This is a genomic window from Ancylobacter pratisalsi (genome assembly GCF_010669125.1).
In the GTDB taxonomy this organism is placed as follows: domain Bacteria; phylum Pseudomonadota; class Alphaproteobacteria; order Rhizobiales; family Xanthobacteraceae; genus Ancylobacter; species Ancylobacter pratisalsi.
On sequence record NZ_CP048630.1, the window covers coordinates 1,617,501 to 1,847,259 of the forward strand.

Below are 229,759 nucleotides of genomic sequence, written 5' to 3' on the forward strand. Positions count from 1 at the left end.
ACGCGAGGCACTACCTAAATAGTTTTCGCGGAGAACCAGCTATTTCCGAGTTTGGTTGGCCTTTCACCCCTAGCCACAAGTCATCCGAGACCTTTTCAACGGGCACCGGTTCGGTCCTCCAGTGCGTGTTACCGCACCTTCAACCTGCTCATGGCTAGATCACTCGGCTTCGGGTCTAATCCGACGAACTGAACGCCCTGTTCAGACTCGCTTTCGCTGCGCCTACACCTATCGGTTTAAGCTTGCTCGCCAGACTAAGTCGCTGACCCATTATACAAAAGGTACGCAGTCACCCAGGACGAACCTTGGGCTCCTACTGTTTGTAGGCATCCGGTTTCAGGAACTGTTTCACTCCCCTTGTCGGGGTGCTTTTCACCTTTCCCTCACGGTACTTGTTCGCTATCGGTCGCTGAGGAGTACTTAGGCTTGGAGGGTGGTCCCCCCATGTTCAGACAGGATTTCACGTGTCCCGCCTTACTCGAGGATGAATGTTTGCATTACGTGTACGGGGCTATCACCCACTAAGGCCCGGCTTTCCTGACCGGTTCCACTTGTCGCACATTCACCACTGGCCTGGTCCGCGTTCGCTCGCCACTACTAACGGAGTCTCTGTTGATGTCCTTTCCTCCGGGTACTTAGATGTTTCAGTTCCCCGGGTTCGCTTCAAACCCCTATGTATTCAGGATTTGATACCTTCATGTGATAACTGGAATTCCAAAGCCTTGCGGCCAAGGATCCTTTTGCAAGGAACCCCGAGGCAAGACCTCAGAGTTCCAGTCATCGAAGGTGGGTTTCCCCATTCGGAAATTCACGGATCAAAGCTTGTTCGCAGCTCCCCGTGACTTATCGCAGCGTACCACGTCCTTCATCGCCTCTCAGCGCCAAGGCATCCACCGAATGCCCTTAAGACACTTGATCGTTCTCATCTTCAATGCCCACCCCATAGGAACGAACGAACCTTCTGTGCGGAAGGCTCGGGGGCGAGACGGTTTTGAGAGACCCGTCTCACGGCATCAAAGCTATTCTAAAGACCAGCTTGCTTCGCATTTCATTCAACGACGGTGCGGTCAGGCCCCGACGGACAAATCCACCAGACCCTTGCGGACCCGGTGTTTCATCCCGCCACTCGCGTGGCCGGCTGAATGAATGCTTCTTTACGATGTCAGACAACACGTCCCATCCGCGGCAGAGCCGGCAGACGGACGAATTCAGGTTTTCATGGACAAGCGATAATCCCGCAACTCAACATCCATCCGGGAAGGATGGTGGAGCCAGACGGGATCGAACCGACGACCTCATGCTTGCAAAGCACGCGCTCTCCCAACTGAGCTATGGCCCCGGAGAGCTGCAGCCCGCATGGAAGGCACGCCGCCTGATAGGTGGTGGGCCTGGGAGGACTTGAACCTCCGACCTCACGCTTATCAAGCGCGCGCTCTAACCAACTGAGCTACAAGCCCCTAGCCAACAGTCCAGCCAGGATGACGAGCCAGATGCTCATCGACCCGGCCCAGTGGCCTGGGCTCGTCCATGAAGAAAGAGAAACGAAGACGGCGGCGTCCCGCATGTTGCTCACTGACTGTGAGCTTATATCTAAGAGTTCCGATAGCGCTCCACCAATCCGAAGACCGGCTTCATTCTGAAGGAACATCCTTAGAAAGGAGGTGATCCAGCCGCAGGTTCCCCTACGGCTACCTTGTTACGACTTCACCCCAGTCGCTGACCCTACCGTGGTCGCCTGCCTCTCATTGCTGAGTTAGCGCAGCGCCTTCGGGTAAAGCCAACTCCCATGGTGTGACGGGCGGTGTGTACAAGGCCCGGGAACGTATTCACCGTGGCGTGCTGATCCACGATTACTAGCGATTCCAACTTCATGCACTCGAGTTGCAGAGTACAATCCGAACTGAGACGGTTTTTGGAGATTTGCTAACCCTCGCGAGTTCGCGTCCCACTGTCACCGCCATTGTAGCACGTGTGTAGCCCAGCCCGTAAGGGCCATGAGGACTTGACGTCATCTTCACCTTCCTCGCGGCTTATCACCGGCAGTCCCCCTAGAGTGCCCAACTTAATGATGGCAACTAAGGGCGAAGGTTGCGCTCGTTGCGGGACTTAACCCAACATCTCACGACACGAGCTGACGACAGCCATGCAGCACCTGTGTTCCCGGCTCCGAAGAGAAGAAACCATCTCTGGTAACCGTCCGGGACATGTCAAGGGCTGGTAAGGTTCTGCGCGTTGCTTCGAATTAAACCACATGCTCCACCGCTTGTGCGGGCCCCCGTCAATTCCTTTGAGTTTTAATCTTGCGACCGTACTCCCCAGGCGGGAGGCTTAATGCGTTAGCTGCGCCACTGATGAGCATGCTCACCAACGGCTAGCCTCCATCGTTTACGGCGTGGACTACCAGGGTATCTAATCCTGTTTGCTCCCCACGCTTTCGCACCTCAGCGTCAGTACCGGACCAGTAAGCCGCCTTCGCCACTGGTGTTCTTGCGAATATCTACGAATTTCACCTCTACACTCGCAGTTCCACTTACCTCTTCCGGACTCGAGATACCCAGTATCAAAGGCAGTTCTGGAGTTGAGCTCCAGGATTTCACCCCTGACTTAAATATCCGCCTACGTGCGCTTTACGCCCAGTGATTCCGAACAACGCTAGCCCCCTTCGTATTACCGCGGCTGCTGGCACGAAGTTAGCCGGGGCTTCTTCTCCGACTACCGTCATTATCTTCGTCGGCGAAAGAGCTTTACAACCCTAAGGCCTTCATCACTCACGCGGCATGGCTGGATCAGGCTTGCGCCCATTGTCCAATATTCCCCACTGCTGCCTCCCGTAGGAGTCTGGGCCGTGTCTCAGTCCCAGTGTGGCTGATCATCCTCTCAGACCAGCTACTGATCGTCGCCTTGGTGCGCCTTTACCACACCAACTAGCTAATCAGACGCGGGTTCATCCAATGGCGATAAATCTTTCCCCTTGCGGGCTTATACGGTATTAATTCCAGTTTCCCGGAGCTATTCCGTACCATTGGGCAGATCCCCACGTGTTACTCACCCGTCTGCCACTCCCTCCGAAGAGGGCGTTCGACTTGCATGTGTTAAGCCTGCCGCCAGCGTTCGTTCTGAGCCAGGATCAAACTCTCAAGTTGAATGAGATATTTTGAACCGGCTTAATGTCGCTACGCTCAAACCTCTTGACGAGGTTGGAACTCACCACATCCTTCACAGGATGCGAGGTTCCGAGAACGTAAGACCGCCGAAGTCTCATCCAGCCAACTAACCAGTTTCCCGGTCAGCCGGCCCGCAAGGACCCCGCCGCCTACGTTTCTCTTTCTTCCTATTAACCTGTCAAACAGCACGAGATCCGAGGACCTCTACCCTAAGGGCTACACCCTTAGCGCAACCGACAACCCTTCGTCCGGCGACCGCCGGTCGTTGAAACGACCATCACGTCGAGAGGAACTTCAGAGGAGCGCCAAACCCGCCGTTGCGGTGGCGCCGCGTCGATGGGCGCTTTATAGGACCCACCACTCCGACATGTCAACGCCATTCTCCAAGAAAAATGACACCAACACGACACTAAGGGATAAGTCAGGGCGATCAGAGGAATTCGTGATATTTTATAATTGGTTAGACTGCCACTGCCCGACCAATGGCTCGCCCATACCCCTTCTCGCTGTGGCTCGCCCAGACCTACGCGTCCCGAGAAGCCTTGTCGGATAGGATCCGGGTGCTCGATCAGATCGGCGCCTTCTTCCCGGAAGGCCGGCGCGGGGACGCCCCCCTTCGAAGCTACGTAGCTACTGAGCCGCCCGGATGTGGGGTGACGGACGACGGTCAGCGGATGGTCGCCCTCTGGCTGAGGTAGGGCGGAACCCGCGACTGACGATGCCGGGCTGCCGAGTATTGGGCGGATTTGAATAAAAACTTCATAAGAATCAATATGATAGACAGTTTTCCAGTTGGCGCCTACGCTCCCCGGAACGAATTGAGAGGTGGGATGAGCGCTTTCTCCCGCGACACTCAGCATAAGGAGAGGAACGTATGACCGCGCCCGTCATGAATCGTCGTCACATGCTCGCCATTGGCACAGCCGGTGTCATTAGCCTTGCTGGCGCCACAGGGGCACTCGCCAAAGATATCGCCAAAGGCCGCGAGAGGTTGCCGGAAATCGTGCTCGGTGACACCAACGGCAATGACTACGCCGTGCCGGTGAAGGACATCACGATGGAGGGCGGGAAGTCCTATCAACTCGACGTCACATCGAATGGCGGCAAGGAATACAAGTTCATGGCGCCGGAGTTTTTCCGGATGATCTGGATGAACCAGATCGTCATCAACCATCTGGAAATCCACCCTTACGGCGCGCCGCACCACATCGAATTTGACGACGAAGGCACGATCTCGCTCGAATTCGTCGCGATCCGCACCGGCACCTACAAATGGTGGATCGAGGGGCTGGAAGAGAAGGGCATGCACGGCACGCTGACCGTGAAATGAGCACCGGCAATCACATAAGCAGCCGGCCATAATCACTCCAGGGAGGAACCTACAATGAAGACCATGCTCTCGGCGGCCTTACTCGCGGCCAGCACTCTCATCGCAACGACGGGCCTTGCTTCCGCCGACGATGCGAAGGACTGCACTGACGGCGTTGCCATGATCAAGGCGGAGATTGCCAAGGCTCCCCCCAAGTCAACGCTCGACAAGCTGAACAAGGCACTCCGCGGCGCCCAACGCGAACTCGGCGAGAAAGAGTATGACGAATGCCTGGACTTCGTCCGTGACGCACAGAAGGCCGTAAAAAAATAGGCGAGAGAATTGGGGCGCGGATAGAGCCAAACGCGCGCCCGCCGCTCTCAACAGGTGGCGACCTTCTCCCCCTCGTACCGGCGGGAAAGAACTGGGCGTGCGCTCCTGCGGCGTCCAGTTAGCCTCTCCGCCGCTGTGGCGGCAGAATAGCTGCTGTAGCGGCCCCGCCGGATAGGCTCGGCGACATGCTCATTTCCCGGCGCCGCGCCGTTGCTGTTCCAGAGTGCACGGCTCATCCCGTCGGTTGAGAATTGCCGTCTTCATCACTGCCCACAGGAGGCAGGATGCCGGTTCCCGGCGTTGCATCCTCGTTTGTGAGATCAGCGCGGGCGTGGGGGCCTGCACTGGGCACTGAGAATTCTTGGGCCGCGGCGTGCTCGCCCTTCACAAGTTGATGCTTTTGCATCCAGGCTGCGAGTTCCGAACCTTCCGGACGCCCTTCGGCGATCCATGTCATGTAGGCGGCCTCGCGCACGTCCTGTTCGATTCGTCCCATAATGGACCTCCTCGCGCTTCGCGCTCCTGTCATCCTTTAGAAAACCGCCTGGCGGAGCCCATGGTTCCCCGCGTCCCGTGCAAAAGAAGCGAGCCGGGTGCGAAACGCGGCTGGCTCGGCTAAAAGCATGATGTTCGCCTCCGGGTTTCCACGCGTTCAGCGGAGCGAACAGAGGCGGGAGTACGAGATGACAGACAGCAGCGATCCGCAGGCACCCTCGCCACAGATGCAGGAACGCCCGCTCGACACCCCTGCCCCCGAGCCGACGGCACCCGATTCGGCCATTGCAGAACCGACGCCCACCGAAAAAGCTGCACCCGAGCGGAGCGTGCCGGAACGTCCCGCACCGGCGCACGCGCGCCAGGCGCACGCCTCAAGCCGTACTAAAGGTCCTCCGCAAGACCCCGAAGCCTTCCACCGCTGGATCGAGATCGAGCGGCTGAAGGTCGAGATGCGCCGACTGGAGCTGGACTCGCGACGCCTCGACGCGCCGATTCCCACGAAGGAGCCGCAACGGCGCACAAGTTCGCACCTGACCATTGCCACGACTGCAGCGTTCGCACTGACACTGCTTCTGCTGATCGCAGCGCTCATCCAGATCGCGTTGCTGCGGAGCGAAATTGGTGCACTGCGCGGCGCCCAAGCGGCCGTCGAACAGCGGCTCGACGACCGACTTGCTGCGTTGCTTGAAGCGAGGCTGGCGGAGATGAAGCCAACGTCGCCGGCACCCATGGTTGCCGCGTCCACGGCTCCGGCGCTCCCGCAGGCAGCATCTCCTGTGACCGAGGCGGCCTCGGGCGCTGGCGGCGTCGCGCCCGCCGAACAGCAGACCCCCGCCGAGGAAGCGGCACCCGCCGTGCCCGAGCCACCCGCGAAGCCTGCAAAACTTGGTACCGGCTATGTGGTGAGGATGTTCGCGCCAACCGGAGCCGTACCCGCGGCGCGGGTGGAGGCCTTCACCAACATATTGAAAGGTGCGGGGTTTGAAGTGGTGGTTTCGGATTCCGGAGTTGTTCAGCCCACCGCCAATACACTGGCCTACCATGCGGAAGCTGCTGGCGTGGCCGAGAAATTGGCGACCCTCGTCCAGTCCAAGCGCCCGGCGCTCGACCTCGAACTGAGAACCTCGCCCTCGATCCCCGAGAATGCGAAGCAGGTGCTTATCCTCAACGTGACCGAGGGCGCGCTGAACTGAGGACGGGCCGGACTATGCCGCTGCGGCGGGTCGCTCGCCCGCGGCGCGTATGGCCGCGATGTTGGCGCGATAGCCATCGACGCCATCCTTGAACACCGCCGACCCCGCCACCAGCACATTCGCCCCGGCCGCGACGCAGAGCGCTCCGGTTTGAGGATTGACCCCACCATCGATTTCCAGGTGGATCGGGCGTTCACCGATCATGGCCCGCAGGCGATAGACCTTGGGCAGTACGTCATGGATGAAGGCCTGCCCGCCAAAGCCGGGATTGACGGTCATGGCGAGAATGAGATCGACCTTGTCAAGAACGTAGGCCACCGCGCTCTCGGGCGTCGCCGGGTTCAGCACCACGCCTGCCTTCTTGCCCAGCGAGCGAATGAGCTGGAGGCAGCGATCCAGGTGATGCGTGGCTTCCGCCTGCACGGTGATGATATCCGCGCCGGCCTTGGCGAATGCCTCGATATACGGCTCGACCGGTTCGATCATCAGATGGACGTCGAATGTCCGGTCGGTGTGCGGGCGCATGGCCTTGATCACATCGGGGCCGAACGTGATGTTCGGCACGAAGTGGCCGTCCATGACATCGAGATGGATCCAGTCCGCGCCAGCCGCAGTAACATCGCGAAGCTCATCGCCGAGACGGGAAAAGTCGGATGCGAGCATGGAAGGAGCGATGAGCGTCATGGGTATTGTCTCCAATGAATTGGGCGCCGCCCGCCGGATGTCATGGCCCTTTGAAGCAAAGGCCTTCGCACCCTTGGCGATGCGCCGGAGTCAACGCGGCGAGGCCAGGGCATCCTGGTCGATGACGGACCGGGTCCTCACGTCGAGGGCAGCGGCGGATAGCTGTCGATGCCCCCGGAGAACACCCGGCTGGCGAGAATGTCTTCGGCTTCGATGGTCGTCAGGTCGCGCGCAGTGACCGGGCGCGCGCTGGCGAACAGACGGTTGGCCTGGCGCAATCGCGCGCGGTCCAGCGCGTTGCGGATCGAGCGACCATTGGCGAAATGGAGCTGATCCATGCGCAGCCCGACATAACGATGGAAGGCTTCTTCGGCGGCCGGACTGAGCGTGTAGTTCATGGCATCGAGAATGCGACCGCCGATCGCTTCGAGTTCCTCGCCCGTGTAGTCGGGAAAGTCGATGTGGTGGGCGACGCGCGAACGAAAGCCGGGATTCGCGGTGAAGAAGCGCTCCATCCGGTCGCCATAGCCGGCGAGGATGACGACAAGATCGTCGCGCTGGTTCTCCATCACCTGAAGCAGGATCTCGATCGCCTCCTGCCCGTAGTCGCGTTCGTTCTCGGGACGATACAGATAGTAGGCCTCGTCGATGAACAGCACGCCACCCATGGCGCGTTTCAGCACTTCCTTGGTCTTTGGCGCGGTGTGGCCGATGTACTGACCGACAAGATCATCGCGCGTTACCGTGACGAGGTGTCCCTTGCGCACATAGCCCAGCCGATGAAGGATTTCGGCCATGCGCAGGGCAACCGTAGTCTTGCCGGTCCCGGGATTGCCGGTGAAGCTCATGTGGAGCGTCGGGCTCACCGCCTGCAGGCCGAAATGGGCGCGGGCGCGATCCACGAGAAGAAGCGAGCCGATTTCCCTCAGCCGCTTCTTTACCGGGCCGAGACCAACGAGGTCGGCATCGAGTTCACCCAGCACCTGTGCCAGCCCGCTCTGCGTGAATTCGGCCTGAAGGTCGATCGCCTCGTCTCCCGCCGTGGTGGTGGCGGTCGGCGGCATGTCGATGATGGCATCCATGAGGATCGCTCCCGCTCGGTTTGGTGAAGGAAAGAGGACCGGTTCCGGGCGCGGCATTCCGGAACCGGTCCTTCGCGGCCGGGGAGGAAACCAGGCGGCCGCGATAGTCCGTCGGGGGAGTAGTGGGAGACCGACGGATCTCAGTAACGCGCGCCCTCCGGGCGTTCGGTCGCATAGGCGCGCGTCGTGTAGCGGATGGACCGGCCGTCGATTTCCTGCCGGTCGAGTGAGAAACCAGGCTCGGCGGCGGGCCGATCGCTGATGAAGGACAAGCGCAGCGATTCCCAACCATGGGTGGGATCGAACGCGCTCATGCGGATGTAGTACCGGCCGGCATAGGCCTTGCGGCACTCGTTCAGCTCGAACATGACGCCGGCGGCGTCACGCACGTCGAACATCGGCATGCCCCACATTTCCCAATAGGTGTTGCGGGGATGAGGATCGTCGGTGAACTCGATGTTCACCGCCCAGCCCTGGTCGATGCAGTACTGGGCCTGCTTGCCGATCTGCTCGTCCGTGAGGTCCGGCAGGAAGGAGAAGGCTCCCTGAGTGATGCGCATGGTGGTGTCTCCTGATCTGTCGGGCTTCACTCGGCCGCGGTTGCCTGCGGCACGAAGTCGGGCGTGTCGGTCGAGGTGTAGTTGAAGGTCACGTCCTTCCACGTCTCCAGCGCCTGCTTCAGCGGCAGGCAGTGGCGGGCGGCTTCCTTCAGGATTTCCGGGCCCTCATGGAGGATCTCGCGGCCCTCATTTCGGGCCAGAATCATCGCCTCAAGCGCCACGCGGTTTGCGGTCGCACCCGCCTGGATGCCCATCGGGTGGCCGATGGTGCCGCCACCGAACTGCAGCACGACATCCTCGCCGAGCAGATCGATGAGCTGGTGCATCTGGCCGGCGTGGATGCCGCCGGAAGCAACCGGCATCAACTTGCGGGTCGAGGCCCAGGGCTGATCGAAGAACACGCCGTGGGCGAGGTTCTGCGGGACGAAATCCTCGCGACAGATATCGTAGTAGCCCTTGGTGGTGTGGGGGTCGCCCTCGAGCTTGCCCACCACGGTGCCGGCGTGGATGTGGTCGACACCGGCGAGGCGCATCCACTTGGCGATGACGCGGAACGAAACGCCATGCGACTTCTGCCGTGTGTAGGTCGAGTGCCCGGCACGGTGCAGGTGAAGGATCATATCATTGCGACGTGCCCACTTCGCCATGGACTGGATCGCGGTGTAGCCGATGACAAGGTCGATCATGACGATGTTCGACCCGAGACTCTTGGCGAAGTCGGCGCGCTCGTACATGTCCTCCATCGTGCCGGCGGTCACGTTGAGGTAGGTGCCCTTGATCTCGCCGGTCGAAGCCTGCGCCTTGTTGACCGCCTCCATGCAGTACAGGAAGCGCTCGCGCCAGTGCATGAAGGGCTGCGAGTTGATGTTCTCGTCGTCCTTGGTGAAGTCGAGGCCGCCCTTCAACGCTTCGTAGACCACACGGCCATAGTTGCGGCCGGACAGGCCGAGCTTGGGCTTCACGGTGGCGCCAAGCAGGGGACGACCGAACTTGTCGAGTCGCTCACGCTCCACCACGATGCCGGTAGCGGGCCCATCGAAGGTCTTCACATAGGCGACCGGCAGGCGCATGTCCTCAAGGCGCAGCGCCTTGAGCGGCTTGAAGCCGAACACGTTGCCGATGATCGAGGCCGACAGGTTGGAGATCGAGCCCGGCTCGAACAGGTCGAGATCGTAGGCGATATAGGCGAACCAGGAGCCGGGGGAATTCGGCACCGGATCGACGCGGTAGCACTTCGCCCGGTACTTGTCGCAGGCGGTCAGACGGTCGGTCCACACCACCGTCCATGTCGCCGTCGAGCTCTCGCCGGCAACTGCGGCCGAGGCCTCGATGGGATCGACGCCGTCCTGCGGGGTGACGCGGAACAGGGCGATGACATCGGTGTCCTTGGGCTCGTAGTCGGGCTGCCAGTAGCCCATCTTGCGATATTCCATCACGCCGGCGCTGTAGCGGCTGCGAGGCTTTTCAGCGGATGTGGTCTTGTCGATCGCGTTCATCGATCTGCTCCGTTCAAATGGGGCGAGGCTCACACGCGGTGGTCGCGCCAAGCCGATTTGCGTTTCCGTGCAGGAGGGCGAATGGCCGCCCTCGCTATTCCGCCGCGACCCGGGCGCTGCCGATCACCGGATCGAGCGCACCGCTGGCGTAGCGCTTGGCCATGGCGGCCAGCGGCAAAACCTTTATTTTCGAGGCGTTCCCGGCGGTACCGAACTGTTCGAACCGGTCCCGGCAGAGCTGTTGCATCTCGTCCATTGCGGGCTTCAGGAACTTGCGGGGATCGAACTCCGCCTTCGACCCTTGAGCGACCTTCCGGAACTGTGCGGTCATGGCCAGACGGCAATCGGTGTCGATATTCACCTTGCGCACGCCATGCCGGATGCCGCGCACGATCTCCTCGACCGGCACGCCCCAGGTCTGGGGCATCTCGCCGCCGGAGGCATTGAACAGGTCCTGCAAGGCCTGCGGCACCGAGGATGAACCGTGCATGACAAGGTGCACGCCGGGTAGCCGGCGGTGGATCTCCTCGATCACACGCATGGCGAGGATGTCGCCGTCGGGCTTGCGCGAGAATTTGTAGGCACCGTGCGAAGTGCCCATCGCGATGGCGAGGGCGTCGACCCGGGTCGCGGCGACGAAGTCCACCGCCTGGTCGGGATCGGTCAGCAACTGCTCATGGGAGAGCTCGCCCTCCGCGCCGTGACCATCCTCCTGCTCACCGGCGCCGTGCTCCAGCGAGCCAAGGACGCCGAGTTCGCCCTCGACCGAAGCGCCAACCCAGTGCGCGGCGTCCACCACGCGGCGAGTGATGGCGACGTTGTAGTCGTAGTCGGCCGGGGTCTTGGCGTCCTCCTTCAGCGAGCCGTCCATCATCACCGAGGTGAAGCCGTGCTGGATCGCGGAAAGACAGGTCGCCTCGTTGTTTCCGTGATCCTGATGCATGCAGACCGGGATCGAGGGATACATCTCGGTCAGGGCGTCGATCATCCGCGACAGCATGATATCGCCGGCATAGGAGCGCGCGCCGCGGCTGACCTGCATGATGACGGGAGCATCGACCGCCTGCGCCGCTTCCATGATGGCGATGCCCTGCTCCATGTTGTTGATGTTGAAGGCGGGCACGCCGTAGCTGAACTCGGCGGCGTGATCGAGAAGCTGGCGAAGTGTGATGCGGGCCATTGGCTTTTCCTCAGGCTCAAGCGCAGGTCAGGAGGTCGCAGGTCGCGTCGACCACCGCCTCCGGTGTGATGTTGAAGTGCTGGTAAAGCTCGGGCGCTGGCGCCGAGGCTCCGAAGCCGGTCATGCCGACAAAGCGGCCGCGCTCACCGATCCAACGATCCCAGCCGAGCCGGCCGGCCGCCTCGATGGCGACACGCGGAGCGACGCCGAGCACGCCCCGGCGATAAATCTCGCTCTGCTTCTCGAACAGTTCCCAGCACGGCATCGAAACCACGGCGGCGTCGACATCGCGCAAGGCCAACATGTCCGCCGCTTTGAAGGCGAGTTCGACTTCCGAGCCCGTGGCCAACAGCGTCACGTCGCGGCGGCGGCGGGGCTTGCGGGCGACATAGGCGCCGTAGCCGGTGAGGTTCTCCTCACTATGCTCGGTACGGAAGGTCGGCAGGTTCTGCCGTGAGAGGGCAAGCACCGAGGGCGCTGCCTCGCAGTGCAGGGCAAGTTGCCAGGCCTCCAGCGTTTCCACCGCGTCGGCGGGCCGGAACACGTTGATGTTCGGCGTCGCCCGCAGCATGGCGAGATGCTCGACAGGCTGATGCGTCGGCCCATCTTCGCCCAGGCCGATGGAGTCGTGCGTCATCACATAGATCACGCGCTGGCCCATCAGGGCGGAGAGCCGCATGGCGCCGCGGGCGTAGTCGGAGAACACCAGAAAAGTGCCGCCGTAGGGAATGAAGCCGCCATGCAGGGCAAGGCCGTTCATCACCGCCGCCATGGCGTGCTCGCGAATGCCGTAGTGCAGGTAGCGCCCGCTGTAGTCTCCGGGTGCGACAGAGACCTGACCCTTGGTATGGGTGAGGTTGGAATGGGTGAGGTCGGCCGAGCCGCCGATGGTGAGATCGGTGGCGCTGTTGATGACGCCGAGCACCATTTCGGAGGCCTTCCGGCTCGCGACCTTGGGTGCTTCCTCACTCAACATCCTCTTGTAGGCGTTCAGCTTTTCGTCAAAATCCGCCGGCAGCTCGCCGCCGGTCGCGGCCTCGAAATCGGCGCGGCGGCCGGAGATTGCGAGACGACGTTCCCAGGCCTCGCGGGACGCCCGGCCACGCTCGGCGACCTGCGACCAGGCCGCGCGCACCTCGCCAGGCACCTCGAAGGGCGGATGGTTCCACCCCAGCCTTTCGCGCGCGCCCTCGATCTCCGCGGCGCCCAGCGGGGCGCCATGGGCGGATTCACTGCCCGCCTTTGTAGGGGCGCCGAAACCGATCGTGGTCCGGCAGGCGATGAGCGTGGGGCGGTCGCAGGCGCGGGCCTCGGCGATGGCGTCGACCACCGCGTGATAGGCCTGTCCGTCGACGCTGATCACGTTCCAGCCGGCGGCGCGGAAGCGGGCGGGCTGGTCCATCGAGGTCGACAGGGAGGTCCGTCCGTCGATGGAAATTCCGTTGTTATCCCAAAGCACTATCAGCTTTGAGAGCTTCAGGTGCCCGGCGAGGTCGATGGCTTCGTGGCTGATGCCTTCCATCAGGCAGCCATCGCCGGCGAGGACATAGGTGTGATGGTCCACCAGCTCGTCGCCAAAGCGGGCGTTCATCATGCGCTCGGCGAGCGCCATACCGACCGCCGTGGTCAGCCCCTGGCCAAGCGGACCTGTCGTGGTCTCCACGCCAAGGGTGTGGCCGTGCTCGGGATGACCGGCGGTGATGGCGCCAAGCTGCCGGAAACGCTTGAGTTCCTCGATCCCCATGTCGGAATAACCGAGCAGGTGATGGATGGCGTAGAGCAGCATCGAGCCATGGCCGGCGGACAGAATGACCCGGTCGCGGTCGGCCCAGTCCGGGCGGGAGGGGTCGATCTTGACGAAGCGCGAGAACAGCGCCGTGGCGGCGTCGGCCATGCCCATCGGCATGCCGGGATGCCCGGACTTCGCCGCCTCGACCGCGTCCATGGTCAGCGCCCGAAGGGCATTCGCCATGTCGTCATGCGGCAGGTCGATGGGGCTCGTGTGGCGGAGTGTCGGTTCGGTGTGTGCAGTGTGGCGCGTCAACATGGTTCCCTCCCGGCTCACGCGGCTCGGCGCTTCTTCTCGACGAGGTGAAGGATCATCGGGGTGAGGATGAGCTGCATCGCGATGTCGAGCTTGCCGCCCGGGATCACGATGGAATTAGCGCGCGACATCCACGAGCCCTGGATCATCGAGAGCAGGTACGGGAAGTCGATGCCGCGCGGGCTCTTGAAGCGGATCACCACGATGGATTCGTCCGCCGTCGGTATCCAGCGCGCGATGAACGGGTTCGAGGTGTCGACCGTCGGCACGCGCTGGAAGTTGATGTCGGTATGGGTGAACTGCGGGCAGATGTAGTTCACGTAGTCGGGCATGCGCCGCAGGATGGTGTCCGTCACCGCCTCGGTGGAGTAGCCGCGATGGGACCGGTCGCGATGGATTTTCTGAATCCATTCGAGATTGATCACCGGCACGACGCCGATTTTCAGGTCCGCGTAGCGGGCGACGTCGATGTTGCCGCTCACCACCGCGCCGTGAAGGCCCTCGTAGAACAGCAGGTCCGTCGGCGTCGGGATCAGCTCCCAGGGGGTGAAGGTGCCCGGCTCGCCGCCATATTCGGCGGCCTCCTTCTCGTCGTGCACATAGTGGCGGAACTTGCCGGTGCCGGTCTTGGAGTAGGAACGGAAGGTCTCCTCCAGCTCCTCGAACAGGTTCGAATCGGGTCCGAAATGGCTGTAGTGATTGTTGCCGCGCACGGACTCCTCCCCCATGACGCGCCGCATCTCGGCGCGGTCGTAGCGGTGGAAGGCGTCGCCCTCGATATAGGCGGCGGCGACGTCCTCGCGGCGGAAGATCTGCTCGAAGATCCGCCGCACCGATGTCGTGCCCGCCCCCGAGGAACCGGTGACGGAGATGATGGGATGGTGAATGGACATGTGAACCTCTCCCCTCAGGCGCGCAGCAGGCCGCGACGGCCAAACAGGGGCGAACGCTCGGGCATGTTCGAGGCGCTCTGGTTGTAGCGGGAGACACGCTCGACCTCGCCGCGCGAGCCGAACACCAGCGGCACGCGCTGGTGCAGGCTTTCGGGCACGATATCGAGGATGCGCTGAAGGCCGTCGGTCGCCGCGCCCTGCGCCTGTTCCATCAGGAAGGCGATGGGATTGGCTTCATAGACCAGCCTCAGCCGGCCCTGCCCGTAGCCGCGCCGGGCGTCGCCCGGATAGAGATAGATGCCGCCGCGCACCAGGATGCGGTAGGCATCGGCGACCATGGAGGCGACCCAGCGGGTGTTGAAATCGCGGTCCCGCGGCCCTTCCGAACCGGTCAGGCAATCCTCCACATAGGAACGCACCGCCCGGTCCCAGTGCCGCGCATTGGAGCTGTTGATGGCGTATTCGGAGGTCTCGGCCGGCACCTGGGCCTCGGCCTCGATCAGCCGGAACTGGCCGAAGGGGCGATCCAGCACAAAGAGATGCGTCCCCATGCCCAGGGTCAGCGCCAGCGCGACCTGCGGCCCGTAGAGCAGGAAGCCGGCGGCAAGCTGCTGCGAGCCCGGCTGGAGCAGCGCATCGGCGCCGATATGGGGCAGCACGGTGAAGATCGTGCCCACGCTCAGATTGGTGTCGATGTTCGACGAGCCGTCGAGCGGATCCACCGCCACCGCCAGCGTGCCGGCGGGGTTGAGCTCGATGGGCTCTTCCATCTCTTCGGAGCCGAGCAGGGCGACGGGCGCGGCGCGGAGCGCATCGCGCACCATCTCGTCCGCCACGACGTCGAGCTCCTTCTGGCTGTCGCCATCGGTGTGATAGCCGCGCACCTGGGCCATGGCACCGGCCAGCGGGCCGGCGGACAAAAGCTCGGCAAGCGAGCGCCCGGCATTGGCCAGGGCGAGAACGGTCGTCGCAACGTCGCGACGCAGAGGATCAGAACCGGCCCACCCGTCAAGGTGGTCCTGCAAGGTCCGGGTTGTCATGGCGTTTCCCCAGTTTTTGTGAGGGCTTGTGCCCTTGGCGTGTCATTTCCGTTAGGCCTTCGAGCGGGGGACCCGAAGCGGCGGACGCCTCTTGTTGTGCTCAATCTGCCTGAGTTGATCGAATAAGGAAATTCGAATAATCTTTTCTAGAAATTCAATTTATCTGAAATGTAATGCCGCATGCGTAATGCCACGCTCAAGCAGCTTCGGGCGGTCGCCGCCATCGTCGAAACCGGAACGGTCACTGCCGCCGCGCGGAAGCTGAACGTCACGCCGCCGGCGGTGACGATGCAGGTGCAGCAGCTTGAGGAACATCTCGGCCTGCCGCTGCTCGATCGGGCCGGTGACCGCTTTCAGCCCAGCGCCGCGGGCCGCGAGGTGCTGGCGGCGGTGGCGCGGATCGAGCAGGCGATGGCCGATTGCGGCGCCGCGCTGGATGCCATGCGCGGGCTGCGCGCGGGACGGGTCGATGTCGGGCTGGTGTCGACGGCGAAGTATTTCGCGCCCGCCGCGCTCGGCGCCTTCGCCCGGCAGCATCCGGGCATCGATGTCTCGCTCGTGGTCGGCAACCGCGAGGAAATGATCGCGGCCCTGCGCAGCGACGCCATCGACGTCGCCATCATGGGTCGCCCGCCGGTCGATATCGAGGTCGACAAGACGCTGATCGGCAACCATCCGCACCTGATGATCGCGCCGGTGGACCACCCGCTGATCGGGCGCCGCGTACCGGCGAGCGTGCTGGCCAATGCGAGCTTCCTGAGCCGGGAACCCGGTTCGGGCACGCGCGGGCTGATGGAGAAGTTTTTCCAGGAATCGGGCATCGAGCCGCGCATCGCCATGGAGATCGGCTCGAACGAGACCATCAAGCAGGCGGTGATGGCGGGGCTGGGACTTGCCTTCATCTCGGCCCACACCATCGCCGCCGAGGTCGATGATGGGCGGCTGGCCATTCTGGACATCGAGGGACTGCCGGTGGTCCGGCAATGGTTCGTGGTCAAGCGCACGGCCAAGCGGCTCACCCCGCCGGCCGCCGCGCTGGCCGAATTCCTCGGCCGGCGCGGGGCGGAGTTCCTGCCCGATGCGCAATCGGCGACGCTGAAAAAGCAGATGCCAAAAAGCTGATCGCTCCGTCCCCGGCGGGCGATGCTCACACGGCGGGAACGCGCCCCGGCACCACGGCGATCGGCTCGGTGCGCGCGGTGTGGTGATGGTCCTGCGCCCGGTAGCTGATGACCGCGAGCGACTGGGCCAGCAGCTCCGCCTCGTCCACAAGCCCGGTCTCGGTCAGCAGATCGAGCGCGGCGCGGGTCCAGCAATGATAGTAGGGCTCGTCGGGATGGGCGTGGATCTCGCGGCTGAGGCGATCGGCGAAGTCGCGCCATTCGAACAGGCCGCTCTTGTGCAGTTCCACCACCATGGCGAAGATCTGTGCTTCCCACGGCGCGGCGAACACCTGCGGGGCTTCGCAATCGGGCAGCGCGGACATCAGACCTCCCCCCCGTCGGCGGGCTGCAGATAGCTGTCCCACAGGTCGATCAGCAGGCTGTCCCGCGCCGGCGCGTCTTCGCCCCACAGCTCGCGCATGGTGAAGCGCACGGAGTAGCAATATTCCGGCGTGCTCTCGTCGCCGAGCGCGCGGCGGTCGGGATAGGCATGCATGCCATGCACCTGCACGATCTCGCCCCGCTTGCCGCGGCAATAGCGCGGCAGGCGGGTATGGGTGCGCGGGTGCATGTTGCGCGTCACCACCGCCTGGCCGACCGCGAAGGCCGGCGCGTGCGGGGGCGGATCGACCCGCGTCGAGGCCCCGGCCTCCAGCATCGCGATGATCTGCTCGGGTCCCGGCCTCATGTGGGCACGCCCCCGGACATGGTGGCGGCCGCGCCCACGCGGCCGACCTCGGCCTCGTATTCCGCCGGGCTCATCACGCCCTTCTCGACCATGAGCCGGGCGACCGCGAACCACCACTGCTCGTAATAGGAGCGGGTGAGGTAGCGCGAGGGTTCGAGCCGCTCACGGGCCTGCCGGAAATCCTCGTCGGTGAACAGCCCGCCGATGATGGTGGCCATGAACACCGCGCACATGCGCCGCTCCCACTGGCTCTTGAACACCGGCTCGGTGCCGTCATAGCCCTCGGGAATGATGCGCCCGAAGCCGTCGGCGCCGCCGCAGTCGTGAACCGAGTTCATGCCGCTTCTCCCGCCACGTCACCCGGCGCGAGCGCCTCGCGCACGCCGATCATGGAGTCGCGGGTGACCAGCGCGGCGAGCGCCTCCTCATCCATGCCCTCGGTGCCGGCCGGACGGCGCGGCAGGACCATGTAGCGGATCTCGGAATTGCTGTCCCAGACACGGATCTCGGTGGTCTCGGGAAGATGGGTGCCGAACTCCTCCAGCACCCCGCGCGGATCGCGCACGACGCGCGAGCGGTAGGGCATGCTCTTGTACCAGACCGGCGGGAGGCCGAGCACCGGCCACGGGTAGCAGGAACACAGGGTGCAGACGACGATGTTGTGCACCGCCTCGGTGTTCTCGGCCACGACCATGTGCTCGCCCTGGGCGCCGGTATAGCGAAGCTCGGCGATGGCGGCGGTGGCGTCGGACAGGAGGCGCTGCTTGTAGGCGGGGTCCACCCAGGCACGGGCGACGACACGGGCGCCGTTGCGCGGCCCGACCTTGGTCTCGTAGAAATCGACCACGGCGTCGAGCGCCGTCGGGTCGATAAGCCCCTTGCGCGCCAGCAGCTCCTCCAGCGCCTTCACCCGCACCCCGATATCGACCTCGCCAAGCGAGGTCAGCATCGCCTCGGCGGAAGGCGCGGGGTCGTGGTGATGGTCGTGCCCGTGGTCGTGGTGATGCGCGTCATCAAGGTGGCGGTCCGGCATCGCATTTCCCGTCGGTTCAACGAAAGCCCGCGGCCGAATCACTCCGGCACGGCCCCGATGAAAACAAGAATTGCGCCAGTTGACCGCTCAATCGACCACATTCCCGAGGGAAACCCCGGAAATGTGCTGGCAGACCAGCAAATAGGATGATCGGCCGCAGCCGGGGGGCCACGGCCGATAGGTATTATTGAACTCCCGCGTTTCGCCGCCGTGGCGAAACGTTCAGCTCATTGCATAAGGACGGTGCAACGGCACATCCGGATTGAGGCGCACGCCGAAGCCCGGCCTGTCGAGCGCGCTGGCCTTCATCCGCCCGTTCACCGGCACCGGCTCGTCGAGCAGGAGCGGGGTGAACATCGGCACCACCTGGTCGGGCACCGGGTGCATCATCAGGAACTCGGCGAAGGGCGAGTTCTGCCGGGTGATGACGAAGTGGTAGCTGTAGACCGAGGAGCCATGGGGCACGACCAGCTTGGAATGGGCGTCCGCCAGCGCCGAGATCTTGATCAGCTCGGTCACGCCGCCGCACCAGCCGACATCGGGCTGTATGATGTCGCAGCAGTCCATCTCCAGCAGCATGCGGAAGCCCCAGCGGGTGGCCTCATGCTCGCCGGTGGTGACCAGCATGCCCTTCGGCACGTTCTTCTTCAGCTCGGCATAGCCCCAGTAGTCGTCGGGGGAGAGGCACTCCTCGATCCACTTCAGCCCGTACTCATGGGCCTTGTGGGCGAGCCGGGTGGCGTAGTTGACGTCGAGGCTCATCCAGCAGTCATACATCAGCCAGAAGTCGTCGCCGGTGCGCTCGCGCATGGTGGCGAGCAGCTCGATGTTCTTGGCGAGCCCCTCCTCGCCCTCGGCGGGAACGTGGTGAAGCGGCAGCTTGCCGCCGATGAAGCCCATCTGCTTGGCAAGGTCGGGCCGCGCGCCGGTGGCGTAGAACTGCAGTTCGTCGCGCACGGGCCCGCCGAGCAGCGCGTGGACCGGCTCCTTGCGCACCTTGGCGAGCAGGTCCCACAGCGCCAGGTCGACGCCGGAAATGGTGTTCAGCACCACGCCCTTGCGGCCGTAATACTGGGTGGCGAAATACATCTGGTCCCAGATCTTCTCGATCTCGGTGACCTTGCGCCCGATGAGGAAGCGGGCGAGGTGCTTCTCGACGATGAAGGCGCCGATCTCGCCCGCCGTGGTGACGGCGAAGCCCACCGTGCCGTCATCGGCCTCGATCTCGACCACCAGCGTGCCGAGCACGTTGATGCCGAAGCTCTGCCGGCTCTGGCGGTATTCGGGATACTTGCCCATCGGCGTGCCGATGTGGTCGTCGATCCAGTGGCCCGAACCCTGGTCGTGATAGTCCGCGCCGCCGCCGCGGACGGTGAAGGCACGCACGGCCTTGATCGTCGGCATGGTCATGATTGTCGAAGCTCCCGGAAGAACAGGCCCGCGACCGTCCGCTCGGGAACGGTCGCGGGAATTCGAACTCAGCGGTTGGTGGCGGGGGCCACCGCCTCGCGGCGCTCGCGGCCGACACCGATGGCGGCGAGGGCAAACACCAGCAGCGCGCCGATCAGCGTCGTGCCCGCCAGCAGGTACAGGCCCGCCGAGGTGGACTGGAACGACTGCTCCGCCCAGGTCTTGACGTTCGGCGCCACGAAGCCGCCGAGCGAGCCGAGCGAGTTGATGAGCGCGATGCCGCCCGCCGCGGCGACGCCGCCGAGATAGCCGGTCGGCAGGGTCCAGAAGATCGGCTGCACCGAGATGAAGCCGGCGGCCGCGAAGCACAGCGCGATCATCGACAGCAGCGGCGAGGCCGAGGCCACGGAGGCGGCGATGCCGGCGGCGCAGACCACCAGGATGCCGCCGGCGAACAGGCGGCGCTCACCGGTGCGGTCCGACCAGCGCGGCAGGTAATAGGTGGCCAGCAGCGCGCAGATCCACGGGATCGCTGTCACGAAGCCGACTTCAAGGCCGACATTGGTGCCGAGCAGACCCGCGACCTGGGTCGGCAGGTAGAACACCACCCCGTACACGCTCATCTGGATGATGAAGTAGATCAGCGCGAAATAGAGCACCCGTCCGCTGGCGAGCGCGGCCAGCGTGCTGCGCGGGCCGTGGCTCTGCTTGGAGCTTTCCTCGGCGTTCAGCGCCTTGGCGAGCTCGGACTTCTCGGACGCCGACAGCCACGTCGCATCGGCCGGCTTGTTGTCGAGGTAGAAATAGGCCCAGACGCCGACGATGGTGGCAAGGAGGCCTTCCACCATGAACATCCACTGCCAGCCATGCAGGCCGCCCAGCCCCTGGAACTCCAGCAGCAGGCCGGACAGCGGCGAGCCGAAGATGAAGGCGAGCGGCGCGCCGAAATAGAACAGACCCATGGCCCGGCCGCGCGCGAAGGAGGGGAACCAGTAGGTGAGGTACAAGATCACGCCGGGGAAGAAGCCGGCTTCCGCGACGCCGAGCAGGACGCGCAGGGCGTAGAAGGTCATCTCGTTATGGGCGAACATCATCGCCGCCGAGATCAGACCCCATGTCACCATGATGCGGGCCATCCAGATCTTGGCGCCGACGCGGTGCATGATGAGGTTCGAGGGTACCTCGAACAGGGCGTAGCCGAGGAAGAAGATGCTGGCGCCCAGCGCGAAGGCGGCGTCCGAAATGCCGGTGTCCGCCTGGAACGCCTTCTTGGCGAAGCCGACATTGGCGCGGTCGAGGAACGCCAGCACATACATCAGCAGCAGGAACGGCAGCAGCCGCTTCGTGACCTTGTCGATCGTGGAAAGAAGTGTCGGTGTCTGCGCGACCATTCGGGCGCCCTCCTTGTTCGATGGACATGCGTCGCTCTTGCGCCCGAACGAGGTCCGGGCGCTGCGATCTTCTTGGTTTTTTGAAGGGCCGGAAGTTTCGCGGCGCCTTTAGTAGACGGCTCGGCCGCCGGAGATGTCGAAGACGGCGCCGGTTGAGAAGGCGCAGTCCTCGGAAGAGAGCCAGGCGATGAGGCCGGCGGCCTCGTCGACGGCGAGAAAGCGGTTCATCGGGATCTTCGAGAGCATGTAGTCGATATGCTCCTGCTTCATCTGGTCGAAGATCTCAGTCTTCGCCGCCGCCGGGGTGATGGCGTTGACGAGGATGTTGGAGGTCGCCAGTTCCTTGCCCAGCGACTTGGTGAGGCCTATCAGCCCGGCCTTGGAGGCCGAGTAGTGCGAGGCGGTGGGGTTGCCTTCCTTGCCGGCGATCGAGGCGACGTTGACGATGCGCCCCCAGCCGTTCTTCAGCATGGCGGGAACCACCGCCTTGCAGGTGAGGAACGGGCCGACGAGGTTGACGTCGACCACCCGGCGCCAGGTGTCGGTGTCCAGTTCCCACAGCCTGGCGTTGCCGCCGGTGATGCCGGCATTGTTGACCAGGATGTCGATCTTGCCATGCGTGCCGGCAACCGCCTCGGTGGCTGCCGTGACGGAGGCCTCGTCGGTCAGCTCGACGACATGGGTCGACACCGTGCCGAGCGGGGAGAGCGCGGCCTTCGCCTCATCGAGCCGGGCGGCATCGATGTCCCACAGTGCGACCGCGGCGCCCGATTTGAGCATGCGCTCGGCCGTGGCGTAGCCGATGCCGCGCGCGCCGCCGGTGATGATGGCGACGCGGCCCTTGAGGTCGATGGAGTTCATGGAGGCTGCTCGCTCTTACGCCGCCGGGACGGTGGTCTGGCTCTGCTCGCCAAGGCCGGAAATGGCCAGGCGCATGGTCTGGCCGGCCTTGAGATAGACCGGCGGCTTCTGCCCCAGCCCGACGCCCGGAGGCGTGCCGGTGGAGATGACGTCGCCCGGCTGCAGGCTCATGAACTGGCTGATGTAGCTGACGATGGTCGGCACGTTGAAGATCATCGTGCGGGTCGAGCCGGTCTGGTAGCGCTTGCCGTCGACCTCCAGCCACATGTCCAGCACGTGCGGATCGGTGATCTCGTCGGTGGTCACCAGCCAGGGCCCCATCGGCCCGAAGGTGTCGCAGCCCTTGCCCTTGTCCCACTGGCCGCCGCGCTCGATCTGGAAGGCGCGCTCGGACACGTCGTTGACGACGCAATAGCCGGCCACGTGATCATAGGCGTCTTCGACAGAGACGTATTTGGCGGTCTTGCCGATGACGATGCCGAGCTCGACCTCCCAATCGGTCTTCACCGACGTGCGGGGGATCTCGACATTGTCATAGGGACCGACGATGCAGCTGGTGGGCTTCATGAACAGCACCGGCTCGTCGGGGATCGGCATGCCGGCCTCTTCCGCGTGGTCGGTGTAGTTCAGCCCGACGCAGACGAACTTGCCAACCTTCCCCACGCAGGCGCCGATGCGGGGATTGCCCTCGACCGCCGGAAGCGAGGCCGGATCGATGGCGCGGATCTTCGCTAGTGCCTCAGGCAGCAGCGCCTCTCCGGCGATGTCGGACACATGCGCAGACAGGTCGCGCAGCGTACCGCTGGCGTCCACAATGCCGGGGCGCTCCTGCCCGATGGCGCCGTAACGAACGAGTTTCATGTAACAGACCTCCCCAGAACACGCGCTCTGACCGCGGCGCACTTTTGTTGATTGAGCCGTAGCGGTAAAGGCGATAACTGAATAATGAAAATTCGGACTTATCTCATTCCATTTGATTATCGGAACGGGTGACGATCGGAGCAGTCATGGCCCCACCTCTCCTGAGTGCGCTCATCGGCCGGTTGCGCTTCAAGCACCTGCGCCTTGTGGACGCCCTCGCCCGTGGCGGCAATCTGCACCGGGTGGCGGCGGAAATGCACATGACGCAGCCGGCGGCGTCCAAGATCCTGAAGGATGCCGAACTGATCCTGGGCGCGCCGCTTTTCGAGCGGCGCCCGCGCGGAATGGTGCCGACGGAAATCGGTGGCTTCGCGGCGGATTATGCCGCGCGCATGCTGCGGGCGGCGGAGAGCTTCACCGACGGCATGGACAATCTGAAAGCCGGCGGCTTCGGGGCGCTCTCCATCGGCGCCATCATGGCGACGACGCCGGGCCTGCTGCCGCGCGCCATTGCCGAGCTGAAGCAACGGCGGCCGCTGATGACGATCCGCCTGCTGGCCGCCACCAGCGACATCCTGCTTGCCGCGCTGAGCCGCGACGAGATCGCGCTCGCGGTGGGCCGGCTCACCCAGCCCGAGGATGCGCTCGCCTTTCACATCGAGCCGCTGGCGTCGGAGGAACTGTGGATCTTCGCCGCCGCCGACCATCCCCTCGCCCGGCGCCCGGCCATCACGCTCGGGGAGACCGCGCGGCTGGCCTGGGTGCTGCAGCCCAAGGGCAGCCCGATGCGGCGGCTGCTCGACCGCACCTTCGCCGAGCAGGGCGTCGGCTCGCTGGACAATTGCGTGGAGACCACCTCGATCTTCGCGACGCTGCATCTGGTGCGCGAGGCGGGCATGATCGCATGCCTGCCCAAGTCGATCCTGGTGGAAGGGGTGACGAGCGGCACCTTCTCCCGGCTTCCCATCGAACTGACCCATGATCTCGGCCCGCTCGGCATCATCACCCGGCGCGGCGAGACGCCCTCCGCCAACGCGGCCGATTTCATCGACGTGCTGCGGACGATGAGGACCCTCCCCCCGTCCCTCGCCTGAGCCGGAGTCAGTAGATCGGAAAGCGCGCGCAGAGTTCGCGGACCTGCCGGGCGACATCGGCGATCAACGCCGCGTCGTCGGGGGCCTTCACCACCGCCGCGATGAAGCCGGCGATGGTTGCGAACTCGGCGGTGCCGAAGCCGCGCGCCGTGCCCGCATTGCTCGACAGCCGCAGGCCCGACGGCGCCTCGGGCGGGCGCGGATCGAACGGGATGAGGTTCTTGTTGACGGCAAGGCCGGCCTTTTCCAGCGCCTTGGCGGCGATGTCGCCGGTGACGCCGATGGTGGACAGATCCACCAGCATGAGGCCGCAATCCGTGCCCCCGCCCACCAGCCGCAGGCCCGCGGCGGAAAGGCTCATAGCCAGCATCCGCGCATTGTCGAGCACGGCCTGGTTATAGGCGGCGAATTCCGGGCGCAGCGCCTCTCCGAAACAGGCCGCCTTGGCGGCGACGGCGTGCATCATCACCGACCCCTGCACGCCGGGGAAGATGCCGTAATTGATGCGGTCGGAAAGCGCGGGATCGTTCCACAGCACGAAGCCGCCGCGCGCGCCGCGCAGCGACTTGTAGGAGGTCGAGGTCACGACATGGGCGTGGGGAAAGGGATGGGGGTAGAGCCCCGTCGCCACCAGTCCGGCGAAATGGGCCATGTCGACCATGAACAGCGCACCGACCTCATCGGCGATGGCGCGCATGCCGGCAAAGTCGAGCGCGGCCGGATAGGCCGAACCGCCGGCGACGATGAGCCTCGGGCGATGCGCCAGAGCCAGGGCGCGCAGGGCGGCAAGCTCGATGGTCTCGCTCTCCCGGCACACCCCGTAGCGCACGATGGTGTAGTCGCGCCCGGTCAGCGTCGCCGGATGGCCGTGGCTGATATGCCCGCCCGCCGCCGTGTCCATCGACAGAATGGTGTCGCCCAGCTTCAGCAGGCCGAGGAAGACGCCGGCATTGGCGTTGGAGCCGGAATGGGGCTGCACATTGGCGAAGGCACAGCCGAACAGCCGCGTCACCCGCTCCACCGCCAGCGCCTCTATCGCGTCGGCGAATTCCGCCCCGCCATAGTAGCGGCCATAGGGCAGGCCCTCGACGGTCTTGTTGGTGAGAACCGAGCCCTGCGCTTCCAGCACCAGACGCGAGACGATGTTTTCCGAGGCGATGAGCTCGATGCCCTGGCGCTGGCGGGCAAGCTCGCCGCCGATCGCGCGCTCCAGCTCGGGGTCGGCCTCAAGGCCTTGCGAAAAGTAGCCGGCGTGAAGCGTGGACATCGGCACCTGCAGCCTCCGGAGGCCGGCGAGCAGAGGGAGGCGCGCGCAGCGGAAATGGCGGGCCCGCCAGGCCCTCTCCCGGCGAGTGGGTCCGGGAAACGCGTTCGATCAGCTCTTCTTGCCGGTCAGCCAGGACAGCAGCGGGTTGAGCGGCTGGCTTCCCTTCGGCATCTGCTCGACCACGATCAACTCGTTGACCTCGCCCTTCTTGAAGGCGGCCAGGAACGCATCGTAGTCGGCGACCGAAATGCAGCCATTGGAATCCCCGCGCGGCCCCAGCAGGTAGCTGTGCACGAGGAAGCCGTTTCGCCCATACATCTTGCCGTCGCCGATGGGGGTCATGCGCACCGCTTCCACGCCGTGGAACAGCGCCTCGCGCATGGTCAGCTTGTAGCGGTTCGGCGGCGTCGGGCCGAGCATCTTCACCGAGACATGGCGGGGATCGTCGAACCGCTCGCCATAGCCCGAATGCGCTTCCAGCTTCCGCCCGCTGGGCAGATAGAGCTTCCTGGCGCGGATATCATAGACCGCGAACCTGTCGCCGGATGAGGGCAGACGCAGCTCGTTTTCGGCCTCGGGCTTGGTCGCGGCGGGCGGCGCCGGCGGTTCGTCCGGAGCCTCGTCCTCGGGCAGCGGCGGCGGCAGCATCGCCAGATCGACCGCCTTGGCCTTTTTCGGCGGGCTCGGCGCCAGGGTCAGCGTGTCCTCGGGCTCGTCGCCCGGCATCACCCGGCCAGCGAACATGGGCTTGGCCATGGGCAGCGGCACGGCGCTCACGGTCTCCACCGTCGGCTCCGTGACCGGCGGCGGCACCGGGACCGAGGCGACGATCGCGGGACGCGTCGGGATGATGGCCGGATCGAACAGCCAGCCCTCGGGCTGCGGCAGCTCGCCGGAGGAATAGAAATTGCGAATGTCCGTGACCGTGTAGACCGGCCGAAGGGCCGGCGCGTCCTTGACCTTCGCCGTCACCGCGGGCGCGGCCGGCGCGAGCCGCAACTCCGGATCGACGCGCGCTGCGTCCGCCGGCGTGGGCAGGGACGTGCTCGACAGCCACGCCGCCGCGATCGCCATCGCGACGAAGCTGAAAGAGCCGACAAGGAACGTTCCGACGAGGCGCATAGACGTCTCTGCGAGAATGGCGTGACAGGCACGAATACAGTTTTCGCGACGAGGCAGCGCGAGTCTAGCGGCACTCGTCACGTTCGAACAAGCCCCCCTGCCGAAACGTCAGGGTCCCGGAAGGCTGCGGCCTTATCGGCCCAGATTATTGTCATAGTGGGTAACATTTCATTAATGCCCCCGCCAACCCCGGCGTGGGCTCATTGTGAGCATGGCGGCCCTGCGTCGGCGAACCGCGCCGCCGCGGACGCTTTGTCGCGATCGCCGGGCCGCGTGCCGCCGGCGGGCCGTGAGGACGCTGCGTGGCCGCACAAGAGTGCACGGGGCTTTGAGCGGGATCGCCCGCACGCGCATAATGGCCCGCCGGACCGCCGCCTTCGCGTTCGAACGGCGGGAGGGCGGTGGCGGTCTGGCGTGTGACATTTGCGACACTATATCTGCGCCGTGGGTCTCAGGGCCCGCCCAGGAGATTCTCATGAAAAAGACGGACCCCCGCGCGTTTATGTGGTCGGACGCCATCGACATGCTGAACCGCGCCGAACGCATGCAACGGCAGATGTTCCGGCCGGCGGCCGTGCCCGACACCGCCCCGCGACGCCACCGCGCCCCCTGCTGGGAGCCGCCGGTCGACGTGCTGGAAACCGAGCGTGAAATTCTGGTGCTTGCCGCGCTGCCGGGCGTTGATCCCGAGCATATGACGGTGGCGATCCAGAACGGCGTGCTCACCATTGCGGGCGATCGCGTGCTGCCGGCCGAGTTTCACCGCGCCGCCATTCACCGCATGGAGCTGCCGCAGGGCCGCTTCGAGCGCCAGCTCGCGCTGCCGCCCGGTCGTTATGAAGTCGCACATCCACGCGTCGTGAATGGCTGCCTCGCCATCGCGCTGCGCAAGGTTTGAAGGGGGACGGAACCATGACACACCCCGATTTTGAGACATTCGCGCCGCTGCGCATGGCGGATGGCGGCAATGCCGGCGCCGCGCCGGCTACCGACGCCAATGACACCAACATCACCGTGCCGGCGGATCAGATGATCATCCTGCCGGTGCGCAACTTCGTGCTGTTTCCCGGCGTCGTCATGCCGGTCGCGGTCGGCCGCCCGGCGTCCATCGCCGCCGCCCAGCAGGCGGTGCGCGAGGGACGGCCCGTGGGCATTCTCATGCAGCGCGACGCCAGCGTCGAGGAGCCCGGCGCGCCGGACCTGCATCGCATGGGCGTGGTCGCCAACATCCTGCGCTACGTCACCGCGCCGGATGGCACCCATCACCTGGTGTGCCAGGGCGAGCAGCGTTTCCGCGTCGAGGCCTTCAGCCGCGAGAAGCCGTTCATCACCGCGCGGGTGACCCGGATCGAGGAGAGCGGGGAAAGCTCGTCCGACCTCGAAGCGCGCTTCGTGCACCTGCAGGGTCAGGCCGCCGAGGTTCTGGAACTGCTGCCGCAGGTGCCGGCCGAGCTGATGGCGGCCGTGCGCGGGGCCAATTCGCCCTCCGGCCTTGCCGACCTCGTCGGCGCCTATATGGACATCTCGCCCGACGAGAAGCAGGAGCTTCTGGAAACGGTCGACGTCGTCGCGCGCATGAACAAGGTCTCGCGCGTGCTGGCGCATCGCATCGAAGTGCTGCGGCTGTCGCAGGAAATCGGCCGCCAGACCAAGGCCTCGCTGGATGAACGCCAGCGCGAGGTGCTGCTGCGCGAGCAGATGGCCGCGATCCAGAAGCAGCTCGGCGAGGATGAGGGCAACAGCCAGGAGATCGCCGACCTCGAAAAGGCGATCCTCGAGGCCGGCATGCCGGACGATGTGGAGCAGATGGCCCGCAAGGAGCTGGGCCGGCTGCGCCGCATGTCCGATGCCGGGCCGGAATACGGCATGGTGCGCTCCTATCTCGACTGGCTGATCGCCCTGCCCTGGAAGCTGCCCGACGAGGCGCCGATCGATATCGCCGAGGCGCGCAGGATTCTGGACGAGGACCATTTCGGCCTGCCCAAGATCAAGCAGCGCATCATCGAATATCTCGCCGTGCGCAAGCTGGCACCGAACGGCAAGGCCCCGATCCTGTGCTTCGCCGGCCCTCCGGGCGTCGGCAAGACATCGCTCGGCCAGTCGATCGCGCGGGCGCTGGGGCGCAAGTTCATCCGCGTCTCGCTGGGCGGCGTGCACGACGAGGCGGAAATCCGCGGCCATCGGCGCACCTATGTCGGTGCGCTGCCGGGCAACATCATCCAGGGCATCCGCAAGGCGGGCACCCGCGACTGCGTGATGATGCTGGACGAGATCGACAAGATGGGTTCCGGCATTCAGGGTGACCCGTCGGCAGCGATGCTGGAAGTGCTCGATCCCGAGCAGAACGGAACGTTCCGGGACAATTATCTGGGCGTGCCGTTCGACCTGTCGCGCGTGGTGTTCATCGCCACCGCCAACATGCTGGACACCATCCCCGGTCCGCTGCGCGACCGCATGGAGATCATCACCCTGTCGGGCTACACCGACTCGGAGAAGCTCCAGATCGCCAAGCGCTACCTGGTGCGGCGCCAGCTCGAGGCCAATGGCGTCGGCCCCGAACAGGTCGAGGTCGAGGACGGCGCGCTGCAGGCGATCATCCGCGCCTATACGCGCGAGGCTGGTGTGCGCGGTCTGGAACGCGAGATCGGCCGGGCCATCCGCCATGTCGCGGTCGGCATTGCCGAGGGCAGTGTCGCCGAGGCCCGGATCAGCGTCGACGCGCTGCCCGAGCTGCTGGGACCGCCGGTGTTCGAGGACGAAGTGGCGCTGCGTGTGACCATGCCGGGCGTCGCCACAGGCCTGGCATGGACACCGGTCGGCGGCGACATCCTCTTCATCGAGGCGACCAAGCTGCCGGGCCGGGGCGGGCTGATCCTCACCGGACAGCTGGGCGACGTGATGAAGGAGAGCGCGCAGGCGGCGATGAGCCTGGTGAAGAGCCGCGCCAGCGAGCTCGGCATCGACCCGGAGATGCTCGCCAAGACCGACGTGCACGTCCATGTGCCCGCCGGCGCCACGCCGAAGGACGGGCCGAGCGCGGGCGTGGCCATGTTCACCGCCCTGGTCTCGCTGCTCACGGGCCGCACCGTGCGCAAGGACACGGCGATGACCGGCGAGATCTCCCTGCGCGGGCTGGTGCTGCCGGTCGGCGGCATCAAGGAGAAGGTGGTCGCCGCCGCGCGCGCCGGCCTGACACGGGTGATGCTGCCCGCCCGCAACCGCCGCGACTATGAGGACATTCCTCAGGACGCGCGCGACCGGCTGGAGTTCGTCTGGCTGGAGCGGGTGGACGATGCCATCGCCAACGCGCTGGAACCGCTGGAGCCGGCGGATTCCGACACCGCGCCGCTGCGCGCGGCGAGCTGACGCGACCCTGCGGCCCCGGAAAGGACGTTCCGGGGCCGTCTTGCCTTCCCCCTGCCCCTCGACGGCGAGGTGCGGGGATGACGCTGAGCCAAATCGGGGCTAGACCCTTGTGTACCTTCGGACCGGCCGTTTTCGCCGGTTCAGGGGGATGAGGGCTTTGGTTTCAATGACTTGTGCGTATTTACGTAACGGCATTGCAGTGTCGGCGCGGGATGTGCTCAAGCGGCCTCGGGCGGTCACATGAGCAGCTTTTTCTCGCATTACTGGCCACACATCGTTCTGATCGCCAGTACCGGCATCGGCCTGGCGGCGGCCATTCATGCCGCGATGACCAAGGACGACGTGCGCGCCGCGATCGGCTGGGTCGGCGTGATCATGCTCTCGCCGATCCTGGGAGCCCTGCTCTACCTTGTCGCGGGCATCAACCGCATCCGGCAGACCAGCGCCGGCCGCCGGCGCGCCAGCCAGCACCGGCGCCGCAAGCACGAACAGCCGCCGGTCGCCATCGCGCTGTCCCCCAGCCTGTCGGCCATGAAGCGGCTGGGCGATTATGTCGGCACGTTTCCGCTTTCCACGGGCAATGCCGTGCAGCTGCTCGACAGCGGCGACGAGACCTACCCGCAGATGATCGCCGCGATCAACGCGGCCACACGCCATGTCGCGCTGTCGAGCTACATCTTCGACAATGATCCGATCGGCACCGCCGTCGCCGATGCGCTGATCGCCGCGCACCGGCGCGGCGTCGCGGTGCGGGTGCTGATCGACGCCATCGGCGCGCGCTATTCGCGCCCCTCCATCGTGGGGCGGCTGCGCGAGGGTGGGGTGACGACCGAGCTGTTCATGGGCAACCTGATCGGGATGCGGCTGCCCTATGCGAACCTGCGCAGCCACCGCAAGATCCTGATCGTCGACGGCGATCTGGGCTTCACCGGAGGCATGAACATCCGCGCCCAGTTCACCTCCGAATTCGGCGCCGACGACCCTGCGCGCGACACCCATTTCCGCCTTGAGGGGCCGGCGGTCGAGCAGCTGCTCACCGTGTTCTGTCAGGACTGGGCGTTCACCTGCGGCGAGGAACTGGAAGGCCCGGCCTGGGCGGAAGCCCCCGCCGGCCCGCCGCGCGGCCCGGTGGCGGTGCGGGTGGTGCCCTCAGGTCCCGACCACAACCTCGCCAACGCCCACAACATGATCATGGGCGCGCTGTCGATTGCGCAGAACAGCGTGCACATCTGTTCGCCCTATTTCCTGCCGGACCAGCAATTGATCGGCGCACTGACCATTGCCGGGCGGCGCGGCGTCGAGGTCGACGTCGTCATTCCCTCCGCCAACAATCTGAAGCTGGTGGACCACGCCATGACCGCGCAGCTCGACCAGGTGCTGGTGGGAGAGTGCCGGGTGTGGCGGGCGAGGGGCATGTTCGACCATTCCAAGCTGATGGCCGTGGACGGTTGCTGGGCCTATGTCGGCTCGTCCAACCTCGACCCCCGCAGCCTGCGGCTGAACTTCGAGCTCGACCTCGAACTCTACGATCCCGCCATCGCCCGGCAGGTCGAGGCCCGCATCAAGGCCATGGTCGGCTCGGGAAGCGCGGAGACGCTTGCGAGGCTGAAGTCGCTCTCCTTCCTGCAGCGGCTGCGCAACCGCGCGATCTGGCTCGCCTCGCCCTATCTGTGAACCGCGCCACAAAACAAAAAGCCAGCCCCGGTGAAGGGGCTGGCTTGAGGGAGACGGCATGCACAATGTCGTCTCAGGAGCGGTGAGCGGCGGGAGATCCCGCCACCCCGATCAGGCCGCGGCAGACGCCTTGGTCGGGACTTCCGAAATGGTCTTCAGGACCTGCGAGGCGATGGCATAGGGGTCGCCCTGGGAGTTCGGGCGGCGATCCTCGAGATAGCCCTTGTAGTCGTTCTTGATGAACGAGTGCGGGACGCGGATCGAGGCGCCACGATCAGCCACACCGTAGCTGAACTTGTTCCACGGCGCGGTCTCGTGCTTGCCGGTCAGGCGCAGATGGTTGTCCGGGCCGTAGACGGAGATGTGGTCATCGAGGTTCTTCTCGAAGGCCGCCATGAGCGCCTCGAAATACTCCTTGCCGCCCACTTCGCGCAGATAGGCGGTCGAGAAGTTGCAGTGCATGCCCGAGCCGTTCCAGTCGGTGTCGCCGAGCGGCTTGCAGTGGTACTCGATGTCGATGCCGTACTTCTCGGTCAGGCGCTGGAGCAGGTAGCGGGCCATCCACACCTCGTCGGCGGCCTTCTTGGAGCCCTTGCCGAAGATCTGGAATTCCCACTGGCCCTTCGCGACTTCCGCGTTGATGCCTTCGTGGTTGATGCCGGACTCGAGGCAGAGCTCGAGATGCTCCTCGACGATCTCGCGGGCCACGTCGCCGACATTCTTGAAGCCGACGCCGGTGTAGTACGGGCCCTGCGGCGAGGGATAGCCGTGCTCGGGGAAGCCGAGCGGACGACCGTCCTTGTAGAAGAAATATTCCTGCTCGAAGCCGAACCAGGCCCCGTCATCGTCCAGGATGGTGGCGCGCGCATTGGTCGAGTGCGGGGTGACGCCGTCCGGCAGCATCACTTCGCACATCACCAGCACGCCATGCTTGCGGGCCGGGTCGGGGTAGACCGCGACCGGCTTCAGCACGCAGTCGGAGCTGCGGCCCTCGGCCTGCATGGTGGACGAACCGTCAAAGCCCCAAAGGGGGAGTTCCTCGAGCGAGGGGAAGCTGTCGAATTCCTTGATCTGCGTCTTGCCGCGCAGATTGGGGACCGGCGTATAGCCGTCGAGCCAAATATACTCGAGTTTGTACTTCGTCATTGCGTATCTCTCATAGCTTAATGACCGGGCGCCGAGGACCCCTGTCGCTTTGCCGGCCGTGCGAGAAACGGTCGACCGCCAACGGCTGGTGAGACATGCAAGCACGTAGCGTGCCAAAATTCGCTACGAATTCCATCCAATCGCGCGACACTCGCGTTCGGTTGTGCCCGCATGAGGGGCTGACCACGGGCGACGCGGGATGATTCGCCAGCGATCCGTGGCATTTGACAGCCCCATGACACCCGCCGGCCACTGCGGCGTTGCAACACGCGGTGCAACCAAAGGGCCCCCGCAACCGTTGACGAATGGCGGACGATCCCCATATCTGGCAGTGCACAAAAACTAGACGGATTGTGATCCTAAAATAGGCATATTGCGCAAACGCCATGCAGGGTGTGCTATATTGCTTCCATTGCCTGACGCGGGAACGCGCAGGCTCGAGAGGAGTGCCGAGGTATGAACACGAGCTATGAACGCGAGAACGCGAATATTTACGCGTTCCCGGTCGGTGGCCGTGCCGGTCTCGCCGCGCGGCGCGTGGATGGCCGACCGATCGCCGAATTGCCCCCTCGTATCGCCGACGTCGCCTTTGGCGGCAGCTGGTATCACGAGGAAGCCGTACGCGAGGAGCGCTCTCCCAAGCGCTGAATAGCGAGAGCCGCGCGTCGCGCGACGGCTCCATGACGGGTCCCGCAGCAGGGGTCGGGTGGCAAGCCCGGCCCTTTTGCGTTCTGGGCCCGCGCTCCGGGCGGCGCCCCGCTCAGACGCCGAACACCGACCACCCCATTCGCTGCGTCAGCGCCTCCAGCGCGATGCGCCCGAGATGTGAATTGCCGCTGGCATCCAGCCCCGGCGACCACACCGCGATCGAGGCCTTGCCCGGCGCGATGGCCAGAATGCCGCCGCCCACCCCGCTCTTGCCGGGCAGACCGACGCGATAGGCAAACTCTCCCGACCCGTCATAATGACCGCAGGTGAGCATCACCGCGTTGATGCGCCGCGCCCGCTCCGCCGACACCACCGACAGGCCGGTGGCCGGGTTTCGCCCGTTGTGAGCGAGGAAGCGCCCCGCCATCGCCAGCTGACGGCAGGACATGGCGATGGCGCAATGGTGGAAATAGACACCCAGCGTGTAGTCGACCGGGTTCTCCAGCACGTCGAACGATTTCATGTAGTTGGCGAGCGCGCGGTTGCGAAAGCCGGTGCGCTGCTCCGACGCGGCCACCGCCTCGTCGATGAAGATGGAATTGTCCTCGGCAAGAAACTGCATGAAACGCAGAATCTCACCCAGCGCCTCGCGCGGCTGATGGCCGGACAGGATGATGTCCGTCACCGCGATCGCCCCGGCATTGATGAACGGGTTGCGCGGAATGCCGTGCTCGGCCTCAAGCTGGACAATGGAGTTGAACGGGCTGCCGGACGGCTCGCGGCCCACACGCCGCCACACCCGATCCCCCACCTTGCCCAGGGCCAGGGTGAGGGTGAAGGCCTTCGAAATGCTCTGGATCGAGAACGGCATGTCGCAATCGCCGGCGGCGACCATCTCGCCATCCGCCCCCGCGACGGCGATGCCGAAGGCGGCCGGGCTGACGCTGGCGAGCTCGGGAATATAGGTGGCGACGTCGCCACGGTCGGAACGCTCGCGCATTTCCTCGGCGATGTCCCGGACGACGCTTTCAAGATCGGGCACGAGGGTACCTGCTGCTGGGTAGGACGGGTTCGGGCTGCAATAGAGCATGCCAGGCCCCCACCGCCAGTGGGAACCGGCAGGGATCGCCCCGCCAACGCCCCTTCGACGCGCGTTCAGGCCGTGGCCGGCGGCGCGGGGGGGGCGTGCGGCGCGGGGCGTATCGCCAGCACGGCATCGATGTCCGGCTCGTCGATCTGGGCCGGGTCCATGTAGGCCTGGGCATAGTCACGCCACAGCCCGGAGGTGAGAAACAGGTCGAGCAGGTCCGGGTCGAGGTGATTGTCGCGCTTCATCATGCCCATGATGCGGATCGCCTCGCTGAGCGTCTTGGCCTTGCGGTACGGCCGGTCGGCGGCGGTCAGCGCCTCGAACACATCGGCGACCGCCATCATCCGCGCCACGTCGCTCATCTCCTCGCGGTGCAGGCCGCGGGGGTATCCGGCCCCGTCCATATGCTCGTGATGGGCACCGGCATATTCGGGCACCCGCGTGAGCGCGCCCGACAGCGGCAGCGCTTCCAGCATCACGATGGTGCGGGTGATGTGGCGGTTGATCTCATAGCGCTCCTCCGCCGTCAGCGTGCCGCGCGCGATCGAAAGATTGTAGATCTCGCCGAGATTGAGCCGGTTTTCCGGCCGCTTGAGCGCGAAGCCGTGCTCCTTCTCCATGGCATCGAGCTGGTTGGCGAAATGAGGGACGATATGGTGCGGGGCATCCGACAGCAGGGGTTCCGCGACCGGCAGGGTCGGCGCCGGCACGCGGGCGCGCCGCTGGCCCTCGGCCTCGGAAATACCCAGACGGTCGTCCAGCGTGCGGGTCCAGCGCCGGGCGGCGATGCGCTCCAGCCGCTCCACCTTGGCCGGCTCCATGAACTCGCCGCCATGGTTGCATTCGGCGACGAAGGCGAAATCGTCGTCGAGCTCGCGCCAGGTCTGGTCGCGCTGCGCGCGCAGCGCCGCCTCATTGCCGCCCTCGGCCACGCCCTTCCAGTAGGCGGTCGCGGCTTCCGATTTCAAAAGCTCGAACCGCATGCGGATTTCGTGAATGCGGTTGGTGATGGTTTCGAGCTTGGTCGCCTTGTCGATCACATATTCGGCGGTGGTGAGCTTGCCGCAATCATGCAGCCAGCTCGCCACGTCCACCGCCTCCCAGTCGTCGGGCGAGAGGTTGAAATCGGCGAAGGGCCCCTCCTGCCTGTCGCAGGCGGCGCGCGCGAGCGCGTGGGTCAGCACCGGCACGCGCTGGCAATGGCCATTGGTGTAGGGCGACTTGGCGTCGATCGCCTGGGCGATCATGCGGATCACCGCGTCGAGCAGCGCCTTGTTCGACTTGAGCGCTAGCGTGGTCTCGATCGCCACCGCCGCGTTGCCCGACAGCGCGCGGGCGAGATCAAGGCTGGCATCGGAGATCTCGGCCTCGCTCGCGGTGCGGTGGAGGAGGGCCAGCCCGCCTATGGTCTCGTCGCCCCGGTCGAGCAGGGGAATGACGGAACCACGAAACACCTCGCCCTCCCCCAGCGCGATGCCCTCGGTCAGTTTGGCGAGAACGGGATCGGTGCTGCCGTCCTTGGCTTCAAGATGCACCACCGTCCGGAGCGTCAGCGCATTGACCAGCCGACCGCCGAAGCCGTCCGACTGCGCGTTGAGCGGGCCGATGGTGGAGAAGGTCTCGCTCGACTCGCCGGGGCGACGGATGACTCCGGTGAAGGTCTTGCCGCCATCCTCGCTGAGCAGGATCACCCCCGCCTCGGAATGGGTGAGCTTGATAGTCTCCTCCAGCAGGCGCCGGACCAGGCGGTCGGGATCGCGTTCGACCGAGAGGGCGCGGCCGATCTCGATGAAGCGCTGAATGGTCAGCCGTGCGTTGCGGATGGCCCGCGAGAGGATGTCGATCTCGGCAACCGAAGAATAGGTATCGTCGGAGACGTCCTTGAAGTTGAACGACTGGATCGCCTCGGCCTCGCGGGCGATCGCCACCAGCGGCCGGCTGACCGCGCGCGCCGTGAGCCGTATCGCCACCACGACGAACAGGAAGAGCACGAGGCTGATCCAGCCCAGCGTCGCCACCAGGCTCCTTACGCTCGCCATCACCTCGTCATGGGGCATCGCCACCGCCATGCTGAAGGTCCATGGCCCGCTCGAGAGCGGCGCCATGTGCACCATCCAGCGGCGTCCCTGTTCGCTGAAGGTCGTCGCCTGCGGACCATCGGGATGCGCCCGCACGGCGGCGAGCATGAACGGCACCACGGCGGGCACCGCCTCGCTGGAGCCGCGAAAGGCACGCGCCGAGCTGCGGTCGGCGGAGGGCTCGGCTGCTGCCGGGCTGCTGGACGCGATGACCCTGCCCTCATGGTCGGCGATGAGGATCTCTGAGGACGGCGTGCTCTTCATCCGTTTCAGTTCGCGCGAGAGGTCCGCGAGGCTGAGATCAATGCCCACCACGCCGCGCTGGCTGGCCAGCCGGTGCGCGATGGTGACGCCGGTCTCCGAGGTCGCGAAGAAGCGGTAGGGCGCTGTGAGGATCGTGCCACCCTCTTCCATCGCCGCGCGATACCAGCCGCGCTGGCGAGGATCGAAGCTGAAGTCGGGCCAGTCGAGCGTGCCAACATTGCGCAACGCGCCGTCAAGGAAGAGGAACTTGACCCGAACCCCGTCCGGTTCGTTGCGGATGCTCTGCAACATGTAGGCGGCATCCTCGCCGGCGCCGAGGTTGCGGCGGGCGACGTCGGACGTCAGGTGTCGCAGAAGCAGGAAGTCGCCATTGTCGTAGCCGACATAAATGGCCGAGGTGTAGGACATCCGATCCATGACGATGCGGAACCGCTCGATAAGCGGTCCGCGATCTTCCACCCCCGGCACGCCGACCTCGGGATCGGTCGCGAAGAGCTGCGTCAGCATGTCGAGGCTGTTGAAGCTCTTGTCGATGTGCGAGCGGCTCTCGCCGGCCATGCGATCGAAAAGCGTGGAGGTCGCGCCCTCGAGAATCGCCGCCGCGCGGTTGTTCACGAAGAACACGATACCAGCAAGGGCGATCATGACCGTGACACCGAAGACAAGTGCCAAATGGGTGTCGAGGCGCCTCTTGGCCATGGGCGGGCGACCTCCTCCGGAAACTCTTCGCTGCGGGACGGAACCGGAATAGTTCAAGTTAGCGACTAAGTTAAAAGTAATTCAAGAACGAATCGTTTCAACCAACCGTCAGGCGAGCGTGACGCGGGCGGGCTGCATTCGACTTCAGACGGGGATGCGAACGCGAGTGAAACGTGCGATTTCTATCGTGCACGATTGACAATCGACCCATGAGCGCCCTGCGATGACGTCACCATGCAGCCACCGGCCGGCCGCGAACGGGATGATGCGGACCACGCCATGAATGTCGTGACGCCGCCCATCACCACCCGTGCGGCGAAACTCCTAGCCGCGCCCCCGCCGAAACAAGACGGGCTGGGTTGCGCGCGGCAAGCGCTCGACTGCGACCAGACGCTGGGCGGGCCCGGCTTCACCCTCCACCGCAAGAGGCATGGCGGCGCGCAGCTAAGCCAGATCGAAACGCCGGCGAGCCGCCGTGGACTGCTGGTCGGCGTCGCGCTCGCCCCCGGGCACAGCCGCCGGATCTTTCGTGGCAACCGCTCGTCCACCTACCGGTTCGACGAGGGCGCCTGCTATGTGCGGTCCTTCTCCGACGTTTACCGCGCCGATGTCGAGACCGGGTTCGACTTCTTCCTGCTGGAGCTTTCGCAGACGGCTCTCGACCGGACCTTCGCCGAGCTGGACCTGCCCCAGGCCGAAGGGCTGGAGTGCGTGCCGGGGGAAAGGGACCCGATGCTGGCGTGCCTTGCCCGCGCGCTGTTGCCCTCGCTCGATCCCGCCCACCACGCCTCGCCGCTCTTCGTGGAGCAGGTGGTGTGCGCGATGCAGACCCATCTTGCCGCGCGCCATCACGGCAAGCGCCCGCGCGAGGGGCGGCGCCTCGCGCCCGCTCAGGTTTCGCGCGCCAAGGAAATGCTGCTGGCGGACGCAGAGGGCACGGTGCTGATCGCCGACATCGCGGACGCCTGCGGCATCTCGCGAAGCCACTTCATTCGCGGTTTTCGCGAGGCCACCGGCGCCACGCCCCATCAATGGCTCTTGGTGCAGCGTATCGAGCGGGCGCTGGTGCTGCTCATCGCCTCGCGCCTGCCGCTCGCCGAGATCGCCGCGCAGTGCGGCTTTTCCGACCAGAGCCACATGACCCGCCTGCTGACGCGCCTGACCGGCGCATCGCCCGGCATCTGGCGCAGCCACCACTGATGACGGCCGCCCCGGGCGCGAGATGGGGCAGGTGCCGAGGGCACTTTCGTTCAAGACAGAAAGATCGCACACGATACAAAAAGCCGCGGTTTCGGACATCCTTCGGGACGACGGCATGAGACCGCCATCGCCACACCCGGTACCGGAGTTGGGCTTCCGCCAATTCCCGGATTCCGGCACGATCCTGCGTCCGGTGCGCCGTCGGATCGCCGCGTCCGATCCCGGCGTGCCCTTCTGCTGGTTCTCAGCACCAAAGGTTCGCCGCGCCTAACGCTTGTCCCCTTTATGCGAAGGAAACCTCCCATGCCCAGCATCACCACAACGGACGGTATCGAGATCTTCTACAAGGACTGGGGTCCGAAGGACGCCACACCCGTGGTCTTCCACCATGGCTGGCCGCTGTCCTCAGACGATTGGGACGCCCAGATGCTGTTCTTCCTGGCCAAGGGCTACCGCGTCGTCGCCCATGACCGGCGCGGCCACGGCCGCTCGACCCAGGTGTGGGACGGCCACGACATGGACCACTACGCCGCCGACGTGGCGGCCGTGGTCGAGCATCTCGACCTCAAGGGAACGATCAATATCGGCCACTCCACGGGCGGGGGCGAAGCGCTCCACTATGCGGTCTCGCATGGCAAGGGCCGGGTGGCGAAGCTGGTGCTGATCGGCGCGGTGCCGCCGCTGATGCTGAAGACCGAGGCCAATCCCGGCGGCCTGCCGATCGAGGTGTTCGACGGCTTCCGCGCCGCGCTCGCCGCCAACCGCGCGCAGTTCTTCATCGATGTGCCCGCCGGGCCGTTCTACGGCTTCAACCGGCCCCGCGCGACGCTGTCGCAGGGGATCATCGACAACTGGTGGCGGCAGGGCATGATGGGCGGCGCCAAGGCCCATTACGACGGCATCAAGGCATTCTCGGAAACCGATTTTACCGAGGACCTGAAGGCGGTCGACGTGCCAACCCTGATCATGCATGGCGACGACGACCAGATCGTGCCCTTCGCCGATTCCGCGCCGCTCTCGGCCAAGCTTGTCAAAGGCAGCGTGCTCAAGGTCTATAATGGCTTTCCGCACGGCATGTGCACCACCCATGCCGATGTGATCAACGCCGATCTGCTCGACTTCATCGAGGGCTGAACCCGCGCCCCCGGACCTCGCAGTTATCCGCCCGCAAGGTCCGGGGGCGCAACCGTCACGCACCGGCGGGGCCAACCTGCCGCCGCCCGGAGATTGCGCCGTGACCGACAGCCCCGCCGCGCCCGCGCCGCCCCCCTCACCCGCGCCTCGGCCCGGCAGCTTCGAACCGCTGCGCCATCCGGTCTTCGCGGTGCTTTGGGCGGCAACGGTGCTGGGCAATACCGGCACCTTCATGCGCGATGTCGCCAGCGGCTGGCTGGTGACCGACCTTTCCGCCTCGCCGGCGGCGGTGGCCGCGATCCAGGCCGCCGGCATGATGCCGATCTTCCTGCTGGCCATACCCGCCGGCGTGCTCTCCGACATTCTCGACCGCCGCCGCTTCCTGATCGCGGTCCAGATTCTGCTCGGCGTGGTCAGTGCCGTGCTGATGCTGCTCGCCGCCGGCGGGCTCATGACGGTCTCGTCGCTGATCATGCTGACCTTCCTGGGCGGCATCGGCGCGGCGCTGGTGGGGCCGACCTGGCAGTCGATCGTGCCCGAACTGGTGCCGCGCACCGAACTGCGGAGCGCGGTGGCGCTCAATTCGCTCGGCATCAACATCTCACGCGCCATCGGTCCGGCGACCGGCGGGGCGCTGCTGACCGCCTTCGGGGCCGCCGTCACCTATGGTGTGGACGTTGCCAGCTATGCCGTCGTGGTCGCGGCACTGCTGTGGTGGAAACGTCCCAAGGCCGCCGATGACGCCCTTGGCGAGCGCTTCGGCGGGGCCTTCCGCGCCGGGCTGCGCTATGCCCGCTCCAGCCGCGAACTGCATGTGGTGCTGGCGCGCGCGGCCATCTTCTTCGCCTTCGCCAGCGCCATCTGGGCCCTTCTGCCGCTCGTCGCCCGCGACCTGCTGAAGGGGGACGCGGCGTTTTACGGCCTGCTGCTGGGCTCGGTCGGCGCCGGCGCGATCATCGGCGCGGTACTGATGCCGAAACTGCGGAGCCGGCTCGATACCGACTGCATGATGCTTGTGGCGGCGCTGCTCACCGGGCTCACCACCGCCGCGCTGGCTCTTTCCCCGCCGAAATGGGCGGGGGTGCCGATCCTCATCGTGATGGGCGGCGCCTGGATCATCGCGCTCACGACGCTGAACGCCACCGCGCAATCCATCCTGCCGAACTGGGTGCGCGGGCGGGCGCTCGCCGTCTACCTCACCGTGTTCAACGGCGCCATGGCCTGCGGGAGCCTCGGCTGGGGCTTCCTGGCGCAGGAAATCGGCCTGTCGCGCACGCTGCTGGCCTCGGCAGCCGGGCTGATCCTGGTCGGACTGGTGGGAAGCCGGCTCAGGCTCCCGGAGGGCGAGGCGGACCTCACACCTTCAAACCATTGGCCGGAGCCGATCCTCGCCGAGGCGGTCGAGGGCGATCGCGGGCCCGTGCTGGTGCTCATCGAATATCGTGTCGCGCGGGAGGATCGCGCGGCATTTCTCGCCACGCTCGGACGGCTCTCCGTCGCCAGACGGCGCGACGGCGCCTCCAGCTGGGGCGTGAGCGAGGACGCCGCGGAACCGGAGATCCTGGTGGAGTGGTTCATGGTCGAATCCTGGGCCGAGCATCTGCGCCAGCACAAGCGGGTCTCGCGGGCCGATGCAGAAATTCAGGCCGAGGTGCGGCGCTTCCATCGCGGCCCGGAGGCACCGGCCGTGCGCCATCTGCTCTCGGTTCCGGGGCGCTGAGCCCGCCGGAACGACGGGGTGGCGGAAGACGGGGTGGTGGAACACGGGCGGGCCCTCATCGCGCCGCCGCCTGCTGCTCCGCCCACGCACTGAAGGCAGCGGCAAGCGCCGCCTTCTCCCCCGCCGGCGCATAGCCTAGCCGGTACTCCGGCCCCTGGACGCGCAGCCCGGCAAAGGGTTCGACGAGATCGCCACGCTCCACCAGATCGCCCACCACCTCGATCGGCGCGGCGAGGACGCCCTGCCCGGCCAGCGCGGCCTCCAGCGCGATGTAGAAATGGCCGAAGCGCGCCGCCCCGGAACCGAGATCGGCGGGAAGGTCGGCCGCGACCAGCCAGCGCGCCAGCTCTCCCGGACGGGTGACCGCCTCCAGCAGCCGCACACCCGCCAGTGCCATGGGTCCCGCCGCCGGGCCGGAGGCGAGCCTGGCCGCGAGATCGGGCCGCGCCAGCAGGCCGATCTCCTCGCGCAGCAAAGTGACGCTGCGCAGATCGCCCTGTAGCGCCTCGCCACGCCGGATCACCACATCGAAGGGAATGCCGGACCAGTCCTCGCCGGTGTGGATCGGGCGCACCCGCACATCGACATCACCCATCCGGGCCTGGAAATCGGGCAGGCGCGGCATCAACCAGCGCATGGCGAAGGTGGCCGGGGCGATGACCTCCAGCACCTCGGGCGCCGCCTGCGGGGCAAAGGCCTGCGCTGCGGAGGCGATGAGGTCCAGCCCTGCGCCTGTCGAGCGGGCGAGCTGGGCGGCGGCGGGGGTTACCACCATGTGCCGGCGGTTGCTCTCAAAAAGCGGGGTGCCGAACCACGCTTCGATGGTCGCGAGCTGCTTGCTGACCGCGCTGTGCGTGACGCCCAGCTCCTCCGCCGCCGCCGTGACCGACCCGATCCGGGCCACCGCCTCGAATGCCACAAGCGCTTTCAGCGGGGGAAGGATACGTCGCATGCCGCTGTTCCATATACTCACACAGTGACGGAACTAATATCGCTTTACTCACACACAAGATACTCAATAATAAACACTACAGCAACAACCACGATAAACACGCAAAACGGCAATAATACACGCCGCATGCGACAGTTTAATTACGAAAGTGTCGAGATGGACATGGCATTGCCCGGCGCCGGCGCGCCGCGCGAGGACGGGGTCGTACGCAACGACGTCGTCGTGAACGAGCGTCGCTACCGCAAACCCGTGCGCACCACTGTCGTGGTGTGCTTCGACGGCTGCGACCCCGGCTATATCGAAGCCGCCACGCGGGCCGGGATGACGCCGACGCTTGACCGGATGCGGCGCGAGGGGTTCGACGCGCTGGCGGATGCCGCGATGCCGACCTTCACCAACCCGAACAATGTGTCCATCGTCTGCGGCGCGCCGCCCGCCGTGCATGGCGTGGCCGGCAATTTCTACCTCGACCGGGCGACCGGCGAGACGGTGATGATGCTGGACGCCGCGCTGATGCGGGCGCCGACCATTCTCGCCGGGCTGGCGGGCATCGGCAGCCGTGTCGCCGTGGTGACCGCCAAGGACAAGCTGCGCAAGGCGCTGGCCTTCGAGCTGACCGGCATCGCCTTCTCCGCCGAGCGGGCCGAGGGAACCAGCCTCGAAGAGCATGGCATCGACAATGCCGCCGGATTTCTCGGACTGGCCAAGCCCGACCAGTATTCGGCCGAGCTCTCGCTCTATGTGCTCGACGCGGGCATCAAGCTGATCGAGGCCGACCGGGCGGATGTGCTCTATCTCTCGCTGTCCGACTATGTGCAGCATAAGCACGCCCCGGAAGCCCCGGAGGCGCTGGCCTTCATGGGCAAGGTCGATGCGCGCCTCGCCCGGATGATCGCGCTCGGCGCGGTGGTGGGCGTGACCGCCGACCACGGCATGAGCGACATGGCCGGTGCTGACGGGGCACCGCGCGTGACCTATCTCGGCGATGTGCTCGACACAGCGTTCGGCGCCGGGGCGACGCGGGTGATCTGCCCGATCACCGACCCCTTCGTGCGCCATCACGGCGCGCTTGGCGGCTTCGTGCGGGTGCATGTGCTGAAGGACGGCATCGACCCGGAGGCGGTACGTGCCATCGTCGCGGCACAGCCCGGCGTCGAACTGGTGCTCTCCGGCGCCGAGGCCGCGCGACGTTTCGAGATGCCGGAAGACCGCGAGGCGGATTTCGTGGCGATCGGGGCGGCGGGCACCGCACTCGGGGCGCGGGCCAGCGATCACGATGTCGGCCAGCTCGCGGGCGAGCGTCTGCGTTCCCATGGCAGCCTGTCCGAACAGCGCGTGCCGTTCATCCTTTCCCACCCCCTGACCGGCGCGGCGGACACTGCCCGCCTGCGCAACTTCGACATTTTCGACTTCGCGCTGAACCGGGTGGAGTGAGCCATGCGCCGCACCGTCATCGTCATTCTCGATGGGCTCCGCCGTGATTTCGTCGATGCGAGCCGCACGCCGGCGCTCGCGGCACTCAGGGAGCGCGGCGAGTACTTCGCCGGCTACCGTTCGGCTTTTCCGTCGGCGACGCGCGTGGTCTCGTCGACCCTGGCCACCGGCTGCTGGCCGGCGCGGCACGGGCTCGCCGGCAACACGATGGCGCTGATCGAGGACGGACGGCTGGTGCGCCACGACGCCGGGCATCCGGACTTCCTGCAGTGGAAGCGGCAGGTGACCGGCACCTCGCTCGCCGTACCGACGCTGGCCGAGCGAGTGGCACGGCACGGCGGCGCGATGATCTTCAACAACGTCTCGCCCGGCGCGGCCTATGCCCATGATCCCGACGGGTTTGGGCGGGTCTATCACCGCGCCGGCTCCTTCGGACCGGGGCGGGTGCCGCTCGCGGACGGCCTCGACGTGACGCTCGACGCGGCGGGGGACGCAGCGATGACGGCGCGCTTCATTCAGGAGGCGCTGGCGCCCGGCGGACCGGCACTCGCGGTGCTGTGGATGGGCGAGCCCGACCACATCCAGCACAACACCGCGCTCGGCTCGCCCGAACATCTCGCGGTGTTGAAGGCGGCCGACGCCAATCTCGCCCGCGTCGTCGCGGCGGTGGACGCCCTGCGCGAGGCCGGAGACGACGTACTGCTGATCGCCGGCTCCGACCATGGCCATGAAAGCGTCAGCGGCATTATCGACATCGAGCTGGAACTGGTTGGCGCCGGGCTGAAGGACGACCTTCATTCCGATGACGTCGTTGTCTGCTCCAACGGCACCTCGGCCCTGATCTATCTCGCGGGCACAGAGGAGGCCCGGCGCGACAGGCTCGGTGACTTTCTCACATCCCGTCCCTGGGCCGGTGCCGTTTTCGGTGCCGGAGATCTCGCGGCGCTCGGCCAGTCACCGACAGGCGGTCTTGCCTTCGCGGTCTCGATGAAGGGCGATGCCACCCCGAACGCCTATGGCGTGCCCGGCTCCTGCCTGGCCGCCCGCCCGCAGGGGGCCAAGGCCGACCGGCTCGGCTTCGGCCAGCATGGCGGCCTGAACGCCCATGAACAGGCACCGGTGCTGATCGTGGACGGCGCCGGCTTCATTGATGGCGGGGTGCGCGAGACGCCCGCGCGGATCATCGATATCGCGCCAACCGTGCTCACCCATCTCGGCCTGCCGGCCGGCGGCATGGACGGCGCGGCCCTCCAGGTTCCCGCCGTGCCGCGCATCGCCCCGCGCGCCGCTCTCACACTCACCTAGCTCCACTGCCCGGAGATTTGCCGATGACCACGCTAAACCTCAGCCGCCGCAGCTTCCTCGCCGGCACCGCCGTCGCCGGTTTGGCCGGTTCCCTCACCGGTCTTCTGCCGCAGAGCGCGCGCGCCGCGGATGCCCCCGCACGCGGCGGCGTGCTGCGCTACGCCACGCTCGGTCTCGACACCGCCGATCCGCACCGCCATACCGGCTCCATCGCCGTGCAGCAGATCTATGCCGAGGCCCTGACCTCGATCAGCGACGATGGCTCGGTCGAGCCATTCCTCGCCGAGAGCTTCGCCATCTCGCCGGACGGCAAGACCTACACCTTCACGCTGCGCGACGGCGTGACGTTTCACAATGGCGAGGTGATGAACGCCGACGACGTGGTGGCCAACATCACCCGCGTGAAGGAGAAGGTGAAGGGCGGCTGGCTGGCCTCCGCCATGAAACTGGTCGATGACGTGAAGGCGGCTGACGCGAAGACCGTCGTCATCACCATGCGCGAGCCCTATGCCCCGCTGGTGAATCTGATGAGCGAACTGTGGATCCTCTCGCCCAGATCGCCGGGCTGGGACGAGACCATCACCACCCCGATCGGCACCGGCCCGTTCATGTTCGGCGAATGGCAGCCCAAGGTGAAGCTGACCGCACCCGCCAACACCGCCTACTGGCGCAAGGGCATGCCCTACCTCGCGGCCATCGAGGCGGACCTGCGCGATGGCGCCGACCGCCAGCTCGCCCTGCGCGCCGGCGAGATTGATATCGCCAACGTGCCCGCCGACATCGCCAAGCAGCTGGCTGGCGATCCGAACCTGCGCGTCTCCCAGCTGAAGGACGCCGGCTGGTACTTCGTCGCCTTCAACAACCGCAAACCCCGCGCGCCCTTCGACGACGTGCGCGTGCGCCAGGCGCTGACCTACGCCATCGACAAGGCCGCGTTCATCAACTTCGCCTCGGCGGGCACCGGCGTGGTGTCCAACCAGATGGTCGGCCCCGGGAACGTCTATTTCGACGAGGCCCTGTTCAAGGCCGACCCGCATGCGACGGCGGATCTCGACAAGGCGAAGGCGCTGCTGAAGGAGGCCGGCGTCGACCCCACCAAGGAGACCATCGAATTCGTCTCCTGGCAGGAGAACTATCCGCAGGTCGTGGTGCAGATGGTGCGCAAGCTCGGCTTCAAGGTGAACCATGTCGCGCTGGACGACATCGGCACGCAGAAGCGGCTGGGCCAGTATGACTGGGACATGAACTGCATGAGCTCGGGCCCGCGCGCCGACGTGTTCCTGCGCTATGTCCGCATGATGAGCGACGGCCCGAACCCGGTGCTGTGGGGCGGCATCCAGGATGACGCCTACGACGCGCTGGTGAAGAAGGCCGTGGCCGAGACCGACCTCGCGACCCGCCGCCAGCTCTATCTCGACGCCTGGAAGCTGGTGATGGACAAGTATTATGTCGTCGCCCTCGGCCTCGATGCCGACCAGATCGTCATCCGCAAGGACGTCGAGGGTTACGAGCCGGGCTTCACCTGGTCGCCCAACCGCGCCGATGGCGGCGTCGCCCAGACCTGGCTCGCGGGCCGGTCGTGACCCTCGCCCTCCCCACGGAGGCGCGCGAGAGGGTGCGGCGCGGGCCGCCCCCGCGCACCGCGATCGCTGCCATCGTGCTGGCGCTTATCCTGGCGCTGGCGCTCGCCGCGCCTCTGATCGCGCCGTTCGATCCGCTCGATCAGGACCTGATGGCGCTGAACCAGCCGCCCGGCCCGGTTCACTGGCTCGGCACCGACCATATGGGGCGCGACGTGTTCTCGCGCCTCGTCATGGGCGCGCGCACCACGCTCGAGGTCGGCTTCGGCGGCGCCCTCGTCGCCTTCGTGCTGGGCGGCGGGCTGGGGCTGGTCGCGCTTTCCTTCGGGCGCTGGGCCGAGCGCGGCATGTTCGCCGCCATCGATCTGGTGCGGGCGCTGCCCGATGTGCTGCTCGCGCTGCTGCTGATCGTGGCGCTGGGTGCGGGCGCGGGGCCGGTGGTGATCGCGCTCGGCATCGCCTTCGCGCCGTTCTTCGCCTATGTCGCCCGCGCCATCTTCCACCGCGAGGCGGCGAAGGACTATGTCGCCGCCGCCCGGCTGTTCGGCGGGGGAAGGCTGCATGTGCTGCGCCTGCATCTGGCGCCGAACCTTGCCGGCGGGCTCGTCACCCAGGCCGCGATCCTGTTGCCGCGCTGCGTTGTGACCGAATCGGTGCTCAGCTTCCTCGGGCTCGGCTCCTCGCCCGACGAGCCGACCTGGGGCCGCATGGTCGCCGATGCCAGCCACTATATCGAGATCTCACCGCACGCGATCCTCGCGCCGGTGCTCGCCATCATCCTGCTCACGCTCTCGCTGTCCATCCTTGGCGAAGCGGTGCGCCGCGCGCTCGACCCTCTGCGCGAAACGGCGAGAGAACCGTGATGAACGCCGCCGCGCTGCGCCGTCTGGCGCCCGTCTTCCTCACCCTTGCGCGCATGGTGGCACAGGCCGCGGGCATCGTGATCATCGTGTTCCTGCTCGCCCGCCTCATTCCCGGCGACGCGGTCGACGTGAAGGGGCTGGAGGGAGACCTGACGACTTTCCAGCAGATCGCGCTGCGCCATGAGCTGGGGCTCGACCGGCCGATCCCCGAGCAGATGGCGGCCTGGAGCTGGCACGCGCTGCAGGGGGATTTCGGCCAGTCCATCCGCTTCGGGCGCCCGGTGTCGGGCATGCTGGCGACCGCCGTGCCGGTAACCCTGCTGTTCACCGGCCTCAGCTTCGCCTTCGGGCTGCTGCTCGCCGGCGGCATCGCCATCGGCGCGGTGACGACCGGCAGCGGGACGCTGCGCGCACTGGTGGATCTGTTCAACGTCTGGTCGATCGCGCTTCCCACCTTCTGCGTCGGCGTGGTCGGCATCCTGGTGTTCTCGATCTGGTTGCACTGGCTGCCGGTCATCGGCTCGATGATCCTTCCGGTGATCATTATCGGCATCGACAGCGCGGGACTGATCGTGAAGCCGCTCTATGAGGAATTGCGGGAGGCGGCGACCTCGGCCCATGTGCGCACCGCGCGGGCCAAGGGACTCTCGCGCTGGCGGGTGACGCTGCGCCACCTGCTGCCCACCGCCGTGCCGGTGACGCTCGCGCTCTCGGGCCTTGTGCTGACCAGCCTGGTCGCGGGAACCCTCACGCTCGAAGTGCTGTTCGGCCTTCCCGGCATCGGCAGCCTGATGCTGAACGCCATCCAGGGCCGCGACTATCCCGTGATCCAGGCGACCATCGTGGTGGTGGCGGTGACGCTGGTGGTGGTCAACGCGGCCACCGACCTACTGCACCGCCTGATCGACCCCCGAATGTCCCCGTGAGAATGCCGTCATGAACGCGCCACTGCTGTCGGTCCACAACCTCACCATCTCCACGCGCGGACGGCGGCTGGTCAATGGCGTGTCGCTGGAGCTGGAAGCGGGCCGCACGCTGGCGGTGATCGGCGAATCCGGCTCAGGCAAGTCGCTCACCGCGCTCACCCTTCTGGGGCTGCTCCCGGAGGGGCTCGACATCGACCCCGCGACGCGCCTCGCCTTCGCCGGGCACGCGCTCGCCCCGCGCGACGAACGCGGCTGGCGTCCGCTGCGCGGGCGGCGTATCGCCATGGTGTTCCAGGACCCGATGGCCTGCCTCAACCCCTTCATGCGGATCGACCAACAGATCGACGAGGCCCTGAGGCGCGCGGGCGTCACCGGGCGTGCCGCGCGGGCGCGGACAGTCGTGGAGCGTCTCGCCGAAGTCGAGCTACCCGATCCGGCGGCGCTGGCGCGGCGCTACCCGCACCAGCTTTCGGGCGGCCAACAGCAGCGGGCGATGATCGCCATGGCACTGGCCGGCGAGCCGGACATGCTGATCGCGGACGAGCCGACCAGCGCGCTCGATGCCAGCGTGCAGGCGGACATCGTCGCCCTGCTGGCCCGGCTGCAGCAGCGCCGCGCCCTTGCCATGCTCATCATCACCCACGACCTCTCCGTGGCCGGCGCGCTGGCGCATGAGATCGTGGTGATGCAGCGCGGGCGGATCGTCGAGAGGGGAGCGGCGGAACGGGTCCTGACCCGCCCGAGCGATGTCTACACCATGCGCCTCGTCGGTGCGCGGCACCGGCTCGACGGGGCGGATGCCTCCCCGCCCGACGCAGCCAAGACCACCAAAGACGCGACACCGGTCGAGGCGCTGGTGCAGGCGGAGGGGGTGTGCATCGACTATCCCGCCCGCCGCCTGTTCGACCGGCCGTTCCGCGCCGTGCACGACGCCGCGCTTCGGCTCACGCCCGGCCGCACGGTGGGGCTGCTGGGCGAATCCGGTTCCGGCAAGAGCACGCTTGCCGCCGCGCTGGCGGGGCTGCGTCCGCTGGCGCAAGGACGGGTGCGCGTGCTGGGCCATGATCTGACGTCAGGCGGTCCCGGCCTGCCGCAGGCGCTACGCCGCCAATGCCAGATGGTGTTCCAGAACCCTTATGGCGCGCTTAACCCGCGCCTGACGATCGGGCGCGCTCTGGGCGAGCCGCTGGGACTGGCGGGGCTGGCCGCACGCGAGCACCCCGCCCGCATCGCCGCCGCGCTTGACGAGGTGGGGCTGGAGCGTGAGCACATGGCGCGCTTTCCCCACCAGCTTTCCGGCGGCCAGCGCCAGCGCGCCTGCATCGCCCGCGCGCTGCTGTGCGAGCCGCGCGTGCTGATCTGCGACGAGGTGATCTCGGCGCTCGACATGAGCGTCAAGGTGCAGATCCTCGAACTGCTTCGACGCCTCCAGACCGAGCGTGGCTTCGCCATGCTGTTCGTCGGCCACGACATCGAGGCGGTCCGCTGGATCTCCGACGAGGTGCTGGTGATGAACAGGGGGCGCATCGTCGAGCGCTGCGACGCCGCCATGCTGGATGGCACACATGTGCGCGATCCCTATACGCGGCGGCTGCTTGCCTCCCGCCTGCTGCGCCAGGTGGCGTGAGACGGGCGGCCGCGCGCGCCATGGAGCTGGAACGGTCGGCCTAGGTGTGAAACGCAGCGCTGATAGACAACGCTCCTTCGCATATGCAGCATGTCACGAGGGGTTGACCGGGATGGTCTACCCCTCGCGTGCCGCACCGCCCAGCGGGCCGCGGCGACAGCCGGAGTTCTGCCTATGTCGCGATCGCCCCGCCGAACCTCGCTCCCGCCCGTGCCCTCCGCCCCGGACGCGGACGACGCCAGCCGACGCCAGCCGGTGCTGATCGACTTTGCGCTGCAGGGCGGCGGTTCACATGGCGCCTTCACCTGGGGCGTGCTGGACCGGCTGCTGGAAGAGGACTGGCTGAAGATCGACGGTATTTCCGGGACCTCGGCAGGGGCGATGAACGCCGCCGTGCTGGCGGACGGTTTTGCCGCCGGTGGGGCGCAGGGCGCGCGGACCGCGCTGGAGACCTTCTGGCGGAAGGTCTCGGAAGGGGCGCGCTTCAGCCCGTTCCAGCGCGGACCGCTCGACCGCATGCTGGGGCGATGGACGCTCGATACCTCGCCGATGTTCATCGCCATGGACCTGATGTCGCGGCTCTATTCGCCCTACGACCTCAATCCCGGCGGCGGCAATCCGCTGCGCGACATTCTGGAAGGGTTGATCGACTTCGAGCGGCTGAAGACCTCGCCGGTGAAGATCTTCATCACCGCCACCAATGTGCGCACCGGACGCGGACGCGTGTTCCGCAACGCGGAGGTGACGCCCGACGTGCTGATGGCCTCCGCGTGCCTTCCCACCCTGTTCCAGGCGGTGGAGATCGACGGCGAGGCGTATTGGGATGGCGGGTATTCCGGCAATCCGACCATGACGCCGCTGGTGCGCGAGCTGGATTCCGACGACACCATCCTGATCCCGATCAACCCGGTGGAACGCCCGGGCACGCCCCGCTCGGCGGCGGAAATCCTCAACCGGCTCAACGAAGTGTCGTTCAATGCCTCGCTGCTCAAGGAACTGCGCATGATCGCCCTGCTGCGCAAGGTGGCCGATCCCGGCGACACCGAGGGCGCGCAATGGGCGAAGATGCGCATCCACATGGTGCGCAACCCGATCATGGAAACGCTGGGCTATTCCTCGAAGCTGAACGCCGAATGGGAGTTCCTGACCATGCTGCGCGAGGAGGGCCGCAAGTCGGCGTCCGCGTTCCTGGAGAACGACGGGGCGAGCCTTGGCAAACGCTCCTCGATCGATCTCGACGTGCTGCTGGAAGGGGTGTGACCCATGGGACTGCTCGGTATTCTCGTTGGCCTCGGCGTCCTGATCTTTCTCGCCTTCCGCGGCTGGAGCGTGCTGCTGCTGGCCCCGATCGCCGCGCTCATCGCCGCGGGCTTTGCCGGCGAACCGCTGCTGGCGCACTGGACCCAGACCTTCATGGGGAGCGCGGCGCGCTTCGTCGCCCAGTTCTTCCCCCTGTTTCTGCTCGGCGCGCTGTTCGGAAAGCTGATGGACGACAGCGGTTCGGTGACCTCGATCGCCAATTTCATGACCGACAGGCTGGGACCCAGCCGCGCCATGCTGGCCGTGGTTCTGGCCGGCGCGCTGGTGACCTATGGCGGTGTCAGCCTGTTCGTCGCCTTCTTCGTGCTGGCGCCGATGGGGCTGGCGCTGTTTCGTGCCGCCGGCATTCCCCGCCGGCTGATGCCTGCCGCCATCGCGTTGGGCACCTCGACCTTCACCATGTCGGCGCTGCCGGGCACGCCCTCGATCCAGAACGCGATCCCGATGCCGTTCTTCGGCACCACGCCCTTCGCCGCGCCGGGGCTCGGCATCATCGCCTCCGCCATCATGCTGGGCTTCGGCCTGTGGTGGCTGAACAGTGCCGAGCGGCGCGCGCGCACGGCCGGGGAGAGTTTCGGCGACGAGGCTCCCGCGCCGGTCGACGCGGCAGCGGAGGACCCGCTGGTACGCGAGCGGGCCACCACGGCGCACGAGTTCGACCCGGTGGAAATCCACAACGGCGCGCACGCCTACACCAACCCGGCGCCCCTGCTCGCCATGCTGCCGCTGACCGTGGTGGTGGTGGTCAACCTGCTCATGTCGCTGGTGGTGCTGCCGCGCCTCGATGTGTCCTATCTCGCCGAGGCCCGCTTCGGGCCGACCTCTCTCGCGGCGGTGGGCGGCGTGTGGTCCGTTGCGACCGCCCTGCTCGCCGCGATACTGACGGTGATCGCGATCAATTACCGGCGCTTTCCCGGCCTGAGGTCCACCATCGACGCCGGCGCCAATGCCTCGGTGCTGCCGATCTTCTCGGTGGCGAGCCTGGTGGGCTTCGGCGCCGTGGTCGCGGCCATGCCCGCCTTCGAGGTGGTGCGCGACTGGGTGCTTGGCATCGAGGGCGGCCCGCTGGTCTCGCTCGCCTTTGCCACCAACATCCTCGCCGCGCTCACCGGCTCGGCCTCGGGCGGCCTGACCATCGCGCTCGATTCGCTGGGCCCCACCTATATGCAGATCGCCGCGCAGATCGGGCTCGATCCGGCGCTGATGCACCGCGTGGCGGTGATCGGCTCGGGAACGCTGGACAGCCTGCCCCATAACGGGGCGGTGGTGACGCTGCTCGCGGTATGCGGCACCACGCACAAGCAGAGCTATTTCGACATCGTGATGGTAGGCATCGTCGGCGCGATCATCGCGCTGGTTGCGGTGATCGCGATCGGCTCCATCATGGGATCGTTCTGATGCCGGGCCGGCCGGGCCGCCTCACACGATGATGCGCCCGGTCGCCAGCCCGTAGACCGCCAGGACAGCGCCCGCGGCAGCCACGGCGAAGATGAAGCCCTCCACCGGGGTGAACACACGCTGACCCCGCTCGCGCTGGGCGAGGAAGAACAGCGCCGTGCCGGGCGCATAGATCACCAGCGAGAGCAGCAGGAACGTCAGCCCGCCGGCATAGACGAGGCCGGCGGTGTAGAGCGTGGCGAGCGCGGCGCGGGCGAGGTCACCGGCACGGCCCTTGGCCTGTCCATCCGGCTGCGGCCCGTAGCTCTCCCCCGTGACGGCCAGCTTGAGCGCATAGGCCGCGGTGAGCAGGTAGGGCAGCAGGATCATGGACGAGGTGAGCTTGAGTGCCAGCAGGAAGGCCTGCTCGGCGAACAGCGTCATGATGAGGAAGATCTGGATCAGCAGGTTGGTGAGCCAGAGCGCGGCGAAGGGCACCTTGTTGCGGTTCTCCGCCGCCAGAAAGACCGGCATGGTCTCCGTCCGCGCCGCCGAAAACAGCACCTCCGCCGCCAGCAGCGACCACGACAGATAAGCCCCCAGCACCGAAACGATGAGCCCGACGCTGACGAACACCGCGCCCCACGGCCCCACCACGGCCTGCAGCACGCCGGCCATGGAAGGGTTGCGCAGCCCCGCCAGCTCGGCGCGCGCCATGATGCCGTAAGACAGCAGCGTCACCAGCACCAGCAGGCACAGCACGCCGAGAAAGCCCAGCAGCGTGGCGAGGCCGACATCGGAACGCTTCTTGGCAAAACGCGAATAGACGCTGGCGCCCTCGATGCCGACGAAGACAAACACCGTCACCAGCATGGTGCCGCGCACCTGCGTGAACAGCCCCTCGGCCGCAAGCAGCGGGCCGCCATCGAAATTGGCGGCGAAGAGGTCCGCCTTGAAGGCGAGCGCGACCACGCCGAGGAAGACAAGGATCGGGATGATCTTCGCCACCGTCACGATGGTGTTGAGCGTCGCCGCCTGCTTCACCCCGCGCAGGATCATGAAATGCACCAGCCAGACGCCCATCGAGGACAGCGCGACCGCCGTCACCGTGTTGCCGTCCCCAAAGACCGGAAACAGCGCGCCCAGCGTCGACTTGATCAGCACCCAGTAGGAAACGTTGCCCAGGCAGCAGACCGTCCAGTAGCCGAGCGCCGAGAGGAACCCGAGATAATCGCCGAACCCCGCTTTGGCATAGGCGTAGACCCCCGCATCCAGCGCGGGCTTGCGGCGCGCCAGGGTCTGGAACACGAAGGCGAGCATGAGCATGCCCCCGCCCGCGATGCACCAGGCGATGATCGCGCCCAGCCCGCCGGTGACGCGCCCGAAAGTCTGCGGCAGCGAAAAGATGCCCGCCCCGACCATGGAGCCGACGACCATGGCCGTCAGCGTCGGGAGGGCGAACTTCTGCTGGGTCGGCGCGGCCATGGCAAAATACTGCTTCACATAAGACAAGGGACGGCGCGGCGCGTGCGCCGGACCGTCCCGAACCTGTCGACCGAACGGATCGGTCAGAAATCGACGGCGTCGCGGATAATGGGGCAGGTCATGCAGTGCCCACCGCCGCGCCCGCGCCCGAGCTCGGAGCCGTCAATGGTGATGACCTCGATCCCCGCCTTGCGCAACAGCGTATTGGCATAGGTGTTGCGATCATAGGCGAACACCACGCCCGGAGAGGCGCAGACGAGATTGGCGCCGGAATCCCACTGGGTGCGCTCGCGCATATAGTCGTTACCGCCGGTCTCGACGACGCGGATCGAGGGCAGGCCGAGGGCCTCCTTGACCGTTTCGACGAGGCCGCCCTTGTCCTTGTGCAGCTCGACGCCGCCCTTGCCGTCCGGCCGATACGAGAAGCACTCGATCTTGTCGACGATGTCGGGATAGAGCAGCACGCAGTCCCGATCGGCGAAGGTGAAGACCGTGTCGAGATGCATCGCGGCGCGCAGCTTCGGCATAGCGGCGATGATGACGCGCGTGGCCGCGCCCTGCTCGAACAGCGCGCCCGCGAGCTGGCTGATCGCCTGGCGCGAGGTGCGCTCGCTCATGCCGATGAGCACATTGCCCTTGCCGATGGGCATGACGTCGCCGCCTTCCAGCGTGGCGAGGCCCCAGTCCTGCGTCGGGTCGCCCCACCACACATTCACCTTGCCGGCGAAGTCGGGATGGAACTTGTAGATGGAGGTGGTGAGGATGGTCTCCTCGTGCCGCGCCGGCCAGTAGAGCGGGTTCAGCGTGACGCCGCCATAGATCCAGCAGGTGGTGTCGCGGGTGTAGAGCGTGTTGGGCAGCGGCGGCAGCAGATACTCGTTGACGCCCGCCGCGTCGCGGATGAGCGCCAGTGTCGCCCCGCCGATGGATTCGGGGAACTCGTAGGTCGACAGGCCGCCGATCAGCGTCTCGGCGAGCTCGCGGTTGGGCAATCCTTCGAGATAGGAGCGCACCTCCTCGACAAAGCCGAGGCCGATATTGTTCGGCACCACCTGGTTGTCGAGGATCCACGCCTTCGCTTCCGGGACGGCAAGCGTTTCGGTGAGCAGATTGTGCATCTCCACCACCTCGATGCCGCGATCGCGCATCTTGGTGATGAAGTCGAAATGGTCGCGCTTGGCGACATCAACCCAGAGCACGTCATCGAACAGCAAGGCGTCGCAGTTGGACGGGGTGAGGCGCTGATGGGCACGGCCCGGCGCGCAGACCATGACCTTGCGCAGCTGGCCGACCTCCGAATGAACGCCGAACATGGTTTCCATGGTGAGGCTCCCGGTATTTCTTGTTCTCAGGGGGTAATGATGCCGGTCACGAGGCCATAGGTGCCGATGAGAGCGGCGACGACCGTGACGGCAAAGACAATGAGTTCAACGGACGTGAACAGGCGCGCCTTCTGCTCGCGGCGTGCCCAGAAGTAGAGGATGATCGTGCCCGGCAAGAAGAGCACCGCGACAAGCAGCACATATTTCAGGCCGGCGGCGACGAACATGAACAGCGTGTAGATGAGGGCGATCCAGGCGAAGATCTGGTCGCGCCCGCGCTCGTTCGGCGTGGTTTCATATCCCACGCCGCTGCGTGCCAGCAGCACGCCATAGCCGGCCACCAGCAGATAGGGCAGCAGCGCGGTGACGCTGGTCATGTCGAGCATGAAGTTGAAGGCGTCGCGCGACCAGTAGGTCGAGATGACGAACAGCGAGACGACGATGTTGGTCATCCACAGCGCGTTGGCCGGCACGCGGTTGCCATTCTGCGCCGCGAACAGCTTCGGCATGTCCTGCGACTTCGCCGCGGCGAACAGCACTTCCGCACAGATCAGCGACCAGGCGAGATAGGCGCCCAGCACGGAGACCAGCACGCCGATGGAGATGAACACCGCGCCCCAGTGGCCGACGACAAGTTCCAGCGCACCGGCGAGCGAAGGGTTTGCCACGCCGGCGATGTAGGCGCGCGGCGCGGTCGCATAGGGCAGCAGGGTGATGGCCACCATCAGACCGGTGACGGCGACGAAGCCGAGAATGGTGGCGGAACCGACATCAGAGCGCTTCTTGGCAAAGCGCGAATAGACGCTTGCGCCCTCGATGCCGAGGAACACGAAGACGGTGATGAGCATGGTGTCGCGCACCTGCGCCAGCAGCGTCTTCTCCGGCATGTTCACGCCGCCGAAGAAATTCTCGGAGAACTGCGAATAGTTGAAGAAGAAGATGAAGGCGAGGATGGCCACGATCAGCGGCACGATCTTGGCGACGGTGACGACCGTGTTGATGAAGGTCGCCTGCTCGACACCGCGCAGGATCATGAAATGGAAGCACCAGATGCCGACCAGCGACACGATGATCGCGGTGGCGCTGCTGCCATCCCCGAAGATCTCCGGGAAAAAGCGGCCAAGCGTCGAGCCGATCAGTACCCAGTAGAAGACGTTGCCGAGGCAACTGCCGAGCCAGTAACCGAAGGCCGACAGGAAGCCCATATAGTCGCCGAAGCCCGCCTTGGCATAGGCGAAGACGCCGGAATCGATATCTGGCCGCTTCTCGGCGAGCGCCTGAAAGACGCGGGCCAGCATGTACATGCCGGTTCCCGCGATCGCCCAGGCGATGATGGCCCCGAAGGGCCCGGTCGCCGTCGCGAAGCGGCCAGGCAGATTGAAGATGCCAGCACCCACCATCGAGCCGACGACCATCGCCGTGAGGCTGGGGAGCGAAAGCTTGCTCACAGGGGAATTCGCCATCTGCACATCTGCCCGTCGTTTACTCGTCAGGTGATGTATATCCCTTCCCCCGTCGGCTTAAATTGGCATCACGTCCCGTGTTTGTGCACCATGTTTCATTTTCAAGCCGCCGCCCCCATGGCATCTCAGACGGACACACTTGATTCGAGCAAGCCACAACACGATTTCAGCGTCCTGAAGGGGCGTAGGCGCAGATTTCGACGTATTTTTACACTGCAACGCAAATTCTATGCTGCATTGCAGCTTGATCTACGCCCGGCCCGGGCAACTGGCGGAGGCGATGACAATTCCAGCGAGGAGCAACGCGCCGCCGATCACTTCGTGCATCTGCAACGTTTCCCCGAAGAGGCCGGCGCCGATGAGAATGGTCCACACCGGCACCAGGTAGCCGACCATGGTTCCCACCGTCGGCCCGGCAAGACGCAGGATGCGCATGAACATGATCAGCGGCACCGCGGTCGCCATCAGGCTGAGCACGGCGAGGTCGACCAAATGGTCGCCCGCCGCAGCGAACGCCGAGGGGCCGCTGAACGCCAGCACCACGGCGAGGCAAGGCAGACCGGAGAAGACGAGCTGCCCATAGGCCAGCCGCGCCGGCGGCGCGTTCGGCACCAGGCGCACATAGATGTTGCCGAGCGCATAGCTCACCGGCACCCCCGCCATGGCCAGCGCTCCGGGAACGGAACCATCGCTGCTGCGCAGGAGATCGATCCCGCCCAGCAGAAGCACCAGCCCGCCTATGCCGAGCGCCATGCCGACGATGCGCGCACCGGTGAGACGCTCGCTGGCAAACAGGAACGGTGCGATGAGCGCGACCAGCAGCGGCGTGGAGGACTGGATGAGGGATGCGAGCGAGGTCGTGATCTTGCCCAGCGCATAGACGGTGAGCGTGTTCGGCACGATGACCTGGAGCACGCCGAGCACGGCCCAGTCGGCCCATTCCCGCCCCGCCGGCAGGATCCGCTGGCCGATGACCAGAAACCAGAGCGCCATGACGCCGCCGCCCAGCAGATCGCGCAGCGCCGTGAGCGCGAGCGGCGAGAGATCGACGCCGATGCGTTGAAGCAGCAGAAAGGCCGGCGCCCAGAGGAACGAGCACAACAGCATCTGCCCGAACAGGAAGGCCGTCTCGCCGCGACCGCGCGCGGCCTCCACAACCGAAGAAGACATCCACGTCTCCGGGCCCGGCGGCCGCCGCCACCGGCACCGCTCACCCGCTGATCTGCCGGTATCGGAAAACAGCCGTCAAGCCCGCGACACCGTTGCAGGGCAACGATGGTGCCCAGCGCGCGCTAGGGAGTTGCCGCCCGGCGCAGGGCGGGGTCGAACACCGCGATGGGCGCGGTGATGACGCCGCCCGCCGCCTGACCGACGCCTATCGCCGTGGCGCCGATGACCTCACCCAGGCTGGGATCGGAATCGGTGACCTTCTGCCCCGCGACCAGTCGCGTGCCGATGAGCTGCACGACTTCCGGGGATTCGGCGAACTTGTTGTGATTGAAGGAATCACCACCGCGCAGCGCGGTAAGATCGATGACCACGATGCCAGCCCGCTCCAGCCGTGCGTAGTAGTTCGGCGCGGAGGGATCGATCTGGCCCAGCCGGTCGATATTGCCGGCGAAGCGACGTGACAGTGCCAAAGCGCGGTCGTTCTGCGAGGTGAAGATGGTGAAGCGCGCGGTCGGCCCGTCGAGCGAAATCCACTGTTTGGCGAAGACGTCGACGTCGAGATCGGGTGAGGCAAGAATGATGTTGTGGATGCTCGCCGGCAGGTGGCCGCGGCGGATCGCCATCTGGCGCAGCCCCTCCATGGCCAGCCACGCGCCCATGGAATGGGCCATGATGGTGACGTCGCGCACCTCGGGATCGCTGGCGACGCGCCAGACCATCTGCTCGAACGCATCGCGCGAGAAATTGGCGCTCTCGCGATCAAAGCCATAGGCGAAAATGCTGCCGCGCGAGGGCCAGGTGAACAGCACCGGGGCGGCGTCAGCGCCGGAATCGTGGACGATCTGGGCGAAACGGTAGACCGCGTCCTCGAACTGGTTGTTGAAGCCGTGCACGAAGATCAACACGCGCTTGCTCTTGGGCAAATGCTCGTGAAGCCAGCCCTTCGCCGCGCCGGAGCCCTCGACCGGAGTGGCCGAGAGGGTGGCGAACTCACGCTCCGGATTGGCCGGCAGGCGCCGCGGCCACTGCACCTCGCCGACCCGCCGATTGGCGGCCGGCGGGATCGAAATGTCGAAGGCGGTGTAGGCGATGGCCGACCCGCGCTCTCCGGTAAAGAGGACGTTGATGTTGTCGGTCGGTTCGCGGGTGGTTGCGACCAGCATGTCGACGGAGGTCGCGTCGGGCGCCGCTGCGGCAATCGGAGCCAGGACTCCCGTGGGACGGGTCGCGCATCCGGCAAGCATGAAGCAGGCGAAGAGGATTGCGGCGAGACGCATGCCCAGACCGATACGCTGAACCCCGGAAGCCGCACCTATACCAGAGAAGTCAGCCAACGGAACGAGGGCCTTTGGCCGGCGGCGGCATTCGGTGTGAGTCAGCGTCCCCAATGCAACAGAGCCGCCAGCGCCAGCCCCACGCAGACAAGCGCCGAAAGGCCGGCGGGCCATTGGCGCAGAACGGCATCCCCCCGCTCAAGGGCTGCCCCGGCACGCAGGATCAGGGGCGCGCCGGCCTCCGCCAGCACGACAAGGTCGCCCTCCGGCACGCGCGGCAGGCGGCAGGCGAACCGCCGCAGCGCGATCGCGAGCCCGGCCCCCATCAGCACCGGCCAGAGCGCGCCCCACAGCGCCGCCAGCGAAAACACGGCGTCCGTGGGGATCCCGGTAACAGGGCCGAACAGCAGCCAGGGCAGCGCGAGGGAGATCAGGGCGGTCAAAGCCCAGGGCAGCACAAGCCCCGGCACAGGTGCTTTCGCGGGCGCCGCGCCGGCCTTCCCGAAGGTTGAGAGACACTGCAGGAAGTGCAGCATCAGCAGCGTGCTTCCCGCCGCGGACAGCGAGGCAAGGCTGCTGGCGAGGCCGCCGTCGATGATCTCCTTGGCCGCGTATTTCGCCAGTGCGCCGCTGGTGAACGGCAGGCCGGCGAGGCTGAGCGCCAGCAGGCCCATGACCCCGGACACTACAGCGCGATGGCGACCGGACACCGCGACACCCACGCCGAGGAACAGCGTGCCCTTCACCAGCATGTGGTGCAGGCCATAAACGGCCGTGATCGACGCCGTCGCCGCAGCGCCCGAGGCGAGGCCCGCGCCGAGGATGGCGGCCACGAATCCCATCTGGCTGACGGTGGAATAGGCCAGCACGGTCTTTGGATGGCGCTGGGTGATTCCGATCGCGACGCCATAGAAGGCCGTGACCAGGCCGAGAGCGGTGAGGAACGCGCCCCAGCCCGCCAGCCCTTGCCCTGCCGAAGCGGACCCGAGCGGCAGGAAGCGGATGAGGCCTATGACGCCCGCCTTGACGATGATGCCGCTCAGGACGGCGGAAGCTGGCATCGGCGCCACGGGGTGGGCCAGCGGCATCCAGACGTGGAGTGGCACCAATCCCATCTTCATGCCGAAGCCGACGATCAGCAGGGCGAGAGTGACACCGCCAAGCGGCGACGAGGAAAGACGCGCCACCGTCTCCGCAATCAGCGGATTGCCCTCGCCTCCATTCGCAAACATCACGAAGGCCAGCAGCAGCAGCGCCTCGCCGAGGATGGCGAGACCCATATAGATGAACCCGGCGCGCTGCGCGGCAGCCGAGCGCTCATGAGCGACCAGGCCGAAGGCCGACAGGCTGGCCAGCGAGAACATCAGGTAGAAGCTCGCCAGATCCGCCACCACGAAGGTTCCCAGCGAGCCGGCGAGCGTCGCCAGCCACCAGAAGGCGAAACGCGCAGCGTGCGGGTCCCTGGCCATGTAATGGCGGGCATAGAGCCCCGCGAACGCCCAGAGCAGCGCCGCCCCGCCGAGCAGCACCGCGCCGGGCGTGTCCACCGCGAGCACGATGCGCAGCGGCGGCGGCGACAGCACCAGCGCCCCGCGCGGCACCAGCAGCGCAGCCGCGAGCGCGGGCAAAGGCGCGAGTGCGAGCAATTCCAGCGCGCCGGTCCGCAGCCGCCCGGCCGCGAGAAGGCCGGCCAGGAGCAGCGGCAGGATAAGAGCGGCGGCGAGCAGGAGCGCGGCGAAGCTCACGGGGCGGCTCCTATCGCGAAAAGGGCAAGCGGACGCAGCGGGACGAAGCCCAGCAGCAGCGCACACAGAGCAAGCGCGAGCGGCACCGCCTCGCGCCAGCGCGACACGGGCCGCAGCACGAGGCCGGCGTCCGGCTCGCCCGTCGCACGGCCGATGGCGCGGAACACATAGCCCGCCGCCAGCACGCCGCCCGCGAGAATGACGATCGCGATCCACCACTGCCCCTGCGCCACGGCGGCACTCAGCAGGATCGCCTTGGCGTTGAAACCACCGCTCGGCGGCAGGCCGACCAGCGAGAGCCCCGCCAGCGCCAGCGCCGCCACGCTCAGAGGCGCCGCGCGGGCGGCGCCGGCGAGATCGTCGATGCGGTCATGGCCGAGCGCTTCGGCTATGAGGCCGGCGGCCACGAACATCGCCGCCTTGGCGAAGGCATGAGAGACCAGCTGGAGCATGCCCCCCGTCCAGCCCGGCGTCAGCGCCGGCTGCGCCGCGTCCGCCAGCGGAAACATGAGGAACAGGTAGCCGATCTGGGCAACGGTGGAGTAGGCGATCATCAGCTTCAGACGGGACTGGCGCAGCGCCATGACGCTGCACCACAGGATGGAGGCGGCGCCCAGCCCGGCCAGCAGCACGGAGGCCGGCCCGACAGGACCGGGCCCTCCGCCAAGCTCGAACCACAGCCGCACAATGATGAGGAACGGCGCCTTCACCACCAGCGCCGAAAGCACCGCGCTTGCCGGCGCGGGCGCTGCCGCATGGGCGGGGGGCAGCCACAGATGGAGCGGAAACACCGCGGTCTTCGCCATGAGCCCCGCGGTCATCAGCCCCAGCGCCAGCGCGTCGCCGCCACCTGCAATGTCGGCCAGCGTGCCAATGTCGAGCGTGGCATAGCGGGAATAAATCAGTGCAACGCCAAGGAGATAGAGGCCGGAGCCGGCGAGCGCGAACAGCAGGTAGCGCAGCGCCGCCGCCAGCGTTTCGCCCTTGCCCTCCAGCGCCACCAGCGGAACGGCCGCGAAGGTGAGCAATTCCAGCGCCACGAACAGGGTGAACAGGTCCCGCGCCAGAAAGGCGAGATTGAGCGCACTCCACAGTCCCAGCATCAAGGCCCAGAAGGCAAAGGCGCGGCGCGTCTGCCTCTCGCCGGCAGGGGTGCGAAACGAGGGCCAGGCCGAGAGCCCGACAAGGCCCAGGATCAGCGCCGTGACCACCAACATCATGGCCGCGACACCGTCCGCGCGCAGCAGGGTGCCAAGCGGCGGCGCCCAGCCACCCAGCACATAGGTGAGCGGGGCGGCCGTTTCCATGACCTTGGAGAGGACAGCGATCGCCACTGCAAGTCCTGGAACATAAAGCAGAAAAGCGGCCCGCTCCGGCGCACGGAACGGCCAGACGAACATAGCGACGAGGCCCACCGCCGGCAGCATCACGGCCAGCACCAGAAGCAGGCCGTCCTCCGAGCTGATCCCGGCGTTCATTCGTTTTCGCCCTCACGGTGCCGCGCGTCAGCATTGGCTTCAGCGTGGGCGAGGATGAGCGCGACCGCGAGCGCGGAGGCGGCGAAGGCGACGACGATGCCCGTGATCACCAGCGCCTGCGGCACCGGATCAGCCGCCACGCCCGCCGCGGCCCCCCGCCGCGCCGCGACCCCGAACAGCAGGAAGATCCCGGCCCCCGCGACATTGAAACTGACGAGGCGCATGAGGTTCGTGGGGTGGACGATGAGGCCGAAGAGGCCGATGCCGACGAGGCCGGCCGCCGCGAGGCCCATGATGGTCGCCGCGCTCATCGCCGCACTCATCGCCGCACCTGCCCGGCCGGACCGGCGACCAGAAGCACGACGACCACCGCGACGGCGAGGGTGAGGGCGAATTCGACGGCGACGATGATGGCCTTGGCCAGATCGGGCGGATAGGTGAGGAAGGCGCCAGCGAGGGGAACGCCGGCAAAGCCAACGGCGATGAACAGCGCCGGGCCGGCGACCAGCGCCAGGCGCAGCCGGGGGGAGCCGGTGCGGGGCGCGGCGGCGACACCGGCCAGCATCGCCAGCAGCCACATCGCCGCCAGTACCGCTCCACCCTGGAAGGTGCCGCCGGGATGATCCGCCCCGATCCAGACCAGATAGAGGCCGAAGACGATGCCGATGGGCGGCAGCGCGCGCGCCATCAATGCGAGAGACGTGTCGCGCTCATCGCCGTTCGCCAGCCCCGCGAGCGGAAGCGGGGGCCCTCCCCAGTCCGCGTCGCGGGCCAGCGCCCAGACGCCGATGACCGCGAGCAGCAGGACAATCTTCTCCAGCAAGGTGTCCAGCGCGCGATAGCCCAGCAGTACCGCCGTCACCGGGTTGCCGAGACCGAAGGTATCGATGCCGGCGATGGCGGGCGCGGCAAGCGAAGGCCCCTCGGGCGGGAGGGCGAGCACGAACAGCGCCAGCGCCAGCGTCACCAGCCCGGCGAGCGCGGACGCGGCGAGCCGCAGCCCCCTGCCCGACACCGGCACCGGCGACGGCCCCAGACGGGCCCATGCGCGCAGCAACAGGATGCCGGTCGCCCCGCCCCCGACCGTTGCCTCCGTCAGCGCGACATCGACGCCCGCAAGGCGCACCCAGGCCAGCGCCAGCAGCAGCCCGAGCGTGATGAAACCGATCACCGCCGCGCGGGTGCCGGGCGCCCATACGGTGAAGCCGGCGACCGCCAGCAGCAGCAGGGCCAGGAGGGCATCCAGCGCGAGGGTCATGACGACGGGGCGCTCCGTTTCCCGGCGCCATTGTCGTCGCGCCGCTCGCGCCGGGCCACGGCCGCTATGAGCTGGCCGGCCACGGCCCCGGCGAACAGCACCAGCCCCAGGGCCAGCAGGATCTTGAGCGCGGCGAGCGGACCCCCCGCCTGCGGCAGCAGGCCGAGCGCGATCAGGCCAAGGCCCAGCGTGTCGACCTTGGTGAGGGCGTGCAGCCGGCTCAGCGCATCGGGAAAGCGCAGCAGGCCCACGGTCCCCGCCATGAAGAAGAAGGCGCCGGCCAGCACCATCAACACCGTGAAGGCATCCATGAGCGCGCTCATTCGCCGGGCTCGCGCGCGGGGCCGGCATGGCGGCTCAGCGCCACCGCGCCGAGGGCGGCCAGAAGCGCCAGCGCCACCGCGACATCGGCGATCGCGCTCATCCCGCTGGCGCTGGCGAGCAAGAGGCAGACGGCGGCGAGGCCCGTGCCGGCGAGCTGCGCCGCCATCATGCGATCAGCCGCGGAAGGGCCACGCAGCAGGCGAACCAGCCCGAGCCCGATCATGAGCAGGATGAATGCCCCCACCGCGACGAGGAACACGCTCAAGGCGTTCGCCCCCCGGCCGCGATCGGGCCGATGGCGGCCGAGAACAGCGCTTCCTCATGGGCCAGCTGGTCCGCAACCGGTGCGGTGACATCGAGACAGTGCACGATCAGAGCACCATCCTCCCGCTCGGCCACCGGAAGCGAGCCCGGCTGCAGCGCGAGGAGAACGCGGAAGACACCGCGCGCGATGCCGGCGCCGGGCGCCATGTCCTCATCGCCACGAGGCGCGCCGGCGCGCGGCAGCGCGCAGGCACAGACCACCTCGCCGGGCTGCAATCGCAGCGGCCGGGAAATCGCGCGGCGCGCGACGTCGATGCCCGCGACCAGCGACTGCAGCGGGAGGCGCAGCACCAGCATCGCCAGCGCACGCAGTGCGGCGCGGGACGGCCCGTGGTGGGTCCGCGCGGGCGGCAACAGCCGCAGGCTGGCCCACACCGCGAGCAGGACCACCGGCACGCCAACGACAAGCTCCGCCGTCGCCACGCCGGCCAGAGCGATCCAGAGCAGATAGAGCGATGCCGCGCGCAGCACAGCCGAACAAACGAAGGATGATGTCATGTCCCGAGCCTGCGGAGGTGCGTCGGTGCGCGAGAGACGTGCCTCCACTAAGGCAAGACCTGACGCGCGTGGCAAGAGCCCCGGCGCGGCAGGGCCCGCAAGGTTGGATCTTTCCGCACCATGTCGCCCGCGCGTCTCACCCTTGCGGGGAGCGCCGGATCGGCCCCTTCCAAGGCGAGGGCGAGGCGCCCGCGCACCGGCGAACGCGGCCACCCGCCACGTGCCGGACGGCTCCCACGCGCGACCAGCGCTGGATGCGGCGCGGGGAATCTGACGCTCACCGATTCCGATGGCACGGCCGGCAGGATGCGATGCGGGCACTGGCGGCCCGCCCGGCAGGGATGCCTTCTGCCGACCGCGTTGGCGTGGAGGCGCGGTGTCAGATGAGGGCCGTGTGAGGCCGGCGACCACCGGACGCCAGCGGCGGGCGACGGGCGCGCTGAGGTACTCTGTTCTACATCGCTGTTTAGAATTATACTACGAACGGACATGAGGGCGGCGGGTGCGAGGGGCGCCCGGTTGAGATATGGACTGGCATCGCCGGGGGGCGGTGTATCAGCCGGAAATGTCCAGAGGACCGGACATTCCTGCGATGTGACAGGGTGGGTTCATCTTGAATTTGCTGTGGGCGACAGCGTTAAGCGATGCGGGCGGCCGCCGGGCGCCGATGCAGCCCATGCGCTTCAGCACGCGCGGGCGTGCCGCGAGCGAGCAGTTCGAGGCGTATCGTGCCTTCTGTGCGCCCGCCATCGACCTTTCCCTGCCGGCGGAATGCCCCCCTCAATTCGAGGTCGACCATCTGTCCTGGGACTTCGGGCGGCTGGCCCTGACCGAGGCATGGCTGCCGGGCCCGCCTTCCGCACGGCGCTGGCGCCACCTCACGCGCGATCCGCTCGACCATTGGTGCCTGGTGCTGGCGACAGGACCCGAGCGGGCGCGGCTGCTCGGCTTCCGCTCCCTCGCGCGTCCCTTCGAGGGAGAGGCGTGCGATACCCATGTGCTCTCGCTCTATATCCCGCGCGACATGTTCGGCGCGGACGCCGCCGAATTCGACACGCTGGCACCGGTGCTGCCCGAGACCGGGCTGAGCCTGATGCTCGGCGACTATCTGGAAAGCCTGGCGCGTCATCTGCCCGATCTCGACCCCGCCACCGTTCCCGCGATGGTGGAGATGACGCGCGTGATGCTCGCCGCCTGCCTCGTCCCGCAGGCGGACCGGCTTCACGCCGCGCGCGGGCCGCTAATCGCGACGCTGCGCGAGCGGGCGCGGGTGGTGGTGCGCCAGCACTTGCGCGCGCCCACGCTGGGTGCGGACCTGCTCTGTCGCGAGCTGGGCGTGTCGCGCTCGCGTCTCTACCGGCTGTTCGAACCGCTGGGCGGGGTCATGCGCTACATCCAGCGCCAGCGCCTGCTGGCCGCCCATGCCCGCCTGTGCGACACCACCAACAGCCTTCCGATCGTGCAGATCGCCGACGAGATGGGTTTCCCCGACGCGTCCGGTTTCAGCCGGGCGTTCAAGGCCGTGTTCGGCAGCACACCGCGCGAGGTGCGCGAGGCCGCGCTTTCGGGCCTGCCCCCTGCCCCCCGCGCGGGACGGCCGCCCGCACCGCGGCTCGACGACCTCGGCGACCTGCTGCGGGGACTTGGCGCTTGATTGTCACGGCACCGATTGAGACGAGATGCACACTGCCGGGACTCCCGGCTGATCGCAGCCTGCCGCGGAACGGCTATAAAAAAGGCTGGCCCGCCTGCCTTCCCGGTCCCCGCGCGGGAAGCGCACCGGCTTTTCCGCTCCGCCCGTCACTCCAGAAATGAGCCTGCGTGATTTCATGGCTGAACATCCCTTTCCGCGTTCCCGGCCGGACCCGCTGAGCCAACCGCGCCGTGCCGCGCGTCGCCCATTGAAGTGGAAGGGCATGACGCTCGCGGCCGCCCTGCTGCTGGGTGCCTGTTCGGCGGAAGAGGAAGCGCAGGCGCCGGCCCCGCGCCCGGTGCGCACGATCACGGTCGCGCTCAACCAGGGCGGGGAAACCGCCAGCCTGACCGGCGACGTGCAGGCGCAGGACCAGGTGGCGCTGGCGTTCCGCGTGTCCGGGCGGATGATCGAGCGCTCGGCGAATGTGGGCGACACAGTGAAGGCCGGAGAGGTGGTCGCCCGTCTCGACCCGCAGAATGCGCGCAACGCGCTGCGCTCCGCCCAGGCCGCGCTCGCCGCCGCCGAAAGCCAGCTCGTCAAGGCCACCAACGCCTTCGACCGCCAGGACCAGCTGCTCAAGAGCGGCTTCACCACGCGCGCCCAGCACGATTCCGCGATGGCGGGGATGCAGTCGGCGCAGTCGGGGGTCGACAATGCCGAGGCGCAGCTGAAGATCGCGACCGACAACCTCGCCTATACCCAGCTCGAGGCCGACGGCCCGGGCACCGTGACCGCGCGCGGCGCCGAGCCGGGCGAGGTGGTGCAGGCCGGGCAGATGATCCTCCAGCTCGCCCGCCAGGGCGGCCGCGACGCGGTGTTCGACGTGCCCGCCGCGCTGCTGCGCGCCACCCCGGCCGAGCCGATCATCACCGTCAGCCTGGCCAGCGATCCCTCCGTCACCGCCATCGGGCGGGTGCGGGAGGTCTCGCCGCAGGCGGACCCGGTGACGCGCACCTTCCGCGTGCGGGTGGGGCTCGACAACCCGCCAGAGGCGATGCGGCTCGGCTCCACCGTGACCGGCCATGTGAAGGTGGCGGGCGACGCGCGGGTCGAGATCCCGGCTTCGGCGCTGACCGCGTTCAACGGCATGCCGGCGGTGTGGGTCGTCGACACCGCGAACGAGACGGTGTCGCTGCGCAATATCGAGGTGCTGGCCTTCAACCCGGCGAGCGTCGCGGTGGCGAGCGGGCTCGACGCGGGTGAAGTCGTGGTGACCGCGGGCGTCCAGGCGCTGCATCCGGGCCAGAAGGTCCGCCTGCTGGGATCGGGGGCCTGATGCGCTTCAATCTCTCGCAATGGGCGATCCGCGAGCGCTCGCTCGTGATCTTCTTCATGATCGTCGCCATCGTCGCCGGCCTGTTCTCCTATGCGCGGCTCGGCCGCAGCGAGGACCCGTCCTTCATCATCAAGACCATGGTGGTGCAGGCGGCGTGGCCCGGCGCCAGCGTGGAAGACATGCTGGAACAGGTGACCGAGCGCATCGAGCGCAGGCTGCAGGAAACGCCCAAGCTGGACTTCATCCGCAGCTACACTCGCCCCGGCGTGACGACGATCTTCGTCAATCTGGAGGGCGCGACCACCGCCTCTGAGGTGCCCGACCTCTGGTACCATGTGCGCAAAAGCGTAAGCGACATGCGCCACACGCTGCCGGCCGGCGTGATCGGCCCCGGCTTCAATGACGAATTCGGCGACACGTTCGGACTGATCTACGGCTTCACCGCCGACGGCTTCACCCATCGCGAGCTGCGCGATTATGTGGAGGAGGTGCGCTCCAAGCTGCTCCATGTGCCCGACGTCTCGAAGATCGAGATTCTCGGGGCGCAGGACGAGCGCATCTTCGTCGAGTTCTCGATGCAGGAACTCGCCAGCCTCGGCATCAACCGCTCCGCCCTCATCGCCGCGCTGCAGGCACAGAACGTGGTGCAGCCCGCCGGCACCATCCAGACCGGCGATGAGAAGCTGGCGATCCAGGTTTCGGGCGCGTTCGGCTCGGAAGACGACATTCGCGACATCAATTTCGCCGTCGACGGGCGGATGCTGCGCCTGGCCGACATCGCCACGGTGCGGCGCGGCTTTGCCGACCCGCCGCAGCCGCTGTTCCGCACCAATGGCGAACCTGCCATCGGCCTCGCCATCGCCATGCGCGAGGGTGGCGACATCCTCACCCTCGGGCGCAATATCGACACGGCGATGGCGGAGATCACCGCCGACATGCCGATCGGCATCGAACCCCATCTGGTGGCCGACCAGGCGGTGACGGTGAAGGGCTCCATCGCCGAATTCATGGAATCGCTGTGGCAGGCGGTCGCCATCATCCTGGCGATCAGCTTCCTCTCGCTTGGCGTGCGCCCCGGCCTGATCGTGGCGCTGGCGATTCCGCTGACGTTGGCCATCGTCTTCGCGGTGATGCAGCTCGTCGGCATCGACATGCAGCGCATCTCGCTGGGCGCGCTGATCATCGCGCTCGCGCTGATGGTCGACGACGCCATGACGACGACGGACGCCACCCTCAACCGGCTCGCCCTCGGCGAACCGAAGGAGGTGGCCGGCATCTACGCGTTCAAAACCTATGCCGTCGCCATGCTGGCGGGCACGCTGGTCACCATCGCCGGCTTCGTGCCGATCGGCTTCGCGAGGAGTTCGGCGGGCGAATACACCTTCTCGCTCTTCGCCGTGGTCTCCATCGCCCTCCTTGTGTCGTGGGTGGTGGCGGTGGTGTTCGCGCCGCTGCTGGGCCTGGCCATCCTCAAGCCGCCGAAGCCCGGCTCGGCCAAGGGGCCGGGCGCGGTCGAGCGGGCCTATCGCCGCATGCTATCGGCGGCACTGACGGCCCGCTGGCTCACGATCGGGCTCACCGTGGGCGCGTTCGTGCTGTCCATTCTGGCCATTCCGCTCATTCCCCAGCAGTTCTTTCCCTCTTCCGACCGTCCGGAGCTGCTGGTCGACCTCAGCCTGCCGCAGAACGCCTCGATCTACGCCACGCAGGACGTCGCCCAGCGCTTCGATGCCACGCTGAAGGACGATCCGGACGTGGCGCGCTGGAGCACCTATGTCGGGCAGGGCGCGGTGCGCTTCTACCTGCCGCTCAATGCCCAGCTGCCCAATGACTTCTTCGCCCAGGCCGTGGTCGTGGCGAAGGATGTGGAGGCGCGCCAGCGGCTGCAGGACAAGCTGGAGAAGACGCTCGCCGACCACTTCCCCGCGGTGGTGGCGCGGGTCTACCCGCTGGAGCTGGGCCCGCCGGTGGGCTGGCCGATCCAGTACCGGGTCTCCGGTCCCGAGCTGACACAGGTGCGCGATATCGCCTTCAAGGTCGCGGAGATCATCGCCACCAGCCCGTATGCGGAAAAGGTCAATTACGACTGGATCGATCCGGCGCGCGAGATCCGCATCCGCGTCAACCAGGACGAAGCCCGCCAGCTCGGCCTGTCGACGCAGACCATCGCCAATGTGCTCAACACGGTGGTGTCCGGCGCGCCGGTGACGCAGGTGCGCGACGACATCCATCTCGTCGACGTGGTGGTGCGTGCCACCGACGAGCAGCGCGTCTCGCTCGACACGCTGCGCACGCTGCAGGTCCCGCTGCCGAACGGGCGCACCGTGGCGCTGAGCCAGTTCGCCACCTTCGACTATGAGCAGACCTACCCGCTGGTGTGGCGCCGCGACCGCGTGCCGACGCTGACCGTGCAGGCCGACGTGAAGCCCGGCCAGTTGCCCGAGACCGTGGTGCGCGGGCTGGAGCCGCAGTTCGCGGCCCTCAACGCCGGGCTGCCGCGCGGCTACAAGGTCGTGGTGGGCGGCACGGTGGAGGAAAGCGCGAAGTCGCTGGCCTCCGTCGTGGCCGTGGTGCCGCTGATGCTGCTGATCATGCTCACCGTGCTGATGGCGCAGCTTCGCCGCTTCCGCCTGCTGCTGCTGGTGCTGAGCGTCGGGCCGCTGGGCATGATCGGCGTGGTGCTGGCGCTGCTGCTGTCGAACCGGCCGCTGGGCTTCGTCGCCATTCTCGGCATTCTGGCCCTGCTCGGCATGATCATCAAGAACGCGGTCATCCTGATCGGCCAGATCGAGGCCGAGCGCGCGGCCGGCAAAAACGTGCGCGAGGCGGTGACCGACGCCTGCGTCACCCGCTTCCGCCCGATCATGCTCACCGCCGTCTCGACCGTCCTCGGCATGATACCGATTGCCCCCACTGTGTTCTGGGGCCCGATGGCCTTTGCGATCATGGGAGGTCTTATGATCGCGACCGTGCTAACCCTGATCTTCCTACCGGCGCTCTATTTGGCAACGGCAGGCCGTGAGAAGCCGACGGCCAGCCTTTCCGGGGGGTGAGAAAACTCGGCTTTGTCACTGGACCAACATCCGCCTGTAGCGGGAGGCAAATCATGCTCAGGATCATCACTATCGCCGCGCTCGGCATTGCGCTCGCCGGCTGCACCACCACCGAGAAGCGCACCGGCACCGGCGCCCTGATCGGCGGCGGCGCCGGCGCCATCATCGGCGGCATCGCCGGCGGCGGCACGGGTGCGGCCATCGGCGCGGGCGTGGGCGCGGCAACCGGCGCTGTCATCGGCGCGGCGACCTCGCCCAAGGAATGCTGGACCCGCGACCGCTACGGCAACGCCGTCGCCGTGCGCTGCTGACAGCACCCACCGGACGAATGACCGGACCGCGGCGGCCCCACCGGCCGTCGCGGTTTTTTTGTTCGCGGCGGAATGTGGGCGCAGCGGACACGGCAATGCCGGCGCCCGGCCGGCGTGGCGGGGCTGGCGGGACAGGGCCGGCTAGGGTGCGCGCTGTTCGCCGATGCCTTCGCCGATCCGCTCGATCATGTAGGAGAAGAACGGATTCGACGACATGCGCACCAGCGCGTCGAGATTGACGATGAGCGCGCCGCGCTCGCCCCGCACCGCCATCGCGCCCAGCTCCAGCCCGAAATTCTCCGCCGGGTCGGGATCCGACCCGTAGAGCGAATCGGTGGGCGGGAACGGCAGCGCGACATGGGAGAGCGAATAGACGTCGCGCGGATAGACCAGGCCCAGCGGACGCGAGGTCTCCTCGGTCTGCCCGGCCTCTATGGTGCGCTCCACCACCTGTTCGCTGGCCTCATGGTCATTGGTGACGACGGAGCTGCGGAAGTTGCGCGGCGCCGGCGGCAGGGTGCGGAGCAGGGCGGAATAGGAAGTCGCGCGCAGCAGGGGGCCGAGCTTGGTGTTGCGGTTGATGTCGAACAGCACCAGTTCGCTGCCATTGGCCGGCAGCTGGCCGTAGAAGGCATCCACGATCGCGCGGGTGGAGACGGTGAAGTCCATCACCGACTGGAAGGTGAGCGCGGGAGGCAGTTCCCCCAGCCGTCCCGCCGAGGCATGGGCGGCAATGGCGCCCTGCAGGGCCTGGGTGAGCTGATAGGACTGCACCGCCCCGTTGACCGGGAAGGAGTTGTACTTGAACGGGTTGAACTCCGGGATGATGCCCAGCCATGCCGCCTTGGCGAAGGCCGGCAGCAGCGAGGGCAGCCCCGCGACACCCGCAAAGCGCGCGAAACGGGTGATGCCCACCATCGGCGAGATCAAGACCAGCCGGGAGGGCCGGGCGCGCGCATCATCGTCGAGGGCGTCGAGCGCGTATTGCAGGGCGAGCGCGCCGCCATTGGAGAAGCCGACGATCTCCAGCGGCTTGCCGGGCGCGCGGGCATGCGCCTCGCGCACCGCCAGCCGCGTCGCCGCGCTCCATTCCTCCCATTCGACCTCGGCCAGCCCCGCGGGGACGGTGCCGTGCCCGGGCAGGCGGATCGCCACCACGACGAAGCCGGCGTCCTGATAGAGCCGCCCGACATGGCGCAGGCTGTAGGGCGAATCGGTGAGGCCGTGGAGCAGCACCACCGCGCCCTTCGGCTCGCCTTCGGGGACGAGCTCGTAGGAGCGGTTCCAGTCATGGCTCAGATGCGGGGGATAGACGACGCTGCCTTCGAAATAGCGGTTGGAGGGGACGCGCTCATCCTCGGGCAGCTTCTGCACCACCTCCGCGGTCACCTCGTTGAAGAGGGTCTCCTCGCGGGCGAGATAGCCGCGCCAGTCGGCGTGGTCCATCTCCTCGACGCTCAGCTCTTCCGGCTGGAAGGTGTGCCACGGCTCCAGCGGCGCGCCGCTGCTGGCGAACCAGATGCGGGCGCCAAGGAAGCCGATCGCCAGCAGGAGAACGGCCAGGCTGACCCAGCGGACAAGACGGCGCAGGCTGCGGCCGAGAATTTTGAGCATCAGGCTTTCTCCCGGCCCGACAGCAGGTGCGACACCCACCGCGCGCTGTCGGACTGTTCGCACAGTGTGAGCAGGGCGATGACCACCGGCACCCCGATGAAGGCGCCGGGAATGCCCCACAGGAACGCCCAGAAGAACACCGACAGCAGCACCAGGAAGGGCGAGACCGACACCGCCCGCCCCGCGACGCGCGGCTCGATATAGGAGCCGGTGAAGAACTGGATCACGTTCATCGCCACCAGCACCACGATCGCCAGCCGCCAGGAGCCGAACTGGGCGAGGGTGAAGAAGGTCGGCAGCAGCGTCGCCACCAGCGGGCCGAGAAACGGCACGTAGTTGAGCGCGAAGGCGATGGCGCCGAAGGCCAGCGCCAGCTCAAGCCCGAGCCACGCCGTGAAGGCCCACACCGCGACGCCCGTAATCAGGCTCATCACCGTGCGCACGCCCATATAGGTGCGGAACTTGGCCGCCGTCTCGGTGCAGCCGGCGATGAAGCAGCGCCCGCCCTCCCCGCGCTCGGCCACCAGCTTGGCCGCGATCACGCGAACCTCCAGCAGCCCAAGCATGACAAAGATCAGCGTCACGACGGCGAAGCCGATCATGCCGTTGAGCCGGCCGGCAAGGTTCTGCGACAGCCGGATCAGCGCGCTGGCATTCAGGGCATCGGAGAGCGCGCCGGCGGTGTAGATGCCGTGCCCCTCCAGGAATTCCGACGCCTCGGCATAGAGCGCCTGGAAGCGCGCCACATTGGCCAGCAGCCAGTGCACCACATGGCTGAAGCCCCACACCACCAGATAGCCGAGGGCGAACACCGCGATGACGGTGACAATGAGCGTGAGCACCATCGCCACCAGCGGCGGCATCTTCGCCTCCAGCCGCACCTGTAGCGGCCAGACCAGGGCGATGATGAACAGCGCGAAGGCCACCGGGGCCAGCACCGACTGCGCCAGATGGAGCGCACCGGTGACCAGGATCGCCGTCGAGATGCCGATGAGAAGGGGGGTGACGCGGGAAGCACTCAACAGCCGGCATCCTCGCTCAGCCGCACACAGCTTCGCGGCGCGCAGCCATGGCCCACACCGATTGTCTCACACCGGCGCGGCCCCGCCCCCAGAATCGAATGCATCATGTCCCCAGCTTGCCCACGTGGACCGGCCCTGGCCGGCGAACCGACATGATAATGCCGCACGTGCAATACCTTATCGCTACATGGCAGCACTTGTCAGCGCCCGAACGGGGGTTGTCCATCATTCCCGGAGACAGGTGGTGCCCGGTGCGGTTCCCCTAGAGGATGAAGGGGATGAAGACCTTCACCCGGCGGGCATAGGCGTGCCAGACCTCGCCATGGCGCGCGGCGTTCATCGCCTCGTTCCGCGGGATGGCGTCGAAGGCGTATTGCAGCACGACGGCAGCCGGCGCCACCAGCCCGAAGAGGGAGCCCGAGAGCACCGCGAACGACACATAGACCAGCGTGTCACCGGCGTAATTGGGATGGCGGCACAGCCCCCAAAGCCCGCGCTCCAGCAGCTTTCCGCGATTGGCGCTGTCGCGGCGGAAGGCGTGCTTCTGCCAGTCGGCGGTGACGTGGATCACGGTGCCGAGGCCATAGAGCCCGAGCGCCGCCCCATCCCATGCATCGAAGCCCCCGCCCCGCTCGCTCGCCCAATAGAACGGCGCGCAGTAGAGCCAGCCGGCGGTGTTGGTGAGAACCAGCGGCAGGGCGATGCGCATCGCCAGCGACGGGGTGTCGAGCTTGGCGGCGCCCGTCGTGGCGAACCAGGCGAGGAGCACCGCACACATCCGGCCGACATAAAGGGCGACCAGCGCCACGATCAGCCAGCGCCGCCAGGGCGCACCCGCGCCGTGAAGCGCGATGAGGGCCGCGCTGGGCAGCATGACGAGAAAGCCGACGACGAACACCGCGCGCCGGTGACGATCCGTCAGCGACAGGATCACACCAAGAACGGCGAAGGTCTCGATGACCAGAAACTGCTGGATGAACACCATTCCAACGCGCTCCCCTCAGGCAAGCGCCCTTCCCGCGGACGGCCTTCAACCTCAGCGCGGGCCGTCGTCCGCGGACGGGCGCGCGGGTGCGCCCTAGTCCGCCGCCGCGATGCCGGCCTCGACCGCGTCCTCGATCACCTTCAGCGCGTCGGGATGCGGCATGGAGATGATGTTGTAGCCCGAATCGACGAAGTGAATCTCGCCCGTCACCCCGGAGGAGAGGTCGGACATCAGGTACAGCGCGGCACCGCCGACCTCGTCGATGGACACGGTGCGGCGGAGCGGGGCGTGCTGCTTCTGGTAGTTGAACATCAGCCGCGCATCGCCAATGCCCGCACCGGCGAGGGTGCGGATCGGGCCGGCGGAGATGGCGTTGACCCGAATGCCCTGCGGACCGTAATCGGCGGCGAGGTAACGCACGCTGGCCTCAAGCGCCGCCTTGGCGACGCCCATCACGTTGTAGTTCGGCATCACCCGCGTGGAGCCGCCATAGGTGAGGGTGATGAGCGAGCCGCCATTGGGCATCAGCGCCGCGGCGCGCTTGGCCAGCTCGGTGAACGAGAAGCAGGAAATCACCATGGTGCGCGTGAAGTTCGCGCGGGTGGTGTTGGCGTAACTGCCCTTGAGCTCGTTCTTGTCGGAGAAGCCGATGGCATGGACCAGAAAGTCGATCGTGCCCCATTTTTCCTTCAGCGCGGCGAAGACGGCGTCGACCGATTCGAGGTCCTCGACGTCACAGGGCAGCACGGTGTTGCTGCCCAGGCTCTCGGCGAGCGGCTTCACCCGCCGGCCCAGCGCCTCACCCTGGTAGGTAAAGGCGAGCTCGGCGCCCTGCCCCGCCACGGCCCTGGCTATGCCCCAGGCAATGGAGTGATCGTTCGCGACGCCCATAATGAGGCCGCGCTTGCCCTGCATCAGGCTCATGCCGCTGTTCCTTTCGCCGCACGGACGGTGTCAGGCATCCGGATGCTGGAGCACCAGCACCGCATTGGCACCGCCAAAGCCGAAGCCGTTGGACAGCACCCTGCCGAGTTTCACGTTGTCGATACGCTCGCGGGTGATCGGCATGTCGGCGAAGGCCGGGTCGATCTCCTCGATATGCGCGCTCGCGGCGATGAAGCCGTTCTGCATCATCAGGATCGAATAGATCGCCTCGTGCACGCCGGTGGCGCCCTGCGAGTGGCCGGTGAGCGCCTTGGTGGCGGAGATCGGCGGGCACTTGTCGCCGAACACCGCGCGGATCGCCTCGATCTCCTTGAGATCGCCGACCGGCGTGGAGGTCGCGTGCGGGTTGATGTAGTCGATCGGGCCGTTGACGCCGGCCAGCGCCAGCTTCATCGCGCGCTCCGCGCCCTCGCCGGAAGGGGCGACCATGTCGGCGCCGTCGGAGGAGGTGCCATAGCCGACGATCTCGGCATAGATGCGCGCGCCGCGCGCCTTGGCATGCTCCAGCTCTTCCAGCACCAGCACGCCGGCGCCGCCGGAGATGACGAAGCCGTCGCGGTTCTTGTCATAGGGGCGCGAGGCCACGGCCGGGCGGTCATTATAGTCCGAGGACATCGCGCCCATGGCGTCGAACAGGCAGGACAGCGTCCAGTCGAGATCCTCGCAGCCGCCGGCGAACATGACGTCCTGCTTGCCGTACTGGATCATCTCGGCGGCGTTGCCGATGCAGATGTTGGTGGTCGCGCAGGCGGCCGAGATCGAGTAGCTCGCGCCCTTGATCTTGAACCAGGTCGAGAGCGTCGCCGAGGCGGTCGAGCTCATCGCCTTGGGCACCGCCAGCGGCCCGATGCGCTTGGGGCTGTGGTTCTTCCGGGTAATGTCGGCAGCTTCGACGATGGTGCGGGTGGACGGGCCACCCGAACCCATGACGAGGCCGGTGCGCTCGTTGGAGATCTCGTGCGCCTCAAGCCCCGAATCGCGGATCGCCTGGTCCATGGCGATGTGGTTCCAGGCGGTACCGCCGCCGTGGAAGCGCATGGCGCGGCGGTCGAGCACCTCGGTCGGGTCGAGCTGCGGCGCGCCGTGCACCTGGCTGCGGAAGCCGTGTTCGACATAGCTCTCCGCACGGGAGATGCCGCTCTTGCCCTCGCGCAGCGAGGCCAGCACCTCCTGGGTGGAGTTGCCGATCGATGAGACGATGCCCATTCCGGTTACGACCACGCGGCGCATAGGCTTCCTTTCCTTCAAAGCCCGCGAGATGGCCTCACGGGCGGCAGTTCGCAAGTGTGGCGGGAAAGCCGCCCGGGCCACCACCCGCGCGATACAGGGGCCACCGCGCGGGAATTCGGCGGCGGCATCGGGCCGGGAGGCGTCAGGTCTGGAACAGCCCGACCTTCAGATCGCCCGCGCGGTAAATCACCTCGCCATCGGCTTCCAGCCAGCCATCCGCGATGCCGAGAACGAGCTTGGAGCGCATGACGCGCTTGAAGTCGATGCCGTAGACCACCTTCTTCACGGTCGGCAGCACCTGCCCGGAGAACTTGATCTCCCCGGCGCCGAGCGCGCGCCCGCGGCCGGGCGAACCGAGCCAGCCGAGATGGAACCCTACGAGCTGCCACAGCGCGTCCAGCCCCAGGCAGCCCGGCATCACCGGATCGCCGATGAAGTGGCAGGCGAAGAACCAGAGATCCGGGTTGATATCCAGCTCGGCGCGCACGTGCCCCTTGCCGTTCGGGCCGCCATCCTCGGAAATCTCGGTGATACGGTCGAACATCAGCATGGGCGGCGCGGGAAGCTGCGCATTGCCCGCCCCGAAAAGTTCGCCCCGCCCACAGGCGAGCAGTTCCTCATATGTGTAGCTCGACTGCCGCTCCACCATCTTCCCTGTACTCTTCCATTTCTTGTCGCTTGAGCGGCCAGACCGCCGGGACCTGCGACCGGCTTCGTACCCCCGACAGGACACAAGGTACCGCTCGCCCGGCGCTTCCTATCACAGCGTCCATCGCGCTCAAAGCCACCGCCGCTGCCGTAGGGGAACCGAAAATGTCACGTATGCGGAAAAGCCGCGCCGGGCGCCGGGCTGACCGCTGCGCGGGGCACCCGTCGAAACGGGGCCGGGACAGCGGGCAAGGGGGCCGATCGTTGCGCCGGGGCGGGCATTTACATTGGAATAATTACTATCATCGGCCGCGATATTGCCCCGGCGGCGGGCGTGCCGATATAATGCCAGATGAAAAATGCGGCATCGCGTGATGAACGTCCGCGATGTGGTTGTCCTGTTTGGCGTGCTGGCGGAAGCGGAGACGTTTGTGCAACGTGTCTGGAACGCTGGCCTATCCTAGTCGGAAGTTGAGATGAGCGAAACCGTTCGTCCCCATCCTGTGTCGGTCTCCCGCGTGCTCGTCGATGACGAGCCCGTGCTGCCCGTGGCGCGTCTGCGCGACGGGGCGGCGGTGCCGCGCAATGGCTGTCCATTCCACGATGTGCGCCATATGCTGCGCGAGGTGAGCCTGCGCCCGACCCGGCAACGTCTGGCCCTGGGATGGCTGCTGTTCGCCAAAGGCGACCGTCATGTGTCGGCGGAAATCCTGCATGAGGAAGCGATCAAGGCGCGCTTCCCGGTGTCGCTGGCGACCGTGTACAACACGCTGCACCAGTTCACCGAGGCGGGCCTGCTGCGCGAACTGGCGATCGACGGGTCGAAGACCTATTTCGACACCAACCCCTCGGACCACCACCACTTCTTCATGGAAGGCGAGAACCACCTTCTCGACATTCCCAGCGCCGCCGTCGAGGTGGAGCGCATTCCCGAGCCGCCGGAAGGCTATGAGGTCGCCCGCATCGACGTGGTGGTGCGCCTGAAGCCCAAGCACCGCGCGTAATCCGGGCCTGAGCGCCACTGATCCGATGAGATGAAGGCCGGTCCAGTGACCGGCCTTTTGCTTTTCGACGCCCGCCCCGAGCGGCGGCACTCAGCCGCGAAAAGCGGCGGCGAGTGTGCTGATCAGCCGCCCCTGCGCGCCATCTCCGGCGCGGGCGACCAGCATGATCCGCGCGTGCGGCAGAGGCGGCAGACCGAGCTGCGGGCCGATGTCCCGACTGCCCGCCGGCGCCAGCCGGGCCGCGAGCGGGGCCACGGCAAGACCCGCCGTTACAGCCGCCGCAACGGCGGCGACACCTCCGCCGACAAAGGCCTCCCGCCACGCGATCCCGGCGTCGCCGAGCGCGCGGATGGCGTGCGCACGCACGCCGCAGGGAGCCTCCAGAAGAGCCAGCGGCACCGCTTCGCCCGCTATAACGCGCCGCTCCGGGGCGGCGAACCAGCCATAGGCGTCGCGACGCAGCTCCTCGCCATCGCGCCGGTCGGCCTCACGGCGCACGATGGCCGCGTCGATCTCCCCCGAATCATAGGCGACCAGCAATTCGCGGGAAAACCCGACCCGCATCTCGAACACAGTGCCGGGCACCAGCGCGTCGAGACGACGCAACAGCATCGCCAGGCTGTCGCCGACAACATGGTCGCTGACGCCGATGCGCAGGCGCCGGGCCGGCGCTTCCCACAGCCGCGCGTCCCGTTCCGCGAGCACGAGTGCCCGGGCCCGCGGCAGGAAGCGCTCGCCATCGGCGGTCAGCCGGACATGGCGCGGCGTACGCTCCAGCAGAACACGGCCGAGGCGCGCCTCCAGCTTGCGAAGCTTGAGGCTGACCGCCGACTGGCTGATCCCGGCGAGCTCCGCCGCGCGGGTGAAGCTCGCCAGCTCGGCCACCCGCAGGAAGGTCTCCACCGTGTCGAGATCGAGGGCTTCATTCATATCATTTTGTCATCATAGTTATCATGATCGATATGATTTCATCATTCACGAGCCCGCGCTAGCTTCGCCTCATCATTCTGATGCCAGGGAGGCTTCCATGCCGATGATCCAGATTTCCTTCGCACCCGGCCCGACCACTGCACCCGAGGTCGAGCCGCGCCTCGCGCGCGAAGCTGCACGGCTCGCCCAGGAATGGCTGGGCAAGGATCCCGCGTTGACCAGCGTGGCGGTGCAGCGTTTCGAGCCGGGGAGCTGGTACAGCGGCGGCGCCTCGCTGGCGGCGCAGGGGCTCGCCGGATTCTGGCTCGACATCCGGGTGACCGAGGGCACGAATACGAAGGGCGAAAAGGCCGGCTTCATCGCCGCCACCTTCGCCGCCGCCGGAGAGATTCTCGGGCCGCTGCACACGGAAAGCTATGTCCATGTGTTCGAGGCGCGGGCCGACGCCTATGGCTATGGCGGACGCACGCAGGAGCGGCGCTATATCGAGGCACGGCCGGCGCCGGCCGTCTGAGCGCCCGTGCGGTCGCGCACGGGGCCTTGCCGCGGGCCGGGCGCCGCGTCGCCGGCCCGGTCGATCACTCCACCTTTTCGCCGGGATAGACGCCCCAGAGCTTTTCCTGCTCGATGAAGCCGTCGAAACCCTCGTCGAAGAAGCGGCACCATTTGCCGTCGCAATGCTCGACCTTGCCGAGCACGCCGGGCTCCAGACGGGCCTTCACCGATGAGGTCTCCTCCCGCGATTCGTAGAGCGGAACCGGATCGCTCTTGCTCCACGGGCTGACCAGCGCGGTGCGCCGGCCCGACAGCATGGAGTGATAGACCCACCCCTCGGCGCCATCCGAATCACGGATCCGCCGCCAGGTCTCGAACTCCGCCGTCACCTCGACCGGCAGACCGGCGCGGGTGAACACCCACGCGACCGCATGGTCCAGCGAGGGGCCGGAGCGCACATTCACCTTGTCGGCCTTGATGCTGACGAAGCGTGGCACCGGCAGGCCGCTGGTGCGCCCGGCCGTCGCGCCCGCCTGCGGCGCGCCGTTCTGTTGCGCGCCGGCGGCCAGCGGCGTCAGCACAAGAAGCGCGCCAAGCGCCCATGCCGCCCCCCGGCGCAGGCGCACGCGCCCTGCCCTCATCGAAAGCCCGTCATCCGCCATCGTCTCATTCACCCCTGTCCCGAAACATGTCCCGGGATTGAACTCCGGTCTTGCGGCCTGGCCGCACGACACCGCCTGCACTGCGAATCGGTGCATTTTTGTGTTTCACCGACCCGTCTGCTAAGGATCGCGTCGCCCATCGGCGCGAGTGTGTGCCCTCCGCGTTAACGGGAGCTTGATCGCCGCAAAGGCTGTCCACACGGGGATTGAAATGGGCCGCAAGAAGCCGCTGGTGGTCGTTACACGCAGACTGCCCGACAAGATCGAAACGCGCATGCGCGAACTGTTCGATGCGCGGCTGAACGTCGACGACGTGCCGATGACACAGGACCAGCTCGCCCAGGCCATGGCCACCGCCGACGTGCTGGTGCCGGCGATCTGCGACCGTATCGACACCCGGGTCATCGAAGCGGCGGGTCCCAACCTCAAGCTCATCGCCAATTTCGGCAATGGCGTCGACCATATCGACGTCGTCGCGGCCAATGAACGGGGCATCACCGTCACCAATACGCCCGGCGTGCTGACCGAAGATACCGCCGACATGACCATGGCGCTGATCCTGGCCGTGCCGCGACGGCTGACCGAAGGCGCCGCGCTGATCAACAATGACGATGGCGAGTGGCCCGGCTGGTCGCCGACCTGGATGCTCGGCCACCGCATCTGGGGCAAGCGGCTCGGCATCATCGGCATGGGGCGGATCGGCCAGGCGGTGGCGCGGCGCGCCAAGGCCTTCGGGTTGCAGATCCACTACCACAACCGGCACCCGCTCCCCCCTCAGATCGAGGAGGAGCTGGAGGCCACCTATTGGGACAGCCTCGACCAGATGCTGGCCCGCATGGACATTCTGTCCGTCAACTGCCCGCACACGCCCGGCACCTTCCACCTTCTCTCGGCCCGACGGCTGAAGCTGGTGCGCCGGGATGCCTATATCGTGAACACCGCGCGCGGCGAGGTGATCGACGAGAACGCGCTGATCCGCATGATCGAGGGCGGGGAGATCGCCGGCGCCGGGCTCGACGTGTTCGAGCGCGAACCCGCCGTGAGCCCCAAGCTGCTCAAGCTCGCACGCGCCGGCAAGGTGGTGCTGCTGCCGCATATGGGCTCGGCCACGGTGGAAGCGCGCATCGACACCGGCGAGAAGGTGATCGTCAACATCCGCGCCTTCATGGACGACCACCGCCCGCCCGACCGGGTCCTGCCGGCAATGCTCTGAAGCCGCCGGGCGGGACGCGAATGTCCCGCGCAGATGGCGGGCGGACCGCGTTGCAATTTCTAGTAGCGAACCCTTCTGAAATCCACCATCATTGGTTGCATTTTATGGCAGGGGGTACGCCAATGGATACGAGCAGGGTCGGGATGGTGGGTGGCGACGCGCGCTCGCTGATGCTCTACGAGGCCAACAAGAAGTCGATGGGCGTCGCCTATCTGCTCTGGTTCTTCCTCGGCGGCATGGGCGGCCACCGGTTCTATTGCGGGCGCACGGGCAGCGCGGTGGCGCAGCTCATGCTCACGGTTTTCGGTCTCATTCTCGCGGCGGTCGGGGTCGGGCTGGTGCTACTGGTCGGCGTCGGCCTGTGGGTGCTGGTCGACGCCTTCCTCATTCCGGGATGGATTGCCGGCCACAACAACCTGCTGGCGCATCAACTGGGCGCATAGCCGCCTTACCGCCGGTGCGCGGAAAGATCCGTGATGGTGGGATGCGTGCCGGTGAGCGGGTTGTCCGGATCCCAGCCATAGTTCAGCGTTTCGAAACGCATGGAGAGGGTGTCGATCATCAGCAGCCGGCCCACCAGCCCCTCGCCGAAAACCGTCACCGCGCGGATCGCCTCCAGCGCCGCCAGCGAGCCGGCGACACCGGCCACCGCGCCGAGAATGCCGGCTTCGGCGCAGCTCGGCACCGTGCCCACCGGGGGCGGCTCGGGAAACAGGCAGCGATAGGTTGGGTTCGGCGTGCCGTCCGCGCCCTTCTCATGCGGGCGCAGCGTGGTCACCGTGGCATCGAAACGCCCCAGCGCCGCCGTCACCAGCGGGCGCCCCGCCAGCGCGCAGGCGTCCGACACCAGATAGCGGGTGGAGAAATTGTCCGACCCGTCGATCACCACGTCGACGGAGGCGACAAGCGCCAGCGCGTTCTCGACGGTGAGGCGGGCCCGCACGCCCTCGAACGTCACATGCGGATTGAGCGCGGCGACAAAAGCGGCCGCGCTCTCGGTCTTGGGGCGCCCCACCGCTGACGTGGCATGGATGACCTGGCGCTGCAGGTTCGACAGCGACACCTCGTCGTCGTCAATCACCACCAGATGCCCGACGCCCGCCGCGGCGAGATAGAGCAGCACCGGCGCGCCGAGCCCGCCCGCGCCGACGACGAGCATGCGCGCCTTCTTCAGTTTCCCCTGCCCCGGCCCGCCAATCTCGGGAAGCACGAGGTGACGCGCATAGCGCTCCACCTCTTCGGGGGAGAACAGAGCGGCGCGCGCAGAGGGGGCGGGGGTCTCGCTGGTCATGAGCGCTATATAGCAATGAAGCGCGCGCGCGCCATCGCGGACGGCAACGATCCGTACGCCCCGCTCAGCCGCCCGCCGCGGCAGCGGGCACCAGGCAGGAGACCAGCCGGCCATCCACCAGGCGATGGAGCGCGATCTGCGGGGGCTCGCGCACCACGCGGAAGCTGCCGGGCGTCTCAAGATCCAGTGCGAACTGGTGGCTGGCCGAGGGAGCCACAAACACCCGATGTCCGGCGAAGGTGCCGACCAGCGCCCTGTGGACATGACCGCACAGCAGGCCGGCAATGTCGGACCGCCCGCGCAGCAACGCCTCCAGCGCGGAGCGTCCCTCACGAAGGCCGATGGCGTCGAAAGCGGGGATGCCGGTGACGAACGGGGGATGGTGCAGGACGAGCAGCACCGGCCGCCCGTCGCCGGCGCCGAGGATATCCTGAAGCCAGCCCAGTTGCGCGTCGCCGATGGCGCCGTGGCCAGCGCCCTCGACAAGCGTATCGAGCCCCACCACGCGCAGCCCCGGCAGGTCCGCCGCCAGCCCGAGATGGCCGGCCTCGGAGCCGGTACGCGGCCCGAGCGCCGCGCGCATGGGCGCGCGCATGTCGTGGTTTCCGGGAACGGCGAGATAGGGAATACCGAGATTGTCCAGCCCGGCGCGCACATGCGCATATTCCGCTTCCACCCCCGCCTCGGCGAGATCGCCGCTCACAAGCAGCAGATCGGGCCGAGGGCGCATCGCCCCCACATATGCCACGAGGGCGTCGAAATTGGCGCGCGTATCCACGCTGCCGCCCACGCGGGCACCGGGGACGGTGACGTGGAAATCGGTAAGTTGCGCGATCAACATTAAGACGCTCCAACATTACGGACGGCGCCGGCACCCATTTGCCACACGCGCTGCCGCGAAGGTTCGTGACGGTTCTAGAGCTTCCGCAAAGTTTGGTCGAGGCAGGCGAGGGAATGTGTGGTTATTTGTGCATCTTGCATATTTTATAGCCTCGATTTCCAAATAATCCAAAGTTAACGTCACGTCACTGTCATCGAAACGGTCCTAAGTCGCACGTCGTTGGACACGTTTCGAGGAGCTCCTGCGTCCATTCTCCCCTTGGGGGCACACGTATCCAGCTGCCGTTCGGTGGCGGGCGATGTTCGCCTGCCCGACCCCACTCGATCTGTGAGAGGAAAGAAGTGTTGGCCGATTCCACATTTTCCCACATTTCCCGGCGTAGCGTCCTCGTCGGCGGTGCGGCGACCCTGGCGGCCGGCCTTGGCGCGCGGCGTGCCCGCGCGGCGGACAAGGTGAAGCTGCAGTTCATGTATCCGGTGGGTGTCTCCGGCGACATCAACCGCATCGTTTCCGGCATGATCTCGAATTTCAATGCCACCAATGAGGGCATCGAAGTCGAAGCGATCTATGCCGGGAGCTACGACAATACCGAGCAGAAAGTGATCACCGCTCTTGGTGTGGGTGATCCGCCCTCCACCTGGCTGCCGATCAACTCGGCGCTGCAGACCTTCCTCGGCCTCGATTCGCTCGCTGACGTCACCGAGAAGGCGAAGGGAACCGACATCAACCAGGACTTCCTTCCCGGATTCCTGGAAACCTGCGTCTCCGACGGCAAGCTCTACGGGCTGCCCTTCCAACCCTCCACGCCGGTGCTCTACATCAACAAGGACATGTTCAAGGCCGCCGGCATCGCCAAGGCACCGGTGACCTGGGCCGAACTGTTCGACGTGGCCAAGGCGCTCACCGTGCGCGAGAACGGCGAGCTGAAGCGCTGGGGCCTGACCATTGGCGGCGGTTGGCACGACTGGATTTTCGAGTGCTACTGCCGCCAGAACGGGCTGGTGCCGTGGACCAAGGACAAGGTGCTGTTCGAACGCCCCGAATCCGTGGACGCGCTGGAGTTCTGGGTGAAGATGGTGAAGGCGGGCGTGATGCCGCCGGCCTCGACCTGGCAAGGGTCGGCCAACGACTTCATGGCCGGGCGTACCGCCATGCTCTACCACTCCACCGGCTCCCTGACGAACCTGCGCAAGTCGTCCCCGTTCGAGGTCGACGTGGCCTTCATGCCGAAGAACAAGACCTTCGGCGCCTGCCAGGGCGGCGGTCCCATCATGATCGCCAAGAAGCAGTCCGACGCGCAGATCGAGGCGTCCTGGACCTTCGCCAAGTGGATGACATCCACCGAGGTGCAGTCACAATGGTGCCGGGACACAGGCTATCTTGCCGTGCGCAAGTCCTCCTGGGAAACGCCCGAGATGAAGGCGTATCTGGAGCAGGTGCCACAGGCCAAGGTGGCGCTGGAGCAGGCGGCCTATGCCGGCGCCTTCCTGCAGGTGCCCGGCTATCACAAGGTCCGCGAGTACCTGAAAAGCGCCATCGACAGCACGCTGGCCGGCTCCACCGCGCCGGACGTCGCGCTGAAGGAGGCGGCGGATAACTCCAACCGCGAGATCCAGCGCCTGCTGCGCCGCCGCACGTGAGGCACGGGCGCCCACCACGACGGGCGCCCCCGATACGGACTGTCATGGCCGGGATCCAACCGGCCATGACAGTCCGAAAGGATCGCACGGATCTGCCCGAACCGGCCGGCACTCCGTGCTTTCCGACAGACGTCACGTTCAACGAGGATTGCCCCCCGATGAGGATCGGCATGGTCACAGGCTCCGGGCTTCGCGCGCGCCTCAGCGAGGCGGGCCTCGCCTATTGTCTGCTCGCGCCCTCGCTGCTCTTCCTCGCCACCTTTACCTATTGGCCGATCCTGCGCTCGATCTATTTCAGCTTCCACGACGTGATGCTGGGATCGGACAAGATCTTCTTTCTCGGCTGGGAGAATTACGGGCGGCTGTGGACGGACAGCCTGTTCTGGAAATCGCTGGCCAATACCGCCTTCTACACCCTTGTCACCATTCCCAGCGCCATCGCCTGCGCGCTGCTGCTGGCGGTCGCGCTCGACAGCAAGCTCCGCGGCATGGCCTTCTACCGCTCGGCTTTCTTCTATCCGGTGATGATCCCCTCGGTCGCCGCCGGCATGGTGTGGGTGTTCCTCTACGCCCCCGGCTACGGGCCGATCAACGACGCCCTCGCCCTCTTGGGCCTGCCCAAGCTCGAATGGCTCTACGACAGCCGCACCGCCATGTTCGCCATCATCATCATGAGCATCTGGAAGTATTCCGGCTACTTCATGCTGATCCTGCTGGCGGCACTGCAGATGGTGCCCTCGGACCTTTATGAGGCGGCACGGCTCGACGGCGTGCCGGCGTGGACGCGGCTGATCCACATCACCATCCCGCTGATCTCACCCACGCTCTACTTCGTCATCATCATCGGGTTGCTGCACTCCTACCAGATTTTCGATTACGTCTATGTAATGACCCAGGGCGGCCCCGCCGATGCCACCAATGTGCTCACTTTCTACATCTACCAGAACGGATTCCAGTACCAGGACATCGGTTACGCATCGACGCTCGCCAACGTACTGCTGCTGTTCGTCGGTGGCCTGATTACCCTCGTTGCGCTGGTGTTCGGCCGACGGGTCCACTACCTCGGTCGCTGAGGCTTCCCATGGCAACCCTGCAGGATCCCCTCGAATTGTCCGCCCCCGCCGCGTCCCGCGTCCCTTCCCGCAGCACGCTAATCTCCCTGCGCGCCGCCCTGCGCAGAAACTGGCTGCACGCCCTGCTGCTTCCGCTTCTGGGCCTGTGGATCAGTCCGCTGGTGTGGATCGTCGTCACCTCGCTGAAGACGCGGTCGGAAGTGTTCGATCCCCATGCCGGCTTCCTGCCCGCGGTGGCGCAGTGGAGCAACTACGCCGCCGCCATGGCGGTGGCGCCCTTCGGCACCTACCTGATCAATTCGGTGCTGGTGACCGGCGGCATCCTGATCTGCGAGCTCGTCACCATCACGCTGGCCGCCTATGCCTTCGCGCGGCTCAACTTTCCCGGCAAGAACATCCTGTTCACGCTGTTCCTGCTGCAGATCATGTTTCCGATCTACGCCACCTTTCTCACCAATTTCGTCACGGTGCGCGAGCTCGGCATCCTTAACTCCCTGCCCGCCCTGGTCGTGCCGTTCGTCGCCTCCGGCTATGGCACCTTCATGCTGCGACAGGCCTTCCGGCAGGTGCCGACAGAGCTCGCGGACGCGGCACGCCTCGACGGCTGCGGGCATCTCGGCATCCTCTGGCACGTCTATCTTCCACTGGTGAAGCCGACGCTGGTGGCCTTCTCCATCATCGCCGTGGTGACCCACTGGAACGACTATATGTGGCCGCTGCTGGTCACCAATTCGGAAAGCGTGCGCACATTGCCGATCGGTCTCGGCCTGCTGGCAAAATCCGACAGCGGCGCCGACTGGACGCGGCTGATGGCGGCGACCGTGGTCGTCGTGTCGCCGCTGCTGCTCTTCTTCGTCATCTTCCAGCGCCGCTTCGTCGACAGCTTCATGCACGCGGGCCTGAAGTAGGAGTTTCATGCATGGCTGAAGTTGTTCTCCAGGGCGTCAGCAAGACCTATCAGGGCCGGCCCACCGTTCACGCGGTGGACCTCGCGGTCGCCGACAAGGAATTTATGGTGCTCGTCGGCCCGTCCGGCTGCGGCAAGTCCACCACATTGCGCATGGTCGCGGGGCTGGAGGAGATCACCACCGGGCGCCTGCTGATCGACGGGCAGGACGTGACCCATGCCGAGCCGCAGAAGCGGGACATCGCCATGGTGTTCCAGTCCTATGCGCTCTACCCGCACATGAGCGCCTACCGCAACATGGCGTTCGGGCTGCTGAAGGCGTCCCGCCTGCCCAAGGCCGAGGTCGATCGGCGTATCCGCGAAGCGGCGGAGATCCTGCACATCACCCACCTGCTGGAGCGCAAGCCCAACGTGCTCTCCGGCGGCGAGCGCCAGCGTGTCGCCATCGGCCGCGCGCTGGTGCGCCAGCCCAAGGTGTTCCTGTTCGACGAGCCGCTGTCCAACCTCGACGCCAAGCTGCGCACCCACATGCGTGGCGAGCTCAAGAGGTTGCACCGGGAACTGGGTCTCACCGTCATCTATGTGACCCACGACCAGATCGAGGCCATGACCCTTGGCACACGGGTGGCCATTCTCTCCGAAGGCCGGCTCCAGCAGGTGGGGCCGCCCATGGAACTCTACATGCGCCCGACCAACACCTTCGTTGCCACCTTCCTCGGCTCGCCCGAAATGAGCCTGTTGCGCTGCGCGCTCCGGCCCAATGGCTCCGGCAGCGTGGTGAGCCATCCCTGCTTCAGCGCCGATGTGCCGGAACGCGGCGAGGCGCGCGAGATCTTTCTCGGCGTCCGCCCGGAAGAGATCACCCTCAGCCCGTCCGACGCGCCGTCGCTGACACGGGGACGGGTCGAGCGCACTGAGCTGATCGGCTCGGAGGCGCTGGCCGAAATCCTGGTGGGCCCCGACCGCATCGTCGCCAGAACGCCGGTGAACAGCGCCCCCCCGGTGGGGACGGAGGTGGGCGTGAGCTTCGACATGGCGCGCGCACGCCTGTTCGACGCCGCCAGCGGGCGCGCCCTGCCCGGAATTTGAGGCATGCTCGCGTCACAGCGAATCGCCAGATCGTTCGAAGACTTTGACACAACGCGTTTTGCCTCCGCGAGATTTGCCCCGCCTCGCCCGAAAACGCCATAGGGAGGCCCGACGTTCATGGCCCAGTCCGTGCGTCAGCAGGAAATCGTGGAGTTGCTGCGCCAACGGCGCTCCGCCTCCATCGCGGACCTTGCCGGTCACTTCGGTGTCTCCGACGAGACTATCCGGCGCGACCTGAAGGCGCTGGCGGAAGCCGATATCGTGGACAAGTTCCACGGCGGCGTGCGCCTGAGCATCGCCGATTGGGAAGCGCCCTTTGATCGGCGCCTGCGCGAGCAGGCCCAGGCCAAGCGCCGCATCGCCGAGGCCGCGGCCGAACTCATCGACGAGGAGGCCACCATCCTCCTCGACAACTCGTCCACCTCCTGCTTCCTCGCTCAGGTGCTGGCGCCGCGCGCCGGGCGCCTCACCGCCATCACCTTTTCGGTCGAGGTCGCGCAGACCCTGTCCTCGGCCGGGCGGGGCCACCGCGTGATCCTGCCCGGCGGCGAATTGAGAGCGGACGACCGCACCATCATCGGCCCCTCCGCCATAGACTTCGCCTCGCAGTTCACCCCCAGCCTGTTCGTGATGTCGGTGGCGGCCGCCTCGGTGGGACGCGGCTGCATGGACTTCGACCTGTTCGAGACCGAGTTCAAGCGCGCCATGATACCGCTCGCCGACAAGGTGATGCTGCTGCTGGACAGCTCGAAATACGCCAAGCCCGGCCTTATCCAGGTCTGCGACTGGCGGGCGGTGGACATACTCGTCTCCGACGCCCCGCCCCCCGCCGCCGTGCGCGACGCGCTGGAGCACGCCCGGGTGGTGATCGCGCCGGCGCTCGCGGAGGCCGATGACACAATTTCCCGCAGGACCGCCTATGCCGAATAACCCCGCCATCGCCAGCCGGGAAGCCGTTGCGAAGGACGCGGTCACCGAGGGTTACGACGAGACGCCGGAGCTTTCCGCCTTTGCCGAGCATCTGGCGGATCTCGCCCGGCCACTCGCCCTGGCCCCTTTCCGCACGCCCATCGGGGTCGAGTGGAAGGCGGACCACAGCCCCGTCACCGCCGCCGACCGGGCCGTGGAGCGGGCGTTGCGCGAAGCCATCGCCGGGCGCTTTCCGACCCACGGCATCCTCGGCGAGGAAGAAGAAGCCGTGGGCATCGACCGCCGGGTGGTGTGGGTGATCGATCCGATCGACGGTACCAAGAGCTTTGTGACCGGCCTTCCCCTGTTCGGCACCCTGATAGCCGCGGTGGTGGATGGGCACCCGAGGGTCGGCGTGATCGAGGCGCCGGCGATGGGCGAGCGCTGGGTCGGCGTCGCGGGCGGTGGCACGCGCCTCAACGGCGCGCCGTGCCGCACCAGCCATGTGGAACACCTGGCGGACGCCCGACTGTGCGCGACCTCGCCCGACATGTTCTCCGCCGCCGAAGCTGACGCGTTCGCGGCGCTCACGCGGCAGGTGGGCCTCAGCCGTTTCGGTGGCGACTGCTACGCCTATGGGCTGCTCGCCAGCGGCCATGTGGACCTCGTGGTGGAGGCGAGCCTGAAGCCATATGACTTCATGGCGCTGGTGACCGTGGTGGAGGAAGCTGGCGGCGTCATCAGCGACTGGAGCGGCGCTCCGCTTTCCATCGGCTCCGGCGGGCAGGTGCTGGCCGCCGCCAATGGCGCGTTGCACGCATGCGCGCTCGCCATCCTGCGCGCGGCCTGTCCACCGCATGGAACCGACCAGCGATAAAAGCGCACCTGGCCGCTCTTCTTGCCGCCTGCCCCGCCTGCCAGCGGAAATACGCTGTCTCTGTCATTGCGATCGTCCTGATGGCCTCGGCGACCGCCCTCCCCCGGCCAAGCGATGTCCCTCCGCCCTCTCCGCACCCATCCTCATGTCGTCGGGCAATCAGAGGATAAGGGCCCCTTCAAAAGGGAAGGACCGCCGATGCGTGGGACGGCCGGTTCACCGCGGGAACAGTTTGGTCGGCACCCGACGGGAGACGCCGTTCCTGATCGTCAGGATCGGGCCTGCAGCCCCCTCCTCGGCGACAGGATTATCAATGGCCCGCCTCGCACGCGCCTAGAATCTGGGCATGCGGAGCTAGTTTTTCAGCGATCTTATTCACGGAAAATGTTGACGATCGGAAACTTTCTCCACAGACTCGGTCTCGTTGAGAAAGGCGGTTGCGGCACATGGGCACCAGCGACTACGCATTGGAGGCGAAGGGGCTCTGCCGCGAATTCGGCGGTTTCTTCGCGGTCAGGAATGTCGACTTCCAGCTGATGCGAGGCAGCATCCACGCCGTCATCGGGCCAAACGGCGCCGGCAAGACCACGCTTTTCAATCTGCTGACCAAGTATCTGGCGCCCACGGCGGGCGCGATCTTCCATGACGGCGAGGACGTGACGCGCCTCGGCATGGCGGCGATGGCGCAGCGCGGCGTGGTGCGCTCCTTCCAGATTTCCGCAGTCTTTTCCGGCCTGAGCGTCCGGCAGAACCTGGAGCTGGCGCTGCTGAGGGACGCGGGCATCGCCTGGAGCTTTCTCGGCCGGGTGTCAAACCATCCCGAAGTCGGGGCGCGGGCGGACGCCCTGCTGCGCCAGTTCGGCATGACCGAAGACGCGGACTCCCTCGCCGGCAACCTCTCCTACGGTCGCAAGCGCGTGCTGGAACTCGCAACCACTCTGGCGCTCGACCCCAAAGTGCTGCTGCTCGACGAGCCGATGGCGGGCCTGGGACGCGAGGACATCGGCCGCATCACCACTCTGATCCGCGAGGCGGGAAAGGGCCGCACCGTGCTGCTGGTGGAGCACAACATGAAGGTCGTCGCGGAACTGGCCGCCCGCATCACCGTGATGATGCGCGGCGAGATCCTGGCCGAAGGCAGCTACGAGGAGGTTTCCACCCGTCCCGACGTGATGGCCGCCTATACGGGACAGGCCCATGGCTGAGACGCTGACGATCTCCGGACTTGAGGCCTGGTACGGCGAATCCAAGGTGCTGCATGGCATGGACTTCAACGTCCGCGCCGGAGAGGTGGTGACGCTGCTCGGCCGCAACGGCGCGGGCAAGACCACGACGCTGAAGGCGATCATGGGGCTGGTGGAGAACCGCGAGGGCTCGATCCGTCTCGACGACGCCGAACTCATCGCCGCACCGCCCTTCGAGATTGCGCGCAAGGGCATTGCCTTCTGCCCCGAGGAACGAGGCATCTTCTCAAGCCTGAGCGTGCGCGAGAACCTGTTTCTGCCGCCCACCGTTGCCAAGGGCGGCATGACGATCGAGCAGATCCTCGACCTTTTTCCCAACCTGAAGGAGCGCCTGGACAGTCAGGGGACCAAGCTGTCGGGCGGAGAGCAGCAGATGCTGGCGCTCGGGCGCATTCTTCACACCGGCGCCCGCTTCCTGCTGCTTGACGAGCCGACCGAAGGGCTCGCGCCGGTCATCATCCAGCAGATCGGCCGCACCATCCGCCAGCTCAAGGCGCTGGGCTTCACCATCCTTCTGGTGGAGCAGAACGTCGCTTTCGCCTCCGGAATCGCCGACCGCCATTACGTGGTCGAGCTCGGGCGTGTCGTCGACGAGATACCGGGCTCCGAACTCGAGGCCCGGCTCGACACGCTGAAATCCTACCTCGGGCTGTAACGGAGTGCGCTCGCGATGACCATGATCTTCGGCGTGCCCTCCGCCGTGCTGTACGGGCAGCTGCTCCTCGGACTCATCAACGGGTCGTTCTACGCCATGCTCAGCCTTGGGCTGGCGGTGATCTTCGGCATGTTGAACATCGTGAACTTCGCCCATGGCGCGCAGTACATGCTGGGCGCCATGACCGCCTGGCTGCTGCTGAACTATGCCGGCATCGGCTATTGGTGGTCGCTGCTGCTGGCACCGCTCATCGTCGGCGCGAGCGGGATGGTTATCGAGCGGTTCCTGCTGCGCCGGCTTTACAAGCTCGACCACCTTTACGGCATGCTGCTGACCTTCGGGCTGGCGTTGATCTTCCAGGGCGTGCTCACCAACGCCTTCGGCTCATCCGGCCAGCCCTACAGGATTCCGGCGGCGCTCTCCGGCGGGCGCAATCTCGGCTTCATGTTCCTGCCGAACTATCGGGCGTGGGTCATCGTGGCCTCGCTCACTGTGTGCCTGACCACCTGGTACGTCATCGAGCGCACCAAGCTCGGCGCCTATCTGCGTGCCGCCACCGAAAACCCGATGTTGGTGCAGGCCTTCGGCATTCGCGTGCCGCGCATGATCATGCTCACCTACGGGGCCGGCGCCGCACTCGCCGCGCTCGCCGGCGTGCTCGCAGCCCCGATCTATCAGGTCGGCCCGAGCATGGGTGTTGATCTCATCATCGTCGTCTTCGCCGTCGTCGTGATCGGCGGAATGGGCTCGATCATGGGCTCGATCGTCACCGGCTTCCTCGTCGGCCTGATCGAGGGCCTGACCAAGGCGTACTACCCCGAGATGTCGAGCACCGTCGTGTTCGTGATCATGGCCCTGGTTCTGCTGGTGCGCCCGGCGGGCCTGTTCGGATCCAAGCCCGAGCGTTCCGCGGCCCATGAGACGGTGGAGGTGACCGGGTCGACGCCGCGCACGCAGATGATCGCCTTCGTCGCCATGGCGGTGCTGTTCGCGGCGGCCCCACTGGTGGTCTATCCCGGCTTCATGATGAAGGCGATGCTGTTCGCCCTGTTCGCCTGCGCCTTCAACCTGCTGGCGGGCTACGGCAAGCTGGTCTCCTTCGGCCATGCCATGTTCCTCGGCATGGCCGGTTATGTGTGCGGCCACGCGGCCAAGGTCTGGGGTTTCACGCCGGAACTTGCGGTGCTGGCCGGAACCGGCGTTGCCGCTTTGCTGGGGCTCGCCGTCGGGTGGCTCACCATCCGCCGCAGCGGCATCTATTTCGCCATGGTCACGCTGGCCTTCGCGCAGATGATCTACTTCGTCGCGCTTCAGGCGCCGTTCACCGGCGGCGAGGATGGCCTGCAGAGCGTGCCGCGCGGCTATCTGTTCGGGGTTATCGACCTCTCCGAGCCGCGCAATCTCTATGGCTTCGTCCTCGCCATCTTCCTCGGCGGCTTCTACCTGATCATGCGCCTTGTCGGCTCGCCTTTCGGCCTCGTGCTGAAGGGCACGAGTGACCACGAGTCCCGCGCCCAGTCGCTGGGCCTCGACACCACGCGCTACAAGCTGGTCGCCTTCACGCTCTCGGCCGCGCTTGCCGGGCTCGCCGGCGCCACCAAGGCGATCACCAGCCAGATCGTGACGCTGTCCGACGTGCACTGGTCGATGTCCGGCGAGGTGCTGCTGATGACCTTCCTCGGCGGCGTCGGCACGTTGTTCGGGCCCGTCGTCGGGGCGTTCGTGGTGGTGGCGATGCAGAACTACCTCTCCTCGCTCGGCCAGTGGGTGATCGTCATCCATGGCGCGATCTTCGTGCTGTGCGTGCTTGCCTTCCGGCGCGGGATCGTGGGCGAACTGATCGGGTTCGCCCGAGGGCTTTCCCGCACCAAGGCCGTTCCCGAGCGGAGCGGGCACTGACGCAGGTTTTCCGCACGTGACTGCGCGTACCGGCTCAGCCGGAACGCTTCTGGATCTCGGCCGGCCAACGGCCTCAAAAAAGGGGAACACGATGCCTATGACAGCTTCCACCGTGCTGCGGGGACTAGCGGCTGCGCTATGCCTCGGAACGCTCGCCGTCGGCGGTCCGGCGCAAGCCCAGGTCAGCGACGATGTCGTCAAGATCGGCGTGCTGACCGATATGTCCGGCCAGTGGGCGGACATGAACGGACCAGGCTCTCTGCTCGCGGCCCAGATGGCGGCCGCCGACTTCGGCGGAAAGGTGCTCGGCAAGCCGATCGAGATCATCGGCGCCGACCATCTACACAAGGCCGATGTCGGTGTCGGCATCGCCCGTCGCTGGATCGAGAACGAGCAGGTCGACGCCATTTCGGACGTCACCAACAGTGCCATCGCGCTGGCGATCCAGGACCTCACCCGCGAAAAGAACCGCGTGGCGCTGTTCTCGTCGCCCGGTTCCACCGACCTGACCGGCAAGAAGTGCTCGCCCACCAGCGTGCAATGGGTCTACGACAATTATTCGAATGCCGTTGGCCCGATCAAGGCCCTGATCGACAAGGGCAACGACACCTTCTTCATCGTCACCGCCGACTTCGCTTTCGGCCATTCGCTGGAGAAGATCGCGACCGAAGCCATCACCGCCGATGGCAGCAAGGTGGTGGGCACCGTCCGCCATCCTTTCGGCGCCAACGATCTGTCCGCCTTCCTGCTGCCGGCACAGGCCTCGGGGGCGAAAGTCATCATGCTGGCGACGGCCGGCAAGGACATGACGACGGCGATCAAGCAGGCCAGCGAATTCGGGATCACCGAAGGCGGTCAGATCCTGACCGCGCCGGTGATGTTCATCTCGGACGTGCACGCGCTCGGCCTTGATACCGCGCAGGGCATTTCGTTCATCGAGGGCTTTTACTGGGACCAGAATGATGAGACCCGCGCCTTCGCTAAACGCTTCTTCGAGGAGCGCAAGGCAATGCCGACGGCCCTGCAGGCTGGTGTCTATTCCTCGGTGATGCATTATCTGAAGTCGATCGACGCCGCCGGAACCGACGAAGCCAAGGCCGTATCAGCCAAAATGCGCGAACTGCCCGTGAATGACTTCTTTGCCAAGAACGGCAAGGTGCGCGAGGACGGCCGCATGGTGCACGATATGTTGCTTGTGCAGGTCAAGAAGCCTTCAGAATCCAAGGAGCCGTGGGATTATTACAATATCCTGGCGACCATTCCCGGCGACCGGGCATTCCTGCCGCTCGCCAAGAGCGAATGTCCGCTGGTGCAGAAGTAAATGTCGGCGGGCGGCAGGTCACTGCCGCCCGACCGGGACTGGAGACCTTTCGTGGTAAAGAAGATGACGTTGCGGGCCGGTGTGGACGAAGCGATGGCGACGGTCACCAGCGAAATACCGGCCCGGTTTTCAACCCCGGAACCCGCGACTCGGGATAGTTCGGTGGACCTCGGCCAGAGGCTCAAGCGGATGCGTCTGGAAAACGGCTGGACGCTGGAAGAGGTCAGCCAGCGCTGCGGGGTCGCGCGTTCCACGCTCTCCAAGATCGAGAACGGGCAGATGTCGCCGACCTACGACGTGCTGCAGCGGATCATGCGCGGAACAGAACTCGACATCGTCGAGCTGTTCGACGCGCGGCGGCAGAACGCGCCCTTCGGGCGGCGCAGCGTCACACGGCGCGGGGAAGGCAAGCTCCACCCCACCGATACCTATCGCTATGAGGTGCTCGCCACGGATCTATCGCAAAAGGAGATCCTGCCGTTCAAGGCACGGGTGGTGGCGCGAAGCCTCGACGACTTCCCCGGCTGGGTGCGCCATCAGGGCGAAGAATTCGTCTGCGTGCTTTCAGGCCGGGTCAAGGTCTTCACTGAATTCTACGAGCCAGTGGAACTCGCGGAAGGCGACAGCACCTATTTCGACAGCAAGATGGGACATGCCATCATCTCGCTCAGCGAGGAGGACGCCGAAATCCTCTGGGTCTGCACCGGTATCACTACCCTTAAATGATAAAGGCCCGAGGATCGCAAGAATGCTCCCTTATTTCACTGGCATCGAGGTCGAGGCGAAACTGGACTATCCGCGCCTGATAGATGCGCTCGAAGCCGCTTTCCGGAGCGGCGGGGAGCCCATGCCCGTGCGACAGTCCTATGATGTGGGAACGGCGGACACGCCGGGCCATCTTCTGACCATGCCGGCCTGGGATCGCGGGCGCACGCTCGGCGTCAAGATGGTCTCCGTGTTCCCGCGCAATGCCGAGCGCGGCATTGGCGCCGTCTCATCGCTCTACGTCCTGTTCGACGGGCAGACAGGCCAGCCCACGGCGCTGGTCGACGGCGAGGCATTGACCAATCGCCGGACCGCGGCGGCCTCCGCGCTCGCCTCGCGCCACCTGTCCCGCGAGGACAGCCGCACTCTGCTGGTCGTCGGCACCGGCAACGTCGCCAGCCACCTGCCCGAAGCGCACAGGGCGGTGCGGCCGATCGAAAAGGTGCTGGTGTTCGGGCGAAGTCTCGCCCGCGCCACAGCGCTCGTCGCCAAGCTCACCGAAAAGGGTTTCGCGGCCGAGGTGGTCGGCGATCTGCCGGCGGCACTGGTGCGGGCGGACATCGTGAGCTGCGCCACCACCTCGCAGACGCCTCTGATTTTTGCCCGCGATCTACGTCCCGGCACGCATGTCGATCTGGTCGGCGCCTTCACGCCCCAGATGCGCGAATGCGACGATGCCACGGTCGCGGGTGCCCGGGTGTTCGTGGATACCTATGCCGGTACGCTCGCCGAGGCGGGCGACCTGCTCCAGCCGATCGCAGCCGGCACATGGAGCGCCGAGCGTATCTGCGGCGATCTTCATGAGCTGGTCTCGGGAGCGTGCCAGGGGCGAATCGATGCCGCCGATATCACGCTTTTCAAATCCGTCGGCGCGGCGGTGGAGGATCTGACCGCTGCCGCCCTGCTCGCGGGAGAACCGGATGCGGGCGTCGGCCCGCACGAGGAGATCCGTGGCGCGCTGTCATTCACGGCCTGACGGATCGCCGGGCACAGCACGCCCTGCTCGCGTGAGATGTGGGACGTCAGAGAAGAGGAGGGCACAGGTGAGCACGATTGTTCCGGGCTACTGCACATTGTGCCGCTCCCGGTGTGGCACCCTCAACGAGGTGGAGGGCGACCGTCTGGTCTCGGTCAGCCCGGACACCTCTCATCCCACCGGCAAGGCGATGTGCATGAAGGGCCGCGCGGCGCCTGAAATCGTGCACAGCCCGCACCGCGTTTTCCATCCGATGCGTCGAACCGCGCCGAAGGGCGCGCGCGATCCCGGCTGGGTCCGCATCTCCTGGGACGAGGCGCTCACCGAAATCGCCGGGCGCCTCGGAACGATCAAGGCGGAACATGGCGCCGAAGCGGTTGCCTTCTCGGTGACGACACCGAGCGGCACACCGCTGTCCGACAGCATCGACTGGATCGAGCGCTTCGTGCGTCACTTCGGCAGCCCGAACATCTGCTACGGCACCGAAATCTGCAACTGGCACAAGGATGTCGCCCACGCCTTCACCTTTGGCTGCGGCATCCCCCCGGCGGATTACGAGAATGCCGATACCATCATGCTCTGGGGGCACAATCCGACCAACACCTGGCTGGCGCAGGCCGACGCCATCGCGCGCGGCCGCGCCAAGGGGGCGAAGCTGCTGGTCGTCGATCCGCGCCCGACCGCCCTGGCGCGGCAGGCCGATGTCTGGCTGCCGGTTCGCCCCGGCACCGACGGGGCGCTGGCGCTCGGCCTGGCGCGGCTGCTGCTGGAGACGGAGCGTTTCGACGAATCGTTCGTCCGCGCCTGGACCAACGCCCCTTTCCTCGTGCGCGCCGATAACGGGCGCTTCCTGCGGGAACAGGACCTCTGGCCGGAAGCCCCCCACAATCGCGCCCTGGTGTGGAGCCTCGCGGCGGACGCGCCACAGCCCTATGAGCCCGAGGAGGCGATATCACCGGCGAGGGCACGCGATTTCAAGATACGCGGGTCGGTGGAGGTGGAGACCCTAGGCCAGGACGGCGAAGCGTCGTCGCTGACCTGTGCCCCGGCCCTTCAGCATCTGCTCGACGCCTGTTCCGGCTACGACGCGGCGCGGGTCCATGAGATCACAGGTGTCGAGCCCGAACGGCTCCGGGCGGCGGCCGAACTTCTGCAAGCCGGCCGCCGGATCGCGTATCACGCCTGGACCGGCATCGGCCAGCACGCCAATGCCACGCAGACCGAACGGGCGGTCGCCACGCTCTATGCGCTCACCGGCAGCTTCGACCGCGTCGGGGCCAACCGGGTCCGGCGCGGCCCGTTCTTCCGGCCCGTCAACGCGTTGGAAAAGGTGCCCGCCCTCCGGTCGAAGGCGCTCGGTTTCGCTGAGCGCCCCATCGGCCCCCCGGCCATGGGCTGGGTGACGGCGCGCGACACCTATCGCGCCATCCTGGAAGGGCAACCCTACAAGGTGCGCGCGATGATGGCCTTCGGCACAAATCTGCCGGTGAGCCAGGGCGATTCCGCGCGGGCGCTCGAGGCGCTCGAAGCGCTCGACTTCCACGTCCATTGCGACCTGTTTGAAACCCCCGCGGCGCGCTACGCCGACATCTTCCTGCCGGTGAACAGCCCGTGGGAGCATGAGGGCCTGCGCTTTGGATTCGAGATCAGCGACGAGGCCGCCTCGCGCGTCCAGTTCCGTCCGCGCATGGTGCCGCCACGTGGCGAAAGCCGCTCCGACTGCGAGATCGTGTTCGCGCTCGCCGAACGGCTTGGCATGGGGGAAGCGTTCTTCGGCGGCAGCCTTGAGGCGGGCTGGGACCACATGCTGGAGCCGCTCAACCTGTCCATCGCCCGGTTGCGACGCGAACCCGGCGGTATCCGTTGCGAGATCGACAGCCGTGAAGGCAAATACGCCCTGCCCCATCATGATGGCGAGCCGCATATCCGGGGGTTCGATACCGAAACCCGGCGCGTCGAGATCTACTCGGAACTCCTGCTTCGCCATGGCCAGCCGGCCGTCGCTTCGTTCACGCAGCCGCTCGGCGAAGGGCCGCTCCCCCACCGCTACCCGCTGGTACTAAGTTCCGCCAAGAACGGCTATTACTGCCATAGCCAGCACCGCTCGCTGGTGTCGCTGCGCAAGCGCGCGCCGGACCCGATCGCCGAGATCGGCCCAGGTCTCGCCGCGTCCCGTGGCATCGGCGACGGCGACTGGGTTCGGGTCTCGACCCATGTCGGTGACGCACGTTTCAAAGCCCGGATCACCCCGCAGCTTTCCGATGACGTCGTCGTTGCGGAATTCGGCTGGTGGCAGGCCTGTCCAGAGCTCGACAGGCCGGAACTGTCCATTGGCGACGGCATCGGAAGCAATTTCAACAGCCTCATTTCGGCGGAGATTGCCGATCCGGTCAGCGGCTCGACCCCTCTGCGCAGCTTTCGCTGCCAGATCGCCCTGGATCCGCTCACCGAAGCGCGCCAGCGAAGCTGGAAAGGTTGGCGGACATTCCATCTCGACCGGGTCGAGGACGAAGCCGAAGGCGTCCGGACCTTCGTCTTCACGCCACAGGACGGACAGGCGCTTCCCGATTTTCACCCCGGACAGCATGTCGAGATCCGCGTCGATATCGATGGCGCGCCCGTGTCCCGGACCTATTCGCTCACCGGACCCGCACGTCTTGCCGGGCGCAACCACTACAGCATCTGCGTGCGTCACCAGAAAGGGCGCACGACGGACGGCGACCCTTTCGAGGGGCGGATGTCCGGACATCTCCACCGGAGAATGAAAGCCGGAGATCTTGTCGAACTGCGCGCCCCTTCGGGGAATTTCATTGTGCCAAGGGCCTCGCCGCAACCGCTTATATTGCTGGCTGGCGGCATCGGCATCACGCCGTTCAGCAACCTACTGGAGAGTCTGGACGATGGCGATCCGCTCGACATCACGCTGCTCTACGCCAATGCGAACAGTCGCTCCCACGCCTTCCGGGAGCACATCGCCGAGCATCGGCGCCGCCTGCCGGGCCTGAAGGTTCGCAATCATTACCGGCGGCCCCTGCCGGAAGATCGGCCCGGCGCCGACTATGACAGCGCGGACGACATCACCGCCGATCTGGTGAGTGATGATCTGCTCGGCCGGCACCCCCGCATCTATATGTGCGGCAGCGAGGCGATGATGGACGCCTTCGCGAACGGACTGATGCAGCGGGGCGTTCCCAAGTTCGACATCTTCCGCGAGGTGTTCCGCTCACCGGCCGTGGTCAACATGGACGACGGCACGCAATATGCGGTCACCTTCGCCGCCAGCCAGCGCACGCCGAGGCTGTGGACGGCCGAGGACGGTCCTCTGCTCGGCTTCGGCGAGAAACTAGGCGTCTCGCTGCCGAGCGGCTGCCGGGTGGGCCAGTGCGAGAGTTGCGCGGTCAAGATCATCTCCGGCAAGGTCGTCCACCTTCACGGCACCGAGCCGGACGATCCCTCGATCTGCCTTACCTGTCAGGCGGCGCCAATCGAAGACCTCGTGCTGGACGCGTGACGGGAAGCGTTGGGCCGATTCGCCTGGCCGTTACCTGTGAGAATGCGCCAACCTGGTTCAGCGGCCTTCGGGTGCGAGCATCCATGTTGCGGGTAAGTGGCCGGGCGAGGCCCCGTCGGAGAGTGCCAACATATTGACATCAGGTCAGGAACTCCGCGCCGGCCGGCGTTCCTTTCGGCACCGGCTATGCCCCCCAATCCTCTTCGAGATTTCCGCATCGTACTGGGGAGCTGGCCCGTTTCCCGTCCGGATCCCGTGTTCGCGCGGTTTCACAGCCTGAGCAGGGCCTACAACCTTCAGGCTCCCCGCTCTCGAGGGAGGCGGACACATGCTGCGACCCCAGTTGCCCGCGACCGCCGCTTCGACTATGAAAGCCGGGCGCAGGCCTCGCGCCCTAAGCACCCGTAGCTCAGCTGGATAGAGCGTTGCCCTCCGAAGGCAAAGGTCGCACGTTCGAATCGTGCCGGGTGCGCCAAATCTACGCTAGAGAGCGCTAAGATCGCCTAACGCCGGCCGGAGGCGCTCCAAGCTGCGATCACGACTTTCAATTTTTTCGACTCTGACGCTCTTATCCGTCGAGTAAGACGAGAAGTTCCGGGACACTTCCGATAGTCATTCTCCGAACCCGGTCACTGCCGCCTTGCCCTCCCAGGCGGCCATCTCGCCCCGCAGCCTTTCGGGCCTTCGCCCGGATGCGCGCGAACGCGTCCCTGCCCAGCGGCAGGCGCGGCGGCGGCGTAGGGGAATCGACAGCTTCAAGTGACACGTCGATCGCGCGGCTCGGATCTTCGGCTTGTGCGTTGTTGTTGGCCTGGCTGAACTCGCGGGTCTTGCCGCTGGTCTCCTCGTAGGCGGGAAGCCTGAGCGAAGCGGTGCCGATCGAACGGCCGAGGAAATCAGTCCGGAAGGCTCCCGGCTCGACGATGATCACGTCGATGCCGAACGGTTCGACTTCGTCGGAAAGGGCCTCCGAGAGCCCCTCGACCGCGAATTTCGTGGCGTTGTAAAAGCCAAAGCCCTGGCGGCCGGTGATGCCGCCGACCGAGGAGAAGTTGATGATCCGGCCGCCCCGACGCCGTCGCAGTGCCGGCAGCGCCGCGCGGGTCGTCTCGATGACGCCGAACAGGTTCGTCTCGAACATCGGCCGTTACTCGGCGGGATCGCATTCCTCAACGGCTCCGATCAGCCCGGAACCGGTATTGTTGACGAGAATGTCGAGGCCACCGAGAGCTTCCTCGGCCTTGGCGACTGCGGCCGCTGCATCGCCATCCCGCGTGACGTCCACCAGGACTATCGCAGCCGTTTCAGAATGGCGTCCGGTCAAATGCCCGACGCCGCTTATGTCGCGCGCCGTCGCAACGACATTGTCGCCGCGCCAGCGCGGCCTCGGCGGGAATGCGCCCGAAACCCGATAGCAACCGGTAATCCGCCAAGTCTTGGCCGTGAGAAACGCCTTTGTGAAGAAATTGAACCTGATCAGGCCTTGACCACCTCGACGACGACCTTGCCGTTCGCACGGCCATCCCGGACGACGGCATGGGCATCTTCGGCCTCTTCGAGCGAAAAATGCCGCTCGTCCATGCGTGGCACAAGCTGGCCCGCTTCGACGAGGCGAGTTGCCTCCGCGAGGATTTGGCCATGCGCCTCGCGGCCTTCGCCGGTCAGCAGCGGCAGAAGGGTGAAGACGCCGCTATAGCTCGCCGCCCGGAAGGAAAGCGGCGCGAGTGAATGCGTGCTCCAGCCGAGCGAACTGGTCACGTGACCGAAGCGGCGTACCGCCTGGAAGGCGTCGTCCAGCGCGCCGACGCAGTCATAAACCACATCGAAACCCTTGCCGCCGGTGAACTCGGCGACGTATGCCGCGACCGCGCTCGCCCTGTCGACCGGCGTTGCACCAATCGAATGAAGATAGTCGGCGGCACCGGGACGATCGACACCGAAGGTCGTCGCACCCCGCGCCTTGGCAATCTGTAGCGCGATGTGGCCGACGCCACCTGCGGCGCCGATCACCAGCACGGTCTGACCGGCGCCGACATTGACACGATCGACCAAGCCCTCCCAGGCCGTGATGACCACCAGCGGCAAAGCGGCGGCTTCGCGCATGGAAAGGTTGCCCGGTTTACTGGCGATGAGCCTCGCGTCCACCGCCGCATATTCGGCCAGCGAGCCTTGTACGCCGGCCACGCCGCCCGTCATGCCGTAGACCTCGTCACCAACCCGGAACGTTTCAACGCCTTCGCCGACGGCCACGATCACGCCCGCCAAGTCGATGCCAAGGATACCCGGAAGCGGGTGCCTGGCATGGGCGGCAGCGCCGGCCCGGATCTTCGTGTCAAGAGGGTTCACGCCGCTTGCGTGGATCTTGACCAGAACCTCGCCGGCACTAGCCGCCGGCTGTTCGAGTTCGGAAAACCGGAACGGTCCGTTCGCAGCGTCGACGACCAGTGCTTTCATCTTAATCAGAGCCTCGTTTCGAATGACCCAGAATTGCCTTTCTTTTAATGCATGGAAATCATAGATAATGTTTGGTACCCATGCATTCTTGTTTGGATCTAGCTGATGGAATGGAGTGATCTCCGGGTCTTCTTGGCCATTGCCCGCGAGGGAACACTTGGCGGCGCCGCTCGTGCGATCGGACAGACCCAGCCGACCATGGGCCGCCGTTTGCGGGCGCTTGAGGAAGCGATTGACCAGATGCTCTTTCAACGGACCCGCGATGGCTTCATCCTGACCGACGAAGGCCAAGCCGTTCTCGCCCATGCCGAGCGCATGGAAGACGAGGCGATCGCGCTTGAACGCGAGCTGGTTGGTTCGCAAATGGCGCTGAGCGGACTCCTTCGGGTGTCCTGTTCCGACTGGTTCGGAGTGCTGATGCTGTCGCCTGTCCTCGCCGAATTCGCGACGCTCCATCCCAAGGTGGTCGTCGAGCTTCTGACCGACCCTCGGCTCTACAGCTTGCCGAGGCGAGAGGCCGACCTGGTGTTTCGTATCAAGGCCTTCGATGATCCCGAGGTGGTGTCGCGACGGCTGCTGCATCTCCCCTATGGCGCCTATGTCAAAGCGGGCTCACCTCATCCAACCAGCGGTGACGGCGCCGGCGCACGCCTGGTTCTCATGGATACCGCCTTCGGCGGCATGCCTGATGTGGCCTGGGTCGAAGCCAGGCTGCCGAAGGCGACGGTCATCAGCCGTAGCAACAATCGCGAGGTGCAGGCCCGCTTGTGCGCGGCGGGTGTTGGAGTTGCTGTGCTGCCACGACCGCTTGGCGACAGCTCGCCCGGCCTTGAATTGGTCGACCTCGGTGAACCGCCTCCGGGCCGCGATACCTGGGTCGGCTACCATCGCGACATGCGGCGCATGCCGCGCCTGCGCGCGCTCCTGGACTTGGTCGTCGAAAGGCTTGGGCATCACCCCTAGGCGGATCGGGGCAATGCGGGCAAAGAGCGAGCTGATCGGCATATTTGCGCGACCATTCCAGCAAAGCGTCGCAGACCGACCGCAGCGCATAGGCCGCCTCGGTCAATTCGTACTCCACACGTGGCGGGATTTCCGCATAGGCGGTGCGGGTCACCAGGCCGCATCGTTCCAGATCACGCAATTGCGCCGTCAGCATGTGCTGGGTGACGCCCCCGAAGATCCCGCCGCAACTCGCCGAAGCGGCGCGGTCCGCCCATCAGGCGGCACAGAATTTCGATCTTCCATTTGCCGACGACGGCGTTGACGGCCGTCTGGAACTGGCCGAGATCGATCGGGTCGGGATCTTTCCGAAGCACTTTCGCTGCGCTGCCATTGGTCTGATTTTCCATACTAGGCATGCTCTTTCATCCCACTTGAAGATGATCACATCACACGCAAAATAACTCCTAAAACAAAGTGACTACGACGACAGTTCTTGTAACCGGAGTCTCGGGATTTATTAGGTAACTACATCATATTTCAGCTCCTGACGGCCGGGCGCGACGTCCGTACGACAGTTCAAGGGCTCGATCATGCACCGGAAGTTCGCACCATGCTGTCCGGAGCCGGCGTCACATCTTTGGAACGACTTTCGTTCTTTTCCGCCGATCTTATGGCCGACGCAGGATGGGCCCATGCCGTCGAAGGTTGCGACTATGTCCTGCACGTCGCCTCGCCCTTTCCCGGACAACAGCCGAAGGACGAAAACGAGCTGATCGTTCCGGCCCGCGACGGCGCGATGCCGGGCTTACCCGACGTGTACTTCGGTGTCGTCGACGTCCGCGACGCGGCCAATCTCCACATCCACGCCATGACCCATCCGGCCGCCAAGGGGGAGCGCGTCCTTGCCGTCTCCGGCCCGGCGCTGTCGATGGCGGATGTCGCCGCTATCCTGCACCGGCGGAAACGTAGGTCTCGGTTTCATCAACGCTGAGGCGCCATTTTCGATCGCAAAATCCGCGACTTATCAAGAAGCTATTCTGGGCTATCCGCCTCTGTCTCGCCACGGAAGCACTGCGGAAGCAGATTGCGGCGGGCGGCGAAGAGATTCGCGGATCGCGCCCTCTATCCTCGCGCCGCCTCCCACACCTTGTTGAGGATATGGGTCGCGAGAACGTCGCGCACATGGTGCGGGCCGTTGGGCAGCAGACCCTTGATGGCACCACAGCCGGTGTGGGGTTGGGGATGTCGTAACGCTGGATTGCCAGGAGGCAGAGCCGGGATCGAGCGGAGCCTTCAACGGAACGGTGCATCCGAACCCTCTCGTATTCCTGCGGGAAGCGTCGACCCGACTCGCCTGTTCTCACACAGCCGGGATCAGGAGCGGAACTTCGTCCGAAGCCAACCAGCTTGCCGGTGGCCCGCCGTTGGCGGTCCCGCTTGGAACCCTGGCGCATCGCCCTCGGTGCGGGCGCGCGAGCCACGCGGGAGCGTGGCAGGCGGCACGGCTAGGTGGCACGGCTCTTGGTCCACCGCGTTGCCCGGGCTATCGTCGGCCCATGGATCCCATACGCATACTCCTGGTCGATGATCATCCGATTGTGCGCGAGGGCTATCGCCGCCTGCTCGGACGCCAGCCGGGGCTTTCGGTGGTCGCCGAGGCCGGCGACGGCGAGGCCGCGCTGGCCGCTTTCGCCGAGCTCCGGCCGGACATCGTGCTGATGGATCTCTCCATGCCTGGCGGGGGAGGCTTTTCAGCGGTGGAGTCGATCCTTGCCGACGATCCCCAGGCGCGGATCATCATCGTTTCGATGCATCAGGGCGCCGTCTTCGCTCAGAAGGCGATGGCTGCCGGAGCGCGCGGTTTCGTCTCGAAGTCCAGTCCACCGGACGAACTCGTCCGTGCCATCGCGACGGTGATGGGCGGGCGGCGCGCCCTGTCCACGGACGTGGCGCAGGACTTCGCGCGCACCGTGGTCGAGGACGACCCGGCCGCCGGCCTCACCCCGCGCGAGCGTGACATTCTTCTGATGCTGATGCGGGGCATGAACGGACGTGCCATCGCCCGCGACCTCAACCTCTCGTCCAAGACGGTTCAGAACAACCTGTCGCAGATCCGGGCCAAGCTGGGCGCGTCGGGCGATGCCGACCTCGTGCTCAAGGCGCAGCGCGCCGGCCTCGTGCCCGTCCTGTGATGCGCGGCCTTCTCCCGCAGCTTGTCATGCGGGTGCTGGCCGCAGGGCTGCTCACCGTCGTCGTCGCGGCGGGGTGGGTGCTGTGGGACACGGCGAGAGCAGCGCGCCGCGACGCGCAGACGACGGCGGCTCTCGTTTCCGACGCCATTGCCGCCCGGCCCAGTTTCGAGGGGCTGGCTTTCGGCGGCGTGGCGCCGACGCCGGTTTTCCGCGACTGGCAGCAGTTTCCGGCCTGGAGCCTCATCGCGCCGGGGATCTGCGTCGAACTGGGTCCCCGCGACCAGCCGATACAGCGACGCTGTGGGCCCTATCTGGCGGCGGCCACGCCGCCGGACTGGTTCGTCTGGCTGGCCAACCGGCTCGGCTTGGTGCCGGAGCCGGTCGCCGTGCCGGTGCGCACCCGCTACGTCTCGGACGCCTATGTCACGGCCATCGCCGATCCCGGCGTCATCGTCACCCGCGCCTGGGCCCGCACCGGCGACCTGATGCGGGTGGCCGTCGGGATGGCCATCGGCGGCGCGGTGCTGACCGGCCTGCTCATGATCCGCCTGCTGGCGCCGTTCGGACTCTTGCTGCGCGGCATCGAGCACCTGCAGCGGGGCGACTTCACCGGCCGCCTGCCGCGTCTGCGGGTGGCGGAATTCGACCGGCTGAGCAGCGCCGTGAACGACACGGCGGCGGCGTTGCAGGAGGCGCAGGCCGCGCGTGCCGAGCTGACACGTCGGCTCTTCTCGGTGCAGGAAAACGAGCGGCGGGCGCTGGCGCGCGAGCTGCACGATGAGTTTGGCCAGTGCCTGACGGCGACCCGCGCCATGGCGGCGGCGATTGCCCAATCGGGAGAAAGCACGGCGCAGGACGGGGCCCGCATTGCCGAGATCTCCGGCCAGATGATGGACAGCCTGCGGGCCGAGCTGGCCCGGCTGCGGCCGCCGGACCTCGATGATCTGGGCTTGCGCCCGGCATTGGAGCGCATGGTTGCCAACTGGCGCGCGCGCATGCCGTCGGTACGTTTCGAGCTGGGGCTCGCCGGCCCCATCGACGCCGTGCCGGACGACCTCGCGCTGAGCCTCTACCGCATCGCGCAGGAATGCGTGACCAACGCCATCCGGCACGGCACCCCGACGCACATCGCGCTGCACATCGAGGTTGGCGACGCCATCACGCTGACCGCCGCCGATGACGGCTCCCCCCGCCATGGCGGCACGATCGACAGTGGCTACGGCCTGCTCGGCATCCGCGAGCGGGTCGACGCGCTCGGCGGCAGCTTTGTGCTGGCCCCGGTGGAGAATGGCATGCGCGCGGTCGCCCGCCTGCCGCTCTGACCCGGGCGATCTTCCCGGATGGGGAGGGAAGCCCTCTCTGGCGGCCTACGCCCGGCCATCCCATGCTCGCCGGTGAAATCTCTGGCACGGGAAGCCCGCCGCATGAACGAGATGAGCCATCCGGTTGCGCAACTCGGCGCCGCCGTCGCCGCCGGACTGATAGGCCATGAAGATCTGGTGGAGCGGCTGCTGATCGCCCTTCTCGCCGGCGGTCATGTGCTGATCGAAGGGCCCCCGGGCATTGCCAAGACGCGCGCGGTCAAGCGGCTCGCCGCTCACCTTCCCGGCAGCCATTCGCGGATCCAGTGCACGCCGGACCTGCTGCCCTCTGACCTCACGGGGACGCAGGTGTTCCGCCCCGAGAGCGGCGGCTTCGACTTCGTGCCCGGCCCCCTGTTCCACGCGCTGGTGCTGGTCGATGAGATCAACCGCGCGCCCCCCAAGGTGCAGTCGGCGCTGCTTGAGGCAATGGCCGAAGGCCAGGTGACGAGCGCCGGCGTCAGTCGACCTCTGCCCGATCCCTTCATGGTCGTCGCCACCCAGAACCCGATCGAGCACGAGGGAACCTTTCCACTTCCCGAAGCCCAGATGGACCGGTTCCTGCTCCATCTCTCGCTTGGCCTTCCGCAGGCGGAGCAGGAGCGCGCCATCCTCGATCTCGTCTCCGCCGAACGGATAGACGTCCCCACCTTTGACGCCCTCCCGCTATCGGCCGATGCCCTTCACGCCGCGAAGGATGAGGTGGCGCGGGTGCATCTGGCGCCGGCGTTGAAGGACTTCATCGTCCGGCTTGTCATGGCGTCTCGGTCCGGCGGCGCGGTTGCGCAATGGGTGGAGCATCCCGTCTCGCCGCGTGGCACGCTCGCGCTGGCCGTGGCCGCGCAGGCGCGCGCCTGGCTCAGGGCACGTGATTATGTGCTGCCGGAAGATGTCATCGCCCTCGCGCCCGACGCGCTTGCCCACCGGCTGATACCGAGCTGGTCGGCGATCGGTGAGGGACGCAGCGGGCGCACCCTCGTCGCCGACATCCTGCGCTTGGTCGAGCCATGGTGAGCGCCGCGCTGGAGGCGCCTGGAATCCGGCTTGATGCCCGCGAGTTGCTGGCGCTGCGCGAGGGGGCTCCAGGAACCGGGCGAGCGCAGCCGGCTTCCCGTCGACCGGGTGCCGCACCCACCAGAGCGCCGGGCGCGGGAATGGATCTGCGTGAGATCCGCGCCTTTGCCGAGGGCGATGACGCCCGCCGCGTCGACCCTTCCGCCACCGCCCGCACCGGCACGCCGCATGTCCGGACCTTTCATGAGGACCGGGACGATACGTTGTTGCTGATCGTCGATTTCCGGCCGCCGATGCTGTGGGGCACCGGCGCGTCGCTGCGCTCGGTGCGCGCGGCGCGGCTGGCGGCACGGCGAGGATGGAAGGCCGTGTCGCGGAGCGCCTCGCTGGCCGCGATCAGCGTCACCGCCGAGGGCGTGGCGGTGGCGCCCCTGGCCGGTGGCGCCCCGCAGATGGTCCGCATCTGCCACATGCTCGCCAGCCGCCACGACCGGGCGCTCGGGGCTGGCGAGGGGGCGCCGTCACTGGAGGAGGCGCTCCTGCGTGCCGCGCGCCTCGCTCCGCCCGGTGGTGAGGTACTTGTCGCCACAGGGCCGGAGGGCCTCGCGCCGGAAGACGAGCCCGCATTGGCCCGGCTCGCCCGCCGCCGTCAGGTCCGGGTCCTGTTGCCGCTGGACATGATCGAGACGGCGTCTCCCGAATTTGCGCTGCCTATACGGGCCGGGGCGCTCGCCTGCCTTGCGCGGCTGCGGCCGTTCGACCGCGCGGCGCTGGCGCAGCGTCTGCGCGCACTGAATGTCAGCCTTGAGGTCATCGACCATGACGCAGGCTGAGCTCATTTTGGCCTTGCCGGAAGGTCGCCTGCCGCCGGCGCTGATGCAGGTGAACGCTGCCGACCTGCTGCTCCTGTTCGGCATCGGGCTGCTGCTGGCGGCGCTGCTTGCGCTTGTGGCTGCCCCTTTCCTCGCGCACCGCCCGTCACGCCGCGCCCTCATTCGTGCGACCCGGGGGATGGCGCCGCAGGAGCGGGTGCTAGAGATAGGCCGTCTTCTCGGACACCTGCCGGAAGAACTGCGCGCCATGGCCTATGGCGGTGCCCCGCCGCTTTCGCCGGAAGCGGTCGAGCGCATCGCGCTCAAGGCGAGGCGGGCGCGGCGATGACGCCTTCCGTGACCTTGGCCTTTCCGCTCGCCCTGCTGCTGCTGCCGCTGCCCCTGATCGCGGCCCGTATGCGCGCCGCTCGGGCGCCGGCGGAGGCCGCGCTGCGCGTCCCGTCCGGGGCCTTCGCCGCGGCGCTTCCGGCCCGCGGCGGCGGGGATCGGGCGGGACGCGTCGTTCTTCTGGCTGCCTGGATCGCGCTGGTAGCGGCGCTCGCCGGCCCGCAGGTCTCCGCCACGGGCGAGGTGGTGACCGCATCGGGCCGGGAGATTCTGCTCGCCCTCGACCTCTCCGGCAGCATGCTCAGGGAGGACTTCGTTCTCGACGGCAAGCCGCTCTCGCGGCTCGATGCGGTCAGGCGCGTCGCGGCACGCTTCGTCGCCGCGCGGCGCGGCGACCGGATCGGGCTGGTGATTTTCGGCGACCGGGCCTATGTGGCGCAGCCGCCGACCTTCGACGTCGCGTCGGTGGCCCACGCCATCGACACCGCTCAGATCGGCATTTCCGGCCGCTCCACCGCCATATCCGACGGGCTGGGACTGGCGACGCGGCGGATGCTGAGCAGCGACGCCACGACAAAGGTCGTTATCCTGCTGTCGGACGGGGTGGATACGTCCGGCAAGGTTCAGGCGACGGACGTGGCGCGCCTGGCCGCCGGCCATGGGGTGCGGGTTCACACCATCGCGCTCGGCCCGGAGGATCTTGAGAGCCAGCCGGCCTCGCGCGAGGCGGTGGACGCCCTCGCCTTGCGGGAGATCGCCGAGGCAGGCGGCGGCACCAGCTTCCGGGTGCGCAGCATGGCGGACCTTGAGGCGATGGCGGCCACGCTGGACCAGCTCGAGCCAAACCCGATGAAGCGCCCGCCGCTGCGCTACTGGCGCCCGCTCTGGATGTGGCCCGGCGGCGCGGCCCTGGCGCTCGTGCTGCTGCTCGCCGTGTGGAGGCGGGCATGAACGAGCTGGTCCTGCTTCGTCCCTGGTGGCTCGCCGCCTTGCCGCTGCTCCTTGCCCTCGCGATATGGCAGTGGCGACGTGGCCCGCACGCCGGCGGATGGTCGCGGGTGATGCCGCCGGCCATGTTCGCGGCGATGCGGGCGCTGGGACATCTGCAGGCGGGGACGCGCGGCCAGAGCGTGGCCCTGCTGGCTTCGGCCACTCTGCTCAGCCTCGGCCTCTGCGGTCCCGCAGTGCCGCGCGCGGATGCGCCGGTGCTGGCGGGGAGCGGGGCAATCCTGATCGCTCTGGACATGTCGCCCTCCGTGGCGGAGAGCCCGGCCCTCGCCGACGCGCAGGCCGCCGCCGCCGACCTGTTGACCGCCGCGGCCGGGCGCCCGGTCGGGATGCTGCTCTATTCCGGCGAGGCCTATGAAGTGGCGGCACCCACGGCCGACCCGGCGACGCTGGAGAGCCAGATCGCCGTGCTCGGACGCGACACCATGCCGGGCAGCGGGAGCCGCCCCGCCAGTGCGCTCGCGCTGGCGCGGCGGATGCTGCACGCGAGCCGGGATGCCGATCTCGTGCTGATCTCCGACGGTGGGGGCGTCGACGACGCCGCGCGCGCGGAAGCCGAACGTCTCGCCGGCGACGGGGTGCGGCTTTCCGTCCTCACCTTGACCGGGCCCGCTGGTGGCTCAGCCGACGCTGCGGCTCTTGAAGCGCTTGGAAGCCTCGCCGCTCCTGCCCGGACCCCCTCCGCCGTTTTGCGACGCCTCTCGCAGCGGGGCACGCTGGCGCGGGATCCGGCACTCTCGACCCTGGCGTTCCTCGATCTCGGTCCCTATCTCGCGGCGCTGGCGGGGCTGCCGTTGCTGAGCCTTTTCCGGAGGCGCGCATGAATTCTGCCGTGCGCCTCCGTCTCGCTTTCGTCGCCGCGGTTGGGCTCGCCTGCGTCCTCGTCGCGGGCCCCGCTGCCTGGGGACGCCTTTTGTTGCACAGCGGGGCGCCGAGCGCCGCCGCGCGGCTGCTGGATGAGGGCGCCGCGCGCGGCCTCGCTCTTTACCGGGCGGGCGATTATGCCGCCGCCGATGCCGCCTTCGCCGCGGCGGGGCGCAGCCAGACCTTCAATCGCGCGCTGACGCTCGCCGCCAACGGCCGCCATGCCCTGGCGGTCGCCTATTTCGACGCCGTGCTCTTCGCCAGTCCCTCGGACGCCGAGGCGCGCCGGCTGCGCGATCTGGTCGATGCCATGGTGCCGAAGACGACCGGTGAAACGACCGTGCCGGGCCGGCTGCCGGGCGAGGGCGGCCTCGGCCCCTCCGCGCAGGCGGACAAGCCCACCCTGGCGGGCACGCCCGATCCCACCGGGAAGAAGCCGATCGAGGCGCGCGGCTTCGCGGCCTCGGATGCGTGGCTGGAGACGCTGACCGACGATCCCGGCGAATTCCTGCGCCTGCGCCTGCGCAAGGAATATGAGCGGCGGGCGGGCCTCGGCCTGCTGCGTCCCGAGGAGGGCGAAAGATGGTGAGGTGGATCGGCCTGTTCCTGCTCCTGCTCGCCGGTGCCGCCCAGGCGGACAGCCTGCGGCTGCTACTGCCGGAAGGCGTGCGTCCGGTCGTTGGCGAGATGCTGCCGGTGACGCTAAGGGGCGAATACACCAGCCGGATTGCGCTGGAGACGCTGACTTTCCCCAGCTCGGAGAATTACGACTGGATGCAGCTTGCGCGCGACCAGTGGCGCGACGAGGAGATCGGAGGACGCACCGTCCGGGTGTTCGAACGCCATCTCGCTGTCTTCCCTCGCCACGCCGGAACGCTGGCGATCGGCCCGGTGACGCATCATCTCACCGTGGTCGATGAGAAGAACCTGCGGGCTCCACTCGACGTGACGGCCGCGCCGGTCAGCCTTGCCATCGCCCCCTATCCCGACAAGGGAACGCCGCTGTCGGCGCGCAACCTGACAATAGAGGACGATCTGTCGGCCGCGCCGGGCGCGCTGCGCGACGGCGAGACCCTGGTCCGTCGTGTCACGCTGAAGGCGGATGGCGCTCTGCCGCATATGCTGCCGCCGCGCCCTGCCCTTCGCGAGCCCTGGCTGATCAGCTTTGCCGCACCGGAGCAGCGCGAGATGCTGCCAACGGCCACCGGCCCGGTGACGACGCTGGTCTGGGAATGGCATCTGCGCCCCAAGACGGGAGAGCCCGGCGTGCTGCCGCCCGTCTCCATCCCGTGGTTCGACACGGTGACCCGCGAGATGCGAACAGCGGAAATCCCCGCGCTTCCCTTCGGCTATGCCAGCTTCCACGACAATCGGAGCGGCACCGGCCGGCTGCCCTCCCCGGAAGAGGCGATGGGCGTGATAGCCGTGGCCCTCGGGATCCTGACCGGGCTTGGCCTATGCGTCTCCGGGCTGGCACCGCGGCGAAGGGCGGATCTGCGGCGTGCGCTCCAGCGACTGTCTCCCTTCGATCCGACGCGGCGAGAGCTGAAGCGCGCGGCCCGCTCCGGAGACCTCGTCGCCCTTCGCCGTGCGAGCGAAGCCTATCTCCGCCGCCGCCGTGAACTCGGCCTGCGGGTGACCGGCTGCGAGACGGCCGCGTTGGACGCCGCCCTTTATGGACGGAATACCGGAGAAGGAGACTATGACCGGCAGGTCCGATCGCGAATGCTGGCGTCCTCGGTGTTGGGTTCCCTTGATCCGAGAGCGGCCAGGTAGACGAGGGCGTTCGAGATCACTTCGCAACGGCGCTTCGGAAACCGGCTCCGGCATCAGGTCGATCGCATCCCGGTGAGGTGCCTGTTGCTCCACTGAAAGGCACGTGCGCCAACGCCGCTCGCCGGAACGGTGCGTCTGGCGTGCCGCACACGGCCATTGAATGGTGGACCGCCGCTCCGCGCGGTTGAACGCGGGGTGGGAATCACTATGAGTCCTGCGATGACCCTCTGCCTCCAAATTGCGGGACCGGTGCCGAGATGACGGCACCCGCCAAGGTATCCATCAATCTGGGCACCCACCCCGACGGGAGCCCGGTCGCGCTGGACCTCGAGGAGCTGCTCGCGACCCGCCTGCTCGTGCAGGGCAATTCCGGTTCCGGCAAGTCGCACCTGCTGCGCCGTCTTCTGGAACAGAGCGCGCCCTGGGTGCAGCAGGTCGTCATCGATCCCGAGGGCGACTTCGTCACCCTGGCGGAACGGTACGGCCACGTCGTGGTGGATACCCAGAGGGGCGAGGCGGACCTTCAGCGCATCGCCGCGCGGGTCCGCCAGCACAGGGTCTCCGTGGTACTGAACCTGGAGGAACTCGACGCCGAACAGCAGATGCGCGCGACGGCCGCGTTCCTTGGCGGTCTGTTCGATGCGGATCGGGACTTCTGGTACCCTCTTCTCCTCGTCGTGGACGAGGCGCAGATCTTCGCCCCCATGGCCGCGGGCGAGGTTTCCGACGAGGCCCGCAAGGTCTCGCTCGGCGCCATGACCAACCTGATGAGCCGGGGACGCAAGCGCGGCCTTGCGGGCGTCATCGCTACCCAACGCCTGGCAAAGCTCGCCAAGAACGTGGCCGCGGAAGCCTCCAACTTCCTCATGGGCCGCACCTTCCTCGACATCGACATGGCCCGCGCCGCCGACCTGCTCGGCCTAGAGCGACGCCAGGCGGAGATGTTCCGCGATCTGAAGAGCGGTCGCTTCGTCGCGCTCGGCCCGGCTTTGGCGCGCCGGCCGCTGACCGTCCATATCGGACCGGTTGAGACCGCCCCGCGCTCCACCAGCCCCAAATTGATGCCCTTGCCGCAGATGGGCTCTGCCGAGAACGCTCAGGAACTCATCTTCACACCCGGCGCCAACGAGGACCGCCTTTTCGCGCCGCGCCGCCCCCCTCCGGTGGCGTCCACCGCGGATGTGCTCGCCCAGCTCGCGCGGAGCGTGCCGTCGACGCAAGCGCTGGAGACCGCCTCCGACAGCGCCCCTCAGCCTGCCTCCGTGCCGACCCCTGCGCCCGCCCCCACCCTGTCGCCGGAGCAGCGTCAGGCTGCCATCGACTCGGCTCTGCGCGAGATCCTCGACCAGTCGGACGCCGGGTTCCGTACCATCGCCGTGCTCTATCAGGACTTCCTGGTGCGCTGCCGGATCCGCCGGATCACCGGCGAGCCGCTCAGTCTTGCGGCCTTCCGCCGCCGCCTCGCGGTGGCCCATGCCGGCATCGACCTCGCCGAGGCGGAAGCGGACGACTCGCCCTGGGGAGAGGTGTTGACCCTGGCGGGTGCCCTGCCCGAGGACATGCAGGGCACCTTCCTCACCGTGGCCCGCGCGGCCTTCGATCGCCGTATCTGCCCGTCCGATGCCGAGGTGGCGCAGGCCTTCGGCAGCCGCTCGCCCGGCCGGGCGCGGCGGCTCCTCGCCTATATGGAAGAGCGGCAGGTGATCGTGTGCCGCCTCGACGGACTCGGCCGGCGGATCATCGCCATTCCGGGCCTCGCCTGGGAGACCGAGCCCGGCGATCCCAACGCGCCGGCAGCCGCACGCACACCCGAGGCCACGTCCGCGGACTGAGCCGAGGCGCGCAGCCTTGCCCGGAGGCGCCTCAGACGCTCAACCAGATGAACCAGCCCCTGCGATCCTGACGAAGAACGCTCACAGCGGGCCGAGCGTACCGTCCTCGACAAGCTGGCGGACAGCCTCGGCAAGCCGCTCCTCGGCGGCGGCGGACAGGGGACCGACGGGCGGCAGCGAGCGGCCGATCGGCAGGCCGATGAGCGCGAAGGCGCGGCGCACCGCCTCCGGGAACTGCTCGCTGAACAGCGCATCCATCAAGGGATGAAGCCGGCCCTGCAGAGCCAGTGCCTGCTTGACGTGACCGTCCTCCGCCAGCGTCTGGACCTCGTGCCAGTAGCCCGGCAGCAGCGACGCCGAGGTGAGGACGCCGCCCATCGCACCCAGCATCACCTGCTCGACGAACAGCGTATCCTGGCCGGACAACAGGCAGAAGCGATCGCTGACCAGACGTGCGGTCTGGGCGAAGTGATAGAGATCCGTGCTGGAGGCTTTCATACCCACGATGAGCCCTTCCCGCTCAAGCTGGGCAATGGTGGCCGGCAGCGTGACCATGCCGGTGCGATAGGGATTGTCGTAGAAGACGACGGGCAGCCGCAGCATCGGGACCAGTGCCCGGAAGTACCGCACCGTGCCCTCCTGATCGGGGCGGGCGTAGTAGGGCGGGATCACCATCAGCCCGTCGGCACCCGCCTCGCGATAGGCAAGTCCGCTCTCCAGCGCGCCGCCGAGGCCGGGATCCAGCACCCCGGCGAGAACCGGCACCCGGCCCGCCGTCGCCGCGACCGTGACCTCGACGATGCGCCGCCGTACGGCAAGGCTGAAGGAATTCGCCTCGCCCGTGCCCCCGACCGGCACCAGGCCGGACGCACCGCGCACGATCTGGTAGTCGACGATGCGCGCGAGGCTGTCCTCGTCGAGTGTGCCATCCGCGTTCAGCGGGGTCGGAAAGGCGGGGATCAACCCGCGAAACATCGCCTTGGCCATTGCCGCCCCCTCAGCCCAGATTGATCCAGGTCGCCTTCAGCTCGGTGTATTTTTCCAGCGCATGCAGAGACTTGTCGCGGCCGAAACCGGACTGCTTGAAGCCACCGAAGGGCGAGGAAATATCGCCATGGTCGAAGCAGTTCACCCACACCACGCCCGCCCGCAGCGCCGACGAGGCCTTGAACGCCTTGTTGATGTCGCGCGTCCACACGGCGGCCGCGAGACCGTAGGTGGTGTCGTTGCCGATCTTGATGGCGTCGTCGATGTCCTTGGCGGCGATGGTGGCGAGCACCGGCCCGAAGATTTCCTCGCGGGCGATGGTCATGTCGCTGGTGACACCATCGAACAGCGTGGTCTCGATGAAGCAGCCCTCGGCCGCCATGCGCTTGCCGCCCATGCGCAGGCGCGCGCCCTCGGCGACGCCCTTCTCGATGTACTCCATCACCCGCTCGGCCTGGCGCTCGTCAACCATGGCGCCCATTTCGGTCGCCGGATCCAGCGGATCGCCGACCTTGATGGCGCCGCCGACCGCCATCACCTTCTCGACCACCTGTTCCCTGACGCTCTCCTCGACGACGAGGCGTGAGCCGGCGTTGCAGACCTCGCCCTGATTGTAGAAAATTCCCCAGGCGGCGGCGGTGGCGGCCGCGTCGAGGTCGGGCGCGTCGGCGAGAATGATGTTCGGGCTCTTGCCACCGCATTCGAGGCCGACCCGCTTCATGTTGGACTGGCCGGAATACTGCAGGAAGTATTTGCCGACTTCGGTCGAGCCGGTGAAGGCGACCGCGTCGACATCCATGTGCAGCCCGAGCGCGCGGCCGGCGGTCTCGCCGAAGCCCGGCAGGACGTTGAAGACACCGTCGGGAATACCGGCCTCGGCGGCCAGCGCGCCGAGCCGGATGGCGGTGAGGGACGATTGTTCTGCCGGCTTCAGAATCACCGAATTGCCGGCGGCGAGGATCGGGCCGAGCTTCCAGGCCGCCATCAGCAGCGGGAAGTTCCACGGCACCACGGCGGCGACGACGCCGAGCGGCTCGCGGCGGATCAGCGAGACCGCGGTGGTGGCGGTCGGGGCGATCTCGTCATAGACCTTGTCGATCGCCTCGGCGTACCACTCGATGCACTGCGCCGAGAGCGGGAGGTCGACGGAGAGGCTGTCACGGATCGGCTTGCCCATGTCGAGGGTTTCGAGCAGCGCCAGTTCCTCGGTGTGCGCGCAGATGAGATCGGCAAAGGCCTTGAGCCGCTTCTTGCGCTCGCGCGGCGCCATACGCGACCAGACACCGCTCTCGAAGGCGGCGCGCGCCACGCCCACCGCATGGTCGACATCGGCGCTGTCACAGGCGGCGACCTGCGTCAGGACCTTCCCGTTTGCCGGGTTGATGCTGTCGAACGTCGCGCCCGACAGTGCACCGATGTAGCGACCGCCGACAAAAGCCTGGCCGTTGAAGGGAAGCGCGGCGGCGCGCGCGCGCCAGTCGATGGAAGCGGACATGAAGAGAAATCCCGAAAATACGGTCGAGGAGCCGGACCGTGTGAGGACAGGGCGTTCGTTTCAGCACCCTTACCGCATTTTTGGTTTTCTGAAAAATGAATTGGCTTGTTCGCGATGGGCCGTTATCGCTATACACTGTAGGAACCTGCCTCGGGGCAGGAGAACCGGTCGAATGAAACGGATTTTTCTCCTCCATGTCGCCCATGAAGATTGCTGATGACACTACCCGCATGTCGACCGGCATGAACAATCCCGACGAAGAAACCCAGCGGCTCGGCCAGCGCATTCGCGACCTGCGGCTCAAGGCCAGCATGACCCTTTCCGAGCTTGCCAAGGCGACGGGCGTGTCCATCGGCACGCTTTCGCAGCTTGAGCGCGGCCTCGTCTCGCCGACCGTGCGCACGCTTTATACCGTCGCAAACGCGCTTGGCGTGATGCCGGCCTGGCTGATCGACCCTTCGCAGATCAAGAGCAGCGCGTCGGAAAGTCGTTATATCGTAAGGGCCGGGAACCGTTCACGGCTGCTCGACATCGACGGCATCCGCAAGGACATCGCCTCGCCCGCGGCGAGCGAGCGGCTGCGCGGCTTCTTCATGGTGATCCAGCCCAACTGCAATTCGGGACCCCAGCCCTATTCGCACAAGGGAGAGGAAATCGGCTTCCTGCTCTCCGGTTCGTTGGAGCTGCAGATCGACGGCGAGACCTTCAGCCTGAATGAGGGCGACTGCTTCGCCTTCTCCAGCGACAAGCCGCACCATTTCGCGAATCTCGGCACCCGGCCCGCGTCGGTGTTCTGGGTGAACGCGGATATTTAGCACTTTTAGTTTTCAGAATTTTGAACGCCGACATTGCGGAACTAAAACACCGCTGTCATAGTCCTCGCGTGCCCTACGGGGTCGAAGCCGATCCGCCCGGGCGCACAGCCTCGCCCGGCCTGCCCGGAAAACGAAGGACGCGCCACCCTTGGCTAACTCATCTTCCGCATCGGATCTCAGCTCAGGGACAGCTCTCCTCCTGCTGGCTCCGCTGACGACGGTGATGCTGCTGATCCTGCTCTATCCGCTGGGCATGACGGTGTGGACCAGCGTCTATGATGGGCAGTTCTCGTTCAACGCCTATGCCGATCTCGCCACCAGCACGCTGTTCATGAAGGTGCTGCGCAATACCTTCGAGATCGCCATCGGCGGCACGCTCGTCAGTCTCCTCTTCGGCTACCCTGTCGCGCTCCATCTGGCAGCGCAGGCGCCGCGCCGGCGCACCGCCTATCTCATCATGGTGATGCTGCCGTTCTGGACCAGCATTCTGGTGAAGAGCTTCGCGCTGGTGGCCGTGTTCGGAAATCAGGGCCTGATCAACCAGCTTCTCGGCCTGCTGAGCGGGGGCACGGTCAACCTGCCGATGATGTTCAACCGGGTCGGCGTCATCCTCGGCATGATCAACTTCCTGCTGCCGTTCATGATCCTCTCGATCCTCGGCAGCCTTCTCTCGCTCGACCGCCGGCTCATTCTCGCCGCCGAGACCATGGGCGCGGGGCCGCTGCGGATCTTCTGGAAGATCACCCTGCCGCTTTCCATGCCGGGTGTGATCGCGGGGGTGCTGATCAACATCACCCTGTCGATTGGCATGTACATCACTCCCGCGCTGCTCGGCGGGCGGCAGGACATGATGGTCGCCAACCTCGTCGACTTCTACACCCGACAGACGCTGGACTGGACCGCCGCCTCGGCGACCGCCGTCGTGCTGCTGCTGCTGTCGGGCGTGCTGGTCGCGCTGCTCGGGCAGGTGCGCGGGTCGCGCGGGCTTGCGGGAGCCGGCGCATGAACGAGCTGTTCGGCTCCAGCCGCCTCATGCGCGGCCTTGTCTCCTCCGCCGCGTGGACCTGCTACCTGTTCCTGCTGCTCCCGAGCCTGATCGTGATTCCGATCTCCTTCGGCAATCCCGGACAGATCGAGTTTCCACCGCGCCAGTTCACGCTCCAGCTCTACCGCCAGTTCTTCACCGACCCGGCGTGGTGGGGCTCCACCGTGCAGAGCCTCTTCGTCGCGAGCATCACAACGCTCGTCGCGCTCGCCCTCGCTGTGCCCGCCGCCTATGCGCTGGCGCGGTCCCGGCTGCCCGGGCGCGCCGGGCTGCAGGGCCTGTTCATGATGCCGATGCTGGTGCCCGTCATCGTGCTCGGGCTCGGCCTCTATCTGCAGTTCTCGAACTGGGGCCTTCTGGACACCACTGCCGGCATCGTTCTGGCGCACATCATGCTGACCACGCCCTACATCATGGTCTCGGTGATGTCCGGCCTGCACCATTCCGACGTGGCGCTGGAGACGGTCGCCTCCATCATGGGCGCCTCGCGCATCACGATCTTCTTCAAGGTGGTGCTGCCCCAGCTCAAGGCGTCGATCGCGGTGGGCGCGCTGTTCGCGTTCCTGATGTCGCTCGACGAAGTGGTGGTGGCCTACTTCCTCACCGGCACCAACAGCATGACGCTGCCGGTCAAGATGTACTCATCGATCCGCTGGGAACTGACGCCGGTGCTCGCGGCGGTTTCCACGCTGCTTACCGTGCTCTCGCTGCTGATCGCCCTCGGGATCATCGCGATGCAGAGCAAGACCGAGGCCTCCGCATGACCCCATCCCCTGTCTCCGCCATGGTCGAGCTTCATGGCCTTGCCAAGAGCTATGGCGACGTCCACGCGCTGCAGCAAACCGACCTGTCCATCGCCAAGGGCGAATTCGTGACCCTGCTGGGCCCATCGGGGTCGGGAAAGTCGACCCTGCTCAATCTCATCGCCGGCATGGTCAAGCCCAGTGCCGGGCGCATCGTCATCAATGGCCGCGACGCCACCACGCTGCCGACCAACCAGCGCGGCCTGGGCATGGTGTTCCAGAACTACGCGCTCATGCCGCATATGAGCGTGTTCGAGAACATTGCCTTCCCGCTTCAGGTGCGCCGCCTGCCCAAGGCGGAGATCAGGCTCAAGGTCCAGCAGGCGTTGGATCTCATCCAGCTTGGCCACGTCGCCGACCGGCGTCCGCGCGAACTCTCCGGCGGCCAGCAGCAGCGCATCTCGCTGGCCCGCTGCATCGTCTACAACCCCGCGCTCATCCTCATGGACGAGCCGCTCGGCGCGCTGGACAAGAAGCTGCGCGAACAGATGCAGCTGGAGATCAAGCGCCTGCACGCCGAGCTCGGCATCACCATGCTCTACGTGACGCATGATCAGGACGAGGCTCTGACCATGTCCGATCGCATCGTGTTGATGAATGGCGGACGCATCGAGCAGCAGGGAACGCCGGATTCGCTCTACTTCAAGCCGGAGACGATGTTCTCCGCCGAGTTCATCGGCTCGTCGAACCTCATTTCCGGCACGGTCGAGACCGGGGCGGATGGCACCTATGCGCTGAAGACCTCGCTCGGCACCTTTCCCGTGCCGGCACCCGAAATGGCCATGAAAGCCGGCGATCGCGCGGTGTTGCTGATCCGCCCCGAGAACATGGCGCTTGATGCCTCCAGCACCGCAACAGGCATTCCCGGACACCTTGAGGATTCCATCCTGCTCGGTGGCGTGGTGCGACACTTCCTGCGCTGCGCCGACGGCACCCACCTCATCGTCCAGGAACTGAACCAGCCCGGACGCGTCGGCGCGCGCCGCGGGGACCGGATTCACGCCACGTGGCTGCCCGCCCATGCCCGCCTGCTTCCACCGGAACCGGCCCGCTGAGCGACGCCCGTCATCACGACAAAAAGAGGGGAAGTGCATATGTCCAAGACACTGCTCACCACGTCCCGGCGCGGCCTTCTGCGCGGGGGTGCCGGCCTGCTCGGCCTCATGGCCGCGCCCGCCGTGTTCACCGGCCGCGCCGCGGCCGCCGACACCACGCTCACCGTCACCTCCTGGGGCGGCGACTACAACAAATCCGTCCGCGCGGTCTTTGCCGACCCCTTCACCGCCGCAACCGGCATTGAGGTCGTCCTCGTCGACAATGGCGACATGGCCAAGGTGAAAGCGCAGGTCCAGGGCAACAACGTCCAGTGGGACGTGATCGACGCCCCCGCCGCCTTCGCCACCTCCGGCGCACGCGACAAGCTCTGGGAAGAGCTGGACATGTCAATCATCAAGCCCGGCCCGCTGGTCTCCCCGCCCGAGACCGACTACATGCCGATGTACCTCTACAGCGGCGGCATCCTCTGGGACGAAAAGCGCACGCCCGAGGGCAAGCACCCGACCGACTTTGCCGGGTTCTACAATTTCGAGAAGTACCCTGGCCGGCGCGTCATGCGCTCGCTTGCCTCCGAGACGCTGGAAGTCGCGCTGGTCGCCGACGGCGTGGCGCCGAAGGATCTGTATCCGCTTGACGTCGACCGGGCGTTCCGCGCGCTGGACCGTATGAAGCCGCACGTATCCCGGTGGGCGGCGACCACGCCCGACCAGGTGAACGCGGTCGTCCAGAATGAAGGCGATTTCTCCTACAGCTACTTCAATCGGGTGAAATCGGCGCAGAAGGCCGGCGCGCCGCTCGCCTTCTCCTTCGAGCAGACCGTGAATTCGCTGGACTATTTCGCGGTCCCCAAGGGCACGAAGAACAAGGAAGCGGCGATGCGCTTCATCGACTTCTGCCTGAAGCCCGACCGGCAGGTGGCCTGGGCCGTGCGCGGCTACTATCTGCCCAACAGCGTCGCGGCGATGGACGAGGTGAAGAATTCGCCGGCCAAGGAATTCCTGCCCGACCTGACCAACGGCAAGAACGTCATCGTCAATTCCAAGTGGTGGGGCGAGAACTACACGGCGGTGCAGAAGCGCTACGCCGAATGGATGCTCACCTGATCGACCATTGACGGCGCCCCGTCCCGTCACCGGGGCGGGGTTCTTCTTTCCCCGCGTCTCCCGCCTGCCCGCTCTCCCGGTTTTCCCCCATGTCCCACACCGCCTTCCTCGCCGAGCTGACGTCCATTCTCGGGGAACGCTACGTCCTGACCGAGGCCGTCGACACCGAACTGTTCCTCACCGATCATCGCGGCCGCTACCACGGCAAGGCGCTGGCAGTGACGCGGCCGGCCTCGACCGAGGAGGTCTCCCGCGTGGTCAAGGCCTGCGCCCGGGCGGGTATCGCGGTGGTGCCGCAGGGGGGCAATACCGGCCTGTGCGGCGGTGCCACCCCGCTTGAGCCCCGGCCCGCCATCGTCATCCGCCTCGACCGCATGAACGCCATCCGCGCCGTCTCGCCCGCCGAGGAGACGATGGTGGTGGAGGCCGGCTGCATCCTTGCCGATATCCAGGCGGCAGCGGCGAAGGAGGGTCTGCTCTTTCCCCTCAGCCTCGGCGCCGAGGGCAGCTGCCAGATCGGCGGCAACATCGCCACCAATGCCGGCGGCATCTCCGTGCTTCGCTATGGCAATACCCGCCAGCTGGTGCTCGGGCTGGAGACGGTGCTGGCCGACGGCACGGTGCTCGACAGCCTGCGGCGCCTGCGCAAGGACAATGCCGGCTACGACCTCAAGCAGCTCTTCATCGGCGCCGAGGGCACGCTCGGCATCGTCACGGGCGCGGCGCTGAAGCTGTTCCCCGGCATACGCTCACGCTCCATCGCCATGATGCAGCTGTCCAGCGTCGAGGACGCGCTCGCCATGTTCGCCCGCGCGCGCAAGGTGTTCGGGGAGAGCATTTCGAGCTTCGAGATCATCGGCTCCTCCTACATGGACTTCGTGCTGCGCTACGTGCCCGGCACGGTGATGCCCTTCGGGCAGAAGGCGCCGTGGTACCTGCTGCTGGAGGTCGGCGATTCCCAGCCCGACACGCCGTTTACCGACGCCATGGAAGGCTTGCTGGCCGAGGCGTTCGAAGCCGGGCTGATCTCGGATGCCATCATCGCCTCCAGCCTCGCGCAGGAAGAAGCCATCTGGAAGCTGCGCCACGGCGTGACCGGCGAATTCAAGCTCGCCGGCAAGACCATGTCGCACGACACCTCCGTGCCGGTCGCCGAGCAGCCGGCCTTCGTGACCCGGGTCGAGAACGGTGTGTTGGCGGCCTTTCCCGATGCCAATGTGATGATGGTCGGCCATATCGGCGACGGAAATATCCACGTCGTGGTGCTGTTCCCCCACGAACGCTTTGCCACCTCCGAGGCCTTTGAGGAAGCGTCCGACGCCATCGACGTCATCATTGACAATGTCGCGATGGAGCTTGGCGGCTCCATCACCGCCGAACACGGGGTGGGCACCACCTATCGCAAGCGCCTCGCCCGCACCAAGAACCCGGCCGAGCTCGCGCTGATGCGGCAGATCAAGGCGGTGCTGGACCCGACCGACATGATGAATCCGGGCAAGCTGTTCCTGCCCGAAGCGACAACCTGACCGCTGCCCGGGACGCAACGCATGACCCCTTCCAGGCCGCTGCCTCCGAACGTCTACAGCCTCGATGCCCCACCCGCGCCGGTAACACCGCCGCTGGATGGTACTCAACGCGCCTCGGTGGCGATCATCGGTGGCGGCATCGTCGGCCTCACCACGGCACTGCATCTGGCCGAGGCCGGAACCGATGTGGTGGTGCTGGAGGCCAACGAGGTCGGCTGGGGCGCCTCCGGCAATAATGGCGGGCAGCTCAATCCCGGCCTCAAATTCGATCCCGACACCATCGAGGCCACCTGGGGTCCCGATCTCGGCCGACGCATGGTCGCGTTCGGCTGGGATACTCCCAACCGCACCTTCGCACTGATCGAGCGGCTCGGCATTGCCTGCGATGCCCATCGCGGCGGCACGGTGCGCGCCGCCCGCAGCGCCAAGGCCCGGGGCGCCGTGGAGGCCACCGCCCGCCAGTGCATGGTGCGCGGCCTGCCGGTCACCTATCTCGACCGGGAGGCGAGCCGCGCCGCCACCAGCACCGACGCCTATTTCGGCGCGATGCGCGACGCCAGCGGCGGCAATCTCAATCCGCTGGCCTATTCGCGCGGCCTCGCCCGTGCCGCGCTCGCCGCCGGCGCACGCATCCATGGCGGCACCCGTGCCTTGAAACTGGCGCGCAGCGCGAGCGGCTGGTCGATCCAGACCGCTACCGGCACGCTGCTCGCGGAAAAGATCCTGATCGCCACCAACGGCTTCACGGACGATCTGTGGCAGGGACTGCGGCAGACCCTCGTGCCCGTCTACAGCGCCATCGCCGCGACCGAGCCGCTGGGTGAGGACATCCGCGCCAGCATCATGACGGCGCGCCCGTCTGTCTATGAGAGCGGACGCATCACCGTCTATTACCGCGTCGACGCGCAGGGGCGGCTGCTGATGGGCGGACGCGGGCCAATGCGCCCGATCTCCTCACCGGATCCCATTGCCTATCTCACCGACTATGCGGCCCGGCTCTGGCCGCAGCTGAAGGGCGTGCGCTGGACCCATGGCTGGAACAGCCAGCTCGCCATCACGAAGGATCATTGGCCCCATATCCACGAGCCCGCGCCCGATGCGCTGATCTATCTTGGCTGCAACGGCCGCGGCGTGGCGCTCGGCACGGCCATCGCCGAACAACTCGCGGGACGGTTGCTGCAGGGCGGAGCGTTCCAGCTCGACCTGCCGGTCGTCCCGCCCAAGCCCATCGCCTTCCACGCCCTCTGGCCGCTCGGGGTGCAAGCGGAGATCCTGCGCGGGCGCATCCTCGACCGGCTCGGTCTCTGACGGCCCCCCCGGCGAGAGGACGGGAGGGGCGACGTGGGGGCGGCGATGCCGCGGCCTCCTATTTCAATCCGTCGAGATGGGTGCGGATATGGGCCGCGTCCGCGGCCGTGGTGGCGAGGCTGATCGCGGTCATGAAGTCGTCGCGCGCCTCGCTGGTTCGGCCAAGCTGCATCAGCAGCGCCCCGCGCACGCCGTGATAGTGGAAATAGCCCGTGAGCCTGTCGCCGAGGGGTTCCACCATGGCCAGCGCCGCCTCCGGCCCGCGCAGCTTTGAAATCGCCACCGCCCGGTTCAACGTCACGACAGGCGATGGCTGCAGGAATTCAAGGGTGCCATAGAGCAGGTCGATCTGTGCCCAGTCGGTGTCCTCAGGGCCTTTCGCGCGCGCATGCAGCGCGGCGATCGCCGCCTGAAGTTGATAGGGGCCGGGGCGGCGGTGGCGCACCGCCTTGTCGAGCAGGGCGAGCCCCTCGCCGATCATCGGCCGGTTCCAGAGCTCGCGGTCCTGGCTGTCGAGCAGGATCACGGCGCCCTCCTTGTCGAAGCGCGCCCTGGCCCGGGCGTGCTGCAGCAACATCAGCGCGGTCAGCCCCATGATCTCCGGCTCCGCCTGAAACAGGCGCAGCAGCAGCCGGGCAAGACGGATCGCCTCCTCGCACAAGGGCGCGCGCGCGGCGGAAGCGTCGCCGGCGGCCGAATAGCCCTCGTTGAAGACGAGATAGATCATCGCCGCGACGACACCGAGCCGTTCCGCGCGCTCCACCGCACCCGGCGCCTCGAACGGCACGCCGCCATCGCCGCTCTGGGCCTTGGCGATGCGTGCCTTGGCCCGCGTGATGCGCTGCTCCATGGCCGCTTCGCTCACCAGAAAGGCGCGAGCGATCTGGCGGACCGAGAGCCCTGACACGATGCGCAGGGCCAGTGCGATCTGCTGCGTCGCCGGAAGATCGGGATGGCAGCAGATAAAGAGCAGGCGCAGCACGTCGTCGCGGTAATGAGCGCCGTCGATGCGCTCGGCGATCTCGGCCTCGGTGTCCTGCGTGTCGGAGAGCGCCTCCTCCGGCGGCAGTTCGGTCAGCTTCGCGCGGCGCCTTACCGTGTCGAGCGCGACATTGCGGCCCACGAAGATCAGCCAGGCGGTCGCATCGCGCGGAGGTCCGTTCTGCGGCCAGGTGCGGAGCGCACGCAGGCACGCCTCCTGAAACGCTTCCTCGGCAAGATCGAGATCGCGGAAATAGCGCAGCAGCGCGGCGAGCGCCTGCGGGCGCGCGGCGGCAAGCGTGGTGCCGATCCAGCGCGCCTCGTCCATCATGGCCGTGCGCCGCCGTCCTGAAACAGACCGACCGGCCGGATCTCATAGGAGCCGCCGGGATTGGCGGCGCCCAGGTCGCGGGCGATGTCGAGCGCTTCCTCAAGATCCTTGCAGTCGAGAATGTAGAAGCCGAGCAGTTGCTCCTTGGTCTCGGCAAAAGGGCCGTCGAGCACCAGCGGCGGATCCTGATCCTTGCGCAGCGTGGTGGCGGCGGTGGTCGGCAGCAGCCGCGCCACCGGCCCGAGCTTGCCCGCCTTGGCAAGGCGTTCCTGAACAACGGCGAGCTTTTGCATCACCGCGTCGTCTTCCTCCTTGGTCCAGGCGCAGACGACGTCTTCCTGGTGATAACAGAGCAGCGCGTAGAGCATGTTTGGCCTTTCGCAAGGACTAGGGATCAGCCGCCGCTGATCGCGGTAATGACGAAGACATCCGCGCCCGGGGCGAGCGGCGTCGCCAGCCTGGCGCGCCGCCCGTCGACAAACACATTGATATGGCGCCGGATCGCGGGCGTCTCGTCGCACAGGCGCTCGCCCATGCCGGGCCAGCGCGCATCGAGGCCGGCGACCATTTCCTCGACCGTGCGAGCGTGCAGGGGAACCAGCCGGTCGGCGCCGGGAAACAGCACGATGAGGTGCGGCGGCAGGCGCACGAGCACGGGCGCCGGCCTGCGTGCCGGATCCACCTCCTCGTCCATCGCTCTCACCGCTCCATCACCAGCGTTTCGACCGAGGTGATGGTCGGCAGATGGGGTGCGATGCAGTCCCATGTCTCGCCCTCATCGACGCTGGCATAGAGGCCGCCGGTATTGGTGCCGAAATAGACCCCCGCCGGTTCCATCGTGTCGGTTGCCATCGCCTGGCGCAGCACGTTGAAATATGCCCCGCCCTGCGGCAAGCCCTCGCGCATCGCCTCCCAGCTGCGCCCGGCATCGCGCGTGCGCCACACCGCCGCGCTTGCCTCCGGCATGAAGCGGCCCTTGATGTCGCCGTTCAGCGGAATGAGATAGAGGCCATCGGGGTCGCGCGGATGAACGGCGGCCGGAAAGCCGAAGGAGGAAGGCAGGCCCGCCTCGATGCTCTCCCAGCGCCGGCCGCCATCCTCGGAGCGGTACATGCCGCAATGGTTCTGCTGGTAAAGCCGCGCCCCGCCGCCCGGCGCCTTGACCAGGCAGTGCACGCACTGGCCGAATTCGGGATAGTTCTGCCCTTCGGGAAGAAAGTCGGCGCGGGTACCGCGGTTGCGCGCCTCCCATGTCGCACCGCCATCTTCGGTGGCAAACACACCGGCCGCCGAAATGCCGACCCAGATTTTCTTCTCGTCGGCCGGGTCGAGCACCAGCGAGTGCAGGATCAGCCCGGCCCCGCCGGGATTCCAGTCCCCCCGCGTGGGATGCGCACGCAGGCCCTCGACATGGGTCCAGCTCTCGCCGCCATCGACGCTGCGGAAAAGCCCCGCCGGCTCGACGCCGGCATAAAGGCTGCCGTCATTGCCTGCCGCCAGGCTCCACACCGCCTTCACCGGCGCCTCTCCGGCCTCATAGGCAAGGCCCCGGCTCGAATGTGTCCAGCTGGCGCCGGCGTCGGTCGATTTCCACACCGCCGGGCCGAACCATTCATTGCCGCCGCCCGCGTAAAGGACGCCGGTCGCGGCATTGGCGATGACATGGTTGGTCGGCCAGGTCTCGCAGAACGGGCCGCGCATCGCCCACGCGCGGCGCGAGGCGTCGCTCTCGAGCAGGAAGGCGCCCTTGCGCGTGCCGACCAGAATGAGGACATGCTTGGTCATGACTCCCCCCTTCACATGGCGGAAGTGACAATCATCCAGGACACGCCGAAACGGTCGGTGAGCGTCCCGAATGAAGGCGAGAAGAACATCTCGGAGAGAGGCATGGTCACCTGACCGCCCTCGGCCAGGGCCTCGAACTTCGCCGCCGCCTCCTCCGGGGAAGCGACCGAGAGCGCCAGCGAGATACCGGCGAAAGCGGCGGCGTTGGACTGGCAGCCATCGGAGGCGAGCAACTCGGCCTCGCCGATCCTGAAGCTGGCATGCATGACCTTGTCGCCCCAGCCGTCCGGGATCATGCCGGGGGGCGGCGGGTCGGGCGAGTCCTTGAAGCGCATCAAGGCGGTGACCTCGGCGCCGAGCGCCGTCCCATAGAACGCGATGGCCTCTTCGGTCCGGCCATTGAGCATGAGATACGCCTGCACGTTCATTGCATTTCCTCCCTTGGCCGCTCCAGAGCCGCGCCATCGCGGGCAGGCGAGCGGGCATCGACGAGACAAGGACGAACAGGCAAACTCTGATCCGACATTACCGTGGAATTTTTCTGTTCGGCGAGTCCTCCACGGAGGTCGGCAGGTCATGCCCGGAGGCCGCAATGCGCACGGAAGGCCCCCGAATAATCCGCACCCGAATGTCGGGGCGGCCATGGCTGGTTCGTCCTAGGCCGCGTTGACCGCCGGCCCAAAGGGAGAAACCCAGATGCCCAGCACCATCCGCCTGCACCGCATTTTCGCCACCACCCCGGAGAAGGTCTACCGCGCGTTCCTCGAAGCCGACGCGCTGGCGAAATGGCTGCCGCCCAACGGTTTTGTCTGCACCGTGCATCATCTCGAACCGAAAGTCGGCGGCTCCTTCCGCATGTCGTTCCGCAACTTCACCACGGGGCACAGCCACGCCTTTGGCGGCAGCTATGTCGAGCTGATCCCGGGCGAGCGCCTGCGTTACACCGACACATTCGACGATCCCGGCCTGCCCGGCGAGATGGAGGTGAGCGTGACGTTGAAGAAGGTCGTGGTCGGCACGCAGGTGGAGATCGTGCAGCAGGGCATACCGGACCTCATTCCACCCGAAGCCTGTTATCTCGGCTGGCAGGAGTCGCTGCGAAACCTGGCGAGGCTGGTCGAGCCCGAAATCACCCAGTAGCGCACCGGTTCGCGCCATCGTGCCGAGATATCGCCACTGGCGTGCGATCAGCGCGAATTCGCCCGCGCCCGCCCGCACCTGCCCCGGCCATGCCTCTAGGGGGCGTTCTGGATCACCGACTGCGACCAGTCTTCCAGAAACCGCTTCCGGCGTGCCGCATCCTGCACCGCCAGCAGGGTCGGGCCGACGACGATCGGACGCGCGATACCCGAGGTCACGACATCCGGCCCCTCGATATAGGGAGGCGCGGCACCGTCCAGGCCGAAAAAGAACGACTGTTCCTGGCCCACCGCCTGTCCGCGCTCCGACAGGAGATAGTCGAGAAAGCGCGCGGCCAGTCCCGCATTCGCCGCGTGCGCCGGCACCATGGCGCCGCGGCTCAGCACCAGCGTGTAGTCCGCTGGCATGACGATGCCGATCGGCTCACCACGCCGCACGCGCTCATAGGCGTAGGAGCCCAGCATGTTGTAGCCGATGAGCAGCCGGCCGGCCGCCACCTCGTCCAGTATCTTCGAGGTGCAGCAGCGCAGGACGACTTGGGCACGCCCCAGGCTCTCCAGCAGGCGGCCATACGTGGTCGTGGTCTGCCGGGCATCATTGAAGGCCAGCAGGTAGCCGATGCCGGACAGGCGCACATCATAGGTGCCGACCTTGCCTCGGTAGCGGTCGGCTTCGCGCCGCAGCAGCTCGGCGAGTTCCAGATGGGTGTGTGGCACGTCGTCGGCCGGAACATTGTCGCGGTTATAGACCATGACGATCGGCTCGAAGGTGAAGCCGAAGACCTCGTCCCGCCAGTTCGCCCAGCGCGGCGCGCGCTGCAGATCAGGGCCTTCGACGCGCTGGGCGCAGCCATCATTGGCGAGCTTCACCAACTGGTCCACGGAAGAGGACAGATAGACGTCGCCCAGCGCACGTTTCTGCGCGCACAGTTCGGCGGCGGCCACGAACAGGTCATTGGTCACATATTCCGCGATCTCGACCGTCGTGCCCGGTGAGAGCTTCTGGAAATCCGTGATCAGCGGAGCCAGGGCGTAGAGGTCGGTGGCGGCATGGATCGAGAGCCGGTCGACCTCGGCCGTGAGGGCGGGAAACCGCGTCAGGGTCTGCGCGTGCGCGCCCGTTTCCGCCGCCAGCAGGAGGGCCGAAAGGCTGAAGGCCGCGCAGGCGAGCTTCGAGGCGAGACCGATGGAGGTGAGCCGCATGGCAGAACGTGTCACACGACATCCTCCTTCTGCAACGATAACGACATCGCCACCACAAAACCGAAGCTGCCCTTCTCCATGAAAGACAGCGCGCCGCCGTGAGCCGAGGCGACCTCGGCCGCGATCGACAGCCCCAGCCCCGAACCCTTGCCCTCGCTGGAGGGCGCCCCAAATCGCTGCACGACCCGCGCCCATTGCTCGCGCGCTATGCCCGGACCGTCATCCTCCACTTCAATCACCGCCAGCGCCTGCCGTTTCGACAATCGCACGGTGATCTTTGTCGGCGCGCCATGACGCACCGCGTTGTCGACGATGTTCTTGATCGCTTCCGCGAGATTGACCGGATCACCGCGCACGATCAGCGGATCAGGCGGGGTGTGCAGGGTGACGAGAATGTCGCGCTCCAGCGTGTCGGGTATCGCTTCGTCGAGTGCCCGTCGGGTCAGCGCCGCGAGGTCAACGGGCGCGCCCGCCACAGCCCGCTCGCGATGAGCCACCATGGCATGGCTGAGCAGCTGGTTGGCAAGTCGCGCCAACTGCCCGGTCCGGGCGCGGATGCGGTCGAGATGCTTGCGCCCCTCGGGGGTCACCTCGTCATTGGTGAGCAGATCGACCTGCCCCTCCAGCGCCGTCAGCGGAGTCCGAAGCTGGTGCGCGGCATCGGCGATGAACTGCTGCATCAGCTCGACCCGGCCGCGCAGCCGCTCGATGAAGCGGTTGATCTCGGCGACGAAGGGCGCCAGCTCGCGCGGGGTCGGGACGCTGACAAGTGTCAGGTCGAGCGGATCGCGCTGCCGGATCGCGCGTTCCAGGCGGCTGATCGGCGCCAGCGCATGGCGCAGGGCGAAGATGGTGCCGCCAATGGCAATCGCCCCCATGACCCCGACCAGGATGAAGGAGCGGAAGGTGAGTTCGCGCGCCAGCGCCCGGCGAGCCTCCACGGTCTGGGCAACGATGACGACCGCGTCGCCCCGCATCTGGGCGTCGTCAAAGCGGCGCGTCACCCGCGCGACACGCACGATCTCGCCGTCAAAGGTCGCGTTCTCGACCTGCGCCTTCTCCGGCGTGCCGGCCTTTCCCGCCGGATCCGCCAGATTCTCATAGCCGGTCATCGTCCGTCCCGCCGGGTCCAGCACGCGGTAGAAGATGCGGTCGCGATCCGACAAGGCGAGGAGCTCGAAGGCGGAAACCGGAAGCTCGATCTCCGGCTCGCCATCCTGAACTCTGATGGCGTCCGCGATCTGATAGGCCGCGCCGAGCAGCAGCCGATCATAAGCCTCGTCGGCCGCCCCGCGCGCCGAATACCAGGCGGCCGTCATGAGCACGGCGGCGCCGAAGACCAGGACAAGCGAGATAAGGGCGAACAGCCGGATGAAGAGTGAGGGCTCACGCCTCGCCATCGGTCACCATCTGATAGCCGAACCCCCGGACGGTGACGATCTGTGCCCGAGCGCCCTCGATCTTGCGCCGGAGGCGGCCGACATAGAGTTCCACCGCATTCGAGCCCGGGGCCTCGTCATGGCCGAACATGCGGTCGAGCAGTTCGTCCTTGCCGAAGACACGCCCCGGCCGCGAGGACAGGATTTCGAGCAGCGTCAGTTCGCGGCGCTTGAGATGCACCTCGCAATTGCCCACGCGCACCATGCGCGTCAGGCGATCGATGCTGATGTCCCCGCAGCGCAGGACATTGGTCGCCTCGCCGCCATTGCGCCGGATGAGAGCCCGCACCCGCGCTTCCAGTTCGCGAAAGTCGAACGGCTTCACCAGATAGTCGTCGGCACCGAGGTCGAGCGCATCGACACGGTCCTCGACGCGCGAACGCGCCGTCAGGATCAGTACCGGCGTCGTCGAGCCACGGGCGCGCATCTGGGTGAGAATGCTGAATCCGTCCGTTCCCGGCAGCATGACGTCCAGGATCACGAGATCATAGGATGTGCGGCCAAGCACCTCCATGCCCGCCGCGCCGTCCAGTTCCCAATCCACGGCGTGACCGATCCGGCTGAGACGTCCGACGATCGCCTCTCCGACGTCCCTGGTGTCCTCGACCAGCAATATTCGCATGGATCAGACTCCGCGCCTTCCGCGCCGCTCCCGTCAAAAGACAGCTCTATGACAGGAACGGGCTCTAGCACAGCTTACCAAAGCGCCGCGGAGACGGTGCCACACAATTAGGAGGAACGCCCGGCACGCGCAGGACATCGCCTGCGCTCGACCTCCCAACTGCGCCAGCCCGTCACGACCTGCACCACACCACGGTGGGCGACGGCTCCGCACAGAGTTTTCGGACGTCGCACAGAGTTTTCGGAGGAACAAAACCATGAACGCCACATTCACGAAATTCGCCATGGTCGCCATGGTGGGCGCGCTGCTCACCGGCAGCGCCGTCGCGCTTCCGCAGAAGACGGAGTGCCTGGCCGGCGCCAAGCCCGGCGGCGGCTTCGACCTTACCTGCCGTCTCGCCGCCAATTCGCTTCTCGCCGCCAAGCTGATCGAGCAGCCGATGACGGTCACCTATATGGAAGGTGGCGTCGGCGCCATCGCCTATAACCATGTCGTGGGCAAGCGCGCGGCCGACCCCAGCCTCATCGTCGCGGCCTCGACCGGCTCGGCGCTGCTGCTGGCGCAGGGCAAGTTCGGCAGTTTCGACGAGAACGCGGTGCGCTGGGTCGGCGCGCTGGGTGCGGATTACGGCGTCATCGTCGTTGGCGCCGACTCGCCCTACAAGAATCTGAAGGAACTCTCCGACGCCTATGCCGCCAAGCCGAGCGATTTCCCGATCGGTGGCGGCGGCGCCGTCGGCAGCCAGGACTGGATGAAGGCCGCCCTCATCGCCAAGGGCGCCGGGCAGGACCCGAAGAAGATGCGCTATGTCGCCCTTGAAGGCGGCGGCGCCGTGCTCACCGCGCTTGAAGGCGGCCACATCAAGATCGGTGCGGGCGACGCCTCGGAGATGGTCAAGCACCATCTCGCCGGCAAGGTGCGCATCCTCGCGGTGATGTCTCCCGAGCGGCTGAAGGGCGATCTCGCCGACGTTCCGACCACCCGCGAGCAGGGTTACGACTTCGACTGGGTGATCTGGCGCGGCTACTACACCGGCGGCAAGGTGAGCGACGCCGACTACGCGGCCTGGACTGACACCTTCAAGAAGCTGGTCCAGACGCCGGAGTTCACGTCGGAACTCGCAGCGCGCGGGCTGTTTCCCTACACCGTCATTGGCGCCGATTTCGACGCCAAGGTGAAGAGCGACGTGCAGCGCTTCAAGCTCCTCGCCAAGGAAGCCGGCCTCTAATTTTCCTCAACGATCGAGCGGCCCCGTCTCCGGGCGGGGCCGCCCCTTGTCGCTGGTCAGGAACGCGCCATGGACGCCAATCGCCGCCCTCTTCCGGGCATGCTCAGTAATCGCATCGCCGCTGTCGCCCTGCTGGGGTTCAGCCTCCTCTACGGGGTCGCCGGGAACGCGATCGAGTATTCCTTCTCGTCGGACCCGCTGGGCCCGCGCGTCTTCCCCATCCTGCTCGCGGCGATCCTCGCCCTGCTGTCGCTGATCTACCTGTTTGCGCCGGGTCACGCGGAAGAGTGGCCGGAGGGAGCCGTGCTGATGCGCTGCATCGCGCTGCCGGCGCTGGTGCTCATCGCCGCGCTGCTGTTCGAACCACTCGGCTTCGCGGCCTCGATGTTCATCATGACCACCGGTGTCGCGCGCATTTTCGGGGCCTCGTGGAAGGCGTCTCTCATCGGGGGGCTCGTTCAGGCGGCTCTCTGGTACGTCGTTTTTGGCTATCTGCTCGAGGTCTATCTCCCGGCCGGCGAGCTGTTCATCGCATCGCGCCGGGGCTGACATCATGAATCTCGATTATCTCTGGACCGGATTCGCCGTCGCCCTGAGCTGGCAGAACCTGTTAATCGGCCTGATCGGCTGCTTCCTTGGCACCATCATCGGCGCGCTTCCGGCCATCGGCCCGATCAATGGCATCGCTCTGCTGCTGCCCATCGCCTACACGCTCGGCCTGCCGCCCGAGAGCACGATGATCCTTCTCGCCGCCATCTATTCCGGCTCCGAATATGGCGGGCGCATTTCCTCCATTCTGCTCAACGTTCCCGGCGACGCCGGTGCCGTCATGACGGCGCTTGATGGCAACCCGCTGGCGCGGCAGGGCCGGGCCGGGGAGGCGCTGATGATCAGCGGCATCTCCTCCTTCATCGGCGGCATCATCGGCGTCGTCGGCCTCACGCTTTTCGCTCCCTTTCTTGCCAGCCTGGCCGTCGGCTTCGGCCCTGCCGAATACTTCGTGCTGATGGTGTTCGCCTTCGCCACGCTCGGCTCCATGGTCGGAAGCCAGCCGGTGAAGACACTGATCGGTTGCGTTCTGGGCCTCATGCTGGCGACTGTCGGCCTCGACCCGACCTCCGGGGCCTATCGTTTCACCTTCAACAGCCCCGAACTCGGGGACGGCATCGACTTTGTGGTTCTGGTGATCGGCCTGTTCTCGATCTCGGAAGCCATGCTGATGCTGGAGAGCCACGCGACGGGCACGTCCCTCATCGGCAAGGTCGGGCGCACCTTCGTGCGCTTCAAGGACATCGTCTTCACCAGCGGCGCCGCGCTGCGCGGCTCGATCGTGGGCTTTGTCGTCGGCGTCCTGCCGGGCACCGGCGCGTCGGTCGCGAGCGCGGTCTCCTACACGCTGGAGAAGCGCCTTTCCGACCGCGAGGGCACCTTCGGCAAGGGCGACATGCGCGGCCTGGCCTCGCCGGAGGCGGCGAACAATTCCTGCGCGGCCGGCGCCTTTGTGCCCATGCTGACCCTGGGCGTGCCCGGCAGCGGCACGACGGCGGTGATGCTCGGCGCCCTGATGCTCTACAATATCCAGCCGGGGCCGCAGCTCTTCGCGGAGCGGCCGGAGATCGTCGGCGGCCTGATCGCCTCGCTCTATGTCGGCAACGTGCTGCTGCTGCTGCTCAACATCCCGTTCGTCGGCATCTTCTCGCGCCTGCTGCTGCTGCCGAACTGGATCCTGGTGCCGGGCATCCTGGTGCTGTCGGTCGTGGGCGTCTATTCGACCCACGCCAGCGTGGAATCCATCCTGCTGATGCTGGCCGTCGGCTGCGTTGGCTGGCTGCTGCGCAAGCTCGGTTTCGACATGGCGCCGATCATCCTCGGCTTCGTGCTGGGCAAGGTGATGGAGGTCAACCTGCGCAATGCACTGGCCATCAGTGGTGGCGAGCTGGGTATCCTGTTCCAGAGCAATATTGCGATCACCTTGTGGGTGCTGGCCGCCATCGTCGCCGTTGGGCCCTGGGCGCTGCATCACTGGTCGCGGCGCGGTAGGTCGCCCGGCCTTTCCGAGTGACCCGTCGACATTCATGATCGCGTGCCGCCATCGGCTCCCCCGGTGGCGGCACGCCCCTGCCTTCCGCGCGGGACAGGCGCCCGCGCCCTCTTCGCGCCCCTTTCGCGCACGCCCCGGTCGGCTCCTCCTCGCCCTTCCCTGAAATCCGCGCGCCGATCGCCCGTCGCGGAAGCCGCCGGAACGATCCTTGCGTGTCATCTCGCTTCATCAAGGACTTGGCGGACGATCGGGAAATCGTCTGCTACGTTTCAGGCGGGACTGTCACGCGAAGGGACTGGGGAATGGACGCAATCATCGACTTCCTGAACACGATCTTCTGGGGCTACGTGCTCATTTACGGGCTGCTCGCGGTGGGCGTTTACTTCACGCTGCGGCTGAAGTTTCTCCAGATCGTGCATTTTCCAGAAATGATCCGCTCGGTCATGAGTTCGAGCGACGATGATTTCGCCGGCATCACCCCGTTCCAGGCCCTGTGCACCAGCCTGGCCTCACGCGTGGGCACCGGCAACATCGCCGGCGTCGCGGTGGCGCTGTATCTCGGCGGTCCCGGCGCGATCTTCTGGATGTGGGTGGTGGCCGCGCTCGGCATGGCCACGGCCTTCGCCGAAAGCACGCTGGCCCAGCTCTACAAGATCAAGGACGAGAACGGCCGCTACCGGGGCGGACCGGCCTTCTACATGGCGCGCGGCCTGAACGCGCCCTGGGCCGGCGCGATCTTCTCGGTCTGCCTCATCATCTCCTTCGGGCTCATCTTCAACGCCGTGCAGGCCAACTCGATCGCCGACGCGATGGAAGGCGCGTTCGGCGTGCCCAAGTTGGCGAGCGGCGCGGCCGTGGCGCTGGTCTCGGGCGTCATCATCTTCGGCGGCATCTCCACCATCGCCCGTGTGGCGGAAATCGTGGTGCCGTTCATGGCGGTCGCCTATCTCGGGCTGGCGCTGTTCGCCGTGTTCGCCAATATCAGCGAAGTGCCCGGCATCTTCGCGCTGATCGTCAAGAGTGCCTTCGGCTTCGAGCCGGCGGTCGGCGGCGTGGCCGGCTCGGTCGCGGCGGCGATGCTGAACGGCGTGAAGCGCGGGCTGTTCTCGAACGAGGCCGGCATGGGCTCGGCGCCGAACATCGCCGCTGTCGCCACCCCCGATCCGCACCACCCGGTCAGCCAGGGCTTCGTGCAGGCGCTCGGCGTGTTCATCGACACGCTGCTGATCTGCACCGCGACCGCGCTGCTGATCCTCTTGTCGGGCGCGCTGGTTCCCGGCTCGGGGCTGACCGGCACCCAGCTGACCCAGGCGGCGCTGGAGCACCACATCGGCGCGTTCGGCCCCTATTTCGTCGCCGTCGCGATCTTCTTCTTCGCCTTCACCTCGATCATCGGCAACTACTCCTACGCCGAGAACGCGCTGGTCTTCCTCGGCGTGGGCGGCACCATGGGCAAGATCGTGCTTCGCTCGGGCACGCTGCTGATGGTGCTGTGGGGGGCCTATGAATCGGTTTCCACCGTGTTCAATGCGGCGGATGCCTCCATGGGCCTGATGGCGACGGTCAACCTTATCGCCATCGTCCTGCTGTCGGGCCTCGTGGCGCGGCTGACCAAGGACTATCTGGACCAGCGCCGCGCCGGCAGGAAGCCCCACTTCCTCGCCAGCTCGATGCCGGACATCGCCGACGAGATCGACACCGAGATCTGGAACCGCCCGCGCTAGCACGCCGGACGCAGAGCCCGGCGGCCCCTCCGGCCGCCGGGTGATGTGCGTCAATAATTGACGTGGATCGCCCCGCCGGCCTCCCCTATGTCTAGGGCACGTTCCAATCCTGCGAGCCTTAACGTCGCCCAATCGAAAGACCCCGCTCATGAAGTCGCGTGCCGCCGTCGCCTGGGAAGCCAAGAAGCCCCTGACCATCGAGACCATCGAAATCGGCGGGCCCAAGCCCGGCGAGGTGCTCGTGGAGATCATGGCCACCGGCGTGTGCCACACCGACGCCTACACGCTGGACGGTCTCGATTCCGAGGGCAAGTTCCCGGCGATCCTGGGCCATGAGGGCGCGGGCATCGTGCGCGAGATCGGCGCCGGCGTGACCTCGCTGAAGGTCGGCGACCACGTCATCCCGCTCTACACGCCCGAATGCCGGCAGTGCAAAACCTGCCTGTCGCAGCGCTCCAACCTGTGCACCTCGATCCGCGCCACCCAGGGCCAGGGCCTGATGCCGGATCACACCAGCCGCTTCTCCTGTGACGGCGGCGAGATCTTCCACTACATGGGCTGCTCGACCTTCTCGAACTTCACCGTGCTGCCGGAGATCGCCCTCGCCAAAGTCCGCGAGGACGCCCCGTTCGACAAGATCTGCTACATCGGCTGCGGCGTCACCACCGGCATCGGCGCGGTGGTCTACACCGGCAAGGTGTGGCCGGGCGCGAATGTCGTTGTATTTGGCCTCGGCGGAATCGGCCTCAACGTGATCCAGGGCGCGCGCATGGTCGGCGCCGACAAGATCATCGGCGTGGACATCAACCCCGCCAAGGTCGAGATGGCCAGGAAGTTCGGCATGACCGACTTCATCAACCCGCTGGATGTCGGCAACGACAAGGTGGTGTCCGCGATTCAGGACCTCACCGACGGCGGCGCCGACTTCACCTTCGACTGCACCGGCAATGTGAACGTGATGCGCCAGGCGCTGGAAGCCTGCCATCGCGGCTGGGGCACCTCCATCGTCATCGGCGTGGCACCGGCGGGCGCTGAAATCTCCACCCGCCCGTTCCAGCTCGTCACCGGCCGCAACTGGCGCGGCAGCGCCTTCGGCGGCGCGCGCGGGCGCACCGACGTGCCCAAGATCGTGGACTGGTACATGGAGGGCAAGATCAACATCGACGACCTGATCACCCACACCATGCCGCTCGACCAGATCAACACCGCCTTCGACCTCATGCACGAGGGCAAGTCGATCCGCTCGGTGGTGATCTACTGATGGGTGGCGTTCCGATGGAAACCGTCTCCACGGCGAAGTCGCATGGCGGCGTGCAGGGCGTCTACCGCCACGATTCCGCCGTCACCGGCACGCCCATGACCTTCGCGGTGTTCGTGCCGCCACAGGCCGCCAATGGCCCGGTTCCGGTGCTTTGGTATCTGTCCGGCCTCACCTGCACCCATGCCAATGTCATGGAAAAGGGCGAGTACCGCGCGGCGGCCGCCGCACACGGCGTCATCCTCGTGGCGCCCGACACCAGCCCGCGCGGCGAGCGGGTGCCCGATGAACCGGACAACTGGCAGTTCGGCACCGGCGCCGGCTTCTATCTCGACGCCACGCAGGAGCCCTATGCCCGGCACTACCGGATGTACTCCTATATCTTCGAGGAACTGACGGCGCTGGTCGCGGCGCAGTTCCCCGCCGATATGAGCCGGCAGGGCATCTTCGGCCATTCCATGGGCGGGCATGGCGCCCTCACCATGGCGCTGAAGCATCCCGATCGTTTCCGCAGCTGCTCGGCCTTCGCGCCCATCGTACAGCCATCGACGGCGGACTGGTCGCGTCCCGCGCTGGAGAAGTATCTCGGCACGAACGAACAGTCCTGGCGGGCCTATGACGCGGTGGCGCTGATCGAGGACGGCCGGCGCTTTCCCGAATTCCTCGTCGACCAGGGCCTGGCCGACCCGTTCCTCAAGACCGGCCTGCGCCCGGAACTGCTGGAAGTGGCCTGCCGGGAGGCCGGCATTCCCCTCACGCTCAACATGCGCGAGGGCTACGACCATTCCTATTATTTCATCTCCAGCTTCATGGCCGACCACATCGCCTGGCACGCCCGGCGGCTGGCGGCATAAGCCCTTCGTGAAGCGGGTTTCCCACGGCGCGGGGGCGGTCAGTAGATCTTGCCCCGCGCCGAAACCGGCCAGACCACCTCGACCTTGCCGCCCCGCACCCCGACATACCAATCGTGGAGATTGCAGGTCGGGTCGCAATGGCCCGGCACGAGGCGCAGCTTCTCATTGATCTTCAAGGCGCCCTCGGGGTCGGAAATCACCCCGTGCTCGTCATTGCATTCGATGAAGGTCACATCCTCGCGCCCGTAGATCACCGGCAGGCCTGAATCCAGCGACTGCGACTTGAGCCCGGCGTCGCACACCGCGCGGCCGGGCCGGGCATGGGACATGACCGAAGTCAGAACGAACAGCGCGTTTTCCCATTCGCCATGATCAAAGCGCTGGCCATTGCCCGCGCGTACCCGGCCATAGGCCGCGTCCATGAAGGCGTAGGAACCGCACTGGAGTTCATTGAACACGTGCGAGGTCGCCTCGAACGTGTAGCTGCCGGTGCCGCCACCCGAGACGATGCCCGGCTTCAGGCCGGCGGCCGTCAATGCCTCCACCGCCGCGCGGGTGATAGTGGCGGCGCTGTCCATTCGCGCCTTTCGCGCGGCGAAGTCCTCCACATGCTGACCACCGCCGTGATAGGCCTGAAGCCCCGAAAAGGTCAGCCCCTGGGCCCCGTCGATGGCGATGGCGAGCGCGACCGCTTCCTCAGGTGAGCCCACGCCGCAGCGCCCGGCCCCGCAGTCGATCTCGACGAAGCACTCCAGCGTGGTGCCATGCCTCCCCGCGGCGGCCGAAAGGTCGGCCACATTGGCAATGTCGTCGACGCAGACCGTGATCCGGGCGCCGGAGGCAGGCAGCCGCGCCAGCCGGTCGATCTTGAGCGGGTCGCGGATCTGGTTCGAGATCAGGATGTCATTGATGCCGCCGCGAACGAAGACCTCGGCCTCGCTCACCTTCTGGCAGCACGCCCCCACCGCGCCGCCAAGCGACTGCTGAAGCTTCAGTATGTCGACGGATTTGTGCATCTTGCCATGCGCACGATGGCGCATGCCGTGGGCCTTGGCGTAGGCCCCCAGCTTGGCGATGTTCCGCTCGAGCGCGTCGAGATCGAGGATGAGGCAGGGGGTCTGGATCTCCCCCTCGTCCATGCCCACGAAGGCAGGCACGTCAAAACCAAGTTCGAGCAGTCCCGAGCGCGGATCGGCGTTCATTCCCGTCAAGTCCCCCACATTCCCGATGAGCGGAAAGACGCCACCCCTCGCACCGAGGCGTGACATTGGGAAGGACTTTTGGCCCCAACCGGCCCGCGTTTCCAGAGGCGTTTTCGCTCCCGCGACCGCGTGGGCCGAAAACGTGGCCGGCGCGAGCTTGCGCGGGGAGCCGCACGCGCCAGGCGAGGCGGCGCACGGGCCGCCTCGCCCCTTGCGGCCGTCAGGCTAGATGAAGCTCACCTTGCCGGTGGCGATGTCGTAGATGCCGGCGCCGGACTTGAGCTTGCCCGCCGTGTGCTGGGCGGAGAGGATCGGCCCGGCCGAGCGCGCCACTTCGGCGTTGAGCTGGGCGTTCTTCGCCGTCGCGGCGGCCAGCAGGTCGGCCGGCTTGTCGGCCATCACGTCATAAACCGCCGGGCGGATCGCATTGACCAGGCTCGGCAGATGGCCGGGCGGCAGCGCGTTGTCGCGGATCGACTTGATCGTGGCATCGACCGCGCCGCAGGCGGTGTGACCCAGAACCAGGATCGCCTGGATGCCAAGAACGGCAACCCCGTATTCCAGGCTGGCCAGCCCGTCCTCGTTGATGAAATTGCCGGCGACCCGGATGACGAACAGCTCGCCCGGCCCTTGATCGAAGATCAGTTCCGGCACCACCCGCGAATCGGCGCAGGTCACGATCGCGGCGAAGGGCTTCTGCCCGAGCGAGCGCTTTGAACGGCCGACCGAATGATCGGTGTTGATCGCGGCATTGGCCACATAACGCTCATTGCCCTCGACAAGGCGCTTCAGCGCCTCATCCGGCGACACCGGCTGCGCCTCATCCGCGAAGGCGCGCGAGGCGAAAGGCATCGTCATCGACAGCGCTAGCGCGCCCGAAAGGGCAAGACCGCCCGCAAGCAGCCCCCGGCGGCTGAGAGTCCCCGTCGAACATTCCCGGCACATGGCCATCCCTCCGTTTCGTTTCGTTGGCCGCAAACGGATCGAGGATCGATCCGAATTCTCGGTGGTGGTTCCCGGCAGTCCGTCTCCGGACCGGACGCGATAAGGCGCCGTCGTGGGTCTACCGGGCGTAGTTCACATAGAGACGTTCCATAACCCTGCCCGTCGCCGCGTCGGCGGCCGCGCCGGAGTAGTTCGTTGTCACGACAATAGTGAAGTCCTGTTCGGGGTCGATCAGGATCCTTGCCAGATTCATTGAATTCGAGCCGTTATGCGTGAGGAGCGGCTTGCCGGCCCAGTCGAATTCCACGATGCCCCAGCCCAGGCCATACGCGCCGGTACCCGGCGTTCCCGGTGGGGGATTGGGCCGGACCGGCGTCTGGACGTGGACGGACTGGATCCGCCGAAGCGTCTCCGGCGACAGCAGCGCGGGCGCGCGGGCACCCCTGCCCGCGTTCCAGGCCGCCCATTTCGCGTTGTCGAGGATGGACATATGCGCATTGCCGGCCGGGGCCATGACCTGGGGAACGTCGGCAGCCGGGCCCCATGTCATCGGCGTCGCGGAACCGTCTGGCTCGATCCGGTGGCCCACCGGCGCATCGATGAGGCCATAGGTCGCCTGCGGGCCGAGACCCGCACTCGCCATGCCCAGCGGGACGAAGATGCGCTCATACATCATCTGCTCCCACGGCATGCCGCCGGCCTTCTCGATCATGGCGCCGGCGATCAGATAGCCGAAATTGGCGTACTGGAACGGCGAGCCCTGCGGCACCGCGATCTCATGGGCCTTCCAGGCCTCGATGGCGTGGAGCCGAAGATCGGTCAGGTTTTCCTCGAAGGCATCGGCGCTGAAATACAGTTTGAGGATCTCCTCATTGTCGTCGGGAATGCCGCTGGAGTGGGACAGCAGTTGCTCCAGCGTGGCATCGGCGAGGCTGGCGCTCATGCCCTTGATGTCGTCGCCCAGCACGTCGCCAATGCGCGAGTCCCATCTCAGTTTGCCCTCATCCACCAGCATGCCGGCCAGCGTCGCGGTCATCGCCTTGGTGTTGGAGCCGATATGGAAACGGTCGTCGAGGGTGACCGGGATCTCCCTGCCGCGCACCCGCGTGCCGACAGCCGCGGCCGCGACGACCTCGCCCGCCTTGACCACGGCCGCGGCGAGCGCGGGCAGGCCATATTCCTCGCGAACGCTGTTCAGATAGCCATCGAGATCGAATGTGGCGGTGTCTTCCGCATGTGCCGCCGGCGTCAGCACCAGCGCCGCGCCCAGCATCGCACCACCCGCCCACGATGCGCACGCGCGCCAGCCTGTGCAAAGTCTCGGGCGCGTCACCATCTCGGGATTCCGGGTCGGTTCATGTTCGGGCTCGTCGGGGATGGGATGCCAGGGCGCGTCGGCTCAACAAAGGGCGGATCGAGGCGCAGGCCGTGCTAGCAATAGGAAGCGCCGGTACAGCCGACTATCCGATATCCGCAAAATCTGTCGCGAGCGGCATATTTCATGTCGCGGCCGCCCTTCAGGATGCCAGGGTCGCCGATGGCGCCTGCTCGAACAGGCGCTTGTAGTCGCCGGCGAAACGACCGAGGTGCAGGAATCCGAACTGCATCGCCACCTGCGTCACCGTCGTCTCTTCCGGCGAGGCGGCCAGCAGTGCGGCGCGGACGCGGTTCAGCCGGCACAGGCGCAGATACGCCACCGGCGACATGCCGACATATTCGCGGAACGCATATTGAAGCGCACGTTCGGAAACGCCGATCGAAGCGCAGATATCGACCACCGTCGGCAGCGCCCCGGCGTCGATGCGGGCGTCGACGAAGTCGCGCGACATCTGGCAGATACGCAAGGCGCGGGCGCGGCTGGGAGGGCGCGGTTGCGGCCCGTCATGCGCCGTTGCCGCCGTCACGATCCCCAGCACGGACTGCAGGACGATGCCGCGCATCACATCCGTGTCCAGCGCCTCGCCGCGCGCGGCGCTCGCATGCGCCGTCTCCAGCCACAGATCCACGGCCTGCCTAAGCACGGTTGGCTCGCAAAGGCAGAACGGCGTCAGCCGGCGCGGGGGGCGCTCCCATCCCGGCGGATCCAGCGCCCGCGCGCCGCGCAGAAACGCGTCCTGATCGAAGCTGATGTAGAAGGTCCGCGCGCCAGTAGGCACATAAAGGTCGAACTCGGTGTTCTCGGGCATGAAGAACAGCGTGTCCGTGCCGCTCGCGCCGCGGTCGGAAAAGCGGAAGGCCGGGTCCGGCGTGCAATGGGAGATCGTGCAAAGATTAGCCGGCGTCGCCCCCAGCTTCTGCACCGCCGCATCCTGGCGCTCGCACACGATCTGCTGGCGGCCGAGGCCAAGACGGTCCATGCGCGCCACCTGGCGGCCGGGGCTGAGCTGATAGCACTGCATGGAGAAATCGGGCTGCAACGCGGCCTGGATGGCGGCGTCCTCGATCACCGTCGAGCTCAGTTCACCCGAGCTCAGTTCACCGGCGTCGACCGGCGCCCGCGCGCCGGCGGGGCCTTTGACCGGAATCGACGAGGCGAGGCGCGAACCCGATATCATTGCCGCCCCCCCGAGCAACGGTGACCCGCACAAGCGCGCGGCTGCCAAACATATCCCGGCGGGCGCGAAAGCGGCAATCGCCCCGATTCCGGGCGGGCGAGCGGACCGCCTCACCGGAACGCGCCACCGCAGGACCCCGTCGTGGCGGATTTCTCCACCGCGCGCCGCTAGTCCTCCAGATCCTCGCTCTCGATATCGGAGGACAGGTCCTGCACGGCCTCCTTGATCGGCTGGTGCGTGAAGCCCTTGAGGGTCGCCGTCGGCTGAAAATCGCGCGTGATCTCCACCGTGCTCAGCACATAGGCCGTCACCAGCTCGGCGAGCGAGCGCAGCGCGTGCATATGGATGCGCTCATAGCCGTGGGACGCATCGACGCCGAAGGTGATCAGCGCCGTGCGCACATCCGCGCCCGCCACCACCGCGCTCGCCGAATCCGAGCGGTAATAGCGGAACAGGTCCTTCTGGTAGCGGATGTCGTTGTGACGGCACAGCTCGGTGAGCTTCTTGGTGAGGTGGTAGTCGAACGGCCCGCTCTGGTCGGCGGTGGAGATGGTCACGCCGAATTCGTCCGAGTTCTGCCCCGGCGCGGTGGTGCCGTTGTCGATCACCACCAGCGAGGCGACGTCCGGCGTCAGCACCGAGGACGCGCCGACCCCGACCTCCTCGGCGATCGTGAACAGCCAGTGGATGTCCACCGGCGTCTCGGCCTTCTCGTCGTGCAGGGCCTTGAGCGCGGCCAGCATCACCGCGACGCCGGCCTTGTTGTCCAGATGGCGCGAGACGATGAAGCCGCTGTCCATGAATTCCGGCTGCGGATCAATGGCGACGATGTCGCCGATCTCGATGCCCAGATGGGCAAGGTCCGCCGCGTTGCGCGCGCGCGCGTCCACCCGCATCTCGACATAGTCCCAGCCGATAGGCAGCTGGTCGATCTCGTCATTGAAGGTGTGGCCGGAGGCCTTGAGCGGCAGGATGGTGCCGCGATAGCCGCCCTTCTCGGTGAACACGGTGGCGCGCGCGCCTTCCGCGAAGCGCGCCGACCAGGTGCCGATCGGCACCAGGGCGAGGCGGCCATTGTCCTTCAGCATCTTCGCCTGCGCACCGAGCGTGTCGACATGGGCCACCAGCGCCCGCGCGCCGAGATGGGTGCCGCCATGGCGCACCGCCCGGATCGCGCCGCGCCGCGTCAGCTCCACGTTGAGGCCGAGGCTGGTGAGTTCCTTGGCGACGAAGCGGACGATGGTGTCGGTGTAGCCGGTGGGGCTCGGTATCGACAGAAGCTTCTTGAGAATCTTGGCGAGGTAGTCGGCGTCGATGGCTAGTCTGGTCATGACTCCGCTCTCGCTTGGGGCGCGTCCAGTACCTGGCGCACGCTAGTGGGCATGGCCAGCGGGAACAACAGGTCTATGAAGCGCTCCGCCGTGGGCTGCGGTTCGTGATTGGCAAGACCCGGGCGCTCATTGGCTTCGATGAAGGCGTAGTCGGCGCCCATGGGCGATTTGACCATGAGATCGACCCCGACCACCGGTATGTCGATGGCGCGGGCGACCTTCACCGCCGCATCCACCAGCAGGGGGTGCACGACATCCGTGACGTCGTGGATGGTGCCGCCAGTGTGCAGATTTGCCGTCCTGCGCACCTTCAGCTCCTGCCCGGCCGGCAGCACCGCATTGAGGGCGAAGCCCGCGTCGCGCACCGTGCGCTCGGTCTCAGCGTCGCAGGGGATGCGCGATTCGCCCCCGGTCGCTGCCGCCCGGCGCCGGCTCTGCGCTTCGATCAGCTCAAGCACCGTGCTGCGCCCGTCGCCAACCACCGTTGCCGGCCGGCGGATCGCCGCCGCGACCACCCTGAAATTGATCACCACGAGGCGCAGATCCTCGCCCTCCACGCACTCCTCGACCAGCACCTCGCTGGAGATCTTGCGGGCCTCGCCGATGGCGGTCTCCAGCTCGGCAAGCGAGGTGATCCCGACGGATATGCCCTGCCCCTGCTCGCCGCGGGCGGGCTTCACCACCAGCCGGCCGTGACGGCTCAGAAAGGCGACGATCTCCTCCATCGGAGCCGCCGTGGTCATCTGCTCGGGCACGCGCACGCCGGCCTCGGCGACGATACGGCTGGTGACGCTCTTGTCGTCGCAGATCGACATCGCCACCGCCGAGGTCAATTCGGACAGGCTCTCGCGGCAGCGCACCGAGCGCGCGCCGAAGGTGAGCCGGAAGAACCCGCTGGCGGCGTCGATCTCCTCCACCACGATCCCGCGACGGCGGGCCTCGTTGATGATGATCCGCGCATAGGGATTGAAGCCCTCCAGCGTCTCGGGGCCGGAGAACAGCTTCTCGTTGATGGGGTTCTTGCGCTTCACGGTGAAGTAGGGGACCCGCTCGAAGCCGAGCTTCTCATACAGCGCGATGGCCTGCGTGTTGTCGTGCATCACCGAGAGGTCGAGGAAGGCGGCGCCCTCCTGCGCGAAATGCTCCGCCAGGTGCCGCACCAGCGCTTCGCCGACGCCCGGCTGGCGCGCCTGCGGGTCCACCGCAAGGCACCACAGCGAGGCGCCGCGCTCGGGATCGTCGAAGGCGCGGATGTGGCTGACGCCGGTCACCGTGCCGATCACCTGTCCGGTCACCTCGTCGGCGGCCACCAGATAGACAATCGGGTCGGGATCACGCTCGGAGGCGAAGAACTGCGGCGGCGCCGTCACCATGCCGCGCGCGGCATAGATCCGATTGATCGCCTCGGCGTCGGTGCGTGACGACAGCGGGCGGATGATGAAGCCCGGCAGCGGCCGGTCGGACGCCTCATAGGTCGAAAGATCCAGCCGGAAGGTGTGGGAGGGATCGAGGAACACCTCCTGCGGCGCGTGGGCCAGCAGCACATGCGGATCGAGCACATAGACCGCGATGTCACGCCGGTCCGGCCGCTCCTCGCGCAGGGTGGAGAGCAGGTCCGGCATGCTGGCGAAGGTCTGGCCGAAGATCAGCCGTCCCCAGCCGACATCGAAAGCGCAATTGGGCGTCACGTCGTTCCCCTCGTTCTCGCTCAAACGCCGTGCGACTGGAGCCACATCTCCAGAAGCGCCACCTGCCACAGTTCCGAGCCGCGCAGCGGCGTGATGTGCGACACCGGATCGGCGAACAGCGTGTCGAGATACTCGCCCCGGAACAGCCCGCGCTCGCGCGCCTTCTGCGAGCCGAGCACGTCCTTCACCATGGTGAGGTATTCGCCCGAGATGTATTTGAGCTGGGGCACCGGGAAGTAACCCTTGGGACGGTCGATCACCTCATGGGGCACGACGAGACGCGCGGCTTCCTTCAGCACGCCCTTGCCCCCGTGGGCGAGCTTGAACTCGGGCGGGATGGTCGCGGCAAGTTCCACCAGCTCGTGGTCCAGGAACGGCACGCGCGCCTCAAGACCCCAGGCCATGGTCATGCTGTCGACCCGCTTCACCGGGTCGTCGACCAGCATCACTTGCGAATCCAGCCGCAGCGCGCGATCGACCGGCGTCGCCGCGCCCTCCATCATCAGATGCGCGGCCACCAGATCGCGGCTGGCATCGGTGTCGGCGATCCACTCATCGCCGAGCTGGCGCGTCAGCGTGGCGTGGTCACGGTCGAAGAACACCTTGGCGTAGTCGCCGACCACGTCGTTGCTGTCGGCAAGCGGGGGATACCAATGATAGCCGGCGAACACCTCGTCCGCGCCCTGCCCCGACTGCACCACCTTGATCGACTTGGAGACCTCCCGGGAGAGCAGGTAGAAGCCGATATTGTCGTAGGACACCATCGGCTCGGACATGGCGTGGATGGTGGCCGGCAGCGCGCCCATCAGGTCGCTTGAGGGCACGAAGATCTTGTGGTGATTGGTGCCGTAGTGCTTCGCGATGAGGTCGGAATAGACGAACTCGTCGCCCTTCTCGCCATTGGCCTCCTCGAAGCCGATGGAGAAGGTGGCGAGGTCCTTCTGCCCCTCTTCCGCCAGCAGCCCGACGATGACCGATGAATCCACCCCGCCCGACAGCAGAACGCCGACCGGCACATCGGCCACCATGCGCCGGCGCACGGCGGTGCGCAGGCTCTCCAGCACGCGGTCGCGCCAGTCATTGGCGCTGAGCCCGGAATCCTCGGGGCGGCGCTGATAGGGCGGTGCCCAGTAGATCGTGTCCTTGAAGCTCCCATCGGGCGCGTAGCGGCGGACAGTCGCCGGCGGCAGCTTGCGCACGCCCTTCAGGATGGTGCGCGGCGGGGGCACCACCGCATGGAACGACATGTAGTTGTGCAGCGCCTCGCGGTCGATGGAGGTGTCGACGTCGCCCGCCGCGAGCAGGGCCGGCAGGGTCGAGGCGAAGCGCAGGCACTTGCCGACCTGCGAATAATACAGCGGTTTGATGCCGAAGCGGTCGCGCGCCAGGGTCACCACGCCGCTGTCGCGCTCGACGATGGCGAAGGCGAACATGCCGTGGAAGCGCTCGACGCAGGTCGGCCCCCAGGCGTGGTACGCCTTGAGAATGACCTCGGTGTCGCCGTGGGAAAAGAAGCGGTAGCCCTTCGCCTCCAGCTCGGCGCGCAGTTCCGGGTAGTTGTAGATGCAGCCGTTGAAGGTCAGCGAGAGGCCGAGGTCGGGGTCGACCATGGGCTGCGCGGCCTTGTCGGACAGGTCGATGATCTTGAGGCGCCGGTGACCGAGTGCGACGGACCCGCGCGCTTCGAGGCCCGCACCGTCCGGTCCGCGGGGCGCCATCACGTCCATCATGGATGAGATGGCGCGCGTATCCGCGAACGTTCCATCAAAACGAATTTCACCGGCAATTCCGCACATGCTGGTTATCTGTCTCCTTTGGGCCTGCATCAATGAACAGAGGCACACTGGATGATCGCGAGGGTTCAGCGATGCTTAGCAAGAATACAGCCAGTGACCAACCCTTCAACGTTTGAAAGACCTTCGGCGACTTGGCTTGCGATCGGATATGCCTTCGAGCTGCCTAGGGAAATCCTTCGGCGTCGAAAAAGTTCACCGCGGGAGAGAAATCGTCTGCGCGCGGCCGCGTCCGCCAGCGCCCGGTCCGTTGCGGGAAACGGGGGCGGGGCGCCCGCCCCGCAATCTAGTCCGCCCGGCCGCAGATGCCGTAGCGCCCGCGCGGCACGGGGCAGTTCGCGGCGTTCTGAAGATACGCCGAAGATTGGCGCAAGGCATTGATATCGCTGTCGGAAATCTCATACCCCGAGGGGCGCCGGAGCTGGGTGTCGTCGCGAAACTGTTCCAGCGCCCGCATCACCGCGAGCGGGGGCGGGCGTGGGGCGGTGGGCAGATACATCAGCGCTGTCAGATGCTGCGTCGCCTCGGCCAGCAGCGGCTCGGAAATGGACGAACGGGTCGCGACGAGTGTCAGCGGCCGGTCGTCGTCCCATTTGGCGCTCTCGAAAAAGCCGGTCCGCGATTCCGCGCAGGCGCGCCCCTGATAGACCAGTGTGGTCAGCGCCTCGTCCATTTCCAGGGTCAGCTCATAGTCGCGGCAGAGGCTGGTGCAGGCGTTGCAGAGCTGACCGGTGCGACGGGACACGGCCTTCTGCGGCACGATGATGGCCTGCGTGCGCACCGAGAGCGGCCCCTGAAGCCGCCGCCCGGACGCGATCTTGATCATCGCATCGGCGATCAGCGGGCGCAGCGCGGCGCGCTCCTCACCCGTCAGCACCGGCTGGCCACGGGCGAGGCCGGCGGGCAGCAGAACCAGCAGCAGCAGAAGAAGAGCGAACGGGTGTCTCATCGTGTGCATTGAACCTTTACGACGGCGGCGCCGACATCGCCTCGCGCGCCCGGCGCCTCGCCCGCATAGGCGGTGATCGTCCGGGCGAAGCCGTGCACCGGCGAGGCGAAGGCCTGCCGCTCATCCTCGTTCAGCCGCCCCGAGAGCACCCCCACCACGGCGCCGGCGGCGTCGATCACCGGCCCGCCGGAAAGGCCGGCGGGCAGGCGCTGGCCGAGGGTCAGACGCAGTATCGCCCCTTCCGCCACAGAGCGCCGGTGGGCGCGATAGCTGCGCGCCGGCGCGTTGCCGGGCAGGCTGGCGGCATAGCCGCGCACGTCGAGTTCCGGCCCGGAGACGATCTGGGAAAGGGCGGCGACGTGCGCGCTGGGAAACGACGTCACCAGCACGGCGACGTCGCGATCGGCGTCGACAGAGCCCAGTTGCGCCGTCGCATAGCCGAGCTGCGGGTTCTCCACCGAGAACGCGGCGCAGCCGCTCACCACATGCGCGCTGGTGAGCACGGCGCGCGGACCGATGAAGGTGCCGGAGGCCGACACCACGGCGTTTTCCGGCAGCCCCTCCCGTGCCGCCTGCCGGTAGGATTCGCGCAGGAGGTCGACCTCGCCGGCTGAACCGCCGCCGGTGGAGGCCAACAGGCCCAGCACAGCCGCCAGCAGCAGACCCGGCCAGCGATGGGAATGGCCGCCACAGGGGCGGCTGTCCGGCCGGCCGGTGCGCGACCGGCCGGAGCCATTGCTGAACCGTCCCTGGGCACGCCTACCCATCAGTCGCAGGTTGTGGTCTCGCCGGAGGCCGGCTCGCCGTTCCGGAAGTACACCACCTCCTTCACCACGCTGCATTCGCGCCCGCCCTGATTCACCGCGCGCAGCGGCGTGATGGTGCCGCGATTGCCGGTCTGCGGGTTGCTCCACGAGACCGTGCGCGAGCTTCGGCTGGCTTCGCGCAGGGCCGCGTCGCGGCGGGCCCGGTCGCGCTCGTCGATCCGCGCGCCGATGGCCCCGCCGATGACCGCCCCGGCTCCCGCCATGGCCAGGCACGCCCCGGTATTGCCGCCCAGCGCGGCGCAGCCCAGCCCGCCCACGGCGGCGCCGAGGCCGGCGCCGATGGCCGCGTTCTGGTGGTCCCCGCCGGTGGTCTGGCAGGCGGCGAGGAGCGGCGCGATCATCAGGCAGACGATCCAGCCGCGAGGTTTCATGACGGCACGCATTCTGTTCTCCGTTCGGTTGGACACAACAAGGACGTTAGGAAAGAGAGGGCGGCCGGGGCGGCGGCGGGGCGGCCCCGGCCGGCGACAGCAGGCGTTCCAGCGCCGGCACCTCGCTCAGCGTGACCCAGTTCTGGGAGCCTTCCGGGCACACCTTCAGCTCGGGCGAGAGCTGGCCGACCTCGGCGAGGATCCTGAAGGCGGACGCGTCGTAGGGGCCGGCCACCTGCCCGTCGCGATTGAACAGCCAGTAGCGCGGAGACGGCGGCATCGGGGCGGCCGGCGGGGGCGAGGCCCCATTGACCGGCCCCGGGGCCTGTACTGAAGCCTGTTCCAGCGCAGGCCCGCCGGCGGCGATGCGCAGCAACGTCGCCTCGTTGAACAGGCTCCAGTTGACGGCCCGTTTGTCGGTGGCGCGGCGGGTGGCGGAAAGGCTCGGGTCGCGCGACACCTCGGTGCCGTCGGCATCGTCCACCGTGCCGGCGATGGCGACGGTCCAGTCGGGAACGGCATCCTGCAGCCGCTCCAGCGCCTCGGCGGTGCTGAGGTTGCCGGGCAGCGTGCCCCCGACCTGACGCGACTGGCTCTGGTACTGTTCGGCGAGGGCGAGGCAGGTGTGAAAGCCGATGCCGCCGCGGTTGCGGGTAGCGCCCTTCTCGTCGACCTCGATGCGCAGCTCGGTATAGACCCGGCGGGCGTACCATTGCGCCAGCGCCGCGAGCGCGAGGAATTCAATGGCGCCCAGCTTGCCCAGACGCCGCTTCACCTGCTCCTGAAGCTGGGTCTGCTGATTGGGCATGAAGCCACGCCGGCGCAGATATTTCTCGCTGCCGATCCGGTTCCAGTCGCCGCGCGCCACCTCGATTTCATAGATCTGCCGTACCGGCTCGAAGCGCAGCACGCCGAGCATGACGCCCTCGACGAACAGCTTCATCCGCCCGATGAGGTCTTCCAGCGCGGCCTTGTCGGGCACCACCGGATCGGGGAAGCGCAGATAGTCGACATGGTTGTGCAGCGGCTGGCTGTCGGGCTTGCCCTGTTCCCTGAGATAGGAGAGCTGCCATTCCGACTTCAGCGAGGAGATGGCGTCGAGCGGGATGCCGGCCAGCTCGCAATAGCAGATGATCCGGCCGGGAACGCCGGATTCCTCATAGCCGATCGAGGTGATGCCGGCCTGCGCGGGCAGGCGCGAGCGCAGCATCTCGTCGAATTCGGCCCGGAACGAGCGCACCCCGTCGACGGCGATGAGCATCTTGTACTGGTCGTTCTTGGGGCGGTAGCCACGGCTGAAATCGGTGCGGATCCACGGCAGCGCCCGCGCCACCAGGTTCTCCATCAGGCGCTGCTGCTTGAGCAGCGGCAGCTGCCGCAGGGCGTCGATCACGGAAGGGATGCGCTCGCGATACTGCCCGAGCCGCTTGTTGCTCACCGAACGCAGCAGACCGAGGATTTCCAGCCGCCCCTCGTCGCTGTCGAGCCGGGCGAAGATCTCGCGCGAGCCGCCAATGCTCTCGAAGGCCTCGCGCGCCCAGGCAAGCTGCGCGTCGCCGTCCTCGGGGGGAATCTCCACCCCTTTGTCCTTGATCACGAAAAAGGTGCCGCCATCGCTGCGCGCCAGCGCGTCCTGCAGGCGCAGCGTGTCCTCGTCCAGCACCGACAGCAGGTTGCGCACGCTCTTGCGCCCGGTCTGGAACTCACCGATCAACCCGCTCCAGCGGGTCTCGCCGCGCTCGTCGATGCCCTGCGGCATGCCGAGGAACTGGACGACGTGCTCCAGCAGGATCACGGCCTCGCGACAGGCGATGGCGCGCAGCCGCGCCTGCAGCATCGCGATCAGGTCGTCGCGCACCTGATTGAGGTATTTCTCGCACGCCTTGCGCCCGCCCCCGGTCAGGAATGAGCTCTGCGCGGCCTGCTGCAGGCGATCGATGGAAGCCTGAAGCTGCTCGACATTCAGCCGGCTGGCGCGCTCGGCATAGGCTTCCTCCGCGCTGCGCAGCCGGGCGATGATGCCGCCGCCGGAATCGTCGATCCGGGCGTGGAGCTTGGCGACGAGGTCGATGGTGTATTCGAGGCCGCCACGCTCCTGATCATCGAGCAGGCGGTAGAGCTCGGCATAGAGCCCGCCATCGTCGAGGCCGCGGCTGAGCAGCGCCGCCTCGAAATGCGCGCGGGACTGGGCGACCTCGGCCCCCTTGGGTCCGTAGGTCGCCCCCGTGCCCACGCGCCCGTCCACGTCGCGCTGGCGCATCTCCACGATACGCCGCACCTCACCCTCCCAGGCCCGATGGTCGGGCACCCGGCCGAGCAGCCCGGCGATGTCCTGTTCCACCTCGGCCGAGATCATCGCCGTGATCGAGCTCTTGTCGGCGCGCAGCAGGATGTAGTCGACCAGCCCGAAATCGGTGATCGGCGCCTGGCTGAAACGCGCGCGCTCGTCATAGTCGTCGACGAAGGCCTTGGGCGTGATCCGGATCCATTCCTGCAGGAACTGGTCGCGCTGTTCGGTCGTCGCCGCCTTCTGCTGGCTGTCGAGCGCCATGCCGAAGAAGGCGCGCACCATCGCGGAATTGTTGCGCGCCAGATGCTCCTCCACCTGCACGCTGGCGTTGGACATCACCATGGTCTGGCCGATGGCGGAGTAGGCGCGTGAATAGGACAGGCCGTCCTTCAGCCAGTCCGGCAGTTGCGGAAAGTGCCGCCCGATCTTGTGCTGGTTCTGGTTGACGCTGATGGAACGCTTGCGCCGGGCGAAATCGCTGGAGCCGAAATCCTCGAAGAGGATGTCGGCCACCATGTCGAACACGTCGTCCTTGTTGCCGGTCTGCTGGCCGGCGATGTTCTCGCGGTCGAACAGGTAGACTTCGCTATAGGGTGTGCTCACCTCGGCGCCGGGCCGCTCCAGGTCGGTCCAGCGCTGCACATAGGGCGGGTTGCGGCTGCCCAGCATGCAGAATTCGAGTTCGGACAGCGCCGCATAGGTGTTGGCGAACACGCGGTCCTTGTTGGCGTCCTTGTAGCCCCCCGGCAGCATGAGGAAGAGGTCGACCTGATGCGGGCTCGGCGCGCGCATCGAGCGCAGCGCATAGCCGACATCGAGAAACGCACCCGAGCCTGTGCCGCCCGCGCTGGAGGCCACCACCACGATGCGCAGCTGCGGCGTGGTCTTGAGCCCGAGGCTCTGCAACAGCGTGTCATTGGTCACGTTCTGCATCACCCGGTCGGACTGCGCCCGCACCAGGTCCATGAAATGCGTGTATTCATGGTAGAACAGCAGCCGCGAGATCGAACGCACCTGCCCGGCACCTTTTTCGGTGTCGAACTTGTCCAGGTCGCCCTTCGGCAGCCATTCCTTGATGATCGAGTAATTGTCGATTTCCGCCATGTAGTGGGCGGTATCGACCTTCTTCTGGATCGCCTCGCCCTTCGAGAAGGCCACGCGCGAGGCCAGCAGATCGGTTGCCGCCGCGCGCCCGCTCTCCCTCGCCTCCCCGGTGTCGGTATCGAAGTAGACGAACCGCGCGGGGGGAAACTCGTCGAGGCTCATCACGCTGCGCCCGGACCAGTTGTGCTGGAGGATCCGCCGGCGCAGGCGCAGCAGAATCTCCATGCCCGTCCCGCCCAGCGCGATGAAGACGGTCGGCATGACGTCGCGCAGGGTTTCGGAGGTCTCGCCCTGCGGAATGGCTCCATTGGCGTCGGCCATGGCGGTGTTCCTCTCGTGACGGATTAGCGGCGGGTGCTGAGGGCAAGGCCACGCTTGCGGATGAAGAGGATGAGCAGGAGCAGCGACACCGCCCCGGCGGGACCGATGACGACGTAGCGCAGCCACAGGCCGCCAAGCGTCGTTGCGATCACCACAAGCGCGGTGAAGGCCAGCCAGGCGAACAGCAGCCATCCCGCCTCGGAGGCCGGCCCCGGCGGGGCGTAGCGTGTCTGCAATCCGCGCGTGACCGAGAGCTTGACGAAGAAAAACGGCACCAGCAGCGCAAGGAACAGCCCGCCCGCCACGATCACCTCGCCCGTCGACACCGGGCGCGGCAAGGCGAACAGCTCGCCGGAGAGCGATGGGGGAAAGGCGATTGCGGTCGAGGACGCCGGCGGCGGCGGGGAGGCCGCTGCGGGCGGCGCGGCGGGTGCGCCCTTGGGCGGCGGGATCCTGAAGTCGTTCTGGGCAAGAACAAGGGACGCGTCGGTCATGGGGCAACCTGCTGGGAACGGGTGGTTTTCATGAGAGGACGGAGGGTCTGCCGAAGGCGCGCCCTCGCACGATGTGCGCGCGGCCATCGCCGCCGGTGAGCGTCACCTGCTGGCCGGGACGCAGGCGCACCCGGTGCGCGGCGCCGGCGACGCGGACCAGGTGATCGCGCGGGCGGAGCAGCACGAGGGGGATGGCGGCGAGCCCGGCCAGCCCCAGCAAGAGCCCCGCCCCCGCGGCGTAGAGCGGCAGCGGCGAATAGTGGAACACCAGACGGAGCGGCACGCGCGAGACGGTGTGATCGACGCCGCGAAAGTCGAAGAAGATGGTCGGCAGCTGCTGCTCCACGAAGGCGCGGTGGCCCTCGCCCACCATCTCCCCGCCGAACACGGCGGCGGCCTTGGCGACAAAGCCGTCATCGAGGTCGAAGGTCAGATTCTGCAGCACGATCTTCAGGTAGCCATCGACGGTGACATCGGTGGTGAAGAGATTGGCGAACCCGTCGGGCTTTGGCGGACCAACAAGGTCCAGCGTCATCGTCATCGGTTCGGACAGCGCGCCCGCGGCGAGTTCACCGATGCGCGCCGAGCCGGCGACCGGCGTGCCGTCCGCCTCGTCCGTGTCCGCCCAGGAGGCGTTGAGCCGGGCGGACAGGATCTTCTTGGGGTAGGCGACGTTGCGGACCCGTCCGGTGAAGGTGATGGTCGAGCGGGCGCCGCCCGGCAGCCCATCGATGACCACGACATCCTGCTGCATCGACATCTGCGCGCCCTCGCCCACCGGCTGCGGCGTGATCAGGAGTTCCAGCGTCTGCGGCTCCAGCGGCTTCAGGAAGATCGGCGGGTCCGCAAACAGCGCGCGCAGCGGCGTGTCCGGCGCGACGATCACATCCAGCGCCTGCGCCGCCCGTGCGCCATAGGCGATGCCGTAGACGATGAAGCCGTTCTCAGCGAAGTTCGGCCCCTTCACCGGCATGCGCAGCGGGAAGGCGACCATGCGCGTCACATAGGGCGAGCTGCGCAGCAGGTCATAGAAGGCACGGGTGTTGGCCTCGACGTTGGGGTCGTTGTTCGGGGCGTTCTTGTTGTTGCTGAGCATCCAGATGACGCCCTCGCCGCCCTCCAGCAGCGTTCCGATCGTGGCCTTCAGAGCCCCGAGGAAATCGGCGTCGGCGTAGCGCCCATTGGGGCGACGCGGCACATCCACCGCGTGAAGCGCGGCCGCGATGCGATCGCGGTCATAGGGGCCGGCGAAGATGGTCGCGGGCGAGTGCTGGCCCGGAAGCTGGCCGTCCTGATTGAAGGTCGCGACCGTGACGGGCACGCCTTCCAGCCGCGACGCCTCGATCAGCGCCTCGGCGAGCTGGATGAATTGCGAGCCGCTGTCCTGGAAATACGGCTCCATCCAGCCGGAATTCTGGACCAGATAGACCTGCCGGACAGCGGCACCCTGGGATAGCGCTGGATACGTTAAAGCAACTAAAAGTTGTATTATGGAGACAAGAAAAACCTTCATCCCTCGCGCACCTCATACGTCCTTCCGGCACTGCTCACGATCAGGCAGCCGGGATCGCACAGCACCAGCAGGTCGAAGGGCGAGCGCAGGTTCAGCGTGATCCGGAACGGGTAGAGCTGGGCGTGGGAGTGCCAGTACAGCGTGCCGCGCCGGTAGACCTCCCCGGTCCCCGCCAGGAACGCGTCGACGTCATAGACATCCTCCACCAGGACGATCAGGCAGCCCTCGGTCGCCCCGCGCGGATCGGTTCCGAAGGCGACCGGCAGGATCAGCCTCCCCGCTCCGGCCTCGATCCGGAACGTCACCATGTCGTCGCTGGCGATCGAGGGGTAGAAGTCGCGGCCGTTGTAGCGCGCCCGCCCGGCGGCCAGGTGCGGCCCGTTCAGCGCCACGCTGCGCGACTTCGGCGTCAGGCTGGTGAACGCGTAATTCCCGTCGACGCGCGAGAGCGCGTACACCGTCTCCTCCACATCGCGCAGCATCGGCGCGCCGGGAATGAGCGCCTTGCCCTCGCCCAGCCGGTGCAGCCGCGCCACCCGTTCATTGTGTTCCAGGCTCAGATGGAGAAACGTGGTGCGCGCGCACCAGTAGACATCGGGCACCTGCGCGGAGTTCTGCACCGGCGCGGTGAACCGCTCCCCGGCCGCATCCGTCCCCGTATCGGCCTCGACCGGAATGTCCGCCGCCCAGCCGCCGGCCTCCATGTCGTAGATCGCGATCACCAGCCCTTCCGGGCGCTGGAGCGGAAACGCCAGATGGGCGTGCCCGAGGAGAGAGGGCGGCCCCCGGAAATGGGCCCCGGCGAAGCGCTCGATCTCCTTCACCACTCCGGGAATGCCATCAATGAGCCGGCAAATTATCGCGCTGTCCGCCAATACCATGGCGAAGCCCCGCGCGCCGCTCGCGATGGCGAAGGAGGTTTTTGGCCCGTCGAGCGGCACCATCTTGTCGAGCCAGGTCCATGTGCCGTCATCGCCTCGGAACAGCAGCTCGCCCTGGCTCGTCAGGCAGAACGGACGGCTTGGAGATCCGGCACGGAACAGCGCCGCCGCGCCCTTCGGAAGCTCGGCCGCGCGCCACTTGTTCACCGCCAGATCCAGCGGCACCGGAAGCACGTTGAAGCCATCCGCTCCGAGGCAGGGGAAACCCGAGAGCATTCCGTCCCCCGGCGCGCGGCTCAGCATGCGCCCGGTCTGCGGATCGACGCGGAACGAGGCTGGATAGGCCAGCCCGCCCTCCGAGCACGGCAGGTTGGCCAGATCGAGCCGCGGATCGCCCTGGTGGAAGAACTCACCGTTCCAGTGGAAACCCTTCGGCAGGCCGCGGCTGAACACCCACTCGATCGGCGGCTCTCCGGGAAGGGGCGAGGCGACGGGCCAGCTTTCGTCGGAAGGGTGGGTGTCGCGCGCGCGGATCGGCATGGGGTGGCTACTCATCGGGCGCTCACGGGATTGCGGCATAGCGGGTGACGGTCACATCGATGTCTCCCGAGAGCGATTTGAGGTCGAGCTGGCGCGCGCGCCGGAAGTCCAACCCCAGCGGCCGGTCGCCCGCGACGAGATAGACCTGGCCGTTCATCCGCAGCCTGAACGGACGGCTGGACTGCAGCGCGACGAAGGGACGGCTCCCGTCCGGCACCAGGTCCACCGGGGTCCAGGACGGCCTCACAATGACCGAGCGGACCTGCTCCGCGATCACGGGTGGGCGTGGCGGCGCCGGCGAGGGAGTGGGGGCGCGGGACGTGGACGCGGAGGGCCTGGGTACAGGCTGCGTCCCGGTTGCGCGCGCGCCTCCGGCGGTGGCGGCCTCCACCTCTTTCCCGACGGGCCCGGCCGTCCGCACGCTTCCATGAGAACTCAACCTAAGGATGCCGACCGCGACAGTCAGCAGCACGACGGCCGCGAGCCCTCCCCAGCGCCAGCGGCCCGCACCCTCTCGGGCTCGCGGCAGCAAAAGCGGGCTTTCGGCCCGTAGATCTCTTCCTTCGACAGTCTTTTTAATCTTCATTTCTGCCGGATTCGATCCTTTATCCGCCTCCTCCGGCTTCTTCGCTCGTATTCTCGCGACGATTGGCGGATCTGTCGCGTCGCCAACCACCAAATTTACATTGTCTTCAACTGACTCAGGCGCGTGCGCGGCATGTTGAGAACTGCCGCAATAGGGACAATAGGCAACGGAAAGCACAAGAGGCGACTGGCACTGCTCGCATCTCGTCTCATCACTACTCACGGCAACGTCTCCATAGAGGCGTTTTGACGAGCAGACTTCGCGAGCTGTCACGCGTCCACGGCCCCCACCACACGCTCTCAATTTCATAATAACTACGAATTTCCGGTTCGCGCTACATGAACGGAAAATTAAGCTTCATTTTTTGAGGTCACTGTCCTGCAGCGATCGCCTATAATTCGATCATACCAACACCCCATCGAATAGGGACGGCGATATACCGGAGGCGATATTTCGGTATTTCTCCATGTGCGCCGTCTTCAGCCAAGACGCCAAGAGCAGATGAATTTCGTTGCCGCGCTTTTCTTACCTAGTTTCCGCTTATTCATCTTCTCTGGAGAGATAGACATAAGTTATTGATTTTTAACAGATTTTATTACATACCCAACGAGACAACGCCGCGGATAGCCAGCCGCTGAGAGGCAACGATGACGCCGAAGCCATCGGCTCCGCACGGCGGATAGAGCGAGAACGACCAGCCTCGACGTTCCCGCGGCGGCAGGGCCTTTACACGTATAGGTTGCTTAAAAATCGGGCAGGGAGCCGGTCCGGCAATGCACCATCCCGGTGTCTTTGTTGTAAGCTCCCGGCAAATCGCGACGCTCCTTCATGCCCCTTGCGTGCGGAACGAGCGCGCGGTCGGCGAAGGAGGGTTTGGCGTGACGACGACCACCGAACTGAAAATCACCCTCACCGACGAGCTTCAGGACACCCTCAATGCCGGGGGCGCGGCGGTCTACGCCATCTATTTCAACCCGACCTCCGGCGCCCCGGTCATCCAGACCCTCTTTACCGGCGCCACCAGCGCCGGCCCGGCGACGGCGCCGATCACCGTCGATGTGCCGCTGACCCTCGATGTCGTCTCCGGCAAGGTCTATTTTCTGGTCCAGAGCCCGGTGGACGGCACGCTCGCCGATCCGACCACGTTCGTCGGTACCCAGTCGGATCTGAACTGGCAGTCGGCGGAGACCCACAATTACCGCTATGACAGCTTCGAGCTGACGATCGAGAACAATATCAACGACGCCGGCAACCTGTCGTCGGTGGAAGGTTATGGCCTGCCGATGAGCGTCGGCGTCAGCTATGGCGACGGCAGTTCGGCCTCGGTCGGCTACAACGTGTCCGGCAACGAGTTGTTTCACGCCCTCTCGACCATGGGCCAGGCTCAGACCGTCTTCCCCTACGCCACCACCGCGGGCGAGCCCGGCCTCACCGGCGACCGCGCGGGCCTGTCACCCAGCCAGTCGGTGGGCATCAAGAGCGCCGCGTTCACGGCCGGCGACTGGGACAGCTATGTCGACTATCTGAAGAAGATCGACCCGCAGACCCATGAGCCCAATGCGAACGCCATCCAGTTCGCCGGCTTCTTCGATGGCGCCAAGGATGCCAACGGCGTCTATCACAATGGTGGTTTCTACGCGTATGTCCTGGAATGGGACGAGAACAACGGCATCTTCTGGCTGTCGCCGACCGATGACAGCCAGGTGCGCGGCTATATCGCCATCACGCCCGAGCAGCTCGCCGGCAACATCTACGCCACCGAAGGCTATGTCGAGATCTATGAAAGCAAGAGCGACTACGCCAGCGGCGACGCGTACCACATCTACCTGAACACCTATACCTACATCGATTCCAGCGGGAAATCGGTGACCAATGACGACTTCATGGACGCGGCGGCGAACAACCAGTGGGGAGACATTCTCAAGGATCTCTTCACCGGCTTCACCGCCGGCTTCTACGGGATGACCGGCGTCGACGCGCAGGGCGGCCAGGTCGATCTCGACCAGAACTGGAACTGGGACCCGACCTATTCGTTCGGCGCCAATCTCGCCACGGGCGAGGCGCCGATCTACTACGACCCGTATTCGGCTTATTTCTTCGCCAATTCGAATTCCTACGGCTCCGGCTATTCCGACCAGCTGATGAGCCAGTATTCCGAAGGCGGCCCGCTGATTTCGCTGTACGACCCCAGCCTGGGCGGCAGCGTGACCTCCATCGCGATCACCATTTTCGACGATGACGAGACACCGACGGGCTACACCAAGCCGGTCATCTACAACTACATCGCGCCCGGCGCGGACGGTTACACGCCGCCCGAATACGACGCCAACTCCGCCGCCAACATTGTCCTGAACTTCGCCAACAGCGCGATGATCCTGGACGAGACCGTGGCCAGGATCACCTTCTCGTTCCAGACCGGCGATGCCTCCCATCCGTGGGCCAGCGTGACGATCGACGGCTCGATGGGCTCGCTGTGGCAAAACTGGGACATCGTGCAGGAGAAAGACGGCTCGTACTCCGCCGTCCCGCAGAATCCCGCCGGCATGCAGCCGGCCGGCACCATCCTCATCGGCAAGCTTCCCGTCGCCGATGACGGGGTGAGCCATTACAAGATCGAGGTGGGGGCGAACGATGGCCACGCCTCCAAGACCTTCAACCTCTACACCACCACCAATGCGGACGGGCTGTTCCTGGACCCGGCCTATGCCGGCCAGGCCGGCGCGATCGCGATCGACGGGCTGGCGACCGTGAGCGCGGCGCCGGCGACGCAGTACGTCAACACCTTCACCATCGACTTCCTTCCCTCGACGACGACGACGATCGACCCCTCGCTGCTGACGCGGGTGCAGAGCACCCTCGTGCCGTCCTCGGTCGTGGTCGGCCAGGTAACGGGCACCGATCCCTCCCCCTCGCCCCATGGCGGCGGGTTCACCGCGCTGGCGGGACAGGACGCGCTGAACGGCAATGTGGTGTCGAGCCAGCATGCCCAGCTCGGCTTCGGCTGGACCGGGCTGAACAATGCCACCGCCGCCTCGGCGTCCTGGATCTCGGGCTACACCAACAAGGTGGACGGCCAGTCCGTGGCGCTGGTCACCATCGCCGGCGCGGGCCTGGCTCCCGTCGCCCTGCTCGCCGACATTGACGGGCAATGGGTGTCGCAGGGCAAGAGCGAGATCGCGACCCTTGGCGAGGGCACCTACACGGTCACGATGCAGCAATACGCGGCCTCGGACACCGCCCATGCCCATCCGCTGACGCAGGTCAGCAGCAAGATGACCCTTACCATCGCCCTGAACGAGATGGACCTCGTCCTCGCGCCGGGCGGCGCGGGCGCGCAGCTGGTCGATGACGGCTCGGGCACTTCGGGCAACTGGATCCGGCTGGAAACCTCGGGTGCGGCGCTGGAGGCCGGCAGCAGCCTCGTCGCCTACGCGGTCAACGCCAATGGCGAGATGGTCAGCCGCGACGGGCTGGAGGCCGGTGCCAGCGTCACCTTGCAGGACGCCACGCTCGGCCATATCGGCGCCATTGCCGGCGATGACGGGTCATCCCTGATGTTCGGCGGCCAGTCGGTGCACCTCGGCGCCGGCCTCGAACTGCGCTTCGCCGAGATCGACGCCTCCGGACATGCGGATCTGTCGCCGGCTATGAATGTCAGCGCCACGCCGGATGGCGGCATCCAGTTCGCGCTGGACGGCTTCGTCCTGCAGGCCAGCGTCGAGAACAGCCTCGATGCCGCGGCCATGATCGCGGGCAACCAGCGCGCCTCGGACACGCCCTGGGTCTATCTCGAACATGGCGACCTGATCCAGTTCGAGATCGCCGGCTCCTCGGCCAATACCAACACGCTCGGCTTCGTGCGCATCGATGTCGACCCCGCGACCGGGGACTGGAGCGTGGGCGGCGTCGCCTATGGCGACACCGATGCCTTCCATGATGCGGTCCGGGGCGCGCTCGACGACGGCTTCCTCTACCAGCAGGGCGGAAATTTCCAGGTTACCGACGAATGGGAGGTGGCCGGGGCCAGCGGCTATTACGCGCCGGTGCTGCTCACCCAGGACGGCGAGACCTTCGTCATCGGCAACGCCAATGACGGCGGCAACGACTATATCCGCATGTTCGGCGAGAACACCTTCGGCATCGAGGATCTCACCGCGTCGGCGGGGTCCGATTTCGACTACAACGACATGGTCGTCCGTCTGCTCCCCTCCGAGGAGCTGCTGTCCTGACCATCCGCGCGCCGGCGGGCCCCGCTCCTCAGCGTGACCATGTGGCCATGCCGTTCGCGTCGAGATAGTCGACGGTGAACGACACCACCTTGCCATCCTTGACCACGAAGCCGAGCGAGGACAGCGAACCTTCAGTAGCGTTCTCGTCTCTCGGCGCCACCGAGAACGTGTCGCCATCCCAGTGCGTCATCGGCAGGGTGAAGTGGCCGGGCCCGACATGGAACACCAGCCCGCCGCCTTCGGCGCGGATCTCGGCCGGGCCGAAATAGTCGTTCTTGTAGGTGCCGACATAATCCGCCAGCGGGCGGGCGGGCTGCGCGTTGGCCGGCGGGCTCTTGCCGACGAGATCGCCGGCTGGGTCGTAATAGTGCATCAGCACGGGATGCATCAGGGCGTACCAGTCGCGGTGCAACACGCCGAACTGGGCAATGTCCATGAACTGGCTGGCGATGGCCTCGGCGGCGCCCACCGGGCCGGCATTGGTCAGCACCACGATGGCGAGGTTGGCCGAGGGGAGGAACTGCACATTGGTGGCCGCCCCCAGCGCGAACGCGCCGGAATGGCTCACCGCGGTCCGGCCATTGGCGTTGACGCCGACGCCGAAGCCATAGCCGTAGAAGCTCGAACGGGCATCCAGCGTGGCCGCCGGCCCGCTGAAGGCCTGCGGCCGCAGCGCCGGCACCAGCGCGGCCCTGCTGATCATCTCTTCCTTGCCGTCGCGTCCGCTCGCCAGCACCAGCTTCATCCACGCCGTCATGTCGTTGACGCTGGAGGACACGCCGCCGGCCGGCGCCTGCGCGTCCGCATTGCGCGTGTACAGCGGCTGGAAGCGCCCGCCGACCAGCGCGTGCAGGGTCGCGCGGTTGCGCCGTTCCAGGAAGTCGGCATAACGATAGCTGGTCGAGGCCATACCGAGCGGCTTGAACAGCGCCCGCTGCGCCAGGTTCTCCCAGGTCTCCCCCGATGCCTTCGCCACCGCCACCGCGCCGACGGTGATGCCGAAATTGGCGTAGTGATAGGAGGTGCGAAAGGCATCCAGCGGCAGCAGGTGCAGCCGCGTCAGGATTCCCCCCCGGTCCAGGCCGATGTCCTCCAGGTCGTCGCCCGCCGCCAATGGCAGCCCGGTGCGGTGGGCGTAGAAATCGCCGATGGTGGCGTTCTGCGTCACATAGGGCGAGGCGAGAGTGAAGTCCGGCAGGTACTTCACAACCTTGTCGTCCCACTTCACCACGCCGGCGGTCACCTGAATCGCGGCGATGGTGGCGGCGATGGGCTTGGAGAGCGAGGCGATCTGGAACACGGTGTCGGTGTCCACCGGCACGCCCTTGTCCTTCTCGCGCTCGCCGAACCCCTGCGCGAATACGGTCTTGCCCTCATACACCACCGCGACCGCCGCGCCGGGCACGCCGCTGCGCTTGAGAATATCGGTGATGGCGCCGGGCAGCGCCTCAAGGGCCTTCTCCACGCCGTGCGCGGCCATCGGCACCACGTCGTCGGGCGGGATCTCGCCGAGATCGAGCGGCACGACATCGAGCGCCGCCGCGCTGTCGGCGGCGGTCTGCGCCCGCGCCGATCCGGGAATCCCGGCCGCGATCAGCGCCATCAGGGCCACGCCCAGCCCCGCCCACCGCAGCACGCCGCGCGACGCGGTCAGGAACACCCCGCGCGAATCTGCCTCAAGAGCCGCCGCCGTGCCGGCACGACGTGTCGCGCCTGCCGCGCTCCGATCCTCGTTGTGTCCAGCCGCCATTCACCCGCTCCCCCGAAAGGCCTGAAGCCCATACTGCAATCTGCCCGACGATAACGCTTCAAGAGCGGGCTCATGTCCATCCATCTCGCGCCGCCATCCTCCCGCCGGCGCGTGCCCACGGCGCGGCACGCCGCGAGAAGGCCCGCACTGCACGCCTCGCTGAATGAAGACCCCTAAACCCGCAGAGGCGAGATTAGGTGGGACTCTGCGGGAACAAGCGGGACAAAGCGTTATGTGGCGGGCCGTAGGGGGCGCTCGCGGCGAGAGGAAGGCGAGCGGCCTCTCTCAAGAGGCTCTATAGGACACCGCTACCGCCTCTTAGAGCGGGTGGGCTGTGCTATCGAGGCCGGGTTTTGCGCTGGTATCGGGAATCGTCTCATCGATCTTCCCTCCGGCTTTCACGCGGCGGCCGATCATTTTCCCCAAGTCCAGCGCCTCTAGGCGTTCATCGGGGAAAACCATTCCACAGTATGTCTTCATGTTGCCATGGTCAGAGTCGTCGACCTTCGGCGAGCCGAGCCAGATAATCGCAACCCGCCATGCGCAGCTAAGTTTGCGATCCTTAACGACAACGTCGTTTCCATTCCACAACGTATAAGCAAGATTGCGCTGCGCCTGATAGTCGTTTCGAAATGCCTTCTTGTAGAGCGTACGAAATGACATCATGACGGATTCGCATTTTTTGATTTCCTGCTCAGATCCGGCGCAAAAGTGACGCATGAACTGATCTGCTTCGTGTGCCAGTGCCGGGATAGGCGCGGCTATGGCGAGGAGAACAGCAAGAAATCGCAGCATATTAGGCCTCTATAGCTTGTGACCGATCCAGTGGACGCGGCCGATCAGGCGGAAATGTTCGCCTTCCGGGCGGGCCGTTCCGGGAAGTTGTCGCGATTGTCTGAGATTATGATCAGCCGGCCAGGCTCACGCCGCAAGCGTTTCAGGAACGCTTCGTCGCCGACGGGGAGTGCATAGATCGAATTGTCGAGCACCTGGCCCCGTGTATCAGGTGAGACGTCCATCATCAGCGGGTCACCATGGTGGATCGTCGGCAGCCTGCTATCGCCTGACGCCTCGAGTACTCGCGCTAGAGGAAGCTCTCCGGTATCGGCTCCCACCGGCCGTCGCCGGGGCGGAACTGGGGTATGTGGCCCAGGCTGTGGATCAGAGCGCTGTCGGCGCCGAGGGTGGCCTGCCAGTCGCGGGCCTCGGTCAGGATCACGCCAACCCCGACCACCTCGCCGCCGGCCCGGCGCACCAGATCGATCGATCCCTTCAGGCTGGACCCCGACGCCACCACATCGTCGACCACCACCACCCGCCGCCCGGCAAGCAGCGGGATCATGCGGCGGTCAAGCAGCAGGCGCTGCTCACCCTTCGAGGTAATCGAGGAGATCGTCTGCACCAGCGCGTCCTGCAGGTGCACCTTGGGAGACTTCTGCAGGATCACATAGTCGTCCAGCCCGAGCGCGCGACTGACCTCGATGGCAATGGGAATACCGAGCGTGGCGGCGCCCACCACCACGTCCGGCCGCAGCGGGCGCAGCCGCTCCGCCAGGCGGGTGCCGACAAAGGTGCCGAAGGCCACCCCGAGGTCGATCACCATCATCAGCGAGATCGCGAAATCCGGCCGGATCGGCACGATCGGCAGCGCGACGTCCCGGCCATCGACATCGACGGTCCAGCTCTGGACGTCACGCGCGGGGGACGTGGTTCCCATGGGCATTCAGGTGGCTCCTTCGCGCTGGCGGCCCGGCGCCGCGACGGGGCCCGGTTCGGGTGACGCGCCCGACATTCGCCTTGTGGCCCAGCGCGGCGTCGGTTTCCAGCGCCGCCTTGGTTTTCGCGCCCGATTCCGCTCGGGGAAAACACGTATGAAATGCTCACTCAGTCATGGATTCGACACGTTCCTGTTGGTTAGCTTAGGGTATTCCGATCCACACCACGGTGCGGCGGAGCGTCTTCTGCAGTTGCCGCCGGTGCAATTGTCCCCGAAGTCCGTCTGAACCCATCCGCCGATCGACGAAACAGCGCTGCCCGCGCCTGTCTTGCGACGGATCGGGGAACCTCGGGCCCGCCAGAAGCGTTCCTCTCATCAACCCTCACGTTTTTCACGGTTCACGCGCTTCCCCCAAATTTCCCGACATCCGCACAGCGTCGATAACGAACCAGGCGGTCGGCCGCCTGAAGGAGAAACTGGTCTATGAACGCCAAATGGTGGCAGCGCGGCATTTTCTACCAAGTCTATCCGCGCTCGTTTCAAGACACCACGGGCAACGGCGTCGGCGATCTGGAGGGCATCCGGCAGCGGCTCGACTATCTGGTCGAGCTGGGAGTCGATGCGATCTGGATCTCGCCCATCTATCCTTCTCCCATGGCCGACCATGGCTATGACGTGTCGGATTATTGCGGCATCGACCCTGTCTTCGGCGATTTCGAGACCTTCGACCGCATGGTTGAGGACGTGCACAATCGCGGCCTCAAGCTGGTGCTGGACTTCGTGCCCAACCACACCTCGGAACAGCACCCCTGGTTCCAGGAGAGCTGCTCCTCGCGCGATAACCCCAAGCGCGACTGGTACATCTGGCGCGACCCCGCTCCCGATGGCGGGCCGCCGAACAACTGGGTGAGCTATTTCAGCGGTTCGGGCTGGACCTTCCACGAGCCGACCGGCCAGTACTATTACCACGCCTACCTCAAGGAGCAGCCGGACCTGAACTGGCGCAACCCCGAGGTGCGCGAGGAAATGCACAATGTGCTGCGCTTCTGGATGAAGCGCGGCGTGGACGGCTTCCGCGTCGACGTGATCTGGCACCTGATCAAGGACGCGCTGTTCCGCGACGATCCCCCGAACCCGGACTACAAGCCCGGCGACCCGGAAAACATGCGGCTGCAGCAGGCCTATTCCGCCGACCAGCCGGAGGTCCATCCGGTTATCGCGGGCCTGCGCCGTGTGGTCGACGAATATCCCGACCGCATGCTGATCGGCGAGATCTACCTGCCGGTGGCCCGGCTGGTCACCTATTATGGCGAGAATCTCGGCGGGGCGAACCTGCCGTTCAACTTCCAGCTCATCAGCGCCAGCCGGCACGCCAAGGATCTAGCCAAGATCATCATGGACTACGAGGCGGCGCTTCCGCCCGGCGGCTGGCCGAACTGGGTGCTGGGCAATCACGACCAGCCCCGCATCGCCTCGCGCATGGGGCCGGAGCTGGCACGCATCGCCGGCATGCTGCTGCTCACCCTGCGCGGCACGCCGACCATGTATTACGGCGACGAGCTGGGCATGGAGGACGTGCAGATTCCCAAGCGCGCCACTCAGGACCCGTGGGAGCTCAACGAGCCCGGCATCGGCGTCAGCCGCGACCCGGAGCGCACCCCGATGCAGTGGGACGCCTCGCCCCATGCCGGCTTCACCACCGCCACGCCCTGGCTGCCGGTGTCGCCGGACTATGTGCGGCAGAACGTGGCCGCGCTCGACGCCGACCCGCGCTCCATCCTCACCATGTATCGCCGGCTTATCGCGCTGCGCCGCTCGCACGCCTGCCTGGAGATGGGCACCTACCGCACCATCTCCGACGAGGACGACGTGCTGGTCTATCTGCGCGAGAATGACGGCGAACGGGTGCTGGTGGCGCTCAACCTGAGCGACGAGACGCAGGAATTCACCCTGCCCGAGGACATGCGGGCCTGCCGCATCCTGCTCTCCACCCGGATGGACGACCCCGAATTCGCCGAATCCCGCCTCCGGCTGCGCCGGCATGAAGGGGTGCTGATCGAGATCGAGGCGGAAGCCGCGCCCGCGTGAGCCGGCCGGATCGACGGACGCGTCGCGGGTGTCGGGAGTGCCGGCGCCCGGAGGGTAGCGACCTTCAGAAGGTGGGCGGGGTGTTGATCCACACCGCCCGCATCCGCGTGGTGCCGGGATTTCGGTAGGCGTGCGGAAGGTCGGAGGGGAAATAGAACGAATCCCCGCCGCTCAGCTGGTAGACCTCACCGTTGACCGTCAGTTCGAGTTCGCCCTCGATGATGAATCCCACTTCCTCGCCACGGTGGTGAAGCGACCCATTGGTGTGACCGCCGGGCTCGATGACCACGAGGAACCCCTCCAGCAGCCGGCCTTCGGCGGACGGCACCAGTATTTCCGCCAGCACGCCCTCCCCGCCGGCGGCCTTGGCGTGGCCGATGACGCGGCGCTGCCCGTGCCGCATGACGGTCACCGGGTCGACCGCCGGGCCGCTCAGCAGCGAGGACACGCTCAGCTCCAGCGCATGGCACAGCCGGTGCAGCGTGGTGAGCGAGGGCACGGCGCGCTCGTTCTCGATCTTCGACAGCATGCTCTCCGAGCAGCCGGCGCGCCGGGCGACGTCCTTCAGGCGCAGGTGATTCAGCAGCCGCGCATGCTTCAGACGGGCGCCGACGCGCAGCGGCAGATCGGGAGCCGGCTTCTCATTGGACACGGCGGACATCTTCCTGTGCGGCGTACCGGCTTTGGGGCATGGCCCTCATAGCCGTCGGGCCGGCCGCGCGCAACGTGGCCGCGCCGCCCGCGCCGGGCGCGGATCCGCCTCATTCAAGTAACTTGAACAAGGTGCAATATTCTTATACCCTTCGGGCATGTGAGGAGCCCCCGCCATGACCCGTCCCCTCGATCTTGGAATCTTCCTGCCCAACGCCAAGGGTGGCGCCATCATGGCCACCGGTTCGCCTCCCCAGTATTTTCCCAGCTGGGAGCTGAACCGCAAGAATGCCCTCATCGCCGAGGGCGCGGGCTTCGACTTCCTGCTTTCCATGGTCAAATGGCGCGGGTTCGGCGGCGAGACCAACCATTGGGACTATTCGCTGGAATCCTTCACGCTGATGGCGGCCTGCGCCGCGGTCACCTCGCGGATCCAGCTCTACGCCTCGGTCGCCATCCCCACCGTTCATCCCGGCGTCATCGCCAAGATGGTCGCCACCATCGACGACATCAGCCAGGGCCGCTTCGGGCTGAACATCGTCAGCGGCTGGAACAAGATGGAATACGCCCAGATGGGGCTGTGGCAGGGCGACGACTATTTCGCGCGCCGCTACGAATACGCCGCCGAGTATCTGGAGGTTCTCCAGCGCCTGTGGACCGAGGACCGCGTCACCCATCACGGCGCGTTCTTCGCGCTCGACGACTGCAAGTCCTATCCCAAGCCCTCACGCCGCATCCCGCTCATCTGCGCCGGCCAGTCCGACCGCGGCATCGCCTTCACCTCCCGCCACGCCGATTTCGGCTTTCTCGGCGGGCAGGATGACAGCCTGGAGGATCTGGGCCGGCTGAACGCACGCCTGCAGACCTCGGCGCAGGGATTCGGGCGCGAGGTCGGTGCCTATGTGCTGCTCACCGTGATCGCCGAGGAAACCGACGAGCAGGCGCAGGCCAAGCGCGACCATTTCATCGCCACCAGCGACCGCGAGGCCATGGCGGAATGGGCGCGGGTGGCCGGAATGGACTTCTCCCGCGCCACCTACAAGGACCTCGCGGTCCAGACCTTCATGGCCATCCCCTATGTCGCCGGCTCCTACCAGAGCGTCGCCGACTATCTCGACGGACTCGCCGAGAATGGGCTGGCCGGCGTCTGCTTCATCTTTCCCGATTACGAGACCGATCTGCAGCGCCTCATCGACAGGGTGCTGCCGCTGATGAAGCACCGGCGCGCCTAGCCCCTCGTCAGGCCTGCAGCGCGATGCGGTAGGGGTGCGCGGGGTAGACCCCGAGGATGCGCACTTCCTTGGAGAAGAAGCTGAGTTCTTCCAGCGCGTTCTTCACCCCGACATCGTCGGGGTGGCCGTCGACATCGGCGTAGAACTGGGTGGCGAAGAACTCGCCGTCGAGCTGGTAGGATTCCAGCTTGGACATGTTCACGCCGTTGGTGGCGAAGCCGCCCAGCGCCTTGTAGAGCGAGGCGGGCACGTTGCGCACCCGGAACACGAAGGTCGTCACGGTCGGCCCGTTGCCGGCGGGCGCCCAGTCCGCGTCCTTCGAGAGGATGATGAAGCGCGTGGTGTTGTGCGCCTCGTCCTCGATGTTCTCGGCGATGATATCGAGGCCGTAGATCTCGGCGGCGAGGCGCGAGGCGATGGCGGCCACGGCCGGGTCGCCGTTCTCGGCCACCAGCCGCGCCGCGCCGGCGGTGTCGGCGCCCACGACCGACTTCAGCCCCAGCTTGCGGATGATGTTGCGGCACTGGCCGAGCGCCATCACATGGCTGGTCACGGTGTTCACCGTGGCAAGGCTCGCCCCCTTCACCGCCATCAGCTGGTGGGAAATCGGCAGGAAGAACTCACCCACGATGTTGAGGCCGGAAGTCGGCATCAGATGGTGGATGTCGGCGACGCGGCCGGCGACCGAGTTCTCGATCGGGATCATGCCCAGATCCGCCTCGCCGGTCTGCAGCGCCGCGAAGGCGTCCTCGAAGGTGGCGCAGGGCACCACCACATGGTCGGGAAACACATCGAGGCAGGCGATGTGGGAATTGGCGCCGGGCTCACCCTGGAAGACGATGGTGCGGTTTTTTCTCATTTGGACGTCCTCGGCTCGGCGGCGAGTATCGCCCTCGCCTTCTCAAGATCATGGGGGGTGTCGACGCCCAGCGGCACCGTGTCGACCACGGCGACATCGATGCGCATGCCCGCCTCCAGCGCGCGCAGCTGCTCCAGCTTCTCGCGGCTCTCCAGCACCGAGGGCGGCAGCGCGACGAAGCGCTCCAGCGCCCGGCGGGTATAGGCATAGAGCCCGATGTGATGGAACAGCGGCCCCTCGCCATAGGGGGCCGTGGCGCGTGTGAAGTACAGCGCGCGCTGGCGGCCGGGCGACAGAGGGCTGCCCACCACCTTCACCACATTGGGGTTGGTGCGCTCGTCCTCCAGCGTGATCCGCGCGGCCAGCGTGCCGATATCCACACCCGGATCGTCCAGAAGCGCGAGCGCGGCGCGGATCAGGTCCGGATCGATGGTCGGCAGGTCGCCCTGCACGTTGACGATGCGCGTCACGGCGCCGGCGGGGTCGACATGGCCCAGCGCCTCGAAGATTCGGTCGGAGCCGGAAGCGTGGTCGGCGCGGGTCATCACCACCGCGAATCCCGCCGCCTCGACCGCCCGCGCGACGCTTTCATCGTCGGTTGCGACCACGACACGGCCTATACCTGCCGCGACGGAACGCCGCGCCACCTCCACGATCATCGGCCGGCCGCCGACATCGGCGAGCGGCTTGCCGGGCAGGCGGGTGGAGGCCATGCGGGCTGGAATCAATATAAGAGTGTCCGATGTGGACATTTTTCAGTGCCTTGTCGGTCGTGCGCGATCAGACCGCGCCCGCCGCGAGTGGCGAAACGTAGCAACCGCGGCGCGGCTTATACGGGTTGCACGCCAACCGTCAAAATGATTAGTTCCGCGCGCCATTGGCGGCGGCATAACGCGGCTGTTACAGTGCGTTGAGGGTGTGGTGGGGCCGGCCGGACGGTCCGTCGCGCCGGCTGGAGGGAGCTAAAGTTTCGATGGACAGCTTCGAGCTGAACAAGATCGCTGGAGCCGTACTGGGCGTTTTGACCTTCACGCTCGGGCTGAACGTCTTCGCCGACATATTGTTCTCCACCCATGCGCCGGAGAAGCCCGGCTTCGAAATCGTGGTCGAGGAAAGTTCCAGCGGCTCGGCCCAGGCCGCGGCGCCGGCCGAGGTGCCGATTGCCGACCTCCTGGCCACCGCGAGCGTCGAGAAGGGCGCGAACCAGGCCAAGAAGTGCGCCGCCTGCCACAATTTCCAGGAAGGCGCCGGCGCCAAGGTCGGCCCGGACCTGTATGGCGTGGTCGGCCGCCCGGTCGCCAGCGCGCCCGGCTTCGCCTATTCGGACGCGCTCAAGGCCCATGGCGGCACCTGGACGTTCGAGCAGCTCAGCCAGTTCATCGCCAGTCCGAAGAAGGACATTCCGGGCACGGCGATGGGCTTTGCCGGCATCGCCAAGGAGAGCGACCGCGCCGACCTTCTGGTCTATCTGAACACGCTGTCGCATGACCCGTTGCCGCTGCCCAAGCCGGGCGAGGCGGAAGCCCCCGCCGGTGACGCGCCGGCTGCGGCCCCGGCGGAAGGCGCGGCTCCGGCCGCTCCCGCGGAAGGCTCGGGCGCGACGCCTGCGGCTCCCGCGACGCCCTGACGGCATGACACGGGCGCCCGGTCGCGAAACGCCCGTCCCCCCTTCCCCTTTCACGATCACGTCAGGCCGGTGGCGCTTCGCGCCCCGGCCTTATTCTTTTCGGAACGTAACTGTTCATAATCCTCGGCGCACGGTCCTTGGTCACGCGGGCCGTGCTGTTGCGCCAACAAGGATACGTGCATGACGCTCCGCCCCGCCGCCCAGCGCCCCCATACCCGCAACGCCGCCCGTGTCTTGGTGGTTGCCGCCGCCCTGCTGGGCGTGTGCCTGGCCGTGCTGCCCGCCCGCGCGCAGGACGCAGCCCCTCCCGCCGCCGCCGCGTCCCAGCCCGCCGCCCCGCAGTGGCGCCACGGGCTGTCGCTGCTCGGCGAGCCGAAATACCCCGAGGGCTTCGCCCATTTCGACTATGTGAACCCCGACGCGCCCAAGAGGGGCCTGCTGCGGCTGTCGGTCGACGGCACCTTCGATTCGCTCAACGACATCATCACCCGCGGCACGCCGGCCGCCGGCATGCAGCTGATCTACGACACGCTGATGGCGCCCGCCTCCGACGAGGTGGCGACCGAGTACGGCCTGCTTGCCGAGGCGGTGAGCTACCCCGCCGACTTCGCTTCCGTGACCTACCGCCTGCGGCCCGAGGCGAAGTGGCATGATGGCCAGCCGGTAACGGCGGACGACGTGGTGTGGTCGTTCGAGACGCTGATCAAGAATAACCCGCGCCAAGCCTACTACTACAGCCACGTCAAATCGGTGGCGAAGACCGGCGAACGCGAGGTCACGTTCACCTTCGACCAGGCGGGAAACCGCGAGCTGCCGCAGATCGTCGGCCAGCTGCGCGTGATGCCCAAGCACTGGTGGACCGCCAACGACGCCAGCGGCAAGCCCCGCGACATCGGCCAGAGCACGCTTGAGGCCCCCCTCGGCTCGGGCCCCTACCGGGTGAAGGAAATTTCCCCCGGCCGCTCAATCTCGTTCGAGCGCGTGCCGGACTACTGGGGCGCGACGCTGCCGGTGAACATCGGCTCCAACAATTTCGACGAGCAGCGCTACGAGTATTTCCGCGACTCGACCGTCGAGCTGGAGGCCTTCAAGGGCGACCAGTACGATTTCCGCGTCGAGACCTCGGCCAAGGACTGGGCCACGGCCTATGATTTCCCCGCGGTGAAGGAAGGCCGGGTGGTGCTTGAGGAGTTCCCGATCCGCTCCTCCGGCTCCATGCAGGCCTTCATCCCCAATCTCCGGCGCGAGAAGTTCCAGGACCAGCGGGTACGCCGCGCGCTGAACTACGCGCTCGATTTCGAGGGCATGAACCGCACCCTGTTCTACGGCCAGTACAAGCGCACCACGAGCTTCTTCCAGAACACCGAGCTTGCTTCCTCCGGCCTGCCGACCGGCGAGGAGCTGGCGATACTGGAGAGCGTGAAGGACAAGATCCCCGCCAGCGTGTTCACCACGCCCTATGAGAACCCGCCCGAGGGCGGGGAGAACGGGCGCCGCGCCAATCTGCGCGCGGCGATGCAGCTGCTGCGCGAGGCCGGCTACGACATCAAGGGCGGCAAGCTGGTGAACGCCAAGGGCGAGCCCTTCACCATCGAGTTCCTTATCGCCAGCCCCGCCTTCGAGCGCGTGGTGCTGTTCTACAAGCCGGCGCTGGAGCGGCTCGGCATCACCGTCACGGTGCGCCAGGTCGACACCTCGCAGTACATCAATCGGCTGCGGGCGCGGGACTACGACATGATCATCACCGGCTGGGGCCAGTCGCTCTCGCCGGGCAATGAGCAGCGCGATTTCTGGGGCTCGGCGGCCGCCGACCAGCAGGGATCGAGCAACTATGCCGGCATCAAGGACCCCGGCATCGACCTGCTGATCGAGAAGGTGATCTACGCCCGCGACCGCGACGAGCTGATCGCCGCCACCCACGCGCTGGACCGCGTCCTGCTGGCCCATGACTACGTCATCCCCAGCTGGACCTACCCCAACATCCGCACCGCGCGCTGGAACCGCTTCGCCCACCCCGCCGAGCTGCCGAAATATTCCTTCGGCTTCCCCGACATCTGGTGGTGGGACGCGGAGAAGGCGGCCAAGACCGGGGGCGCCCAGTGAGCGGCCGGGGCGGGCGCATCAGCCGTCGCGCGCTCCTGGCGCTCGGCGGCGCGGCCGGCGCGGCGCTGCTGCGGCCCCGCCCGCTGGCGGCGCAGGAGGCCGGCGCCACGCCGCCGGCGACCACCACGCCCGCCAGCGCGTTCCCCAGCGGCGAGCGCCATGGGCTTTCAGCCTTCGGCGACCTCAAATACCCCGCCGACTTCGCCCATTTCGACTATGTCGACCCGGCCGCCCCGAAAGGCGGGGTATTCTCGCAGGTCGGCCCGACGGCGGCGTTCAACCAGTCGTTCCAGACCTTCAACTCGCTCAACGGCTACATTCTCAGCGGCGACGGCGCGCAGGGTATCGACCTCATCTTCGATTCGCTGATGGTGCGCGCCGTCGACGAGCCCGACGCGGTCTATGGCCTGCTGGCGAAGGGCGTGACCATCTCGCATGAGGGCACGCAGTACCGCTTCCGCCTGCGCCCCGAGGCGCGCTTCCATGACGGCTCGGCGCTCACGGCGCAGGACGTCGCCTTCTCGCTGAACATCCTGAAGACGAAGGGTCACCCCGTCATCGCGCAGAACCTGCGCGACATGGAGGGCGCCGAAGCCGAGGCCGATGATGTCGTCCTGGTGCGCTTTGTGCCAGGTCGCGCGCGCGACGTGCCCCTCTTCGTCGCCTCGCTGCCGGTGTTCTCCAAGGCCTATTACAGCGTGCAACCGTTCGACCAGAGCACGCTGGACATCCCGCTTGGCTCGGGCCCCTACAAGGTCGGTCCCTTCGAGGCCGGCCGCTTCATCGCCTATGAGCGGGATCCCGACTATTGGGGCGCGGCGCTGCCGGTGAACACCGGGGTGAACAATTTCGACACCCTGCGCTACGAGTATTTCCGCGACCGCGAGGTCGGCTTCGAGGCCTTCAAGGCGAAGGTCTATCTGTTCCGCCAGGAATTCACCGCCCGCAGCTGGGCCACCGGCTATGATTTCCCCGCGCTGAGGGAAGGCAAGGTGAAGCGGGTCGTGCTGCCCGACACCACGCCCTCAGGCGCGCAGGGCTGGTTCCTCAATCTGCGTCGCCCGCAATTCGCCGATCCACGCGTGCGCGAGGCGCTGTCCTATGCCTTCGATTTCGAGTGGACCAACAAGAACCTGATGTTCGACGCCTACAAGCGCACGACATCGTTCTTCGAAAATTCGGACCTGGAGGCCCAAGGGCCGGCCGGCCCGGAAGAGATCGCGCTGATTGAGTCCCTTGGCGACAGGCTCTCGGCCGAGGATGTCGCGGTCCTCAAGGCCCCGCCCTGGTCGCCGCCGGTTTCCGACGGCTCGGGGCAGGACCGCGCGCTGCTGCGCAAGGGCACCCGTCTGCTGCACGAGGCGGGATGCCGGATCGAGAACGGCCGCCTGCTCAGCCCCGACGGCACGCCCGTCACCATCGAGTTCCTCGACGACGAGAACGGGCTGGAGCGGCACACCATGCCGTTCATCAAGAATCTGGCCGTACTCGGCATTGCCGCGCATTTCCGCCTCGTCGATTCGCCGCAGTATCAGCGCCGGCTCAACACCTTCGATTTCGACGCCACGGTGCGCCGGTTCTCGGTCTCCACCGTGCCGGGCGAATCGCTGCGCAACTATTTCGGTTCGCGCGCGGCCGCCACGCCCGGCTCCAACAACCTGTCGGGTATTTCCGATCCGATCGTCGACCTCATGATCGATCAGGTCATCGCCGCCGACACCCGGCCGAAGCTGCGCACCGCCTGCCGGGTGCTGGACCGCCGGCTGCGCGCGGGGCGCTACTGGGTGCCGCAATGGTACTCCGCCGAGTTCCGCATCGCGTTCTGGGACGAATTCAACTGGCCCAGCGCCCCGCGCCCGGGTTATGCGCGCGCCATTCCCGACATCTGGTCGGCGCGCACCCGCCAGGCCGGGTAGACCCGCCGCCCACGACGCTTCCGTGCTATAGCTCGGGTGCCAAAACGGATCGACCTAACAGGACGTTAAGTTGACGCGGGTGCGCACCGCCGCCACCCTGTGCACCGCTTGCCGAGCTTTCCGGCGGAGGAAACCCGATCGCATGCTTGCCTATGTCATCCGTCGCCTCGCGCTGATGGTGCCGACCATCATCGGCATCATGATGATTTCCTTCGCGGTGGTGCAGTTCGCCCCCGGCGGTCCGGTGGAGCGGGTGATCGCCCAGATCACCGGCCAGGGGGGTAACGCCACCGATCGCATCGCCGGCTCCAGCGGTGGGGATTTCGGCAATCTGGGACAGGGGGGCCCGACAGGGGACCCCGTCAGCTCCAAATATCGCGGCGCTCAGGGCCTCGACCCCGCGTTCATCCGCCAGCTCGAAAAGCAGTTCGGCTTCGACAAGCCAGCCTATGAGCGCTTCGGCAAGATGATGTGGGACTATGCCCGCTTCGACTTCGGCCAGTCCTATTTCCGCGACGTCTCGGTGATCCAGCTCATCAAGGAGAAGATGCCGGTCTCGATCTCGCTCGGGCTGTGGATGACGCTGATCACCTACACCATCTCGATCCCGCTCGGCATCGCCAAGGCGGTGCGCGACGGCTCGCGCTTCGATGTGTGGACCTCGGCGGTCATCATCATCGGCTATGCCATTCCCAGCTTCCTGTTCGCGATCCTGCTGATCATCCTGTTCGCCGGCGGCTCGTTCTTCTCGTGGTTCCCGTTACGAGGACTGACCTCGGACAATTGGGAGCAGATGAGCTGGGGGGCGCGCATCCTCGACTATTTCTGGCATCTCATCCTGCCCGTCACCTCGATGGTGCTGGGCGCCTTCGCCACCATGGCGCTGCTGACCAAGAACTCGTTCCTGGACGAGATCCGCAAGCAGTATGTGGTGACGGCGCGAATGAAGGGGCTATCGGAACGGGCGGTTCTGTACCGCCACGTATTCCGCAACGCGATGCTGATCATCATCGCCGGCTTTCCCGGCGCGTTCGTCGCCGCCTTCTTTTCCGGCTCGCTGCTGATCGAGACCATCTTCTCGCTCGACGGTCTCGGCCTGCTCGGCTTCGAGAGCGTGCTCAACCGGGATTATCCGGTGGTGTTCGCCAACCTCTACATCTTCTCCCTGGTCGGCCTGCTGGTGAACCTGCTCTCCGATCTGACCTACACCTGGGTCGATCCGCGCATCGACTTCGAGACGCGGGACGTCTGAGCATGGACGCGTCGCACGCACCGGCCTCAGCGGCCTCATCGGCCGCCTCACTGTCCTCATCGTCCACACGGCGGCCGCGGCTGTCGCCGATCAACCAGCGCCGCCTCGCCAACTTCCGCGCCAACCGGCGCGGCTGGTGGAGCTTCTGGATCTTCATGGCGCTGTTCGTGCTCACCCTGGGCGCGGAATTCATCGCCAACGACAAGCCATTCCTGGTGGAATATGACGGCGGCTACTATTTCCCCGCCTTCAAGGCCTACCCGGAAACAGATTTCGGCGGCGACTTCGAGACCGAGGCGGACTATCGCGATCCCTATCTGCAGAAGCTGATCGACGAGAAAGGCGGCTGGATGATCTGGCCGCCGATCCGCTACAGCTTCGACACCCATAATCTCGACCTGCCCACCCCTGCTCCCTCCCCCCCGACCTGGATGCTCACCGATCAGCAATGCGCGCCGGTGGTAGAAAGGCTTGGACTTACAGGGGGTTGCAGTGCGCTTGAGTGGAACTGGCTCGGCACCGACGACCAGGGCCGCGACGTGCTGGCCCGCCTCATCTACGGCTTCCGGCTCTCGGTCCTGTTCGGTCTGATCCTCACCGTCATCTCCTCGGTCATCGGCGTCGCCGCCGGCGCGGTGCAGGGCTATTTCGGCGGATGGACGGACCTTATATTCCAGCGCCTCATCGAGATCTGGACCTCGATACCCGCCCTCTACCTCCTGCTCATCATCTCCTCGATCCTCGCCCCCGGCTTCTGGGTGCTTCTGGGCATCCTGCTGCTGTTCTCCTGGGTGGCGCTGGTGGGGCTGGTGCGGGCGGAATTCCTGCGGGCGCGGAACCTGGAATATGTGCAGGCCGCACGGGCGCTCGGCGTCTCCAACGGTATCATCATGTGGCGACACATGCTGCCCAACGCGATGGTGGCAACGCTGACGATGATGCCCTTCATCGTCTCGTCCTCGGTCATGACCTTGACCGCGCTGGATTTTCTCGGCTTCGGCCTGCCGCCCGGCTCGCCATCGCTTGGCGAATTGCTGGCCCAGGGCAAAGCGAATGTGCAGGCCCCCTGGCTCGGCCTTACCGGCTTCTTCACCGTCGCCCTCATGCTGAGCCTGCTTATTTTCATCGGCGAAGCGGTGCGCGACGCCTTCGACCCGAGGAAGACATTCCAATGAGCGAAGGCGTGCCGATGAGCGAAGCCGTGCCGGACAATTCAACGCCGCTTCTTTCCGTTCGCGATCTTTCGGTCGCCTTCGGCCAGGGCGAGCGGACGACCCGCGTGGTGGACCACGTCTCCTTCGACATTGCTCGCGGTGAAACCCTTGCGCTGGTTGGGGAATCCGGATCCGGCAAGTCGGTCACCGCACTCTCGATTCTCAAATTGCTGCAATACCCCTCCGCCAGCCACCCGTCCGGGCAGGTGCTGTTCAACGGCGAGGATCTGCTGGCGATGGACGAGCGCGAGATCCGCAAGGTGCGCGGCAACGACATCACCATGGTGTTCCAGGAACCGATGAGCTCGCTCAACCCGCTGCACACGGTTGAGAAGCAGATCGCGGAGATCCTGTTCCTGCATCGCGGCATGGGCGGCCCGGCGGCGCGCGCGCGGGTGATCGAACTGCTGACCGAGGTTGGCATTCCCGAGCCTGAGACCCGGCTCGGCTCCTACCCGCATCAGCTCTCCGGCGGCCAGCGCCAACGCGTGATGATCGCCATGGCGCTGGCCAACGAGCCGCAGCTGCTCATTGCCGATGAGCCGACCACAGCGCTCGATGTTACGGTTCAGGCGCAGATCCTCAAGCTTTTGAAGGACTTGCAGCGCCGCCTCGGCATGGCGATGCTGTTCATCACCCATGATCTGGGGATCGTCCGCAAGATCGCCGATCGCGTCTGTGTGATGAACCACGGCAAGATCGTCGAGGCAGGCACCACCGCCGATGTCTTCGCCGCCCCCACCCACGCCTATACGCGCGCGCTCATGGCCGCCCAGCCGAAGGGCAATCCGGCCTCCCCGCACCCCGAAGCGCCCATGGTGCTGGAGGCCGAGAAGCTGAAGGTCTGGTTTCCGATCAAGGCCGGGGTGATGCGGCGCACGGTGGGCCACATCAAGGCGGTGGATGGCGTCTCGGTGTCGATCCGCAAGGGCGAGACGCTCGGGGTCGTGGGCGAGTCCGGCTCCGGTAAGACCACGCTGGGCCTTGCCCTGCTGCGCCTCATCTCCTCGCAGGGACCCATCGTCTTCATGGGCCGGTCCATCGACACCTACGGCTTCAAGCAGATGCGCGCCCAGCGCCGCGAGATGCAGGTCGTGTTCCAGGACCCGTTCGGTTCACTCAGCCCGCGCATGTCGATCGCCGACATCGTCGGCGAAGGCCTGAAGGTGCACAATCGCGAACTCAGCGGCGCGGAACGCGACGCCCGGGTCGTGGACGCGCTGCGCGATGTGGGACTGGAACCCGAGACCCGGCATCGCTACCCGCACGAATTCTCCGGCGGCCAGCGCCAGCGTGTCGCCATTGCCCGCGCCATCGTGCTGGAACCGTCCTTCGTGGTGCTCGACGAGCCCACCAGCGCGCTCGACATGCTGGTGCAGGCGCAGATTGTGGACCTGTTGCGCGACCTGCAGCAGCGTCGCGGCCTCACCTACATGTTCATCAGCCACGATCTACGCGTCGTGGCCGCCCTGGCATCCCGGCTGATGGTGATGAAGCAGGGCGTTGTGGTGGAGGAAGGGCCAGCGCAGGAGCTGTTCGCCAATCCCCGAACCGAGTATACGCGCGCCCTGTTCGCGGCGGCGTTCGACATGGAAGCCGCGGAGCTCAACCCCGCCGATACGGCAGGCGGCGCGTGAGCCCGGAGACGAAGAATGAGTGAGCGCGCGCGCGTCGAGCCCGTTGAGGATCGCGCCCTTGATGTCGAGGTGAGCGCGCCGGAGCCTATCGGCGAGGGTTTCCGCCCTTATCACCGCTTCATGGCGCAACTGACCGGTGCGGCGGGCGCACCGCTTGTGCAGAGACGCGACATCATCAGGGTCGGTTCAGTTACCGCGATACTGGCCTTCGACCCGGCGGCTGACTGCCTGGTGATGATCCGCCAGTTCCGCCTGGCCGCCCATCTGGCTACCGGAAAAGGAGAGGTGGTCGAACTCGCGGCGGGCCTTGTCGAGCCGGGGGAGACGCCGGAAGAGGCCGCGCACCGGGAGTGCGGCGAAGAGATCGGCGTCGCTCCGCGCGCGCTGATGCCCGCCCTCACTTTCATGCCGAGCCCCGGCGTGTCGGACGAGATCGCCACGCTGTTTGTGGCGCTGGTCGATTCCACACGGGTGCCCCTCGACGCCGGCGCGCCGGACGAGGGGGAACACACCCGCCCCTTCCTTGTCCCGGTCGCGGACGCGCTGGCCCATCTTGCCGCCCCCTTCCCCGGCGTCTTCAGCAATGCCTTCGTACTGGTTGCGCTGGGCTGGTTCGCGCTCAACCGCGCGCGGGTGGACGCCTTCGTGCGCGCCTGCGGCAGCTAAAGGCGGCGCACACTCCTCAGCGCCGTCCCCGATGCCTCGATCCGCGCCAGCGCGCTGGCCAGAGGTTCGCGTACGACGGACATGAAATGGGCGGTCGCGTGGAGCAACGTGGCCGGGTCTTCCACAATGCCGACATGACCGGCCCAGAACAGCAGGTCACCACGCCTCAACGTCGCCAGATCTCCCCCAAAGGCAACCTTCTCCCCGAGCGCCGCCTCCTGCATGTCGCTGTCGCGCGGGCAGGCGCGGCCGCTTGCCGCGAGCGCCACCTGAACGAGGCCGGAGCAGTCGAGACCGAGGCTCGAGCGCCCGCCCCACAAATAGGCGGCGCCGAGGAAACGGCTGGCAATCTCGACATAATCCGGCTCGACTGAGTCTCGCGGAGCGAGGTGACCGGCGAAGACAAACCCGCCACCCTCCAGCACGGCGAACCGCTCCCGCGTGCCCACAACGGCGATCTGGCTGCCAAAGGAGAGCAGCTCGGTCGGTGGCAGCTTGATGCTCGGCCCGGGGAACACCGGCGTACGCAGCGCACTCACCCTGTGCGTGGCGGGTCGCCCCGGTGCGGCGAGCGCCTCGGACGACATCCAGCCGACATAACCATCGCCATCGAGCTGAACCCAGGCCCAGCCCTCCATGGTCATTTCATAGACCGTGACAGCCTCGCCAAACAGGGCCTCGCTCACCAGCGACGCGCCGGGCTCGGGCGTACGGGTCAGTCCGGCGCGCGTGGCCACAACGCGGTACGGGGCGCCCTCGACAAAGCGCTCGGCTTCGACGACGCCCTTCAGATGCGCGGCGGCGAGATCGGGGCGGAACGGCGTCATGCGCGGATCGAAATCGACATCGGAAGACATGGGTGACCTTCGGTCTCAGCGCGGCAGGGCGCGGGCAGTGGCGACGACGATATCGCCCAGCCGCTCAAGATAAAGCGCCCCTTCGACCGTACGCTGAATGATCACGTTGCGCTTGTCCGCCTCGTCGCGGCGGCGCGACACCAGCCCGAGCTGACCCATCGTATCGAGCGCGCGGGTAATCACCGGCTTGGTCACCCCCAGCCGCGCGGCCAGACCGCGCACGGTGTGGGGAGGGGCTTCCAGATAGACACTGAGCAGGATGGCGAGCTGGCGCGTCGACAGATCAGGCGCATCGTCGCGCACCTGCGTCAGCGAAAACTCGTGCAGGAGACGCAGCGCCTGCGATGGTCGCATCTCGACGGCCATGTTCCCGGCTCCAGCCCATGATCGTTACGGCTGCGAATTGTTCGCCGGACTATGGCCCCCATGGGGCGAAGAATTCCTTAACGCACCGGATCGGATCGCAAAGCGCCGTTAACGGGCGTAACGCTCGGCCAGCAACGCGTCGAGGGCGCGAATGGTCTGCGCCTCGCCGCCCTCGGGGCGTCCCGGGCGGGCGCTCGGGTTCCAGGCGAAGATATCGAGATGCAGCCAGGCCCCGGCCCGCTCGACAAAACGCTGCAGAAACAGCGCGGCGGTGATGGAGCCCGCAAAACCACTGCCCGGTGCGTTGTTGATATCCGCGATCGGGCTATCGAGCATGGCGGCATAAGGTTGCCACAGCGGCATGCGCCAGGAAGGATCCGCCTCGGCCGCGCCATGCCGGGCAAGGTCAGCGGCAAGAGCGTCATCATCGGTGTAGGCGGGAGGAAGCTGCGGACCAAGCGCGACACGCGCCGCGCCTGTCAGGGTCGCGAAGTCGATCAGCAATTCAGGGGCTTCCTCGTCGGCAAGGCTGAGCGCATCGGCCAGGACCAGCCGGCCCTCGGCGTCGGTGTTGCCGATCTCGACGGTCAGGCCCTTGCGTGAGGGGAAGATATCGCCCGGCCGGAAGGCCGATCCGTCAATCGCATTTTCCACCGCCGGCACAAGCAGGCGCAGCCGCACCGGCAGAGCCCGCGCCATGATCATCTGCGCAAGGCCGATGGCGTTTGCCGCACCGCCCATATCCTTCTTCATCAACAGCATGCCGCTCGACGGCTTGATGTCGAGCCCTCCGGTGTCGAAGCATACGCCCTTGCCGACCAGCGTAACCTTGGGGGCCTCGGGCACTCCCCACCGCAGGTCAATCAGGCGCGGGGCGCGCGGGCTCGCCCGGCCAACCGCATGTATGAGCGGGAGGTTGGCGCCAAGCAGGTCTTCACCCGTCGTGACGCTGACGTCGGCGCCAAAACGGGCGGCGAGTTCGCGCACGGCGGATTCGAGCTCGGCCGGACCCAGATCATTGGCCGGGGTATTCACCAAGTCGCGGGTCAGCGCCGCGGCCTCGGCAGTGCGGGTCACCGCGTCTGCGTCGACCCCCTCGGGCACCACCAGTCGCACTTCAGCGCCGTTGCGGGAGCGATAGCGGGCGAAGCGGTAGGCGCCAGTGAGGAAGCCCAGCACCGCAAGCCTGGGGTCAGCGGGCGGGTGCGCGATGGTGTAGTCGCCCGCTGGCAGGCCGGTGGCAAGCTTACCGAAGGACAAAGGGTCACGCGGGGTTGCCTCGATCCCGAACAGCACCCCGGCGATGGAGCCATCTCCCGCCGGCAGCACCAGCACGGCACCCGGCTCGCCCTTGAAGCCGCTCGCTTCGGCAAAGGCCAATGCTGTCGCGGCCAGCCCGCTTGTGACCTCGCGCCAGTTCTGTGCGGTCACGCACCAGATTGGACGCGGATTGGCCGCATTCTCCGCCCGGATCAGTGTCGCGCCCATGTCGCATCCCCTGTTGCCGTCAGGCGACGGCGATTTCGAACGCCCCGTTCTCAATCATGTAGACAGCTCCCTGGCGCACGGGCAGCCAGACAGCCTGATCCGGCGGCATTCCCGCGAGCGCATGAAGCATGGCGCGGACCACGCCCCCGTGGGTGACGACGACAGAATCCTCGGTGATCTCGCCCAGCGCCTCCATCACCCGCTCCGTGAGCATGGCGTAGCTTTCGCCGTTGGGCGGGACATAATTCCAGGGATCGGCCTTGCGAGCCGCCATGCTGTCCGGATCGCGCCGGCGCAGTTCCGGCCAGGTGTTACCCTCCCAACGACCGAACGAGATCTCCCTCAGCCGCGCGTCGCGGCGAAAGCCGTCCGGCGCGAGGCCAAGCTTGGCCCGCAGGATCGCCATGGTCTGCGACGCACGGCTGAGCGGGCTGGACACATAGGCCAGCGGCGCCGTGGCGCCCCCGCTCAGGCGGTCGACAACCCGCGCGGTATCAGCGGCCTGCTCACGGCCGAGATCGTTGAGCGGAATGTCATTGGTACCCTGCAGGCGGCCGGCGAGGTTCCAATCGGTCTCGCCATGACGCACGAGATAGATACGAGGCTTCATCTGGCGGGAATGCTCACGACTTGCGTATAGGTGCGCCCCGCGCGACCGACGGTGGGATAAGCGACGCGCAGACGTGCCGTGGCGCCGGAACGCGGCAGGCGGCCGGAAACGAAGACGCGCGCGCCCTGGATCACCCGCCCAAGGCAGCGGCTGGAACCCGCCTGGACACGGTGGACAACGAAATTCCCGTAATCGACGGCAAGCGACACGTTCGAGGGAGCGTCGAGGATCGTGATCGTGGGCGCCTGTTCGGTTTGGCAGATCGTGTCCGCCGTTCCGGCCGCGAAGACCAGCTTGCCCTCTCCACCGCCGGTGAGCAGCGAGATGGAGGTGCGGCCATTCGTGGTCGGCGGGGCGACATAGCCCGGGAACACCGCACCACCGACGCCAAAGATGCGCTGCCAGAGTGGATACTGCTGGAAAGTCGGGGGCACACCGCGGTCCTGCGCGCCGGGTCCCGGCCCGACGATCACCGAGGTCGACTGGGCGGCGGCGAAGCCACCTCCGGCCAGCAGAAGGGTGGCCGCGAGAGCACCTGCGGCGACGGCACGGAATCGATTGGCCTTGGTCATCGTGGCACCTCCGCTCATCGAGCGCACTCAGTCGCGCTCGAGAGTAAGATCGGGCGCGTCGGGATTCTTCATGCCGACGATATGGTAGCCGGCATCCACATGATGAATCTCGCCGGTAACGGCCCGGCCGAGATCCGAGAGTAGATACATGCCCGTATCGCCGACTTCGTCGATGGTGACGGTACGGCGCAGCGGCGCGTTCAGCTCGTTCCACTTCAGAATGTAGCGGAAATCGCCAATCCCCGAAGCCGCCAGCGTCTTGATCGGGCCGGCGGAGATGGCGTTGACTCGAATGTTCTTCGGGCCGAGATCAGCGGCGAGATAACGCACGCTCGCCTCCAGGGCGGCCTTGGCGACGCCCATCACATTGTAATGCGGCATCCATTTCTCGGCGCCGTAATAGGTGAGGGTCAGCATCGAACCGCCGTTCGTCATCAGCTTCTCGGCCCGCTGGGCGACCGCCGTGAAGCTGTAACAGGAGATCAGCATCGTTTTGCTGAAATTCTCCGCCGTCGTGTCGACATAACGTCCATCAAGCTCATTCTTGTCGGAGAACGCGATTGCGTGGACCAGGAAGTCGAGGCCGCCAAGCTGGCGCTCGGTCTCCGCGAAGACGGCGTCAATGGTGGCGGGATCGGTGACGTCGCAATGGCCGACGAGCGCCGCATCAAGTTCGGCGGCCAGCGGCTCAACCCGCTTGCGCAGCGGCTCACCCTGATAAGTGAAGGCGAGCTTCGCCCCCTGCGTCGCCGCTGCCTTCGCGATGCCCCAGGCAATGGAGCGATTGTTCGCCACTCCCATCACCAGGCCGCGCTTGCCGTTCATCAACCCGCCCGATGCCATGCCTGTCACGCTATGCTCCGTACTCTCTGCTCACCTCGCGGTGGCCAAGGGTTCCTATCGCACAGCGCAAACACCCGCTCAAGCGACCCGGTCAACAGGGCCGTGCCAACCCGTCAGATCGTGCCGTCCTGGCGACGTGTCATCAGCGCTTCCAGTTCAGGGTCGCGCTCCTCCGGCAGCATGATACGCATGGTGGCGAACAGGTCTCCCATCGCATCCTGTGCCTTCGGCAACCCCCTGCCGCGCAGGCGGAAAGTGCGCCCGGAATTGGTCCATGCCGGCACCGAGAGCTCGACCTCGCCGGACAGCGTGGGCACGCGGACTTTGCCACCGGTCACAGCCAGGGCGAGCGGCAACGGAACATCTGTGCGCAGGTCCGCGCCCTCGACCCGGAAATGCCGATGCGGCGCATAGGCAATGACGACATAGGCGTCCCCGGGGGCTCCACCGAAGGGACTGGGTTCACCCTGCCCCTTCAACCGCATGCGATGGCCTTCCGCGACCTTGGCGGGAATCTTCACCTCGACGGCGCGTCCGTTCGGCAGATGAACCTTGACCGGACCGCCCTCGATGACGTTTTCCAGAGATACCGGGACCTTGATTTCGACATCGCCGCCGCGTGGCACTTCACCGCCAGCCCCGCCCGCACGGCCCCGCCGCCCGCGCGCACCTCCACCGAGGCCGCCGAGGATATCGGAAATGACATCGTCGAAGCCGCCCGCATCATGGGGCCCATGGCCGGACCGGCGTGCGCCCTCCGGTCCATAGGAGAAGCTCTCGAAAATGGTCTCGCCGCCCGGCCCGCGACCGAACCCACCACGCCGGAAGCCGCGTTCGAACCCCTGACCGCCGCCGGGGAAACCCTCAAACCCCTTCGGCTTGCCTTCCGCATCGATTTCGCCACGGTCGAACTGGCCACGCTTTTCCGGATCCGAGAGGATTTCGTGCGCGCTGTTCAGTTCGGCAAAACGGTCCTGCGCCGTCGGATCGCCCTTGTTGGCGTCCGGATGCAGTTTTTTGGCAAGCCGCCGGAAGGCGCGCTTGATTTCAGGCTGGTCGGCGGTACGGGCAACGCCGAGAATGTCGTAAGGATCTCGCATCGGTAATCATCTCGTCCGGCGGTTCCGGGCTTCGGACGTCATGTAAGAACGGTGTTGCCGCAGTGCAACGGTGGAACCGCGCTGGCAGACATCATCTTTCGACCCTGACAGGTATTCGGGTCAATTCGGACCAGTTATCCCTTGTCGAGCATGCGGGCCTGATCGACCTTCCAGGTCCCCTTGGCGTTCTGGCAGGCTTCGCCTTCCAGCCATTCCTCGCTTGAATCACGCACAAAGCTCATCAGGAAGCCCCGGCAACCGCCCGCACCGGCACCACGATCCTCCGCTGAGCCAATCAGCGGCGTGACCGTGCCGCGTGTCGAGCTGGCATAGTTTTCCCACGGCACGCTTGGGGAGGCCTGGTTCTCTCCCAGTGCCTCTGCCAGTGCACGACGTGCGGATGCCCAGTCACCCGGGGCGACGCCTTCGGGAACGGGCTCGGCGAACGCGTACGGGGCAACGGATCCGGTGGCGAGCGGGTCCAATGGCGGCGCTGCCGAGCAGCCTGCGAGCAACAGACCAGCCGCCCCGACCAAAGTCAGCCGCGATAGTACTGGGCCTACGCCCACGGCGCGCTTATATGAGGGGCAGCCATCGGTAGCCCGCACCGGCGTCATTCGCTGCCCGTGGAAAGTCGACATTTGGCCCTGGTTCCGAGGGGGCGCCCCGCCCCCGCTCTTGAAGATGCCGCTATGGAAACGCCCGAACCGTTAACATCTGGTGAGTTCACCGAATCCGCCGAGCCTTTCGAGCTGTTCGAAACGTGGTTCAAGGACGCCAAGGCCAGCGAGCCGAATGACCCCAACGCCATGGCTCTCGCCACCGTCGATGCCGACGGGCTGCCTGATGTGCGCATGGTTCTGCTGAACGGGCGCGACGCCCACGGCTTCATCTTCTACACCAACACCCAGAGCGCGAAGGGCCTGGAACTCGCTGCGGTTCCCAAGGCCTCGGCCGTCTTCCACTGGAAGTCGCTGCGCCGGCAGATTCGCCTTCGCGGCCCGGTCGAGAGGGTTAGCGACGTCGAGGCTGACGCCTATTTCGCGACCCGCCCGCGTCTTTCGCAGATCGGCGCCTGGGCCAGCCAGCAATCGCGGCCGCTGGAAGGACGCTTTGCGCTCGAAGCGGCGGTGGCGAAGGTCACGGCGCAGTACGCGCTGGGAAGCGTGCCGCGCCCACCGCACTGGACCGGCTTTCGCATCCGGCCGGTGCAGATCGAGTTCTGGCACGATCGCCCGTTCCGGCTGCACGACCGCATCGTTTTTCGCCGTCCCCTGCCCGATGGCGGGGAATGGACCCGTACCCGGCTTTATCCCTGACAGTTCCCCGCCCTTCAGCTAAGTAAGGCTCCATGATCAAGGGTTCCAACCAGCCTCGCCGCACTCTCCTGCTTACGGGTGCCTCGCGCGGTATCGGCCACGCCACCGTGAAGCGCTTCTCGGCGGCTGGATGGCGCGTCATCACCTGCTCGCGCCATCCCTTCCCGGAGAACTGTCCGTGGGAGATGGGGCCGGAAGACCATATCCAGGTGGATCTTTCCGATCCCGCAGACACCATGCGCGCGGTCGAGGAGATCCGCAGTCGCCTGCCCGACGGCGAGTTGCACGCGCTGGTCAACAATGCAGGCATATCGCCCAAGAGCGCGGGTGGTGAACGCCTGGGGACCCTTAACACGCCCGAGGAAGACTGGCGCCGGGTGTTCCAGGTGAACTTCTTTGCCCCGATCCTGCTGGCGCGCGGCCTTCTGGAAGAACTCAAGCGCACACACGGCGCTGTCGTGAACGTCACCTCCATCGCCGGCTCGCGCGTACACCCATTCGCCGGGGCAGCCTATGCGACCTCCAAGGCCGCGCTTGCCGGCCTCACCCGCGAGATGGCCGCTGATTTCGGGGCGCTGGGCGTTCGGGTCAATGCCATCGCACCGGGCGAGATCGACACCTCGATCCTCTCGCCGGGCACGGAAAAGATCGTCGAGCAAATCCCGATGCAGCGGCTTGGCACCCCCGACGAGGTGGCAAAGATCATCTACGTGCTGTGCACCGACACCTCGTCCTACCTGAACGGTGCGGAGATCCACATCAATGGCGGGCAGCATGTGTGACTGGCAAGGTCACAGCCAGCGCCGCCATTTGAAGATCAGATAGGGCACGACTGCCGCCGCCAGCATGGCGAGCAGGGCAATCGGATAGCCCCAACGGTCGGCAAGTTCGGGCATGTACTGGAAGTTCATGCCGTAGACCGAAGCGATCAGCGTTGGTGGCATCAAGACCACCGAAAGCACCGCGAATATCTTGATGATGTTGTTCTGCTCGATACCCACCATGCCCAGCGTGGCATCGAGCAGAAACGTCACTTTGTTGCCGAGAAAGCTGACATGGTCGTTCAGTGAGGCGACGTCGCGCTGCATGCTCTTCAGCATGGCGCGCTGATCCTTGCTGAAGCGCTCGACGTCGCTCTCATTGGCGAGGAAGATCACCAGACGTCCGATCGACACCAGGCTTTCGCGCACCTTGGAGCCGAGATCCGCGCGCTGGCCGATGATACGCATCAGAACCTGAAAGCGCTCGCTGCCGGTTCCCTTTGCCTCGTCTCCCGAGAAGATGCGTCGGGACAGGTCGTCGATCTCCTCGGCCAACCGCTCAATGATATCGGCGGCGCGGTCGATCACGGTGTCCAGCATCTGCAGCAGCAGCCCGCTGCCCTTGATCCCCGATGGGCAAGCCCGATCCAACCGCGAGACGATAAGCGAGAAAGGCCGTGATTCGTCGTAGCGCACCGTCGCAAGCCGGTCTCCGGCCAGGATGAAGGTCACGGCAGAGAGAGTGGGGTGGTCGCTCTCGCTATTGCAGACGACCGACCCGGTCATGTAGCGCGCCGCGTTCTCCACCCTCAATCGGCTCGAGGGCTCGATCTCCGCCATTTCCTCACGCGTCGGGATCGAGACCCCAAGCGCAGCCTCGACCTGTCGATCCTCCTCAAGGGTCGGCCGGTACAGGTCGATCCAGATGGCATCCGCAGGCACCGCCCCGCCAGATTCCACCTCCACGCGGACCAGGCAGCCCGCATGCACGCTATAGGCGTTTATCATCACCCCTCCCCGTTTGTCCGGCCGGTCGAAAGAACGATCGGCCGGTCATAGCCCCTCGCAGCCAGCGAAGACTCGCTGGGCAGGCCATTGCCGAAACGCACAACACATCGTCAAGGCACACGTGCCGCAAGCGATACCGCGTGCGTTCGTGTCCGCCCGCCTGATTGGGCGCCGTGCGGTGTTCCTCAGCAATGTAGGGAGAGTTCGTCGAGAACCCGGGGCCAGATCCGTGTCAGGCCGCAAAATACTCGATGTCGCGAAGCGTTACCACTTTGGGCTCCGCCTCTTCGGTCCGCGCCGCGCCCTTTACGGGGGCATCGGATACCGTCTTGTTCTGGGAAGCGTAGCGGGCCGCAGCAGCAACCGCCGAAATGCCGATTTCGCGCCAATGGGCACTTTGCTGCGAACGCTCCCAACGTTCGCTCGGCCGGCCATCGGATGCCGGACTTTCCTCGGTAGACATGATTTTCTCCATGCTCGTCGCCCGACCATCGGGCAACTGCCGACGAAGTGAGCGCCGGACTGCGTCAAAATTATGCAGAGTCGAGGTCATGCCTAGGGCTATTAAGCCCTGCCGCCCCCTTTGTCGGGCAGACTCGACCTCTTCCAACGTAACTGAGCTTTTTCAGCAACATAGTTACGCAACCGAGCGCGGCATCGATGTGGCCTCTTCAAGGCTGAAAGGAGTTCGGTTAATCGACTGTATCGGCAGCGTGCGCAGCGCACGCGTCAACTGAGTCGGAGCGGCTGGAAATGATCGTGCGTGGGGCGGGGGCTGTTCTGTTGGCGCTTCTTCTGGGAGCGTGCAGCGCCGTGGAGCGCCAGCCGGCGCCCGAAGCATCGTTGACGCCGCGTGACAAGTCGCTGCTGGCCAACGCACCGTACAAGAAGATCCTGCCGCCGGACATGTACCAGCGCTCGATCGTGGATTACGCGGGGACCCAGAAGCCGGGCACCATCGTGGTCGATACCGACAAGAAATTCCTTTACCTGGTCGAGGACGACGGCAAGGCGATCCGCTATGGCGTCACCGTCGGCGAGGAAGGCCTCGCCTTCCGTGGCGAAGCCAAGGTGGGACGCAAGGCCGAATGGCCGACCTGGACGCCCACCGCCGAGATCAAGGAGCGCCTCAGCGGCGTTCCGAACTTCGTCGGCCCTGGCCCGCACAACCCGATGGGCGCGCGCGCGCTCTATCTGTACCAGGGCAACAAGGACACGCTGTTCCGTATTCACGGCACCAACCAGCCCGAATATATCGGCCAGGCTATCTCCTCCGGCTGCATCCGCATGCTGAACGAGGACGTGATCGACCTTTATTCGCGCGTGCCGCAGGGCGCGAACGTCGTCGTGCTCTGATAGCGACGTCGAATTCGGGAAGAGATCAAGGGCGCTGCTGCGGCAGCGCCCTTTTTCGTTCCGGGCCAGACCGCGCGCTTGCCCTTCCAGCCGCACCGGTCCCGGATATGAAAAATGCCCGGGACGTGCCCGGGCATCATGCTGAAATACCGGCGTATGGCGGGCGAAGCCGCCGTCAGGCCGCCAGCAACTTTTCGCGGACCGCCCAGTCGAGAGTCTTGTCGAGCGCGCGGGTGAGGCGATCGAACAGTTCGTCGATCTCCGCCGGGGAAATGACCAGCGGCGGACAGATGGTGACGGCATCGCCGAACACGTTGCGAACGATCAGCCCTTCCTCCTGGGCAAAGGCCACACATTTGGCCGCCATGCCCAGCTTGGGGTCAAACTGGTGCTTCGTCTTCTTGTCCGCCACGATCTCGATGCCCGCGACCATGCCCGCTCCGCGCGCCTCGCCGACCAGCGGATGGTCCTCCAGCGCCGCGCGGCGGGCATTGAACTGCGGGATCTTCGCCCGTACGCGCTCGAAAACGTTCTCGCGCTCGTAGATTTCCAAGGTCTTCAGCGCAACGGCGGCCGGTACCGGATGGCCTGAATAGGTGAAGCCGTGACCGAAGCTGCCAAGCTTCGTGCTCTCCTGGAGCATGGCCTCGTACATCACCTCTGGAATCATCACCGCACCAATCGGCTGATAGGCCGAGGACAGCGCCTTGGCGACCGAAATGGAATCGGGCTTCATCTGCATGGCTTCGGAGCCGAAGGCCGTGCCGAGGCGGCCGAAGCCGGTGATGACCTCGTCGCCGATGAAGAACACGTCGTACTTGGTCAGTACGTCCTGGATCTTCGGATAATAGGTCTTCGGCGGCACGATGACGCCGCCCGCGCCCAAAATAGGCTCCGCAATGAACGCGGCGACCGTCTCGGGTCCCTCGGCCAGAATCAATGCCTCGAGATCAGCCGCCAGCCGGGTGGCGAAATCCTCCTCGGTCTCGCCCGCCTCGGCGAGCCGGTAGTAGTGCGGGCATGTGGTGTGCCGCACTCCCGCGATCGGAAGGTCGAAGTCGTTGTGATTGCCGGCAAGTCCGGTCAGCGAGGCCGAGGCGATCGTGACGCCGTGATAGGCGCGCATGCGCGAGATGATCTTCTTCTTCTTCGGCCGCCCCAGCGCATTGTTCATGTACCAGACGAGCTTCATCTGGGTGTCGTTGGCCTCGGAGCCGGAGCAGGTGAAGAACACCTTGGAAATCGGGACCGGCGCCATCTCCTTCAGCTTCTCGGCGAGTTCGATCGCGGGATCGTGACTCTTGCCGCCGAAGACATGGGTAAAGGGCAGCTTGCGCATCTGGGTGGCCGCGGCCTCGACCAGTTCCTCATTGCCGTAGCCGAGCGAGGTACACCAAAGCCCCGCCATGCCCTCCAGATAGGGCTTGCCGTCGACATCATGCACCCACACGCCCTGGCCGCGCTCGAGGATGAGTGGGCCCGTATCCCGGATGGAGACGAGGTTCGTGTAGGGATGAATCAACGTCTCGACATCGCGAGTCTGAAGATTGGTGAGCATGACGCGAGCACTCCGGAGGAAAAGCCTGACGGCCCACCCTAGTGCGGCGTGCGCCCGACCGAAAGCGCGTCCTTGGTCGGATTAGCGCACCATTCGCATTTCCCAAAGGTCACTTCTCGGCGCTGTCGCCGTCAGCCTTTGCGCCGCTGATCGCCCACTGGCAAAGAACCATTCCCGAGCGCCGCACGGCCCGGTCCATATGCAGATGATGCTCGTGGTAGCCGTCCGAGCCCGGGCCGAGAATAGTGGTGAAGTCGGCACAGGCGCTGGCCTTCAGTTTTTCCTGGAAAGCCTGGGGCATTGGCGTCTCCTCGCCCTTGCCGGGCCCGATGACGAAAACGCGCCCATCGGCGAGCCTGTAGCCGCGGGTATCCATCGCGTTGCCGCGGCCATGCTCGCTGATCTTGGCGCCAGCAACACGGTTTCGTGGGCGGCACTGCTGTGACGCGGCGACCAGCACCTTATCCAGCGGTGACCCAAGCGTGGCGATCGCGGGCGCCACTTCTTCGCGTAGCCAGTGCGCAACCGAGGCTGCCATTTCACAACGCAGCACCGCCGCCGGTTCGAGTTCGACCAGCCGGCCGTCCTTCATGCGCACAGCGGAAAGCGAAACCGCCCGATCCACGGTGCAGAGAGGGTTCGTCGCGGTCACGACTGCGGGCGTGAATACACCAAGGTCCTCGTTGGAGAGCTCGGGACAAATGGTCGGAACCGACTGAGGCGCGGGCGCCCCGCCCTCAATAGCGGGTGTAGCGCCGGGCGTCAGCGCCGCAAGGCGTGCACTCTCCGAGGCGAGGGGCATCGATGCGTCGGCGGGGCGGGGTCGCGGCAAAGGAGGCAAGTCCTTGAGCCTCGCTGAAGATCGCGCGGGTGAGGAAAGAACCGGCGACGGCTTCGGCATCGCGATGACTTCGCCATCACCGATCGAAACCTCGGCACGGTCTGCAGCGGCTGGCTCAGAGCCGACCTCCAGCTGCGCCGCGCCAGCCTTTGTCGGGCCGAGGGCCGGCGACGGTGCCGCCACGATGCGCCGTTCTGGTGAAGGCAGAGGCAGCGGCATGGAGTTGGCTGCCCGAGCCGGCGCCGCCTTCGGGGTCGGCGCCTTTGGCTGCCGCGCTGGCGTCACGGCCGGCTGTGTTGCGCCTTTGGAGACCGAGGCGCCAGTTGTTTGCCCCGTGTCGGGGGAAGGCGATGAATTGGGCTCCTCGGTCGTTGCCACCGCCGCGTTCGCGGTCTCCAGCGTTCCACTGGCGGATTGGCCAGGTTGTGCCGTCTCGGCCGGGCCCGGCTGTTCCGGCGGCGTCATTGTCACGTCGGAGGGGCGCGACGGAGGCAAAGGCGCATGCGCGGGCAAGGAACGCCGGGCCCGGCCGCCCTTACGTGGCTGCGTCTCGCCGAACCACTCGCCCAGCTGCCGGTTAAGCGCGCGTCCCGCATCGTCGAACGACGACCCTATCTCCGCCAACGGTTCGGAAGACGCGGGAACGCTGGCACCAGAGGAGGACGCGACCACGAACAGCGCTACCGCCATGGGCCGCAGGCGATGAATCAGGCGGCGCCATGGGAGCGGTGGGAAAACCATGCTATCAGGCCTTTCCTGTTCGCGGTCGGATTTCGCCAAGCAGTGAATGTACTCCCAGTGAACGCTCTTCGCGCCATTCTGTTCGACAAAGACGGTACGCTGGTCGATTTCGACCGCACCTGGGGTCCCGCTGCCGGGGCCGTGATGGAGCGTCTCGCACAACGCGATGCCGCCGCCTTGGCGCAACTCCACGCGGTCAGCCATTATCTGCCTGCGCAGCGGCGTTTCCTGCAAACCTCCCCGCTCATCGCGGGTTCCTCGCGCCAATACGGGCCGCTTTGGGCCGAAGTGCTCGGTCGCCCGGCCGATCCCGACTTTTTCCAGGAGATGGATCGCCTTTTCACGGAAGAGGGACGGCGTTTCCTGACCCCGATCGGCTCGCCAGCCAGCACCATCGCCCGGCTGCATCGCACCGGCCTGCCGCTCGGCATCGCGACCAACGACGCCGAGGCCAATGCGCGCCTCCAGATCGAACTTCTCGGCATCGGAGGATTCATGAGTGCGGTCTATGGCTATGATTCCGGTCATGGCCCCAAGCCGGCGCCAGGCATGGTCGAAGCGTTCTGCGAACTGACAGGCGTCCCTCCCCATGAGGTCGCGCTGGTCGGCGATACCCGCCACGACCTCGATACCGCGCGCGCCGCTGGCGCGAGGGCGATTCTGGTGCGCTGCGGACCCGGACCGGTCGACGACTTCGCCGGGGAGGCCGATCTCGTGGTCGACGATGTCGAGGCCCTGGTGGACCTCATTTTTTCCGACGCGCGGGAGATGGCGTCGTGATTCGCCGGCGACTCTATATCGAGGAGCGGGTCTCGCGGCTGGCGGTATGGAGCCTGCGCACCGCGATCTTCGCCCTGCCGGTCACGCTCATCGGCCTCGTTCTCTATGCGACCGAAGCGCTGGATTTCCGCAGTGCCCTCTACACCGTTATCGCCGGCATCGCGGTTGCCGCGCTTGCTCTGCTGCTCGCCATGGCCGGCTTCGTGGTCATCTGGAACGAAGGACTGAGAGGCCTGGGGCGGATCCTCGGCGCCGCCGCGCTGGCGCTGATGTTGATAACGCCCATGGCGGCGGTCGCCGCGTTCAGCGTGGGGCTGCCCGTTCTCTACGACATCACCACCGATACCGAAGACCCACCCGCATTCGTCACGCTCGCCATGGCGCGCTCGCGCAGCGCCAATCCCCTGGCCTATCCAGGGGATGTCGTCGCCGAGGAGCAACGCGAGGCATACCCGCAGATCAAGCAGATCGAGTTCGACGATCCGCCCGATGACATTTACGCCGCGCTGATGAAGCTCGTCATCCGCCACAAATGGCTCGTCATCGATGCCGTCCCACCGCGTGGCGGCGTACGGGACGGGCGCATCGAGGCCGTGGCGCGCAGCCTCCCCTTCGGCCTGCGCGACGACATCGTGATCCGGATCCGCCCGATCGCCGACGGAGCCCGTGTCGACATGCGCTCCGTGTCGCGCAACAGCGATCGCGACTTCGGCTCGAATGCGCGGCGCATCGACACGTTGCTCTCTGAGCTGTCGGAAATGCAGGGTCGTCGGCGACGCTGATCGCTCAGGACCGGACGAAGACCCCCTCCAGTGCCACGGGTCCTTCCGTCAGCACATCGCCGCGAGCGACGAGATCCTCGATATGAGCGAGCGTCGATAGTCCTGCAGCACCGGCAAGTCGCGGATCAAGGCCGATATAGATGGCCCGCACCATGTCCGGGATCGTCATTGGCCCACGCGTCAGTGCCCGCAGGATCGCCTGTTCGCGGGACACCCGATGACGAAGATAACGTGCGACAAAGGCCGGCCCCTCGCGCACCGGGCCGCCATGGCCCGGCATGTAGAGGCTTTCCGGCCGCTCACCTAGACGACGCAGCGAGTTCATATAATCGCTCATCGAGCCGTCCGGCGGTGCGACGATCGAGGTCGACCACGCCATCACATGGTCGCCCACAAAAATGACGCCCTCGCCTTCCAGCACGAAGGCCATATGGTTCGCCGTGTGTCCGGGTGTGGGGAGAGCGGACAGGGTCCAGCCCGCGCCCTCGACCCGCGCTCCGTCGGAAAGCGCCACATCGGGAAAGAACCCGCGATCAGCCGCCGCATCGAGCGCATTGGTCTCCCCTTCATGCAGGGGGCGGGCGGCGCGATGAGGACCCTCGGCATAGGTCGGCGCGCCGGTCGCAAGGCGCAGGGCCTCCAGCGCGCCGCTGTGGTCGCGATGGGTGTGGGTCAGGAAGATATGCGTCACCCGTTCGCCCCGCACCGCGCCCAGCAGCGCGGCGACATGGGAGGCATCGTCGGGGCCCGGATCGATGATCGCTACGTCGCCTTCCCCGACGATGTAGCTGCAGCTGCCGGTGAAGGTGAAAGGGCCGGGGTTGGGCGCCAGGACCCGGCGGATCCCCGGCGCGACGGTTTCGACAACCCCCGCAACCGCCTCGAAACGCCGATCGAACGGAATATCCTCGGCCATGGACGCATCTCCCGCACCGGTTTCGCCGCTTCTCGACTAGCGCAAGGAACGTGGCAGGTCGAGACAGCAGCCACTGTCCAATTGCATGCGACCCACGTCACGATTATGCAGCAGGGTTGACTGTGCAAGGAGGGCGCTCGATGGACAATCTTCTGGATGGCTACCGGCGGTTCCGCAGCGAGGCGTGGCCGGAGCGCAAAGCCCTGTTCGAAAAGCTCGCCGCTCGTGGCCAGCGACCACAGACCCTTGTCATTGCGTGTTCCGACAGCCGCGTCGATCCGACCATGATCTTCGACGCGGGCCCAGGTGAGCTCTTCGTCGTGCGCAACGTGGCCAATCTTGTGCCACCCTATTCGCCACCCGACCACGCCCATCACGGCACCAGCGCGGCGATCGAGTTCGCGGTGAGGGTTCTGGAAGTGAAACAGATTGTCGTCCTCGGCCACGCCTTGTGCGGCGGCGCCGGCGCGCTGATCGACGGCGCACCCGCCGCCGCGAAGGACTTTCTGGCCGACTGGATCAACATCGGAGCCCCCGCGCGCGATATCGCCCTCAATCTGAGCGAGGACCCGAACGAGCGCCGCAAGATCGTCGAATACCAGTGCGTCAAGCTCTCGCTCCGCAACCTCCAGACCTTTCCCTGGATCAAGGAAAGACTGGAAGACGGGCGGCTTGTGCTTGAAGGCGCTTACTTCGCTGTCGCTACCGGCGTCTTGGAGCGCTTGCGGGCCGACGGGACCTTTGGCGCGGCCTGAGGGGGCTCTGCCGTTTCCGGAACAGCTGCCACCTGAGCTGCCGGAGCCGGCGTCTTCACCGGCTTCTTCGGTGCAGCTTCGGCCGCGACAGGCTTAACTTTGGATTTTTTGGCGACCGTCGGCTTTTTTGCCGGCGCCTTCGGCTGCGCCGCGACCTCGCCTGCGGAAGCCGCGGCATCCTCGGTCGCGATGAACTGCACAGCCATGTGCCAGTGATGCTCGTCACGCCCGTGCGGCCGACCTTCCTCGACCCACAGGAGATAGGCTCGTTCACGGATGCGGTTCTGCAGCTCGTCCATGGCGTCATCCCCGGGAATGGCCGCGTCGGCGGCCGGTCGAATCACTCAGCTCTCAAATCATACTCGCGGATTTAACCGCCGGCCCAACTCTCCCTTGTGACCAATCAGCCCTTGGGAGAACCGCGCTGCAACGGCGATTTCGTCATTAGACGCAGGAACCCGCTGTCCTGGGAAGCGTTGTTTGCGAAAGCCTCAGACGCGTTTGGGGCAACGTTCCGGCCAAATATAAAGCCCCAGGGAGGAAATCGTCATGGGACTGCTGACAAAGGACATCAAGTCACTCGACGATCTTCTCCGTCAGGGACTTGGCGAACTGCACTACAGCGAACGACGGGTAGCGCGGGCGGCGCCTGCGCTCCGCGGCAAGGCCTCCGACGCGCTGTTGAGGCGGGAACTGGACGGTTGCCTGCAGGCGTCGAGTGAGAATATCGCGCGCCTTGTGGAAGCGTTCCGGTGTATCGATACAGCTCCCAATCATGTGGAATGCCCCGCGATAGACGGTATCTTCATCAGCGCCGAAGAACTGAATGACGAGATCGACGACTATCATGTCCTCGATACGGCCATCGCCGCCGCCATGCAGGCTGTCGAGAACTATACTATCGCGCGATACGTCACGATCATCGGCTGGATGCGCCAACTGGGTCATATCGAGGGCGCGCGGCTGATGCAGAAGTCTCTGGCCCAGCACAAGCGCGCGGCCGATGCCATGTATTTGCTCGCGGAACGTCGGCTGAATGCGCAGGCCGGGCGGGTAACGCTTGTGCCGATGATGCCGTTGGCAAGCTGACATCACGCTCGACACACCGCGACAAGCAGTGGAAGCTCTCGATCAAGGGTAAGGGTGTCCGTCGCAACATCCTTGCCGGAACGATCCGTATAGCCCGGATCCAATGACCGCGTCAGATGGACCTCTGGCGCCAAATCCCCAGGCGGCACGCGGGTCGGCACGACAATGGCGAGCCCATCCCGATCGCCCCTCAACTCAAAACCGAACCAGCGCCAAGGCGACGATTCCATCTCCAGCGGCCGATAAGTGGCCCGCGAAAAGCACCCGAGTTCGTGGCGCAAGCGCAGGAGATGACGCATCAAGGTGACTTTCTCGACGTCCTCCCTTGGCCCTTCTCCCGAAAGCGCCGCGACCCGCCGACCGAAATCGACGGGCCGACGATTGTCGGGATCGACCAGCGAGAAGTCGCGGAACTCAGTACCCTGATAGATATCCGGCACGCCCGGCAAGGTAAGGTGCAGCGTCGCCTGTGCCAGACTGAAGATTCGAGCAGTGGGTGCAAGGCGGCAGACCAGCCGCTGCAGGACCTGCCGATAGTCCTCTCCCTCCGAACCTTCGACCAGCTTGCCGGCGAAGGCCTCAACGGCGGATTCGTAGGGATGATCGGGCGTTTCCCAGTTGCTGTTGCGCTTCGCCTCACGCAGCGCCTTGCGAAGATAGCCGGCCACGCGGGATTGGGAGATCGGCCACGTCGCGTAAAGCGTCTGATGGATCATCCGTTCGTCCAGAATGTCCGGTCCGCCGCGTCCCTCGCCGGCAGCGCGCAATGGTTCGCACAAGGGCTCGACCTCCCTCAGAAACTCGATCCATAGGTCGGGGCTCAGGGAGAGGACATTAAGCCGGGCGCGGGTTTCCGGACCGCGTTTGGTGTCATGGGTCGCGAGCGAGATCAGGTCACGCGTCCCCGCACGCGCCCGCGCCTCGAACAGGCGGTGCACCTCCTCCCGCGTTCGGGAGGGATGGTCGAGATTGCCACCAACCTCGTTGACCGACAGCAGGATTGGCGTGCGGTAGAGCTCCGTGTCCTCATAGCCTTTGGCCATTACCGGTCCGGTGATCTGCTGAGACCTTCGGCGGAACACGCGGTCGGTTTCGACCTCGGGCGCTTCGAGCCGGTCCAGCAGCAGCCGCGCCGCCGCGAGCGTCAACGGATCCTCGGAGGCCTCCACGGCCGTACGGATATCCGTCCATACGGCCATGTCAGCCGCACCAAAGCCATGCTCGGTGGCATAGCTGCGATAGACCGGACAGTGCACGACGAGCGCGATGACGCCCCGGCGCAATGCCGCGTCGGTCACATCCCCTCGCGCCATGTCGGCGGCAAGTCCTTCGCGCGCGAGGCGCACCAACAGGTCAAGCTCGGCGGCAAGGCTGGTCTCGATGATCTGCCGTTTGGCCGCGATGACACGCTCGCCAGTTGTTCCCGAGAGCAGGTTTCGCGCCCGCAGCTCGGCCTCCATCGCGGCATAGCCGGCCTTGTCGACGAACAATCCGTTGATGTCGTTCAGCCGCTCATAGCCCGTCGTTCCCTCGACGGGCCAGAGAGGCAGAACCTCGCCATGTTCCAGTATCTTCTCCACGAAGATCGGGATATCCGGGCCGACTGCCGCGCGCAGGCGCTCCAGGTAGCCCGCCGGATCCACGAGGCCATCGACATGATCGATCCGCAGCCCATGGACCTGTCCGCGCCGCACCAGCGAGAGTGGCAGCTGGTGCACGATCTCGAATATGTCGGGGTCTTCCACCCTCACGCCGACAAGGTCGGTGATGTTGAAAAAGCGGCGATAGTTCAGCTCGTCGGCGGCGGTCCGCCACCAGGCGAGGCGCCAGTGCTGGCTCTCCAGCAGCGCCGACATGTCGGCCCCTGCCAGTTCCTCCTCCACGGCCTGCCGTGCGCTCACTCCGGCCTCGTGAAGCGCGCTGCGCGCCGCAGCAATGGCGGGGCGCCCCACATTGCCGGATGCCAGTGCCGCCCACACGCTGGCCGCAGGCTCAAGCGAAGGCTCGGCACGCGCGGCGCGCGCCAGCAGCTGCGCGACGGAAGCGGGCTCAAGTGGAAAGGCATGGTCGGCATAGGCAACGATCAGCCGCCCCGCCTCCCAGTCCGCGCGAAGAGAGAGCTGGCCGGCCGCGAGCACCGTTTCAAGGGGATCGCCCAGCACCGGCAACAACAGCTTGCCCGTTTCCCAGTAGATGTCGAACATCGCGGCCGCGGGAGCGTGGTGCCCGAATTCCAGCGTTTCCATCCAGTAGGGATTGTGACTGGACGCCGCCATGTGGTTCGGCACGATATCAAGGATCAGGCCCATTCCATGGGCCGAGAGCGCCTCGCAAAGCGCCTCGAAACCCGTCTCGCCTCCCAGCTCTGGACTGATGCGGTTCGGGTCGACGACATCATAGCCGTGCATGGAGCCCGGGACCGCCGCGCTGACGGGAGAGGCGTAGACATGACTCACGCCGAGCGCCGCCAGATAGGGCACGATCTCTGCCGCGGCAGCGAAAGGGAAGTCATGATGGAACTGAAGACGATAGGTGGCGATGAGCGCGGGCGCCGTCATGCGGGCAGGCTCCACACCGCCGCCGAGAACGGGCCAAGCGCCAGTCGTCCGTCAGGTTCATGGATGACATCACCCACGCTGGCGGCGACCGGCATGCCGGGCAGACCCGTAGGTGCGTCCATCACCACACGCTCGGTACCGGGGTTGAGCCCCATGACCAGCGAGCCGGCCCCAAAGCGCCAGCCGAGCCGAAGGGCCGTCTCCTCCCGCGCCTGATCGGCACCGAGATAGTCGCTCGCCGTGAGCGGCCACACGAGACGCCGGCGCAATTCCACCAGTCGATGGAATTCATCGAGAGCGGCCCGCGCCTCCCGGCTCGTGAAATCGGCGGGTCTCAGCTTCGCGGAAAGGAAGGTCGCCTCATCCAATGGATCGGGAAAGCGCGAGGCGTCGTGCTCCTCGAAGAAGGCAGGAAATTCGGCCCGCCGCCCATTACGGACGGCGTCAGCAAGGTCCCCTTCAAAATCGCAGAAGAACGGGAAAGCGGTCGGCAGCATGGCCTCCTCGCCCATGAACAACAACGGGACGGCCGGCGAGAGCATCAGCACGAAACGCAGGAATGCCAGCCGCTTCGGCTCGACGCTCCCGGCCAGCCGGTCGCCGAGGGGCCTGTTTCCGATATGGTCATGGTTCTGGATGAAGCTGACAAAGGCATCCGGCGGCAAGTCGCGCGACAGCTCCCCGCGCGGCGCGCCGTCCGCGTCCGGATAGGGTTCGCCCTGAAAGACAAAACCCTCCGCCAGTGCGCGCCCGGCGCCCCCCACCGGATCATCCGCATAGGGTTGGTAGTAGCCACGGGTTTCGCCGGTGGCGAGCACATGGAAGACATGGTGCCAATCGTCGTTCCATTGCGCGTCGTAGAGCCCATCGCCGCGGGTCATCCAGCCCGCCACGTTGTCATGGTTCTCGAGAACCAGATAAGCCTCGGGCTTCACATTCCGACAGCCTGCGGCAAGCTCGCGCAGAAAGGGCTCGACCCCCTGCGTGGTGAGGGCATGAACAGCGTCGAAGCGCAGCCCGTCAAAACCGATCTCGCCAAGCCAATACTGCGCGTTCTCGACGAAAAAGCCCCGCACCAGCGGATTCTCAAGATCGACAGCCGGCCCCCAGGGGGTGCGGACATCTCCATGGAAGAAAGGGCTTGCGTAGAGCGGCAGGAAATTCCCGCTGGGTCCGAAATGATTGTAGACGACGTCCAGCATCACCGCGAGGCCGCGCTCATGGGCGGCCTCAATGAGCGCGTGAAGGTCCTGTGGCGTGCCATAGCTGCGATCGGGCGCGAAAAGCAGCACGCCGTCATACCCCCAATTCCACCTGCCGGGAAAATCGGCGAGCGGCATCAGCTCGATCACGGTAAAGCCGGCGTCGCGATAGTGATCCAGCCGTTCGATCAGGGCCCGGAACGTGCCCTCCGGCGTCGCGGCCCCCACATGGAGCTCCGCGATCACCGCCTCATGCCAGGGACGGGCCTGAAACGGCGCCGCGGCGGGAGGCACCGCCGGCACCAGGCTCCAGCCCTCGGTATCGTCTCGCTGGCCACGCGAGGCCGGATCGGGCAGATCCCGCCCTTCGATCCGGAACAGATAGGCGGTGCCGGGTCCCGCTCCCGCGACATCGATTTCATGAAAGCCCTCGCCCGACCGGCGCATCAGCTGCGGCGCGGCACCCTCGACGAGCAGTTCCACCGAATCCGCATCGGGCGCCCACAGCCGAAAGCGCGTTCCACCGGCAATGGCGATCGGCCCGAAGCGGGTCGTGACGACAGAAGGGATAGGGTCCGGGCCCACGTTCATTCGCGCCACTCCCATACAACCAAAGTGCGCCCCGGCATGGTGAACACCTCTCCGGGCGCCGTGCGCATGCCTTCCAGATCATTGCCCGTGGCAAGGATCGCCTCCCAGCCGCCCGACTGGGTGGGTGGGGCGACGAAGTCCACGTCGACATGGGAGGCATTGAGCATGATGAGCAGCGAATTCTCCCCCGGCAGAGGTGGCGAGAGCCGCACAGTGAGGCACTTGCTGTGCGGATTGGCCCAGTCGTCCTCGCTCATGCGTTGGCCGCTATTGGAGAACCAGGCGACGTCCGGCTGGCCAAGCTCGTTGCGCGCACCGGTCAGGAACTCGGGGCGCGACAGCGAAGAGTTGCGCTTGCGCAGCTCCGCGAGGCGGGAGACGAACACCGTCAACTCGGGATCCTCGTCCGACCAGTCGATCCAGCCGATCTCGTCGTCCTGGCAATAGGCGTTGTTGTTGCCGCCCTGAGAGTTGGAGCGCTCATCGCCGCCAAGCAGCATCGGCACGCCCTGGCTCAGGAAAAGCGTGGCCAGCAGATTGCGCTTCTGGCGTTGGCGCAGTGCCAGAATCTCGGGATCGTCGGTCTCACCCTCGACGCCGCAATTCCAGCTTCGATTGTCGTCGTGACCGTCGCGATTATCCTCGCCGTTCGCCTCATTGTGCTTGTCGTTGTAGGAGACGAGATCGTGCAGCGTGAACCCGTCATGGGCCGTGATGAAGTTCACGCTCGACCAGGGGCGGCGCCGTCCTTCGGAAAAAATGTCGGCCGAGGCCGCGAACCGGGTGGCGAAGCTCGGCAACAGCCCTTCCGAGCCGCACCAGAACTGGCGGACGACATCGCGATAATCACCGTTCCACTCCGAGAAACCCGGCGGAAAGGCGCCAAGCTGATAGCCGCCCGGCCCGACATCCCATGGTTCGGCGATCAGCTTGAGGTCGCCGAGGACAGGGTCCTGAAGGATCGCGTTGAAGAAGGCGTGGCCGGCATCAAATCCGTCCGGGCGCCGGCCCAGCGTGACGGCGAGGTCGAAACGGAATCCGTCGATGCCATAGAGCTGCGACCACATGCGCAGCGAGTCCATGATCATCTGAAGCACGCGCGGATGGTCGGTGTTGATCGCGTTGCCGCAGCCGGTCAGGTCGTCATAGTAGCGCCTGTCACCGGGCAGCAGCCGGTAGTAGGACGCATTGTCGATGCCGCGAAAGGACAGTGAGGGGCCCAGATGGTTGCCCTCGCAGGTGTGGTTGTAGACCACGTCGAGAATCACCTCGATGCCGGCCTGATGCAGCCGGTCGACCGCCACGCCGATTGATTCGAGCCCGTCATCGCCGAGAAAGCTGGGCTCGGGCGCGAAGAAGCTGAGGGTGTTGTAGCCCCAGTAGTTGCTGAGCCCGCGATCGACGAGGTGCCGGTCCTGCGCAAAGGCATGAACCGGCATCAGCTCGAGCGCGGTTACGCCGAGTCGAACCAGCTGGTCGACGAATTCAGGTTGGCCCAGGGCCGTGAAGGTGCCCCGGATCGAATCCGGAATGAAGGGATGGCGCATGGTCAGCCCGCGCACATGCCCCTCATAGATCACGGTCTTCGGCCAGAAGACGCGCGGATGCGACGTCGCCACCAGCGGAGCGCCCGTTACCACGCGCGCCTTGGGCATGAAGGCGGCGCTGTCGCGCTCGTCCATGCGCAAGTCCGAATCGGCGCTGCCGTCTATCGTGTAGCCGTAGAGCGCGTCGTCCCAGGTGATCCCGCCAACGAGTGCGCGCGCGTAGGGGTCGAGCAGAAGCTTGTTGAAATTGAACCGGTGGCCCTCTTCCGGCGCCCAGGGGCCGGCAACGCGCCATCCATAGACCTGGCCGCGCCCGATGCCGGGCAAATGGCAATGCCAGACGCCGTTGGTGCATTCATGCAGATCGATTCGCTCGAGCTCGGTCTCTCCGGTGCGATCGAACAGGCAAAGCGTGACTCCAACCGCATTGTCCGAAAAAAGAGCGAAATTCGTGCCGGTACGGTCGACCGTCACGCCGAGAGGAAATGCGTACCCCGGATTTACGCGTCTCATGAATGCCATCGTCCCCATCAGCCCCTGTCCGACGAGAACATACTGCGCGCCAAGCCGTTCCCGCAGCGCAGCACGATTTTTGATCGATGGCCATAACGGGCAGCACGCCCGGGCGCGGGGCGTTGGCGCGGGGCGACGGCGAATCCGACGGTTCTTTGCAACCACGGCCGCCTCCCCCGGAGGGGAGGCTTGCGGTGGTATTGGTCTGAAATATCTCGGGAAATAGTGGTCGGAGTGGCAGGATTTGAACCTGCGACCCCCTCGTCCCGAACGAGGTGCGCTACCAGGCTGCGCTACACTCCGCCGCGGCGCGAGCCTCTAGCATGCGAATGAGGGCACCCGCAAGGGTGCTGGCGTCGGTTCCGGTGGATCATGTGTGTAAGGAGAGACAATCGACCCCTCCAGCACGGTTGAAAGCGGCGCGCTCCTGTGGCTATGTCCGCGCCGATACGGGCCTGCTCGCCCGTTGGGGCGTCGCCAAGTGGTAAGGCAGGGGATTTTGATTCCCCCATGCGGAGGTTCGAATCCTCCCGCCCCAGCCAATTCCTGTAAGACGCTGACATTATTGAGATAATTTCGCCGACACACCCACGGGCATGCCCGCCCGCGAGGTTTTTGCGCGCCCATTTCGGGACGACGCAATCGACTAGGCGCGACGCAACAGTCCGCTAAGCATCTGACATAAAATACTTTTTCCATGCCCTCGACATGGTCGACACCCTCGAGGGCAGGCTTCGGCAAATTGTCCTGATGCGGATTCAGCTCCACCTGCCAATTTTTCTTGGCGAGGATGAGCGGCACCGGAACCCTCGCCGGGGCGGGACCTTTTGTGAAGTGCACCGCTCGTAGAGCAAGCCGGAGCCCGCAACCTGTCAGCCGGACAAACCCATGGCACGGGTGCAATGACCGAGCTTCAAGATGAAACGGCGCCGAAGAGGACCTCGGCTTTGCCGAAAGCCCGCAGGGGCGCACTCCAGTCGCACGGACTCCGATAGAAGCTCGGTGCTGTGAAATTCCATGGAAGCGGACCTGTCTGTGGCCCAAAAAAGTGGCTGAGCATCGCTCTGCGCCTCTGGCATCCCCGCCCATGCGGCTCAAGATCCGCCTTGTCATAACGCGAGCGGTCCTTCGATTAAGGCGGACCAAGCATGTCAGCGCGCCTGGCCCGCGCACCAGAAATCCAGACACCAGCAAGGAGATCCTTGCAAAACATAGGCTTGTTGAGAAAAAAGCAGAGACACCTCCCGTCCCAACCAGCACGCGTGCTAGATAATCCACGCTCCCCCTTCAAGACTTGCGGTCGGTCCGTGCGCATCCACATCGTCAATCCGAACACCACCGCCTCGATGACCGACAAGATCGCCGCTGCCGCGCGCGTGGTCGCCGGGCCGGATACCGACATCCTGGCGGCGACCTCGGCGATGGGGCCTGCATCCATCGAAGGTTTCTATGACGATGCGCTGGCGCTGCCGGGCCTGCTTGCCGCGATCACCGAGGCGGAATCCGCGGGCGTCGACGCTCATATCATTGCCTGCTTCGATGACACCGGCCTGGACGCCGCCCGTGCGCTGGCGGGGGCACCCGTGATAGGCATCGGCGAAGCCGGTTTCCACATGGCCAGCCTGATCTCCCACCGTTTCGCAGTCGTCACCACGCTGGCGCGCTCGATTCCGGTCATCGAGGCGAATCTGCAGCGCTACGGGCTCGATCGACGCTGCTGTGCCGTACGCGCGTCCGACGTCGCCGTCCTGGAGCTTGAGGATCCGCTCTCCGATGCGCGGGCGCGCATTTCGGCGGAGATTGGTCGCGCCGTGCGCGAAGATCGGGCGGAGGCCGTCGTCCTCGGCTGCGCGGGCATGGCTGACCTCGCCAGAGCACTCGGCGAGGAGCATGGCGTTCCGGTCGTCGACGGCGTGGCCTGTGCGGTAACGCTGGCGGAAGGGCTGGCGCGGACCGGTCTGACGACCTCGAAGGCGGGCGCCTACGCACCGCCGCGGTCAAAGCCCTATCTCGGCCGCCTGGCGGATTTCGCGCCGCGCGAAACCTAGCTCAGCTTCTTCAGCATAATGATGATCTGCTCGCGCTCTTCAGGGGAAAGCGGTTCGAGAGTGGCGGCGCTGATTGCCTTCGCCGCCTCGATCGCCTGATCGGCTGTCGTCATGCCGCTGTCGGTCAAACCGATGGCGCGGCGGCGGCGATCCAGGGGATCATCGGCGGTCATCACAAAACCTCGGCCGATAAGACGATCGACCACGCCCTTGATGGTCGCGGCATCCAGGTACACGAGGCGTCCGAGCCGGTTTTGAGAGCAAGGACCGACCTCCCGCAGTTTGGCAAGCGTGGCGAACTGGGGTGGGGTCAGTCCCGCGACCATCCGGGACATGAACAAGGCTGTATGGCGCTGATTGACGATACGCATGAGAAAACCCACCTGGTCATCCAAGCGGTACAATTCAACCGCGTCATCGTCGGCATTGGCTGCCTTCGCGCGGTCCTCCGCCGTCATCAATCTCTCCAGGCTGTTTTTGGACAGGCTAGATTCTGAGCAAGCCGGCTCCAGAACCCATTGCAATGGCATTCGTAAATTGTTTTCAATCAGATGAAAAGGCTGAGCTCTGATTACTGCGCTGTCTTAGGTCCCCAATCTCCCCATTCCAACGCATTTCACCCTGCTCGATAACGTAAGAACGATTACACAGCGCTTCGCACACGGCGTAATTCTGTTCTGAAATAAGGATCGACAACCCACTGGCCTTGAGCGCGCGCAGCGCATGAATCATTTGTTCCACAATGATGGGCGCGACTCCTTCGGAAGGCTCATCAAGTATTAGAAGTTGTGGATTAGACACTAGGGCGCGCGCCATCGACAGCATCTGCTGCTCGCCGCCGGACATCGCCGAACCCCGCCGGTCCTGCATCCGGGCGAGATTTGGGAACAGTTCGAACAGGGTTTCCCGGCTCCACACCGGCGCGTCCCGAGCCTCTGCGCTGGATCGGGCTGCGATATCGAGATTTTCGGCGACCGTGAGGTCGGTGAAGATCCGCCTGTCCTCGGGGACGTAGCCGATGCCAAGCCGGGCGATCCGATAGGTGGGCAACGACGAAATGTCCCTGCCTTCGAACAGGAGGCGCCGCGCGCTCCGGCGAACCAGGCCCATCACGGCTTTCATCGTGGTCGATTTGCCGGCGCCGTTCGGTCCGACCAGCGCTACCGCTTCGCCCTTCCGAACCTCGAGCGAAAGTTCGAACAGGATCTGGGCATCGCCATACCAAGCATTCAGGCCATCGACTTCCAGAACCGGCACACTCATGACCGCTCGCCCGTCACCGACCCGGTTCCCAGATAAAGGGCGCGAACCTGGGGATCGGAACGTACCGCCTCGACGCTGCCATCCGCGATGATCTGCCCGCGTGCGAGCACCACGACCCGGTCGGCATGACCAAACACGACATCCATGGAATGCTCGGTGAACAGAACCGCGAGGCCGCGCGATCGGGTGAGACGTTTCACGAGATCGATCAGGGCGAGGCGCTCGGCCGCTGCCATGCCAGCCGTCGGCTCGTCCATGAGCAGGAGCTTGGGATTTCCAGCCATCGCCATGGCGAGTTCCAGCCGTTTCACGTCACCATAGGCGAGTTCTCCTGCCGGTCTGTGCGCGTGCTGCGCCATGCCCGTCTGCTCAAGCAACACAAGCGCGTCCTCGCGCTCCATGCCGGCGGCGGCGCGCCACATGCCGAACACGGCGCGGCGCGCGGCGAGGAGCGCGGTCTGGACATTTTCCAACACCGTCATCGAATCGAAGACGGCCGCGATCTGGAAGGTCCGGCCGACACCGAGGCGGGCCATGCGGCGGGGAGGCAGCCCCGTCACGTCGCGCCCGGCAAGACAAACACTGCCGCGATCGGGCCGCAGCTGGCCGTTGACAATGTTGAAGCACGTCGACTTGCCGGCGCCGTTGGGGCCGATGAGCGCCAACAGTTCGCCCGCGCCGATGCTGAAGCTTGCGCCCTCGAGCGCCCGCACTCCGCCATAGGATTTGGTCAGTCCCTTAACCTCAAGCACGTTCACCACGCCCGCTCCGCCCATCTCCGGATCCGACGCAGGCCGCCAGCGATGCCGCCGGGCGCGACGAGGACAGTGGCAAGGATCAGCACACCGAGCAGCGCACGCCAGTAGTCGGTCTCGCGCATCACATTGTCCTGCAGCAATGTCAGTGTCGCCGCGCCCAGTATCGGCCCGACCAGGCTCTCCAGTCCGCCGAGCAGCACCATCACCAACCCGTCGATGGACCTGCCCACCGAGACCGCTTCCGGCGAGATCGATCCCTTGGCGAAGGTGAACAGGCCACCCGCGGCGCCGCACATCGTTCCGGCGATCGCGAAGGCCAGCCAACGCACCCGCGTCACCGGAATGCCCAACGCCTCCGCGCGCAGGCTCGAATCGCGAGTCGCGCGCAGGGCGAGACCGAAGGGGGAAAAGACCAGCCGCCGCAGCACAAAGAGCAGACACGCGACAAGCCCCAGCCCCGCGAGGTACAGCCCCCCGCGACTGTCCAGAGGCCAGTCCGGCCATACGCCGAAAATACCGTTCGAGCCGCCGGTTACATCCTCCCACTGGAACGCGACCGACCAGACGATCTGGGCGAAGGCGAGCGTGAGCATGGCAAGATAAACGCCGTTGAGCCGCACGCAGAACCAACCAAACAGCACTGCGCCGCATCCGGCGACGACGATACCGGCCAGAAGAGCGAGAGGCGTCGGTGCACCGAGCACGGTCGCCGCCAGCGCCGTCCCGTAGGCGCCGAGGCCGAAATAGGCCGCATGGCCGAACGAATCCATGCCACCCGGGCCCATGATGAAATGCAGCGAGGCGGCGAACAGCACCGCGATCAGCATGTCGAGGGCCACCACCGGCGCATAGGGAAAGGTCGCGTCGAGCAAGGGCAACGCCGACAGGAGGGCGAGCCCGGCAAGGACCCCTGTGCGGGCGATGCGCCCGAAGGGAAGCAGGGGCGGCTCAGCGGCCCCGCGGTGCGCGACGACGACCTGAAGGCGCCCGAACAGTCCGTGCGGGCGCACCACCAGCACCACCGCCATGACCAGGAACTCGGCGACCAGCGTCAGTTTCGACAGGTTGAAGGCCAGCCCGCCGATCTCGACCATGCCGAGCGCGATGCACAACGCCTTCACCTGCGCCACCAGAACTGCGGCGACATAGGCGCCGCGGATCGAACCCATGCCGCCGATCACGACGACAACGAACGCATCGCCAAGAACCGACAGGTCGATGGCCAGGTTGGCCGGCTCGCGTGCCATCTGCAGCGCGCCGCCGAGGCCCGCAATGCCCGCTCCAAGCGCGAAGACCGCAGTAAACAGCAGCGCCTCGTTAATGCCGAGCGCGGCCACCATTTCGCGATCCTGGGTTGCTGCCCGGATCAGCCGTCCAAAGCGGCTGCGCACGAGCAGCAGGTGCAGCCCCACGAGCACGGCCGGCCCCGCGACGGCAAGGAAGATGTCGTAGCGCGGCAGGCGCCGGCCGAGCAGTTCCACCGAACCGGACAGGCCCGGCGCGCGCGGCCCGAGAATATCCTCAGGCCCCCAGAGATAGAGTACGGCATCGCTGATCACGAGTAGTAGCGCGAAGGTCGCCAGGAGCTGGTACAGCTCCGGAGCGCCATAGATCCGGCGCAGCAACAGCACTTCAACCCCGGCGCCAAGCACGGCCACGGCCAGTGCTGCGCCGGCCACCGCGCTCCAGTAGCCAAGCTCGGGGCCCAGCACCTGACCAAGCACAGGCGCCAGCGTCACCGCGCCATAAAGGCCCAGCATGTAGAACGAGCCATGGGCCATGTTCACGATGCGGGTGACGCCAAAGATGATCGACAGCCCAGCCGCCACCAGGAAGAGGCCCGACGCGGAGGCAAACCCGTTCACGCACTGGAACAGGAGCGACTGAAGAAGGGAGGTGTCGAACGGCATTCCGGCCTTTCCGCCGCCTGTCGGACCGCGTCAGTTCTGTGCCGGACGCAGCGCCTTCACCTCGGCATCGGAGGGCAGCACGGAAAGGCCATCGACATATTTCGGATCGCTCATGACTCCGCCGCCATCCCTGAGCGCCGTCGTACCGACAAAGGCCCCGATCGTCGCCTGATGATCGCTGGCCCGGTAGGTAAACGGCCCGAACGGCCCCAACACATCCAGCCCTTCGAACGCGTCGACCAGCTTCTCGGTATCGGTGCCGCCGGCTTTCGCGATACCCGCCGCGATCGACTTGATCGTGGTGTAGCCGACAATCGATCCGAGGCGCGGGTAATCCCCATAGGCTTTCCGGTAGGCCTCCAGAAACGTCTTATGCTCGGGAATATCGATATCGTACCAGGGATAGCCGGTCACCACCCAGCCGACCGGCGCCTCACCCTTCAGCGGATCGAGATATTCCGGCTCGCCTGAAAGCAGGCTGACGACGAACACGTTCTCCAGTGCGCGGCGATTATCCGCCTCACGGACGAAGCGCGCGAGGTCGGCGGCGAAGAGCACATTGAAGACGGCGTCCGGCTTTGCATCCGCAAGGGCCTGGACCACCGGCCCGGCATCGAGTTTGCCGAGCGGCGTCGCCTGTTCGGCCACAAATTCCACGTCGGGCTGTGCCTGCTTCAGCAGCGTCTTGAAGGTCTCCGCCGCCGACTGGCCATATTCGTAATTGGGATAGACCAGCGCCCAGCGCTTGCGGTTGGCGGCCACAGCCTCGGGCAGCAGCATCGCGACCTGCATGTAGGTCGATGGGCGCAGGCGGAACGTGTAGCGGTTGCCGTCGGCCCAGGTGATCTTGTCGGTCAGCGGCTCGGCCGCGAGGAAGAAGACCTTGCGCTTGCCAGCATAGCCCGCCACGGCCAGTCCGACATGGGACAGAAAGGTGCCCGCGAGCACGTCGACACGCTCGCGCGTCACCAGTTCCTCCGCCACACGCACCGCATCGCCGGGATTGCCGCCATCATCGCGCGAGATCAGTTCGATCGGCCGCCCGTTGATGCCGCCCGCGGCATTGATCTCCTCGACAGCGAGCTGCATCCCCTTGCGATAGGGATCGAGAAACGCGGGCTGAGCCTTGTAGCTGTTCAGCTCGCCAATCCGGATCGGCTCTGCAGCTCTGGCTGCATGGGGGACGCCGATGGCGGCCAATATCAACATGGCCCCCGCGGCCACCGCACGCAGAGGGTAAGGACGGCGCATCTCTAATCCCCGATTGGTTGCCTTCGACCTCGTCAACGTATCGCGCTCGGACCGCCCGTCCACCCCGGAACAAACGTTAGGGAAAGAAATCAGGGTCCGACCTCAATCTCGGGTTTGGCGACATTTGGCGCGCCACGCGAGGCGATAAGAGCGCCACCCACGATCAGCGCGGCGCCGATCAGCGTGCTTGGTGCCGGCACCTCGCCGAAAATGATGAACCCGATGGCGCCGGCCCATACGAAGGCCGTGTACTCCAGCACCCCGAGCCGGCTGGCATCGGCCCGGCCATACGCCCATGTCATGCACAAATGCCCGCCCGTACCGAGCAGGCCAATGGCGGCGAACAGCATCAGTTCCAAACCACCCGGCGTGGTCCAGTGCGCGAGGCCCGCCGGGGCGAGCAGCAGCCCGGCGAAGCCGTTCTGAAGAAGCACGATGGTGGGTAGCGGGTCACGGGCCGCTCGACTTTTCAGCGTGACCATGGCCGCGGCATAGGTGACGGCGGCCACCAGCGCGGCAGCAACGCCAAAGACGTCACCACGCGCCTCGCCACGGCCAAGCTCGTCGGAAAGCACCACGAGCACCCCCACAAAGCCAAGCACAAGAGCGATGTAAATCGACTTCCCAGGTCGCTCGCCGAGCACAACCGCCGCAAGCATGGCGATGAAGATCGGGGAGGTGAAGGACAGCGCCAGGGCCGTGGCCAGCGGCAGAACGGACAGCGAATAGAAGAAGGAAAGGGCGGTGACGGCGACGATCACCGAACGCCACGCATGCGGGCGCAGCGTCGCCCAGTTTGGCCATGCCGTCCCCGAAGCCCGGAAAACGGCAAAGGCGAACACGGCACCGAACGCATAGCGTAGCGCCGCGACCTGCGTGGTCGCGTGCTCGACGGAGACATACTTGATCAGCCCGTCCATCAAGGACAGCAGGCCGATGCCCGCCACCGCGATAAGGGCCGGGGCGACAGAGGAACGTGACATGGGATCAGTTCTCGAGGGAAGCGACGGGCGAAGCTGCGGTGCTCAGCGCGAGGCAGTAGGGATACTCCCACGTCGCCGAAAGATCGCGGAGTTCTCGGGCACCCGCGGAGCGCTCGAAGCCGCAGCTCTCATAGAAACGATGGGCATCGACGAAGCGCGTGTCAGTCCACAGATGCACCTGTGGCGCCCCGCGCTGCTCTGCAAGCGCCAGTGCCCGGGTGAAAAGAGCGCGCGCGACGCCACGGCGGCGAACCGCGCGCGCCACGTAAACCTTGGTGATCTCCATGGCGCCAGGCGGCCTGCCCGCATCCCGGCTCGGTGCGATCGCGAGCGATCCCACAACCGCGCCGTCCAGCTCGGCCACCCAGATCGCGCCGTTGCGGGCCGCGAAATGACTGGCGATGGCGTCGAGCTCGGGAAACTCGGCCGCGCGGTCGAAGATGCAGCCCTCATATTCGGCGAAAGCCAGAGCCATCAGCTCGGCGATGGCATCGCCATCGGCATCGGCATCAGCCGCCGGCCGGATAACAAGGTCGACCACAATTCACACTCTGCCTGATCAGGCACGATCCCGACGACGTTCGCGTCAATATTCGACGTTCTGACGCGCCCGGACTATGTTCGGCTGGCCATCTCGCGTAAAGCTCAATCATTATGTTTGCGTCCGAATCTCATTCGTGAGGGCGTATGCCCAGCCCTCGAATGTCCGTCCGGTATCCTTTCGTCCCGGAGTGCTCGATGAATCCTTGCCACCGCTTCCTGCGTTTTGCCGTGATCGCCGCGGCAGCTTCCCTTGTTGCCGCCTGCGCCTCCTCGTCGGCGCCGCCGCCCGTCGCCGCACCGGCAGCGCCGCAGTTCACTTCGCCGATCACGGCGCAGCAGGTCGTGGGCAAATGGGGCCTTGCCGCCTATCATCGCCCCGAGGATGCAAGCCGCACCGAGGCGCAGGCGCGCCAGGGCTGTCGCCAGCCTTATGTCATCAGTGCAGGCCCCTCTGGTGGCTTCATGATGTATCTCGCCGACCAGTCGCAGCCGTCGGAGGTGGTGTCGAAGCAGATCCTGCCCGGCCCGACCTATATCGGCCTGCCGGACGAGCCCCCGGGCGCCGAGACCGACCGTGAGGTCGTGCGCTTCGACGGGCAGGTGATGGTTCTGAAATGGGTCGACCCGGAAGTGGCCGGCCGCTACGGCACCATGGTTTATGTCCGCTGCCCCTGAGGCAGCGGAGGGAAACACGACGGTAATAGCTAACCCTTCATTAACCATGGCCGCAGAAACTGTGGTTATTGAAGTGGGATCAGGTTGCCACCGCCATGCGTGATTCGCGCCCTGCCGGAACCGACATGAAAAGCCGCCGGCGCCCGCCCCCGGCGGCCTGGCTGGTGGCCGTGCCGACCCTGTCGCTGTTCATTTGGGCGGCACCGGCCGCGGCCCAGAGCAGCATCTATGGATTTGAATCGTCCTATCGGGTCTTTTCCGGCGGTGGCTCGACGCAGAGCGGTGGACGTGGGTGGCAGCCTGGCGCGCGCAACGTCTATCCGCCCGGACGAGTCTATGAATCACCAAGTCGAGGTGCCAATTCCGGCTACGGCGCGGGAACGCTCGGCGTCGGCACCGCCTATGGCACCGGCGGCGGCGTGTATGGCGCGGTCCCGCGCGGCGGTGTTCCAAATCCATCGCGTGCTGGCAGGCACGATGCGAGGGGCGCCGCTCCCCAGATGGCCGTCGCCAGCCCGAGCACTGACGACGACTATTACGACGAGGACGGCCCCGACCTTCCGGTTCATCGCGAGGTCAGCGGCGGCAAGGGTGTCGACCGCAAGTTCGACCGGCACGTGGTGAGCTACAGCAGCTCGGACCCACCAGGCACGATCATCGTCGATACCGGCGCTCGCTTCCTCTATCTCATCCAGCCCGGCGGCAAAGCGGTGCGCTATGGCATCGGTGTCGGTCGGGAAGGCTTCGCCTGGAGCGGCTCCCAGCGCATTTCCAACAAGCGCGAATGGCCCGACTGGCGTCCGCCTGCGGAGATGGTGGCTCGGCGCCCCGACCTACCCGACATGATGCCCGGCGGCCCGGACAATCCGCTCGGCGCCCGCGCGCTCTATCTCGGCAACACGCTCTACCGCATCCACGGCTCCAACGAGCCCGACACCATCGGCCAGGCCGTGTCCTCGGGCTGCATCCGCATGCGGAACGAAGACGTCATCGACCTCTATAATCGCGTGGGCGTCGGCACTCTGGTCCGGGTCATCTGAAAGCGTCGGGCGGCCCGCCCCCGAAACTGGACGGGGCGGCGCTTGGATGCGCGCGTCCGCTCCGCTATGGTCCGCCCGATTTCGGATCGAATACTGGAGCGGCGAGACAGATGGGTGCGAGCACGGAAGCTGCGGGCGAGGCCGTCGCCGACACCCATTTCGGCTTCAAGACGGTGCCGCTTGGCGAGAAGCAGAAGCTGGTGGACGACGTGTTCCACTCGGTCGCGCGCCGCTATGACCTCATGAACGACCTGATGTCGATGGGGCTGCATCGGGCGTGGAAGGACCTTCTGGTGTCGCGGCTGCGCCCGCCCAGGAACGAGCGCCCCTTCGCGCTGCTGGACGTGGCCGGAGGGACGGGGGATGTCTCGTTCCGCACCGTGGAAGCCGGCGGACCGCAGACCCGGGCAACGGTCGTCGACATCAATGGGGGCATGCTTGCCGTGGGCCGCGAGCGCGCGGGCGGGCTCGGCCTGTCCGACCGCGTCGAGTTTGTGGAAGCCAATGCCGAGGAGCTCCCGTTCCCGGATCGCTCCTTTGACGCGACAACAATCGCCTTCGGCATCCGAAATGTGCCCCGCATGGACAAGGCGCTGTCCGAAATGCGCCGCGTCCTGAAGCCCGGTGGGCGCTGTTTCGTGCTCGAGTTCTCCCGCGTCGACGTGCCCCTTCTCGACACGATCTACGATACCTATTCGTTCAAGCTCATTCCCGGGATCGGCAAGCTCGTGACCGGCGACGCCGAATCCTACCAATACCTCGTTGAATCCATCCGTCGCTTCCCCTCGCCCGAGGCGTTTGCCGGCATGATGGAGAAGGCCGGTCTTCGACGGGTCTCGTTCACGCCGCTCACCGGCGGCGTCGTTGCCCTGCATTCCGGCGTGCGGATCTAGCGGCGTGGCAACATCGATCGGTGATTTCCTGCGGCTGGCCCGCGCGGGCTTCGTGCTGGCGCGCGAGGGCGTGATCTCGCGCATCGATCCGGCCCTGCTGCCACCCGGCTCCGAGCCCGTCTTCGCGATGGCCAAGCTGATCGAGCGGCGCGGGGCAGCCTCGAGCGCGGCGCGCCTGGGCGCGGCCATCTCCCGTCTCGGACCTTCCTATGTGAAGCTCGGCCAATTCCTGGCGACCCGCCCCGATGTGGTCGGCCCCAAGCTCGCCCGGGACCTCGAGACGCTGCAGGACCGGATGCCGCCCTTCCCGCAGGAAGTGGCGGAGGAGACCATTTCCCGCACCTTCGACCAGCCGGTCAGCACGGTCTATGCCCGGCTTGGCCCGCCGCTGGCAGCGGCGTCGATCGCGCAGGTGCATCAGGGCGAGGTGAGCGAGCCTGACGGCAGCACCCGTCGCGTGGCCGTGAAGGTGCTTCGCCCGGACGTTCAGCGCCGCTTCCGGATCGACCTGTCCTCTTTCTACCGCGCCGCCCGGCTTGGCGAGCAGACATCGCCCGAGGGGCGGCGGCTACGGCTCGTCGCCATTGTCGACACGCTGGCACGATCGGTGGCGATGGAGATGGACCTGCGGCTGGAAGCGGCCGCCCTGTCCGAGCTCGCACAGAATACCGAAGCCGAAACCGATTTCCGTGTTCCGACCGTCGACTGGGACCGCACCGGCCGTGAGGTACTGACGACCGAGTGGATCGACGGCATCAAGCTGAACGACATCGAGGCCCTGCGCGCTGCCGGACACGATCTGCCGGAGGTCGGGCGTGTCGTGATGCAGTCCTTCCTGCGCCACGCGCTGCGCGACGGATTCTTCCATGCCGACATGCACCCCGGCAATCTGTTCGTCGACCCGCAGGGGCGGCTCGTGGCGGTGGACTGCGGCATCATGGGCCGGCTCGGGTTGAAGGAGCGGCGTTTCCTGGCCGAGATTCTCTACGGCTTCATCACCCGGAACTGGAAGCGCACCGCCGAGGTGCATTTCGAAGCCGGCTATGTGCCCGCACATCATTCGGTCGATGACTTCGCCCAGGCGATTCGCGCCATCGGCGAACCGATCTATTCGCGCCGCGCCGACCAGATCTCCATGGCGAAACTGCTGACGCTGTTGTTCGAGGTCACCGCCCTGTTCGATATGAAGACCCGACCCGAACTCCTGCTGCTGCAGAAGACGATGGTGGTGGTCGAAGGCGTCGCCCGCTCGCTCGACCCGCAGCTCGACATGTGGAAGACCTCTGAGCCGGTGGTGCGAACCTGGATCGAGCGCAATCTCGGCCCAGTCGGACGGATCGAGGAGGTCACGACCGGCGTTGCCGCCATCGGGCGGTCGCTCCAGGCCCTGCCCGAGCTCATCGCGCAGGGCCAGCGCATCGCCGAGCAGCTGGACGCGGCAACCCGCAGCGGCCTCGCGCTCTCGGCCGAGACCACCGACGCCATTGGCCGCGCCGAAGGCCGGGGCAATCGGTGGATGACCATCGCGCTCTGGGTCATCGCCGCCCTGTTGGCGTTCAGCATGTTCCGCTGACGCCGTTGCACCGGCACGCGCCATCGTTACAACTGCGGGGAGGTGGAGAGACCATGCTCGCGGACAAGCGTATCCTGCTCATCATCGGCGGCGGCATCGCCGCCTATAAGAGCCTCGACCTCATCCGCCGCCTGCGCGAGCGCGGTGCGCGGGTGCGTGTCGTCATGACCGGCGCCGCGCAACACTTCGTCACGCCGCTCGCGGTCGGGGCTCTCGCTCATGACCGCGTGTTCACCGAGCTGTTCGATCGCGATGCCGAGCATGATATCGGCCACATCCGCCTGTCGCGCGAGGCGGATCTCGTCATCGTGGCTCCCGCCACCGCCGATCTGATGGCGAAGATGGCCCACGGCCTGGCCGACGACCTCGCCAGCGCCGTGCTGCTCGCCAGTGACACGCCCACCCTACTCGCACCCGCCATGAACCCGCGGATGTGGTCCAACCCCGCGACCCACCGGAACGTGACACGGCTTGGCGAGGATGGCGCGGCTTTTGTCGGCCCCAATGCCGGCGCCATGGCCGAGCGCGGAGAAGATGGGCCCGGCCGGATGGCCGAGCCTCTTGAAATCGTTGCGGCGGCCGAGAAGCTGCTGGCGCCCTCTGGCCCGCTCAACGGACGGCACGTGCTGATCACCTCCGGCCCGACCCATGAGTCAATCGACCCGGTGCGCTATATCGCCAATCGCTCTTCCGGCAAGCAGGGCCATGCCATCGCCGCCGCCGCGCGGCGCGCTGGAGCACAGGTCACCCTCGTTTCCGGTCCCGTGAACCTTCCCGATCCCGTCGGTGTCGCGGTTCATCACGTCGAGACCGCACGGGAGATGCTTGCGGCGGTCGAAGCGGCACTGCCCGCGGATGCCACCATCTTCGCCGCCGCCGTCGCCGACTGGCGGGCGGCCACGGCAGCGGACGAGAAGATGAAGAAGAATGGCGGGGCAATCCCCGCCCTGTCTCTGGTGGAGAACCCCGATATTCTTGCCACGGTCTCCCGGCTCTCGAACCACAGGCCGCGCCTGGTGGTCGGCTTCGCGGCGGAGACCGAGAACGTCATCGCCCATGCCCAGGCCAAACGCCTCCGCAAGGGCTGCGACTGGATCGTCGCCAACGACGTCTCTCGCCACAGCGGCATCGAGGGAGGGGTCATGGGCGGAGATGAGAACGCCGTTCACCTTATAACCGCGGATGATGTCGAGCATTGGCCCAAGGCCTCGAAGAGCGAGGTCGCCGAGCGACTGGTCGCACGCGTCGCCGCCGCTCTCGGCCCATTGGAGACGACCTCGTGAGCCTGCGTGTTCCTGTCACCGTCCTGCCCCATGGGGTCGGCTTGCCGCTTCCCGCCCATGCGACCGACGGCTCGGCCGGTCTGGACCTGATTGCGGCGCTGCCGGAGAACGAGCCCCTCACCCTTGCCCCACTGGGCCGCGCCGCCGTGCCGACCGGACTTTGCATCGCGCTGCCCGAAGGCTTCGAGGCTCAGATACGACCGCGCTCGGGCCTCGCGCTGAAACAAGGGCTGACGGTGCTGAATGCACCCGGGACAGTCGACGCGGACTATCGCGGCGAGGTGAAGGTCCTGCTGATCAATCTCGGGGAAGCGCCGGTCACCCTTGAGCGCGGCCAGCGTATCGCGCAGATGGTGGTTGCGCCGGTGACCCGTATTAAGCTCGTTGAAGTCGGGGATCTGACCAAAACAACACGCGGTAGCGGTGGATTCGGCTCGACAGGGCTCGACGGCGGGACAATATCGCGATAGCGAGAGTTTATGCCGCGCTTGTCCGATAAGAGTCTGCTCGCCATAGCCGCTGTCGTCGATGTTGCCCTCCACGCACGCGGCGCGCCGGTGGCTGCCAAGGCGCTTGCCGCTCGCCACGAGCTTCCCCCCCGCCATCTCGAACCCGTGCTGCAATCCCTTGTGCATGCCGGTGTACTGAAGGGCGTCCGCGGCCCGCGCGGTGGCTATGAGCTGGCCCGCGAACGGCGACGGATCACCGTTGCCGAGGTGGTCCGTGTGGTCGAGACCGAGGTGGACGAATCGATGGAAAGCCTCCCGTCCATCGTACGCGACATCGTTCAGCCGGCGGTTGCCGAGGCCGAGAAAGCCTTCGATGCCGCGCTCGACGGCGTCACGGTGGAGGACCTTTGCCGCGTCGCTGCGCAGAACACACTCCGCAAGGGCCTGCCTGAAGGCATAGATTTCACTATATAAATCTGTTTATATTTCTATTCCTCGACATAACATCGTGGATATGATAGCGACAGCGCCGGATCTCGATGCGCCAAAATGCGCGCCGGGCGCGTGGTCGCCTCGGTGCCGAGCCTGAGGAGGCACCCATGCCTGACGCCACTCCCAAGCAGCCCGCTCCCGCTGTACGCCCCGGCCGTGGCCGGGTGTACGGGTCCATCACCGAAACCATCGGCAACACCCCGCTCGTCGAGGTCCGGCGCCTGGCCGCCGAGCACGCCGTGAAGGCGCGCATCCTCGCCAAGCTCGAGTTCTTCAACCCGATAGGCAGCGTGAAGGACCGCATCGGCGTCGCCATGATCGATGCGCTGGAGGAGGCGGGCCTCATCCGTCCGAACACGGTTCTGGTGGAGCCGACATCGGGCAATACCGGCATCGCCCTCGCTTTCGTAGCCGCCGCGCGCGGCTATCGACTGATCCTGGTCATGCCGGAATCTATGTCGGTCGAGCGGCGCAAGATGCTCGCCCTGCTCGGTGCCGAACTCTACCTGACCCCGGCCGCCCAGGGCATGCGCGGCGCGGTGGCCAAGGCGGAGGAACTGGTCAAGGAACTGCCCGACGCCATCATCCCGCAGCAGTTCCGGAATCCGGCCAATCCGGCCATCCATCGCAGCACGACGGCGGAGGAGATCTGGAACGACACCGAAGGATCGGTGGATATTGTGATCGCGGGCATCGGCACCGGCGGCACCATCACCGGCATCGGCCAGGTGCTGAAGCCGCGCAAGCCGGGCCTGCGCATGGTTGCGGTGGAGCCCGAGGACAGTCCCGTGCTTTCCGGCGGCCAGCCGGGCCCGCACAAGATCCAGGGCATCGGTGCCGGCTTCGTGCCGGACGTGCTGGATCGTTCGGTCATCGACGAAGTGGTGACGGTCGGCAACCAGACCGCCTTTGAGACCGCGCGTGCGGTGGCCCGACTGGATGGCATCCCGGTCGGCATCTCTTCCGGTGCCGCGCTTGCCGCGGCCCTGGAGGTCGGCGCCCGCCCGGAGAACGAGGACAAGACGATCGTCGTCATCATCCCGTCCTTCGCCGAACGGTATCTCTCGACGGCCCTGTTCGAAGGCCTTTGAAGAACGCGCGGGCAAGATGATGCCCGCGCTCTTCTAGCGAGTCTTCCGCTCCGGTAAAGTCTGGGTGATTCGGGGCGCGTCGGGCGCGCCACCGAGCCGGACAAGAAGTCGGCGAAGGGGGACAAGCGCGGATGGCGCAGCCGGCCGGCATCAGCGGAGCTATGAAAGAGACGGGGCGTGGCGCACGAGCCGAGCCCCGAAGGACGTGCGGGCGTCGCCGCTCGAAATATCTCATACCCACCCTCGCCGGCATCGCCGCGCTGCCCGGCCTGTGCGGCACGGCTGCCGCCGATCCGGTGGCGGATCCGGCAGTTGCGCTCTTCGCGACCCTTGCCCAGTTCAGTCCGGATGTCCTCATCGGCCTTGCCCTGGTTCTGGGACTTATCGCCTTCGCGACCACCACGGCCATCGTCCATGTACGCTTCCGCCGCCAGACGTTGGAACGCGAGACCTTTGCCTATGGTGAAATCTCACGCCTCGAAGCACAGATCGAGGAGGCACGGGCACTGCTCCTGGCCGAGCCGCAGATCGTCGTGGTCTGGCGCGATCCAGCTGCGGCGCCGGAGATCATCGGCAATACGCCCGCCTTTACCGGCGTCGCCGCGCCAAGCCGAATCCTCGCATTCGGTGCCTGGCTGACGCCGTCCTCGGCGCGTGAGATCGATGCGACCGTCGACCTGCTGCGCCGACGCGGCGTGCCCTTCGCCACCACGCTTGCCACCCCGGATGGGCGCCATGTCGAGGCGGACGGACGGCCCGTAGGGTCGGCGGTGATCCTGCGCCTGCGCGACATCACCGGCGTGCGGCTCGACCACGCCCGCCTGCATGACGCGTATCGTGGGCTTGAGTCCGAAAGCTCATCTCTGCGAACCCTGCTGGACGCGCTTCCAGTGCCCGCCTGGATCGGAAGCGAGGACGGCCGCCTGCGCTGGACCAACCGCGCCTATGCTCACGCGGTGGAGGCTGGCGACCCTCAGGAGGCGACGACCCGCGACATCGCCCTTCTCGACAAGGCAAGCCGAGCACAGGCAGCCCATGCGAGGGCCAATGGCCAGCCCTTCACGGCGCGCCTGCCCGTGGTAGTTGCCGGCTCCCGGCGCGTGTTCGACGTGCTTGAAGTGAGCGGCGCGGGCGGCACGGCCGGCATCGCGCTGGATGCCACTGAGGCTGAATCGGTGCGGGTGGAGCTTGCTCATGTGATTGGGGCCCATCGGCGAACGCTTGACCAGCTTGCCACCGCGGTCGCCATCTTCGGCGCCGACCAGCGGCTGGTGTTTCACAACGCCGCCTATGCCAGCCTGTTCGAGCTCGACCCCGCCTTTCTCGACGAGCGCCCCACCGACACCGCGACGCTCGACCGCCTGCGGGCGGCCCGGCGCCTTCCCGAACAGGCGGATTTCCGTGTGTGGCGCGACGAGCTTCACGCCGCCTATCGTTCGCTGGAGCCGCGTGAACATTGGTGGCACCTGCCCGGCGGGCGCACGCTGCGTGTCGTGACCGCCCCCAACCCCGAGGGCGGGATTACCTATCTGTTCGACGAGGTGACCGAAAGGCTGGCGCTGGAAAGCCGCTTCAACTCGCTCACCCGCATTCAGAGCGAGACCCTCGATGCGCTGGCAGAAGGCGTGGCGGTGTTCGGCAGCGACGGCCGGCTCGGCCTCAGCAATTCAGCCTTCCGCCGGCTCTGGAAGCTAGACGCCTCCGTGCTCGAAGGCCAGCCACACATCGATGCGGTGGCGGAGGTCTGCAACCCTCTGACGGCCGATGTTTCCGTGTGGACGCGCCTGCGTGCCGCCGTCACCGGAATCGGCGCGCGCATTCCCTCGGAGTTCCGCGTGGAACGCACCGATGGCAGCGTCTTCGACGGATCGACCCAGCCCTTGCCCGATGGCGGCACGCTGGTGACGCTGCGCGATGTCACCGACAGCGTGCATGTGGAGCGCGCACTCGTGGAGCGCAACGAAGCGCTGGTGGCGGCCGACCACCTTAAGAGCAGCTTCGTCAGTCACGTGTCCTATGAGCTGCGCTCGCCGCTGACCACCATCATCGGATTTGCCCAGCTTCTCGACGACACCGCCATCGGCCCGCTCAACACCAAGCAACGCGCCTATGTGACCCACATCACCGAGTCGAGCGCGGCGCTGCTGGCCATCATCAACGACATCCTCGACCTCGCCACCATCGACGCGGGCACAGTGGCGCTGGAGCTGAGCGACGTCGACGTGCGGGCCGCCATGGAAGCCGCCACCGAAGGCGTGCGCGACCGTCTTGCCGAGGGTGGCCTCAGGCTTGCGATCGAGCCCGGCAATGCCGCCGGCACCTTTCGTGCGGATGCCAAGCGGGTGCGCCAGATTCTCTATAATCTGCTCTCCAACGCCGTCGGCTTCGCGCCGGAAGGCTCCACCGTCACACTCTCGGCCGAGCAGCGCGACGGTGAAGTCATGTTCCGCGTGCGCGACATGGGACCGGGCATCCCGCCGGAGATCAGCGAGCGCGTGTTCGACCGGTTCGAGAGCCACACCGCCGGCTCACGCCATCGCGGGGTGGGTCTCGGCCTTTCCATCGTGCGCTCGCTCATGGCGCTGCATGGCGGGCGCGTGGCCATCGCCGCGGCGCCCGGCGGGGGAACGCTGGTGACTTGCACCTTCCCGGCCGCGGGCGCGGACCGGGCCGCGGCGGAGTAGAGACATGGTCGAGAGCCGCCCCACCTACGCACCGCCAACCAACGCGCACTGGGACGTCGTGCTTCCGGACGAGGCGGCAACGGGCCGGCTCGCCATGGACCTCGCCGCCATGCTGCAACCCGGCGATCTGGTGATGCTGAACGGCGACCTCGGCGCGGGCAAATCGACCCTCGCCCGTGCCTTGCTGCGCGAGCTGGCGGAAGATCCCGAGCTGGAGGTTCCGAGCCCGACCTTCACCCTGATGCAGGGCTATGATCTGCCCCGCCACCGTGTGGTCCACGCCGACTTCTATCGTCTGGGTGACTCGTCCGAGCTGGAGGAGATCGGCTGGGACGAACAGACCGACGGCGCCATCGCCCTCGTCGAGTGGCCGGAGCGCGTGGATAGCCTGCAATTGAGGCCGGACCGGCTGGATATCCGCATCACCTTGGTGCCGGACGCACCGCCGACGCTGCGCCGGGTACGCCTGTTCGGTCATGGGCGGCTGGCGAGCGGCCTGCAACGGATGAAGGCGATCCGCTCTCTGATCGACCTCGCCGGTTTCGGCCCGGCACAGCGTCGCCACCTTCAGGGTGACGCCTCCACGCGGAGTTATGAACGGCTTCTGGGTGCGAAGCACGACGCCGTGCTGATGAATGCACCGCGCCATGCCGACGGCCCGCCGGTGAGGGACGGCAAGCCCTACAGCGCCGTCGCTCATCTCGCGGAGGATGTGAAGCCGTTTGTCGCTATGGCGCGCGCGCTCAAAGCGCGAGGCTTCTCCGCTCCCGCCATCTACGCCGCCGACCTCGACGCCGGGCTTCTGGTCATCGAGGACCTCGGCGATGAAGGCGTGCTCGGCGGAACGCCGCCGGCCCCGCTGCCGGAACGCTATGAGGCGGCCGCGGATGTTCTCGCAGCCCTTCACGGTCTCGATCTTCCGGTGTCCCTCACGGTGTCGCCCGAGATCGACTATCGTTTGCCGACATATGACATAGAGGCGCTGCTGGTCGAGGCCGAGCTGATGCTCGACTGGTATATACCGCATCTGAAGGCGGCGCCGGTTTCCGAGCCGGGACGGGCGGAGTTCCGCCGCCTGTGGCGCCAGGCGCTCGCTCCCTCGCTGGCCCAGCGGCCGGTCTGGGTGCTGCGCGACTACCACTCCCCGAACCTGATGTGGATCGAGGACCGGGATGGCCTGGCCCGTGTCGGACTCCTCGACTTCCAGGACGCGGTGATGGGTCCGCCCGCCTATGACCTCGCGTCGCTCGCCCAGGATGCGCGCGTCGATGTGCCGGAAGATCTGGAGTTCTCCCTGCTCGGTCGCTACGTCAAGGCACGCCGACACGGCGACCCCGGCTTCGATGTGCGCGGCTTCGCGGCGTCCTATGCGGTGATGGGCGCCCAGCGGGCGACCAAGATCCTGGGCATCTTCGCCCGCCTCGACCGTCGCGATGGCAAGCCTGGCTACCTCAAGCACCTGCCACGCATCTGGACCTACCTCCAGCGGGGTCTCGCCTTCACCGACCTGACGCCGCTCAGGGAATGGTACGACGCCCATGTCCCGGCCCCGGAAGGATCGGCCTGGCCACGGCCCGTGCCGGAACCCTCTGCTGCCGGCGCGCAAACGCCACATGAGGGCACGCCGAGTGAAGCGAAGCCGCCGCCGGAATCGGGTATATCCACTGCGAACCCTTCCGAATCGTCGAGCCCGCCGGCCACTTCATGACCCCTATCCGAACCGCCATGGTGCTCGCGGCCGGCCTTGGAACGCGCATGCGTCCTCTGACCGACCGCTTGCCCAAGCCCCTTGTCAAGGTCAACGGCCGGGCGCTGATCGACCATGTGCTTGACCGGCTCGTCGATGCCGGGGTCGAGACGGCGGTCGTAAATCTCCACTACCACGCGGACCTGCTCGAACGGCATCTTGCCGGGCGATCGCATCCGCGCATCGTCCTCTCGGATGAGCGTGGCGAGTTGCTCGAAACCGGTGGGGGCATCCGCAAGGCGCTGCCGCTGCTGGGGAACGAGCCCTTCTTCTCGATCAATTCCGACACCATATGGATCGAGGGAATCCGCGCCAATCTCGCCCATCTGGCCGCGGGCTTCGATCCGCGAACCATGGATGCGCGCCTTTTGCTGGCGGCAACCTCGGCGTCCATCGGCTATGATGGCAATGGCGACTTCGTCATGGATGGGTGGGGACGGCTCAACCTTCGGCCGGAACGCACGGTTTCGCCCTTCGTGTATGCGGGCGCGGCGGTGCTTTCCCCGCGCCTTTTCAACGGAGCACCGGAAGGGGCGTTCTCGCTGGTACGGCTGTTCGCCCGCGCTGCGCAAGATGGCCGGCTTTTCGGCCAGCGCATGGAAGGGCTATGGATGCATGTCGGCACACCCGAAGCCATCAAGGATGCCGAAACAACCATTCTTCGCTCCAAGGACTAGGCGATTGACGCTTGTCGGAGGGAGCCGATGAGCCGGACCGCGCCGCGCCTCTTCACCATTCCGGCCTCCGCCCCGTTTCTCGATACGCTCGCCGACGCACTGCTCGATGGTCGCCTGATCGAGGGCTTCGCGCCGCGCGCCGACCCGCTCGCCCTCGCCTCGGCGACCGTCTTCCTGCCGACCCGCCGCGCCGGCCGCCTGTTTGCCGAAGCGCTGCGGAAGCGGGCGCCTTCCGGCGTCGTGCTGCTGCCACGCATCGTGCCGGTGGGCGATGTGGACGAAGAAGCGCTGGCCTTCGCCGACAGCTTTGTCGATCCCCCGGAAGCCGTCCCCGCCATGACGCGCCGGCTGGCACTGGCGCACCTGATCGGTCGATGGCGATCGCTGCTGCGCGACGATGACGGGCTGATGGCGGTGGCGGCGGGACCAGGCGCGGAAATCGCCCTGGCGGACGCCCTCGCCCACCTCATCGACGAGATGGCCGCGCAGCAGGTGCCATGGGACCGGCTCGACGTTCTGGTGCCCGGGCAGCATGATCTCTACTGGGACATGGCGCTCAGTTTTCTCAAGATCGCGCGCGAATTCTGGCCGGCCGAACTCGCGCAGCTGGGCCGGGTGGACGCCAGCGTCCGGCGCGACAACCTGATCGCCGCTGAGGCCGGCCGGCTGGCCGGCGGCGGGCACGTCGGACCGGTCATCGCCGCCGGCTCGACCGGCTCCATGCCGGCCACGGCACGTTTGCTGGGCACCGTGGCACGACTGCCGCGTGGTTGCGTCGTGCTCCCCGGCCTCGACCAGGTGCTCGACGAGGCCTCGTGGTCGACGCTGACCGGCGACGATGGCGGCGCGCCGAGTCATCCGCAATACGGGCTGGCGCTTCTGATGCAGCAGCAGATGGGCATATCGCGCGACGCGGTCATGGCGTTGGCCGCGCCGGCCGCGCATGGGCGCGAGATCTTGCTCTCCGAAGCCCTGCGTCCGGTGGAATCCACGGATGCCTGGGCCAGCCTTGGCGAGCGTCTCGCGCCCGAGGCGATCGAGCGCGCGCTCGCTGATGTCAGCGTGATCGAGGCTGATGATGCCCGCGAGGAGGCGCTCGCGATCGCGGCGGCACTGCGCGAAAGTCTGGAGCGGCCAGAGGGCAATGCCGCGCTCATTTCCCCCGACAGGGACCTTGCCCGACGGGTCGCCGCCGAACTTCTGCGGTTTGGCGTGCGCATTGACGACACCGCCGGCGAACCGCTTTCCGAGAGCGTGCCCGGCCGGTTCGCCCGGCTGATCGTGAATGTGTGCGACGAGGCGCTCGCCCCGGTGCCGCTCGTCGCCTTCATGCGCCACTCGCTCGCGCGCTTCGGCCTTGATCGCAAGACGCTC

General features: G+C 66.6%; 199 protein-coding genes, 5 tRNA genes, 2 rRNA genes and 4 pseudogenes (2 of these 210 only partly in view). 100 read left to right on the top strand and 110 right to left on the bottom strand.

From position 1 onward, the window contains the following. The 4 genes from G3A50_RS07710 to G3A50_RS07725 all read right to left on the bottom strand — a co-directional run. Positions 1-918: ribosomal RNA gene (locus G3A50_RS07710) — 23S ribosomal RNA — on the bottom strand (it extends 1,912 nt beyond the left edge of the window). Positions 919-1,263: 345 nt separating this feature from the next. After that, positions 1,264-1,339 (bottom strand) — tRNA-Ala (locus tag G3A50_RS07715). Between the two features lie 41 nt (positions 1,340-1,380). Next, positions 1,381-1,457, bottom strand: a tRNA-Ile gene (locus tag G3A50_RS07720). 197 nt (positions 1,458-1,654) lie between these two features. After that, a 16S ribosomal RNA gene (locus tag G3A50_RS07725) occupies positions 1,655-3,143 on the bottom strand. Together the 16S and 23S rRNA genes with 2 tRNA genes alongside form the textbook arrangement of a ribosomal RNA operon. Positions 3,144-4,068: 925 nt before the next feature. On the opposite strand from G3A50_RS07725, the gene G3A50_RS07730 reads away from it, so the two are divergent. Both G3A50_RS07730 and G3A50_RS07735 read left to right on the top strand, forming a co-directional pair. Continuing rightward, positions 4,069-4,494: a cupredoxin domain-containing protein gene (locus G3A50_RS07730; protein WP_163077425.1), complete on the top strand. Its 426-nt coding sequence runs from the start codon at positions 4,069-4,071 to the stop codon at positions 4,492-4,494. A 54-nt stretch (positions 4,495-4,548) separates the two neighbouring features. Then, positions 4,549-4,806, top strand: a complete 258-nt coding sequence (locus tag G3A50_RS07735) for a histidine kinase (protein ID WP_210255248.1) — start codon at positions 4,549-4,551, stop codon at positions 4,804-4,806. A 232-nt stretch (positions 4,807-5,038) separates the two neighbouring features. Here the strand turns inward: G3A50_RS07735 and G3A50_RS07740 are convergent, their stop codons facing one another. Next, positions 5,039-5,302 carry a DUF2934 domain-containing protein gene (locus tag G3A50_RS07740; protein WP_163074698.1) on the bottom strand — a complete coding sequence of 88 codons (264 nt, stop codon included), beginning with the start codon at positions 5,300-5,302 and terminating at the stop codon, positions 5,039-5,041. 187 nt (positions 5,303-5,489) lie between these two features. Between G3A50_RS07740 and G3A50_RS07745 the strand changes: the two genes are divergently transcribed. Further along, on the top strand, positions 5,490-6,497 hold the full coding sequence (locus G3A50_RS07745; RefSeq protein ID WP_163074699.1) for a hypothetical protein: 1,008 nt from the start codon (positions 5,490-5,492) through the stop codon (positions 6,495-6,497). Between the two features lie 12 nt (positions 6,498-6,509). Here G3A50_RS07745 and rpe read toward each other — a convergent pair whose 3' ends face one another. From rpe to G3A50_RS07785, 8 genes are all read right to left on the bottom strand, one after another. Beyond that, entirely contained in the window at positions 6,510-7,181 is a 672-nt protein-coding gene (gene rpe / locus G3A50_RS07750; protein WP_163074700.1) for a ribulose-phosphate 3-epimerase, read from the bottom strand. A 137-nt stretch (positions 7,182-7,318) separates the two neighbouring features. Next, positions 7,319-8,263 carry a CbbX protein gene (cbbX, locus tag G3A50_RS07755; protein WP_163074701.1) on the bottom strand — a complete coding sequence of 315 codons (945 nt, stop codon included), beginning with the start codon at positions 8,261-8,263 and terminating at the stop codon, positions 7,319-7,321. Positions 8,264-8,403: 140 nt separating this feature from the next. Then, a complete protein-coding gene (locus tag G3A50_RS07760; RefSeq protein ID WP_163074702.1) occupies positions 8,404-8,823 on the bottom strand; it encodes a ribulose bisphosphate carboxylase small subunit in 420 nt (139 codons plus the stop codon). Positions 8,824-8,849: 26 nt separating this feature from the next. Then, positions 8,850-10,319 (bottom strand): form I ribulose bisphosphate carboxylase large subunit, encoded by a 1,470-nt coding sequence (locus tag G3A50_RS07765; protein WP_163074703.1) that lies wholly within the window; start codon positions 10,317-10,319, stop codon positions 8,850-8,852. Between the two features lie 94 nt (positions 10,320-10,413). Further along, the gene (gene fba / locus G3A50_RS07770; RefSeq protein ID WP_163074704.1) at positions 10,414-11,499 is read right to left on the bottom strand and encodes a class II fructose-bisphosphate aldolase; all 1,086 of its coding nucleotides are present in this window, start codon (positions 11,497-11,499) and stop codon (positions 10,414-10,416) included. A 16-nt stretch (positions 11,500-11,515) separates the two neighbouring features. Beyond that, complete coding sequence (gene tkt, locus G3A50_RS07775; RefSeq protein ID WP_163074705.1) at positions 11,516-13,546, bottom strand: transketolase; 2,031 nt, start codon at positions 13,544-13,546, stop codon at positions 11,516-11,518. A 14-nt stretch (positions 13,547-13,560) separates the two neighbouring features. After that, a complete protein-coding gene (locus tag G3A50_RS07780) occupies positions 13,561-14,436 on the bottom strand; it encodes a phosphoribulokinase (protein WP_163074706.1) in 876 nt (291 codons plus the stop codon). A 14-nt stretch (positions 14,437-14,450) separates the two neighbouring features. Then, entirely contained in the window at positions 14,451-15,476 is a 1,026-nt protein-coding gene (locus G3A50_RS07785) for a class 1 fructose-bisphosphatase (RefSeq protein ID WP_163074707.1), read from the bottom strand. A 180-nt stretch (positions 15,477-15,656) separates the two neighbouring features. Between G3A50_RS07785 and G3A50_RS07790 the strand changes: the two genes are divergently transcribed. Beyond that, on the top strand, positions 15,657-16,598 hold the full coding sequence (locus tag G3A50_RS07790) for a LysR family transcriptional regulator (protein WP_163074708.1): 942 nt from the start codon (positions 15,657-15,659) through the stop codon (positions 16,596-16,598). Positions 16,599-16,623: 25 nt separating this feature from the next. Here G3A50_RS07790 and G3A50_RS07795 read toward each other — a convergent pair whose 3' ends face one another. From G3A50_RS07795 to G3A50_RS07830, 8 genes are all read right to left on the bottom strand, one after another. After that, positions 16,624-16,962 (bottom strand): nitrile hydratase accessory protein, encoded by a 339-nt coding sequence (locus G3A50_RS07795; protein WP_163074709.1) that lies wholly within the window; start codon positions 16,960-16,962, stop codon positions 16,624-16,626. After that, positions 16,962-17,327 (bottom strand): SH3-like domain-containing protein, encoded by a 366-nt coding sequence (locus tag G3A50_RS22815; protein WP_163074710.1) that lies wholly within the window; start codon positions 17,325-17,327, stop codon positions 16,962-16,964. The genes G3A50_RS07795 and G3A50_RS22815 overlap by 1 nt, the downstream gene beginning before the upstream one ends. Next, complete coding sequence (locus tag G3A50_RS22820) at positions 17,324-17,665, bottom strand: SH3-like domain-containing protein (RefSeq protein WP_163074711.1); 342 nt, start codon at positions 17,663-17,665, stop codon at positions 17,324-17,326. Before G3A50_RS22820 ends, G3A50_RS22815 begins: the two co-directional genes overlap by 4 nt. Next, complete coding sequence (gene nthA / locus G3A50_RS07810; RefSeq protein WP_170308632.1) at positions 17,662-18,360, bottom strand: nitrile hydratase subunit alpha; 699 nt, start codon at positions 18,358-18,360, stop codon at positions 17,662-17,664. Before nthA ends, G3A50_RS22820 begins: the two co-directional genes overlap by 4 nt. Positions 18,361-18,582: 222 nt before the next feature. Next, a complete protein-coding gene (rhmD, locus tag G3A50_RS07815) occupies positions 18,583-19,770 on the bottom strand; it encodes an L-rhamnonate dehydratase (protein ID WP_163074712.1) in 1,188 nt (395 codons plus the stop codon). Positions 19,771-19,838: 68 nt separating this feature from the next. Further along, entirely contained in the window at positions 19,839-21,161 is a 1,323-nt protein-coding gene (locus G3A50_RS07820; protein ID WP_163074713.1) for an MFS transporter, read from the bottom strand. Between the two features lie 108 nt (positions 21,162-21,269). Next, positions 21,270-22,022 carry an SDR family NAD(P)-dependent oxidoreductase gene (locus G3A50_RS07825; protein WP_163074714.1) on the bottom strand — a complete coding sequence of 251 codons (753 nt, stop codon included), beginning with the start codon at positions 22,020-22,022 and terminating at the stop codon, positions 21,270-21,272. A gap of 15 nt (positions 22,023-22,037) precedes the next feature. Then, complete coding sequence (locus G3A50_RS07830) at positions 22,038-22,883, bottom strand: fumarylacetoacetate hydrolase family protein (protein WP_163074715.1); 846 nt, start codon at positions 22,881-22,883, stop codon at positions 22,038-22,040. Between the two features lie 146 nt (positions 22,884-23,029). Between G3A50_RS07830 and G3A50_RS07835 the strand changes: the two genes are divergently transcribed. Continuing rightward, positions 23,030-23,977, top strand: coding sequence for a LysR family transcriptional regulator (locus tag G3A50_RS07835; RefSeq protein ID WP_163074716.1), 948 nt, complete (start codon positions 23,030-23,032; stop codon positions 23,975-23,977). Positions 23,978-23,984: 7 nt separating this feature from the next. Here the strand turns inward: G3A50_RS07835 and G3A50_RS07840 are convergent, their stop codons facing one another. Together G3A50_RS07840 and G3A50_RS07845 are read right to left on the bottom strand one after the other, a co-directional pair. Then, positions 23,985-25,244, bottom strand: a complete 1,260-nt coding sequence (locus G3A50_RS07840) for a serine hydroxymethyltransferase (protein WP_163074717.1) — start codon at positions 25,242-25,244, stop codon at positions 23,985-23,987. A gap of 108 nt (positions 25,245-25,352) precedes the next feature. Continuing rightward, positions 25,353-26,366, bottom strand: coding sequence for a DUF2778 domain-containing protein (locus G3A50_RS07845; protein WP_163074718.1), 1,014 nt, complete (start codon positions 26,364-26,366; stop codon positions 25,353-25,355). Positions 26,367-26,841: 475 nt separating this feature from the next. On the opposite strand from G3A50_RS07845, the gene G3A50_RS07850 reads away from it, so the two are divergent. The 3 genes from G3A50_RS07850 (at position 26,842) to G3A50_RS07860 (ending at position 31,406) form a co-directional block, all read left to right on the top strand. Beyond that, complete coding sequence (locus G3A50_RS07850; RefSeq protein ID WP_163074719.1) at positions 26,842-27,264, top strand: Hsp20/alpha crystallin family protein; 423 nt, start codon at positions 26,842-26,844, stop codon at positions 27,262-27,264. A gap of 14 nt (positions 27,265-27,278) precedes the next feature. Beyond that, entirely contained in the window at positions 27,279-29,732 is a 2,454-nt protein-coding gene (lon, locus tag G3A50_RS07855) for an endopeptidase La (protein ID WP_163074720.1), read from the top strand. Positions 29,733-29,972: 240 nt separating this feature from the next. Next, positions 29,973-31,406: a phospholipase D-like domain-containing protein gene (locus tag G3A50_RS07860; protein WP_163074721.1), complete on the top strand. Its 1,434-nt coding sequence runs from the start codon at positions 29,973-29,975 to the stop codon at positions 31,404-31,406. A gap of 111 nt (positions 31,407-31,517) precedes the next feature. Here G3A50_RS07860 and G3A50_RS07865 read toward each other — a convergent pair whose 3' ends face one another. Further along, the gene (locus tag G3A50_RS07865) at positions 31,518-32,552 is read right to left on the bottom strand and encodes a glutamine synthetase beta-grasp domain-containing protein (RefSeq protein WP_163074722.1); all 1,035 of its coding nucleotides are present in this window, start codon (positions 32,550-32,552) and stop codon (positions 31,518-31,520) included. A 456-nt stretch (positions 32,553-33,008) separates the two neighbouring features. Between G3A50_RS07865 and G3A50_RS07870 the strand changes: the two genes are divergently transcribed. After that, positions 33,009-33,200 carry a DUF2735 domain-containing protein gene (locus tag G3A50_RS07870; protein ID WP_163074723.1) on the top strand — a complete coding sequence of 64 codons (192 nt, stop codon included), beginning with the start codon at positions 33,009-33,011 and terminating at the stop codon, positions 33,198-33,200. Positions 33,201-33,312: 112 nt separating this feature from the next. Here the strand turns inward: G3A50_RS07870 and G3A50_RS07875 are convergent, their stop codons facing one another. Together G3A50_RS07875 and G3A50_RS07880 are read right to left on the bottom strand one after the other, a co-directional pair. Then, positions 33,313-34,242, bottom strand: a complete 930-nt coding sequence (locus tag G3A50_RS07875) for a glutaminase (RefSeq protein ID WP_163077430.1) — start codon at positions 34,240-34,242, stop codon at positions 33,313-33,315. Between the two features lie 113 nt (positions 34,243-34,355). Next, complete coding sequence (locus tag G3A50_RS07880; protein ID WP_163074724.1) at positions 34,356-37,331, bottom strand: HD domain-containing phosphohydrolase; 2,976 nt, start codon at positions 37,329-37,331, stop codon at positions 34,356-34,358. A 234-nt stretch (positions 37,332-37,565) separates the two neighbouring features. Here G3A50_RS07880 and G3A50_RS07885 point away from each other — a divergent pair, with 234 nt between their 5' ends. The 3 genes from G3A50_RS07885 to G3A50_RS07895 all read left to right on the top strand — a co-directional run bounded on the left by G3A50_RS07885 (position 37,566) and on the right by G3A50_RS07895 (position 41,385). Continuing rightward, positions 37,566-38,531 (top strand): helix-turn-helix transcriptional regulator, encoded by a 966-nt coding sequence (locus G3A50_RS07885; protein ID WP_210255249.1) that lies wholly within the window; start codon positions 37,566-37,568, stop codon positions 38,529-38,531. Between the two features lie 303 nt (positions 38,532-38,834). Further along, positions 38,835-39,665 carry an alpha/beta fold hydrolase gene (locus G3A50_RS07890; protein ID WP_163074726.1) on the top strand — a complete coding sequence of 277 codons (831 nt, stop codon included), beginning with the start codon at positions 38,835-38,837 and terminating at the stop codon, positions 39,663-39,665. Positions 39,666-39,765: 100 nt separating this feature from the next. Further along, positions 39,766-41,385, top strand: a complete 1,620-nt coding sequence (locus tag G3A50_RS07895; protein WP_163074727.1) for an MFS transporter — start codon at positions 39,766-39,768, stop codon at positions 41,383-41,385. A 55-nt stretch (positions 41,386-41,440) separates the two neighbouring features. Here G3A50_RS07895 and G3A50_RS07900 read toward each other — a convergent pair whose 3' ends face one another. Then, positions 41,441-42,337, bottom strand: coding sequence for a LysR family transcriptional regulator (locus G3A50_RS07900; protein WP_163074728.1), 897 nt, complete (start codon positions 42,335-42,337; stop codon positions 41,441-41,443). A 126-nt stretch (positions 42,338-42,463) separates the two neighbouring features. Here G3A50_RS07900 and phnA point away from each other — a divergent pair, with 126 nt between their 5' ends. From phnA to G3A50_RS07940, 8 genes are all read left to right on the top strand, one after another. Further along, positions 42,464-43,771, top strand: a complete 1,308-nt coding sequence (gene phnA, locus G3A50_RS07905) for a phosphonoacetate hydrolase (RefSeq protein ID WP_246252226.1) — start codon at positions 42,464-42,466, stop codon at positions 43,769-43,771. A gap of 3 nt (positions 43,772-43,774) precedes the next feature. Next, positions 43,775-45,076 carry an alkaline phosphatase family protein gene (locus G3A50_RS07910; RefSeq protein WP_163074730.1) on the top strand — a complete coding sequence of 434 codons (1,302 nt, stop codon included), beginning with the start codon at positions 43,775-43,777 and terminating at the stop codon, positions 45,074-45,076. Positions 45,077-45,099: 23 nt separating this feature from the next. Next, a complete protein-coding gene (locus G3A50_RS07915; RefSeq protein WP_163074731.1) occupies positions 45,100-46,659 on the top strand; it encodes an ABC transporter substrate-binding protein in 1,560 nt (519 codons plus the stop codon). After that, positions 46,656-47,519, top strand: coding sequence for an ABC transporter permease (locus G3A50_RS07920; RefSeq protein ID WP_210255250.1), 864 nt, complete (start codon positions 46,656-46,658; stop codon positions 47,517-47,519). Before G3A50_RS07915 ends, G3A50_RS07920 begins: the two co-directional genes overlap by 4 nt. Beyond that, positions 47,519-48,445 carry an ABC transporter permease gene (locus G3A50_RS07925; RefSeq protein WP_210255251.1) on the top strand — a complete coding sequence of 309 codons (927 nt, stop codon included), beginning with the start codon at positions 47,519-47,521 and terminating at the stop codon, positions 48,443-48,445. The genes G3A50_RS07920 and G3A50_RS07925 overlap by 1 nt, the downstream gene beginning before the upstream one ends. Positions 48,446-48,455: 10 nt before the next feature. Continuing rightward, complete coding sequence (locus G3A50_RS07930) at positions 48,456-50,072, top strand: dipeptide ABC transporter ATP-binding protein (protein WP_163074732.1); 1,617 nt, start codon at positions 48,456-48,458, stop codon at positions 50,070-50,072. A 174-nt stretch (positions 50,073-50,246) separates the two neighbouring features. Beyond that, positions 50,247-51,332 carry a patatin-like phospholipase family protein gene (locus G3A50_RS07935; protein ID WP_163074733.1) on the top strand — a complete coding sequence of 362 codons (1,086 nt, stop codon included), beginning with the start codon at positions 50,247-50,249 and terminating at the stop codon, positions 51,330-51,332. A 3-nt stretch (positions 51,333-51,335) separates the two neighbouring features. Continuing rightward, positions 51,336-52,790: a GntP family permease gene (locus G3A50_RS07940; protein WP_163074734.1), complete on the top strand. Its 1,455-nt coding sequence runs from the start codon at positions 51,336-51,338 to the stop codon at positions 52,788-52,790. Between the two features lie 21 nt (positions 52,791-52,811). Here the strand turns inward: G3A50_RS07940 and G3A50_RS07945 are convergent, their stop codons facing one another. The 12 genes from G3A50_RS07945 to G3A50_RS08000 all read right to left on the bottom strand — a co-directional run bounded on the left by G3A50_RS07945 (position 52,812) and on the right by G3A50_RS08000 (position 65,110). Further along, positions 52,812-54,254 (bottom strand): basic amino acid/polyamine antiporter, encoded by a 1,443-nt coding sequence (locus G3A50_RS07945; RefSeq protein WP_163074735.1) that lies wholly within the window; start codon positions 54,252-54,254, stop codon positions 52,812-52,814. A gap of 83 nt (positions 54,255-54,337) precedes the next feature. Continuing rightward, a complete protein-coding gene (locus tag G3A50_RS07950) occupies positions 54,338-55,576 on the bottom strand; it encodes an arginine deiminase (RefSeq protein WP_163074736.1) in 1,239 nt (412 codons plus the stop codon). A gap of 26 nt (positions 55,577-55,602) precedes the next feature. Next, positions 55,603-57,039, bottom strand: a complete 1,437-nt coding sequence (locus G3A50_RS07955) for a basic amino acid/polyamine antiporter (protein WP_163074737.1) — start codon at positions 57,037-57,039, stop codon at positions 55,603-55,605. 249 nt (positions 57,040-57,288) lie between these two features. Further along, positions 57,289-58,209: a DMT family transporter gene (locus tag G3A50_RS07960; RefSeq protein ID WP_163074738.1), complete on the bottom strand. Its 921-nt coding sequence runs from the start codon at positions 58,207-58,209 to the stop codon at positions 57,289-57,291. Between the two features lie 122 nt (positions 58,210-58,331). Beyond that, entirely contained in the window at positions 58,332-59,486 is a 1,155-nt protein-coding gene (locus G3A50_RS07965) for an alpha/beta hydrolase (RefSeq protein WP_163074739.1), read from the bottom strand. Between the two features lie 98 nt (positions 59,487-59,584). Then, positions 59,585-61,228, bottom strand: a complete 1,644-nt coding sequence (locus tag G3A50_RS07970; RefSeq protein ID WP_163074740.1) for a complex I subunit 5 family protein — start codon at positions 61,226-61,228, stop codon at positions 59,585-59,587. Then, positions 61,225-62,706, bottom strand: coding sequence for a complex I subunit 5 family protein (locus G3A50_RS07975; protein ID WP_163074741.1), 1,482 nt, complete (start codon positions 62,704-62,706; stop codon positions 61,225-61,227). Before G3A50_RS07975 ends, G3A50_RS07970 begins: the two co-directional genes overlap by 4 nt. Beyond that, positions 62,703-63,017, bottom strand: a complete 315-nt coding sequence (locus tag G3A50_RS07980; RefSeq protein ID WP_163074742.1) for an NADH-quinone oxidoreductase subunit K — start codon at positions 63,015-63,017, stop codon at positions 62,703-62,705. Before G3A50_RS07980 ends, G3A50_RS07975 begins: the two co-directional genes overlap by 4 nt. Positions 63,018-63,025: 8 nt before the next feature. Next, the gene (locus G3A50_RS07985) at positions 63,026-63,964 is read right to left on the bottom strand and encodes an MnhB domain-containing protein (RefSeq protein WP_163074743.1); all 939 of its coding nucleotides are present in this window, start codon (positions 63,962-63,964) and stop codon (positions 63,026-63,028) included. Beyond that, complete coding sequence (locus G3A50_RS07990; protein ID WP_163074744.1) at positions 63,961-64,287, bottom strand: monovalent cation/H(+) antiporter subunit G; 327 nt, start codon at positions 64,285-64,287, stop codon at positions 63,961-63,963. The genes G3A50_RS07985 and G3A50_RS07990 overlap by 4 nt, the downstream gene beginning before the upstream one ends. After that, positions 64,284-64,547 carry an MrpF/PhaF family protein gene (locus tag G3A50_RS07995; RefSeq protein ID WP_246252405.1) on the bottom strand — a complete coding sequence of 88 codons (264 nt, stop codon included), beginning with the start codon at positions 64,545-64,547 and terminating at the stop codon, positions 64,284-64,286. The genes G3A50_RS07990 and G3A50_RS07995 overlap by 4 nt, the downstream gene beginning before the upstream one ends. Before the next feature lie 2 nt (positions 64,548-64,549). Next, on the bottom strand, positions 64,550-65,110 hold the full coding sequence (locus G3A50_RS08000) for a Na+/H+ antiporter subunit E (RefSeq protein WP_163074746.1): 561 nt from the start codon (positions 65,108-65,110) through the stop codon (positions 64,550-64,552). Between the two features lie 676 nt (positions 65,111-65,786). Between G3A50_RS08000 and G3A50_RS08005 the strand changes: the two genes are divergently transcribed. The 4 genes from G3A50_RS08005 to G3A50_RS08020 all read left to right on the top strand — a co-directional run bounded on the left by G3A50_RS08005 (position 65,787) and on the right by G3A50_RS08020 (position 71,446). Continuing rightward, positions 65,787-66,764 (top strand): AraC family transcriptional regulator, encoded by a 978-nt coding sequence (locus G3A50_RS08005; RefSeq protein WP_163074747.1) that lies wholly within the window; start codon positions 65,787-65,789, stop codon positions 66,762-66,764. Between the two features lie 262 nt (positions 66,765-67,026). Continuing rightward, complete coding sequence (locus G3A50_RS08010) at positions 67,027-68,082, top strand: efflux RND transporter periplasmic adaptor subunit (RefSeq protein WP_163074748.1); 1,056 nt, start codon at positions 67,027-67,029, stop codon at positions 68,080-68,082. Next, on the top strand, positions 68,082-71,135 hold the full coding sequence (locus tag G3A50_RS08015) for an efflux RND transporter permease subunit (RefSeq protein ID WP_163074749.1): 3,054 nt from the start codon (positions 68,082-68,084) through the stop codon (positions 71,133-71,135). Before G3A50_RS08010 ends, G3A50_RS08015 begins: the two co-directional genes overlap by 1 nt. A 53-nt stretch (positions 71,136-71,188) precedes the next feature. Further along, on the top strand, positions 71,189-71,446 hold the full coding sequence (locus tag G3A50_RS08020; RefSeq protein ID WP_163074750.1) for a YMGG-like glycine zipper-containing protein: 258 nt from the start codon (positions 71,189-71,191) through the stop codon (positions 71,444-71,446). A gap of 141 nt (positions 71,447-71,587) precedes the next feature. Here the strand turns inward: G3A50_RS08020 and G3A50_RS08025 are convergent, their stop codons facing one another. The 6 genes from G3A50_RS08025 to fabA all read right to left on the bottom strand — a co-directional run bounded on the left by G3A50_RS08025 (position 71,588) and on the right by fabA (position 77,891). Further along, positions 71,588-73,060: an alpha/beta hydrolase gene (locus G3A50_RS08025; protein ID WP_163074751.1), complete on the bottom strand. Its 1,473-nt coding sequence runs from the start codon at positions 73,058-73,060 to the stop codon at positions 71,588-71,590. Next, on the bottom strand, positions 73,060-74,082 hold the full coding sequence (locus tag G3A50_RS08030) for an AI-2E family transporter (RefSeq protein ID WP_210255252.1): 1,023 nt from the start codon (positions 74,080-74,082) through the stop codon (positions 73,060-73,062). Before G3A50_RS08030 ends, G3A50_RS08025 begins: the two co-directional genes overlap by 1 nt. Positions 74,083-74,344: 262 nt before the next feature. Then, a complete protein-coding gene (locus G3A50_RS08035) occupies positions 74,345-75,067 on the bottom strand; it encodes a DUF1295 domain-containing protein (RefSeq protein WP_163074752.1) in 723 nt (240 codons plus the stop codon). Between the two features lie 93 nt (positions 75,068-75,160). Next, positions 75,161-75,991 (bottom strand): enoyl-ACP reductase FabI, encoded by an 831-nt coding sequence (fabI, locus tag G3A50_RS08040; protein ID WP_163074753.1) that lies wholly within the window; start codon positions 75,989-75,991, stop codon positions 75,161-75,163. Between the two features lie 30 nt (positions 75,992-76,021). Beyond that, the gene (gene fabB / locus G3A50_RS08045) at positions 76,022-77,242 is read right to left on the bottom strand and encodes a beta-ketoacyl-ACP synthase I (RefSeq protein WP_163074754.1); all 1,221 of its coding nucleotides are present in this window, start codon (positions 77,240-77,242) and stop codon (positions 76,022-76,024) included. Between the two features lie 142 nt (positions 77,243-77,384). Then, a complete protein-coding gene (fabA, locus tag G3A50_RS08050; protein ID WP_163074755.1) occupies positions 77,385-77,891 on the bottom strand; it encodes a 3-hydroxyacyl-[acyl-carrier-protein] dehydratase FabA in 507 nt (168 codons plus the stop codon). A gap of 475 nt (positions 77,892-78,366) precedes the next feature. Between fabA and irrA the strand changes: the two genes are divergently transcribed. Then, entirely contained in the window at positions 78,367-78,894 is a 528-nt protein-coding gene (gene irrA, locus G3A50_RS08055) for an iron response transcriptional regulator IrrA (RefSeq protein ID WP_163074756.1), read from the top strand. A 90-nt stretch (positions 78,895-78,984) separates the two neighbouring features. Here the strand turns inward: irrA and G3A50_RS08060 are convergent, their stop codons facing one another. Beyond that, positions 78,985-79,824, bottom strand: a complete 840-nt coding sequence (locus tag G3A50_RS08060) for a LysR family transcriptional regulator (protein WP_163074757.1) — start codon at positions 79,822-79,824, stop codon at positions 78,985-78,987. Positions 79,825-79,921: 97 nt separating this feature from the next. Here G3A50_RS08060 and G3A50_RS08065 point away from each other — a divergent pair, with 97 nt between their 5' ends. Next, complete coding sequence (locus tag G3A50_RS08065) at positions 79,922-80,338, top strand: tautomerase family protein (protein WP_163074758.1); 417 nt, start codon at positions 79,922-79,924, stop codon at positions 80,336-80,338. Between the two features lie 64 nt (positions 80,339-80,402). Here the strand turns inward: G3A50_RS08065 and G3A50_RS08070 are convergent, their stop codons facing one another. Continuing rightward, on the bottom strand, positions 80,403-80,993 hold the full coding sequence (locus G3A50_RS08070) for an SH3 domain-containing protein (protein WP_246252229.1): 591 nt from the start codon (positions 80,991-80,993) through the stop codon (positions 80,403-80,405). A gap of 199 nt (positions 80,994-81,192) precedes the next feature. Here G3A50_RS08070 and G3A50_RS08075 point away from each other — a divergent pair, with 199 nt between their 5' ends. Further along, entirely contained in the window at positions 81,193-82,194 is a 1,002-nt protein-coding gene (locus G3A50_RS08075; protein ID WP_163074759.1) for a 2-hydroxyacid dehydrogenase, read from the top strand. A gap of 122 nt (positions 82,195-82,316) precedes the next feature. After that, entirely contained in the window at positions 82,317-82,637 is a 321-nt protein-coding gene (locus G3A50_RS08080; RefSeq protein WP_246252232.1) for a TM2 domain-containing protein, read from the top strand. Between the two features lie 5 nt (positions 82,638-82,642). Here G3A50_RS08080 and G3A50_RS08085 read toward each other — a convergent pair whose 3' ends face one another. After that, positions 82,643-83,485, bottom strand: a complete 843-nt coding sequence (locus G3A50_RS08085) for a HesA/MoeB/ThiF family protein (protein ID WP_163074760.1) — start codon at positions 83,483-83,485, stop codon at positions 82,643-82,645. 64 nt (positions 83,486-83,549) lie between these two features. Further along, complete coding sequence (locus G3A50_RS08090) at positions 83,550-84,326, bottom strand: phosphodiesterase (protein WP_163074761.1); 777 nt, start codon at positions 84,324-84,326, stop codon at positions 83,550-83,552. Between the two features lie 344 nt (positions 84,327-84,670). Between G3A50_RS08090 and G3A50_RS08095 the strand changes: the two genes are divergently transcribed. The 15 genes and pseudogenes from G3A50_RS08095 to G3A50_RS08160 all read left to right on the top strand — a co-directional run bounded on the left by G3A50_RS08095 (position 84,671) and on the right by G3A50_RS08160 (position 101,667). Next, positions 84,671-85,966 carry an ABC transporter substrate-binding protein gene (locus G3A50_RS08095; protein ID WP_163074762.1) on the top strand — a complete coding sequence of 432 codons (1,296 nt, stop codon included), beginning with the start codon at positions 84,671-84,673 and terminating at the stop codon, positions 85,964-85,966. Between the two features lie 170 nt (positions 85,967-86,136). Beyond that, positions 86,137-87,039, top strand: coding sequence for a carbohydrate ABC transporter permease (locus G3A50_RS08100; RefSeq protein WP_163074763.1), 903 nt, complete (start codon positions 86,137-86,139; stop codon positions 87,037-87,039). 8 nt (positions 87,040-87,047) lie between these two features. Further along, entirely contained in the window at positions 87,048-87,947 is a 900-nt protein-coding gene (locus tag G3A50_RS08105; RefSeq protein WP_163074764.1) for a carbohydrate ABC transporter permease, read from the top strand. A gap of 11 nt (positions 87,948-87,958) precedes the next feature. Next, positions 87,959-89,035, top strand: coding sequence for an ABC transporter ATP-binding protein (locus tag G3A50_RS08110; RefSeq protein ID WP_163074765.1), 1,077 nt, complete (start codon positions 87,959-87,961; stop codon positions 89,033-89,035). 117 nt (positions 89,036-89,152) lie between these two features. Beyond that, positions 89,153-89,965, top strand: a complete 813-nt coding sequence (locus tag G3A50_RS08115; protein ID WP_163074766.1) for a DeoR/GlpR family DNA-binding transcription regulator — start codon at positions 89,153-89,155, stop codon at positions 89,963-89,965. Continuing rightward, a complete protein-coding gene (hisN, locus tag G3A50_RS08120; RefSeq protein ID WP_163074767.1) occupies positions 89,955-90,821 on the top strand; it encodes a histidinol-phosphatase in 867 nt (288 codons plus the stop codon). The genes G3A50_RS08115 and hisN overlap by 11 nt, the downstream gene beginning before the upstream one ends. A gap of 446 nt (positions 90,822-91,267) precedes the next feature. Continuing rightward, positions 91,268-92,026, top strand: coding sequence for an ABC transporter ATP-binding protein (locus tag G3A50_RS08125; RefSeq protein ID WP_163074768.1), 759 nt, complete (start codon positions 91,268-91,270; stop codon positions 92,024-92,026). Further along, positions 92,019-92,720, top strand: a complete 702-nt coding sequence (locus G3A50_RS08130; protein WP_163074769.1) for an ABC transporter ATP-binding protein — start codon at positions 92,019-92,021, stop codon at positions 92,718-92,720. The genes G3A50_RS08125 and G3A50_RS08130 overlap by 8 nt, the downstream gene beginning before the upstream one ends. A gap of 15 nt (positions 92,721-92,735) precedes the next feature. Further along, positions 92,736-93,611, top strand: a pseudogene (locus G3A50_RS22915) (branched-chain amino acid ABC transporter permease); the annotation flags it as partial. Between the two features lie 141 nt (positions 93,612-93,752). Continuing rightward, a pseudogene (locus tag G3A50_RS22920) lies at positions 93,753-94,619 on the top strand (branched-chain amino acid ABC transporter permease); the annotation flags it as partial. A 91-nt stretch (positions 94,620-94,710) separates the two neighbouring features. Further along, positions 94,711-95,940, top strand: coding sequence for an ABC transporter substrate-binding protein (locus tag G3A50_RS08140; RefSeq protein ID WP_163074771.1), 1,230 nt, complete (start codon positions 94,711-94,713; stop codon positions 95,938-95,940). After that, complete coding sequence (locus G3A50_RS08145) at positions 95,941-96,666, top strand: helix-turn-helix domain-containing protein (protein ID WP_246252235.1); 726 nt, start codon at positions 95,941-95,943, stop codon at positions 96,664-96,666. Between the two features lie 22 nt (positions 96,667-96,688). Beyond that, the gene (gene lhpI / locus G3A50_RS08150) at positions 96,689-97,681 is read left to right on the top strand and encodes a bifunctional Delta(1)-pyrroline-2-carboxylate/Delta(1)-piperideine-2-carboxylate reductase (RefSeq protein WP_163074772.1); all 993 of its coding nucleotides are present in this window, start codon (positions 96,689-96,691) and stop codon (positions 97,679-97,681) included. A 67-nt stretch (positions 97,682-97,748) separates the two neighbouring features. Next, positions 97,749-101,192 (top strand): molybdopterin-dependent oxidoreductase, encoded by a 3,444-nt coding sequence (locus tag G3A50_RS08155; protein ID WP_246252238.1) that lies wholly within the window; start codon positions 97,749-97,751, stop codon positions 101,190-101,192. Positions 101,193-101,590: 398 nt separating this feature from the next. Then, a tRNA-Arg gene (locus tag G3A50_RS08160) sits at positions 101,591-101,667 on the top strand. A gap of 93 nt (positions 101,668-101,760) precedes the next feature. Here the strand turns inward: G3A50_RS08160 and G3A50_RS08165 are convergent. Both G3A50_RS08165 and G3A50_RS08170 read right to left on the bottom strand, forming a co-directional pair. Continuing rightward, positions 101,761-102,516, bottom strand: a pseudogene (locus tag G3A50_RS08165) (SDR family NAD(P)-dependent oxidoreductase). A 152-nt stretch (positions 102,517-102,668) separates the two neighbouring features. Further along, a complete protein-coding gene (locus tag G3A50_RS08170; protein ID WP_163074774.1) occupies positions 102,669-103,646 on the bottom strand; it encodes a zinc-dependent alcohol dehydrogenase family protein in 978 nt (325 codons plus the stop codon). Positions 103,647-103,751: 105 nt separating this feature from the next. On the opposite strand from G3A50_RS08170, the gene G3A50_RS08175 reads away from it, so the two are divergent. Further along, positions 103,752-104,609 carry a LysR family transcriptional regulator gene (locus G3A50_RS08175; protein ID WP_163074775.1) on the top strand — a complete coding sequence of 286 codons (858 nt, stop codon included), beginning with the start codon at positions 103,752-103,754 and terminating at the stop codon, positions 104,607-104,609. Positions 104,610-104,700: 91 nt separating this feature from the next. Here G3A50_RS08175 and G3A50_RS22925 read toward each other — a convergent pair. Together G3A50_RS22925 and G3A50_RS08180 are read right to left on the bottom strand one after the other, a co-directional pair. Then, a pseudogene (locus G3A50_RS22925) lies at positions 104,701-104,805 on the bottom strand (winged helix-turn-helix transcriptional regulator); the annotation flags it as partial. Continuing rightward, a complete protein-coding gene (locus G3A50_RS08180) occupies positions 104,783-104,998 on the bottom strand; it encodes a winged helix-turn-helix transcriptional regulator (RefSeq protein WP_343037836.1) in 216 nt (71 codons plus the stop codon). The pseudogene G3A50_RS22925 and the gene G3A50_RS08180, both read right to left, overlap by 23 nt. Positions 104,999-105,201: 203 nt before the next feature. On the opposite strand from G3A50_RS08180, the gene G3A50_RS08185 reads away from it, so the two are divergent. The 11 genes from G3A50_RS08185 to G3A50_RS08235 all read left to right on the top strand — a co-directional run bounded on the left by G3A50_RS08185 (position 105,202) and on the right by G3A50_RS08235 (position 115,798). Further along, a complete protein-coding gene (locus tag G3A50_RS08185) occupies positions 105,202-105,582 on the top strand; it encodes a Rossmann-fold NAD(P)-binding domain-containing protein (protein WP_163074776.1) in 381 nt (126 codons plus the stop codon). A 565-nt stretch (positions 105,583-106,147) separates the two neighbouring features. Next, a complete protein-coding gene (locus G3A50_RS08190; RefSeq protein ID WP_163074777.1) occupies positions 106,148-106,783 on the top strand; it encodes a response regulator in 636 nt (211 codons plus the stop codon). Continuing rightward, positions 106,783-108,105 carry a histidine kinase gene (locus G3A50_RS08195; protein ID WP_163074778.1) on the top strand — a complete coding sequence of 441 codons (1,323 nt, stop codon included), beginning with the start codon at positions 106,783-106,785 and terminating at the stop codon, positions 108,103-108,105. Before G3A50_RS08190 ends, G3A50_RS08195 begins: the two co-directional genes overlap by 1 nt. A gap of 102 nt (positions 108,106-108,207) precedes the next feature. Further along, the gene (locus tag G3A50_RS08200; RefSeq protein ID WP_163074779.1) at positions 108,208-109,158 is read left to right on the top strand and encodes an AAA family ATPase; all 951 of its coding nucleotides are present in this window, start codon (positions 108,208-108,210) and stop codon (positions 109,156-109,158) included. 140 nt (positions 109,159-109,298) lie between these two features. Further along, the gene (locus G3A50_RS08205) at positions 109,299-109,991 is read left to right on the top strand and encodes a DUF58 domain-containing protein (RefSeq protein ID WP_246252241.1); all 693 of its coding nucleotides are present in this window, start codon (positions 109,299-109,301) and stop codon (positions 109,989-109,991) included. After that, entirely contained in the window at positions 109,978-110,319 is a 342-nt protein-coding gene (locus tag G3A50_RS08210; protein WP_163074781.1) for a hypothetical protein, read from the top strand. Before G3A50_RS08205 ends, G3A50_RS08210 begins: the two co-directional genes overlap by 14 nt. Beyond that, positions 110,316-111,269, top strand: a complete 954-nt coding sequence (locus G3A50_RS08215; protein WP_246252244.1) for a VWA domain-containing protein — start codon at positions 110,316-110,318, stop codon at positions 111,267-111,269. The genes G3A50_RS08210 and G3A50_RS08215 overlap by 4 nt, the downstream gene beginning before the upstream one ends. Continuing rightward, entirely contained in the window at positions 111,266-112,150 is an 885-nt protein-coding gene (locus G3A50_RS08220) for a vWA domain-containing protein (RefSeq protein ID WP_163074782.1), read from the top strand. Before G3A50_RS08215 ends, G3A50_RS08220 begins: the two co-directional genes overlap by 4 nt. After that, positions 112,147-112,779 carry a hypothetical protein gene (locus G3A50_RS08225; RefSeq protein WP_163074783.1) on the top strand — a complete coding sequence of 211 codons (633 nt, stop codon included), beginning with the start codon at positions 112,147-112,149 and terminating at the stop codon, positions 112,777-112,779. Before G3A50_RS08220 ends, G3A50_RS08225 begins: the two co-directional genes overlap by 4 nt. Then, positions 112,773-113,966, top strand: coding sequence for a BatD family protein (locus G3A50_RS08230; protein WP_163074784.1), 1,194 nt, complete (start codon positions 112,773-112,775; stop codon positions 113,964-113,966). The genes G3A50_RS08225 and G3A50_RS08230 overlap by 7 nt, the downstream gene beginning before the upstream one ends. 257 nt (positions 113,967-114,223) lie before the next feature. Continuing rightward, positions 114,224-115,798 carry an ATP-binding protein gene (locus tag G3A50_RS08235; protein WP_163074785.1) on the top strand — a complete coding sequence of 525 codons (1,575 nt, stop codon included), beginning with the start codon at positions 114,224-114,226 and terminating at the stop codon, positions 115,796-115,798. A gap of 81 nt (positions 115,799-115,879) precedes the next feature. Here G3A50_RS08235 and G3A50_RS08240 read toward each other — a convergent pair whose 3' ends face one another. Both G3A50_RS08240 and G3A50_RS08245 read right to left on the bottom strand, forming a co-directional pair. Then, positions 115,880-116,785 carry a dihydrodipicolinate synthase family protein gene (locus tag G3A50_RS08240; RefSeq protein ID WP_163074786.1) on the bottom strand — a complete coding sequence of 302 codons (906 nt, stop codon included), beginning with the start codon at positions 116,783-116,785 and terminating at the stop codon, positions 115,880-115,882. A gap of 10 nt (positions 116,786-116,795) precedes the next feature. Continuing rightward, the gene (locus G3A50_RS08245) at positions 116,796-118,280 is read right to left on the bottom strand and encodes an aldehyde dehydrogenase (protein ID WP_163074787.1); all 1,485 of its coding nucleotides are present in this window, start codon (positions 118,278-118,280) and stop codon (positions 116,796-116,798) included. Between the two features lie 203 nt (positions 118,281-118,483). On the opposite strand from G3A50_RS08245, the gene G3A50_RS08250 reads away from it, so the two are divergent. From G3A50_RS08250 to G3A50_RS08280, 7 genes are all read left to right on the top strand, one after another. Next, complete coding sequence (locus G3A50_RS08250; protein ID WP_163074788.1) at positions 118,484-119,095, top strand: helix-turn-helix domain-containing protein; 612 nt, start codon at positions 118,484-118,486, stop codon at positions 119,093-119,095. Positions 119,096-119,243: 148 nt separating this feature from the next. Then, positions 119,244-120,101: an ABC transporter permease gene (locus G3A50_RS08255; RefSeq protein WP_246252246.1), complete on the top strand. Its 858-nt coding sequence runs from the start codon at positions 119,244-119,246 to the stop codon at positions 120,099-120,101. After that, positions 120,098-120,904 carry an ABC transporter permease gene (locus G3A50_RS08260; RefSeq protein WP_163074789.1) on the top strand — a complete coding sequence of 269 codons (807 nt, stop codon included), beginning with the start codon at positions 120,098-120,100 and terminating at the stop codon, positions 120,902-120,904. The genes G3A50_RS08255 and G3A50_RS08260 overlap by 4 nt, the downstream gene beginning before the upstream one ends. Next, positions 120,901-121,998 (top strand): ABC transporter ATP-binding protein, encoded by a 1,098-nt coding sequence (locus tag G3A50_RS08265; protein WP_210255253.1) that lies wholly within the window; start codon positions 120,901-120,903, stop codon positions 121,996-121,998. Before G3A50_RS08260 ends, G3A50_RS08265 begins: the two co-directional genes overlap by 4 nt. Positions 121,999-122,037: 39 nt before the next feature. Then, positions 122,038-123,102, top strand: a complete 1,065-nt coding sequence (locus G3A50_RS08270) for a polyamine ABC transporter substrate-binding protein (protein ID WP_163074790.1) — start codon at positions 122,038-122,040, stop codon at positions 123,100-123,102. An 89-nt stretch (positions 123,103-123,191) separates the two neighbouring features. Further along, a complete protein-coding gene (locus tag G3A50_RS08275) occupies positions 123,192-124,628 on the top strand; it encodes an FAD-binding oxidoreductase (protein ID WP_163074791.1) in 1,437 nt (478 codons plus the stop codon). 21 nt (positions 124,629-124,649) lie between these two features. Then, positions 124,650-125,936 (top strand): NAD(P)/FAD-dependent oxidoreductase, encoded by a 1,287-nt coding sequence (locus tag G3A50_RS08280; RefSeq protein WP_163074792.1) that lies wholly within the window; start codon positions 124,650-124,652, stop codon positions 125,934-125,936. Between the two features lie 58 nt (positions 125,937-125,994). On the opposite strand, the gene G3A50_RS08285 is transcribed toward G3A50_RS08280, so the two are convergent. From G3A50_RS08285 to G3A50_RS08305, 5 genes are read right to left on the bottom strand one after another with little or no spacing between them, the layout of a single operon-like run. After that, positions 125,995-127,245 carry an RNA polymerase sigma factor gene (locus G3A50_RS08285; RefSeq protein ID WP_210255291.1) on the bottom strand — a complete coding sequence of 417 codons (1,251 nt, stop codon included), beginning with the start codon at positions 127,243-127,245 and terminating at the stop codon, positions 125,995-125,997. Continuing rightward, positions 127,245-127,616: a YciI family protein gene (locus tag G3A50_RS08290; RefSeq protein ID WP_163074794.1), complete on the bottom strand. Its 372-nt coding sequence runs from the start codon at positions 127,614-127,616 to the stop codon at positions 127,245-127,247. Before G3A50_RS08290 ends, G3A50_RS08285 begins: the two co-directional genes overlap by 1 nt. 26 nt (positions 127,617-127,642) lie before the next feature. Then, positions 127,643-127,942, bottom strand: a complete 300-nt coding sequence (locus tag G3A50_RS08295; protein WP_163074795.1) for a MoaD/ThiS family protein — start codon at positions 127,940-127,942, stop codon at positions 127,643-127,645. 5 nt (positions 127,943-127,947) lie between these two features. Beyond that, positions 127,948-129,033: a WD40/YVTN/BNR-like repeat-containing protein gene (locus tag G3A50_RS08300; protein ID WP_163074796.1), complete on the bottom strand. Its 1,086-nt coding sequence runs from the start codon at positions 129,031-129,033 to the stop codon at positions 127,948-127,950. Between the two features lie 11 nt (positions 129,034-129,044). Next, entirely contained in the window at positions 129,045-129,461 is a 417-nt protein-coding gene (locus G3A50_RS08305) for a VOC family protein (RefSeq protein ID WP_163074797.1), read from the bottom strand. Between the two features lie 268 nt (positions 129,462-129,729). On the opposite strand from G3A50_RS08305, the gene G3A50_RS08310 reads away from it, so the two are divergent. Then, positions 129,730-130,173, top strand: a complete 444-nt coding sequence (locus tag G3A50_RS08310; RefSeq protein WP_163074798.1) for an SRPBCC family protein — start codon at positions 129,730-129,732, stop codon at positions 130,171-130,173. 95 nt (positions 130,174-130,268) lie between these two features. Here G3A50_RS08310 and G3A50_RS08315 read toward each other — a convergent pair whose 3' ends face one another. From G3A50_RS08315 to G3A50_RS08325, 3 genes are read right to left on the bottom strand one after another with little or no spacing between them, the layout of a single operon-like run. After that, positions 130,269-131,390, bottom strand: a complete 1,122-nt coding sequence (locus tag G3A50_RS08315; RefSeq protein ID WP_246252249.1) for an ABC transporter substrate-binding protein — start codon at positions 131,388-131,390, stop codon at positions 130,269-130,271. After that, the gene (locus G3A50_RS08320) at positions 131,387-132,775 is read right to left on the bottom strand and encodes a sensor histidine kinase (RefSeq protein WP_163074799.1); all 1,389 of its coding nucleotides are present in this window, start codon (positions 132,773-132,775) and stop codon (positions 131,387-131,389) included. Before G3A50_RS08320 ends, G3A50_RS08315 begins: the two co-directional genes overlap by 4 nt. Beyond that, positions 132,762-133,436, bottom strand: a complete 675-nt coding sequence (locus tag G3A50_RS08325) for a response regulator transcription factor (protein WP_163074800.1) — start codon at positions 133,434-133,436, stop codon at positions 132,762-132,764. Before G3A50_RS08325 ends, G3A50_RS08320 begins: the two co-directional genes overlap by 14 nt. A 256-nt stretch (positions 133,437-133,692) precedes the next feature. Here G3A50_RS08325 and G3A50_RS08330 point away from each other — a divergent pair, with 256 nt between their 5' ends. The 6 genes from G3A50_RS08330 (at position 133,693) to fghA (ending at position 140,541) form a co-directional block, all read left to right on the top strand. Continuing rightward, positions 133,693-134,664: a Bug family tripartite tricarboxylate transporter substrate binding protein gene (locus G3A50_RS08330; protein ID WP_163074801.1), complete on the top strand. Its 972-nt coding sequence runs from the start codon at positions 133,693-133,695 to the stop codon at positions 134,662-134,664. Positions 134,665-134,733: 69 nt separating this feature from the next. After that, positions 134,734-135,213 (top strand): tripartite tricarboxylate transporter TctB family protein, encoded by a 480-nt coding sequence (locus G3A50_RS08335; protein WP_163074802.1) that lies wholly within the window; start codon positions 134,734-134,736, stop codon positions 135,211-135,213. Positions 135,214-135,217: 4 nt separating this feature from the next. Beyond that, positions 135,218-136,726: a tripartite tricarboxylate transporter permease gene (locus tag G3A50_RS08340; RefSeq protein WP_163074803.1), complete on the top strand. Its 1,509-nt coding sequence runs from the start codon at positions 135,218-135,220 to the stop codon at positions 136,724-136,726. 281 nt (positions 136,727-137,007) lie between these two features. Further along, positions 137,008-138,429 carry an alanine/glycine:cation symporter family protein gene (locus tag G3A50_RS08345; RefSeq protein WP_163074804.1) on the top strand — a complete coding sequence of 474 codons (1,422 nt, stop codon included), beginning with the start codon at positions 137,008-137,010 and terminating at the stop codon, positions 138,427-138,429. A 148-nt stretch (positions 138,430-138,577) separates the two neighbouring features. Continuing rightward, the gene (locus G3A50_RS08350) at positions 138,578-139,690 is read left to right on the top strand and encodes an S-(hydroxymethyl)glutathione dehydrogenase/class III alcohol dehydrogenase (RefSeq protein ID WP_163074805.1); all 1,113 of its coding nucleotides are present in this window, start codon (positions 138,578-138,580) and stop codon (positions 139,688-139,690) included. 14 nt (positions 139,691-139,704) lie between these two features. Next, positions 139,705-140,541, top strand: a complete 837-nt coding sequence (fghA, locus tag G3A50_RS08355; protein ID WP_210255293.1) for an S-formylglutathione hydrolase — start codon at positions 139,705-139,707, stop codon at positions 140,539-140,541. A gap of 38 nt (positions 140,542-140,579) precedes the next feature. Here fghA and bhcC read toward each other — a convergent pair whose 3' ends face one another. The 15 genes from bhcC to G3A50_RS08430 form a co-directional block, all read right to left on the bottom strand. Beyond that, entirely contained in the window at positions 140,580-141,743 is a 1,164-nt protein-coding gene (gene bhcC, locus G3A50_RS08360; RefSeq protein ID WP_163074807.1) for a 3-hydroxy-D-aspartate aldolase BhcC, read from the bottom strand. 225 nt (positions 141,744-141,968) lie between these two features. After that, the gene (locus G3A50_RS08365) at positions 141,969-142,688 is read right to left on the bottom strand and encodes a carbonic anhydrase (RefSeq protein WP_163074808.1); all 720 of its coding nucleotides are present in this window, start codon (positions 142,686-142,688) and stop codon (positions 141,969-141,971) included. Between the two features lie 118 nt (positions 142,689-142,806). Beyond that, positions 142,807-143,961: a serine hydrolase domain-containing protein gene (locus G3A50_RS08370; protein WP_163074809.1), complete on the bottom strand. Its 1,155-nt coding sequence runs from the start codon at positions 143,959-143,961 to the stop codon at positions 142,807-142,809. Positions 143,962-144,205: 244 nt separating this feature from the next. Next, the gene (locus G3A50_RS08375) at positions 144,206-145,243 is read right to left on the bottom strand and encodes a helix-turn-helix domain-containing protein (protein ID WP_163074810.1); all 1,038 of its coding nucleotides are present in this window, start codon (positions 145,241-145,243) and stop codon (positions 144,206-144,208) included. 167 nt (positions 145,244-145,410) lie between these two features. Beyond that, complete coding sequence (locus G3A50_RS08380) at positions 145,411-146,574, bottom strand: osmoprotectant NAGGN system M42 family peptidase (RefSeq protein WP_163074811.1); 1,164 nt, start codon at positions 146,572-146,574, stop codon at positions 145,411-145,413. Then, positions 146,571-148,307 (bottom strand): N-acetylglutaminylglutamine synthetase, encoded by a 1,737-nt coding sequence (gene ngg / locus G3A50_RS08385; RefSeq protein ID WP_425483458.1) that lies wholly within the window; start codon positions 148,305-148,307, stop codon positions 146,571-146,573. The genes G3A50_RS08380 and ngg overlap by 4 nt, the downstream gene beginning before the upstream one ends. Beyond that, on the bottom strand, positions 148,283-150,058 hold the full coding sequence (locus G3A50_RS08390; protein WP_163074813.1) for an N-acetylglutaminylglutamine amidotransferase: 1,776 nt from the start codon (positions 150,056-150,058) through the stop codon (positions 148,283-148,285). The genes ngg and G3A50_RS08390 overlap by 25 nt, the downstream gene beginning before the upstream one ends. Before the next feature lie 283 nt (positions 150,059-150,341). Further along, positions 150,342-151,004, bottom strand: coding sequence for a hypothetical protein (locus G3A50_RS08395; RefSeq protein ID WP_163074814.1), 663 nt, complete (start codon positions 151,002-151,004; stop codon positions 150,342-150,344). After that, on the bottom strand, positions 151,001-151,771 hold the full coding sequence (locus tag G3A50_RS08400; RefSeq protein ID WP_163074815.1) for a S1 family peptidase: 771 nt from the start codon (positions 151,769-151,771) through the stop codon (positions 151,001-151,003). Before G3A50_RS08400 ends, G3A50_RS08395 begins: the two co-directional genes overlap by 4 nt. After that, complete coding sequence (locus G3A50_RS08405; RefSeq protein ID WP_163074816.1) at positions 151,771-152,214, bottom strand: hypothetical protein; 444 nt, start codon at positions 152,212-152,214, stop codon at positions 151,771-151,773. The genes G3A50_RS08400 and G3A50_RS08405 overlap by 1 nt, the downstream gene beginning before the upstream one ends. Positions 152,215-152,248: 34 nt before the next feature. After that, a complete protein-coding gene (locus G3A50_RS08410) occupies positions 152,249-155,917 on the bottom strand; it encodes a tubulin-like doman-containing protein (RefSeq protein WP_163074817.1) in 3,669 nt (1,222 codons plus the stop codon). Between the two features lie 23 nt (positions 155,918-155,940). Beyond that, on the bottom strand, positions 155,941-156,411 hold the full coding sequence (locus tag G3A50_RS08415; protein WP_163074818.1) for a hypothetical protein: 471 nt from the start codon (positions 156,409-156,411) through the stop codon (positions 155,941-155,943). Between the two features lie 28 nt (positions 156,412-156,439). Beyond that, positions 156,440-157,813, bottom strand: coding sequence for a hypothetical protein (locus G3A50_RS08420; RefSeq protein WP_163074819.1), 1,374 nt, complete (start codon positions 157,811-157,813; stop codon positions 156,440-156,442). Between the two features lie 107 nt (positions 157,814-157,920). Then, positions 157,921-159,360 (bottom strand): hypothetical protein, encoded by a 1,440-nt coding sequence (locus tag G3A50_RS08425; RefSeq protein ID WP_163074820.1) that lies wholly within the window; start codon positions 159,358-159,360, stop codon positions 157,921-157,923. A 7-nt stretch (positions 159,361-159,367) separates the two neighbouring features. Continuing rightward, on the bottom strand, positions 159,368-159,622 hold the full coding sequence (locus tag G3A50_RS08430; protein WP_163074821.1) for a hypothetical protein: 255 nt from the start codon (positions 159,620-159,622) through the stop codon (positions 159,368-159,370). A 1,187-nt stretch (positions 159,623-160,809) separates the two neighbouring features. Between G3A50_RS08430 and G3A50_RS08435 the strand changes: the two genes are divergently transcribed. Continuing rightward, positions 160,810-164,160, top strand: a complete 3,351-nt coding sequence (locus tag G3A50_RS08435; protein ID WP_163074822.1) for a glycoside hydrolase 64/thaumatin family protein — start codon at positions 160,810-160,812, stop codon at positions 164,158-164,160. Positions 164,161-164,188: 28 nt separating this feature from the next. On the opposite strand, the gene G3A50_RS08440 is transcribed toward G3A50_RS08435, so the two are convergent. The 4 genes from G3A50_RS08440 to G3A50_RS08455 all read right to left on the bottom strand — a co-directional run bounded on the left by G3A50_RS08440 (position 164,189) and on the right by G3A50_RS08455 (position 167,633). Beyond that, the gene (locus G3A50_RS08440) at positions 164,189-165,910 is read right to left on the bottom strand and encodes a serine hydrolase (protein ID WP_246252256.1); all 1,722 of its coding nucleotides are present in this window, start codon (positions 165,908-165,910) and stop codon (positions 164,189-164,191) included. Positions 165,911-166,228: 318 nt separating this feature from the next. Further along, positions 166,229-166,705: a hypothetical protein gene (locus G3A50_RS08445; RefSeq protein ID WP_163074823.1), complete on the bottom strand. Its 477-nt coding sequence runs from the start codon at positions 166,703-166,705 to the stop codon at positions 166,229-166,231. 44 nt (positions 166,706-166,749) lie between these two features. Further along, positions 166,750-167,025 carry a S24 family peptidase gene (locus G3A50_RS08450; protein WP_163074824.1) on the bottom strand — a complete coding sequence of 92 codons (276 nt, stop codon included), beginning with the start codon at positions 167,023-167,025 and terminating at the stop codon, positions 166,750-166,752. Continuing rightward, a complete protein-coding gene (locus G3A50_RS08455; RefSeq protein ID WP_163074825.1) occupies positions 166,995-167,633 on the bottom strand; it encodes a phosphoribosyltransferase family protein in 639 nt (212 codons plus the stop codon). The genes G3A50_RS08450 and G3A50_RS08455 overlap by 31 nt, the downstream gene beginning before the upstream one ends. A gap of 477 nt (positions 167,634-168,110) precedes the next feature. Between G3A50_RS08455 and G3A50_RS08460 the strand changes: the two genes are divergently transcribed. Next, positions 168,111-169,715 carry an alpha-amylase family glycosyl hydrolase gene (locus G3A50_RS08460; protein WP_163074826.1) on the top strand — a complete coding sequence of 535 codons (1,605 nt, stop codon included), beginning with the start codon at positions 168,111-168,113 and terminating at the stop codon, positions 169,713-169,715. 64 nt (positions 169,716-169,779) lie between these two features. On the opposite strand, the gene G3A50_RS08465 is transcribed toward G3A50_RS08460, so the two are convergent. Then, a complete protein-coding gene (locus G3A50_RS08465; RefSeq protein WP_163074827.1) occupies positions 169,780-170,367 on the bottom strand; it encodes a cupin domain-containing protein in 588 nt (195 codons plus the stop codon). Positions 170,368-170,542: 175 nt separating this feature from the next. On the opposite strand from G3A50_RS08465, the gene G3A50_RS08470 reads away from it, so the two are divergent. Next, on the top strand, positions 170,543-171,598 hold the full coding sequence (locus G3A50_RS08470) for an LLM class flavin-dependent oxidoreductase (RefSeq protein ID WP_163074828.1): 1,056 nt from the start codon (positions 170,543-170,545) through the stop codon (positions 171,596-171,598). 7 nt (positions 171,599-171,605) lie between these two features. Here the strand turns inward: G3A50_RS08470 and G3A50_RS08475 are convergent, their stop codons facing one another. Next, positions 171,606-172,457, bottom strand: coding sequence for a prephenate dehydratase (locus G3A50_RS08475; protein ID WP_163074829.1), 852 nt, complete (start codon positions 172,455-172,457; stop codon positions 171,606-171,608). After that, entirely contained in the window at positions 172,454-173,209 is a 756-nt protein-coding gene (locus G3A50_RS08480; protein WP_163074830.1) for a 3-deoxy-manno-octulosonate cytidylyltransferase, read from the bottom strand. The genes G3A50_RS08475 and G3A50_RS08480 overlap by 4 nt, the downstream gene beginning before the upstream one ends. A 221-nt stretch (positions 173,210-173,430) precedes the next feature. Between G3A50_RS08480 and G3A50_RS08485 the strand changes: the two genes are divergently transcribed. The 7 genes from G3A50_RS08485 to G3A50_RS08515 all read left to right on the top strand — a co-directional run bounded on the left by G3A50_RS08485 (position 173,431) and on the right by G3A50_RS08515 (position 182,872). Further along, positions 173,431-174,084 carry a c-type cytochrome gene (locus G3A50_RS08485; RefSeq protein WP_163074831.1) on the top strand — a complete coding sequence of 218 codons (654 nt, stop codon included), beginning with the start codon at positions 173,431-173,433 and terminating at the stop codon, positions 174,082-174,084. A gap of 180 nt (positions 174,085-174,264) precedes the next feature. After that, entirely contained in the window at positions 174,265-176,187 is a 1,923-nt protein-coding gene (locus G3A50_RS08490) for an extracellular solute-binding protein (RefSeq protein ID WP_163074832.1), read from the top strand. Next, positions 176,184-178,103 carry an extracellular solute-binding protein gene (locus G3A50_RS08495; protein ID WP_163074833.1) on the top strand — a complete coding sequence of 640 codons (1,920 nt, stop codon included), beginning with the start codon at positions 176,184-176,186 and terminating at the stop codon, positions 178,101-178,103. Before G3A50_RS08490 ends, G3A50_RS08495 begins: the two co-directional genes overlap by 4 nt. Before the next feature lie 142 nt (positions 178,104-178,245). Then, the gene (locus tag G3A50_RS08500) at positions 178,246-179,355 is read left to right on the top strand and encodes a microcin C ABC transporter permease YejB (protein WP_163074834.1); all 1,110 of its coding nucleotides are present in this window, start codon (positions 178,246-178,248) and stop codon (positions 179,353-179,355) included. Between the two features lie 2 nt (positions 179,356-179,357). Further along, positions 179,358-180,530 carry an ABC transporter permease gene (locus G3A50_RS08505; RefSeq protein WP_163074835.1) on the top strand — a complete coding sequence of 391 codons (1,173 nt, stop codon included), beginning with the start codon at positions 179,358-179,360 and terminating at the stop codon, positions 180,528-180,530. Continuing rightward, the gene (locus G3A50_RS08510; protein WP_425483459.1) at positions 180,527-182,206 is read left to right on the top strand and encodes an ABC transporter ATP-binding protein; all 1,680 of its coding nucleotides are present in this window, start codon (positions 180,527-180,529) and stop codon (positions 182,204-182,206) included. Before G3A50_RS08505 ends, G3A50_RS08510 begins: the two co-directional genes overlap by 4 nt. Before the next feature lie 15 nt (positions 182,207-182,221). Beyond that, positions 182,222-182,872 (top strand): NUDIX domain-containing protein, encoded by a 651-nt coding sequence (locus tag G3A50_RS08515; protein WP_163074836.1) that lies wholly within the window; start codon positions 182,222-182,224, stop codon positions 182,870-182,872. Here G3A50_RS08515 and G3A50_RS08520 read toward each other — a convergent pair. The 8 genes from G3A50_RS08520 to G3A50_RS08555 all read right to left on the bottom strand — a co-directional run bounded on the left by G3A50_RS08520 (position 182,869) and on the right by G3A50_RS08555 (position 189,193). Continuing rightward, positions 182,869-183,729, bottom strand: a complete 861-nt coding sequence (locus G3A50_RS08520; protein ID WP_163074837.1) for a C40 family peptidase — start codon at positions 183,727-183,729, stop codon at positions 182,869-182,871. The two genes, G3A50_RS08515 and G3A50_RS08520, sit on opposite strands and share 4 nt — an antisense overlap. Before the next feature lie 15 nt (positions 183,730-183,744). After that, positions 183,745-184,095, bottom strand: a complete 351-nt coding sequence (locus G3A50_RS08525; RefSeq protein WP_163074838.1) for a MarR family transcriptional regulator — start codon at positions 184,093-184,095, stop codon at positions 183,745-183,747. 108 nt (positions 184,096-184,203) lie between these two features. Next, positions 184,204-185,583, bottom strand: a complete 1,380-nt coding sequence (locus tag G3A50_RS08530; protein WP_163074839.1) for a leucyl aminopeptidase family protein — start codon at positions 185,581-185,583, stop codon at positions 184,204-184,206. 19 nt (positions 185,584-185,602) lie between these two features. After that, positions 185,603-186,193: a histidine phosphatase family protein gene (locus G3A50_RS08535; RefSeq protein WP_163074840.1), complete on the bottom strand. Its 591-nt coding sequence runs from the start codon at positions 186,191-186,193 to the stop codon at positions 185,603-185,605. After that, positions 186,190-186,765, bottom strand: a complete 576-nt coding sequence (locus tag G3A50_RS08540; RefSeq protein WP_163074841.1) for a hypothetical protein — start codon at positions 186,763-186,765, stop codon at positions 186,190-186,192. Before G3A50_RS08540 ends, G3A50_RS08535 begins: the two co-directional genes overlap by 4 nt. A gap of 27 nt (positions 186,766-186,792) precedes the next feature. Beyond that, positions 186,793-187,608: an enoyl-ACP reductase FabI gene (gene fabI, locus G3A50_RS08545; protein ID WP_210255295.1), complete on the bottom strand. Its 816-nt coding sequence runs from the start codon at positions 187,606-187,608 to the stop codon at positions 186,793-186,795. A gap of 113 nt (positions 187,609-187,721) precedes the next feature. Then, positions 187,722-188,708 (bottom strand): DnaJ C-terminal domain-containing protein, encoded by a 987-nt coding sequence (locus G3A50_RS08550; protein ID WP_163074842.1) that lies wholly within the window; start codon positions 188,706-188,708, stop codon positions 187,722-187,724. A gap of 134 nt (positions 188,709-188,842) precedes the next feature. Further along, complete coding sequence (locus G3A50_RS08555; protein WP_246252261.1) at positions 188,843-189,193, bottom strand: RT0821/Lpp0805 family surface protein; 351 nt, start codon at positions 189,191-189,193, stop codon at positions 188,843-188,845. A gap of 207 nt (positions 189,194-189,400) precedes the next feature. On the opposite strand from G3A50_RS08555, the gene pdxH reads away from it, so the two are divergent. Further along, on the top strand, positions 189,401-190,027 hold the full coding sequence (gene pdxH, locus G3A50_RS08560) for a pyridoxamine 5'-phosphate oxidase (RefSeq protein ID WP_163074844.1): 627 nt from the start codon (positions 189,401-189,403) through the stop codon (positions 190,025-190,027). 32 nt (positions 190,028-190,059) lie between these two features. Beyond that, complete coding sequence (locus tag G3A50_RS08565; protein ID WP_163074845.1) at positions 190,060-190,809, top strand: SDR family NAD(P)-dependent oxidoreductase; 750 nt, start codon at positions 190,060-190,062, stop codon at positions 190,807-190,809. Between the two features lie 9 nt (positions 190,810-190,818). Here G3A50_RS08565 and G3A50_RS08570 read toward each other — a convergent pair whose 3' ends face one another. Both G3A50_RS08570 and G3A50_RS08575 read right to left on the bottom strand, forming a co-directional pair. Next, positions 190,819-191,796 (bottom strand): magnesium transporter CorA family protein, encoded by a 978-nt coding sequence (locus G3A50_RS08570; RefSeq protein WP_163074846.1) that lies wholly within the window; start codon positions 191,794-191,796, stop codon positions 190,819-190,821. Between the two features lie 232 nt (positions 191,797-192,028). Then, on the bottom strand, positions 192,029-192,271 hold the full coding sequence (locus G3A50_RS08575) for a hypothetical protein (protein WP_246252263.1): 243 nt from the start codon (positions 192,269-192,271) through the stop codon (positions 192,029-192,031). Positions 192,272-192,549: 278 nt separating this feature from the next. On the opposite strand from G3A50_RS08575, the gene G3A50_RS08580 reads away from it, so the two are divergent. Next, complete coding sequence (locus G3A50_RS08580; RefSeq protein ID WP_246252265.1) at positions 192,550-193,152, top strand: L,D-transpeptidase; 603 nt, start codon at positions 192,550-192,552, stop codon at positions 193,150-193,152. A 175-nt stretch (positions 193,153-193,327) separates the two neighbouring features. Here G3A50_RS08580 and G3A50_RS08585 read toward each other — a convergent pair whose 3' ends face one another. Beyond that, the gene (locus G3A50_RS08585) at positions 193,328-194,710 is read right to left on the bottom strand and encodes an aminotransferase (protein ID WP_163074847.1); all 1,383 of its coding nucleotides are present in this window, start codon (positions 194,708-194,710) and stop codon (positions 193,328-193,330) included. Between the two features lie 109 nt (positions 194,711-194,819). Beyond that, complete coding sequence (locus G3A50_RS08590; RefSeq protein WP_246252267.1) at positions 194,820-196,331, bottom strand: extensin family protein; 1,512 nt, start codon at positions 196,329-196,331, stop codon at positions 194,820-194,822. A gap of 18 nt (positions 196,332-196,349) precedes the next feature. Here G3A50_RS08590 and G3A50_RS08595 point away from each other — a divergent pair, with 18 nt between their 5' ends. Both G3A50_RS08595 and G3A50_RS08600 read left to right on the top strand, forming a co-directional pair. Next, a complete protein-coding gene (locus G3A50_RS08595; RefSeq protein ID WP_163074848.1) occupies positions 196,350-197,072 on the top strand; it encodes an HAD family hydrolase in 723 nt (240 codons plus the stop codon). Continuing rightward, the gene (locus G3A50_RS08600) at positions 197,069-197,854 is read left to right on the top strand and encodes a DUF1499 domain-containing protein (protein WP_163074849.1); all 786 of its coding nucleotides are present in this window, start codon (positions 197,069-197,071) and stop codon (positions 197,852-197,854) included. Before G3A50_RS08595 ends, G3A50_RS08600 begins: the two co-directional genes overlap by 4 nt. Positions 197,855-197,858: 4 nt before the next feature. Here the strand turns inward: G3A50_RS08600 and G3A50_RS08605 are convergent, their stop codons facing one another. Further along, the gene (locus G3A50_RS08605) at positions 197,859-198,770 is read right to left on the bottom strand and encodes an MBL fold metallo-hydrolase (RefSeq protein ID WP_163074850.1); all 912 of its coding nucleotides are present in this window, start codon (positions 198,768-198,770) and stop codon (positions 197,859-197,861) included. A 140-nt stretch (positions 198,771-198,910) separates the two neighbouring features. On the opposite strand from G3A50_RS08605, the gene G3A50_RS08610 reads away from it, so the two are divergent. Continuing rightward, positions 198,911-199,525 carry a carbonic anhydrase gene (locus G3A50_RS08610; RefSeq protein ID WP_163074851.1) on the top strand — a complete coding sequence of 205 codons (615 nt, stop codon included), beginning with the start codon at positions 198,911-198,913 and terminating at the stop codon, positions 199,523-199,525. Here G3A50_RS08610 and G3A50_RS08615 read toward each other — a convergent pair. Next, positions 199,459-199,824: a DUF2934 domain-containing protein gene (locus G3A50_RS08615; protein WP_163074852.1), complete on the bottom strand. Its 366-nt coding sequence runs from the start codon at positions 199,822-199,824 to the stop codon at positions 199,459-199,461. The two genes, G3A50_RS08610 and G3A50_RS08615, sit on opposite strands and share 67 nt — an antisense overlap. 250 nt (positions 199,825-200,074) lie before the next feature. Here G3A50_RS08615 and G3A50_RS08620 point away from each other — a divergent pair, with 250 nt between their 5' ends. After that, positions 200,075-200,614, top strand: a complete 540-nt coding sequence (locus G3A50_RS08620) for a YciE/YciF ferroxidase family protein (RefSeq protein ID WP_163074853.1) — start codon at positions 200,075-200,077, stop codon at positions 200,612-200,614. 2 nt (positions 200,615-200,616) lie between these two features. On the opposite strand, the gene treY is transcribed toward G3A50_RS08620, so the two are convergent. From treY to G3A50_RS08640, 4 genes are all read right to left on the bottom strand, one after another. Next, positions 200,617-203,172 carry a malto-oligosyltrehalose synthase gene (treY, locus tag G3A50_RS08625; protein ID WP_163074854.1) on the bottom strand — a complete coding sequence of 852 codons (2,556 nt, stop codon included), beginning with the start codon at positions 203,170-203,172 and terminating at the stop codon, positions 200,617-200,619. Beyond that, positions 203,169-204,965 carry a malto-oligosyltrehalose trehalohydrolase gene (gene treZ, locus G3A50_RS08630; protein WP_163074855.1) on the bottom strand — a complete coding sequence of 599 codons (1,797 nt, stop codon included), beginning with the start codon at positions 204,963-204,965 and terminating at the stop codon, positions 203,169-203,171. Before treZ ends, treY begins: the two co-directional genes overlap by 4 nt. Beyond that, positions 204,962-207,025, bottom strand: a complete 2,064-nt coding sequence (gene glgX, locus G3A50_RS08635) for a glycogen debranching protein GlgX (RefSeq protein WP_163074856.1) — start codon at positions 207,023-207,025, stop codon at positions 204,962-204,964. Before glgX ends, treZ begins: the two co-directional genes overlap by 4 nt. A gap of 226 nt (positions 207,026-207,251) precedes the next feature. Then, a tRNA-Pro gene (locus G3A50_RS08640) sits at positions 207,252-207,328 on the bottom strand. Between the two features lie 164 nt (positions 207,329-207,492). Between G3A50_RS08640 and G3A50_RS08645 the strand changes: the two genes are divergently transcribed. Both G3A50_RS08645 and G3A50_RS08650 read left to right on the top strand, forming a co-directional pair. Next, positions 207,493-207,567 (top strand) — tRNA-Gln (locus tag G3A50_RS08645). 765 nt (positions 207,568-208,332) lie between these two features. Continuing rightward, a complete protein-coding gene (locus tag G3A50_RS08650) occupies positions 208,333-209,073 on the top strand; it encodes an aspartate/glutamate racemase family protein (protein WP_163074857.1) in 741 nt (246 codons plus the stop codon). Here G3A50_RS08650 and G3A50_RS08655 read toward each other — a convergent pair. The 7 genes from G3A50_RS08655 to G3A50_RS08685 all read right to left on the bottom strand — a co-directional run bounded on the left by G3A50_RS08655 (position 209,070) and on the right by G3A50_RS08685 (position 215,779). Further along, positions 209,070-209,531, bottom strand: a complete 462-nt coding sequence (locus tag G3A50_RS08655) for a MarR family winged helix-turn-helix transcriptional regulator (protein ID WP_163074858.1) — start codon at positions 209,529-209,531, stop codon at positions 209,070-209,072. The genes G3A50_RS08650 and G3A50_RS08655 overlap by 4 nt on opposite strands. 85 nt (positions 209,532-209,616) lie before the next feature. Further along, complete coding sequence (locus tag G3A50_RS08660) at positions 209,617-210,336, bottom strand: ABC transporter ATP-binding protein (RefSeq protein ID WP_163074859.1); 720 nt, start codon at positions 210,334-210,336, stop codon at positions 209,617-209,619. Beyond that, positions 210,333-211,112 (bottom strand): ABC transporter ATP-binding protein, encoded by a 780-nt coding sequence (locus G3A50_RS08665; RefSeq protein WP_163074860.1) that lies wholly within the window; start codon positions 211,110-211,112, stop codon positions 210,333-210,335. The genes G3A50_RS08660 and G3A50_RS08665 overlap by 4 nt, the downstream gene beginning before the upstream one ends. After that, positions 211,091-213,004 carry an ABC transporter permease gene (locus tag G3A50_RS08670; protein WP_163074861.1) on the bottom strand — a complete coding sequence of 638 codons (1,914 nt, stop codon included), beginning with the start codon at positions 213,002-213,004 and terminating at the stop codon, positions 211,091-211,093. Before G3A50_RS08670 ends, G3A50_RS08665 begins: the two co-directional genes overlap by 22 nt. Before the next feature lie 30 nt (positions 213,005-213,034). Next, a complete protein-coding gene (locus G3A50_RS08675) occupies positions 213,035-214,255 on the bottom strand; it encodes an ABC transporter substrate-binding protein (RefSeq protein ID WP_163074862.1) in 1,221 nt (406 codons plus the stop codon). A gap of 89 nt (positions 214,256-214,344) precedes the next feature. Then, on the bottom strand, positions 214,345-215,238 hold the full coding sequence (locus tag G3A50_RS08680) for a DMT family transporter (protein ID WP_163074863.1): 894 nt from the start codon (positions 215,236-215,238) through the stop codon (positions 214,345-214,347). A 4-nt stretch (positions 215,239-215,242) separates the two neighbouring features. Continuing rightward, a complete protein-coding gene (locus G3A50_RS08685; RefSeq protein ID WP_163074864.1) occupies positions 215,243-215,779 on the bottom strand; it encodes a GNAT family N-acetyltransferase in 537 nt (178 codons plus the stop codon). Positions 215,780-215,976: 197 nt separating this feature from the next. Between G3A50_RS08685 and G3A50_RS08690 the strand changes: the two genes are divergently transcribed. The 12 genes from G3A50_RS08690 to addB form a co-directional block, all read left to right on the top strand. Next, positions 215,977-216,456, top strand: coding sequence for a hypothetical protein (locus G3A50_RS08690; RefSeq protein WP_163074865.1), 480 nt, complete (start codon positions 215,977-215,979; stop codon positions 216,454-216,456). 125 nt (positions 216,457-216,581) lie between these two features. Then, positions 216,582-217,496, top strand: a complete 915-nt coding sequence (locus G3A50_RS22385; RefSeq protein WP_170308633.1) for a L,D-transpeptidase — start codon at positions 216,582-216,584, stop codon at positions 217,494-217,496. A gap of 110 nt (positions 217,497-217,606) precedes the next feature. After that, a complete protein-coding gene (ubiE, locus tag G3A50_RS08700; protein WP_163074866.1) occupies positions 217,607-218,389 on the top strand; it encodes a bifunctional demethylmenaquinone methyltransferase/2-methoxy-6-polyprenyl-1,4-benzoquinol methylase UbiE in 783 nt (260 codons plus the stop codon). 4 nt (positions 218,390-218,393) lie between these two features. After that, positions 218,394-219,962 (top strand): 2-polyprenylphenol 6-hydroxylase, encoded by a 1,569-nt coding sequence (ubiB, locus tag G3A50_RS08705; protein WP_163074867.1) that lies wholly within the window; start codon positions 218,394-218,396, stop codon positions 219,960-219,962. A 53-nt stretch (positions 219,963-220,015) separates the two neighbouring features. Next, positions 220,016-221,245, top strand: coding sequence for a bifunctional phosphopantothenoylcysteine decarboxylase/phosphopantothenate--cysteine ligase CoaBC (coaBC, locus tag G3A50_RS08710; RefSeq protein WP_163074868.1), 1,230 nt, complete (start codon positions 220,016-220,018; stop codon positions 221,243-221,245). Next, positions 221,242-221,715: a dUTP diphosphatase gene (gene dut, locus G3A50_RS08715; protein ID WP_163074869.1), complete on the top strand. Its 474-nt coding sequence runs from the start codon at positions 221,242-221,244 to the stop codon at positions 221,713-221,715. Before coaBC ends, dut begins: the two co-directional genes overlap by 4 nt. Before the next feature lie 9 nt (positions 221,716-221,724). Next, the gene (locus G3A50_RS08720; RefSeq protein WP_163074870.1) at positions 221,725-222,168 is read left to right on the top strand and encodes an RrF2 family transcriptional regulator; all 444 of its coding nucleotides are present in this window, start codon (positions 221,725-221,727) and stop codon (positions 222,166-222,168) included. Positions 222,169-222,293: 125 nt separating this feature from the next. Next, complete coding sequence (gene cysK / locus G3A50_RS08725; protein ID WP_163074871.1) at positions 222,294-223,277, top strand: cysteine synthase A; 984 nt, start codon at positions 222,294-222,296, stop codon at positions 223,275-223,277. Between the two features lie 131 nt (positions 223,278-223,408). Beyond that, complete coding sequence (locus tag G3A50_RS08730) at positions 223,409-225,961, top strand: sensor histidine kinase (RefSeq protein ID WP_246252272.1); 2,553 nt, start codon at positions 223,409-223,411, stop codon at positions 225,959-225,961. A gap of 4 nt (positions 225,962-225,965) precedes the next feature. Continuing rightward, on the top strand, positions 225,966-227,669 hold the full coding sequence (tsaE, locus tag G3A50_RS08735) for a tRNA (adenosine(37)-N6)-threonylcarbamoyltransferase complex ATPase subunit type 1 TsaE (RefSeq protein ID WP_163074872.1): 1,704 nt from the start codon (positions 225,966-225,968) through the stop codon (positions 227,667-227,669). Next, entirely contained in the window at positions 227,666-228,385 is a 720-nt protein-coding gene (locus G3A50_RS08740; protein ID WP_163074873.1) for a nucleotidyltransferase family protein, read from the top strand. The genes tsaE and G3A50_RS08740 overlap by 4 nt, the downstream gene beginning before the upstream one ends. Before the next feature lie 27 nt (positions 228,386-228,412). Next, a protein-coding gene (addB, locus tag G3A50_RS08745; RefSeq protein ID WP_163074874.1) for a double-strand break repair protein AddB crosses the window boundary here: on the top strand, positions 228,413-229,759 show its 5' portion. The gene runs 1,722 nt beyond the window's last position; 1,347 of the gene's 3,069 nt are visible here — the first part of the coding sequence; the start codon lies at positions 228,413-228,415; its stop codon lies beyond the right edge, outside the window.

Excerpts from the sequence above, each read along its gene's own strand:
- G3A50_RS07730 (WP_163077425.1), top strand. The coding sequence starts at position 4,069 with ATGCTCGCCATTGGCACAGCCGGTGTCATTAGCCTTGCTGGCGCCACA.
- G3A50_RS07735 (WP_210255248.1), top strand. The coding sequence starts at position 4,549 with ATGAAGACCATGCTCTCGGCGGCCTTACTCGCGGCCAGCACTCTCATC.
- G3A50_RS07740 (WP_163074698.1), bottom strand. The coding sequence starts at position 5,302 with ATGGGACGAATCGAACAGGACGTGCGCGAGGCCGCCTACATGACATGG.
- G3A50_RS07745 (WP_163074699.1), top strand. The coding sequence starts at position 5,490 with ATGACAGACAGCAGCGATCCGCAGGCACCCTCGCCACAGATGCAGGAA.
- rpe (WP_163074700.1), bottom strand. The coding sequence starts at position 7,181 with ATGACGCTCATCGCTCCTTCCATGCTCGCATCCGACTTTTCCCGTCTC.
- cbbX (WP_163074701.1), bottom strand. The coding sequence starts at position 8,263 with ATGGATGCCATCATCGACATGCCGCCGACCGCCACCACCACGGCGGGA.
- G3A50_RS07760 (WP_163074702.1), bottom strand. The coding sequence starts at position 8,823 with ATGCGCATCACTCAGGGAGCCTTCTCCTTCCTGCCGGACCTCACGGAC.
- G3A50_RS07765 (WP_163074703.1), bottom strand. The coding sequence starts at position 10,319 with ATGAACGCGATCGACAAGACCACATCCGCTGAAAAGCCTCGCAGCCGC.
- fba (WP_163074704.1), bottom strand. The coding sequence starts at position 11,499 with ATGGCCCGCATCACACTTCGCCAGCTTCTCGATCACGCCGCCGAGTTC.
- tkt (WP_163074705.1), bottom strand. The coding sequence starts at position 13,546 with ATGTTGACGCGCCACACTGCACACACCGAACCGACACTCCGCCACACG.
- G3A50_RS07780 (WP_163074706.1), bottom strand. The coding sequence starts at position 14,436 with ATGTCCATTCACCATCCCATCATCTCCGTCACCGGTTCCTCGGGGGCG.
- G3A50_RS07785 (WP_163074707.1), bottom strand. The coding sequence starts at position 15,476 with ATGACAACCCGGACCTTGCAGGACCACCTTGACGGGTGGGCCGGTTCT.
- G3A50_RS07790 (WP_163074708.1), top strand. The coding sequence starts at position 15,657 with ATGCGTAATGCCACGCTCAAGCAGCTTCGGGCGGTCGCCGCCATCGTC.
- G3A50_RS07795 (WP_163074709.1), bottom strand. The coding sequence starts at position 16,962 with ATGTCCGCGCTGCCCGATTGCGAAGCCCCGCAGGTGTTCGCCGCGCCG.
- G3A50_RS22815 (WP_163074710.1), bottom strand. The coding sequence starts at position 17,327 with ATGAGGCCGGGACCCGAGCAGATCATCGCGATGCTGGAGGCCGGGGCC.
- G3A50_RS22820 (WP_163074711.1), bottom strand. The coding sequence starts at position 17,665 with ATGAACTCGGTTCACGACTGCGGCGGCGCCGACGGCTTCGGGCGCATC.
- nthA (WP_170308632.1), bottom strand. The coding sequence starts at position 18,360 with ATGCCGGACCGCCACCTTGATGACGCGCATCACCACGACCACGGGCAC.
- rhmD (WP_163074712.1), bottom strand. The coding sequence starts at position 19,770 with ATGACCATGCCGACGATCAAGGCCGTGCGTGCCTTCACCGTCCGCGGC.
- G3A50_RS07820 (WP_163074713.1), bottom strand. The coding sequence starts at position 21,161 with ATGGTCGCGCAGACACCGACACTTCTTTCCACGATCGACAAGGTCACG.
- G3A50_RS07825 (WP_163074714.1), bottom strand. The coding sequence starts at position 22,022 with ATGAACTCCATCGACCTCAAGGGCCGCGTCGCCATCATCACCGGCGGC.
- G3A50_RS07830 (WP_163074715.1), bottom strand. The coding sequence starts at position 22,883 with ATGAAACTCGTTCGTTACGGCGCCATCGGGCAGGAGCGCCCCGGCATT.
- G3A50_RS07835 (WP_163074716.1), top strand. The coding sequence starts at position 23,030 with ATGGCCCCACCTCTCCTGAGTGCGCTCATCGGCCGGTTGCGCTTCAAG.
- G3A50_RS07840 (WP_163074717.1), bottom strand. The coding sequence starts at position 25,244 with ATGTCCACGCTTCACGCCGGCTACTTTTCGCAAGGCCTTGAGGCCGAC.
- G3A50_RS07845 (WP_163074718.1), bottom strand. The coding sequence starts at position 26,366 with ATGCGCCTCGTCGGAACGTTCCTTGTCGGCTCTTTCAGCTTCGTCGCG.
- G3A50_RS07850 (WP_163074719.1), top strand. The coding sequence starts at position 26,842 with ATGAAAAAGACGGACCCCCGCGCGTTTATGTGGTCGGACGCCATCGAC.
- lon (WP_163074720.1), top strand. The coding sequence starts at position 27,279 with ATGACACACCCCGATTTTGAGACATTCGCGCCGCTGCGCATGGCGGAT.
- G3A50_RS07860 (WP_163074721.1), top strand. The coding sequence starts at position 29,973 with ATGAGCAGCTTTTTCTCGCATTACTGGCCACACATCGTTCTGATCGCC.
- G3A50_RS07865 (WP_163074722.1), bottom strand. The coding sequence starts at position 32,552 with ATGACGAAGTACAAACTCGAGTATATTTGGCTCGACGGCTATACGCCG.
- G3A50_RS07870 (WP_163074723.1), top strand. The coding sequence starts at position 33,009 with ATGAACACGAGCTATGAACGCGAGAACGCGAATATTTACGCGTTCCCG.
- G3A50_RS07880 (WP_163074724.1), bottom strand. The coding sequence starts at position 37,331 with ATGGCCAAGAGGCGCCTCGACACCCATTTGGCACTTGTCTTCGGTGTC.
- G3A50_RS07885 (WP_210255249.1), top strand. The coding sequence starts at position 37,566 with ATGCAGCCACCGGCCGGCCGCGAACGGGATGATGCGGACCACGCCATG.
- G3A50_RS07890 (WP_163074726.1), top strand. The coding sequence starts at position 38,835 with ATGCCCAGCATCACCACAACGGACGGTATCGAGATCTTCTACAAGGAC.
- G3A50_RS07900 (WP_163074728.1), bottom strand. The coding sequence starts at position 42,337 with ATGCGACGTATCCTTCCCCCGCTGAAAGCGCTTGTGGCATTCGAGGCG.
- phnA (WP_246252226.1), top strand. The coding sequence starts at position 42,464 with ATGCGACAGTTTAATTACGAAAGTGTCGAGATGGACATGGCATTGCCC.
- G3A50_RS07910 (WP_163074730.1), top strand. The coding sequence starts at position 43,775 with ATGCGCCGCACCGTCATCGTCATTCTCGATGGGCTCCGCCGTGATTTC.
- G3A50_RS07915 (WP_163074731.1), top strand. The coding sequence starts at position 45,100 with ATGACCACGCTAAACCTCAGCCGCCGCAGCTTCCTCGCCGGCACCGCC.
- G3A50_RS07925 (WP_210255251.1), top strand. The coding sequence starts at position 47,519 with ATGAACGCCGCCGCGCTGCGCCGTCTGGCGCCCGTCTTCCTCACCCTT.
- G3A50_RS07930 (WP_163074732.1), top strand. The coding sequence starts at position 48,456 with ATGAACGCGCCACTGCTGTCGGTCCACAACCTCACCATCTCCACGCGC.
- G3A50_RS07935 (WP_163074733.1), top strand. The coding sequence starts at position 50,247 with ATGTCGCGATCGCCCCGCCGAACCTCGCTCCCGCCCGTGCCCTCCGCC.
- G3A50_RS07940 (WP_163074734.1), top strand. The coding sequence starts at position 51,336 with ATGGGACTGCTCGGTATTCTCGTTGGCCTCGGCGTCCTGATCTTTCTC.
- G3A50_RS07945 (WP_163074735.1), bottom strand. The coding sequence starts at position 54,254 with ATGGCCGCGCCGACCCAGCAGAAGTTCGCCCTCCCGACGCTGACGGCC.
- G3A50_RS07950 (WP_163074736.1), bottom strand. The coding sequence starts at position 55,576 with ATGGAAACCATGTTCGGCGTTCATTCGGAGGTCGGCCAGCTGCGCAAG.
- G3A50_RS07955 (WP_163074737.1), bottom strand. The coding sequence starts at position 57,039 with ATGGCGAATTCCCCTGTGAGCAAGCTTTCGCTCCCCAGCCTCACGGCG.
- G3A50_RS07960 (WP_163074738.1), bottom strand. The coding sequence starts at position 58,209 with ATGTCTTCTTCGGTTGTGGAGGCCGCGCGCGGTCGCGGCGAGACGGCC.
- G3A50_RS07965 (WP_163074739.1), bottom strand. The coding sequence starts at position 59,486 with ATGCGTCTCGCCGCAATCCTCTTCGCCTGCTTCATGCTTGCCGGATGC.
- G3A50_RS07975 (WP_163074741.1), bottom strand. The coding sequence starts at position 62,706 with ATGAACGCCGGGATCAGCTCGGAGGACGGCCTGCTTCTGGTGCTGGCC.
- G3A50_RS07980 (WP_163074742.1), bottom strand. The coding sequence starts at position 63,017 with ATGAGCGCGGCGACCATCATGGGCCTCGCGGCGGCCGGCCTCGTCGGC.
- G3A50_RS07985 (WP_163074743.1), bottom strand. The coding sequence starts at position 63,964 with ATGACCCTCGCGCTGGATGCCCTCCTGGCCCTGCTGCTGCTGGCGGTC.
- G3A50_RS07990 (WP_163074744.1), bottom strand. The coding sequence starts at position 64,287 with ATGAGCGCGCTCATGGATGCCTTCACGGTGTTGATGGTGCTGGCCGGC.
- G3A50_RS08000 (WP_163074746.1), bottom strand. The coding sequence starts at position 65,110 with ATGACATCATCCTTCGTTTGTTCGGCTGTGCTGCGCGCGGCATCGCTC.
- G3A50_RS08005 (WP_163074747.1), top strand. The coding sequence starts at position 65,787 with ATGCGCTTCAGCACGCGCGGGCGTGCCGCGAGCGAGCAGTTCGAGGCG.
- G3A50_RS08010 (WP_163074748.1), top strand. The coding sequence starts at position 67,027 with ATGACGCTCGCGGCCGCCCTGCTGCTGGGTGCCTGTTCGGCGGAAGAG.
- G3A50_RS08015 (WP_163074749.1), top strand. The coding sequence starts at position 68,082 with ATGCGCTTCAATCTCTCGCAATGGGCGATCCGCGAGCGCTCGCTCGTG.
- G3A50_RS08020 (WP_163074750.1), top strand. The coding sequence starts at position 71,189 with ATGCTCAGGATCATCACTATCGCCGCGCTCGGCATTGCGCTCGCCGGC.
- G3A50_RS08025 (WP_163074751.1), bottom strand. The coding sequence starts at position 73,060 with ATGCTCAAAATTCTCGGCCGCAGCCTGCGCCGTCTTGTCCGCTGGGTC.
- G3A50_RS08035 (WP_163074752.1), bottom strand. The coding sequence starts at position 75,067 with ATGGTGTTCATCCAGCAGTTTCTGGTCATCGAGACCTTCGCCGTTCTT.
- fabI (WP_163074753.1), bottom strand. The coding sequence starts at position 75,991 with ATGAGCCTGATGCAGGGCAAGCGCGGCCTCATTATGGGCGTCGCGAAC.
- fabB (WP_163074754.1), bottom strand. The coding sequence starts at position 77,242 with ATGCGCCGCGTGGTCGTAACCGGAATGGGCATCGTCTCATCGATCGGC.
- fabA (WP_163074755.1), bottom strand. The coding sequence starts at position 77,891 with ATGGTGGAGCGGCAGTCGAGCTACACATATGAGGAACTGCTCGCCTGT.
- irrA (WP_163074756.1), top strand. The coding sequence starts at position 78,367 with ATGAGCGAAACCGTTCGTCCCCATCCTGTGTCGGTCTCCCGCGTGCTC.
- G3A50_RS08060 (WP_163074757.1), bottom strand. The coding sequence starts at position 79,824 with ATGAATGAAGCCCTCGATCTCGACACGGTGGAGACCTTCCTGCGGGTG.
- G3A50_RS08065 (WP_163074758.1), top strand. The coding sequence starts at position 79,922 with ATGCCGATGATCCAGATTTCCTTCGCACCCGGCCCGACCACTGCACCC.
- G3A50_RS08075 (WP_163074759.1), top strand. The coding sequence starts at position 81,193 with ATGGGCCGCAAGAAGCCGCTGGTGGTCGTTACACGCAGACTGCCCGAC.
- G3A50_RS08080 (WP_246252232.1), top strand. The coding sequence starts at position 82,317 with ATGGATACGAGCAGGGTCGGGATGGTGGGTGGCGACGCGCGCTCGCTG.
- G3A50_RS08085 (WP_163074760.1), bottom strand. The coding sequence starts at position 83,485 with ATGACCAGCGAGACCCCCGCCCCCTCTGCGCGCGCCGCTCTGTTCTCC.
- G3A50_RS08090 (WP_163074761.1), bottom strand. The coding sequence starts at position 84,326 with ATGTTGATCGCGCAACTTACCGATTTCCACGTCACCGTCCCCGGTGCC.
- G3A50_RS08100 (WP_163074763.1), top strand. The coding sequence starts at position 86,137 with ATGGTCACAGGCTCCGGGCTTCGCGCGCGCCTCAGCGAGGCGGGCCTC.
- G3A50_RS08105 (WP_163074764.1), top strand. The coding sequence starts at position 87,048 with ATGGCAACCCTGCAGGATCCCCTCGAATTGTCCGCCCCCGCCGCGTCC.
- G3A50_RS08110 (WP_163074765.1), top strand. The coding sequence starts at position 87,959 with ATGGCTGAAGTTGTTCTCCAGGGCGTCAGCAAGACCTATCAGGGCCGG.
- G3A50_RS08115 (WP_163074766.1), top strand. The coding sequence starts at position 89,153 with ATGGCCCAGTCCGTGCGTCAGCAGGAAATCGTGGAGTTGCTGCGCCAA.
- hisN (WP_163074767.1), top strand. The coding sequence starts at position 89,955 with ATGCCGAATAACCCCGCCATCGCCAGCCGGGAAGCCGTTGCGAAGGAC.
- G3A50_RS08125 (WP_163074768.1), top strand. The coding sequence starts at position 91,268 with ATGGGCACCAGCGACTACGCATTGGAGGCGAAGGGGCTCTGCCGCGAA.
- G3A50_RS08130 (WP_163074769.1), top strand. The coding sequence starts at position 92,019 with ATGGCTGAGACGCTGACGATCTCCGGACTTGAGGCCTGGTACGGCGAA.
- G3A50_RS08140 (WP_163074771.1), top strand. The coding sequence starts at position 94,711 with ATGCCTATGACAGCTTCCACCGTGCTGCGGGGACTAGCGGCTGCGCTA.
- G3A50_RS08145 (WP_246252235.1), top strand. The coding sequence starts at position 95,941 with ATGTCGGCGGGCGGCAGGTCACTGCCGCCCGACCGGGACTGGAGACCT.
- lhpI (WP_163074772.1), top strand. The coding sequence starts at position 96,689 with ATGCTCCCTTATTTCACTGGCATCGAGGTCGAGGCGAAACTGGACTAT.
- G3A50_RS08170 (WP_163074774.1), bottom strand. The coding sequence starts at position 103,646 with ATGAAAGCACTGGTCGTCGACGCTGCGAACGGACCGTTCCGGTTTTCC.
- G3A50_RS08175 (WP_163074775.1), top strand. The coding sequence starts at position 103,752 with ATGGAATGGAGTGATCTCCGGGTCTTCTTGGCCATTGCCCGCGAGGGA.
- G3A50_RS08180 (WP_343037836.1), bottom strand. The coding sequence starts at position 104,998 with ATGGAAAATCAGACCAATGGCAGCGCAGCGAAAGTGCTTCGGAAAGAT.
- G3A50_RS08185 (WP_163074776.1), top strand. The coding sequence starts at position 105,202 with ATGCTGTCCGGAGCCGGCGTCACATCTTTGGAACGACTTTCGTTCTTT.
- G3A50_RS08190 (WP_163074777.1), top strand. The coding sequence starts at position 106,148 with ATGGATCCCATACGCATACTCCTGGTCGATGATCATCCGATTGTGCGC.
- G3A50_RS08195 (WP_163074778.1), top strand. The coding sequence starts at position 106,783 with ATGCGCGGCCTTCTCCCGCAGCTTGTCATGCGGGTGCTGGCCGCAGGG.
- G3A50_RS08200 (WP_163074779.1), top strand. The coding sequence starts at position 108,208 with ATGAACGAGATGAGCCATCCGGTTGCGCAACTCGGCGCCGCCGTCGCC.
- G3A50_RS08205 (WP_246252241.1), top strand. The coding sequence starts at position 109,299 with ATGGATCTGCGTGAGATCCGCGCCTTTGCCGAGGGCGATGACGCCCGC.
- G3A50_RS08210 (WP_163074781.1), top strand. The coding sequence starts at position 109,978 with ATGACGCAGGCTGAGCTCATTTTGGCCTTGCCGGAAGGTCGCCTGCCG.
- G3A50_RS08215 (WP_246252244.1), top strand. The coding sequence starts at position 110,316 with ATGACGCCTTCCGTGACCTTGGCCTTTCCGCTCGCCCTGCTGCTGCTG.
- G3A50_RS08220 (WP_163074782.1), top strand. The coding sequence starts at position 111,266 with ATGAACGAGCTGGTCCTGCTTCGTCCCTGGTGGCTCGCCGCCTTGCCG.
- G3A50_RS08225 (WP_163074783.1), top strand. The coding sequence starts at position 112,147 with ATGAATTCTGCCGTGCGCCTCCGTCTCGCTTTCGTCGCCGCGGTTGGG.
- G3A50_RS08230 (WP_163074784.1), top strand. The coding sequence starts at position 112,773 with ATGGTGAGGTGGATCGGCCTGTTCCTGCTCCTGCTCGCCGGTGCCGCC.
- G3A50_RS08235 (WP_163074785.1), top strand. The coding sequence starts at position 114,224 with ATGACGGCACCCGCCAAGGTATCCATCAATCTGGGCACCCACCCCGAC.
- G3A50_RS08240 (WP_163074786.1), bottom strand. The coding sequence starts at position 116,785 with ATGGCCAAGGCGATGTTTCGCGGGTTGATCCCCGCCTTTCCGACCCCG.
- G3A50_RS08245 (WP_163074787.1), bottom strand. The coding sequence starts at position 118,280 with ATGTCCGCTTCCATCGACTGGCGCGCGCGCGCCGCCGCGCTTCCCTTC.
- G3A50_RS08250 (WP_163074788.1), top strand. The coding sequence starts at position 118,484 with ATGAAGATTGCTGATGACACTACCCGCATGTCGACCGGCATGAACAAT.
- G3A50_RS08260 (WP_163074789.1), top strand. The coding sequence starts at position 120,098 with ATGAACGAGCTGTTCGGCTCCAGCCGCCTCATGCGCGGCCTTGTCTCC.
- G3A50_RS08265 (WP_210255253.1), top strand. The coding sequence starts at position 120,901 with ATGACCCCATCCCCTGTCTCCGCCATGGTCGAGCTTCATGGCCTTGCC.
- G3A50_RS08270 (WP_163074790.1), top strand. The coding sequence starts at position 122,038 with ATGTCCAAGACACTGCTCACCACGTCCCGGCGCGGCCTTCTGCGCGGG.
- G3A50_RS08275 (WP_163074791.1), top strand. The coding sequence starts at position 123,192 with ATGTCCCACACCGCCTTCCTCGCCGAGCTGACGTCCATTCTCGGGGAA.
- G3A50_RS08280 (WP_163074792.1), top strand. The coding sequence starts at position 124,650 with ATGACCCCTTCCAGGCCGCTGCCTCCGAACGTCTACAGCCTCGATGCC.
- G3A50_RS08285 (WP_210255291.1), bottom strand. The coding sequence starts at position 127,245 with ATGGACGAGGCGCGCTGGATCGGCACCACGCTTGCCGCCGCGCGCCCG.
- G3A50_RS08290 (WP_163074794.1), bottom strand. The coding sequence starts at position 127,616 with ATGCTCTACGCGCTGCTCTGTTATCACCAGGAAGACGTCGTCTGCGCC.
- G3A50_RS08295 (WP_163074795.1), bottom strand. The coding sequence starts at position 127,942 with ATGGACGAGGAGGTGGATCCGGCACGCAGGCCGGCGCCCGTGCTCGTG.
- G3A50_RS08300 (WP_163074796.1), bottom strand. The coding sequence starts at position 129,033 with ATGACCAAGCATGTCCTCATTCTGGTCGGCACGCGCAAGGGCGCCTTC.
- G3A50_RS08305 (WP_163074797.1), bottom strand. The coding sequence starts at position 129,461 with ATGAACGTGCAGGCGTATCTCATGCTCAATGGCCGGACCGAAGAGGCC.
- G3A50_RS08310 (WP_163074798.1), top strand. The coding sequence starts at position 129,730 with ATGCCCAGCACCATCCGCCTGCACCGCATTTTCGCCACCACCCCGGAG.
- G3A50_RS08320 (WP_163074799.1), bottom strand. The coding sequence starts at position 132,775 with ATGGCGAGGCGTGAGCCCTCACTCTTCATCCGGCTGTTCGCCCTTATC.
- G3A50_RS08325 (WP_163074800.1), bottom strand. The coding sequence starts at position 133,436 with ATGCGAATATTGCTGGTCGAGGACACCAGGGACGTCGGAGAGGCGATC.
- G3A50_RS08330 (WP_163074801.1), top strand. The coding sequence starts at position 133,693 with ATGAACGCCACATTCACGAAATTCGCCATGGTCGCCATGGTGGGCGCG.
- G3A50_RS08335 (WP_163074802.1), top strand. The coding sequence starts at position 134,734 with ATGGACGCCAATCGCCGCCCTCTTCCGGGCATGCTCAGTAATCGCATC.
- G3A50_RS08340 (WP_163074803.1), top strand. The coding sequence starts at position 135,218 with ATGAATCTCGATTATCTCTGGACCGGATTCGCCGTCGCCCTGAGCTGG.
- G3A50_RS08345 (WP_163074804.1), top strand. The coding sequence starts at position 137,008 with ATGGACGCAATCATCGACTTCCTGAACACGATCTTCTGGGGCTACGTG.
- G3A50_RS08350 (WP_163074805.1), top strand. The coding sequence starts at position 138,578 with ATGAAGTCGCGTGCCGCCGTCGCCTGGGAAGCCAAGAAGCCCCTGACC.
- fghA (WP_210255293.1), top strand. The coding sequence starts at position 139,705 with ATGGAAACCGTCTCCACGGCGAAGTCGCATGGCGGCGTGCAGGGCGTC.
- bhcC (WP_163074807.1), bottom strand. The coding sequence starts at position 141,743 with ATGAACGCCGATCCGCGCTCGGGACTGCTCGAACTTGGTTTTGACGTG.
- G3A50_RS08365 (WP_163074808.1), bottom strand. The coding sequence starts at position 142,688 with ATGTGCCGGGAATGTTCGACGGGGACTCTCAGCCGCCGGGGGCTGCTT.
- G3A50_RS08370 (WP_163074809.1), bottom strand. The coding sequence starts at position 143,961 with ATGCTGGGCGCGGCGCTGGTGCTGACGCCGGCGGCACATGCGGAAGAC.
- G3A50_RS08375 (WP_163074810.1), bottom strand. The coding sequence starts at position 145,243 with ATGATATCGGGTTCGCGCCTCGCCTCGTCGATTCCGGTCAAAGGCCCC.
- G3A50_RS08380 (WP_163074811.1), bottom strand. The coding sequence starts at position 146,574 with ATGACCAGACTAGCCATCGACGCCGACTACCTCGCCAAGATTCTCAAG.
- G3A50_RS08390 (WP_163074813.1), bottom strand. The coding sequence starts at position 150,058 with ATGTGCGGAATTGCCGGTGAAATTCGTTTTGATGGAACGTTCGCGGAT.
- G3A50_RS08395 (WP_163074814.1), bottom strand. The coding sequence starts at position 151,004 with ATGAGACACCCGTTCGCTCTTCTTCTGCTGCTGCTGGTTCTGCTGCCC.
- G3A50_RS08400 (WP_163074815.1), bottom strand. The coding sequence starts at position 151,771 with ATGGGTAGGCGTGCCCAGGGACGGTTCAGCAATGGCTCCGGCCGGTCG.
- G3A50_RS08405 (WP_163074816.1), bottom strand. The coding sequence starts at position 152,214 with ATGCGTGCCGTCATGAAACCTCGCGGCTGGATCGTCTGCCTGATGATC.
- G3A50_RS08410 (WP_163074817.1), bottom strand. The coding sequence starts at position 155,917 with ATGGCCGACGCCAATGGAGCCATTCCGCAGGGCGAGACCTCCGAAACC.
- G3A50_RS08415 (WP_163074818.1), bottom strand. The coding sequence starts at position 156,411 with ATGACCGACGCGTCCCTTGTTCTTGCCCAGAACGACTTCAGGATCCCG.
- G3A50_RS08420 (WP_163074819.1), bottom strand. The coding sequence starts at position 157,813 with ATGGAGCCGTATTTCCAGGACAGCGGCTCGCAATTCATCCAGCTCGCC.
- G3A50_RS08425 (WP_163074820.1), bottom strand. The coding sequence starts at position 159,360 with ATGAGTAGCCACCCCATGCCGATCCGCGCGCGCGACACCCACCCTTCC.
- G3A50_RS08440 (WP_246252256.1), bottom strand. The coding sequence starts at position 165,910 with ATGGCGGCTGGACACAACGAGGATCGGAGCGCGGCAGGCGCGACACGT.
- G3A50_RS08445 (WP_163074823.1), bottom strand. The coding sequence starts at position 166,705 with ATGCTGCGATTTCTTGCTGTTCTCCTCGCCATAGCCGCGCCTATCCCG.
- G3A50_RS08455 (WP_163074825.1), bottom strand. The coding sequence starts at position 167,633 with ATGCCCATGGGAACCACGTCCCCCGCGCGTGACGTCCAGAGCTGGACC.
- G3A50_RS08460 (WP_163074826.1), top strand. The coding sequence starts at position 168,111 with ATGAACGCCAAATGGTGGCAGCGCGGCATTTTCTACCAAGTCTATCCG.
- G3A50_RS08470 (WP_163074828.1), top strand. The coding sequence starts at position 170,543 with ATGACCCGTCCCCTCGATCTTGGAATCTTCCTGCCCAACGCCAAGGGT.
- G3A50_RS08475 (WP_163074829.1), bottom strand. The coding sequence starts at position 172,457 with ATGAGAAAAAACCGCACCATCGTCTTCCAGGGTGAGCCCGGCGCCAAT.
- G3A50_RS08480 (WP_163074830.1), bottom strand. The coding sequence starts at position 173,209 with ATGTCCACATCGGACACTCTTATATTGATTCCAGCCCGCATGGCCTCC.
- G3A50_RS08485 (WP_163074831.1), top strand. The coding sequence starts at position 173,431 with ATGGACAGCTTCGAGCTGAACAAGATCGCTGGAGCCGTACTGGGCGTT.
- G3A50_RS08490 (WP_163074832.1), top strand. The coding sequence starts at position 174,265 with ATGACGCTCCGCCCCGCCGCCCAGCGCCCCCATACCCGCAACGCCGCC.
- G3A50_RS08500 (WP_163074834.1), top strand. The coding sequence starts at position 178,246 with ATGCTTGCCTATGTCATCCGTCGCCTCGCGCTGATGGTGCCGACCATC.
- G3A50_RS08505 (WP_163074835.1), top strand. The coding sequence starts at position 179,358 with ATGGACGCGTCGCACGCACCGGCCTCAGCGGCCTCATCGGCCGCCTCA.
- G3A50_RS08510 (WP_425483459.1), top strand. The coding sequence starts at position 180,527 with ATGAGCGAAGGCGTGCCGATGAGCGAAGCCGTGCCGGACAATTCAACG.
- G3A50_RS08515 (WP_163074836.1), top strand. The coding sequence starts at position 182,222 with ATGAGTGAGCGCGCGCGCGTCGAGCCCGTTGAGGATCGCGCCCTTGAT.
- G3A50_RS08520 (WP_163074837.1), bottom strand. The coding sequence starts at position 183,729 with ATGTCTTCCGATGTCGATTTCGATCCGCGCATGACGCCGTTCCGCCCC.
- G3A50_RS08525 (WP_163074838.1), bottom strand. The coding sequence starts at position 184,095 with ATGGCCGTCGAGATGCGACCATCGCAGGCGCTGCGTCTCCTGCACGAG.
- G3A50_RS08530 (WP_163074839.1), bottom strand. The coding sequence starts at position 185,583 with ATGGGCGCGACACTGATCCGGGCGGAGAATGCGGCCAATCCGCGTCCA.
- G3A50_RS08535 (WP_163074840.1), bottom strand. The coding sequence starts at position 186,193 with ATGAAGCCTCGTATCTATCTCGTGCGTCATGGCGAGACCGATTGGAAC.
- G3A50_RS08540 (WP_163074841.1), bottom strand. The coding sequence starts at position 186,765 with ATGACCAAGGCCAATCGATTCCGTGCCGTCGCCGCAGGTGCTCTCGCG.
- fabI (WP_210255295.1), bottom strand. The coding sequence starts at position 187,608 with ATGGCATCGGGCGGGTTGATGAACGGCAAGCGCGGCCTGGTGATGGGA.
- G3A50_RS08550 (WP_163074842.1), bottom strand. The coding sequence starts at position 188,708 with ATGCGAGATCCTTACGACATTCTCGGCGTTGCCCGTACCGCCGACCAG.
- pdxH (WP_163074844.1), top strand. The coding sequence starts at position 189,401 with ATGGAAACGCCCGAACCGTTAACATCTGGTGAGTTCACCGAATCCGCC.
- G3A50_RS08565 (WP_163074845.1), top strand. The coding sequence starts at position 190,060 with ATGATCAAGGGTTCCAACCAGCCTCGCCGCACTCTCCTGCTTACGGGT.
- G3A50_RS08570 (WP_163074846.1), bottom strand. The coding sequence starts at position 191,796 with ATGATAAACGCCTATAGCGTGCATGCGGGCTGCCTGGTCCGCGTGGAG.
- G3A50_RS08575 (WP_246252263.1), bottom strand. The coding sequence starts at position 192,271 with ATGGAGAAAATCATGTCTACCGAGGAAAGTCCGGCATCCGATGGCCGG.
- G3A50_RS08580 (WP_246252265.1), top strand. The coding sequence starts at position 192,550 with ATGATCGTGCGTGGGGCGGGGGCTGTTCTGTTGGCGCTTCTTCTGGGA.
- G3A50_RS08585 (WP_163074847.1), bottom strand. The coding sequence starts at position 194,710 with ATGCTCACCAATCTTCAGACTCGCGATGTCGAGACGTTGATTCATCCC.
- G3A50_RS08605 (WP_163074850.1), bottom strand. The coding sequence starts at position 198,770 with ATGGCCGAGGATATTCCGTTCGATCGGCGTTTCGAGGCGGTTGCGGGG.
- G3A50_RS08610 (WP_163074851.1), top strand. The coding sequence starts at position 198,911 with ATGGACAATCTTCTGGATGGCTACCGGCGGTTCCGCAGCGAGGCGTGG.
- G3A50_RS08615 (WP_163074852.1), bottom strand. The coding sequence starts at position 199,824 with ATGGACGAGCTGCAGAACCGCATCCGTGAACGAGCCTATCTCCTGTGG.
- G3A50_RS08620 (WP_163074853.1), top strand. The coding sequence starts at position 200,075 with ATGGGACTGCTGACAAAGGACATCAAGTCACTCGACGATCTTCTCCGT.
- treY (WP_163074854.1), bottom strand. The coding sequence starts at position 203,172 with ATGACGGCGCCCGCGCTCATCGCCACCTATCGTCTTCAGTTCCATCAT.
- treZ (WP_163074855.1), bottom strand. The coding sequence starts at position 204,965 with ATGAACGTGGGCCCGGACCCTATCCCTTCTGTCGTCACGACCCGCTTC.
- glgX (WP_163074856.1), bottom strand. The coding sequence starts at position 207,025 with ATGAGACGCGTAAATCCGGGGTACGCATTTCCTCTCGGCGTGACGGTC.
- G3A50_RS08655 (WP_163074858.1), bottom strand. The coding sequence starts at position 209,531 with ATGACGGCGGAGGACCGCGCGAAGGCAGCCAATGCCGACGATGACGCG.
- G3A50_RS08660 (WP_163074859.1), bottom strand. The coding sequence starts at position 210,336 with ATGAGTGTGCCGGTTCTGGAAGTCGATGGCCTGAATGCTTGGTATGGC.
- G3A50_RS08665 (WP_163074860.1), bottom strand. The coding sequence starts at position 211,112 with ATGGGCGGAGCGGGCGTGGTGAACGTGCTTGAGGTTAAGGGACTGACC.
- G3A50_RS08670 (WP_163074861.1), bottom strand. The coding sequence starts at position 213,004 with ATGCCGTTCGACACCTCCCTTCTTCAGTCGCTCCTGTTCCAGTGCGTG.
- G3A50_RS08675 (WP_163074862.1), bottom strand. The coding sequence starts at position 214,255 with ATGCGCCGTCCTTACCCTCTGCGTGCGGTGGCCGCGGGGGCCATGTTG.
- G3A50_RS08680 (WP_163074863.1), bottom strand. The coding sequence starts at position 215,238 with ATGTCACGTTCCTCTGTCGCCCCGGCCCTTATCGCGGTGGCGGGCATC.
- G3A50_RS08690 (WP_163074865.1), top strand. The coding sequence starts at position 215,977 with ATGAATCCTTGCCACCGCTTCCTGCGTTTTGCCGTGATCGCCGCGGCA.
- G3A50_RS22385 (WP_170308633.1), top strand. The coding sequence starts at position 216,582 with ATGAAAAGCCGCCGGCGCCCGCCCCCGGCGGCCTGGCTGGTGGCCGTG.
- ubiE (WP_163074866.1), top strand. The coding sequence starts at position 217,607 with ATGGGTGCGAGCACGGAAGCTGCGGGCGAGGCCGTCGCCGACACCCAT.
- coaBC (WP_163074868.1), top strand. The coding sequence starts at position 220,016 with ATGCTCGCGGACAAGCGTATCCTGCTCATCATCGGCGGCGGCATCGCC.
- G3A50_RS08720 (WP_163074870.1), top strand. The coding sequence starts at position 221,725 with ATGCCGCGCTTGTCCGATAAGAGTCTGCTCGCCATAGCCGCTGTCGTC.
- cysK (WP_163074871.1), top strand. The coding sequence starts at position 222,294 with ATGCCTGACGCCACTCCCAAGCAGCCCGCTCCCGCTGTACGCCCCGGC.
- G3A50_RS08730 (WP_246252272.1), top strand. The coding sequence starts at position 223,409 with ATGGCGCAGCCGGCCGGCATCAGCGGAGCTATGAAAGAGACGGGGCGT.
- tsaE (WP_163074872.1), top strand. The coding sequence starts at position 225,966 with ATGGTCGAGAGCCGCCCCACCTACGCACCGCCAACCAACGCGCACTGG.
- G3A50_RS08740 (WP_163074873.1), top strand. The coding sequence starts at position 227,666 with ATGACCCCTATCCGAACCGCCATGGTGCTCGCGGCCGGCCTTGGAACG.